Below are 168,888 nucleotides of genomic sequence, written 5' to 3' on the forward strand. Positions count from 1 at the left end.
GCTGTGGATCGTGGGACTGCCCGTCGACGGTGTGTGGTGCGGGCTGTTGCGGCGCCGGGCGCTGGTCCTGCCGCTGCTCGGGCGGCTCGCGGATCTCGACGCGCGCTGGTCGACGGCCCTGCTGAAGCCGTCTCCGAAGGCACTGCTCACCGAGCGCGTCGAGGAACTCGCCGAGACCCGGGCCGGAGTGATCGCCGCGCACGAGGCCGAACTTCGGCGTATCGAGCGGGACTTGCACGACGGGACGCAGGCCCGGCTGGTCGCGCTGTCGATGCGGATCGGACTGGCGAAGCGGGCCTACGACCGGGACGGCGGCGGTGATCCGGAGGCCGCCCGGCGGCTGCTCGCGCAGGCGCAGGATCAGGCGGAGGAGGCGCTGACGGAGTTGCGGCACGTGGTGCGCGGTATCCACCCGCCGATCCTCACCGACCGCGGGCTCGCCGGTGCCGTACAGGCGCTGGCCGCCGGCAGTGGGCTCCAAGTCGCCCTGGATGTTGAGGAGTTGGCGACCGGTCCGCGTGCTCCGGCGGCGGTCGAGGCCGCCGCGTACTTCCTGGTCGCCGAGGCGCTCACCAACGCGGTCAAGCACAGCGGCTCGAACCGTGCGGAGGTCCGGCTCGCCCGGGTGCCGCACGGGCTGACGGTGTGCGTGCGGGACGAGGGAAAGGGCGGTGCCGAGGAGGCGGACGGCACCGGACTGCTCGGCCTGCGCCGCCGTATCGCCGCCCTCGACGGGACCGCAAACGTGAGCAGCCCCGCCGGAGGACCCACGGTCGTCGCGGCGGAGCTGCCCTACACCTGGTGAACAGGCGTCAGAAAAAGGCTAGTTGGAGAAGTAGAGGTACTTCCAGCCGCTGTACGTCGTCGAGTTGACGTTGTCACCGGACGAACCGTTGATGTAGGCGGCCCGGATGCGGGCCTTGATGCCGGACTGGCCGGGTGCGCCGAGGTTCACCGCGACCTTGCCGTTCGTGGCGAGGCCGAAGTACTCGGAGTCGGAGTCGTACCAGTGGCCCTCGTAGTAGACCTGCAGGTCGAGCCGCTCCTGGCGGTTGGCGTAGTAGGTCATCGTCGTGGTGACGATCGGCGCCGTGTTCTTGTGGAACCAGTAGTACGACGTCGAGCCGATCTTCGCCGTCTTGTAGTGCTTGCTGATCGCGGTGGAGACCTTGACCTTGGCGTACGCCGTGACCTTCACCGTCTTGGCCGCGTAGCGCGCGTCACCGGCGAAGACCGCGGAGACGGCGGTGTCGCGGGTCATGTCCACGGTCACCGTGAGGTTGCCGCTGGAGTTGACCTTGCCGGTCTTGACCAGCTTCTTCGGCTTGTCGGCGCCGAAGGGGTCCGCGTAGATCGCGACCGTGCGGTTCTTGTAGGTCTTGCCGAGGTGCGCGGTGAACTTCACGTCGGCGCCGTACGAGTACAGCTTGCCGTTGTTGTTCAGGCTCAGGCTGGTGGCCGTGCGGGACACGGAGACCTTGTCGGAGGCGCTGACCGCCGCGTGCCCGGAGTCGCCGGCGTAGGACACCTTGTAGGTGACCGTGCCGCCGGCCGGCGGGGTGTCCGCGAAGGAGTACGTGCCGTTCGCCTGCACCGTGACGGCGGGCAGTGCCTTGCCCTTCGGGGACTCCAGGTCGGTGCGTGTGACCTGGAGCTTCACCCCGGCGGGCAGCGCGACCGTGGCCGAGATCTTCCCGGTGACGGTGAGCTTCTTGGCGCGGGTCGCGGAGGTCGGGGCGTTGACCGTGAGGGTCGGGACGTTCTTGTCCGGGTCGGTCAGCACCTTGAGGCTGTACTTGCCGGTGGACGTCCCGACCAGCGCGAAGATGCGGGAGGAGTCGGGCGCCCAGGTCAGGGCGGCCGTGCCGTAGGAACCGACGGTGTACGTACGGATCGGCTTCGTCGCGCTCGGCCGGTACGTCGTGATCTTGTTGCCGTCGACCTGGGCGACGAATCCGACCCGGGAGATGTCGGCCTGCTGGCCCGCAGGGAGGGTGCCGGACTGCGTGAACTTGCCGTCCGCGTAGGCGTCCAGGAGATTGCCGTTGACCAGCACCTGGCCGGCGCCCGCGACGAGGTCGATGTCGCCGATGCCGTTGTTCAGGGTGTAGTCGCCGTGGTGCCAGGCGGTGAGCGCGGGCGTGCCGCTCGACACGTCGAGCACGGCCATGGAGTCGGTGGAGAGGCCGGTCTCGCCGATGGCCAGGACCTCGGGCCGCAGCGGGTCGGTGTCCAGCAGGGCCTCGCCCCAGATGTCGACGGAGGTGCCCGAGTTCGGGAACTGCGCCATCGTCACCGGGTCGGTGCCGCTCGCCGGGTCCACCGTCGGGTCGACGGAGCCGAGGTCGCCGTCCCACTGGTCGCCGTAGGTGAACCACACCTTGCCGCCGGCGAACGCGATGTGGCGCGGGCCGGTGTCGGTCGGGATCGCGTAGCGGGTCTTGACGTCGAGGGTGGCCGCGTCGATCGCCACGATCTCGTGGGTGTTCTGCACCGCCGCGTACACGGTGGCGCCGTCGTCGGAGACGGTCAGGTCGGTGACCGAGCCGATGCCGCCCACCGAGGCGAGGACGGTGCCCGAGTAGTCGGTGGCCGCGACCGTGCCGGCCGAGGTGTCGCCGACGAAGACCCGCTTGAGGGCGTCGTCGGCGACGAGGCCGCCGGGCGAGGTGATGGTGGCGGTGGCCGCCGAGGCCGTACCCGTCGCTACGACGCTGAGCGCCGCCGAGCCGAAAAGAACCGCGAGCGCTGTCGCGGTGGAGATGCTGCGCATCCGCACGTGCTGTTCCCCCCACAAGGAAAACCGGTCTGGAGACCGGGAGTTGAGAGCGCCGCGCAACACCCGGACGTGACCGCGGACGATAGTCGCGGTGACGCGCGGGGCGCGGCTGCTATGCGCAGCGTATGGCATGCCTGTGACAGGTGGGAAAGGAGTTATGGGGTTGTCGTGTACGCGCGCTGTTTGGGAGGCTCGCGATCACCACGACGAGGGGGCGTTGATGAGTGAGGCTGCCGGGCGACGGCGGGTGCCGGTGTGGCTGGGGATCGGGGCGGTCGTGCTCGCGGCGGTGGGCGGCGGCGGGACCTGGCTGTTCCGGGACGAGCTGTTCCATCCGTTCGGGGACGCCCGGGCGTGTGCGGGGAGCGATCTGCGGCTGCCGCACACGATCGACGCCGGAGGCGCGACCCTTCCGGCCGACGCCTCCGACATCCACTATCTGACCCGCAACGGCAGTGTCGAGGTCACGTTCCTGAGCCGCGGGATACCGGACTATCTGCACCGCGCGGGCATCCTCCCGGAGGGGAAGGACCTGTTCGACCAGAAGTACGGGAACAAAGGAGAGACGGGGGAGCCGGAGGTCGCGCTGCCGGACGGCCTGTGCGGCACCTCCCTGCGGATCCCCGTCTGGGAGTACCACGTGACGGCCGCCAACGGCACCCGCGTCGACGTCACCGTCGAGCGGTCCACGCTGTTCCAGACCGCGCTCCGGTCACCGGCCCGCGCCGTGGTCACCTTCACGTCCTGAGACCGGCCCAAGTCGGCGCAGAAGTACGTCAGTTCTGGTGGACGGCGTTGTGGCCCGGCCCGCCCGACAAGACGTCCGTGCCGGTGCCGCCCCACAGCGTGTCGTTGCCGGAGTTGCCGTAGAGGGTGTCCGCGCCGGCGTTGCCGTGGAGAACGTCGTTGCCCGTGCCGCCGTAGAGGTGGTCGTTCCCGGCGCCGCCGCTGATCCTGTCGTTTCCGGCGCCGCCGGTCAGGCTCTGGCCGCCCGCGCCGCCGGTGATGACGTCGTTGCCCGTGCCGCCGTCGGCCGCGGCGCCCACGGTGGTGATCGTGTCGTTGCCGTTGCCGCCCTGGGCGATGGTTTCGACGCCGGCGTGGAGGGTGTCGTTGCCGTTCTCGCCCCAGCCCACCGAGTACTTGCCGAGGGTGAGGGTGTCGTTGCCGGTGCCGCCCGAGACGTAGTCGCCGTCGACACCGCCGTCCTCGGTGTACTTGTCGTTGCCCGCGCCCAGATCGGTCGCGGCGAAGTAGTACGTCTGGGCCGTCCTGTTGTGGTACGTGAGGGTGTCGTTGCCGTCGCCGAGCGTCAACTGCACGGTGGGGTAAGGGTCCTGGCTGTCCAGCATGGTGACCGTGCAGGAGACCTTGGTGTGGTCCGCGGCGGTGGGGTAGGCGCAGCCGGTGCCCGGCTTGATGGTGACGACGTCGTCGATGACGTAGGTGATCTTGTCGGTTCCGGTCGTGTGCGTCGCGGTGACGACCGCCTTGTTGGCCTGGCCGGCGGCGGCCGTGTACAGGACCTCGTTGCCGCCGTTGCCGAGCGCGGCGGTGGCCGGAGCGGTGGCGGCGCCGGCCGTCCCCGCGAGGAACAGCGGCGCGGCCAGACCGGCGCCGAGGGCCAGGGTGACGAGGCGACCGAGAGGACGAGAGGGCATCGCACAACCTCCGTGAAACGTATGGGGAGTTGGCGGATTCCGAGGAGTTCGGGTTCCGACATCGCGTACGACCCTCCCTTCCTGAGCCTGGTTGTGCGCCTTTTCGCACGGGAGTTGTCCCGGTGTGAAACGTCAGCCGTGATTCAGCGCGAATTCATGAAACCGTCCGCGGATCAATGACAACCATCGCTAGGAGGTACGGGCCGGTTCCGCCGTGTCACGGCGGAACGCCATGTTCTTGCCTTCTCCGGGCAGTGCGGCAGGTCGGAAGGTTGCCGGAGAATGCACAAGCGCTTGCCGTGCGGGCGGTGCCAGAGTGTCGGGTATGACCGGTGACCCTGACGTGGTGATCTGCCGTGTGCCCGCCGCTCGTGGCCTGTGGTCCGGGGTCGGACTCGGGACGGCGGGGGTCGTCGTGGCCGCGCTGGGCACGGTGTACGGGGGCCCGGACGTACTGTGGCTGACCGGCGGCGGGTCGCTCGTGTTCCTCGGTCTCGTGTCGCTGTACCTGGTCACCGCCCGGGTGAGCGCCGACGCGTACGGACTGCGGTCCCGGACGCTGCTGCGCAACTGGGGCGTGCCGTGGCACGAGGTCGCCGAGCTGCGGGTACGGCTGAGCCGCGGCAACAGCGCGTGGGGCGGCGGGCGGAGTCGTCGCGTCAGCGTGCTGCTGCGGGACGGGCACAGCGTCACGCTGCTCCTGCCGGCCGCCGGTGCCACTCAACTCGCGGAGTTCGACGCGCAGTTGGCCGAACTCCGTGCGCTGCACCAGCGCTACGGAGTCGATGTCCCGGAGTCGGTGACCGTCCCCGTCATCTCCGACCGCACCGCCGGGCGCGGCTGGGCGGGGGCGGCGGTCGTCTGGTGCGCGTTGCTGCTGGTGGGCGCGGGTGTGGCCGCTGCGTTCGTGTCGGACACCGCGGCCGACCAGCGGGCTTGGCGCGCGGCCGTCCCGTGCACCGCCGCGACCCCGGCCGCGGACCGCCGGGAGTGTCTGACCTACACCTCGGCCGTCATCGCGCGGACCGATCCCAACCGGCCCAGGAAGAGCAGTTGGCTGTACTTCGCCGACGACCGGCCGTTCGCGCGCCTTGAGGTCCCGGTCGAGGCCGCCGACGGTTTCCGCGCGGGTGACAAGGTCCAACTGACCTTCTGGCGCGGCGAGGTGAGGGTCGTCACCGGCTCGCGGTACGTCTGGCACCGGCACGTCCCGAACGCCGGCACCCTGGCCGCCATGTCGGCCCTCGCCGCCCTCGCCGCGGGCTACCCGGGCGCGCTGACCGTGCAGCGGGTGCGCGGGCGGCGGCTGCCCGACGACGAAGTCCTGCCCTCCGCCCTGCCGTTCGGGTTCGCCCTCGCCGGTACGGCCCTGTGGCTGGTGCCGCTGTGTTACCTGCACCCGACGACGCTGCTCGCCTCACCCATCACGATCGGCTGGCCGGCGGCGGGCACGCTCGGCTCGGCCGCGCTGCTGACCTGGGCCTGGCGCGAGACCCGGGTCCGCCCTGCCGATGAGGCCGAACGGGCCGTAGAACTCGGCGAGTTGGACGGGGAGGTGTTCGTGTCCGCACGCTTCCTCGAACACACCGACTACAACCCGCACGGCTTCGGCACGCATATCGCCCTCGGCGACGGGCCGCCCGCGGTGACCCCGGGGCCGGGCCGGTTCGCGGCCCGCCGGATCCCGGTGGAGCGGCTCACCGTCAGCGCCGTACGGCGGGTTCGTGGCGGCGACGGCGACACCGTCCCAGGCGACTGGCACATCGCCGAACTCGACGACGGGGGCCGCCCGGTGCGTCTCGCGGCGGCACCGGACGACCTGACCCGCGTCCTCCACGAGCTGATGGCGGTGCGGGAGGCGCGGTAGTCCGCCTCAGTCCTGCTTGGGGCCCGCCTGCTGGACCACCTCGAAGGTCCACAGCGTGGCGTCCGTCGCGGCCGGCTTCGGGCGCTCGGCCGGTGCGGAGCCCTCCTGGGGTGCGCCCCGGTGGGCGGACTGGCCCATGCCGGACATCCAGTTCTGGAAGTCCTCCTCGGCGCGCCAGCGGGTGTAGACGAGGTAGGTGTCGGTGCCCTCGACGGGCCGGAGCAGCTCGAACCACTCGAAGCCGTCCGAACCGTCCACCGTCCCGGCGCGGTTCGCGAACCGCTTCTCCAGCGTCTCGCGCTGCTCTTCGGGGACGGTGAGTACGTTGATCTTGACGATGCTCATGGGCCCATTGTCCCAGCGCCGTCACCCGACCCGGTGAACTGGCGTGTCCTCCGGGGCGGTTGTGTGCCGAACGGCGTCACCGGCCGTCCTCTTTCGGGTGATCCGTGGACGGCATAACGGGCGTAACGTTTCCTCACTTCGGCCGCTGAGCTGCGTTTTTGCTGGTGGGGAGGGCATTTTGGCTTGCGTGTTCGAGCCGTGTCACGTTCCCGGCCCGATCTTGATCCGATCTACAGTCGTGCTCGCTCGTCCAAGATCACTTACGAACGAGGCGTGTGTGACCCACCGACTGCCCAGCGCAGCCCCCCTCTTGACGCCGTCGCGGACGGCCGTGCTTGAGGGCATCGCCGGTTTCGTCCCCCCGGAGGCGGTGGCGAACGACGCTCTGCCCGCCGCGTGGGGTGTCGACGACGCCTGGGTGCGCAGACGCACCGGCATCGGCGAACGGCGGCGCGCGGCACCGGGAGTGACCACCGGCGACCTCGCGCTGGAGGCGGCCGGCCGGGCACTCTCGGCCGCCGACCGGTCGCCGGTGGATGGTGGTCGACCGCTGGTCGACGCCGTCATCGTCGCCACCTCCACCCCCGACCGGCCGATGCCCGCCATGGCACCCCGACTGGCCACCCGCCTCGGCCTCGGCGGAGTCGCCGCCTGGGACGTGTCCGCCGCGTGCAGCGGATTCGTCTACGGCCTCGCCGCCGCCGTCGGCGCCCTGACCTCGGGGTGTGCCGACCGGGTCCTGCTGGTCGCGGCCGAGGTGTACTCGACGCTCCTCGATCCGCTGGACCGCTCCGCCGGAATCCTGTTCGGTGACGGCGCCGGGGCGGCCGTACTGCGGCGCGGCGCATCGGACGAGCCGGGCGCGGTGCTGGCCCTCGACCTCGGCAGCGACGGCTCGGGCGAGGGCCTGATCCAGGTGCCGGGCGGTGGCGCGCTGGAACGCTCCCGCCCGGGTGAATTCGGCCCGGACGACCGCTACTTCCGCATGCGGGGACACGACGTGTTCCAGCATGCGGTGACCCGTATGACGCAGTCCGCCCACACCGTGCTCAAGCGCGCGGACTGGGCGGCCGAGGACATCGACCGGTTCTGCGCCCACCAGGCCAACGCCCGGATCCTGTCCGCCGTGGGCGCCCGCGTCCCCGTGTCCGACGACCGGCATGTCACCAACATCGCCCGGGTCGGCAACACCGGCGCCGCCTCGATTCCGCTGGCCCTCGCCGACGCCGCCGCTCGGGGTGAACTCCACGCCGGGCAACGGGTGTTGCTCACCGCCTTCGGCGCCGGGCTCACCTGGGGCTCGGCGGCCCTGGTCTGGCCGGAGCTGCCGGCCGTGCCCGGGATCGACGGTGCCGACCCGGCCGTGCCGATGCCGGCCGTCTGAGACCTCGCCCGTCCGCGGGCGGCCCCGCTGTCACCCGTCCGCCGGTGCTTGCTGTCCGCGTACCGCGAAACAGGTCAAGTGCCCCGATCGCGCCGCTCCGTTCACCCGTCGAAAGGAACGCCATGTCCCCCGTGCAGACCGCCGTGACCGCCGTACTCACCCAGAAGTTCGAGGTCAGCCCCGAGTACATCCGCCCGGACGCCACCCTGGAGAGCCTCGACCTCGACTCCCTCGCGCTGGCCGAACTCGCCCTGGCGCTCCAGGAGGCGCTGGGGGTCCCGGTCGCGGAGGAGGAGGCCGCCCGGCACAGCACCGTGGGTGAGCTGGTGGCCACGCTGAACGCCAAGCGGGCGTGATGAAAGCACCCTGCGCACCCGTCTCCGTCACCGGCCTGGGGCTCATCACCCCGGCCGGGGTCGGCCGCGCGGCGACCTGGGAGGGGGTCCTCAGCGGTCGTTCCACCGCCGCGACCGACCCCGAACTCAAGGGCTGCGCCGTCGACTTGTCCTGCCGTATCCCGCTCATGACCCCGGAACAGGCCCGGATCGGCGGCGGCAAGGCCTGGCGCATGGGCCGCTTCAGCCAGCTGGCCGTGCTCGCGGCGCGGGAGGCGGTCGCCGACGCCGGGCTCGACCCCGCCGGGTGGGACGGCGCCCGGGTCGCCGTGGTCATCGGCTCCGGTCTTGCCGGGGCCGCCCACCTGGAGGACCAGACCGTCCGCCACCACCAGGGCGGCCCGGAACTGGTGTCGCCCGCCCTCGTGCCCATGCTGATCTCCAACATGGCCGCCGGAGAGGTCCTGTTGGACCTCGGCGCCCACGGTCCCTCCCTCGCGACCGAGAGCGCCTGCGCCTCCGGAGCCAGTGCCCTGGCCACGGCCCGCGCGCTGCTGCTCGCCGGGCTGTGCGACATCGCGGTGGCGGGCGGCGCGGAGGCGGCCGTCACCCCGGTGATCACCTCCGGCTTCCAGCGGATGGGCGCGCTGTCGTCCCGTGTCGGTGAACCCGGCGCCGCCTCACGGCCGTTCGCGGCGGACCGGGACGGGTTCGTGATCGCCGAGGGGGCCGCCGTCCTCGTCCTGGAACGGGAGGCGGACGCCCGTGCCCGTGGACAGCGGCGCTACGCCCGGCTAGCCGGCGTCGGCCAGACCTCCGACGCGTTCCATCCGACCGCCCCCGCACCGGGGGGAGTTCACGCCGAGGCCGCGCTGCGGGCCGCGCTCGCGGAGGCGGGGATCGGTCCCGGAGACGTCGACCACGTCAACGCGCACGGCACCTCGACCCCGCTCAACGACCTGACCGAGGCCGAGTTGATCGAGCGGGTGCTGCCGCACCGGCCAAGTGTCACCGCCGCCAAGGGAGTTCTCGGGCACGGTCTCGGTGCGTCCGGCGCGGTCGAGGCCGCGCTCACCGCCCTCACCGTGCACCGCTCCACCGTCCCGCCGATCGCCAACCTCACCCCGGACAACCTCCCCTACGACCTGGACTGCGTGACCGGCCTCCCCCGCCGACAGCGCGTCCGGGCCGCCGTCAGCAACTCCTTCGGGTTCGGCGGGCACAACGTCGTGCTGCTTTTCACCGGCGAGCACTGAGGGCCGAGGGCCGGGGGCTGAGGACTGACGGACCTGACACAGGAAGGATCAATGACCGTTCACAGCACGATCGTTCACGCCACCGTCCACATCCCCGAGGGGCGGCAGAGCGTGGCCGCGGTGGAGGACCGCTTCCGGGCGGGCAGCCCCGCCGTGCCGCTGGCGCGCGGGGTGCTCCAGCGCATGTACGGGCTGGCCGAGCGCACCGTGGCCGACGACCTGGAGCAGCCCTCCGACCTCGCCGCGCACGCGGCCCGGCGCCTCTTCGACGACACCGGCACCGACCCGGCCGGCATCGACCTGCTCCTCTACGCCGGCATCCTCGCCGACATGGAGGAGCCTGCCACCGCCCATGTGGTCGCCGACAAACTCGGCCTGGGCTGCCCGGTGTTCGACCTGAAGAACGCCTGCAACGGAGTCCTCAACGCGCTGGAGGTGGCCGACGCGTTCATCCGGGGCGGCCGGTACCGCCGGGTGCTGGTGACCTCCGCCGAGGTCAGCACCCGGGAGAGCCGCTGGCAGGTGGACGACCCGGCCGACCTGCCGACCGCGCTGCCCAGCCTCAGCACCGGCGACATGGGCTCGGCGCTGCTGGTCGAGGCGGGCGAACGGCCCGGCATCCTCGGCTCCCGGTTCTTCGCCAACTCCTGGGGCTGGCGGGCGGCCACCCTGCCCAACCCGTACGCGCAGCACCGCAGGCTCGGCCATCTCCGCATCGACTCCGCCCAGTTGGTGGGCTCCTTCGATGGACTGCCGGGCAAAGTGCGGGGCGCGCTGGGGGAGTTGGGCCTCTCGGGCGACGACCTGGACCTCGTCTGTGTGCACCAGCCCTCGGTGCCGTTCACCAAGGTCGTCTGCGACTGGGTGGGCGTCGACCCGGGCCGCGTCCTGGCCACCTTTCCCACCCACGGCAACGTCGCGACCAACACCATCCCTCTCCAACTGGCCGCCGCCCTCGACGCCGGACGACTTCGACGCGGCGACCTGGTCGGCATGTTCGGCTTCGCGAGCGGGGCCAGCGCGGGAGTGGTCGTCGCCCGCTGGTGAACCACGCCGACTCCCCGGTCCACGGCATCGTACGAAGGTGAAAGCACCATGACCACGACTCGCACCCCCCGCATCCCTCCCCTCCCGCCCGCCGAATGGCCCCCGGTCCTGCGGTCGTTGCTCGCCGACTCCCACCGGGACGGCCCCGGCCGGGAGAACCTGTTCGGCACCCTCGCCCACCACCCCGTCCTGGCCCACGCCTGGCTCTCCCTCGCCCGCGTCCTCACCCACGAGGGCACCCTCGGCCACCGCCGACGCGAGCTGATCGTCCTGCGCGTCGCCCACCGGCTCGACGCGCCCTACGTCCACCGGCGGCACCGCACCCCGGCCGCGGACGCCGGGCTGACGGACACGGAGATCGACGCGACGGCGGCCGACCTGGACACCCGTGCCTGGGCGGGCGAGGATCGCGCCCTCCTGGAGGCGGCCGACCTGCTAGCCGTCAACTCACCTGTTCCTGACGGACTTTGGAGCCGCCTCGCCCGATTCCTCAGCCCCGGGCAACTCGTCGAGCTGCTGGTCCTGGCGGGCCAGACCGCCACCATGTGCGCCACGCTCAACACCCTCCGCACCCCCTCCGACCAGCAGCCCGCTCTCGTCGTGCTCCTGGACCGGGAACGCTGTTGCAGCGCGGGGCAGTGCGTCGGCGCGGCTCCCGAGGTGTTCGAGCAGGACGAGGAGGACGGCCGGGTCGCCCTGCTCGTCGCGGACCCGGACGGGCGGTACGCCGACGAGGTGCGGTTCGCCGCCGACCTGTGCCCCAGTGGCGCCATCACGCTGGTCGACGACGAGGAGCCGGCCCTCCCATGACGACCGTCACCGCCACCAACCTCCCCGCTCCCTACGGCAGTTGCCCCTTCTCCCCGCCGCCCGCCTACACCGCCGCCGCCCGCGAGGCCGCCGTCACCCGGGCCGTGCTGCCGGACGGCACCGCGTGCTGGCTGGTCACCGGCTACGACGAGGTCCGGGCCGTGCTGGCGGACGCCCGCTTCAGCGCCGACGCGCGCACACCGGGCTTCCCCTTCCTCTCCGCCGGGCAGCGTGAACTGGCCACCGCCAAGCCGAGTTTCATCCGCATGGACGACCCCGAGCACGCCCGGCTGCGCCGGATGGTCAGCAAGGACTTCCTGGTCAAGCGGATCGAGGAACTGCGCCCGGGCATCCAGGACATCGTCGACCGGGCCGTGGACCGCATGACCGAGGGCCGCACCTCGGCCGACCTGGTGGCGGACTTCGCGCTGCCGATCCCCTCGCTGGTCATCTGCCTGATGCTCGGGGTGCCGTACGAGGACCATGAGCTGTTCCAGTCGCTCAGCCGGACCCTGCTCGACAACCGCACCACCCGGCCGGAGGCGGAGCGGGCGCACGCCGAACTCATGGGCTATCTCGCGGAGTTGGCGGCCCGGAAGCGGAGTCGCCCCGCCGACGACATCCTCAGCCGGCTCGCCGCCCGCGAGGACCTGACCGACCAGGAGACGGCGTCACTCGGCTTCCTCCTGCTGGTCACCGGGCACGAGTCCACCGCGAACATGACGGCCGTCAGCGTGCTCGCGCTGCTCCGACGCCCGGACCAGCTGGGCCTGTTGCGCGCCGACCCGGGCCTGGTCCGAGGTGCCGTGGAGGAGCTGCTGCGCCACCTCACGATCATCCACCTGGGCCTGGGGCGGGCGGCGACGGAGACCGTGCGGGTGGGCGGGGTGACGATCCCGGCCGGGGACGGAGTGATCTGCATGCTCTCCACGGCCAACCGGGACCGCCAACTCTTCGGTGAGACCGATGACTTGGACCTCACCCGGGACGCGCGCCGCCATGTCGCCTTCGGCTACGGCATCCACCAGTGCCTGGGGCAGACCCTGGCCCGCGTGGAACTGCAGACCGTCCTCACGACCCTGTTCCGCCGCCTGCCGGGCCTGCGCCTCGCCGTCCCCGCCGACCAACTCACGTACAACCAGGACAACATCGTGTACGGGCTGCGCGCGCTCCCGGTGACCTGGGCCTGAGGTCAGAACACCCGGCCCAGGTCCTGCTGCACGATCGTCCGCATGCTGTGCTCGGCGAGCGCGGCGATCGTCATGGACGGGTTGCAGGCGCCGGTGGAGCCCGGGATGCGGGCGCCGTCCAGGACGTAGAGGCCCTTGTGTCCGAGGACGCGGCCGGCGAGGTCGACGGCGTCGCCCATCGGGACACCGCCCAACGAGTGCCAGGTGGACGGGGCTTGGGCATTGGTGTCGATCATGATGCCGCCGCCCGCCGTGGCGATGTCCTGCATCTTGGCCGCGATCAGTGCCTGGAGTTCGGCGTCGGCGTCGGCGGGCCAGGTGAGGTGGGCGTCGTCGGTGTCGGCGTCGTAGGCCCAGGTGCCCGCGCCGTCGACGATGCCGAAGCCGACGACGGTGAGGGCCGTGACGCCCGGCTGCTGGATGGGTGATCCGGCGTGGACGACGGTGAGCGGGATGCTGCTGTCGGGGTCGCGTCCGCCGACGCAGGCGGGGCCGCCCTGCTGGGTGCCCGCGTCGCCGGACGGGTTGATCCAGGCCCAGATCCGGTCGCCGTTGTTGCCCCACTTGGTGCCGATGGCGTCGGGCAGGTCCGGAACCAGGCCCTTGGCACGGGACTTGACCAGCAGGCGGGTGGTGCCGGGCGAGCCGGCGTTGAGGAACACGGCGTCCGCGGTGATCCGGATCTTCTCCTGGACCGCGCCGCCGGTGTCGATGCGGTCGACGGACAGCACCCACTTCTTGTTCGCGTCCATCGCGAGGTCGCGCACGACGTGCAGCGGCGCCACCTGCACCAGGCCGGTGGACTCCGCCTGGGCGAGATAGGTGACGTCGATGGAGTGCTTGCCGCCGTTGTCGACGCCGAACGCGATGTCGCTGGTGGTGTACGTCGGGTCGTACAGCCCCGCCAACTCGCCGCGGACGTAGGCCCAGTCGATGGGCAGCGGCACCTTGAACGGGGTCAGGCCCGCTCTCGGTGCGACGTCCTGGAAGAGGCGGGAGGACTTGTAGGGGTCGGAGGCGAGGACGTCGTAGGGGATGGTGGAGATGCCCAGCATCCGCGAAACCGTGGGGTAGGCCCAGAGGTTGAGGTCGTCGTAGAGGGCGGCGGCCTCGGGGATGGAGGTGGCGAAGTCCGCCTTCGTGGGCTGCAGGGTCATGCCGTGGTACATGATCGAGCCGCCGCCGACCGCCGCTCCGCACATCGCGGTCATGCCGTCTCCTACGACGGCTTCGAGCACGCCCGTGTACGGCGTCCAGGTCTTGTCGACGCCGCCGACGATGGCGTGGTCGGTGAGCCAGGCGGAGCGGTTGTCCATGTTCGCGAAGCGGCAGAACGTGGTCGAGTTGGGGCCGGTCCGCCAGCGCAGTCCGCGCTCCAGGACCAGGGTGGAGACCCCGGCCTGGGCCAGCCGTAACGCGGTGACGCCACCGCCGAAACCGGTGCCGACGACGACGGCCCGTTCGCGAAGTTCCGTGACAGCGGCGGGGGTTGAGGCCGCGGCGGCGCGGGTCTGGCCGGCGCCTGTCAGGGCGACCGCGCCGAGTGCGGTGGCGCCGAGCAGACCGCGGCGGCTGAGGGTGGGGGTGGGGCGGGGGGAGGTGTGCTCGGGCATGGGGGGACTCCGGCAAGCCGTAGGGGAGTGCGGGTCGCCGGGAGCCTAGCGTGAATGAGCATGACACTGTCAACAGACGGAAACGTAATTCTCGTATGGGGGAGTCGAGTTACCGGCGGGGGCCGTGCGTCGCGTCTGCCCGGACCCCGCCGGCGAGGACTCTGTGCCTCCGGTCTCAGAGCTGTACGGGCATGGTCCAGCAGTTGGAGGTGGCCGGCCGGCCGGCGAGGCGGTCGGTGAGCCAGGAGATGGCGTCGCCCTGGTCGGTGAGCAGGGGTGCGAAGTGGTTGACGAGCGCGCTGCCGACGCTGGGCAGGACGACGGCCTTGTACGTGACGTCGGCGCCCTTCGCGCACCAGTCGACGGCGAGTTGGCGGGCCTGGGCGTGCGGGACGAGGTTGTCGCTGACGCCGGTCGCGAGACGGACGGGCCCCGACGGTTTCAGCGTGCCGATGCGCTGTTCGTCGACGAAGGCCTGGAACGCGGGAGTTGCCGCGATGATGCTGCTGAGGGACTGGCCGTCCGTGGTCCAACTGGTGCTCTTCGTATAGGCGTAGCCCAGCAGCGCGTCGCCCACGCACATGGTCGACAGATCGGTGAGCGCGGCCTTCCCGGCGTCGTTGAGGTGTGCCTCGGCGAGGGGCTTCAGCTCCGGGTCGGACTGGAGGAACCCATTGAGCGACCAGCCCAGCGCACCGGCGAGTTCGCTGCCGTCGATGGCCTTGGTGACCGCGGTCAGGTCGGCGGGCGGGGCTCCCGCGTAGGTTCCGGAGAGGGTGACGTCGGGGGCGTAGGAGGACTGGAGTTCGGCGGCCGCCGCGGTCGCCCCGCCGCCCTGGCTGTAGCCGTAGAGCCCGACCGGTGAGGCGGCGGTGACCGAGGTTCCGGCGAGCGAACGGGCGGCGCGTACGGCGTCCAGCACCGCGTGCGCCTCGTCGATCCGGTTGACGTAGGTGTGCAGCCGGTCCGTGGCACCGAGGCCCACATAGTCGGTGACGACGACGGCGACGCCCTCGGCGAGCAGGCGGTAGATCGACAGATCCTCGTAACCGACCGAAACCGTCTGGCTGTTGAAGACGAGGGGATGCTCCAGGCCCATCGACGCGGAGCACTGGTCGCCCTGTCCCACGGTGCCGGGGGCGACCGCGACGAGGGGGCGCGGGCCGCTGCCGGACCAGTCGGCGGAGGGTTCGATGTAGGCGCCGGTGACGGCGACGGGCTGCCCGCCCGAGTCGGTGGACTTGTACATCAGCCGGGTCGCGGTGCCCGGGAGCGGGCCGTCGAGGCCGGGCAGGCTCAGGGCGAGGGGGAGGGGCTCGCTGCGGACGAGGGCGCCGTTCGCGGCGGGCAGGGTGGCGGGCGGGTTGTAGAACGCGGGGATCGTGACACCTCTGGACACGACCTCGTCCGAGGCGGTGGCGGCGGTGGCGGTGACCAGGGCCTGGGCCCCGAGACAGGCGACGACGGTGAACGCGGCGCCGAGCAGGCGCCGTTGGCGTGCGGGCATGGCGAACCTCCTGTGGAGCGGCCGTCAGGAAGCGGCGGCACGGTGGCGCACACACGCGTCCCACGTGTGTGCGCCGGCGCCGCCGGAAAGTGGTTCGCCTGGAACTTACCTGCGGGTAAGTTACTCGTGATACCTGTCGGTAGGTTACGTTTCGGTAATGTGACTGACCGTCAAGTCGCGGCGATCAGTTCGAGACGGTCGGCGACGGCTTGCGGTTCGCTGACCATCAGGTCGTGGCCGGTGTCGATGTCCCACAACCGCCCGGCCGCACGCGCCGGTTCGAGGTCCGCCGGATCGCGGAAGGGCAGGGTCGACGTACAGACGATCTGCGACTGCGGCAGCGCGCGCACCGCCGCCTCGTCCTTCAGCCGCAACGGCTGCTCGAAGCACTTCCACGGATGGGGCGTGATCTTCGGCGCCAGCCAGGCGATGTCGTCCGGATCGGTCAACCCGTAGTGGGGCATGGGCCCTTCACCCGGAAAGTTCACCAGCTCCACGCCGTCGACGACCCTCCCCATCGCCCGGGAGGCGGCCATCAACTCCGGTGCCACATCGGCGAGGGACTGCCCGTTCGCCGGCGTGGCCGCGTCCAGATAGACGAGATGACCGACACGGTCGAGGGCGCGGTCGGCGGCACCGGTGATCACCATCCCGCCATAGCTGTGCCCGACGAGAACGGCGTCGAACAACCCCTCGTAGCGCAGAAGTTGGGTGACGTCGGTGATGTGGGTGTCCAGATCGACACCGGGCCCGAGCAGATGCGCCCGCTCGCCGAGTCCGGTCAGTGTCGGGGCGTACACCTCATGACCGTCCGCGCGCAGGATCCGCGCGACGCGCTGATAACACCATCCACCGTGACTGCCGCCGTGCACGAGAACGTACGTAGCCATGCGGGGTCTCCTGTCTTATCCAACAACTGCCGGATAACCATCAGGTGTTGGAGAGAATACTGTTGCCGCATGCCAGCGCAACCCCCTGAACGCCACGGCCTCCCCGACCCCCGCGTCCGCCGCTCCCGCGCCGCCCTCGAAGTCGCCCTGCGCGAACTGGTCACCGAACGGGACCTGCGCCAGATATCCGTCGCCGACCTCACCAAGCGGGCCGGCGTCAACCGCTCGACGTTCTACGAGCACTACGCCGACGTCCACGACCTGGCGGTCGCCGCATGCACCGCGACGTACGACGAGTTGGTGGCCACGGAGCCCATCCCGCGCAGCCAACTCGCCCCGGACGGCAGCCCGTTGCCCAACCCTCTCCCCGCCCTCTTCACCCACGTCGCCGCCCACGCCCCCCTCTACCGCGCCCTCCTCTGCGACGAGGGCAGCGCCCGCATGATCAACCACCTCCTCCACCGCATCACCCTCGCGGCCCGCACCAGCCGGGGGCTGCCGGTGGAGACCGACACCACGGACCCGGTCTCCGCATTCCTGGCGGGCGCGATCCTGGGCACGGTCATGGACTGGCTGCGGCGGGACTGCGCGGGGTCGGCGGAAGAGGTCGGGGCGGCGGTCTGGCCTTGTGCGGTGGCTTGTGCGGAGGTGCTGTCGGGGGTGGACGGACGTGGGTGACCACCTCCATGCCCATACATCAATCTGGTACATGAACTACTCTCGGTACATATCCATGAAGCGCACCAACGTCTACGCCGATCCAGAGGACCTGGCGATCATCAAGGAGGCCGCCGCGCGGCGCGGGGTGAGCGAGGCGGAGATCATCCGCCAGGGGATCCATCTCGCGGCCATGGCGAACCGGGTCTGGGACGAGCCGTTGTTCTCGCGCACCTTCGAAGGGCCGGGCCGTACGCTGCCCAAGACGGAGGTCCGTGACACGGTCGCGGACGCGGTCCGCCGCGAGACGGACGCCGGAAACGCCGCGTGATCATCGTCGTCGCGGACACCTCCGGTCTGCTGGCGGCCCTCGACTCGACGCACCCGGAACACGGAACGGCCAACGAGGCCATCATGGCCGCGGGCCTGCTCGTCATGTCCCCGCTTCTGCTCGCGGAGTTCGACCATGTCGCCACGCGGGAACTCGGCCGCGAGGCGGCCCTCAGCGCGGTCGACCACATCCGCCGCTGGATGCGGCGCGGCCGGGTCGTCGTTCCGGAGATCACGGAGGACCACCTGGCCGCCGCGCGGTCGGTCCGTCTCCGCTACCGCGACTTGGACCTCGACCTCGCCGGCGCGGTGAACGTGGCACTGGCCGCCGACTACGACACCGACGCGATCCTCACCCTCGACCGCCGCGACTTCCGTGCGGTACGTCCGCTGGGCAGCCAGAAGGCGTTCCGCGTACTGCCGGACGACCTGCCGCTTTGACGTGAGGTTCCGCGGGTGAGGGGTCCCGTATCCTTCGGTGCTTGATCACCCGGGCGTCCGTCGCCCTACTCCGACAGCATCGGAACCCAGTGGTCCATCACCTCGCGCAGCCGCCGGCGGTGATCGGCGATCCAGTCGTCGGGCGGGACGATCGGGACCCGCACGGTGACCATGGAACCGGACTCGTCCTCCACGACCACCTCCGGGCAGTCGCGTTCGCCGGTGAGGTGGATCCGGATCGACGGCCCCCTGCTCATCTCCATCCACGCCACGTCCTCACCGGCGTCGAGCCGGTCCAGCGCGGCGGCCCAGGCCTCCAGCTTCGCCAGGTACAGCACCAGGTCGGTACGGCCGGACACGAAGGGTGTCCTGACGACGATCTCGGCGTCGAGCCCGGGCGCCCAACTGGAGTCGTGTCCCAGCACGTTGACCGCGACGCTGTTCCCCTCGTCGTCGGCGAGGGAGATGAGTTCCCTCGGCGGGCTGTCGCCCATGGTCGCCACGTCACGTCTCACGTCTCGGGAACCCATTCCACGGGTGGAGGCATGCGGCTGTAGTGGGGTCCCCTGATGCCGTACTGGGCGAGGTGCAGGATCTCGCCGCCGACCGCGAGTTCCGCAGGCGGCGGGTTGGGGACGCGGATCTGCGGGTGGCGCCGGCCGTCGATGACGATCCTCTCCCGGAGGTCGTTCCGGCCGTCCGCCCAGCTCTGGGCCCGCTCGCGAGTCCACGGGTCCTGGAGGGTCCGCGGGGCGGCCGGGTCGTGGCGGCGGCCGTTGAGGCTGCGGACGAGACCTTCGCTGTAGACACCCTTGACCCGGAAGTTCTCCAAGTCGTCAGCGTGCACGACCATGTTGACGTACCGGCGGCCGTTGCCCCGGTGCCGTCCGACCGCGCGCCAGCGGCCCGGGCCGGGGTCCCAGATCGTGGGCGGGATCCACAGCAGGGCGCCCACCGGGAAGTGTTTCGTGCCGTGCTGGATGTCGAGACCGTCCTCGCCGTGCGTGGTCTCCCGCGACACGTTGGCCACCAGGCACCAGCCCAGCAGCCCTTCGGGCGTCTCTTCGTCGGTGGCTTCCGTGTCTGTCACACCGAGAATTCTCAGGCACGGGACGGGACGTGAACCAGCTGTTTTCGGCTGAGCCGACCGGAGCACGCCGTCGCGCCGCTGCGCTCACACCACAAGCCCGCACACCACCGACCCCACCCTCACCACAACCCCCGTCTCCCCCAACGTCCCGTCCCCCGACACCCGCAACACCGCCACCGTTCCGCTGTGTTGATTCGCCACCAGCAGCTGCCCGGGCGCCGAAGTCAGCCCCCGGGGCCAACTCCCCCCGCTCGGGACCTCGCCGAGGGGTTCGAGGGCCGTGCCCGTGATGCGGAACGCCGCGACCGTGTCCGCGCCCCGGTTGGTGACCCAGGCGTAGCGGCCGCAGGCGGACGTGACGATGCCGCCGGGCTGGTTGGGGATGTCCGCCACGGCCGTCGCCGGCACCCGGGACAGTTCGTGCAGGGTGCCCGTCTCGGCGGCGTAGTGGTGACACGTCACCGTGGAGGAGAGTTCGTCGGCGCTGAGGACCAGGTCGCCGGCCGGGGTGAACGCGAGGTGGCGGGGGCCCGAGCCCGGGCGGAGTTGCGAGGCCGCCACGGGCTTCAACTTGCCGGTGACGACGTCGAGTTGGTACGTGAACACCGTGTCCGCGCCCAGGTCCGTCGCCAGGACGTAGCGGCCCGCCGGGTCGACGAGGACCTGGTGGGCGTGGGTGCCCTCCTGGCGGCCGGTCACCGGGCCCGAACCCTTGTGTTCGACCACGTCCGTGAGGTCCGAGAGCCGGCCGTTCGCGTCCAGGCGGTGGACGGCCACCGTGCCGGGCAGCGTGTCCGTGCCGTAGTTGGCGGTGAGGAGGAAGCCGCCGCTCGGGTGGACCGTCAGGTGGCACGGGTTCGCGCCTCCGCTGGTCACGGGTGCTCCCAGTGGAGTGGGCGCCGCGCCCTCCCGCAGGGCGAACGCGCTCACCGCACCCGGCGTCGACTCGTGCGTCGTGTAGACGACGGGGAGGGTCGGGTGCGCGGCCAGGAAGGAGGCGCCGCTCGCCGCCACCGCGTCCACCACGCTCAGACCACCGTCCTGAGGGGTGAGCCGCAGCGCGGTCAGGCCGACGCCCTCACCACCCGTGTCGGCTGTGTACGAACCCGTCAGGACGTCAACGTGCCCTGCGATACCGGTACTTGTACTTGCACTTGTACTTGTCATTGAGCGTTCAGTCCTCAGCGGAGTACGTCGTCGTGGTGGTCCAGCAGCGGGAGTTCGCCCCGGCGTGGCAGGCCCTCCCAGTCGCCCTCCGTGCCGACCGCGAACGCGCCGACCCGGGCGGCCGTGTCGAGCCGGACCGCTGCCGGTGCGCCGGCGAGCAGCTCGGCCAAGTAGCCCGCCACGAAGGCGTCACCGGCCCCCACCGAGTCGTACACCCGGGCGGGGAGGGCGAGTTGGCGGTGCGGGCGGCCGTCGAGGAGTGCGAAGGCTCCCTCCGCGCCCAGCTTGATCACGGCACCCGACGGGCCCAACTGGCAGATTCCCTTGGCCAGTTCCTCGGGTTCGTGGCGGTCCGGCACCGCGAGGCCCGCCTCGTGCGGGCCCGCGAACACCAGGTCGCTGTCGTGGAGGAGAGGCAGTACGGCCTGCCTCGCCTCGTCCTCGTTCCACAGCAGGGAACGGAAGTTGATGTCGAGGGACACCAACACCCCTGCCTCGCGGGCGATGTCGACCGCCCGGCGGACCGCTCGCGCCGGACCCTCCCCCAACGCCGGTGTGATGCCGGTGATGTGGAGGACCGCCGCCCCCGCCACGACGTCCTCCGGGATGTCCTCGGGGGCCAGGCGGACGCCCGCCGTCGCCGTCCGGTAGTAGCGCATCCGGTGGTGCGTGCTGGTGCGTCTCTCCTTGAGGAGAAGGGACGTCGGGGCCGCATCGCGTACGGCCACGGCAGTCACCCCTTCCGCCCGCAGCTCGCGCAGCACCAGCTCGCCCAGCTCGTCCTCGCTGACGCGGCCGATCCAAGTGGCCTTTCCGCCCAGGCGACTTACGCCGATCGCCACGTTGGACTCGGCGCCGGCGACGCCGAGGCGCAGGGTGGTGCCCAGGGTGAGCGGGCCGGGACCGGCGGCGGACAGGACGCCCAGGGTCTCGCCCACGGTGACGAGGTAGGGCTCGTCGTTCTCGACAACAGGCTTACGGGTGTTCACAGATGGTTCTTCTCCTCGGGCCCGGTGCCGGGCCTGACCGTCTCCAGCAGTGCGCGGGCCCGGGCCGTGAGGGCGTCCAGCGCCTCGGGGGTGGGGTCCCGGTCGGCGTCGCGCAGGAGCGGGGAGCCGACGCCGACGGCGAGTGCGCCCGCCGCCATGTACTGCCCGGCCGCTTCGAGGTCGACGCCGCCGACCGCCATGAGCGGTATGTGCGGGAGCGGGGCCCGGAGTTGGCGCAGATGGGTGGGGCCGCCGGTGCAGGCCGGGAAGAGTTTCACGGCCGCCGCGCCGGCCCGCCAGGCGGTGGTGACCTCGGTCGCCGTCCACGCTCCCGGGTAGAAGGGGACGTCCTGGTCGGCCGCGTCGTGGATGACGTCCGGCTCGACGTTCGGGGAGACCAGGAACTCGGCGCCCGCCGCCAGCGCGTCCCGGGTGTCGGCCGTGGTGAGGACCGTACCGGCGCCGACCGAGACCCCGGCGCCGAGTTCGTCCTTGATCCGGGCGATCGCGTCGAGCGCCCCGGCGGTGGTGAGGGTGACCTCCAGGCAGGTGACCCCGCCGGCCGCGAGGGCACGGGCCGCGGCCGGCAGCGCGGAGGCGTCGGCCGACCTGAGGATGGCCATCACCCGGGTACCGACCAACTGGGGTGTGAGCAGGGGCCGTAGAAACTGATGGTCCGTCATTTGACCGCTCCCGCCGACATTCCGGCGACCATCTGGCGCTGGAAGAAGATGAAGATGACCAGGAGGGGCAGCACACCCAGCAGCGCGGCCGGGAACAGGGTGGTCGGCTGGACGGTGTGCGGGTCGATGAAGGAGTACGCGTTCACCATGACGGTGCGCTTGCCCGGGTCCTGGAGGAATACGAGGGGGACCAGCAGGTCGTTCCAGATCTGGAGCGAGATGAAGGTCAACAGGGTGCTGGTGACCGGGCGGAGGAGAGGCAGGATGACGACGAAGAAGGTGCGCAGCGCGCCGCAGCCGTCGAGGGCCGCCGCCTCCTCCAGGTCGGCCGGGATCTGGCGGATGAAGCTGGTGTAGAAGAACACGGCGAGCGGCAGGTTGATCGCGGTGTAGATGAGGACGACGCCCGCGTAGGTGTCCAGCAGGTTCAGGTCGCGCATCAGCAGGTACAGCGGGGCGACCACGACGAACACGGGGATCGACGTGCCGAGGATGAAGAGGCGGTACACCGCCGTCGACCAGCCGGCCGTGATGCGGGCCAGCGGGTAGCCCGCGAGCGCGCCGAGCACGGTGATGAGGACGCACGAAAGCCCGGTGATCAGAAGGGTGTTGAGGGTGCTGGTGCCGTAGTGGATCTGGCTGAAGGCGTGCGTGAAGTTCTTCAGGGTGAAGGAGTGCGGGATGCCCAGCGGGGAGCGCGCCACGTCCGCCGCCGTGCGCAGCGAGGTGACGATCGTGAAGACGAACGGCAGGACGAAGAGGACCGTGCCGAGGGTGAGCGCGGTGGTGCCGAGGCCGGTGGCCAGTCTGCGCGGGGTCCATGGGGCGGCGGCGCGGGGCTGGGACGCGTCAGGCTTCCCGGCGGGGCGGCCGACTTCCGCCGCGGAGACCGCAGTTGAGGGGGGTGAGGTCATGGGGTGATCCGTCCGATTCCAACGATTGCGCACTTGAGGGCGTCCGTACGTCGTCACACGCGCCGTTCGCGCAGTCTGAGCAGGGAGTTGGTCGCGCTGGACAGGACGACCACGGTCACCAGGAGCAGTACGGCGATGGCGACGCCGTAGGCGAACTTCCCGCCGCCGAAGATGTTCCGGTACACGAGCAGGGTCAGGGTGTCGGTGGCGCCGGCCGGGCCGCCGTTGGTCAGGACGAGCGGGAACTCGAAGACCTTCAGCGAACCGATCAGGCTGAGCGTCACGTTGACGGTGAGCGCGGGCGCCAGCAGTGGCCACTCGATGCTGCGGAAGCGGCGCCAGCCGGACGCGCCGTCCAGGGCGGCGGCTTCGAGGAGTTCGGTCGGCATGCTCATATAGCTGGCGAGGAAGATCGCGCACGAGTAGCCGGTGAACATCCAGATGTTGACGGTCGCGACCGAGTACAGCGCGGTGGACGGGTCGCCGAGCCAGACGTGCTTGAGGCCGCCGAGACCGACCCCGTCGAGCAGGGCGTTGAGGCCGCCGTTCGGCGCGAAGAGGTACGACCAGATGAACGCGGCCATCAGCGGCGAGATCAGCGTTGGCGTCAACAGGACGACGTTCAGGGCCTTTCGGACCCTCGGGCGGCGGAACAGCATCGACGCGAAGAGCAGCCCGAGGCCGTTCTGCACGACGACGACCACCAGGGCGTAGAGGACCGTGTGCCACAGGGCCGCGGAGATCTGCGGGTCGTCCGCCATCGCCTTGTACTGGTCCGTGCCGACGAAGTGGGAGATCGGGCCGCCGACGCTGTCGGTCAGGCTCAAGTAGACGCCCTTGAACAGCGGATACAGGATGAAGAGCGCGTACACGGCGATCGCGGGGAGCAGGAAGGCGGCCATGGTGGCACGCCGTCGGTGGAACACGGGGGATCAACCTCCTTGGCCGTCAGGCCCCTTGGGGGGAGTGGGTGGGACGGGGTGGGTGACGGGGGTGGGTGGGCCGGCCGGTTCGATCAGCCGAGTGGTCTGGTCACCCGGCCGGTGTTCGGCTGACCGGACAGCCCAACTACCCCACCGATACGGCTACTTGGCCGACGCCGCCGTCTGGATGTCCTTCAGCGTCTTCGCCGCGTCGGACTGGCCCAGCAGGAACGACTGGATCTTGGAGCCGGTGTCGGTCTCCGCCTGGGTGCCGTACCAGGTGTTGGAGGGCAGCACCCGGTAACGGCCCTCGTTGAAGGCGGTGTTGAAGATGGTCGTCTCCGTCGAGTCGGGCGTGGTGCCACCGGTGAACGGGGACTCGGCGTGCTCGGCGTCCAGGTACTTCGCCAGGTTCGCGCTCTGCGACCAGAACTTGACGTACTCCTTCGCCGCGTCCGCGTGCTGCGACTGGGAGTTGACGCCCCAGGCCGTGCCGGAGAACAGCATCGCGTTCGGCTTGGTGCCGGCCGCGCCGCCCGGCCAGGGGGCGAACGACACCGGGAAACCGGCCTTCTTGATGTTGGAGACCTGCCAGGCGCCCTGGTACCAGAAGGCGCTCTTGCCCGCGCTGAAGTCCTGCGGACCCTGGGACCACTCGTCGACGCCCAGCTCGTTCTTCCAGTTCACGAAGCCCTTGTCACCCAGGGTCTTGAGCTGGTCGAGCGGCTCCTTCCAGTCCGAGCCGAACGACGCCTTGCCGGCCAGGAAGTCCGCGTCCCACTGCTTGTTCTTCTGGTAGACGGTCGTCGAGCCGCTCGCCTGGAAGATCGAGCTGCCGGTCCAACCCGCCTTGTCCGGCAGGGAGATGGGCGTGATCCCGGCCTTCTTGAGCTTGGCGAGGTCGGCGAGGAACGTCGGCCAGTCGGCGGGGACCTCGGTGATCCCGGCCTTCTTCAGCAGGTCCATGTTGGCGTACAGCCCGATGCCGATCAGCTCCATCGGCATGGCCAGCGTCTTGCCGCTGCTCTGCGTGAACGGCTTCGCGGCCGAGGATATGGAGCTGACCCACGACTCGTTCGAGAGGTCCGCGAGGTAGCCGGAGGCGCCCCACTTCTTCATCTTGTCGGCGTCGACCATGATGACGTCCCCGGCCTTGCCGCCCAGCAGCTCGGGCTGCAGCTTCTGCGTGTAGGTCGGGTCCGCGGTGGTGTACTTGAAGTCGATCTTGATCTTCGGATGCGCCGCCTCGAACGCCTTGTTGATCTCGGCGATGTTCGCCGGCTCCGCGCCGCCGCCCTTCCACGCCTCCACGTGGAGCGTGACCGTCCCGTCCGCCGAGGTCGAGTCGGAGCCGCCGCCACAGGCGGCGAGCGACGTCGCCAGGGCGGCGACCGTGGTGGCGACCGCGAGCAGTCTCCCGGAGCGCTTCATTGCACACCTCACCCATCATCGGCGCATGCCGATTTCGTCGTGCTTGCAGGGATTTACTACAGAGAGTCACGAATCCTCGACGGACGCCGAGTCCCATCGGCTGTGCGAGGACCGTCTGATATGCCGTTCCTGAATGGATATATCACTGAAATCCATCTAGGGAAACCGGTTGACCAACGACTTCGGCGAACGCTAGGTTGCGGCGCCAGAAGGTGTCAAGAGGTCAAACGCAACACCGCATGCCGAACGCCACACCCCAGGCGAATCCGGCAGTCAAGGATGATTCGGTCGGCGGTCAGGGAGGATTCGGGTGACTGAACAGCCCGTACGGGCAAGGCTGGTGGACGTCGCACGGGAGGCGGGAGTCTCCAAGGCGACGGTGTCCAAGGTGCTCAACGGACGGCAGGACCTGTCCGTCCGGCCCGAGACCCGACAGCGCATCCACGAGGTCGCCGCCGCCCTGGGCTACCGCCCGCACTCCGGGGCCCGCGCCCTCGCCGGGGCCAGCACCCACGCCCTGGCCCTGCTGGTGCCGGCCCTCAACAACCCGACATACGTGACGATTTCGCGCGGCGCCTACCAACGCGCCCGTGAACTGGGCTATCTCTCCCTGCTCGCCGAGGACTTCGACGGCCAGGAGGCCGACGACACCTTCAACGACCTGGTCAAGGAGGGCCGCGTGGACGGCCTCCTGATCGCCTCCGCCCGCCCCCACCACCCCCTACTGGAGACCCTGAGCCGCAACCCGGTTCCGCACGTCTTCCTCAACCGCGCCGTCAAGGGCTCGGGCCGCAACGTCACGATGGACGTGGCACGTTCGAGCGTCACCGCCCTGGACCACCTGCACGGACTCGGTCACCGGGTGATCGGCCACATCGCCGGCCCCTCGGGGATCACCCCCAGTGAGGACCGCAGGGACGCGTTCCTACGGCACTCCGCCGCACTGGGACTGCTCGCGGCACCGGTCGCCTCCGGCGACTTCACCGAGGAGGGCGGCGCGGCGGCCGCCGGCGAACTCCTCACCCCCGTCGAGGGCCGGCCCCAGGTCACCGCGCTGTACACCAGCTCGCTGGCCCAGGCGATCGGGGCGATGCGGGCCATCCACGAGCGTGGCCTGCGCATCCCCGAGGACATCTCCCTGGTCGGCAACGACGACCTTCCCGTCGCCGGTTACCTCACCCCGCCGCTCACCACGGTCGCGATGCCCCTGCACGAACTGGGGACGGCGGCGGTGGACGCGCTGGTCGCGGAGATCCGGGGGGAGTCGCCGGGGGATGTGGTGGTGCCGACCGAGCCGCGGTTGGTGTTGCGGGGGTCCACGGCGAGGCCGGGGGCCGGTGGGGTGGCGTGACCCGTAGGACCCGTAGGACCCGTACGACCTGGCTGCGCGAGCACGAGCCGACCCGTACGACCCGTAGTACCCGTACGACCCGCAGTACCAGTAGCACCCGTAGGACCTGTACGACCTGATCGCACGGGTCGGCCCGAGCCGTAGGCCGACCCGGAAGGGCACCCCCGTAGGACGGACGTAGGACGGATGACCGGACGGGCCGGTCACGCCGAGAGGAACACCATGAGCCGCACCACCCCCGAGAACCACCCCGACCGTCACGCCTCTCGTTTCACCGGCCGCACGGCCCTCCTCACCGCCGCCGCCTCCGGCATCGGCGCCGCCACCGCGCGCCGCCTCGCCGAGGAAGGCGCGTCCGTGCTGGTCACCGACGTGGACGCGGCCGGGGCCGAGAACGTGGCCGAAGAGGTCCGCGCCAAGGGCGGCCAGGCCCGTCACCTGGGGCTGGACGTCACGAACCCCGAGGCGTGGCCGGAGGCGATCCGGACCGCCCAGGAGTGGACCGGCCGTCTCGACCTGCTGCACCTCAACGCCGGCCGCAACCTCCCCGGTGCCGTCCACGAACTCGACGACGACTCCTGGCACGACCACCTCCGCCTCGCCCTCGACTCCGTCTTCTACGGCGTCCGGGCCGCCGTTCCGCTGCTCTCGGCGGCCGGTGGCGCGGTGGTCGTCACGGGCTCCGTGCACGCGGTGCTCGGCTTCAGCGGCTTCCCCGCGTACGCGGCCGCCAAGGGTGGAGTGAGCGCGCTGGTACGGCAGTTGGCGGTCGAGTACGCGGGCCGGATCAGGTTCAACGCGGTCGTGCCGGGTGCGGTGGACACCGGCCTGTGGACCGACGCGCCGGACGAGTACCGGGCCCAGACGGCCGCCCGCACTCCGGTGGGCCGGATCGGCGAACCCGAGGACATCGCCGCCGCCGTCGCCTTCCTCGGCTCCGACGACGCGTCGTTCATCACCGGCCAGAACCTGGTCGTGGACGGCGGGCGCAGCATCAGCTCGCAGGAGTAGGACCTCTCCGTCACCCGTGAACCCCCCTCCCCGTACCCGTACTACCCGTAGGACCCGGAGGTCCGCAGCATGAAAATCACCGGATACGAGCTGTTCCTCGTCGAACCGCGCTGGCTCTTTCTGCGCGTCGACACCGACGAGGGCATATCCGGCTGGGGCGAGCCCATCGTGGAGGGCAAGGCCCACACCACGGCCAAGGCGGTCGAGGAGATGTTCGACTACCTGACCGGCCAGGACCCCGCCCGTATCGAAGAGCACTGGCAGATGCTCGCCAAGGGCGGCTTCTACCGCGGCGGCCCGGTCCTCAGCAGCGCACTCGCCGGCATCGACCAGGCCCTGTGGGACATCGCGGGCAAGACCCACGGCGTCCCCGTGCACCAGCTCCTCGGCGGTCACGTCCGCGACCGCGTCCGCATCTACGGCTGGCTCTACGGCGAGAGCCCCGAGGAACTAGCCGAGTCGGCGGCGGGCCAGGTCGCCAAGGGCCTGACGGCCGTGAAGATGAACCCCTGCGCGCAGCTCGAACCGCTCGCGACCCCCGCGGCGATCGACGCGATCGTGGCCCGGGTGGCCGCCGTACGGGAGGCGATCGGCCCGGACCGTGACGTGGCGCTGGACTTCCACGGCCGCTTCAGCGGAGCGATGTCGCGGCGCGTACTGCCGTACCTGGAACCGCTGTTGCCGATGTTCGTCGAGGAACCGGTCCTCCCGGAGTTCACCCGCGACCTCGGCGACGTCGTCCGCGCCACCTCCATCCCGATCGCGACCGGTGAACGCCTCTTCTCCCGCTGGGACTTCAGGGAGGTCCTCGGCGCGGGCATCGCGGTGGCCCAGCCCGACATCAGCCACGCGGGCGGCATCTCGGAGACCCGCCGTATCGCCGCGATGGCCGAGGCCTACGACGTGCTCGTGGCCCCGCACTGCCCACTGGGCCCCATCGCGCTCGCCGCGAGCCTCCAACTCGACTTCGCCGTACCGAACTTCCTCATCCAGGAACAGTCCCTGGGCATCGGGTACGGCGACAGCAGCGGGCTGCTCGGATATCTGGCGGACGCGTCGCCGTTCGAGGTACAGGACGGCTACATCCACCGTCTGACGGCCCCCGGCCTCGGTATCACCGTCGACGAGGACAAGGTGCGTGCCGCCGCCGAACGGGGCCATCGGTGGCGCAACCCGGTGTGGCGGAATGCGGACGGTTCGCTGGCGTCCTGGTAGCGACGGCAGTGGATTGACCGCGGGCCGGTGGGGGCTGGTCGCGCAGTTCCCCGCGCCCCCAGGTAGGTAGGTCCACTGGTCCGGCCTGAAGGGGCGCGGGGCTGTATTCGACATGCGGCTACCGCCGCGTGGGCGCGACCAGCCACAACGCACCGGCACTCGCGAACGGTCCCGCACCCCTGTTTTTCTGCCCCCATAGACCCCGGACGGGCCCGCGGCAACGGACCCGCCCGGTTTTTCCGGAGGACACTCACTCTCACCAAGGAGCGTCGCAATGAAGCGTCGCAGATCAACCATGAGTACGGCCAGTCGAACAACCCGAGTACTGACCCTTCTGGCCACCCTGGCCGGCGCCCTGCTCGTCCCGGCCACCGCCGCGCACGCCGCCGGCACGGCCTACTACGTCGACTGCTCGGCATCCACCAACGGCACCGGCACCAGCGCCAGCCCCTGGAACTCGGTGACTTCCGTCAACGGCACGACATTTGCCGCGGGCGACAGCATTCTCTTCAAGGCCGGGACGACCTGCACCGGCCAGCTCACCCCCGGCGGTTCGGGCGCCTCCGGCAGCAACATCTCGATGGCGTCGTACGGTTCGGGCGCGAAGCCGATCATCGACGCGGCGGGCGCGACGGGCGCGGTCATCCACCTCCTCAACCAGCAGTACTGGGACATCGGCGGCCTGGAGCTGATCGACAACGCCTCGTCGCCCGCCTACCGTTCGGGCGTCCTGGCGGAGAACAGCTCCGGCGGCGTCCTGAACCACATCCGCGTGCACGACATGTACATCCACAACATCGCGGGCTACGGCGGCGGTTGGTACTCGACGAACGCGGGCGTCGGCGTCCAGACCGACCACACCACCCCCGTCTCCACGTGGAACGACGTGGTCGTGGAGAACAACACCTTCGACCACGTGGACCGCATAGCGGTGGCGGTGACGCCGGACGCGGACGGCCAGGGCACCGGCCTGACGACCGGCACGGTCATCCGCAACAACACGATGACGTACGACGGCGCGGACGACATCCTGGTCGTCAAGAACGACGGCGCCCTGATCGACGGCAACAAGGCGGGCTACGGCGGCGCGAAGTCGACCTGCCCGCCCTCCGGCCAGTACTGCAACGGCGCCTCGGCCGGCATCTGGATGTCCGGCAGCAGCAACACCGTCGTCCAGAACAACGAGGTCTACTGCGCCGTCAACGGCGCCGACGGCACCGGCTTCGACGTGGACTGGGGCAACCACAACACCACGTTCCAGTACAACTACAGCCACCAGAACCTCGGCGGCTTCCTCCTGGTGATGCCCCCGTTCACCATCGCCAACGAGCCCACGTCGACGGTCCCCAGCGACGGCACGGTGGTCCGCTACAACATCAGCGAGAACGACGGCAGCAACTCCGGCTGCCCGACGTCGGGCACCCAGACCCACGGCGGCGGAGTCCTGCACTTCGTGGGCGGAGTCCCGAACCAGAGCGGCAGTTCGTCAGCGATCCCGCTCTTCTACAACAACACGTTCTCGGTCAGGGACGGCCTGAGCACCCCGATCCTGTACTCCCGCGCGGGCACCTCGATCAGTGGCGCGCTGTCCTTCAAGAACAACGCGGTCTTCAACTACGGCTCCGGCAACTACTTCACCACCACCGGCACTTCGACCTACTCCAACAACCTCTTCTACGGCAACCACCCGTCCCGCGAGCCCGCGGACGCGGCCAAGGTGACGTCGGACCCGGAGTTCCGCAACGCGGGCAACACCAACACGTCCTCGTCGTACACGGGCAAGAACGCCTACCAGGTCCACCCGTCGTCCCCGGTGATCAGGGCGGGCGCGGTCATCGCGTCCAACGGCGGCTTCGACGCGTACGGCAACGCGGTGTCGGCCACGGCCGCCCCCAACATCGGCGCGTACAACGGCACCGGCGGCAACCTGCTGTCCAACGCGGGCTTCGAGACGGGCAGTCTGTCACCGTGGACGCAGGCGAGCGGCACGGCGTCCTCGGTGACGGCGGCCAACTCCCGTACGGGAGCTGACGCGTTGACGACGGCGGCGAGCGGCAGCGGCGCTAACCAGGCGCTGACGGGCCTGACGCCGTCGACGACGTACCTGCTGACGGGCTGGGGCAAGGTGGCCACGGCCGGCGAGACGCTGGCGATCGGCGTCAAGAACTTCGGCGGCACGGAGACCTACACGAACGTCGCGTCGACGACGTACTCACAGGCGGCGATCCTCTTCACCACGGGTGCGTCGACGACGACGGCCACGGTCTACTGCTGGAAGAACTCCGGTGGAACGGGGGCGGGTTACTGCGACGACCTGGCGGTCGAGCCCCTGTCCTCCTCCACCAACACGGTCACGAACCCGGGCTTCGAGACGGGCGCGCTGACCCCGTGGACCCAGAGCGCGGGCACGGCGTCGAGCGTGGTCGCGTCCAACGCCCGTACCGGCACGTACTCGCTCCAGACCGGGGTGAGCGCGAGCGGCGCGATCCAGACGGTCACCGGCCTTACCTCCGGCGGGAGTTACCTGCTGGCGGCATGGGCGAAGGTGGGCACGGCCGGCGAGGAGGTCGCGGTCGGCGTGAAGAGCTTCGGCGGCACGGAGACGTACCTGCGGGCGTCGACGACGACGTACACTCAGCAACCGATCTTCTTCACGACGGGCGTCTCCAACACGGCGGCGTCGGTGTACTGCTACAAGAACTCCGGTTCTGCGGCCGGGTATTGCGACGACTACACGGTGGTGAAGCTGCCGTAGGAGGCCTGAGCGACGCGCATCCCCCGGGTCACGGACCCGGGGGATGCGCGTTGTCGGACCCGTTGCCAGTGCCTGCGACCATGGTCGCCGCCCGCGGCCCCCTCGACATGCGGCCGAATGACGCCTTGCCCGGGCAGTCCGCGGCTGGCCATTGTCGGTGGCATGTCCACACGGTGACTACCTCGTCCGGAGACCGCTATGTTGCGGGTGCACTTCACTGCCGGGGACATCGCGCGGCTGCGTGTCGCGGCCACCCCCGACCCTCTGTGGGAGATCGCCAACAGCTTCCAGATCCTGATCGGCAGGGAGAGCCTGCTGGTGTTCGGCCAATGGCGCAGGCGGGTCGGGCCGCGACTGATCCGGGACGGCGCCGCGCTGCTCACCGCGCTTCTGCCGCCCCGCGGCTACACCCCCGACTTCCTCACCCCCGACCTGGGCGGCTACCCGGACCTGGAGAGCGCCGTCGACACCGTGCTCCGCACCCCGAAGCCCACCCTGCTGGGCGACTTGACCAGGCTCGTCGCCTCGCCCGTCAGACCGAGCCCGCCGCCGACGGCGACCGGTCTGCGGGCCCTGGCGGGCGGGGAGCCCGAGGCGCTGCACGACCTGGGCGCCGCCCTGCACGGCTACTACCGGCGGGCGCTCGACGAGTTCTGGCCGCACATCTGCGCACAGGTCGCCGCCGACGGCGCGCTGCGCGCCAGGGCGGTGCTCAAGGGGGGCGCCGAGGGACTGCTGGCGAGTTTCGAGCCGGTCATGCGATGGCGGCCGCCCGTGCTGGAGGTCGACTACCCGGTCGACCGCGAACTGCGGCTCGACGAACGGGGACTGCTGCTGCAGCCGTCGTTCTACTGCGTCCGAAGACCGGTCATGCTCGCCGCGCCCTCGCCCGGCCGGACGCCGGTCCTCGTCCACCCGATCCAGCACGTCCTCGGCTGGGCCCAGGGACCCGACGCCGCCTCCGCCGGTGCGAGCCTGGGCAATCTGATGGGCCGTACCCGCGCCGCCATCCTGGAGGACGTCGTGACCGGCCGCACCACCGGCGAACTCGCGGAACGGTTCGGCATCTCGGGTTCCGCCGTGAGCCAGCACACCGCCGTCCTGCGCCGGGTCGGACTGCTGCTGAGCATGCGCCGCGGCAAGTACATGCTGCACACGACCACCCCTGCGGGACTCGCTCTCCTGAACGGCGCGTTGCGCACACCGGCCCACAACCACTGGACGGATTCCGTTTAAGGCAGGGCTTCAACGTGTGGCGCCGGTGGTGTCGGCTGTCCCAACCTGGAGCGGCGAAGGGCTGGGAGGGTCGCGGGGGAGCCATCACCCGCCCCGCAGCCCTCAGACCCTGACCAGGTCCGTGACCAACGACCGCACATGAATCGGGGAAACACATGCTGATCCGCAAGATCACCGGCGCAGTCGCAGCCTGTACCGCCGTCGCCGCGCTCGCCCTGACCGGTGCCGGCTCCGCGTCCGCCGCGCCGGCCTCCGTGGCGGGCGGCCGGGCCGTCGCCCCCACCGGTACTCCGCCCACGACCAGTGGGCCCGCCTCCGGCTCCGCCTCCGCCGCCCTCGCGGCCGGCTGCTGGTACAGCGGCTCCCACTGGTGGTGCAACAACGTCTCCGGCGCCCCCGTCTACGCCAGCGGCACCGCGACCGTCGTCGGGTACATGTACTCCAACCCGTCCTGGTTCGTGTGCCGTTCGGACAACGGCGGCTACGTCGGCGGCCCGCACCCCTACCGGTGGGAGTGGACCCAGGCCGACAACGGTGCCTGGGGCTGGATGAAGGACACCGCCATCTACAGCGAGACGGACCCGCTGCCCGTCTGCTGACCGGGCACGACCGTCGGCGCACTGCCCAGCGAACGCCCCGCCCCGTGCGGGGCGTTCGTCCGCGTTCACCGGGCCGGCCGTCAGTCCGTCGAGCCCGGCTTCACCACCGTGTCCACGAAGTCGCCGATCGCGCCCAGGGTCGCGCCGAGTTGCTCGATCTGCGGGAAGTGGGCCGCGTCCGGGATCGGGGTGAACCGGGCGTTGGGGAAGGAGTCGGCGTAACCGCGGCCGTACTTGAGGGGGGCTATGCCGTCCTCCTCGCCCCAGACGACCAGGACCGGGACGGTCACCCGGTGCAGGCGGGCGCGGAGCTTCGGGTCGTAGGTGAAGTGTTCGCCGCCGTAGACGGCCAGGGTCTTCTGGTTGGCGGCGCCCGCCGCGAGCTGCTCGGTGGTGAAGGAGGCGAAGTCGGGGCGGAACTCCGGCTTGGCGAAGGAGAGTTGGCTGATGTCGGCCGGGTTCATGGCACGGGGGTCGACGACGCGGTTCTCGGCCATGTGGGCGTGGATGCCGACCGCGTTCAGCAGGGTCAGGGCGCCGATGCGGCCCTGGTTGTCGCGCAGCGCCATCTCCGCGGCGATCCAGCCGCCGACGGAGTTGCCGATCACCATGACGTCCTTGAGGTCCAGCGTGTCGAGCAGGTCCAGGTAGGCGATGGCCAGGTCGGCGACGGTGTCGAAGCGTTCCGGGCGGGGGGTGCCGTCGAAGCCGGGGTGGGTCGGGGCGACGACGTGGACGTGCTCGGAGAGGGCGGCGGAGATGCCGGCCACCGTGCGCGGGCCGGCGCCGCCGTGCAGTACCAGGACGCCGGTGCCCTCGGTGTTCTCGCCGAGCTCCTGGATCGTGACGGTGAGTCCGCCGGGGAGGGCGACGGTGCGGGTGGGGGCGGGGGAGGTGGCGGAGGTGGGCATGGTGAGTCCTTTTCGCTTGGCTCGCTCGGGCTTCGGCGCTTGCTGAGAGCTGGCTCTCATGAAGGTAGGGGGTGGACTCTCTTTATGCAAGTTCACTCTCATGATGAGAGTTGGGTGTGCCAGGTACCCGTGGTGCGGGGGCTGAAGAGGGCCGCGGCTACAGGGCGTTGAGCAGGTCGTCGAGGGGAGCCGGGGTGCGGTCGGGGGTGAGGGCCTCTACCAGGACCCGGCCGTAGTGGATCTTGCGGCCCGATGTCGTGCCGAAGAAGCGCCTCAACTGCTGCTGGACGGGGCGACCTTGCTGTGCGGGCTGGTTCAGGAAGGTGCGCAGCGGGCGCAAGTCGCCTTCCGCGTCGATGAGTTCGGTGACGCGGGTCGGGCCCAGCGCGCGGATCAGTTCGTCCTCCAGGTCCGCCGCGCAGACGAAGACGGCCTGTTGTGGCGCGCCCACGCTGTCGAAAGCCCGCGCGTAGTAGGGGTGTTCGCGTTCGTCGCACAGGCCGGTCAGGCGTAGGCCCGGGCCGGATGGTGACGGGCCCAGGAGGCGGGCGTAGCGTCCTACGTTCATCGCGCCGCCCATCGACAGGACGCAGACTCCCTCGGCGGGCAGGTCTCGGCCTCGGGCGGTCGCGAGTGCGTCCACGGCTGCGACGTCGCTGGGGCCTTCGAGCAGTACGGCGACCCGGACGCCGAGTTCCGCGGCCAGCTCGCGCGCCGGTTCACCGGGGTCACCGGCCGCCGACGCCCACTCCGCGACCGCCTCCCGGAACCGGTCCATTTCCCCCGTGCTCACCATGCCGACCATGGGACGAGTCTCCGTCCTGCACCGGCCGGTCCGGTAGGGATTTTTCGCCGGTCGGAGACGCGAGCGACCAGCCGCACAGGAGCCGGCGTCACGCGTCCGGCAGCGAGCGGACTGAGTGTCGGGGGTCGTTCAGTTCCTTGAAGTACCCGCTGACCTCACCGGAGTTGAGCCGTCCCTTGAACGCCTGCGTGCGGGCGCTGAGCGACAGCGGGTACGGGCCGGCGTAGGTGTCGTCGGCGTGGGCGACGGCCTCGATGGCGAGCGGGGTGCGGTGGGCGGCGGTGTCCACGGCGGTCCGTGCGGCTCGAAGCCCTGCTCGGGTGACGCCGAGGAACTCCACCGACAGGTCGACGCTCACGCCCACGCCGTCACGAGTAGACGCGGTAGAGGCTTACCCAACCTCTGCCGCAAGTGTGTGACCTGCGCCTATCTGCTCGCCGTGCAGGGCGAAGGCGCGCACGACACCGGCCGTCGCCGAGACGCGGGACGCCGAGCGGATGATCAGGTAGCCGACCATTCCGCCGAGGGTGTTGGCGATGAGGTCGTTGACGTCCACCGAGCGGGCGTCGTTGAACAGGACGTACATGAGGCACTGGGTGACCTCGATCGACGCGCTGGCCAGCGCCGTCCAGGCGGTGACCCGCCACAGCGAGGAGGCCTTCGCGGAGACGAGGGGGAGCAGCATCCCGAACGGAACCAGCATCAGCACGTTGGGTACGAAGCTGAAGTCGGCGGTGAGCAGCGGGATGAGCTGGAGCTGGTTCTCCCACGGCATCTCGTTCGCGTACTTGCCGTAGGTCACGGTGATCGGAAGGATCGTGAGGCCCAGCACGCCGGCGAGGTAGACCGCGCCGGCCAGACGGGTCACCGCCTGCCTGCCGCCCCACCCGGGTTTCCGCCGCACCGCGTTCACGGCCAGCAGCACGCAGAACGCCGCCAGCAACGGGCCCAGCACGGTCGCCGAACCGATCTCGAATTGGACATTGCCCATGGTGATGCTCCTAGCTGATGCGGACGGACGGCCACTGTCGCCCGGCGCACCCCGCGCGCGGATCTCCCGAAAGGCAGATCCTGGGCGGCTCGCTACGACTTTTGGCCGACCCCCCGGTTACGCTCGCCGCCATGAGGTTCCGGTGGCGGCTGCGGCCGCGCGTGGTGGTATGGCCCCTGGTGGCGGCGCTGCTGCTCACCCTGGGCCTGTTCGACCACCGCTGGGGCATGTTCGACGACACGACGATCGGCCTGCTGAAACTCGGGTCCGCCCTGCTGGCGGTCGCCGCCCTTCTCGCCTCGCCCCGGCTGGGACCCCGGGCGCTGCCGGTGTCCGCCGGCGTCGCGGCGGTGGCGTCACTGGGCACCACCCTCGCCCTCCACGTCGTCTCGGCGCGGCCCGTAGGGGAGAACGGGATCTATCCCACGGAGCCGTACGGGATCACCGAACCGGCAGCGCTGCTCGGGCTGTTGACGCTCGTCGTCTGGCGCGGGAGACCGGTGCCGGCGGCGGCGACAGCACTGGCACTGATCCCGGCGATCGTGCTGCGCCCGCTCGCGGAGGGAGTGAAGGAGACCACCGCCGTCATGGCGTTCTTCTTCACCCTGGCGGCGACGGCGGCGCTGGGCATCGGCCTGACGGTACGCCTGGTGACCGACGACAGACGGCGCCGGGAGGCCACCGTACGACTGGAACAGCGCGCCGAGTTCGCCAGGGACCTGCACGACTTCGTCGCCCACCACGTCACGGGCATCGTCGTCCAGGCGCAGGGGGCCCGTGCGATCGCGGTGAGACGACCCCAGCTCGTGCCGCCCGCGCTGGAGCGGATCGAACAGGCGGGTGTGGAGGCGCTGACGTCCATGCGGGCCATGGTCGGCATGCTGCGCGACGCGGACCGGCAGGGAGACCAGGGGGACATGGACGGTGCCGCGCTCGCGCCGCTGGCGGGGATCGGCGAAGTGCGGTCCCTCGTCGAGGAGTTCGCCCCGGTCGGCGGTGGCCGGGCGCTGTTGCGGATCGAGGGCGCGTTCGACGATCTGCCGGTGGAGGTGATCACCACCGTGCACCGGGTGGTGATGGAGGCGCTGACCAACGTACGCAAGCACTCCCGCGACTTCACCGAGGTGGAGGTGTGCCTGCTCCGGTCGGCGGGCCGGGTCCTCGTCAAGGTGACGGACGACGGCCGGCCGCGGCCCGCGCTGGGTCACGCCCTGGGCGGCGGGTTCGGACTGAAGGGGATGGCGGAACGGGTGGAGATGATCGGCGGCAGAGTCGAGGCGGGCCCCGGAACGGCCGGCGGCTGGAGCATCGAGGCGACCATGCCGGTGGGGAAGGCCGCATGACGATCCGCGTACTGATCGCCGACGACCAGGCCATGGTCCGCACCGGATTCTGGATGATCCTGGCGGCCGAGGACGACATCGAGGTCGTGGGGGAGGCGGCGGACGGCGTGGAGGCGGTGGAACTGGCCGAACGACTCCGGCCGGACGTGGTGCTGATGGACATCCGCATGCCCCGGCTCGACGGGCTTGAGGCACTGCGCCGGCTGACCCGCCCCGGCCTGGTCGACCCGCCCAAGGTCGTGGTGGTCACCACCTTCGACGACGACGAGTACGTCCACCGGGCCCTGCGCGACGGTGCCTGCGGCTTCCTCCTCAAGGACTCCGGACCCGCGCTCCTCGTCGAGGCGATCAGGGCGGCGGCCTCCGGAGACGCCCTGGTCAGCCCGTCCATCACGCTCCGCCTCCTGCGCGGCCTGTCCGGCGCCGCCTCACCCGGACCCCGAGAACCCCGGCCCACCGAACTGTCGGCACGCGAGACGGACGTCGTACGGCTCGTGGCCAAGGGCTCCACCAACGCGGAGATCGCCGCCCGGCTGTCCATCTCGGTGGGCACGGTGAAGACCCACCTCGGCAACGTGCAGACCAAGCTCGCCGCCCGAAACCGCGTCGAGATCGCCGCCTGGGCCTGGGAGAGCGGCCTCGTCGACCAGCGCTGAGGGGCGTTGTCCCGCTCCCCCCCCGGTACAGCAGCCGCCCTGGGACGCGGTCGGCTCGCGGGTGTCCACGCCGCAGCAGTTGTGGTCACGGGGCAGTCGTGATCGCCGCGAAGAAGCGTTCCAGGCGCGGTTCCCCGGAGTTGTCGAAGACGGTCTCGGGCGGGCCCTGGACGAGGACACGGCCCTGGTCCATGAAGACCACCCAGTCCGCGACCTCACGGGCGAAGCGCATCTCGTGGGTGACGACGACCATCGTCGTGCCGTCGGCGGCGAGTTCGGCCATCACCGACAGGACCTCGCCGACGAGTTCGGGGTCGAGGGCGGAGGTCGGTTCGTCGAAGAGCAGCACGCTGGGGTCCATCGCCAACGCGCGGGCGATGGCGACGCGTTGCTGCTGGCCGCCGGACAGCTGGTGCGGGTACTTGTGCGCGTGGGCGTCCATGCCCACCTTGCGCAGCAGCTCCCGCGCCCGGCCCTCGGCGGCCACCCGGCCCTCGTGGAGGCGCTGTTGGAGCGGGGCGAGGGTGATGTTCTGCAGGGCGGTCCGGTGCGGGAAGAGGTTGAACCGCTGGAAGACCATGCCCACGCGCCGCCGCTGGGCGGCGAGTTGACGGTCCCGGCCGCCCATCGGCAGCCCGTCGATCTCCACGCTGCCCGCGTCGGGCTGTTCGAGGTGGTTGAGGGTGCGGACCAGGGTGGTCTTGCCGGAGCCGGAGGGTCCGATGACGGCCACCACCTCACCGCGGTGCACATCGAGGTCCACCCCGTTCAGGACGGACACGGTGCCGAACGACTTCCGCAGGCCCCGGGCGCGTACGACCGCCTCGCCCGAGTGCGGGACACGGGGGCGGGTCCGCCGCGGCGCGGTCGGTGCTTCGGCCCTCGCGATGTCGTCAACTGCCGCTTTGGTACGGCGTTTTCGCACGTCCAGGCGGCGTTCGAGGAGGGCGCGGAGCCGGTCGAAGAGGGTGACGAGCAGGACGTAGTAGACCGCCACGGCGAGCAAGGTCTCCAGGACCAGGAAGTTCTGGGTGTAGAGGCGCTGGCCGACCAGCAGGAGTTCGGCCAGGGAGATCGAGCTGACCAGGGAGGTGAGTTTGAGGATGCTGATGAACTCGTTGCCGAGTGCGGGGAGGGCGACGCGGAAGGCCTGCGGCACCACCACATGGCGTTGGACTCCCGCGTAGGGGATGCCGAGCGCCTGTGCGGCCTCACCCTGCTCCTTGCCCACGGCGAGCAGGCCGCCGCGGTGGATCTCGGCGGTGTACGCGGTCTCGCTGAGCACGAGCGCGACCAGTCCCGCGGCGAAGGGGCTCGACAGGAAGGGCCTCAAGTCGGGGAAGAGCTGCGGGGAGTTGTAGACGAAGATCAGCAGGACCAGCAGCGGCAGACTGCGGAAGAACCAGACGTACGCGCCGGCCAGCAGCCGTAGCGGACGCAGCCGGGACTGCTGGGCGAGGGCGACGAGCAGGCCGAGCGCGGTGGCGATCACCCAGGCGGAGACGGCGAGTTCGACGACGAGCAGGGCCGCCCGCCACAGGTCGGCGTCGCCGAACAGACCGATCGTGTAGTGCCAGTCGAAGCTGCCCATCGTCGCTCAACTCCCCTCGGCCTGGCCGAGGTTGTACTTCTTCAGCAGCTCGGCGTAGGTGCCGTCCTTCTTGAGCTCGTCGAGTGCGGTGGTGAGGGTCTTCTTGAGGGTGGTGTCGCCGCGTTTGACCGCCAGCCCGGACTGGACCGGGTAGATCAGGGACTTGGAGGAGGTGGTGAGCCTGCCGTTCGTCTTGTCGGCCGCTGCCTTGGCGACGGCACCGTCGGTGACCTGGGCGTCGACCTGACCGGACAGCAGCGCCTGAGTGCCCTCCGGGTCGGTCGCGAACTCCCTTACGTCGACGGCCTTTTCACCCTTCGCCTTGCACTGGGTGCTCGCGTCGCCGCGCAGCTTCTCGACGATCTGCCCGCCCTTGATGACGGCGACGGACTTGCCGCACAGGTCGGTGACCACGGTCGGGCGGTAGCCGCCCGAGGACTGCACCACGATCGAGTTGCCGGTGGTGAAGTACGGGATGAAGTCGACCTGCTTCTTGCGTGCGTCGGTGATGTAGAGGTCGGACGCGATCACGTCGAAGTGGCCGGTGCCGAGCCCGGCGATGAGCTGCTCGAACCGGGTGTCGACGAACGTCGGCTTCAGCCCGGACGCCTTGGCCAGCGCCCGCGAGATGTCCGGGTCGAAGCCCGCCGGGGTCTTCCCGTCGAGATAGGCGTACGGCGGATACGTCAGGTCCGATCCCACGGTCAGGGTGCCGGCGGTCATCGTGCCCGAACCGTCGGTCGCGTCGCCCGAAGAGGAGTCGGCCGAACAGCCGGCCAGGGCGAGGAGCAGGCCGGCGGTGATGGAGCGGAGGAGGGTCACGCGCATGAGGGGGCCTCTCGACCGGGGGACGGGGGTGGATGGCAAACTGTTGAACAATCTGGCTGCTGATGATGGTGACGGGTTGGTGTTTCAGTCAAGTAAAAGGTCGAAATTTCCTGGATGTCACACATGAAGCACGCTTCTATTTTGTTCAACAGATAGTGCGCTAGGGTGAGGGCATGTCGACTCTGAACGGCGCGGCGACTGCCGCCGGACGGCCCGTCCTGGTGACCGACGTGCTGCGCGAACGCATCGTCGAGGGCGAACTGCCGCCCGGCACCCCGCTGCGCGACGTCGCGCTCTCCGCCGAACTCGGGGTCTCCCGCAACACCCTGCGGGAGGCCCTGCGCACCCTGCACGACGAGGGCCTGGTGGTGCAGCAACTGCACAAGGGCACCGCGGTGAAGACCCTGTCCGCCGAGGACGTGACGGACATCTACGTCGCCCGCCGCACCCTCGAACTCAGCGCGGTCGACGCGAGTCCGCTCGCCCCGGAACCCCTGCTCGACGCCATGGAGGCCAAGGTCGCCGCGGCCGAACTCGCCGTGGACGCCGAGGCGTGGGACAAGGTCGGCACCGCGTCCCTGCGCTTCCACCAGTCACTGGTGGCTCTCTTGGGCAGCGCCCGCCTCGACGGCTTCTTCCGGGTCACGATCGCCCAACTCCGCCTGGCCTTCGCCGTGATGGCGGACCAGGGCGCGTTCCAGGCACCGTGGGTCGCCCGTGACCGCGAGATCTGCGACCTGATCCGCGGCGGGCGGCGCAGCTCCGCGACGGCCGCGCTGCGGGTCTACCTCGACGACTCGGAGCGGACGGTGCTGGACGCCGTGCGCGCCAGTTCCCGTACGGCCAACTCCCGTACGAACAGTGCGACTTCGGCAGCGAAAGGCAAGCGATGACCTCCCGCACAGTGACCGGGGCGGGTGCGGCGCCCGCCGGGTCCAAGGCCGCAGCCGCCTACCAGGCGGGTGAGGGCGGCGCCCTCGACGTCGACCGCGCTTTCTACGACCGCTTCGCCGGAGTGTGCCACGAACTCGTGGACTCCTTCGAGATCCCGATCCGCTCCGGCCGCGCCTGGACCGTCCCGCAGGGACACCTGTGCCGGATCGTCACCGTCGAGGGCCCCCAGGTCGGCGACCTCAACGTGTGGAACCTGCACGACCCGCGCGAACGCATGTGGGCCGCCCGCACCCGCCAGCTGCAGCGCGCGCACATCTCCACCTACGACCGGATCTGGTCCACCCTGCCGTTCCTGCGCCCCCTGCTCACCGTCACGGCCGACACCCTCGCGGACTACGGGGTGGACGGCGACGGCGGACGCGTCCACGATCTGCTGGGCACCCGGTGCGACCCGTACGTCAACCGGATGCTCACCGGCGAGGACTTCGACTTCCACTGCCACTCGAACCTGGTCCGGGCCGTACTGCCGTACGGGCTCACCGAGTTCGACGTGCACGACGTGCTCAACGTGTTCCAGTGCACCGGCCTCAACGACGACGACCAGTACTTCATGAAGGACTGCCCGGCCCGCGTGGGCGACCACTTCGAGTTCTTCGCCGAGACCGACCTGCTGTGCGCGCTGTCGACCTGCCCCGGCGGCGATCTGTCCGTCCCCCTCTGGGGCCCGGACGCCCGCGACCCCCTGGACGTCTGCCGCCCGCTCGGCATCGAGGTGTACCGGCCCGACCCCGCGCTCCTGGCCGGCTGGGCCCCGCCGGCCAGGGCCGCGTACGGCAATCTGCACGGGATGCGGCGGCCCGAGTTCCGCGCGGGGGAATGATCCGGTCCAGCGGTGAAAGGATCCGGCCGGGACCGGACAGGACAGGTCGTGGAATCCATGACGGAACAGGAGACGCGCCGGATGGGGCGGGCGCGTTTCGAAGGGCTGGCCCAGGTGGTGGTGGAACCGCTGCACCGGTATCTGCTGCGGCGCACGAACACCGAGACGGCCGAGGACGTCCTGTCGGAGACGCTGCTGGTGCTGTGGCGCCGTATCGACGACGTCCCCGGCCTCGGCGACGATTCCGCGTCCCCGCCCGACCCCGACGACGTACTGCCCTGGTGCTACGGGGTGGCTCGGGGTTGCCTCGCGAACGCCCGCCGCGCCGACGGGCGCAGACTCCGTCTGATGGAGCGGCTGATCAGGACCCAGCAGCGGGCTCCGGAGGAAGCCGCCGAGCACAGTGAGCTGCATGCCGCGCTCGCTTCCCTCGGGGCGGCGGACCGCGAGGTGGTGCGGCTGTGGGCGTGGGAGGGGCTGGCGCCGCGGCAGATCGCGGAGGTGACCGGGTCCACTCCCAACGCGGTGAGCATCCGGCTCCATCGCGCGAAGGCGAGACTCGCCGACCGGCTGGGGCGAAAGAATGACGCACGGCCCGGACACAAGAGCGATGAAGGAAGGAGCGGTCAGTGAACGACGACGAGTTGCTGGCCCGGCTGAAGGCCGCGGACCCGGCACTGACCCGCGATGCTCCGCCGCCCGACATCGATCAGCTTGTGGAGGACACCTTGAACACCACCACGCCCGCGGACGCGCTCCGGCCCGCGAAGGCCGCCACGGTACGGCCCCGCCGTCACCTCCTCGGACTCGCGGCGGCCGTCGGCCTCCTCCTGCTCGGCGGCGGCATCGGGATCGGTGTCATGACGCACGGCGGCGGCGGTGGCACGGCGAACACGGGGGCCAACCAGGCGAAGCACAGCGGGAGTTCGGCCGCCGCCGGGGCCCTGAGACTCACCGCCGCGGGCGGCTCCGCCAAGTGCGTGGCGCCCACCCCCGACACCCTGCGCGGGTACCCGACGCTCTTCGTGGGAACGGTCACGTCCGTCGAGGGTTCCACGGTCGTCTTCCGTGTCGACCACTGGCTGAAGGGCGACGGCGGCGGCACGGTCGTCCTCGACAACGACACCAGCCGGCCGGAGGCGCTCACGTTCTCGGACGGCGACCGCTACATCGTGGCCGCCAAGGGCGGCGTGGTCCCGGTGTGCGGCGCGAACGGCGTCTCGGACGACGAGATCGCCAAGTTCCGCCAGGCGTACGGGAAATGACCCCCGGCCCCGGCCACCGCGGCGCGCTCGCGCTCCGGTGGCCGGGGTTGTCGGCGCCGTACTCCCTTTCCCGCGACACGGCGACCGCGGTGTGACGAACGTCCGTCCGATCGAGTGGACTCGCAGGGACGCGCAGCGCAGGAGGACCTTCCGCCGGACTCCGGATGGTGGCGTGGCCACCTCAACCCCCAACCGGAAGAAGCGCCCGGCATGCGACGTACTCCTTCCCGACGCCTGGTGGCAGCCGTGCTGCTGGCGGCGTCCGTACTGATCCCGACGGCAACCACCTCCGCCGTGGCCACGACGACCACCGCAACCGTCTCCTTCGCGGGCGGCGACCGGGACGACTGTCCGGCGGGCCCGGCGGGCGGGCTCGGTCGTACGACCACGGCCCGGCTGGACAAGGCCGTCGCCGACGTCCGCCGCCAGGCCGGCATCCCCGGTGTCGTCGTCGGGCTGTGGATGCCGGGCAAGGGCTGCTACGTCCGCGCGACCGGCGAAGCCGACACCGTCACCCACCGCCCGATGACCACCGGCCTGTACGCGCGCATCGGCAGCGAGACCAAGACCTTCACGGTCACCGCGCTGCTCAGGCTCGTCGACGAGGGGCGGGTCCGGCTGGACGACCCGATCGCGCGCTACGTCCGCGGGGTGCCCGACGGCCGGCACATCACGCTGCGCCACCTCGCCGAGATGCGCAGCGGACTGTTCCCGTACACCGCCGACCTCGGCTTCGTGCACGACCTGCTGAGTGACACCGGCCGCTCGTTCACCCCGCGCGAGGTGCTCGCGTACGGCTTCAAGCACGACAACACGTTCGCGCCGGGCACGCGGTTCGAGTACTCCAACACCAATCTGGTGCTGCTCGGCCTGGTGATCGAAAAGGTCACCGGGCTGCGCGCCGCCGACTTCATCGACCGGAACGTGCTGCGCCCGGCCCGCCTCGGCCACACGCTGTTCCCCGACGGCCCCGAGTTCCCCGACCCGCACGCGCGCGGCTACACCAATCAGACGCTGACCGGCGCGGTCGCCGACGCCACGGACTGGAACCCCAGCTGGGCCTGGACGGCCGGGGCGATGATCTCCGACCTGCACGACCTGCGCAGCTGGGCCAGGACCGTCGCCACCGGCACCCTCCTCAGCCCGGAGACCCAGCGGCAGCGGCTCAGGATGCTGCCGACCGGCTTCCCCGGCCTCAGCTACGGCCTGGGCATCTTCGAGAGCGGCGGCTGGATCGGCCACAACGGCTCCATCCCCGGCTACGAGACCGTGACCGTCTACCTCCCCTCGCAGAAGGCCACCCTGGTCGTCATCCTCAACACCGACATCACCTACGGCGGCCAGGAACCGTCCTCGCTCGTCGCCCGCGCGGTCACCGAGGTCGTCACCCCGGACCACGTCTACGACCGGCCGGTCCCGTCGGACCAGCAGCAGTCCCTCCGCTAGCGGTCCCCGCCCCGGACGGAGGCGGCACAGGGACGAGGAAGCCCCCTTTCCCGTCCCTGTGCCGCCTTCACCGCACCGGCCTATTCGGCCGGCCCGCCGAGGTCCGCTTCCTCGGGCAGGATCTCCAGGTCGATCTCCGGGCGGCCGAGCAGCGGGCCCAGCGCGAGACCGCGCTCCGGCGGCCAGAACTCGGGCTTCGCACCGGCCACGGGGTCGTCGCCACCCTCCAGCCACAGGCTCTCGCCCCCGCCGGGGGTGAAGAAGGACACCATGTGCGCCTGCTCGCCGGTGCGGTTGCGGAACCGGTGCCGGGTGCCCCTCGGCACGAAGACGAAGTCACCGGTGCCGGCGACGAAGGTCTGGTCGCCGTTCAGGAACTCCAGCGAACCCGAGACGACGTAGAAGGACTCGTCGGCGCTCTTGTGCACATGGGCTATCGGTCCGCCGCCCGGGGGCACCCAGCAGACCGTGAAACCGAGTGCGCCGCCGGTGGAGCCGGCCGGCGCCAGGGTCTCGTAGACGTCGCCCGACATCCACTTGACCACCCCCTTGTCGGCGGGGACGTGCAGGACGCGCGGACGGTAGTAGTCCGCCGTCTCCGCTCCGTCGTTCGGCAGTGCAGTTGTCATGTCGTGTCCTCGCAGGGCATGGATTGGCACGGGTCGGAAGATTCGGAACAACTGTGGTGCGTGATACGGGAGTTCAGTGGATGCCGAACTCCCGGGCCTGTCGGGTGGCGGCCCGGACGCCCTCGGTGAAGGGCTCGCCGTGGCCGGGCAGCACCAGGTCCGCCGTCAGGAGGTCCAGGCGGTCGAGGGCGGCGAGCGCGGCCCCGCTGTCGTGGGTGAAGCAGCGGCTCACCAGGGTGGGACCGGTGCGGTGGGTGAAACCGTCGACCGTGACCAGGGCGTCGCCGGTGAAGAGCAGCCCCCGGTCGGCGAAGAGGTACGCGGCGCTGCCGGGTGTGTGACCCGGCAGGACGACGGCCCGGGGTGCGCCCGGGACCTCTTTCATCACCCGGTCGGCGTCGAACTCCCGCGCACCGAGCACCGGGCGGGCGGTGAACGCCCCGGACCGGGCCAGCGAGAGGGGGAGCGCGAGCGCGCCGGGCCTGCGCAGCAGATACGGCAGCATCGACCGCTCCGGCTTGGCGTGCTTCATCGCGCTGCGCGGGCCGTCGCGCAGGATCGCGGCGTCCCCCTCATGGATCCAGAGGTCGGTGCCCGCCTCCTGGAGGGGGCGGGCGAGACCGGTGTGGTCCGGGTGGCCGTGAGTGAGGAGCACGGCGTGGATGTCGGCCTCGCTGCGGCCGAGGCCGGCCAGCAGGGTGCGCAGCTGCCCCAGGTGCGAGGGCAGTCCCGCGTCGACCAGGACCAGACCGTCGGGGTCCTCGATCAGGTAGAAGTTGACGCCGTGGTCGCCGAGGCGGTGGACACCGGCGGCGACCTGCGTGGGCGCGGGACGGGACATACGAGCCTCCGGCGACCGGACAGTATTCGATACAGTCGACTGTAACAGAATTGGATGGTGTGCCGATGGCAGACACGACGCCGCGTCGGTCCTACAACTCCGAGGGCCGCCGCGAGGCCGCGCGCCGCAACCGGGCCGCGGTGCTGACGGCCTGCCGCGAGCAGCTCTTCAGGGAGGGCTACCACGCCACGACCGTGCGGGCCGTGGCCGAGCGGGCGGGTGTCTCCCCCGAGACGGTGTACAAGTCGTTCGGCGGCAAGCCGGGCATGGTGAAGGCCCTGTGGGACATCACGCTCGCCGGGGACGACGAACCGGTGCCCATGGCGGACCGTCCCCAGGTCAAGGAGTTCCTGGCCGTACGGGAGCTGGACACCAAGCTCCGGCTCTACGCCGCGTACGTCCGCGGAATCCACGAACGGGTCGCCACCCTCTTCGCCCTGCTGACCCAGGCAGGACCGGACGTCGGCGAGGTCCTGGACACCGCCGAGCAGGAACGCCTCACCGGCGTCACCATGTTCGTCACCCACCTCGACCGGACCGGCGCGCTGGCCCCGGACGCGGATCCGGCCCACCTGGTGGACATCTTCTGGGCCCTGGCCGGTCCCCAACTGTTCACCCAACTCACAGCGGGCCGCGGCTGGTCCACCGCCACCTACGAGCAGTGGCTGACCGACACGCTCACCGCGACGCTCGCTCCCCGCCCATCGGGGAGGGGAGGATTCACCAGCTGATCCCGGCCGCCACCGGCAAGTGGTCGCTCCCGGTGGCCGGCAGCACCCACGACCGTGTCGGCCGTACGCCCCGCACCAGGATCTGGTCGATCCGGGCCACCGGGAACTTCGCCGGCCAGCTGAAGCCGAAGCCGTCCCCGGCCGCGTCCTGGGCCGAGCGCAGTCGTGAGGTCAGGCCGCTGAACGCGCGGTCGTCCGTGGTGCCGTTGAGGTCGCCGAGCAGCACCACCCGCTTGTCCGGCTCGGCGGCGACGGCCTTGGCGAGGGCCTTCGCGCCACGGTTCCGGTCGCCCGTGCTGAAGCCGCTGCCGGGCAGCACGCGTACGGATCCCAGATGGGCCACGTACACCGCCAGCGGCCCCCGGTCCGTGCTCACCGTGGTGCGCAGCGCCCGGTTCTCGGCCGCCCTGGCACCGGCCGGCAGGCGGTCCGCCAGCGGCCCGACGTCCATCGCGGTGTCGACCGCCCGGGTGTCCGACAGCGGCAGCCTGCTCCACACCCCGACCGTGCCCAGCACCGCGTGGTACGGGTACGCCGTCGCCAGCTCCTTCTCGTACGTGCCGCTCGCCCGCGCGGTCAGTTCCTCCAGGGCCAGTACGTCCGCGCCGGAGGCGGCCAGGTCACGGGCGGTGCCGGCCGGATCGGGGTTGTCGGCGCCCACGTTGTGGCTGACCACGGTGAGGTCGCCGGCCCCGCCCGACTTGTCGCCGAGCAGTCCGCCGAAGAGGTTCAGCCACACCGTCACCGGCAGCACCAGCGCGACCGTCGCGGCGGCGGAGCGGCGCCACAGCGCGCGGGCCAGCAGCACCGGCACGAACAGCCCGAACCACGGCAGGAAGGTCTCCACCAGGCTGCCGAGCCCCCCGACCCGGTCCGGGATCCACGAGTGCAGCAGCAGGAGCAGCCCGAGCGACAGCGCGAGCGCGGTCGACATCGGGGCACGCTTCCAGGGGCCCGGCCGGATGGTGGTACCGGTTTTACCTGCGCTCGCCTCTCGACCGAGGTCTCCCTCGACACGTACCTCTGCGCTCATACCGCCACTCAAGGCGACCCCGTGTTGCCGCCGCGTATGGACTTTTCGATACGTCACCGATACGCGCGGGCTCGTAGCCTCGACGGCATGCGTGTGCTGATTGTCGAGGACGAGCCCTACCTGGCCGAGGCCGTCCGCGACGGCCTGCGCCTGGAGGCGATCGCGGCCGACATCGCGGGCGACGGGAACACCGCCCTGGAACTGCTGGACATCAACGCCTACGACATCGCCGTCCTCGACCGTGACATCCCCGGCCCCTCCGGCGACGAGATCGCCCGCCGTATCGTCGCCTCCGGCAGCGGCGTCCCGATCCTCATGCTCACCGCCGCCGACCGCATCGACGACAAGGCGTCCGGCTTCGGACTCGGCGCCGACGACTACCTCACGAAACCCTTCGAACTCCGCGAACTCGTGCTCAGGCTCAGAGCCCTCGACCGCAGGCGCGGCCACAACAGGCCGCCCGTGCGGGAGATCGCGGGGCTGCGCCTGGACCCCTTCCGCCGGGAGGTGTTCCGCGAGGGACGCCATGTCGCGCTCACCCGCAAGCAGTTCGCCGTGCTGGAGGTCCTCGTCGCCGCCGAGGGCGGAGTCGTCAGCGCCGAGGACCTGCTGGAACGGGCCTGGGACGAGAACGCCAACCCCTTCACCAACGCCGTCCGCATCACCGTCTCGGCCCTGCGCAAACGGCTCGGCGAACCCTGGCTGATCGCCACGGTGCCGGGCGTCGGCTACCGCATCGACACCGCGACCGACGGAGGCCCCCATGGATAGGCCCCCCGGTCCGACGGACAGGCCCCCCGGTCTCAGCGTCCGCGTCAAACTCACCCTCAGCTACGCCGGCTTCCTCATGGTCGCCGGTGTGCTCCTGCTCTCCGCCGTGTGGGTGTTCCTCAGCCGGGTGCCGCACATCGGGCTGATCCTCATGCCCGGCTACCAGGGCGCCGTCGTACGTGCCTTCGCCCCGATCGCGGCCGTCTCGCTGGCGTGCCTGCTGGTGTTCGGGCTCGCCGGGGGCTGGTTCCTGGCCGGCCGGATGCTCGCCCCGCTGACCCGTATCACCGGCGCCACCCGGCTGGCCGCGACCGGATCGCTCTCGCACCGGATCCAACTGCCGGGCAGCAACGACGAGTTCCGCGAACTCGCCGACTCCTTCGACACGATGCTCGCGCGGCTCGAAGCGCATGTCGCCGGTCAGCGGAGGTTCGCGGCCAACGCCTCGCACGAGCTGCGCACCCCGCTGGCCGTCTCGAAGACGCTCCTCGACGTGGCCCGCACCGACCCGAACTGCGACACCGGTGAGGTCATCGACCGCCTCAGCACGGTCAACACCCGGGCGATCGACCTCATCGAGGCGCTGCTGCTGCTCAGCCGCGCCGACCAGCGGTCCTTCACCCCGGAACACGTCGACCTGTCCCTCCTGGCGGAGGAGGCCACCGAGACGCTGCTCCCGCTCGCGGAGAAGCACGGCGTCACCGTCGAGACCGGCGGCGACATCACCCTTACCACCGGATCGTCGGCGCTGCTCCTGCAACTGACCACGAACCTCGTGCACAACGCGATCGTCCACAACCTGCCCGCGGAGGGCACCGTGCGGGTGACCACCGAGGTCCGCCCGAGGACGGTGGCGCTCACCGTCGAGAACACCGGCGAGAGACTCACCCCGCAGCTGGTCCCGACCCTCACCGAACCGTTCCAGCGCGGCACCGAGCGCGTCCACACCGACCAGGCGGGCGTCGGCCTGGGCCTGGCCATCGTCAAGACCATCGCCGACGCACACGACGGCACCCTCACCCTCACGCCCCGTCCCACCGGCGGACTCCGGATCACCGTGGAACTCCCCGCGCCCTGGACGCCGTACTGACCACCCTCTGAGCCGCCCGCGCGGGGGCATGCTGGTGGTCCTGAACGCGCGGGACGGGAGGTGCCGGGATGCGGTGGTGGACCGGAGTCTGGACGGTCGCGGTGGCGGTCGTCCTGGCGGGATGTCACGCGTCGACGAGTAGCGGGCAGGTGGGAGGGGCGTCGGAGACCGGCACGGGTCCCACGGGGGGAAGCCCATCGGCGTCGGCGTCCGGAAGCTGTGCCGCCGGGCACGCGGAAGTCGTCGTAGGTCCCGGTGACGCGGTCGCACGGCGGCTCTGCGTGCGGCCCGGGACCGTCGTGTCGCTCGTGCTGAAGCCGCGCCTGGACGACAAGCGGTGGACGGCAGTGGGGAGTTCCGCGCCGGTGTTCGTCCTCGTGTCCGGCTGGCGGGTGGACGCGGACGGTACGGCCCGTGCCTCGCTGCGGTGCGCGGGGACCCGGGCCGGTGCGGCCGAGGTCACGGCGTCGGCGAAGGCGCCGGATGTGGCGGGCGCGGCACGGACCGTCTTCACGCTGCACGTGAGTGTGGTGCCGTACACGACGCAGGGGTGACCCCGGTGGTCCGGGGTCACCCCTGTCGGTCGTCTCCGGGTCAGCGGAGGTCGTGCGCGCCGATGGTGTAGATGCCTCGGCCGTGCGTGGCCGCGTACAGCGTCCGGCCGTCGGGGCTGAGCTTCAACTGGAGTACGGCGACGGCCGGGAGGTTCCCGACGCGCTGCCAGGTCGTACGGCCCGGCGCGCGGTAGACGACGCCGAGGTCGGTGGCGACGGCGAGGCCGCCGTTGGAGGTGACGACCGCGGAGTTCGTCGGCACGTCGGGGAGGTTCTTCGAGATGTCCTTCCAGGTCGTGCCGCCGTCGGTGGACTCGAAGACGTGGCCGACACCGGCGCCGGGGCCCTCGGTCCAGTGCCGGGAGAAGCCGTTGACGGCGAGGTAGACGTGGTCGGCGTTCTTCGGGTCGACGGCGAAGCCGCTGAGGTAGCGGTTGGGTACGGTCGCGTCCACCGGGAGGCTCACGTCGTGCCAGCCGGTGCCGTCCGCGTTGCCGACGGAGATGCCGCGCGCGAAGCCCTGGTTGTTGCAGGGCCCGCACCAGGCCGCGTACACCTTGCCGCCCGAGGCCGCGACGGCGGTCGCGGTGCGGCCGGCGCCGAGGTCGTAGACGCTCTTCCACTCCGAACCGCTGCGGATGGCGTAGCCGTTCGTCTGGACCCAGATGTGCCGGCCGCCCGCGATCCAGGTCGAGCTGTTCTTCATGTCGGCCGTGATCGGGGCGATGAAGCGGGCCTCACCGGTGGCGTTGTCGGCGGGGGCCACGTTGTACGACGTGATCTTGCTCGGGTCGGTGACCCAACTCCCGTCGTTCACCGCGCAGTTCTGGGTCACCTGGATCGCCAGGTAGACGTACTCCTCGGCCATGTTGCAGCCGTTGGCCGGGTCGGTGAGGGTGTCGCCGCCGTCACCGCCGAAGTTGGAGCCCATCACGGTGTCGTTGCCGCGCAGGATCGACTGGCCGTTGTCCTGGAGGCCGCCGGTGACGGAGACGCCGCCGTAGGTCAGGTCCTTGCCGACGCCCACCGAGTAGTACTGGAGGGTGTCGATGGTGCCGTCGTTGAGCGAGGTCCAGTCGGTGGCGTGACCGGAGGCGTCCTGGGAGCCGTTCAGCGGGCGCTTGTAGACACCGCCGTCGTTGCCGACGTAGACGAAGCTCTTGCCGTGGTAGCTGCCGATCGCGACGCCGTGCTGGTCGGAGTGGGTGGTCGGGTTGCAGTCGCCGGTCTGCTTGGTGGGGTCGATGCTCCAGCAGGGGAAGCCGAAGTTCCAATAGGGGCCGACCGTCGACCAGTTGGTGCCGCCGTCCTTCGTCTCGTAGACCTCCTCCAGGCCCGCGTAGACGTGCTCCGCGTTGGCCGGGTCGACGGTCAGGAACTGGTTGTACCAGGCCTGCACGCCCGGCATGTAGCCGCTGGAGGTGAGTGCCGAACCGTCGGCGGCCAGGCCCTTGTAGTCGGCGATCTTCGTCCAAGGGCCGGTCGGGGAGCCGGACTTGGAGACGTAGATGCCCTCAAGGCCGCTGTCCGGGTTGGTGTTCAGCTGCTCCGGGGACTGGTCGATGGCGTAGTAGCGCGAGCCGTCCGCGGAGCGGGCGAAGGTGACGTTGCCGACGTTGTCCGCGTCGGTCGGCAGGTCGCCGAAGCCGGTGCTGATCCGGGTCCAGGTGCCGCCGGCGTCCTTGGCGTAGAAGCCGTTGTAGTCGTCACCGCTGCGCCAGCCGACCGCGAGGACCACCTTGGCGGGGTTCTTCGGGTCGATCGCGATGTCGTTGGCGATGTTCTTGTACGCGGCCGAGGGGTCGCTCGCGAGTGAACCGCCGGGCAGATAGGCCGGGTTGGGCGCGAACTCCAGCTTCCAGGCGCCCTTCAGCGTCTTCGTGGAGTGGCTCCACACGCCCTCGCTGGTCGCGGCCCACACCTTGCCACCGCCGAAGCGCAGTTCGTGGATGGTGGTGGATTCCAGCTCGTCGCCGCCGACCCGGCTGCGCGTGGAGAACGTGCCGTGGCGGGGGTTCGACAGGACGTAGACACCGCTGCCGAGGTAGGCGTCCGCGTTGGTCGTCGCCTCGCCGGTGCCCAGCCACAGCCGCCCGGCGCCGTCCAGCGCGAGCGCGCCGGTGGACTGGGCCGGCAGCTTGTCGCTGATGGGCTGCCAGTGCCCGCCCCCGGACCGGGACCGCCACACTCCGCCGCCCGCGCTGCCCGCGTACACGTAGCCGTCGTCGTCGGCGGCCATCGCGGCCATCCGGCCGGTCACATTGCCCGAGCCGCCACTGGAGTTGGAGTCGTAGTCGCGGTAGCGCGAGTCGTCGGAGTTGTACGGCAAGTTTGTGATGTTGCGCCAACTGCCGCCTGTGCTGGGCAGGTTGGTCAGACTCGTCCAGGCGGCGCCGTACGCGCCCGGTGCGACGATGCCGGGCGAGGTGCGGGCCTCGGCGTACTGGTCGGCGCCCTCGGCTATCTCGTCGGCCTCGTTGCCGTCGTCACCGCCGTCGTCGTCGGCTTTCGCCTTCGGGCTGACGGTGTCCGTCGACTGCCCGCGTTCGGCGGCCAGTTGGGTCAGTGCGCGGACTCCGAAGGGGGTGCCGCCCGAGCCGGGCGCGGCGCCGGCGGGTATCGCCACGAGGGCGGCGGATGCGGTGATGGCGCAGATCGTGAACCAACGTCTCTTGCGGGTCGGTTGTGACATCAGGTCCTCCCGAGCGGGCGCGGATACAGCCGTCGGGGACGACCCGACCACCGGGGGGCGGAGGAGTCCGGCATTTGGGCCGCTCTTGACCAGAACCTGTCACTAGCGATGGCTGGAAGGCGACCTGTTCGTCACACCTTCACGCGGTCCGCGCGCGGGCCACGGACGGCAGCACACCCGCGAGGGCCAGCGCGACGGCCCCGGAGACCAGCAGCGGGAGTTGGCCGTCCGCGCCCCAGGCGAGCCCGGCCCACACGCCCGCGAGCAGCACGGCGGCGCCGGTCGCCCCCTGGTAGAGGCCCTGCGCGCTGCCCTGCTGGTGGTCGGGGACGAGCGTGGAGATCCAGGCCTTGCCGACGCCGTCGGTGCAGGCCGCGAAACCGCCGTAGAGCGGGAGGACGACGAACACGGCCCAGGGGCTGTGGATCAGGCCGAGGCCGAGATAGCCGACCGCGAAGAAGAACAGGCCGGCGGCGAAGACCCGCGGGCGGGGGAGCCGGTCGGACAGGGCTCCGGCGGGGTAGGAGAGGGCGGCGTAGACGAGGTTGTAGACCGCGTACGCGCCGACCACCCCGGCCGTCGACAGGCCCAGGTCGTGGGCGCGCAACAGCAGCAGCGCGTCGGGGAAGTTGACGAGGTTGAAGACGAGCAGCACGGCCAGGACCCGCCAGTACGGGCGCGGCAGGGACCGCCAGGGGGCACGGGCGGTGCGCGTACGGGAACCGCCCGCGTGTGCGGTGCGGGGGTCGCGGACGGCGGCGACCAGCGCGACCGAGGCGACCGCCGGGATCACGGCGATCCAGAACAGCGGGCGCAGCCGGTGGTCCAGCGCCTCGTACAGGACCAGCCCGACGAGCGGGCCGACCACCGCGCCCGCGGTGTCGGCGGCCCGGTGCAGTCCGAACACCCTGCCGCGCTGTCCGGCCGGGACACCCTCGACGAGTAGCGCGTCACGCGGCGCCCCGCGCATGCCCTTGCCGAGCCGGTCGGTGACCCTGGCGACGAGGACCAGCGGCCACGCGGTCGCCAGCGCGATGAGCAGCTTGCCGACCGCGGCCAGGCCGTACCCCGCGCCGATCAGCGGACGGCGCGCGAATCGGTCCGCCAGCCGTCCGGCGGCCACCTTGGTGAGCGAGGCGGCTCCCTCGGCCGCCCCTTCGATCGCCCCGACGACGGCGGGCGGGGCGCCCAGCACCACGGTCAGGAAGATCGGCAGGATCGGGTAGAGGAGTTCGCTGGCCGCGTCCTGGAGGAAGGACACCCCGCACAGCACCTTCACGTTGCGGGTCAGCCACGCGGGGTGCTTGGGGTTCGAGGGGGCCTCGGTGGCCGGGTCGGTCACCCGTGCAGTATCCACGTCCACGGTAAATGGTCGAGCGCCGCGGGTCTTGGGGCCCGGGGAGCGGACCGGTCGCCGGATAGGCTCGGGGCGTGGAGCTGCGGGCGTTGTGGTGGGGGTCGGCCGGGCTGGTGCTCGCCGTGCCCGGTACCTCGGTGCTGGTCGCGGGCGCCGGGGACGGCCCGCGCCTGGCCGTGGCCCTGGCCCTCGTTCTCGCGCAGGTCCTCGCCCTGAGGTGGCAGGTGCGCGCCCCCGTCGCCGTACTGGCCGTGAACGCGGCGGCCGGGCTCGCGGTGTGGGCGCTACTGCCCGAGGTGTCCCTGACGGGGGCGCTGTTCGCGGCGCAGGTAACGCTGTGCGTCCTGTCGGCCACCGCGCCGCGCCGGACCTCGCTGTGGGGGCTCGCCGCGATGTGCCTGCCGGCGCCGCTGGCCTTCGGGGCGGGCGGCGGCCCCACGGGAGTGACGCTCTATCTGCTGGCAGTGGTCCTCGCGTGGACCGCCGGGCAGTGGCGGCGGGCGCAGCGGGCCCGGACGGAGGCGGAGCTGCGCCGGGCCGTGGTCGAGGAACGGGCGCGGATCGCGCGCGAGGTGCACGACCTGGTCGCGCACACCTTGTCCGTGATGGTCGTTCAGGCGGGCGCCGCCGACGATGTGTTCGACCAGCGGCCCGACCAGGCCCGGCAGGCGCTGCGGGCCATCGAGACCGGCGCGCGCTCGGCGCTCGGTGAACTGCGGCTGCTGCTACGGGCGTTCGGGCCGGAGGAGGTGGGCGACGACGCGGCCGGTGAGCAGCGGAAGCCCGGGCCCACGCTCGCGCGGCTCGACGAACTCGCCGACACCGTGCGCGCGACCGGCATGACCGTGCGCGTGCACCGTGAGGGCGTCCTCGACGGTCTGCCGGCCACCGTGGACCTGGCGGCGTACCGGATCGTCCAGGAGGCCCTCACCAACACGCTGCGCCACGCGGTCGACGCCGACGAGGTGAGCGTGCGGGTGACGGGCGACGGCGAGTGCGTGGAGGTCACGGTGGTCGACAACGGCCGTACCGGACAGGGAAGCTCGGCCTCGGCGGGCGCGGGGCGCGGGCTCGTGGGGATGCGGGAGCGGGTACGGCTCGTGGGCGGCAGCCTGCGTGCCGGTCCGGGCGACGGAGGGTTCGAGGTGGCGGCGCGGCTGCCGGTGGAGGGCGGGTCATGACCCTGCGGGTGGTGGTGGCCGACGACCAGGCCCTGGTCCGCACCGGATTCCGGATGATCATCGACGCCCGGGACGACCTGGAGGTGGTCGGCGAGGCGTCCGACGGCCGGGAGGCGGTGCGGCTGACCCGGGAACTGGCGCCCGACGTGGTGCTGATGGACGTACGGATGCCCGTGCTGGACGGCATCGAGGCCACCCGGCGGATCGTCGCGGACGGCGGCCGCGCCCGGGTGCTGGTGCTGACCACCTGGGACGTGGACGCGCAGGTGGTCGCCGCGCTGCGGGCCGGGGCGAGCGGGTTCCTGCTGAAGGACATGCGCCCCGGCGAACTCGTCGAAGCGATCCGGGTCACCGCGCGCGGCGACGCGCTGCTCGCGCCGGCCGTGCTGGGCCGGGTCCTCGACCGGTTCCTGAGCACCGCCCCCGACCAGGCACCGCCACCCTCTCTGCGGGACCTCTCCGGCCGCGAGCGGGAGGTGCTCACCCTCATCGGGCAGGCCCTGTCGAACGCGGAGATCGCCGAGCGGCTGCGGCTGTCGGAGGCCACCGTCAAGAACCACGTCACCGCGGTCCTGCGCAAACTGGGCCTGCGCGACCGCGTCCACGCCGTCGTCGCCGCCTACGACCACGGCCTGGTCGAGCCCCGCCGCCCTTGACTGTCGGTCGGCTTCGGCCTGGCCTTGCGCGGGCCGCGCTGTCCTTGACCGTCGGTCGCCTTCGGCTTGGCCTCGTCCGGCCGCGTCGTCCCTGACCATCGTCGCCTCCTCCTCAGGGAGGACGCCGGGCCGCGCTCCTCCCGCGCTCCCAGTGCCGGTCCGTTCCCGTGGCCGATCCGGGGGCGGGGTGCGCGGCCCTAGCATCGAAGGGTGGACGACGACCTGCCCTGCCTCATGTATCTGCTCGCCTACGACGACTCGGCCGAGGGCCCCTACGACCGTGCCCGCACCCGGCTGCTGGTGCGGGCCGCCACTCTGGTCGACCTCGCGGCGCGCGGCCGGCCGGGGGAGGACGGTGGGCGCGACTGGAAGCGGCTCGTGCGCCGTCACCGTAGGCGCACTCTGACCGAGGTGGAGGACCGGCTCGTCGCGGCGGGCGTGCTCACCGTGCGGGCGCCCCGCACCCCGTTCGGCCGCAGGCGGGCGACCGTCACGGACCGCGCGACGCCGGCCGCGGTCCGCGTCCGGGTGTCCGAGGCGCTGCACGGGGACGTCCCGGTGACCGAGCTGCCCGTGGCCGACGCCGCGCTGCTCGCGCTCGCCGCCGCGGGCGGCATCCGCCCGGTCGTGTCACGCCGGGACCGGAAGACGTACCGGGCGCGGATCGACGCCTGCACGGACTCGCTCGCCGCCCTCGCGCCGGGCCTGGACAAAGCCGTACGCACGCTGCCGACGACCATGATCGCCGGGCAGGGCGGCATGGGCGGCGGCTGACAGCCGACAACCGACGAACGACCGACGGGGAGAAGACGACCATGCGCGCACACCGCGTCCTGACCGCCCTGGGCTGCGCCCTGACCGCCGTACTCGCGACGACCGCCTGGTCCGCGCCCCGGCCCGCCACCGAGGTACGCGTCCACGACGGCGTGGTGCGGGGCGCCGCCCAAGACGGCTACCGCACCTTCGAGGGCATCCCCTACGCGGCGCCCCCGGTCGGCCGCCTGCGCTGGGCGCCGCCCCGCCCGGCCGCCCCCTGGTCCGGAGTGCGCGACGCGACCCGGCCCGCGAGCGCCTGCCCGCAGCCGGCCGGTGAGGTGCCCGGGGGCAGTACGGACGAGGACTGTCTCCACCTGAACGTCACGACGCCGGACGGCGCTGGACCGGCCCGCCCTCGACCGGTGATCGTCTGGCTGCACGGCGGCGGCCTCACCACCGGAGCGGGCAGTTCCTACGACGCCCACCGCATGGCGACCCGGGGCGATGTCGTGGTCGTCACCGTCGACTACCGCCTCGGCGCCCTGGGTTTCCTCGCCCACGCGGGGCTGCCCGGCTCCGGCACCTTCGGACTGGCCGACCAGCAGGCCGCGTTGCGCTGGGTGCGCGCCGAGATCGGGGCGTTCGGCGGCGACGCGCGGAACGTGACCCTGGCCGGTGAGTCGGCGGGCGGCTACAGCGTCTGCGCCCAGCTCGCCTCACCCGCCGCCGCGGGCCTCTTCGACCGGGCGATCATCGAGAGCGGCCCGTGCGCGGGCAGCCCCGACCGCCCGTTCGCGCCGTCCTCCGTCCCCCTGTCCACGGCACGCGCCACGGGCGCGGACCTCGCGGCGAAGGTCGGCTGCGGCGACGCGCGCGATACGACGGCCTGTCTGCGGCGGGTGTCCGTCCCGCGCCTGCTCGCGGCCCAGGCCACCGATCAGCAGCCCGCCCACGACACCCCGTTGCTGCCCGCCGACCCCGGTGCGGCGATCGCGGCCGGCCGCTTCCACCACGTCCCCGTCCTCATCGGGAACAACCACGACGAGGGCAACGGCTGGGCCGCCGGCATCATCCAGGCCGGCAACCCCGTCACCCCCGCCACCTGGCCCGACGTCGTGTCCGCCTTCTTCCCCTCCCCGGGGCAGGCGAAGGCGATCGTCCACGAGTACCCGGTGCACCGCTCCGACGGCGGCCCGGTGTTCGGCGCCGTCATCGGCGACGCGAACTTCGCCTGCCCGACGGCACGCACCGACACGGCCCTGCGCACCGCCCAAGTACCCACCTGGCGCTACGAGTTCGCCGACGAGCACGCCCCGCCGCTCACCTCCGGCACCCCACCGTTCCCGCTCGGCGCACCGCACGCGAGCGAACTCCCCTACCTGTTCGACCTGGGAGGCCGCCCCCGCGCCCTCACCGCCGCACAACACCGGCTGGCCGACACCATGCTCGACTACTGGACGCACTTCGCCGCCACGGCCGACCCGAACGGCCCCGCGTCCCCCAACTGGCCCCGGAACACGGTGCTTTCCCTGGCACCGGATCGCATTGCTCCGACCCGTACCGCGGAACTCCGCCATCACTGCGCGTTCTGGGGCGCGCACGGGTGACTATCCCGTCCCCGTAGTGGCCAGCCGCCAGATCTGTGCCGTGGTCTGCTCCGCGGACTGGGTCGGCGGCGGGTCGTTCGGGAGTTGGGCCGGTGCGGTCGTGTTCTTCCTCTTGCCGGGGCGGTCGGCGAACAGGGCGGTGGTGAGGGCCAGTTGGGGGTCGAGGCGGGTGGACCACACGGTGCGGCGGGTGATGCCGCCGCCCGCACCGGCCGTGAAAGCGGTCTCCGGGGCGCGCTGGGCCGTGGGGACCGCGGGGAGCGCGCCGACGTACATCTTGGACATCATCGCGTTCACCATGTACGCGTCCTTCTCGTCCAGCGCGCGCCGGGTGTCGGGGTGCGCGGTGTACACCGGCCGGCCGTCCCGGGTGATCTTCGTGACCGTGTACGGGGCCGCGTACACCCCGTCGGCCGCCACGGTCGCGTAGGCCGAGGCGAGCTTGAGCGGGGTGGGTGCCGCGGTCTTCGGCAGCGCGGTCAGCGGGGCGCCGAGCGGGGCCTTGGCGAAGGGGTCCAGGGCCGTCCCGGCCTCCACCGCGCCGCCCACCGCGTCGTTGAACGGCTGCCGGGCGTAGTCCGAGCCGCCGTACAGCAGCCGCACCGCCCCGTCGCCGGGCACGATCGCCACGACGGCGGTGTGCAGCGTGATGCCCTTGCCGCTCTTGATGTCCTTGACCGCCTCGGTGGTGGCGTCCTGGAGCGCCAGGTCGAAGGTGGTGTGCACGGTGTAGCCGCCGCGTGCCAACTGGTCCTCGGTGATGCCCAGTTGATCGGCGGCCTCCTGCGCCGCCACGTCGATCATGTACTGCCGCTGCCCCTCGGTCGCCCCCGGCGGATAGAAACGGAACGCGGGGAACGCGGCCTCGGCGCGCTGCTTCGCCGTGATGCTCCCGCTCGCCGCCATCGCGTCGAGCACCCACTCCCAGCGGGCCCTGAGCGTCGCGGTCACCTTGGGATCGGAGCCCGCCTTCTCGTAGTACGAGGGGATGTTGACGATCCCCGCCAGCGCGGCGCCCTGGGAGACGGTCAGTTCGCGGGTGTCCACGCCGAAGTAGTTGCGCGCGGCGGCCTCGATACCGGCCGAACCCCGGCCGAAATACACGGTGTTGAGATAGCCCGCCAGGATCTCGTCCTTGGTGCGGGTGCGGTCGAGCTTGATCGCGATCAGTGCCTCGCGGGCCTTGCGGGACAGCGACTGCTCCGGGCTCAGCAGCGCGTTCTTGACGTACTGCTGGGTGATGGTGGAGCCGCCCTGCCGTTCGCCGCCGGTCAGCGAGGCCAGCACCGCGCGGGCGAGGGCGCGCGGCGACACCCCGTCGTCCGTGCGGAAGGTGCGGTTCTCGGCCGCGATCACGGCGTCCTGGACATACCTCGGGACCTGCGACAGCGGCACCTCCTGGCGGTCGACGGGACCGCGCCGGCCCAGATAGGAGCCCTTGTCGTCGACGAAGACCGTGCTCTGGGTGACGGTCTCGGGGTGCGGATCCGGGATCCCCGTCAGCCGGTACGCGACGACCGCGGCCGTGCACAGCGCCACGACCAGCAGGAGGAAGGCGATGACCAGCCGCCGCAGCAGGCGGCCCCGGTTGCGGCGCAGCCGCAGGCGGAGCGGGATGCGCGGCTTGGCGGACCTGGCGGTGCGGCTCACCAGTCGGCCCCGCCCCGCGCGACGACCTTGCCGGCCGCGTCGTACACCGTGACGGTCGGACCGCCGTCGCCGTAGCTCGACTTCAGCTCCGCCAGGGACAGCGACGCACGCGTGTACCAGACGCCCCAGCCCGGGCTGCCCGCCAGCGTGAGGACGGTGCCGGTCATCCTGTTCTCGTCGACGGTGACCTCGACGCGCGCCGGGTCGGCGGACAGGCCGCGGTACAGGCCGGACAGGAAGTACGAGCTGTTCAGCCGGTCGGGCTGCACGGAGGCGGCCGGCTTCTCGCTCGCGGTCCCCACTTTCGATGCGCTCGCGTAGCCGTCGTCGGCCAACCCGAGGAACTGGTTGGGCCGTTGCGGTGTCGACCAGTGCTTGCCGTCGCTCGTCAGCCACACCTGCACCCCCGGCACGGCGGCCACCCGCTCGCCGGGCGCGACGATCCGTATCGGGCTCCGCGCCACGTCGACCGCCCCGGCGGCCGACCCGCCCGCGCTGCCGCCGCCCACGATCCGCCCGGCGGCGAAGACACCCGCCGGGAGGAGCAGCAGCACGCAGACCACCGCGCCCACGGCCCTACGGCGACGCCGCAGCGCCCGGCCGCGCCGCTCGACGTCATCGAGCGCGACGCCGAACGGGGCGTCCCCGGCGCCGACTTGGGCCGCTCCGGAGGTCTCTGAGGCCTCGACGGCCTGGGCGGCCTCCGCGAACAGCCCCCGCAGCCGCCCCGCGTCACCCCCGCACACCGCCAGCCCCCGCCGCGCCCGGCTGCCCACCGCACCGGCCGACCAGCCGAGCAGCTGGGCGACCTCCGCCTCCCGCAGCCCCTCCCGGTGCAGCAGCACGAGCACCGCCCGCTGCCGCGCGGACGTGTCCTTCAACACACCGTCGGGCAGCGCCTGTTGGCGGCGCGCCTCGCGCAGGAACTCCTTCACCAGGGACCGCAGCACATAGAAGTCCACGTCGTCCCGGGGTATCCGGCGCCACCGCGCGCGCAGCCCCACCAGCGTTCTCCGCACCAGTTCAGCCGCCTCGCGGGGGTCTCCGGTCGCGCCCGAGAGCAGATGCGCGGTGGTGACCAGCCGGGGCAGCTGCGTGTGCGCGTACGCCGTGAAGTCGTCGTGGGGGTCGGGCACTTCGGTGGTCCTCCGATACGGCTGTCTCTGATACGACTGTGGGGGAAGTGGATCCTGGGACGCGTGTTCGTCGTCTTTCCTGTACGCACGGTGCGGCGGCCAGGTTGCACGGAATTCCAAGACGCCGGTGAGGTCATGACCGAGGACGAGTTCGACGCCTTCTACGCCGCCGCGTTCCCCCGTCTGACCGGCCAGCTCGCGGCGTTCACCGGGGATCGCGAGGAGGCGCAGGACGTGGTCCAGGAGGCGTTCGTACGGGCCTGGGACCGGCGCGGGGACTTCCTCGCGGACGAGGCGCCCGAGGCGTGGATACGCACCGTCGCCATGCGGCTGGCGGTCAGCCGCTGGCGCCGGGCCAGACGCTGGCTGGAGCTGGTGCGCCGCACCCCGCCGCCCGAGTCCACGCCCGGACCGGGCCCCGATCACACGGCACTTGTCGCCGCGCTGCGCCAACTGCCCACGGCGCAACGGATGGTGATCGTCCTGCACCATCTGTGTGACGTGAGCGTCGAGCAGATAGCCTCCGAGACGGGTGCGCCCGTGGGGACGGTGAAGGCCAGGCTGTACCGGGGAAGGGCGGCGCTGGCGAAGCAGCTCGGTCCGGACGAGGCGGACGTGCCGGTCCGGAATCGGAAGGAGAGCGGCCGTGTCGGATGAACTCTCCACCGGGCCAGGCGATGAACTCACCGTCGCACTGCGTGAGTTGGCCGCCGAACAGGAGGCGCGTCCGGTCCTCACCGGCGCCCAGGTCCGCGGCCGTGCGGTGCGCCGGGCGCGCCGTCGGACGGCCGGCCTGCTGGGCGCGGGTGCGGTGGCCGTCGCCCTGGTGGGAGGCGCGCTGACCCTGGACCTCACGGGGAAGGAGAACGGCCGCCGGCTCCCGGGCGCCGCCGCGCCCGCCGTCCCGTCGCAGGCGCGGTCACACTCGCCCGTGCCTTCACCTTCCGCCGCGATGTCGACCCCCGTCTCCGCGGTGCCCGCCGCCGGCACGCTGGAACTCACCAAGCGTGCCCTGGTCCTCGGGGGCCGGGTCATGCCGCTGACCTCGGACTCCTCCGACAGCCCCGCGTTCGTCGGTCCGTTGACCGTGTACGGGAAGCACGACACCAAGGTGGTGACCGTCACCGACTCCACCGACGGAGTGGGCCTGTACACGGAGGTCACGCTCGCGGTCGAACTGCGTGACGCCGACAACACGCCGGTCTACGTCGGCCTCACCCGCACCTACAAAGGGAAGAGCCTCGGCACACCAGGCGCCGACGGCACCGGCGGCTGGATCGGCCTGGACGGCACCGACGCCAAGTGGTTCTACCAGGACGTGAAGATCGGCACCGTCATCTCGGTCACCGGCGATTGAGCGCGAAGTCCCCGTCATAGCCCATGAATCGGGCCCGGATCCGCGGCGGGAAGACACTGCGGACAGCCGGAGCGCCCCGGTCCGTGGAGACGGACCGGGGCGCTCTTCATTCGTTCCGCGAGGGTCAGGCGACCGACTTGGCGGCGTCCTCGATGAGACCCGCGACGATCTTGGGGTGGCTGAGCATCACGACGTGCGAGGAGCCGGGCACTTCGACGACCTTGCGGGCGTTGGCGCGGCTGTACATCCAGCGTTCGCAGGCCGGCGGGATCGCCTTGTCCTGTCCGGCGACCAGGCCCCATACGGGGATGGTCTTCCAGGCGGCGGCCGTGGTGGGGAAGGTGAACGAGTCGGCGTCGAAGGGCCGTTGGGTGGCCTGGAGGACGTTGAAGTCGGCGGTGGGGATGTCGGCGGCGAAGGCGGCCTGGCCGTCCTTGCCGAGGTACAGGTCGATGCCGGTGGTGCCGTCGGCCTTGGTGTACGGCACCGGGACGCTGACCGGTTCGACCTCGCTGCCGGGGAACTTGGTGATCAGCTCGCCCTGCGTCTCGCCGACCTCGGGCACGAACGCGGCGACGTAGACGAGGGCCTTGACGTTGCTCCTGCCGGCGGCGGCGTTCGTGATGACCGTTCCGCCCATGGAGTGGGCGACCAGGACGACCGGTCCGCTGATGGAGTCCAGGAGGCCGGCGATGTAGGGGGCGTCGGTCGGGATGCCGCGCAGCGGGTTCGATCCGGAGATCGTGGTGTAGCCCTTGTGCTGCAGCTCCCTGATGGTGGCGTTCCAGCACGACGAGTCGGCGTAACCGCCGTGCACGAGGACGATCGTGGGCTTCACCTTGGACTTCTCCTTGCTCGTACCGGCCGGGGCACTCGCCGCGTCGGCCGTTCCCGCGCCACCGGCGACCAGCGCGGCCGCCCCGGCCGCCGCCGCTCCGGCGGCCAGCACCTGACGGCGGGAAACATCGGAACTCATGGGACTCCTCGGGCGGCTGGGTCGGTGTGGCATGTCTTGGACCCTAGGAGGAGGGGGTGCGCGGAGGCATCTGCACAATGACCTAGTTCCCGGGCCGGTGAATGTCCGGTCGACCGTCGCGGTGGGCGGTCGGGTGGCCGACCATGAGGTGTGCGATTCGATTCCGTTCCCATGCCGGCCACCGTCGGGGCCAGGCCTCGTGACAGCCGTGGCTATCCCGTGCCCGCCATCACTCCGTGGGAGGGCGACGAACCGCAGTTCGCGCTCACCGACTACGGGCGCAGCGCGGAGTGCGCGCGGCGGCGGCTGTGTTCCGTCTGCGACACCCTGATGCCCAAGGGGCCGGTGTGGCGGGTGGTCGGCGCCGCGGAGAGCGCGGCGATCCGCGCGGCGCTCGATGCCGGGCGGCCGTACCGCAACATGGCGGCGACGCTGGAGGCTCCGGGGCACCGCGCGTGCATGCTCTACGCCTCGATGGTCTGCCCGTACCTGGCCCGCCCCAACGCGCGGCGGGGGCTGAGTGCGGAGAGCCCGGACGACATGACCGCTCATGTCGTCCGGGGCGCCGTCCGTGGGGACATGGGTGCCGTGGTGGGGTTCGGCGACTACGAGTTCGCCGTCACCAGGACCCAGGTGCTGTTCCGTTTTCTCGATGTGGTCGAGTACCTGCCGCACGACACGGCCGACCAGCACCTGCCCGAGCTGCGGGCCGAACTCGCGCGCTCGGGCGGGCGGTTGGGCGGCGGTCAGCCGCGGTAGGCGGGCAGGCCGGTGTGCGTGGAGACCTTCACGGGCCTGCCGAAGCCGTGGGCGCCCTTGGTGACGGTGTACGTACCGGTCGGGGCGCGGAAGGCGATCGTCTTGCCGTTGGGGGACCAGGTGGGCTCGGTGTAGTCGGTGGTGGCGGTCGGGGTGACGTCCTTGACGGTGTTCGTGGAGCCGCCGAGGTCCTCGACGAAGAGGTGGTCGTGGCCGTGGACGGAACGGACGAAGACGACCTCCTCGTTGTCGGGGGAGAGCGCGGGCTCGGAACCCTTGGCCAGCGCGCCGCCCTGCTGCCGCAGGTAGTCGTCGCGGATGTAGACCTCGCCGGTACGGGTGTTCTCGTAGACGGCCGAGCCGTACTTGCCGCCGACGTTCGGCCAGGTGTTGTCGGTCTGCGGGACGGCGGCGTCTCCCGCGTAGCCGTTGAGGCTGATCCTGGCCGGCCTGCCGTGGTTGCTGGTCGCCTTGACGCCCTCAAGGACGGTGTGACCGTGGATCTTCGCCGAGAAGACGATGTTGTTCTTCGCGGGGATCTGGTTCGTCCGGTCGGCGGCGGCCACCTGCCAGGTGGGGTGGGACCAGGTCTGCCCGCCCGGGTTGGCGGCGACGGTGACACGGTGGGTGCCGTCGGGGTCGGAGACGACGAGGTTGCCGTGCCCGTCGACGAAGGCGGCCTTGCTGCCGTTCGGGTTCCAGGCCAGATCACGGACCGTGGTACCGAAGTCGATCGACCTGCCGTTGACGATCACGTGGCGCGTGCCGTTGCTGAGGGTCAGCCCCCTCGGCACGGTGAGCGTGTGGGTGGACGCGGCCGCGACGACCATCGCGGCGCTGCCCTTGGCTCCGCCGGAGGCCGGGGCGGCCGGCGCGGCGCAGGCCGTGCCGCACAGGGCGAGCAGGGCGGCGGCACCCGCGGTGACGACGGTGGCGCCGGTGCGCCGGCGGTGACGAGCGGACATCGTGGTTCCCCCCAGTGATGTGAGTGACGCTGCGGAGCATTCCCGCACTGGGTGACGGGGCTGTGCGTCTGCTGTCACAGGTGTGCAATAGCGCGGTGTGCGGAGAGCCCGAGTCGGTCCCTGCCGCTCGCCGTCAGCCCCCGTCCCCCACGTGCAGCACGATCTTGCCGCGCCGGTGTTCCTTGGCGCGACCGCGTCGAACACCACGTCCACATCGGTGACTTGGTCCTCGAAACGTTCGGCGCTGTAGTCGACGACCCGCTCCGCGCCGAGCCGGGTGACGAACTCGCGGTCCTGCGGCAGGGCGGTGGTGGTCACCCGGGCGCCCAGGGCCGCGGCGATCTGGACCGCGAAGGAACCGACGCCCCCGGCGCCGCCCTGGACCAGCACCCGCTGCCCGGACACCAGTGCAGCGTGCCCGACCGGCCTCCCCTGCCAGGCGGTGAGCACCGCGAGGGGTACGGCCGCCGCGCTGTCGTGGTCCGGCCGGGCGGGCTTGGCGGCGAGGACGTCCGCGGGGACGGTGACGTACTCGGCGGCGGCTCCGTCCCGGGTGAAGGGGATCAGGCCGTAGACCTCGTCACCGACGGCGAGGCCGGTGACGCCGGTGCCGATGCGGCCGCCACTCCGGAGACCTCGTGGGAGGGCCCCGCCCCGCTCGTGGGCCCGTACAGCACGCATGGTGGTCATGGTCCGGTCACTCGTCGGGTGGGGTCGGTGCGGGGGTGCTCACCAGGTGGGGATGAAGCCTCCGTCGACGGTGATGTCGGCGCCGGTGACGTTCGCCGTGCGGTCGGCGGCCAGCAGCAGGACCACGTCGGCGATCTCGGCGGGCCGGGAGAAACGGCCGGTCACCGTCGTCCGGGCGGCGTTGTCGATGACGTCCTGGGGTTTCAGGCCGGTCGCCTCGGAGACCGTCGCGGCGACCCCGCCCTCGCCCAGCCAGAGATCGGTCTCGACCGGACCGGGGCTGACGGTGTTGACCCGGATCCCCTTCGGGCCGACCTCCTTGGACAGGGCCTTGGAGAAGCCCGCGAGGGCCGCCTTCGAGGCGCTGTAGTCGATGACCGCCGGGTCGGGGAGCGCCGCGTTGACCGAGCAGATGCTCACGATCGAGCCCCGGCCCCGGGCGAGCATCACCGGCAGGGCGCTGCGGGTCGTACGGACGGCCGCCATCAGGTTGAGGTTCAGGGTGGTGAGCCACTCCTCGTCGGTGACCGAGAGGAATCCTCCGGTACGGGCCGGGGCCGTTCCCACGTTGTTGACGAGGATGTCGATCCGGTCGCCCGCGGCCTCGATGAGCCGTGCGGGTCCCGACGCCTCGCCCAGGTCGACCGGGACGATCCGCACGCTTCCCGTCGCGGCCAGTTCCTCAAGCCCGGCCGAGGAGTGCCGGGCCCCGGCATGGACCGTGACTCCCTCGGCGACCAGCGCCCGTACGACCGCCAGCCCGATCCCCCTGCTGGCACCGGTGACGACGGCCACCTGTCCGTTCAGTCCGAGATCCATCGTGAGTTCTCCCGTCCTTGCCTGCATTCCACACGCCGGTCGGCGAGGTCGCCCGCCGGCGTCGAGCACGGTCCCGACCTGAGCATGCGCCCACCGCGCCTGAACCGCTGGCCTGTCGGCGGAATGGCCGGGATCTCCGGCCTAGGCACTCGCCGTCGGGCCGCCGCCGTAGAACTGCGCGTACCAGCGGCGCAACGCCTTGATGCCCTGTTCGTGGGGGAGCAGGACCGGGTGCGGCCGGTGGATCTTGTGGTCCCAGATCCGGAGCTCCTCGCGCACCTCGCCCAGGGCCTGCGTCCGGAAGACGAGCTTGAGCACGGGCGTCAGGAACGGGAACCTGGCCGGTTTGCGGAGGTAGTACAGCATCCGCAGCTCGCTGGTGCGGTCGTCGACGGGAGTGGTGAGGGCGACGGCGGTCACCGACAGGGCGGGCCCCTGGGTGCGGACCACCATGACGCCCGGCCCGTACATGAACGCGTCGAAGGTGTTGTCGATGTCCCGGCCGAGGACGCGCCGCCGGATCCGGCCGCGGGCCTCCGCGAAGGGGCCGTCGGCCCGCCAGTCCTGGACGAGGGGTTCGCTCTGGCCGTGCAGGAAGTGGAAGTGGGACTCGTCGACGATGTTCTCGCGCATCTCCTGGATGTGAATGCGCGCGCGGCAGACGTCGTCGATCGGCCTGGCGAACCGCCCGGACGCGGCCTCCGGGATCTCCGGCACCTCCCACAAGGGTTCGCCCGGCCCGCGGTGGACCAGGACGAGCCCACTGTGCTCACGGACCGGAAAGCCGCCGAGGGCCACTTTCGGAGTCCGACGCGCGAACGGAGCTTCCACGCACCGCCCGTCCGGCCCGAACCGCCACCCGTGGAACGGACATTCCACCGCGCCGTCCACGACCTTGCCGCCCGCGCCGAGGTGCGCGCCGTAGTGCGGACAGTGCGCGTCCCGTACGGCGGCTCGACCGTCCGCGCCGCGGAAGGCGATGAGCGCCCGTCCGAAGTAGTGGAGGCTGACGACCTCGCCCGGACGCAGTTCGTCACTGCGGAGCACGGCGTACCAGCCGTACGGGACGGTCGGCATCGGATAGTCGTCGGCTCGTGGATCGCGGGGCAGGGCGGCGAGCTTGTCATGGCGCCGACGTAAAGGCATGGCCAGATGCTAGCGAGGGCCGGGCAGGCTGTCGGGCCGTCTCGACGCGTTGAACCAGGTATGCCAGGTATGACGGAGCATTCGAGGCAGAGGCAGAGGCAGAGGCAGGGACAGATGTCGATGACGTGGGACGAGGCGGGCCTTTCCGGTCTGCAGTCGCGGCTGGCACACCAACTGCTCGGCCGGGCAACGGCGTTCACGCTCGGACCGGAGGCCCGGCTCGTCCGCGGGGTGGTGACGCCCCCGGAACGGAGCGACGTCGGCCGCGTCGTGGTATGGGACGGCCGACGGCTCGACAGCTCGGTCGCCTTCGATCTGCCGCTCACCGACCGGTACGGCGGGAACATCCCGTCGGGGGACCTGGCGGCGGCCCTGCGCCGCGCACTCGCCGGCCTCACGGGCCCCGAGACCGAGCGGGCGCCGCGCGACGCCTTCGGGATTCCGGTGCACGACGCGTCCGCCACTGTCCACGCCTTCGTCGAGCGACCCCGCTTCCACCTGACGGACGCGCTGCACGCGGCCGCCAAGGCCTTCACCGTCCCACCGGAACCGGACGAGCCCGCGGAACTACGGCTGCGCGGCTTCCTCCTCCTCGACGAGGAGACGTGCCGCCTGTACCTCGACACCCCCGAGTCGGAGAGCGCGCCGCCCTTCGGCATCGACCTCCCGCTCCGCGACGAGGACGGCGCGGTCGTCACCGGCGTGACGGCGGTCCACGTGGCGCTGCCGGTCCTTCTGGCGGGGGAGTCGGACCGTCTGCGCAAGGACGTCCACGACCCCTACTGTCGTAGCGTCTACGACTTGACCGAGTGGGGTACGGGGCGCGGGGGCGGAAGCACATGACCAATCAGCCGGTGTTCGTCCTGGGCGAGGACCCGGCGAAGGACGACCTCTCCTTCGCCTTCGGCTCGATCACCTATCACCTCGGCCCCGGGCGGGCGGCGGCGTTCGCGGCCTCCCTGCCGGCCCTCCCCGGCCTGGCGGAGAAACTGGAGGCGCTGCCCGCGAAGGGCTACAACGGCTGGCCGTCCGTCGCACTGACCGCCCTCGCCGCGGAGCCCGCCGCCGTGGAGGGAATCCTCTCCGCGATCCAGCAGCTCGTCGATGACGGCAGTGGCGACGGCGGCGGTGGCGACGGCGGTCGGGGGGTCTCCGCCTGATCGCCGAGCACCGCGGGTCGTCACCTCGGGGTCGTAGGGTCGGAGGTATGACGACGCCTCTTGCCGGTAGTGCCTTCGACCTGCTCCGTCTCGACGCCGTGTCCGACCAGGACGCGCTGCGCCGGGTCTACGACCTCCCCGGCGAAGCCGCCGTGCGGAAGCAGATGACCGAACTCACCGAGCAGACAAGACAGTTGATCGGCTGCTCGTCGCTGGTCATGGTCGCCAGCGCGGACGCCGAGGGCAGGTGTGACGTCTCGCCGCGCGGCGGCCCCGCCGGGTTCGTCACCGTCCTGGACGCACGGACGGTGGCGATACCGGACGCGACCGGCAACAAGCGTCTGGACACCCTGCAGAACGTCATCGCCACCGGACGGGCCGGGCTGCTGTTCGTCATCCCCGGGCGCACCACCACACTGCGGGTGAACGGCCGGGCCTGCGTCTCCACCCACCCGGAGCTGCTGTCGCGGCTGACCGCCGTGGGCAAGCCGCCCGCCAGCGCGCTGGTGGTGGGCATCGAGGAGGTCTACCCGCACTGCCCCAAGTCCCTGCTGCGCAGCGGGGCCTGGAAGCCGGAGCAGTGGCTGTCGGCCGACGCCCAGCCGGCCTCGGCCGAGGTGACGCTCGCCCAACTGCGGATGCCGGAACTGACGATCGCCGACATCGAGCAGCGGGAGGCGGACGCGCTGAAGTACCGGTACGAGTGACGGGTCGGCCGGACGGGTCGGCCGACCCGTGATCACCGGACCACCGGACCACCGGACCACCGGGCTGCCGGACCACCGGACCACCGGGCTGCTGGGCTGCCGGGCTGCCGGGCCGTCGGTGACGACCTCGCCGGTGTACCGCGGTACCAGTGACCAGCGGTCATTGTGGCCTCCGGGTCCACGGGGCACGTCGTGGCCGCTCCTAGCCTCGGAAGCGGTGACCCGGCCGGACGCCGGGCCGGAGGCGAGCGGGGAGTGGCGCAGTGATCGAAGTTCGTGGACTGACCAAGCGGTACGGGGACCGGACGGCCGTGGACTGCCTGAGTTTCACCGCGCCACCGGGGCAGGTGACCGGGTTCCTCGGGCCGAACGGGGCGGGCAAGTCCACCACCATGCGGATGATCGTGGGCCTGGACGCGCCGACCAGCGGCACCGCCCTGGTCAACGGCAAGCCGTACGCCCAACACCGGGCGCCCTTGCAGGAGTTGGGGGTGCTGCTGGAGGCGAAGGCCGTGCATCCGGGGCGCTCCGCGTTCAACCACCTGATGGCGTTGGCGTACACCCACGGCGTGCCGCGTCGGCGGGTGGAGGAGGTCATCGACCTCGCCGGTCTGCACGCGGTGGCGCACCGGCGGGTCGGGGCGTTCTCGCTGGGGATGGGGCAGCGGCTCGGCATCGCCGCCGCGCTCCTCGGCGATCCGGCGGTCGTCATGCTCGACGAGCCGGTCAACGGGCTCGATCCCGAAGGCGTGCGCTGGGTACGGGAGTTGCTGCGCGGGCTGGCCGCCGAGGGCCGCACGGTGATGCTGTCCTCGCATCTGATGAGCGAGATGGCGCAGACCGCCGACCGGCTGGTGGTCGTGGGGCGGGGGCGGCTGCTGGCCGAGACGACCGTCGACGCGCTGGTGGAGCGGTCGGAGGACAAGGGCGTACGGGTGGCCACCGGCGAGCCCGCGCGGCTGCGCTCGCTGCTGGCAGGACCCGGTGTCACCGTCACCTCGACGGGCGCCGAGCGGCTGGTCGTCTCCGGCCTGGACACCCGGCGGATCGGGCAGGTCGCCGCCGAGCACCGGGTGCCGTTGTACGAACTGGCCGCCGAATCGGTGTCGTTGGAGGAGGCGTTCATGCAACTCACCCAGGACGCCGTGGAGTACCAGAGCATCGACGCCGGGAGGGCCGCCTGATGAGCGCGAGCACCGTCACCGACACCTCACTCGTGTACCGCGTGTCCGCCCGACGCGTGGTCCGCTCCGAGTGGTCCAAGTTCTGGTCGCTGCGCTCCAGTTGGATCACGCTGGGGGTCGCCGTGCTCTTCCTGGTCGCGATCGGGGCGATCGCCGCCGCCCTCTACAGTCCGGACGGTCCGCTGGGCGGCAAGGGCGCGGACTCCGGTGCGGCACTGACCCTGGCGCTGGCCGGTACCAACCTCGCGGCGCTGGCCGTCGGCGCGTTGGGGGTCCTGCTGTCGGCGGGTGAGTACAGCACGGGGATGGTCCGCTCGACGTTCGCCGCGGTGCCGGGCCGGCTGCCCGTGCTGTGGGCGAAGTGCGCGGTCTACAGCCCGATCGCCTTCGTCACGTCCACGCTCGGCGCCCTGGTCTCGTTCCTGCTCGGGAGCGCCGCCCTGCACGGCGAGAAGATCGCCCTGTCCGTCGGGGACGCCGGGGTCTTCCGGTGCCTGCTGGGCGCGGGCGTGTATCTGGGCCTGGTCGGTGTGTACGGCGTGACGGTCGGCCTGCTGGTGCGCAACACCGCCGGGGGCATCGCCATCCTGGCCGGCGCGGTCCTCGTCCTGCCCGGCCTGACCGGACTGCTGCCCAGCTCACTGGGCGACACCGTCAGCCGCTACCTGCCCAGCAACGCGGGCCAGTCGGCAATGACCCTGCACGCGTCCGGCGGCTCCCTGGTCAGCCCCGGCGCGGGGGTGACGGCGCTGCTGGTGTGGGCCGTACTGCTGCTGGCCGGCGCCGCCTGCCGACTGCGCCGCAGTGACGTCTGAGACCGCGTCCGCGAGGATGGACCCGATGGACGACGGAACGAGGGCGCGCACGGCCCGGGCGAGCTCGACCGCGCCCCCGCCCGGACCGGACGCCGTCTCCGTGCACCCCGTCCTGCGGACGCTGCTGCGGATTCTGAGTCGGCTGCGGGCGGTCGACCGGCGGTGGCCTTGGCTTTTCGACGCCGTTGTGGTGGTGCTGGTCGCCGCCGCCGCGCCGCCGGATCTGCTGGCGCACAGTCCGGGGCATCCGGTGTCGCGGCCGGTGGGTGCCGGTCTGCCGGTCGGTGTGGTGCTGGGCATCGCGGCCGTGCTGGTCGTGCCGTTGTGGTGGCGGCGTCGTCATCCCGCTGCCGTGTACGGCAGTTGCCTTCTCGTGTGTCCGGTCATGTGGTCGTTGGGGCTGGGGCCCGCGGCAGCCGCCGTGCTGCTGATCGCTCTGTTCGATCTCGCCCTGCACGCCTCGCCGCGAGCGGTCGGCTGGGCGCTGTCGGTGACCGTGGTGGGGTGGGTGCTGATCGTGGTGACCGTGATCCCGGCGGCCAGTCCCGTGGCCTTTCTGATCCTGTCGGTCGGTACCGGCATCGGGGCCGTAGCCCTGGGCCTGACCTTCCGTGTCAGCCGGTTGTACCTGTCCGCGCTGCGGGACCGGGCCGCGTGGCTGGAGGTCGAACGGGACCAGCGCGTCCGGCTGACCGCGGCGGCGGAGCGTTCGCGGATCGCCCGCGAGATGCACGACATCGTCGGCCACAACCTGTCGGTCATGGTCAACCTCGCCGACGGCGCCGCCGTGCTCACCACCCGTGACCCCGGCCGCACCGAGCAGGCGCTCCATCTCATCGGCGACACCGGCCGGCAGGCGATGGACGAACTCCGGCGCGTGCTGGGGGTGTTGCGCGAATCCCCGGAACCGTCCCCGGAACAATCCCCTGAGCAGTCCTCGGAACAGCAGGACGCCTCGCGGTCACCGCAGCCTGGGGTGCGGGATCTGGAGACCCTGCTCGACCGGGTGCGTGCCGCCGGGCTGCCGGTGGCCTACCGCACCGTCGGCCCGGTCGACGGGCTGGGCCGCGGTGTGCAGCTCACGGTGTTCCGGGTGGTGCAGGAGGCCCTGACCAACACCCTCAAACACGTCGGCCCCGGTGCCACGGCCGACGTCACGGTCGCGGTCGAGGGTGGGCGGCTCCGCGTCCGAGTCGCCGACACCGGTGCGTCGGCGCGGAGACCGGCCCCCCGCCGGGACGGCGGGCACGGCCTCGTCGGCATCCGCCAACGGGCCGCGCTCTACGACGGCACCGTGACCATCGGACCACGCGAGGACGGCCAGGGCTGGACCGTGGACGTCCTGCTGGATCCGTCCGCCCCGGCCACCTCCGGAGAACCCACGCCATGACCACCGTCCTGATCGCCGACGACCAGCCGCTGCCCCGCATGGGCTTCCGGATGCTGCTCGACGGCTCCCCCGGCGTGAGCGTCGTAGGCGAGGCCGACAACGGCGCGCAGGCCGTGCGCATGGCGGCCGAACTGAGCCCCGACGTGGTCCTGATGGACGTACGGATGCCCGGTCTCGACGGCATCGAGGCCACCCGCCGCATCGTGGCGGCGGGCGGCCGTACCCGCGTGCTGATCCTGACCACCTTCGACCTCGACGAGTACGCCTACGCCGGGCTGCGCGCCGGGGCCAGCGGCTTCCTGCTCAAGGACGTCCGGCCGGCGGAACTCCTCGCCGGGATCCAGGCGGTCGCGACCGGTGACGCCGTGGTCTCCCCCCGGCTCACCCGCCGCCTGCTCGACGCCCACGCGCACGACGTCCTCGCGCCGGACGCCGGACCTCGTACGGACCCGCGCCTGGCGACGCTCACCGAACGCGAGCACGAGGTGCTCGTCGCCATCGGCACGGGCTGGACGAACGCGGAGATCGCCGAACGCTTCGTGCTGACCGAGTCGACCGTGAAGAAGCACGTCGGCCGGGTGCTGGCCAAGGTCGGAGCCCGGGACCGGATCCAGGCGGTCATCCTCGCCTACGACGCGGGGCTGGTCGCTCCCCGGAAGTGAGCGCCGGGCTGTTTGTAGAGCTTCAGCGGTACGCGGCTGATGACCGAGTCGAGGGAGGAGTCGTTCCGGCCGTCGGCCCAGGTGACGTAGGCGTACTTGTCGGTGAGCGTGATGCCCGACCAGCGGTCGCCGGGAGGGCCCGTCTCACCGACCGGCTCCGTGACGTGGTTGACCTGCACCGGGGCGCTGAAGGAGCGTCCGTGGTCGAAGGAGACGGCCGAGAACGCGTCGCCCGTGGTGGTCCGCCACATGACCCCCAGGTCGCCGTTCGCGCCGAAGTCGATCGCCGGCCGTACGGCACCCGGGGTGGGGATCGTCGCCGGGCCGGTCCAGGTCTTGCCGGCGTCCGGGGTGACGTAGACGTCCAGGGTGTTCGAGTCCCGGGGGACCATGACGGCGAACCGGCCGCGGTGGGAGGGGTCGGCCGCCACCCACGGGACGGGGTCGGCCGCCGCGCCCAGGCCCGGGGTCGGCACCAGGGAACCGGTGCCCGCCGCGACCGGGGCTCCCTTGCCGTCCTTGAGGGTCGTGTTCGTCCACGTTCTGCCGTCGTCGCGGCTGACGTGGAAGTTGACCGGCTGCCCCGCCTCCTGGGAGGCCGACACGAGGATCCCGCCGTAGACGGCGATCTCGCGGCCCGGGTAGCCGCACACGAGGGGGATGCCCGGTGCCACCTCGATGCAGGGCATCGGGCCCGGGATCACCCGTGAGTCGCTGCTGAAGGTCCGGCCGCCGTCCGCGCTGACGGAGACCGCGCTCGGGTACTCCCAGGCCGCCCCGGCGACGGCGTAGACCTTGCCGGTCGCGGCGTCCACCCGCATCTTCGGGGCCCCGCCGAGGAGCAGCGGTGTGGACACCGGGTCGGTCCAACTCCGGCCGCCGTCCGTGGACTTGGCGACCTGGTTGTGGTTGACGAGGTTCGCGGCCAGGCCCGAGCTGACCTGGTTGTTGTCCACGTAGACGGTGCCCTTCGCGTCGAACTGCACGCTCGGCTCACCGCACTTGGGCGCCGCCGTGCCCAACGGCCATGGCACCCGGGTCCAGTTGTCGCCGCTGTCGTTCGAGTAGGCGAGGAAGCAGCCGCCGTCGACCGGCTCCAGGGCGGGCGACGGCGGGAAGATCGTCGAGACGAAGACGAGGTTCTTCGGGTTTCTCGGGTTGACGGCGACAGTGGGCTGGCCTTCCTTGGTGCCCGGCAGGTCGGTGACGTCGACTTCGTGGATGGCCGCGTCGCCCGCGCCGTTCGGCGAGGCGACCGCGGCGGGTGATCCGTACGTCAGGAACAGTGCGGCAAATGCCGCCGCGCTCAAGGCAGTTGAGGACTTTCTGATCAGCACCATGCGAGCAGGCTAGGAAGGCCGGCTGCCGGGTGCGTGGGACCACGGGAGACAGTTGGCCCGACGGACTGGTACCGCGGTACGCCCGGCCCGGAAGACCGCCCGGCTACGGCCGTTGGGCCGGTCGCGGCGCGGTCAGGTCACCCACGTCACCCATGCCACCCACGTCACCCATGCGCCCCATGTCGACCCTGTCGAGCAGCAGCATGGCGTCGTGGTCGGGGCTGCCGGGCTCGGCGGTGTAGACGCCGATGCGCTGGCCGGGGGTTCCCTCGATGTGCAGGGACTGGGAGACGAGGGTGAGCGTGCCGACCTGGGGGTGGTGGAAGGTCTTGTGGGCCGGTTTGCGGCCGGTGACCTCGTAGCGCTCCCAGAGTCCGGCGAAGTCGGGGCTCTTGAGGAGGAGTTCGCCGACGAGGTTGGTGAGGTCGGGTGCGTCGGGGGCGGTGCCGGCGATGGCGCGCAGACGGGCGACGCAGGTGGTGATCTGCCGTTCCCAGTCCTCGAAGAGGTCGCGGGCCGCGGGGTGCAGGAAGAAGTAGCGGGCCAGGTTGCGCTGCTTGACCGGCCAGTCCTCCAGGCCCGCGTAGAGGGCGAGGCCGCCGGGGTTCCAGGCCAGCAGGTCCAGGCTGCGGCTGATGACGTACGCCGGGTTCGGGCGGAGGGACTCCAGCAGCAGCTTGAGGTGGGGGCGGACCGTGCGGCTGGGCGCGGGCGGTGGTTCGGGGGCGTAGCGGGCGGCTCGGGCGGCGAGTTCGCGCAGGTGCTGGTGCTGCTGGTCGTCCATGTGCAGGGCGCGGGCGAGCGAGTCGAGGACGGCGGGGCTGGGGCGGGTCTCCTTGCCGCGCTCCAGACGCACGTAGTAGTCGATGCTGATGCCGGCGAGCGTGGCCAGTTCCTCACGGCGCAGCCCGGGGGTGCGGCGGATGCCCGCGCCGACGGTGAGGCCGACGTGGCCGGGGCTGGTCTGGGTGCGGCGGGCACGCAGGAAGCGGCCCAGCTCGGCGCCCTCGCTGTGCGCGCTCTCGGTTGCCATACGTCCAGTCTCGCCCCGCTCCCCACCCGAGGCGCAGGCGGGAGGGGGGCCCTGTCGTTACCCCTGAAGAGCCCGCCCTGCCACACCATGGCGATCCGGGCGAAGGTGAAGGGGAAACACGCCGCGACGGACCGGAGAGGGCGACATGCACTACATCAAACTGCGTGACCTGGAGGTTTCCCGGATCGGCCTCGGCGCGATGGGCATGTCCCACGGCTACACCGGCTCCGGCACCGACGACGCGGAGTCGATCAGGACCGTGCACCGGGCCCTGGAGCTGGGGGTCACCCTCATCGACACCGCCGAGATCTACGGCCCCTACACCAACGAGGAGCTGATCGGCCGGGCGCTGCGGGGCCGTAGGGACAAGGCGGTGCTGGCCACGAAGTTCGGTCTGGTCTCGCACGCCGGTGCGGGCGCCTGGAACCAGGACTCCAGCCCCGCCAACGTTCGTGCCGCCGTCGAGGGCTCCCTCAAGCGGCTGGGCACCGACCACATCGACCTGTACTACCAGCATCGCGTCGACCCGAACACACCGATCGAGGAGACCGCGGGCGCGGTGGGCGAGCTGATCGCCGAGGGCAAGGTGCGCGCGTTCGGCCTCTCGGAGGCGGGCCCGGACACGATCCGGCGCGCGCACGCCGTCCAGCCGGTCACGGCGGTGCAGTCGGAGTACTCCCTGTGGACCCGGGGGATCGAGGACCGCGTCCTGCCCGTCCTGCGGGAGCTGAACATCGGCCTGGTGCCGTTCTCCCCGCTGGGCCGCGGCTTCCTGACGGGCACCATCCGCTCCACCGACCAGTTCGACGACTCCGACTTCCGGCGCGACAACCCGCGCTTCAGCGGCGAGAACTTCGACCGCAACCTCGCCCTCGCCGACGAGGTGAAGGCCCTGGCCACCGAGGTCGGCGTCACCCCCGCGCAGATCGCGCTGGCCTGGCTGCTCGCCCAGGGCGACGACATCGCCCCGATCCCCGGCACCAAGCGGGTCGGCCGCGTCGAGGAGAACACCGCCGCCGACGCCGTCACGCTCACCGCCGAGCAGCTCGACAAGCTCGGCAGCCTGCCGCCCGCCGCGGGCGACACCCACACCGAGGCCCAGGCGCGGATGCTCGAACGCTGATCGTCCGCCCACCATCTGGAGTAACCCCTGTCATGCGTGCAGCAGTGATGTACGGAGCCGGCGACGTCCGCGTCGAGAACCGGCCCGACCCGAAGATCGTCCGGCCCGCCGACGCCGTGGTCCGCGTCGTCGCCGCCTGCGTGTGCGGCAGCGACCTGTGGCCGTACGGGGCGATGCCCGCCGTCGACACCGGCCGCCCGATGGGACACGAGTTCCTCGGGGTCGTGGAGGAGACCGGCGCGGACGTGACCGGCCTGCACGCCGGTGACCTGGTCGTCGCCCCGTTCACGTACAGCGACAACACCTGCGACTACTGCGCCAGGGGCCTGCAGATCTCCTGTCGCAACGGTGGTCGCTACGGCTTCGCGGGCGTCGACGGCGGACAGGGCGAGGCCGTCCGCGTCCCGTATGCGGACGGCACCCTGGTGAAGCTCCCGGTGGCCGCCGACTCGACCCTCCTCCCGTCCCTGCTGGCCCTGTCGGACGTGATGACCACCGGCCACCACGGCGCGGTCACCGCGGGCGTCGGCCGCGGCGACACGGTGCTCGTCGTCGGCGACGGCGCGGTCGGCCTGTGCGCGGTGATCGCCGCCCGGCGGCTGGGCGCCGAACGGATCGTGCTCGCGGGCCGCCACGAGGAACGCACCGGCCTGGGCCGCGAGTTCGGGGCCACCGACGTCGTCGCCGAACGCGGCGAGGAGGGCGTCGCCCGCGTCCGCGAACTGACCGGCGGCGGCGTGGACAAGGTGATCGAGGCGGTCGGCACCCGCCCGAGTCTGGACACCGCGCTCGGCGCGGTCCGGGACGGCGGCACCATCAGCCGGCTCGGCTTCCCGCAGTACGAGGAGGGCCCGATCGGCCCGGCCCCCTTCATGCGCAACATCACCCTGACCGGCGGCGCGAGTCCCGCCCGCGCCTACATCGAGGAACTGCTGCCCGAGGTCCTGGACGGCACGATCACCCCCGGCCGGGTCTTCGACCGCACCTTTCCCCTGGACCAGACCCCGGCCGCGTACCGGGCGATGGCCGACCGCGAGGTGCTCAAGGCCCTGATCACCCCGTGACCGCGCTCAGCCCTTCAGCAATGCCCTTCAGCAATAAGGACACCCCCCCATGCACCACGTGACCTTGAACAACGGCGTCGAGATGCCGCTCCTCGGCTTCGGCGTCTACCAGATCCCCGCCGAGGACACCGAACGCGCCGTCTCCGACGCCCTCGCCGCCGGCTACCGCCTCCTCGACACCGCAGCCGCCTACGGCAACGAAGAGGCCGTAGGCAGAGCGATCAAGTCCGCCGGCCTCCCGCGCGAGGAACTCTTCGTCACCACCAAACTGTGGATCCAGGACGCCCCCGCCGAGGACAACACCCGCCGCGCCTTCGGGACCTCGCTCGACAAGCTGGGCCTGGACCACCTCGACCTCTACCTGATGCACCAGCCCTTCGGCGACGTCTACGCCCAGTGGCGCGCCATGGAGACCCTCAACCAGGAGGGCCTGGCCAGGGCGATCGGCGTCGCCAACTTCTACCCCGACCGGCTGCTCGACCTGATCGCCAACAACGAGACCGTGCCCGCCGTCAACCAGATCGAGACCCACCCGTTCTTCCAACGCGCCGACTACCAGGCCCTGATGAGCGGACACGGCGTACGGATCCAGTCCTGGGGCGGCTTCGCCGAGGGCAGGAACGACCTGTTCACCAACCCGCTGCTGACCGAGATCGGCGAGGCACACGGCAAGTCGGTCGCCCAGGTCGTGCTGCGCTGGCTGACCCAGCGCGGAGTCATCACCATCCCCAAGTCCGTACGGCCCGAACGGATGGCGGAGAACATCGACGTCTACGACTTCGAGCTCACCGACGACCAGTTGGCGCGGATCGCGACCTTGGACACCGGCAGCTCCCTGTTCTTCGACCACCACGACCCGGAGATCGTCACCTGGCTCGCGGGGCGCCGCCTCGACGCGTGACCGCGGTGCCGATGGGCGTCGGTCAGGACGATCGCGGTGGCCTGGCGTCCCGGACGGCGCGGCGGGACGCACCAACCCGTCGTACGGGCACCTGGCTGATGGGCTGTCTCGGGTCGCCGCGTTCCAGACGGGTCCCCCAGGCGCGGACCTGCGCCCGGTCGGCGTGGACGGGGTTCCAGAGACGTACCGTGTCGGTGGCCGTGACCTCGTGCGTACGACCCCGGACGCCCCGCAGCAGCCACCGGCCGCCGGGGCCGCGCACGGGCCGCCCCGTGAAGGTGCCGTCGGTGGTGTCCGCCTCCCAGACCAGGGCCTGGGCGAGAGGCCTGGCGACATCGTGGTCGAGCCAGCGGGTGCCGAACTCCTCACCGGTCAACGCGCTGCCGGTGGCGAGGAGTTCGGCGAGGGCGCCCCGCTCGCGATCGGCCTGCGCGGCGAGACGCGGGAGCCGTAGCCGCAAAGCGGTCAGCTCCAGGACGTACATCCCGTTGAGGTGACGCATCCCGTACGACGTCACCGCCTGCCCCCGGTCGGTGCGGACCTCCATACCGACGGAGCCGTCCGGGTGCACGGCCAGGCGGGCCGTGTGGAAGTGGAGATACACCTCGCGGGCTCCTTCGGGCAGGAACTCGTCGGCGATCGAATCCAGGGCGGCGCGTGCCGCGGTGGCCGCCTCGGGCGGCAGTCCTGACAGTGCCCGGCGGTGCCGTCCCAGTCCCGGCATCCCGGCCGCGGCGCTCAGGGCGGTGACACCCGCCCGCACCGGGAGAACGTCCCGCTCATGAACGCCCGGAAGCCGCCGGTCGCGGCTGCGGCCCAGGACCTGCGCGGCCACCAGCCCGATGAGGGCCGGGTCCCCGGTGAGGCAGGCCGCCCAGGCGGCTCCGGCCAGGAGCTTCGCCTGGTCGAGGACGAACGCCTGCCTGCTGAGCTCCGATTCGGTCATACGGTCGTCGGGACGGCTCGTGTCCATGCGCAGCAGGGCGCCGACGACCTCGGGAGCGACCGTGAGCAGCTCCAGCCGCTCACGGACCTGCCCGAGCCAGGACTGGGTAGGGCGGTAACTGTCGAGGGTGAGCAGCACCGCGAGCAGGTCCAGCACACCGGGTTCGAAGACCAGCGTGCCCAGTTCGGTCAAGGCCCGGTTGCTGCCGTTGTCCCCGCCGGGGAGCACCTGCGGCAGGCGCTTGAGGACCTCGCGGTCGTACGGCAGGTCCAGCAGGTCGGCGGCCTCCTCGACGGAGAGATGCCAGCGGCACTGCTCGAAGCGGGCCGAGCCGTGGTCGTCGAGGGCGCCCAGCAGGACGGCCCGCAACCGAGGCCGGTAACGGGCCCGTTCGGACGGCTCCCGCTCCCGCACGGCGGCGAGCGGCAACCCCAGGCAACGGCACACCCGGTGGAACCCGTGGGGGATGCGGTCGGGGACGCGAGGGGAGTTCGGGTCGGGGTTGGGGTCGGGGTTGTGCTCGAACTCCGGCAGGGCGAGGTCGAGCAGTTGCTCGGCCTCCTCGGCGGACCAGCCGCAGGCGTGCCGCGTCAGCGCGGCCTCCAGGCAGATGTCGGCCCGGGTGTCGTGCGGGTCGCTCAGCAACGCCAGCCCCAGCCGTCGGCGGTCCCGGGGTTCGAGGGAGTCGACGAGACGGTGGCTGTGGCTCCACTGGGAGGGGGCGACCGGGGCCAGGACGATGCCGCGCCGGACCTCCTCGCCCACCCTCGGACGCTGCCCGAGGTCACGGAGTCGCGCCCGTGCCGCGGCCTTCCTCAACGCCGCGGGCAGCGGCGGCACCACGGCATCGTTCCGGACCCGATGGGGAAACGACCGGTCTCTCACCCACCACGGCCACATCGGCCCCACCTCCGTGGAGGTGCCCTTCCCCACCCGGTGCCGGAATATCCTCGCCGGCTGCTCGTCCCTGTGACCAACTGGCTTGGGTGGCAAGGTGGTTGGGGGCCGCGGTGGCCAGAGACGGACGGGCTCGACGTGCCGGCGATGTGGCGTTTGCTCATCCCGGAGTAAGGGTTCCGGACCACGGGTACAGGGCGTTGCATGGGGGAGTTTGCGTGGGGGCTGGAGTCCGCACGGGTCGCCGAAGTGCTGGTGGCACGGACGGACTCGCTGCCCGGACGGCGCGGCTCCGGTTACCGGGTGGCAGACGCGTATGTGCTGACCGCGGCCCATGTCATCGCAGACCCAGCCGCCTCTGTACGGGTGCGGTTCGGCGCCGACCAGCCGGGGGAGTGGAGTTCGCCGGCCCGCAGCGTGCTGCTCGCTGAGACCGCCGACGTGGCGCTTCTTGAGCTGACTGATGTCCCCGACGCCCATCGCCATGTTCGGCCGCCTCGCTATGCGGCCGTCCCCGACAGCCCCGTCACGCTCTCCTTCACGGCGGTCGGCTTCCCGCGCTTCAAGCTCCGCAGGGGTGCCTCGGCCGCTCCCGACGACGGCTCGCCGAGCCAGTACCGCGACACCTGCCATCTCTCGGGCACCATCTCCGTCCTCTCCAACCGCCGCGAGGGCACCCTCGAACTCGCCGTTCTCGCCCCGGCCGGCGCACCGGAACCGGGCCGTTCCCCTTGGGAGGGCATGTCGGGTGCCGCCGTGTGGTGCGACGGGGCGTTGACCGGGATGGTGAGCGCCCACCATCTGGCGGACGGACTGGGGAGGTTGGCGGCGGTGCGGGTGGAGCGGTGGTATGCGGCGTTGTCCACGGTCGAGTTGGCACTGTTGGCCCAGCACGCGGGCCTGCCGCCTCTTGACGAGCTGAGTCCGGCCGACGGTCCTGCCGGGCCCGTCCCGCTGCTGTCCCGCCTGCCTTCCGACGTACCGCTGCGCGACCTGGCGGAGCTGGTCGACGCGCTGACCGAACTCCCCACCCTGCGCAGCCCCGGAGGCATGGCTCTGGTCCTGGAGAGCATCAGCTCGCAGATAGCCGCGAACAGCCCCCGTGATCCCCGGCTGCGGATGGACATCTTCGGTATCGTCCGAACCTGTCTCCGCTATCCGGGCACCCTCGACCAACTGCTGGAGGCGGTGCGCCTGTTCGAGGGACCGTCGAGCACGCGGGAGAGCGTGGACCGCGCGGCGGAGAGACTGGCCAGAGGCCGCCACTGACCACCGGGCAGTGAGAGGCTGACTCGATCTCGTGTCACGGCCGACAGGCAGGGTTTCCCCCATTGGCCCGTTGAGTCATGATGGTTGAAGGACCGGGACCGCCGACTCATGCGCATGGGAGGGGACTTGGCAGCCGTGGAGGAAACGATGCCTGCCGTCGAGTCCGGTCTCGTCGATCTCTCGGGAGTCTCTTTTGAGGCGCTGCGCTCCATGGACGACATGGCCGTCATCGAGTCGCTGTGCGACCTGCTGCGGTACATCGACGGCCCGAAGGCCATCACGGTGTCGTACAACCCTCCCCGCTCCGACTGACTCGACCGAGGGGACCGGCAGGGTGCGGTGGAGGTCGCGTGGCCATTGACGCCACGACATCGAGGAGCCGTCTGCCCTTCCATCGGCTTTCGGCTGCCGGAGCCCTGGCACTCGCGCGGGGCGAGGGCGACGCCGCAGCGGTGGGCGAACTGCTCGGCGCGGAGCGCAGCCGCCGCCTCCTGTTGCTGCGTGCCCTGGACGACGGACTCGCCCACGACCTCCCGGACGAGGGCACGACCATGCCGTACGCCGAAGCGTGGGAGTTGCTGGAGCGCGTCCAGCGGCAGGCACCCGAGGTGTTCGAGAGCGTTCTGATGGCTCCGACCACCGGCATGTGGGTGTCCCTCACTCTGCGTCGGATCAGAGGCCGGTCATACGAGGACTCCCCGCTGTGGGTGGTCGCCGGATATCTGACCGCGCTCGCCGCCGCCGCCGGGATTCGGGCTGGCCTGGAATTCGAGATCACCGTTCCCGTACGGCGCGGCCTGGTGCAGTTGCCGACAATCGGTTGCGCCCTGCTTCCGACGTCGGAGACCTGGAGCACGGCACGGGTTGTGGCGGGCGCGGGCCGGGTACGCATCGCGGGCGCGGACGGCGAGGCCGAGGTCGATCCGGTACGGGACGGGCGCGGGCCGGCGTGGCTTCCGGTACGTCGGCTGAGGCTCGGCACCGGCGCGTCCGCGAAGGAACTCGTGCTGGACGAACTCGATCCCTACCGCACCTACCCTGGGCCGAGTGAACCCTGGCTGCTGTCCGCGGAGGAGGCGGCGGAGTGGGAATCGTTGCTCACCGAAGCCTGGAAGATGCTGCTGCGCGACGCACCGGTGAGCGCCGAGGCGATGCGGCTGGGGCTGACGTCGGTCGCGCCCACCTCGACCAGAGAAAGGTTTCGGCCGTATAGCGGGACGGCCGGCGACGCCTTCGGCGGAGTCACCGCGTCCCGTCCGCACGACCCCGCGCAGCTCGCCGCGACTCTGGTGCACGAGTTCCAGCACACGAAGCTGGGCGGGCTGATGCATTTGGGGGCACTGAGCGAACCTGCCACCGACGGTCGGCTGTTCTATGCCCCCTGGCGTGACGACCCCCGTCCGCTGAGTGGCCTGATGCAGGGCATCTATGCCTTCCACGGTGTGACCCGTTTCTGGCGTACTCACCGGTATGCCGTCGACGCCGTCCACGCGCCCATGGCCCACTTCGAGTTCGCGCTGTGGCGCACCCAGGTGTGGGACGCGCTGAGCCAGGTGCGTGACGGCGACGGCCTGACCCCTCTCGGTCGGCGTGTCCTGGAACAACTGGGGGAGTGTCTGGAGCGATGGCTGGAGGACGAGGTGCCGACGGCTGAGCTGAGGCTGGCCGAGGAGGCCGCCGCGGACCACCGTGCTCGCTGGCGCACCCACCATCTGCGGCCACCCGCCCGTGTGGTGGAGCAGGCCGCACAGGCCTGGCAACGTGGCGACAAGCGTCCCCCAGCCGCGCTTCAGGACGCGAAGCCCTTGGTCGTCCCGGACACCGAGGTGCGGCTCCTGGACGGCGCGGCAGTTCTGGCCAGACACGTCCTCACCGACCCCGACGGCCACTGGAGGCACTTCGCCGGCGCGGGCGGCGTGGAGGGCGCGGACGAGGCCGACGTCCTACTCGCCTGCGGTGACCGGGCCGCGGCCTTCGCCGCCTTCGCGGCCCGGCTGTCCGCCAAAGGTGCCCCGGTCGTCGCCTGGGTGGGTCTGGGCCGCTCCCTGCCGCCGGACCAGGCTCCCGCCGCCCGGCTCCTGCTCCGTTTTCCGGAACGGGCCCGCGCTGTCCAGGACGCCTTGGAAGTGATGACGGGCAGGGGAGCCGACCCGGTGCGGCTGGCGGCCTGGCTGGCGGACGGGGACAGGACACGGCGTAGCTCAGTGTGAGCGGCGGGATTCTTCGACCGGCGGGACAGCTCCGTGTATCGGCCCGAGCGCGAGCCGGTCGCGGAGCCCCCGTGTACGTCGCCTCCTCACAGCGGCAGCGGGTCGATGTCGCAGTTGGCCCGCTCACCTTCCCTGAACTGCACGGTGGCCGGGTGCGGAGTGCTCGATCCGCGCTGCAGACGGGGGTCGTCGAGGGCGCGTTCCATACGCTCCAGGGTGTCCTCGCGCAGCGCGCTGCCCTGCTCCTCGGCGCCGGTCGCGATGAGGTCGAGGGCCAGGTTCCCGGCGCAGGCCAGGGTGGTGGGGTGGTCCTCGCCGAAGGTGATCCGGCACAGTTCGAGCGTGGCCTCGCCGCTGCGCCGAGCGTCCTCGTGCCTGCCGAGCGCGGCCAGGTCGCTGGCGAGGTTGACGGCGCAGACCACGGCCAGCGGATGGCCCTCGCCGAGCCGGTCGGTGAGGGAGACCAACGCCGCTTCGTCCAGGCGGTGCGCCTCCTCGGCCATACCGAGCAGCCGCAGTGTGACGGCGAGGTCGACGTCCGCCGACAGGACGTGCGGGTGGCGCGGGTCGTAGACCTGCCGGTATCCCTCGCAGACCTTGACACCGCGGGTCCGGGCCGCCTCCAGGTCGCCGGTCTGGCGCAGTGCGACCGAGAGAGTCAGCGCGGCGGCCAGCGAGAGGGGATGTGCCTCGGGGTAGCGGCGCCCGAACTGGGCGTGTGCGTCGGTTGCCAGTTCGAGCGAGCGCGCATGGTCGCCCTCTTTGCGGCAGGACTCGCTCAGCTGGCGCACAGCCTCGATCGTGGAGGGGTTGTCGAGCCCGAACGCCTCCCGGTACGCGTCCTGGACGGACTCGTGCAGCTCGCGCGCGCCCACGTAGTCACCCGTCTCGCGCACATCGATCGCCAGGTTGTACTCGGTGATCAGGATCCGTCGGTCGTCCTCGCTGAACAGACGGCGTTTCAGGTCCAGTGTGCGGCGGTCGAGCTCCAGGGCCTCGCGGAACTCACCGGTCAGGCGCAGGCTCACCCCGACGTTGTGGGCGATGTTGAGCGTGGTCGGGTCGTCCTCGCCGAAGGCCCTGCGTGCCCGCTCGTAGGCGATCCGGTCCAGTTCGGCGCCGGAAGCGAATCTGCCCTCGGCGCGGCGTACGGCGGCTTCGAACTGAAGCGCGTCGAGCGCGTCCTCACGGTTGTCGTCACCGTCGGCGGGAGCGGTTCGCTCGTAGACCCGCTTGAGATGGGCCGCCAGTCGGGCCGCTTCGTCGAACTTGCCGACCGCCCAGGTCACGAAGCCCAGCCACTGCCCCATCAGGAGCGTCTGCTGGTCCTCCTCGCCGAAGATGTCGCGCCACACGTCCCAGGCCTGTTCGGAGAACTCCAGCGAGAGCTCGTGGTCGCCCCAGTAGTACAGGTACTTGGCGATGTTCCGCACCAGCTGGCGTACCCAGGGCTGGTCGGACTTGATGGCCTCGGAGGCGATGACATGGCTGTAGAGCTCCGCGTACCGGGACCAGCTCGTCGGGTCGGCGGGAGCCTTCGGGTCGGAGGCGGCCATCAGGGTATGGGCGCCTTGGCGCATACGGGAGCGCTCCTCTGAAGACATGCGGTTCTGCAGGACGAGTTGGACCAAGCGGTGCATCTCAAGGGAGTTCGTCCGGTGGTCTATGCGTGCGAGCGAGTAGCGGTTCACTTCCCTTATCGCGCGTGACAGCCTCATCGGGTCGTTCAGCGCCGCGTCGAGTGCCGGAGAGATGCGGCTGTTGCCCAGGCCGGAGAAGATCGACCGGGAAATGGGGTCCGGGGCGAAGTAGGAGCACATCTGGAGCAGTTGCAGCGCGGCCGGGCTGCCCGTCTCCAGGTGGTCCAGGGAGACGTTCCACGCGGCTGCGACGGGCAACTGGTAGTCCGGCGGCGGCGCGACTTCAAGCAGTTCCACACGCTTGCTCTCGAACAGGCGCAGGTACTCGGAGGCGGGCATACCGGTCTCCGCCCGCCACGCCGCGGCTTGTTCCAGGGCCAAGGGCAGGTCGCCCAGCGCCTCGGCAAGCGCGTCGGCCTCCACGTCCTCCAGCGGCGGACCGGAGCGGCGCAGGAGTTCCTTGCTCTCCTCACGCGAGAACACGTCCACTTCGAGCGAGCGGCCGACCTGGCCCCAGCGTCGGTTGCGGGAGGTGACGAGAATGGTGCCGTCGCCGCCCGGGGGAAAGTAGTGGCGGACCTGTTCCGGGCTGTCGGCGTTGTCGAAGATCAGCAGCCAGCGGTCGTACGGCCGTCCCTCGCGCAGCGCTTCCCGAACAGCGGGGATCGCGATGTTGGCCTCGGCCGAGGTGACCAGCCCGAGCCGCTGGGCCAGCTCCACCAGGGCCTGGGCGACCTGGCCGGGTCGCTCCGCGGGGATCCACCACACGACGTCGTACTCGCTCTGATGGCGGTACGCGTACTCGATGGCCAGCTGGGTCTTCCCGACGCCGCCCATACCGTGCAGTGCCTCGGGCAGCACCGCGGTCGTGCCCTCGCGCAGACGCTGGTCGAGCAGCTCCAACAGGTCTGCTCGGCCGGTGAAGTTGAAGTTGCGCGGCGGTAGATTCCCCCAGACGCGTGGCTGTGCAGTACGGTCCCCCTCCACGCGCTGGGTTGTTGTAGACATGCGGGACGCTCCTTCGGATGCGGTCGGGGGAGGGGACGCGGTATCACGACCGTTCCCGGCCGTGGGTGTGACGGATGGTGTGCTCGCGATCCGTTCTTGTGGGCTTTCGTCCAGGTTGGCGGCATGGCGTCGATCGTGCTTGCTCAGTGCCTCCTCAAGCAGTGCCGCGCGCTGTGCGTACCTGCCCGACAACGCGCGCAGAGCGGTCAGCTCCACGCGCAGGAAAGCGCCATTACGGTGGGTGACGCCGGGCATTGCCCCGCTGTCCAGCGGCGCCGCCGGGGACGGAAGAAGATCGCTGGTCGCCGGGTCCCCTGCAAACAACGCGCGAATCTCGCGCAGGATGCGGGCGGTGTCGCTGCGTCGGCCCAGTGCGAGCAACTCCGCGCGGATGCCCGAAGCGAAGCTGTAGATCAGATCCGCCGGGCCCTCGCCGTCCGTTCGGGTGAGCCGGACCAGGTCGCTCATCAGCAACTCGGAGACATGGACCGGACCCGTGTCCGGGGTGGTGGCGACGACCGCGCGGATGGCCGGCAGGCTCAAGGGAGCCGCGGCCAGCCGGGTCGCCAGCGCGAACGCGGTAGGGCTGGCGGCGGCGCGGAAGTCGGAGACGCGTGCCATGGCGGGCAGCGTGCCGCGTGCGTCGGGCGCGCTCTCGGCCCAGGGCAGCGCGCGTGCCGCGTCCGGCCGGCGCTTCCACTCCCGCGCCTGGATCGCGGACAGATCCAGCCACTCGGGTTGTGGTCCTGTAACCAGACGGAGCAGTGCCTTGGCCCAGCGATCGGTGAAGGCGAGCACTGGTACGAGCACCGGGGTGGCCTCGGACTCGGCGGGCTCCTCCGAAGCGACCCGGGTGTCCCGCTCCCGCCATGTCCAGTCGTTGTTCGGCGCCCATGCGTGGGGAGCGCGGATCTGGACACGGCAGACGTCGAGGCCAGTGCGATACCACAGATGCTGGGGGAGCAGGTGTACCAGGGCGACCGGGCATGAACGGCCCCAGTTGTGCAGCAGCGGTTCCAAGGTCCGTAGCCGCCAGCCGGCTGCCAGTCCGTCGGTAAGGACCAGTACCAGCCGACGTCCGTTCGAGGAACCGGTCCTGAGGGGATTCCTCTTGGTCACCCGCGCCGGGTCCGTCTCGTCGGATCCCCGCAGGGGCACCACACGCACCCGGACGAAATCCCCGGCCCGCCGTAACTCCTCCGCGAGGTCGTCGACGAGCTCGGTCCACACCCTCATGGACGGATATGTATCGACGACGAGGACCGCCTCGGCGGGCTCGGATCCGTCCGGTTGCCCCAGACGGCTCAGGACATGGGCCACCTCACGCCGAGCCCGGGCTGTCTGTGCCGGTCGTTGACCGTCGTCATCGTGCATGAGGGCTCTCAATCCGTCGGTGTGACGGCGTGAGGGGAGCGGAGTCGCGCAGACCCCGGGTATGCGTGACATCCACGAGTGAAGCCTTGCAGTCCATTTGGTTCCTGAACAAGCACGGCGAGTCCACGGACGGGTTCATGCAACGCGCGTGCAAGAGCACACTAATGGCGGGGGGATCCGGGTGGAACCGGTTCGGGGCGAGGGGCGCGCACTGGTTCATCTCCCCGGCGCGAAGGCGCCTCCCGGGGGCGCGTCGGCACTCTCCGGATGCATGAGAACTCATCTTTTGTCGCACCCCCTTTCGCCGGTGACCTGTACGAGCGCTGGGTTTACTGCTGCACCGAAGTGTGGTCGGGCCCCGGCGGCCCCGGTCTGCGCTCCGGGTCGTCGAACAGGATCGCCAGATGGCGTCCCACGTGGTTGTCCCATCCCTCCGGTCCCTTGGCCAGGGCCGCGCCGCGCCATCTTTCGAACCATTCCTCCAGGCTGCCCAGGGCCCGTTCCTGGAGGATCTCGGAGACAGCTTCCTTGAAGGCGGGGTCGGAACAGTCACCGCGGTGCCAGATCATCGCGGGTATACCGGCTCGTAAGCCGGCCATGAACTCCTGCCGACTGGTGGTGGAATCACCGCCCGGAGGTTCGCTGAGCACCAGACAGACCGTTCTTTTGTCCGCCTTCAGCAGCCGCTCCAGATGGAACTGCGAGTCACCCCGGCGGCTCTGGTGCACCCTGCTTTCCGCCGGCTTCTCGTTCAGCTGGTCCCACTTGTTGTGCCAGGGCCGGTGCCAGGCGGCTCTGCGCAGCCGCTCGAAGCTCCGCAAAACGATCTTGTAATCCATTGCCAGAGGCGTGGGGGAGTCCGAGCGGGACTCCTTCTGCCACCACTCGACCGGCTCGTCGAGCAGTTCCCACGGCAGGATGAACTCAAGGACGATCGGCTGGCGCAGATCCGACCAGCGTTCCTCGGTCTGCTCGATGAGGTTCTCGACTTCCGAGGGCAGTGCGTCGCGGCGCAGATGCAACGTCTCACCCGGGACGGGATGCCAGCCCTCTGTGTCCGACTGCCACCAGTGGGAGAGAAAGTACGCGCCGGGATCGACGCCGTCCGGCTCAAGTTGGATCATGAGATATGCGTCCGACACCACCGAGAGCGGCTCCCTGACATGCCACTCGGCCATCAGGTCTTCCGTCTTCGACATCCGGGCCAGCGTGCGGATCCAGCGGCGCACGTGCTCGGCGGCCTCAGGCTTGCCCTCGTCCATGAGCCTGCGTGCGGCCAGGGCGAGGAATGCCAGGCTCACCGGCGGCTCGTCGGTCGCCGAGTTGTTGCCCGCCAGGTGGAGGAACACCGCCCAGCCGGTGTCGCACCGTGGAGGCAGTTTCTGAATGCGTGAGCTGCTGGCCTGACGGGCGAGCCCCGTCATCTCGGACGGCGACCGCATCTCCTGCAGGATGGGCTGCAAGGGGTGCAGATCGGTCCATTCGAAGAAGTTGGCGGCTTCCCATTCGTCCACCAGGCGGCCCAGGGCGTTGACCGAGGTGGTCCTCTGTTCCAAGTACTGCAGACACCGCAGCAGGCAGGGCATTCCGTCCGGGAAGTCGGCGCAGAAGTTGACGAGTTGGAGCAGCCAAGGGCGCAGGACCTCGCCCCGCGTGAACTCCACCGGGGAACCGAGTTCCTGGCCGAGCATGGTCACGAGCAGGTTGATGCTGGTCGGATGCCGCACGGTGTCCGACTCCTGCAGCACGGTGACGACATCGGCCTTCAACTCGTTCATGACCCGCGCTGCGTTGCGCCGCCCCTCCACCCCCGTGACCTCCCGATCGCCGCCTGCTGTCATCGAGCTCGACCTGATGGTGCCGACCCAGGGTACGGCGCCGCGTACTGTCCGTCAGGATGTTGATGAGCCGCATACCGCACTATTGGTGCCTCGTCCTCAGCGCTCGCCCTCCTCTTCGTCTCCCACGATGTGCACACTCTGTTGACTGCCGTCCGGAGCGATCAGCTTGGGGTGCAGCGTGAGATGGACGCGATGGGTCTGCGAGGACTCCCGCTGTCCGTCGACCCCGGCTTCGACGACCCAGAACCGAACTTTCCCGCCCGCCCCGCCGCGGCGGCCGACGGCGACGGTCGCCTCTATCTCCACGGGACCGAGTTCGAACCGCACGGGCCCCGGTGCTCCGTCCGCCAGCGCGGCGTTGAGCTCCTGGCGCAACTCCCTTACCAATTCAGCAAGTTCAATCAAAAGGCCCTCCCGAAGGGGAAACTACCCGGCTTCGAGGGCGACCATCCGCGGCGGAATCTCGCCACAGGTCACCCGCCCCATGAAGACGATTCGAGACCACTCGGTGGCCGGGGCAGGTCGATCGGCGACGGACGCCTCGGCGCTACGCCTTTGACCGACTTTGTGCGATCTTCCGCCAGAGGTGGTCGCCGAAGCAGGAGAGGTCGCCAACTCCGGGCCTCGGCCCCCGTGTTCACCGTTCGACCGCCACAACGGTGACGTCCAATGCGCTCGAAAGCGCGCTGCGATGGTGAGTGCCGCCGCACGTGCTCCGCGAGCCCGGTTCGAGGAAACGTGCGAGGCCATCACGAGCCTGCTCGGGTTCGAAGAGCTCTGATGCAGGCTCTCGGGAGCGGCGCAGGCCAGGGACCACCCGGGACTGCTGCCAAGCGTGGTTGTCAGTGCCCGGCCCTAGTGTGCCCGCGTGACGACATTTCGATCCGGCTTCACGCTGTGGAAAATGGTCCGGACGGCACGGGAACTCACTGAGGATGCGCGCGTCCGGGAGCGCGTCGACGCGGTGCTGGACATCATGGGCGGCCTTGGCGGGACATACGGCAAGGGCAGACCCCTGGTGAACGCCTTGGAGGATGTGGCCCAAGAGCCCATCCTCCAGGGAGACTTCGCATTGGCCCAGCGTCTTCAACGCGTCGCGGCCTATGCCGGTGGTGAGCTGTTCCTCGACATCCTGGAGCACCACTACGACGACGAAGCTCGGCAGCGCGGCGAGGAGCACATGCGGAGGATGGCCGCCCTGGGGGCCGACAGGGCGGTCGCCGCTCTGGACGTCCTGTGCCGTGACAAGCCCGACGCAAGCGCCGCCGACGCCCGTGACCTGTTCCGCGGCATAGCCCAGTCCGTCGACTACCTGAGCCTCGGGGACGGGGAAGGAGGGATCCGGCTCTCCGCCAAGGAGGCGAGGCGACTCCAGGAATACGGCACATGGAAATGGTTCTCCGCAGCCTGCCTCGGCCCGCCTCCGCCGAGGCCGCACGGATGATGAGCGACATCCTGGCCGATGTCGATGCGGGCATGCTGGCCCAGTTGCTCGAACCGAGGGCCAGGCAGGTCGGCTTGGCTGCCCTGCGTGCCGCGGTGGAGGCACCGGACAGCTCCGAGAGCACCCTCCACGCCTGTCTGAAGAACCAGGAGTGGATCTTCGGCGGGGCTACGTGGCTGAGCTGGCACGCCGGCAGTACACCTCGGACACCATCCTCGACATCCCTCTCCTGCGCGGCGACGGCTCCCTCCACGTGGTGGAACTCAAGCGCGCCAACATCAAGGACCTGGTCATACGACGCTCCGGCCACCTCATGCTGGGCGCCCCGGCGCACCGAGCGGTCCCCCAGGCGCAGAACTACCTCCGGGCCATGGACGAGAACCGCCCGGGCATCCTGGCCGAACACGGAGTCGACATCCGCCGGGCGTCGGCGACGGTCGTGATCGGACACCCGCGGTACGTGACCGGAGGCGTCACGTCCCAGGAGATCGCGGAGACGCTGCGGACCTACAACACACACCAGTCGCGCATAGAAGTGATCACGTACGAGACCCTGCTGGATTCGGCCGCCCGCATGCTGGCCCTGTCATCGGCACGTCAGGACGCAGACCCCGACCCGGAAGAGGAGCCCGCCCCATGAATGACACACCACCCGCGATCGAACCGCTCCTGGCCCGCTTGTGCGGCGGCCAGATCACCGACAAGGACTACGTCGGATACTTCATGAACGACCAACGCCGGCTTCGACGACAGCCACCTCGCCCGGCTGACCCACATCGACCTCACCACCGTGGGACAGGAAGTCCCCCGCATCGCCCGCTCGGCGGTGGACCGGGCCGTCGCACGGCTGGAGGGCAAGGGGCTGGACGACACGGAGGTCGTCGTCACACCCCACCTCGTCACCCGCGGCACCACGGCTCCGCCTCGGGGATTCTGACCTGGCTGCCTTGTGGGAATCCCCCTGTGGGCATGGGCAGTTGCCCTGTCGGCGACAAGTGCGGGCGGTCCGGTGAGGGAGGGCGGCATCGGTGGCCGTGGCGGTGGCACCCAGGTAGTCGCACCGTGGTGCAGGCGTGCGCGGCGGTCGCCTCCGCGGCGACGAAGAGCATCGCGCCTGACAAGACATCCCCATGGCAGCCTGTGTGCACCCTTTATCCCCCTCAGCATTAGGCATGTGCACATGCTGGGGCTTCCTGTGCTCGGCCTATGTCACGCATGGTTGATCAAGCGACAGGGAACGGAGGTTTCATGAGTTGCGATTGACCACATCCGTCAGAAGTCCGCACAACGGGGAACTGCCGGTGATCCGGTGCACCGTCAACCGCATATTGCCCGCGGCCAGTGCATCGACCGAGCCGGGTGCGGCCCGGCCGAATTCCTGACGGATCTTCTGACGGGTCCGGTGCGGCCCGAATCGAATGACGTCAGTGGTCGCGGCTGCCATCACTGGAGCGTCGACACTGAAATAGCTCAGTGCCACTGATTGGCCGCACAGTTGGTGCATGAGCCGTGGGGCGTGAGCGATTTCGAATGAATCGCGGCACATTCCGGCGGGTGTGTCCCCATTGCCTCGATAGTCATTTCGATTCAAAACCGTCATGCCCCTGGTCGCTTGTGTTGCCCGTCTCGGCAAACTTGCACACTCTCCTGCGAACGGTGGGGCGCGCAGATTTACCGTGCAGAGGCAAGACATCACAGTTGCCCACTGCTGGGATTCCACTGCTGGGATTCCAAGGAAAGGATCTGAGTCAATGACTACTGCAACCCTCCCGGTCTTCGACACCGAACTCTCGGAGTTCGACCTGGACATCGCCATCATTCAGACCGGAACCGGGGACCGCCAGGACCCCGAGGGCGGCTTCACCAACGTGAACTGTACTCCCGCAGGGAACACCTCTGGGGGCTCCGCATTCACGCCTGACGAGGCCCAGCCGATCTGCTGCGCCTAGCAGGAATGTAGATCTACGACGGTTCGTCGTCCGGCATCCGGGCGACGAACCGTCCGTTCTTCCGGCGGCATGAGGTAAGGAGAAAACGTTGACGCAGGCTATGGACTTTCGAGGTTCAGAACCCATTCTCGTCAGGATGGCTGCACTGTCGAGAGGGCAGCTGGGCAACGAAAAACTTCCTTACTCCGCTGAAAACACCTCGTCCACAGACATCGTGAATTACATCAAGTCACTGGTACGGGACCCGGTCATCCGTGAGGCGGTCGCGGTGTCCAGCGCATCGCTGTCCCTGACTTTGAACAAGATCGACCGTGGGGAAGAAGTGAGCCCGCGACGGCTGATGAGCGCCGCCGTGTCGCTCACTAGGTACGTGCTGCGTATCACCGGCAGACCGACACCCTTCGGTTTGAACGCCGGCATCATGCGGGCTTCCATGGGCGACTCCGCAAGCGTGTTCTCCTTCGGATCGGACACGAAAACCGTACGCCCCGATGCCGGTTGGTATCGCGCTCTGCAGCAGGCTCTGCTTGCCGAGCGCGAGATACGTCGGCAGACCGACGTCGTCATGAACAACCTCTGCTTCGTGCGAGGCGGACGTCTGATCGTACCGTTCGTCGTCGGGAACACGGGGCACGAAGGAGCCGAGACCGGTCGGACAACCGGCAACGAACTGTCGATGCGCTACACGAAAGTAATCTCTGCGGTGGAGGAGAATGCCCGCCGCCCCATCGGATATGTAGCGCTTCTCCAGAAGCTTTCGGCAGAATTCACCGACGTCGATGAACTCACTATTGATTCCGCACTCAATGAATTGATCCGCAGTCAAGTTCTGCTCACCTCGTTCGATGCGCAGGACATTGATGAGGGTTCAGTCGGAGACGCAATGGAGATCCAAGAATCCGGATCCCCGATTGCTCACAGCTTGAGCCCTCTTCAAGATGCATTCGAAGCATATGAGAAGGAACCGGCCGGGCGCGGGCTTGACAAGTGGGAAGAATTGAAGACGCGGGCCGCTGCGGTCCCCGTTTCCCTTCCTCGCGAAGCGGCACAGGTCGACCTGCGGCTGAATGCAGAGATCACCCTGCCACGGACGGTGGTGAGTGAAGTCGAGTCGTACGCGGCCACGATGTGGAAAATATCTGTACCGCATGACTCGCCATCAGCCATGCGCGAATACCATGAGGCGTTTGTCGAGAAGTACGGCCTGGACTGTGCCGTTCCGCTCCCTCGGGTCGTGGACGCTCATGCCGGTCTCGGTTTTCCTCGTGGATATTTGAACCCGAGAGTAAGTCACAGCACTCGTATCCCCCAACAGAATCACGCCGGACGGAAAGTCACCGAAGAGGCACGGCTGGTCAAGATCGGTGAACTGGTGCACGGAGCACTCAGAGACCCGCGACGTGAGCTGGTGGTTGATGAGGACATCATCAATATGCTCGCGGACGACGACTCCGATTCCGTGCTCCCGCACTCGCTGGAACTCTGCTTCCAGCTCATGGCGAGCAGCGCGCACAGGCTCAGCTCCGGCGACTTTCACCTGGTGACTTCTCCCATGGTGGGAGCACCCAGTGCCGGCGCCACCATGGGACGCTTCGCACGCATGCTGGAGATCGAGGATGAGGTGACGTCCCTCGTCGACCGCAGTCACGACGGTGTCATCTCCGCGCAAGTCACCTTCCAGCCTCGTACGCCGCGCATGCAGAACGTCGCACAAGTTCCTCAACTCGTCCCGTACGAGATACCGATCGGTCGATTCCCAAGAGACACGCGCAACAGCATCGACTGGCGTGAACTCTTCCTGGTCGCGGATCGGCGGGGCCTTCGCCTGCTCTGGGAGAAAACCGGCCAGGAGGTGATTCCGGTGGTCCCTCACATGCTCAGGCTTGATACCGAGGCACCCAACCTGGCTCGTTTCCTGTCCGAACTCCGGTACGCGTCCGAGCGAAAGATATGGCAGCCGTGGAAGTGGGGTCAGTACAAATCGCACCCCGTCCTGCCCCGCGTGACGATCGGCAGGGTCGTTGCCTCGCTGCTCACCTGGCGTCCCAGCCAGAGGATGATCGCGTCCGCCTCGGATCCCGCGGCATGGGAAGCGGCTGTGGCCGAGTGGCGTCACGACTTGGAAGTGACCGAGCATGTGCGTGTATCCGTACGGGACCAGTCCTACGACCTCGACCTCGGCCAGAGATTCCACCGGGAAATACTGCGCCGGAATATGACCAAGAATAACCTGACGATCACCGAGGACCCGAGGAATATCGGGTCGTACGGATGGTCGGACGGTCGCAGCAACGAACTCATCTTTCCGCTGATCGTGAATAAGGATTCCCGCCGCGGCACTCTCGCGGAGCTGGCCGACATCGAACGATCGGAAGAACACACGCACCCGCTCGACAGTGAGTGGATTTTTTTGCAGATATCTGCCGTGCCGGAGGTGCACGATCGCATCCTCGCCGAGTTCGAGCAATTGCTCCAAAATATAGCCGAAAGTATCGACAACTGGTTCTTCATTCGATACTACGCGCCGGAACCGCATATACGCCTGCGCCTGCACGTTGCTTCACCGGAACTGCGGGACCGCGTATGGGAGCCACTCCTTGCGTGCATGCGTCGGCTCAGGGAAACGGGCCTGGCCCGAGGTTTTACTCATTGTGAATATGAACCGGAGACGGGACGCTACGGGGGAGCCGAGGCACTGCCCCTTGCCGAGCAGGTGTTCTGTATCGACAGTCGGATCGTGCTGGCCGAGCTGGCTCGTATGAATGCCGGACAGGTTACCGTGGACAGAAATATCCTTCTGGTCGCGAACCATGCTGCGCTCTTGGATTCCCTGGGCCCATGGAAATGGGCGGAGTGGGCCGGGGGATTCCTGCCGAGGGATACGAGCGGGTTGGTGACGAGGAATGAGATCGCGGACGCGGCAGCGATCTCCGTGCCCGGGCAGGCACCCCAGCTGCTCGAAAACGCCACAGGTATTGAAGGGATCCGGCAACTCTGGCAGGAGTCTTCGCATGCACGGGAGCTTGGATCGCTGCTTTGCCGGCAGCCGATGAGCGAGGTGGGAAGACGCCGCCGGGACGTTGCGCTCGGTGGTCTGCTGCATATGCAGCACAACCGGTTGATGGGTGCAGATGTCCAGAACGAAAAGAAGTGTCTGACTCTGCTCGGTCATGTGGCAAGACTTCATGGGAGTCGAGCCAAGTATGCAAACTGATTCCGCCACGGGAACCTTTCCTCAAGGAACCTCGCCGAGCCAGAGAGCCGCACTCGACGTGGCCGACCTGCTTGCCGACAGGCTGTCATCGCCCGATCAAGTGACCATGAACACCGGACTGGTCGGCGCTCCGAGTTCTGTACATTTGAATTGGTCTCCCGTGTCACTTGCCCGTGGATACCCTGGTATCGCACTCCTTTTTATCGGCCGTGCGCACAGGGACAGCGGCAGCATGGCGATAGCGCATCAGTACCTTCAGCGATCCGTCGACGCGCTCAGAGAAAAGCGAGCGGTCGACTTCGGACTGATGGGCGATCTCTGTGGCCTCGCATTCTCGCTGGAGATGGCACGTCGGCTCACCGGCGGGTACCAGAAGGCCTTGAAGACACTTGACCGTGAGATTTGCGCGCGAGCGACGGCCATGTGCGATTGGATCGCGGCGGAACCAAGTGGCGAGGTCTGGCGCTTCGACGTGATCAGCGGCCTCGCTGGAGTAGGCAGATACATGCTGCTCAGAGCGGATGAACTCGCGGAGGACCTGCATGGAATCCTGCGATGTCTGGTGCGCATGTCAGAAGATCTGAACTCGCATCGGCCCAGCTTCTGGTCCCCCTCTCCTCCTTCTTACTCCACGTCGGATCAGGATCTGTTGGCACGAGGGCATCTCAACCTCGGACTGGCACATGGCATTGCCGGCCCCCTGTCCTTGTTCGCGCTGGCGCGCGCGGCGGGACACGAGGTTCCGGGACAGCTCGATGCGGCCGAGCGGATTGTCTGTCTCTATTCGGAAATTACCCTGTGTGACGAGTTCGGATCCTTTTGGCCGCGGTACTTCTCCCGTGACCAGTGGGAGAGGAGAACTCCGGTGGCTGCTCGCACCCACGCTTCCTGGTGCTATGGCGTCCCGGGGACGGCCAGGGCTCTCCAGATCGCTGCCCAGAATTTCGCGAGGGACGATTGGCGCGACCTGGCACTGGACGCGACGACAGGGCTGATCGGATCGCCTGTCTCATCGTGGCACATCACCGACAACGGCCTCTGTCACGGCTGGGCCGGTGCGCTCCACCTCACGGGTCTTCTCATGCAGGACGGCTCGGTGTCGGGTGCCCGAAAGCTTCAGGAAACGATCGCGGAGATCCTTGTGGAAACCTTTGAGGAGCGGTTCCCCTTCGGGTTTCGTTCCCAGGTGGTCAATCATTCGGAAGGCGCCGATTACCCCGGGTTCCTGGAGGGATCTGCAGGAATCGCTATAGCTCTGGAGAGCTACGCCAACCCGGCAGAGGAAGCCATCCCCTGGGACGCGGCTCTGCTGGTTCGCTAGCCGATTTCCCTACCCCTGACCTAAGCGAATTCGAGACCGTTGAGGGAATGCGAAATGAAGCCGGTAACACTGAAGACCGAGAACCTGATACTGGGTCAGGTGCAACTGGCCGACCTGGATGCCATCGTGGCAGCCTGGGCGGATCCGGAGATCAGGCGCTGGACCACTGTTCCTGTGCCCGGAAATCTTGAGCAGGCGCGTAACTTCGTGCTGAACACGTGCGAGGGCGGCTGGAAAGCCGACCATCACTACGTCTTCGGAGTGCGCACCAAGAATTCCGGTGATCTGGTGGGCTGTTTCGGCATCTTCGGGGTCAGCACAGTCGGGCGAAGCGAGTCCATGGCCTATATCGGCTGCTGGACCGTAAAAGAACAGCGCGGCAAGGGCTACACGACTGAGGCCGTCCGTGAGGTGTGCAGATGGGCTTTCAGTGACCTGGGGCTGGTTCGCATCGAGGGCGTGGGAGAAGTCGGAAACGATGCTTCCATGGCAATGGTACTGAAGGCTGGATTTCAGCTTGAGGGCACTTTGCGTGGCCGCTTGACACAGGACGGGACTCAGCGCGATGCGTGGCTCGCCGCTCTTCTGCCGCACGATCTCGGACTGCTGTCAGTCATTCCCTACCTTTCCCCCGTGGACTGACCGGCTGCTCGATTCACGTCCTCTTCAAGGCCCCACTGTGGAACAACGTCAGCGGAGAGAGAACCCGTCGTGTCACATCCTCCTTCTCGAACCACACGCATTCTCATCTGGCATGAGCTGAGGTCCCACGCGTGGCAGTTCTCTCTGGGAATACTTCTGGCGCTGATCGCAGCTGCTGCCACGTTGTCAGTGCCTCTGTTCGTCCGGAACATCATCAATGGATTTGCCGACGGTCGTTCGGTCGTCATGCCCGTTGTGTCGATGTGCCTTCTGGTCGTCGCGGGATCCTGCGCTCAAGCGGTATCGGGCTACCTCGTCACGCGTTCCGGGGAACTAGTAGTACTCAAACTGCGCGGTCGGCTCGTCCAACACGCACTCCGTCTGCCTTTGTCGAACATCGCCACGGAGGGCACGGGAACTGTCTCTTCCCGTATTACCTTCGACGTGTCTCAGCTTCGCCATATCACCGACGTCATGGCTCAAATACCCGTGGCAGGTGCTGCCTTGCTCGGGTCCGTAGTGGTCATGGCATGGCTGGACTGGGTTCTCACGCTGGTCACCGCGACCTCCATGGCCGTTGCTCTCGGAGTCATCTTCACTGTGCTGCGCCGGGTGAAAGCGAACTTCTCCGGGCAGCAGGCAGCCGTAGGTAAACTAACTCACAAAATAACTGCCCACCTGGGTGCCCTCACGGCGATCAAGGCGTTCCGGGCGGAAGCGCTCATTTTCAATAAGATCAACGCGGATGCCGACGAACTCCGAGTCCTCGCCCTGAAGGGAAACCGGCTTGAAGCACTCATCCCCGCGTCGATAGCGCTCGGGAATCAGATCGCCATGGTCGCCGTCATCCTGGTGGGGGGATATCGCCTTGGGGATCACCAACTGACTGTCGCCTCCTTCGGCGCGTTCCTGATCTATGTTTTCCAAGCCTTCGGCCCTGCTACGACACTGGCCGGCTCACTCACCAGACTCCAGGCGGGTCGCGCCGCCAGGGAGCGGTGTGAACAATTGCTTGGCATGCCGGGAGAAGAAGATGTGGCTGTTCAGCGTCCCGCTCCCGGCCCGCTTGTGGATGCTCCTGCAGTGTCTTTCAATTCCGTCTTTCATTCCTACCCCGGAGCAAGCGATCAAGCCCTGCGAGATGTGACCTTCTCCATCCCCAGGATAGGACTCACGGCTGTCGTGGGCCCTTCGGGCGCAGGGAAAAGCACATTGCTCGCGCTTGTCGACCGTCTTTATCGGCCGGATGCAGGACGGATCGAAGTTCTGGGGCATGCCATCGAAGAATGGCCACTCAGTGCACTTCGAACCAACGTGGCCTATATCGACCAGGCATTCACGTTGCTGGAGGCCACCGTTCGAGAAAATGTCCTGTTGGGTGGTCCTCCCGACATGCCGGACGACGACATACTTGCCGCCCTTGACGCAGTCGGCCTGTCCAGCGTGATAAGAGCCCTTCCCTCCGGACTCGATACCGTCATCGGCCGGGAAGCAGACCTGTCCGGTGGGCAACGTCAACGATTGGCGCTGGCTCGTGCAATGGTCTCGGATGCGCAGATCGTGATGCTTGACGAGCCGACCAGTCAGCTGGACGGGATGAATGAGAAGCTCTTTCGCGCCATAGTTGACGACCTGTCGGTGAAGCGCACCGTAATTGTGGTCGCACACCGACTCTCGACTGTCCAGCATGCCCATCACGTTGTCGTGATGGGGAATGGGAGCGTAGTCGACACGGCAGATCATCCGACACTCATGGGCCGATGTTCTGCCTATAGAGAGTTGGTGGCCGGCCAGTCATCGGACGTCGACATCATGCGGGACCTAATCCACTGAAAACAAAGGGAGGAAGTGAATCCCGGAGGGTAGTGCAGAAAAGCCTCATCCCCCGCCTGAACAGTTATTCCATGGAAAGGTAAGACCGTGACTGTTGCAACTCTTTCGACCCTCGATGCCGATCTCTCGGAGTTTGACCTCGACATCGTCATCAGCCCCACCGGAACTCCGGGTGTCAAAGGCCCCCAGGGCGGTTTCACTGACGACTGCCCCGGTGGGCCCATCTGGCAGACCTCCTCCACGGGATTCACACCCGATGAGGCTGCCCCGGTCTGCTGTGCCTAGTACAAAGCAATAACTCCTGGACGGTTCGTCGTCCATCACTCGAAAGGTGATGGACGACGAACCGTGCTGTCCTCAGCCCACGGCGTACGCGTTGTACACCGTGGTCGTCGAACTGTCGCCGTGGGTGTCGGTGACGGTCGAGCGCAGGCCGACGCGGCCGGAGGCGGCCGGGTTGTGGACGGCGGTGGTCCACTTGGCGCCGGACAGCTTCGTGGTGACGGCGTGCCAGGTGGAGCCGTTGTCGGTGGTGTATCAGGCACGTACGGACTTCACGCTGTCCGAGAGTCGGCCTCTCGTGCTGTCGCCCGTGCCGTTGCGCTGCATGCCCGGGTCGACGGTCGTGGTCGACCCGGCGGCCGCCTGGTTCCTGGAGTTCAGTGCCTCGGGCGAGAACCGCGTGATGTAGGCACGGATCTGCTGGTTCTTGCCCGCGTCGGCGTAGAAGTGCAGGGAGAGGCTGGAGGAGGTCGACAGCGAGCCGGCCGGCAGATGGTCGCGGTGACCGGTTTCGGTGATCGTGTACCAGCCCGGCCCCGGGATCCGCGGCTGCGCGCCGATCTCCTGCGAGGGGCTGTACTTGTGCGAGTAGAGCGTCCTGCCCGCGTGCGTCAGCTTCACCGTGCCGGAGGCCAGGACCCCGCCCGCCGTGAGCGTGGGGTCGGCGAACGGGTGCCGCTCCCGAAGTACAGCTGGTGGTACCAGGTGTACGGCGCGCTGGAAGTCGAGGATGTCCATGGACGACGAGCAGTCGTATCCGCTGGCCGGCTCGCCGTTGAACGAGAACCGCGACTGTCCGCTGTCGGGACCGGAACGCGCGTACACCTTGAGGGTGGTCAGCCCCGACTTCCTGAGTGCCGCGGACACCCCGGCCGGGACGCTGCGGCTGTGCGTGGCGGAGGCCAGTCAGAAGTCGCCGCCGGTCGTCGACCGCGGTTCGTACGTGGTGCCGTAGGCCAGCTCGTACGCCTTGCTGCTGTTCGGGATGACGTACAGGTCGCCCGGTGCGGCCGACATGCTCATGGTCGCCGGGCTGTTGTCGGTGGTGCAGACGGCCGCGCTGCCGTGCGGTCGTATCCGCTGCCCGGGGCGGGACTGATCGAGACCTTGACCGGACGGCCCTTTCGGGCGTCGAACGTGGTCGTCGTGGCCCCGGAGACCTTCACGCTGCGGCCGCCGCCGACGCCGTCCTCGCCGTTGCCGCCGGTGAAGGAGGTGGCGAGTTCGTAACTGCCGTCGGGCAGCGATGTCTTCTTGTTGCCGTCGATGAAGCGGAAGTCGTTCGTCCTCGTGTTGTAGACCGCCACCTGGGCGTAGACCGGCTTGCCGCTCCGGTCCGAGGTCCTGACGGTGAGCGAGCCATTCGCCGCGGCCGACACCATGGAAGCGCCGGCCAGGAGAAGCGGCACGAGCATGGTGACGACACTCTCGACACTCGCGGCTGCCGTGGTTCGCCGCATCAACTCCCCCCCCCCATAGGTGCGCGGCATGAACACGACACCTTAGTGTGCGGGGTACAGACTTTTTGCCCGCCTCTGCGTTCCTGCTTGTGACCGCCATGGGGGTCGGACTCGCGGAGAAGTACGGCATCATCGGCGACGGCTGAACCCCGCGCTCCTGACGACATCGGCCCCGAAAACCGGAGACGCAACGACCGTGGCTCTCTCACGACACCGCACCATGGCGCGGCTGACGTTCACACTCCTCGCCACAGCGGCGGCCGCCGGCTGCCAGTCCGCACCAGTTGCAGCGGACAAGCCGCCGGCAACAGCCACAACTGGTGCAGCGTCCACGGGAAGTGAGAAGAGCTGCCCGACAACACACGCCTCCGGCCGGCGAGTCGGTCTCGCGACCCCGCCCGAGGGGGTCTCCTGGCAGATGTTCCGCACCGTCGCCGTACCTACGTCTCCCACCCTGGGGCCGAAGAGGACCGCCGGGGACATCGCGCGCTGCTACGCGCACAACTCCGCCGGTGCGCTTCTCGCCGCCTTCCAGATCGGCACCCGCTTTCCGCTGTCGCCGCAGTGGAAGGCTGTAGTGGCAGCGCAAACCTACGGCGAGGGCCGAGAGGGCTACGTGAGTGCGCGCACCAGGCGCGAAGCCGAGGCAGGCAAGCCCTCCTCGCCCGAACCCGGCACGATGCTGCAACCGGCCGGGTTTCGCTTCGACAGCTACTCCGATCAGCGTGCCGTCATCTCCGTCGCCTACCGGCAAGCCGGAGGTGCCCTTATTCAGGCCAATACCGCCACCGTGCAGTGGCAGGGCGGATCCGGCGGAGACTGGCGCTTTGAAATACCTCGGTCCCCCGGCCCCTTCCAGAAACTCGACAGCCTCAAGGGCTACATCGTGTGGGGAGCCTCGTGATGGGCCACGGGGGTGCCTCGAACGCTGCGGCCGACATGTGCGAGTTCCCCGACCTGCCTGGACGCGCGGCTTGTTCCGTCCGGGTCCGTCGTGCGAGCACCTGACCAGGCGGGGCACTGACTCCGGCAGCCTGTCAGCTGATCGCTGACGCTCGCGGCTTCAGTCTGTTGCCGTCGTTGCCGTCGTTGCCGTCAACTCACCGGCTCCTCACACCTCCTGGATCGGTACGCTTCCGTCCGGAGGCGGGAATGCTCAATGCGGTGACTCTCGGGGCCGGTGGTGCCATCTGCCTGGCTCTTGGCATGTGGTTCGTCTGGCGGCAACGCCGCAGGCACGCCGGCACCCTCGCGGGCTGGGGTGCACTGACCCTCGGAGTAGGGCAGTTGATAACGGTCCCTGACGGTCACGGCGGCCGGAAGCGCCGGAAGCTGCCTCCGATCCGCCCATGACGAGTCTCGTCTGAACGGTCGTGAACGGCGACAAATGAGACGGGAACCGAGACGGGAACCGAGACGGAGCGGGGCGACCCTCGCGCCCCGGTGGTGTCGGTCCCTCGTGCCGTCATCCTCGCGTGTTGGAGATCCCCTGGGACACGGCCACGGAGATCCATCGTGTGCTCTCCGCCGAGCAGGAATGACCGATGTTCAGCGTGCTACTCCGCTCCGGCCACACCATCCACTACGTCGTCTACCGCGACTTCGACGGAGACCGAGGGGAGCACGGGTTCGTACCGCTGTCGATGATCGGCGAACTTGTCGACTACGGAGCATCGGCGATCCCTGCCACCGCGACTCAGACACGGTACGCGCCCGCCGGTACGCCGTGGGCGACGCCGTACGGAGTCAGGGCGATGACGCCGGTGCCGCGTGACGGTGTGTCGGCGGTGAGGTCGAGAGGGCTTGGGGTGCCGAGGGAGCGGGCGATGTCCGGGGCGAGGTCGTGCGCGGTCCAGCGCCACTCGTTCTCGTCGTCCTCGCTCTCCTGCGCGGCGTCCCAGTCGGGGTGCAGACCCAGTTCCGTACGGCGTGTTCGTTCGTACGGCAGCGGCTCGCCGAGGGTCAGCAACTCGTCCTCCGCCTCGCCGGTTTCGGCGTAACGCCGGATCACCGTGCCGTGCTCGGCGACGAGCCAGGCGGAGCCGTCGCCCTGGCCGCCGTAGTAGTACGCCTGGGCCCGGCCGTAGCGGGCACTCAGCTCGGTGCACAGGCGCAGCACGTCCTCGCGGCGCTCCTGGCCGTGCGGGTCGCACCAGGCGCCGAGGACGAGGGTCCAGCCGGCGAGTTCGGGGGTGACGAAGACCCGCTCGTAGCCGGTGTGTTCGTCCGTGTCGCAGCCGTGGCCGTCGGCGTCGACGATGTCGTTGCCGAGCGCGAAGGTCACGGGTCGTGGGTCGGTCAGGCCGAGGGTGCGCATGATCCCGGCCTGGTCCCCGCCGGGGACGGCCATCCAGAAGTTCCAGCAGGCCCACAGCGGTTCGGGCCGGTCGTCCGGGAGCTTGATGCGGATGAGTCGCTCGATCGCGGCGGTGTCGGCGGGCGACAGAGCCGGTTCGCCACCGAGTTCGGCGAGTACGGTCAACGCCCGCGCCCGCTGCCGGCCCGGCCCCTGTTTCCGGACGCGCCGGAGCAGTGGAATCACGTGCTCGCCGGTGCGGATCAGGGTGTCCTGGGCCTGCCGGGCGACCTCCTGGTCCGGGTCGCCGAGCAGCGGCAGCAGGACGGCGGCGGACCGGCCGGCCTCGCCGCAGTGCTCGATCCCCCGGACGGCCAGTCGGCGCACGAGCGGCACGGGGTGGGCGAGGGCCGCGGTGTAACGGCCGAGAACGGCCACTCCGAGTTGGGAGAACGCGAAACCGACCCGCTTACGGGACTCATCGGTGGACGCGGAGACGAGCCCCCGGAGTAGACCGTCGAACCCCGCGTCCCCGATCCGCCCGAGTACGGAGGCGACCGGCAACCAGTCCACCGGGGACTCCGCGTCCATCACCTCCCGCACCAACTCCTCCACCCCGTCGGCGCCGAGGGTGACCAACGCGTCCGCTGCCGCCTCGTACCGGTCCGGCGTGCCGAGGTCCCGTATCAGGCCGGCGTTCACCACGTGCCCCTCCGACAGGGTCGACCGGACTTCCGGGCGTCATGATTCCGCAGGGGTCTGACATCGCCCCAGCGGCCTCGCTGTTCGCACGTCTTTCGGGCAAGCCGTTCGTAAAAAGAGCGGTCGGCCGTGCGGCCGGTGCCACTTGCCCGCTTCCGGGCCGTATGACAGCCGTATGACGACCGCCCGCCGGCAGCAGGTCTGTTTCGACCCGGCGCATCATCCGGTGGCGGTGGGCCCGGCTCAGCGGCTGGAAGGCGCGCCCTTCCCTTCCCGGGCGAGCATGCCGAGCAGGATGACGTCGAGGGCGCCGTCAAGGCGGTCGCGCAGGTCGAACGGAGCGGGCTCCGCCCGGATCCAGCGCAGGATCGTGGAGAAATAGCAGGCGGCCAGCATGGCGCCGATCTGTTCGGCGTCGACGCCTGTCCGGAGCTCGCCGCGCTGCCGCCCCTGCTCGACGATCTTCGCCAGTTCGATTTCGAGGGACGGGTCGTGCAGGAGGCTGCCGACCCGGGCCGCGGCGTCCATCAGGATGGTGGTCTCCGCCCGGGAGGCGATGTTGAGCTCGGCCATCTCCCGGAGGTAGCGGCGCAGCCGGTCGCCGACCGACAGGTCCTGCGCCGGGGACGAGCCGAGTATCTCCGCGACGCGCGCCCGGCGGCGGGCGCCCCACTCCTCCAGGAAGCCGACCTTCTGGGAGAAGTGGTTGAAGACCGTGGCCCGGGCGACGTCGGCGGTCTCCGCGATCTGCTCCATGGTCGTCGTCTCGTAGCCCTGGGAGACGAACAGGTCCAGCGCGGCGGCGTAGAGCTGGTCGCGCACCTGCCGGCGCTTGCGCTCGCGACGTCCGGCGGGCCGAGCGTCCGCCGCGGGTGTGGCTCCCGCCTCCGGGATCTTCATGGCGCTCAGTACAGCACAGGCGTGCAGGAGTCTTGACCGCCGGAGCCCTCGTATTTAGATTGCAGTCCATTGATGGACTCCAGTCCATTGATTTCCGGTCCATTGACGGACTCGAACTGGAGGCAACGTGGCTTCCCTGGTTTCCCCCGTGCGCCCGGTCGACCTGGGCCGTGGTTGTCATGCGTGGATCCCGAGCGCCGGCGGCTGGGGCATGAGCAACGCCGGGCTGGTCGCCGGCCGGGGCGAGTCCCTGCTCGTCGACACCCTCTTCGACCTGCGTCTGACCCGGGCCATGCTGGACGGACTGGCACCGCTGACCGGCACCGCGCCCATCTCGACCGTGGTCAACACCCACGGCAACGGCGACCACTGGTTCGGCAACCAGCTCGTGGCCGACGCCGAGATCATCGCGGCCCGCGGATCCCTTACCGACATGCGGCAGGCGGGCCCGGACGAGGTGCGGGCGCTGCTGGCCGAGGACAGCGACGCCGGACGGTACGCCCGCCGGATCTTCGCTCGCTTCGACCATCGCGACGTCCGACCCGTCCTCCCGAACCGGGTGTTCGACGGCGAGACGGTCCTGGACATCGGGGGGACGGAGGTCCGGCTGATCGACGCGGGCCCCGCGCACAGCGCCGGAGACACGATCGTCCACGTCCCGGGCGCCCGGACCGTCTACACCGGTGACATCGTCTTCGCCGGCTCCACCCCCCTCGTCTGGCACGGCCCGTTCGCGTGCGGCCTGGCCGCCTGCGACCTGCTGCTGAGCCTCGACGTGGACACCGTCGTGCCCGGACACGGCCCGGTCACCACCAAGAAGGCCGTCCGGGCCGTCCGCGACTACCTGTCGTACGTCCATGAAGAGGCCACCGCCCGGTTCACCGCCGGGATGCCGGCCGCGGACGCGGCCCGGGACATCCGCCTCGGTCCCTTCGCCGGCCTGGAGGAGAGCGAACGCCTCGCGGTCAACGTCTACACCGTCTACCGCCAACTCGACCCCGGCCTGCCCCCGCTCGACGGCCCCCAGCTCTTCGGCCGCATGGCCTGCCTCGCCTGCCCCTGAGCCGCGTCCACCGCGCCGGCCCCCACCGACTGACGGCCCCCACCGACTGACGGCCCCCCTCGACTGCCGGCTCCGTCGCCGCACCCCTCCCCGCCGGCCATGACCCGCACCCACGAAGGAGGAGACATGGTCTCCAGCCCCGCCTACGACCCACCCGCCGCACCCTCCGGCCCACCCGCCGACCCGTCCGGCACGCCGGCCGTCCCGCACCCGGGCACCATCGTCGCCGGATGCCTGGCGGTCTGCCTCGCCCAGATCGGCCTCGTCCTGCCCGCCGCGATCAACGGCGTCATCCAGCGCTCCCTGGGGACCTCCGGTGCGGAACTCACCTGGATCACCGACGCGTTCCTCGTCCCCGCCGCGGTCCTGGCGCTGACCTTCGGTGTCGTGGGCGACCTGTACGGCCGTAAGAAACTCCTGGTGGGCGGCGCCCTCCTGGCGGCGGTCGGCTATCTGGTCTCCGCCACTTCCGGCTCACCGGCGCAGCTGATCACCGGACAGGCGCTGTCCGGCATCGGCGCCGCGGCCCTCTTCCCCGCCTCCCTCGCCGTGATCACCGCCGGGACCCCGACACCGGCGGCCCGCGCCCGGGGACTCGCCTCCTGGACCACCGCGCTGTCCCTGGGCGCCCTCATCGCTCCGCTGCTCTCCGGCGCGGTCGTCGAACACGCCTCCTTCCACTGGGCGTTCGCGGCCGCAGGCGTCCTGGCGGTCGTCACCGCGGCCGTGGCCTGGCGGCTGGCCGCGGAATCGAGCGCACCCGAAGGCCGCTCACTGGACTGGCCGGGGCAGATCACCATCGCCCTCGCCCTGCTGGCCCTCCTCTACGGCATCATCCAGGGCCCCACCGACGGCTGGGGGTCGGTGACGGTCGCCGGCTCCTTCGTCGTCGCCGCGGTGATGCTGGGGGCGTTCATCGCGGCGGAGTCACGCGGCACGTCACCGATGCTGCGCCTGGAACTGTTCCGCAGTCCCGCGTTCTCGGCCTCGGCCGCCATGGCGGTGATCGGCATGTTCGGTTTCCTGGGCGGCGCGTACGACCTGAGCATCCGGCTCGGTGTCATCCAGCACCAGAGCCCGCTGCGGGTCGCGGTGTCGTTCCTGATCATCCAATCCGTCACCCCGCTCATCTGGCCACTGCTGGTCCGTCTGCTCCAGCGGGTGGGCCCGGGCCCGATGCTGGTCACCGGCTTCGTCTCACTGGCCGCGGCCCAACTGTGGCTGCGCGCGGTGCCGGTGCACGAGACCGGGATACCCGCCCTGCTGGGGCCGCTCGTGCTCAGCGGCGTCGGCTTCGGACTCGTCGTCGCCGCTGTCACCGCCGCCGCCGTCAACGCCGTACCACTCCACCTCACCGGCATGGCCGCCGCGACCACCAGCCTGGTCCGCGACCTCGGCCAGACCCTCGGTCCCGCGGTCGTCGGCGCCGTCGCCCTCGCCACGGCCACCCACCAACTGACCGACAGCCTCGGCGCGGCGGCACTCACCCCCGCCGAACACGGCACGGCCACGGCCGTACTCGACGCGGGCGGCCCGCTCGCGCTGCACACCGCCGACCTGGGTCCGCTCAGCGTCAAGATCGCCCCACTCACCGAACGGGCCCTGGCGGCCGGATACGGCGATGTCCTCCTGCTCACCGCCGGAGCCTGCGTGACCGCCGCCGTGATCGCCGCCGTGAGCCTGGGCGTCAGGCCGCGCGGCGCCGCCCCGGCCCGGCCGGAAGGGAGCCGGTCATGAGGTTCGCGACCTTCCTGCACGGCGGCCGACGGCAGTCGGGAGTCGTGGTGGACGACAAGGTCCACCCCTTCGAAGTCCCCGCGGAACTCCTGGAGTTCATCAAGGCGGGAGAGGACACCCTGCGCACGGCGGCGGAGGACGCCCTGGCCGGCACATCCCCCCTGCCCCTGGCGGACATACGACTGCTCCCTCCTCTCCAGCCGCCCACGGTGCGGGACTTCGTCACCTTCGAACGTCACGTGGAAGGCATGGCGCGCGGCCACGGCGACACCGTCCCCGAAGAGTGGTACGCGGCCCCCACGTTCTACTTCACCAACCCCTACGCGATGCTCGGCGCCCACGACGACGTACACGTCCCGCCCGGCTGCGAGCGCTTCGACTTCGAACTGGAAGTAGCCGCCGTCATCGGCAGGGCCGGCCGCGACCTCGGCCCGGACCAGGCCCGCGAGCACATCATCGGCTACACGATCCTCAACGACTGGTCCGCCCGCGACCTGCAGGGCCGCGAGATGAGAGTCGGCCTGGGCCCGGCCAAGGGCAAGGACTCCGCCACCACCCTCGGCCCCTGGCTGGTCACCGCGGACGAACTCGAACCCCACCGCACGGCCGACGGCTTCCTGGACCTCCACCTCACCGTCGCGGTCAACGGAGCGACGGTCGGTCATGACCGTCTCGCCAACATGTCCTGGACCTTCGAGGAGATGACGGCCTACGCCTCCCGCGGCACCTGGGTCCGCCCCGGCGACGTCCTGGGCTCCGGCACCTGCGGCAACGGCGGCTGCCTGGCCGAACTCTGGGGCCGCCACCGCATCCTGGAACCACCTCCGCTCACTCCCGGAGACACGGTCACCATGACCGTGCAGGGGATCGGAAGCATCAGCAACACCGTCGTAGAAGGCGTGCCGCCCATACCCGTGCCACGCGCACGTCAGGGACTCCGATCCGGGGAGACGGGGCCTGCCGCACGATCGTGATCAGTTCCGCGGCCAGGCCGGCTCAGGAGTTCTCGGGCCACCCTCGATTTCCGGTCCGCAGGCGCAGTTGGCGCACGAAATGCTCGGCCGCGCCACGGCGTCCGCCCTCGGACCGGAGGTCCGGCTCGTCCGCGGGGTGGTGACGTCCCCTCAACGAGGCTCAACGAGGCGATGTCGGCCGCGTCGTCGTACGGGACGGGCAGCGGCTGGACAGCTCGGTCGTCTTCGATCTGCCGCTCACGGACACGCACGGCGGGAGCATCGCCGCGGGGGACCTCGCGGTTGCCCTTCGCGGCGCACTGGCCGACTGCTCCGAACGCGAGGTCGAGCAGGCGCCGAGTGATGCCTTTGGGATCCCTGTGCTCGACGCGTTCGCCGCCGTCCACACCTTCATGGCGCAGCCACGCTTCCACCTGGCGGACGCGCTGCACGCCGCAGCCGCGGCCTTCGCCGTCCTCCCGGAACCGGACGAGCCCGCAGAACTACGGCTGCGGGGGTTCCTCCTTCTCGACGAGGCGACGTACCGTCCGTACCTGGACACGCCCGAGTCGGAGGACGCGCCGCCGTTCGGTGCCGACCTTCCTCTGCGAGACGAGGACGGTTCAGTCGTCGTCGGCGTGACGGCAGCGCACGCCGCGCTGCCGGTCCTTCTGCCGGGAGAGTTGGAACGCCTGGGGAAAGACGTCCACGACCCCTACTGCCGTGCCGTCCACGACTTGGTGGACTGGCTCACGGGCCGCTGACCGAACGGCTCCGAAGACCGGTCCGCACAGGTCGAGTTCTGCTCCGGCAGCCTTTCGGTTGCCGGAGCAGGGCTGTGCACGCGACACGTCTGTGGTCAGGACGTCAGCCGAGGGTTGGAGCTGTCCCGCAGGCATCGTGGCTCCGAAGCTCCCCCGGCCGGGCGGCCCCGCAGGTTCAACTGCAAGGACTCCCGTCCGACGCCGTTCTCCTGCCGATCATCCTGGTACGCCTCGCGATCGTGGACCGACGTTCGTCCCGTCCCGTCCCGGACCGCCGACATGCCGCCGAGCCGCTCCTGGACGGCTTTCGCCGCCTGGCCCTTCTGGTTGTCGGAATCCCTGACTGCCTCCACCTCGGTCATCACCGAGCGTCCAGGACGTCTTGCTTCGCGCAGGTGGCGGATGGCGGGCGGCAGTTTGCGTATGCGACTTGCTGTCCACAGGGGTGCCTGGCCCCGGCTTAGGGCACACGGAGGGCACGGAACCCTCGAATTGGACTAGACAACAAACAACCCCCAGGCCGCTGACCTGAGGGCAAATTCTGGAGCGGGTGACGAGAATCGAACTCGCACTCTCAGCTTGGGAAGCGACGGCGCTCGGGCCGGTACATGGCTTCTGAACTGCACAGATTCGTTCTGTCGCTGCAGGCGTGAGTGCTTGGTGGCACCGCTGCTGACCGTGATTGTCCGCTCTTACGGGCACGCTGTGGGCATGGGGGTGGACCAGTAGCCGGGCCGTGCAGCGCGCAACGCCTGCGCCGACCGAACCGCATCGTCTGTGGGTCTGATCTGGAGGGTCCGTCGCGACTGCATACACCGGAGCTGACAGGTGGACCCGCAAATGTTGGTGACGTATTCTTCTATGTACATCACCAACATTGTGTGGGAGGCGCGGTATGTCCGTGACCCAGATCGACATCGACGACGACGCCCTGGAGCGCGCCATGGCTCTGGCTCACGTCCGGACCAAGAAGGAGGCGGTCAATCTCGCTCTGAACTTCTACGCCGAGCAGCAGGAACGCGCGGCGCGCATCCGCCGTCACTTCGAGCGTGCGCGTGAGTGGGGTGCCGTCGAGGACGCCGAGCGTCTGCACAGGGCGGAGAAGCACAGCCGGTGATCTACTTGCTCGACACGTCCGGCCTGGTCCGGCTGCTCCGCGAGCCGAAACTGCAATCTGCCTGGTACGAAGCGATCGACGCCGGGGCCGTCGCGTCCTGCTTCGTGCAGCGCGCCGAGTTCCTGTACAGCGCCCGAGACCGTCGCGAGTACGACGAGATCGCGGAGATGTTCTCCGACCTCTATCCAGATGCGGCGGTACCGAAGCACGCCGGACGGTGGATCAGCGCGGTGCAACACCGCATGGCCCAGGCCGGGGAGCATCGCAGCGCCTCGGCGGTGGACCTCCTCATCGCCGCTACCGCCGCCCACCACGGCTTGGCCGTTCTCCACGACGACGCCGACTACCGCGCCATCGCCCGGCACGCGTCCGACCTCACCGAGCACAACATCCACGACGTCGTCTGACGTGCTTTTGCCGCCCGACGCCTTCCTGACCTTCCCCTCGTAGCGTAGAGACCCTGACTGCAGGGGAAGTTGAATCCGACCCGTCCCATGGACTGGGTCACGCCCAGGCGGCGGCAGGCCCGCCGAAAGCGCCGGGAGACGTACTCGCTGCCGCGGTCGCTATGAAAGATCACGCCTTTCACGTCGCCGCCGCGGGTGGCCGCGGCCATGTTCAGGGACGCGACGACGAGTTCGGCATCATGCCGTTCTCCCATCGCGTAGCCGAGCAGGCGGCGGGAGAACAGGTCGATGACGGTGGCGAGGTAGAGCTTGCCCTCGCCGGTGACGATCTCGGTCATGTCGCCGCACCACACCTGGTCCGGGGCGTCCGCGCTGAAGTCCCGGCACACGAAGTCCGGGGCGGCGGCCCGTCTACCGGGGCGGGTCAGCCCGCGCCGACGTCTCATCTTCCGTCCGGCCGGACCGAGTTCGGCCATGAGACGGGCGACGGTGTTCACCGAGACCCGCCAGCCGTCGCGGACCAGCAGGAGCCAGACCTTCGGCGAGCCGTAGGTGCCGCCCGAGTCCGCGAAGATTCCCTTGATGGCGTCGGCCAGCTTCCCGCGCCGGACCTCGCGGGCGGTGGTGGGCTTGTCGCGCCACTTGTAGAACCAGGACTCCGACACTCCCACAATCCGGCAGGCCAGGCGGTGCGGAACGTGGTGTTCGGTCCTCTGGTTACCGATGAACGCGGCCAGGGCGGCCGGGTCCGTCCCGGTCACTTCACCCAGAGGACCATGCATCGCTTGAGGACATCGCGCTCCATCTCCAGCTCCCGTATCCGGTTGTTCTTCTCGCTCATCTCCCGCCGCAGCCGCTCCAGTTCGCCTCGCTCGCTCTCCCGCATCCGCCCTCCCGCGACCTCCGGCGCCGGCCGGTCCGACGACGCCGTCCCGTTGCGGCGCCAGCGCGACACCCAGCTGTGCAGCGTGCCCGCGTTGATCCCGAGCTCCTCGGCGACCTCCGGAACCGGCTTCCCGGTCTCGATCACGATGCGTACAGCACCCTCACGGAACTCGGCGTCAAACGTCCGCTTCTCGGTTCCCATGAACCTCAACTTCTCCTGCAATCACAGACTCCACGCTACGAGGGGAGGGACAGGTCGATCATTGTGGACCATTGCCGCCGATCTACCGGCTCTGAGCCTCGGTTCTTCGGCTGCTGAGGTTCGGCACTGGTCGCTGCTGTTCGTGGTCGTTGGTGTCAGCCGCCGCAGGCGGTGTTGACAAAATGCCCCCGGCTGCTACTGGAGGCGGGAGAACTGATGAAACAACTGCCGGGAAGCACGGGAGCGCTGCGCGCGGGTCCGGGAACGGTGATCGAGGGGCGGGAACTCGATGGTTATGAGCTTTTCGGCGGCGAGGTCCTGCCCGTCGAGGACCCCGCCGAGCGGCCCGTCTTTCGCAACATCACCTTGCGCGGTTGTGCAGTGCGCGATTGCTTCTTCGAGGGGGCTCTCCTGGAGGACGTCCTCATCGACGGCCTGACCGCGCCCCAGACCCCCCATCAGCGGGTGCTGGCGTGCGCTTTCCACCGGGTCGCGCTCCGTGGGCGCATCAGCAATGTCACCCTCTTGCCGGACCTCGGCCTGTCGCATGCCGGGCTGCAGCCCCGGTATCGGCGAGCGAACGGAGAACACTGGGTCGAGCTCATCTCCGAGGGGGACTGGGCCCTCGACATCTCCGGGATCACCAGCGGCCTGGACTTCCGCAGTGCGGTACCGGCCCGTCTGGTGCGCCGAGATCCGGAGACACAGGTGGTGGTGACGGCAGAGCAGGCGGCCGACGCCGACTGGCGGAGCGTGCCGGGCCTGGAGAAGTCACTGCTGGGCGTGCACATCAGGCTCCTCCAGATTTCGGACCACCGCGACACCATCCTCATTGCCGACAAGTCCGCCCCCGACCGCGCACGCCAGGTCGGGATGCTGCGCGAGCTCCAGCGAATCGGCGCCGCGCAGCCCGACTAGGGCTCTCTTCCCGACTGCCTCCACCACCATCCTCCCCAGCTCCCATCCCGTCCGCCGTCGACCCACACACTGTGGAGCGGGCGTGGTTCATGGCGTCCAGGTGGAGCGCGCCACTGTACGAACGACCTGGACGCCATGGGCCGCGTCTGCTCGGCTCTGCCTGGGTCGACGGTGGACGGGATGGGAGCACCCCGCGCACGCCCCTACGGACCCGCAGCCGCGTACGGCGCCCCCTCCATCCCGGTGCCGGCTGATCCCCCGCCGGAGGCATGTTCTGGCCGTGGCTACTGCATGTCCAGGTCTCTACTCGGGGCCGTAGCTTGCTGCGGCCCCAGGGCTTGGCCCCGGCGCCGAAGGCGCAGAGGGGCCGGAGCCCAGGGGCCAGCCCGCGCTTGCGCGGGCACTTGAACCAGTAGAGAAAGTTGTAACTCAGTAGGTCGTATGGGGCTGTTGTGGTCGCCTGGAGTTGGCGCTGATATGGATCACTCACGGCGTCCGGTACGAAAGCACTGGGGCACTCCCGTCTGCAGAGGCGGCGAGAGAGTCCGAAACGAGTAGGCAGTCGCCGGTGCCCTTTGAAGTGGTCAGCGGCGCCTGGTCACACTCGTTGTACGTATGCGGCTCGCCACTCAGGTGACGGGTCCGATCCCAGCTCTGTCCAGTACTCCCGGCCATCAACGATCGTCCCGCCCCGGACCGTCCAGAACGACACCACGCGGTGGACCCCCATCGCGTCGTGAGGGACTTCCACCTCGGAGACCACCACCTCGCCGTCCGCCACGATCCGCAGGACCTTGATCGCCCACCCTTCTGGATACTCCGACGCCGGTGTCCGGGCTGTCGTACTCCCGGCCTTCCTCCACAAGGACGTGAAGCAACACCTTGCGTGGTTCGCCGAGAAGGAACCGGACGGGTTGCTCTTCGTCGGCGAGAAAGGGGCCCCCTTCCGCCGCACCTCCTTCGGCCGAAAGTGGCGTCGGGCTCGCACGGTCGTCGGCCTCCCGGACGGCTTCCGTTTCTACGACCTCCGCCATACCGGACACACACTCGCGACCCGCTCGGGCGCCACCCTCAAGGACACGATGGTGCGCGCCGGCCAGTCCTCCGAAAAGGCCGCGCTGATCTATCAGCACTCCGACGAGGAGCGGCAGCGCGACCTGGCCGCCGGACTCGACGACATGGTCCGCGCCGAACGTGCGAAGAACCACAACGACAACAGCGCACACCACAAGGAGGAGCCCACCGGCAGCTAGCAGCGCCCCTACGGCGCGGTTGTGGTGCGCACCCCGCCCACTGGTCCAGACAACAAAGAACCCCCGGGTCATCGACCTGGGGGTTTCGCATGGAGCGGGTGACGAGAATCGAACTCGCACTCTCAGCTTGGGAAGCTGATGTTCTACCACTAAACTACACCCGCGAAAGACGCCGGTTGAGCCGGTGTCGAATGCCTGGTCACTCTACCTCATGCCCGGCCGGCGGCGCTGAAGCCGTGGGGTGACGGTCGTGTTTCGGAGGGTGGACGCGGCTGCGGGGGGCCGGAGTTGGGGCGTACGGTGGAGGCGTGGAAGAGGGTCCGGGTGGGACGGAGTGCCGCCTGGAGAGTCGTTCCTTTCATCCCGTAATGTGGCATTTGGCGTCCGGCGAGCAGCAGCCGGACGCGGCTCTTGGGGAAGGGACTCATGGACTTGATGGAGCGCACCGTCGTCCGTTGTGCCGATGGGCACGTGTTCAGCACCGCTTCGTTCCCGATGCAGCAGGCCGAGCGGCTCGGCCCCGGACGGCTCGTCCGGTGTCCACGGTGTGCCCGGCTCCGCAGCGCGGTGCCGGTGACCTTGGAGAAGCAATAGCGGTGACACGGTAGGCAGTCGCTGGCGCGCGGGTCCGTCCGATTGTGGTCGGTCCGCGCGTCTTGCGTATCCTCGGGGCGTGCTTCTCTCAGACAAGGACATCCGGGCCGAGATCGACGCCGGGCGGGTCCGGATCGATCCCTACGACGAATCCATGGTGCAGCCGTCGAGTGTCGACGTGCGCCTCGACCGCTACTTCCGGGTGTTCGAGAACCACCGCTACCCCCACATCGACCCCTCCATCGAGCAGGCGGACCTGACGCGGCTGGTGGAGCCGGAGGGCGACGAGCCGTTCATCCTCCACCCTGGCGAGTTCGTGCTCGCCTCGACCTACGAGGTCGTCTCCCTGCCCGACGACCTCGCCTCGCGACTGGAGGGCAAGTCCTCCCTCGGCCGGCTCGGGCTCGTCACGCACTCCACCGCCGGCTTCATCGACCCCGGCTTCTCCGGGCACGTGACACTGGAGCTGTCGAACCTCGCGACACTCCCCATCAAGCTCTGGCCCGGCATGAAGATCGGCCAGCTGTGCCTGTTCCGGCTCACCTCGCCCGCCGAGTTCCCCTACGGCAGCGAGCGCTACGGCTCCCGTTACCAGGGCCAGCGCGGCCCCACCGCCTCCCGCTCCTTCCTCAACTTCCACCGGACGCAGGTGTGAGCATGGGAGACACGGACATGGACATGGACATGGACGTACGGGAGAACCTGACCTACGAACGCTTCGGCGTCGCCGTCCGCGAACTCGCGCAGACCATCGCCGACGACGGCTACGAGCCCGACATCATCCTCAGCATCGCCCGCGGCGGGGTATTCGTCGCGGGTGGACTGGCCTACGCCCTCGACTGCAAGAACATCCACCTGATCAACGTCGAGTTCTACACCGGCGTCGGCACCACCCTCGACATGCCCGTGATGCTCGCGCCCGTCCCCAACGCGATCGACTTCTCCTCCAAGAAGGTCCTGATCACCGACGACGTCGCCGACACCGGCAAGACCCTCAAACTGGTCCGCGACTTCTGCATCGACACCGTCGCCGAGGTACGCAGCGCGGTCGTCTACGAGAAGTCGCAGTCACTGGTGAAGTGCGAGTACGTATGGAAGCGCACCGACGACTGGATCAACTTCCCGTGGTCGGTCGAACCGCCGGCAGTCCGGCGCGCGGGCCAGGTTCTCGGCGCCTGAGAGTGGTAGTCGTTCCTTCGGCCCTACGACGACGGTGGGCTCCCGGTACGCACCGGGAGCCCACCGTCGTCGTAACCGAAGAACCGCTAGAACGTGCCCAGTTTCACGATCGACAGCAGGGCGATCAGCTGGATCGCGGAGGCGCCGAGGGCCTTGGGCCAGGGGAGGTCGTGGGAGCGGCTGACCATCATGGTGAGGAGGGCGCCGGCCGCTACCCAGGTGGCCCAGCCGAGGGCCTGGACGAAGGTCGCGTCGCCGCCGAAGAACATGGCGAAGACCAGGCGGGGGGCGTCCGTGAGCGACATGATCAGCATGGAGAGGCCGACCGTGGGCTGCCAGGCTCCGTCGCCGCCCAGTTGGCGGGCCAGGGTGTGGGTGACCACGCCCAGGACGAAGGACGACAGCACCAGTGCCACGGCCGTGATCAGGACGATCGGGACCGCGTTCGCGAGCGTGGCGTTTATGGCGTCCTTGCGGGCGCCGTCGAAGCCGAAGACCGCGAGCAGGCCGTAGAGGAACGTCACGATCAGGGCGGGGGCCCACATCGTGTAGTCCCGCATCTGGAGGAACGTCTGCTGGGGTGCGAGGACGATGCCTCGCAGCAGGTCCTTCCAGTGCAGGCGGGGGCCCACCGGGCCCGCGGGGGCCTGTGCCGAGCCCGCGCGGTACGTACCGCCCTGGGTGTACGGGTCCTCACCTACGGAGAACGCCTGGGTGTTGCCCGGGTTGTTCGCCGCGTACGGGTCCGGGGTGGTCGGCGGGTGACCGCCGTGGCCGTATCCGCCGCCGTCGCCGAAGTACTCCGGCTCGTCGCCGTAGCCGCCGTTGCCGGCGTTCCCCTGGGACCACTGCCGGCCGCCGCCACCCGCGGGGCTTCCGTACTGCGGTTGCTGCTGCGGGTACGGCTGCGGCGCCGCGGGGTAGCCGTACGGCTGTCTCTGCGGCGCTCCCTGCGGTGCCGGGGGAGCCTGCTGCCCGTACGGAGGTTGTTGAGGGCGCGCTTGCGGGGCCCGGCCGTCCCGGCCGCCGCGTCCGATCCTGAATCCAGCCACGTCATCGAACGTACCTGGTTCCGCAGAGTCACGGGCCGGGCCGGGGGTTTCGGGTGGGGCTTTGCTGCCGAGCTGTGACATCCCCTAAGGGACGTAGGGGGAGGGCGCGGATCTCCGCCGGGCCCGTGGCGTACGGCCGCAGGACCGGCGGAGAAGAGGAGCTGGGGTCTAGTCGGCGAACAGTGCGCCGAACTGCGGTGTGCCCGCCGTCGAGACGCCCGCCGCGCCCGCGGAGATGGCGCGGGAGCCGGTCGTCACGATCTTCGTGCCGTTGGAGGGCAGGTAGGTCACCGCGCCGTCGGCGCTGTTCTCGTACGAGCCCACGATCAGGTCCGCCTTGCCGTCGCCGTTGACGTCGTCGAGCTTGACGTCGGCGCCGAAGAGGTCGTTCTTCTCGTCGGCGCCGGGCACGCCGGCCGTGCTCTGGGCGAAGGACTGGACGCCCGTCGTGGTGTTGACGCCGCTCGCCGAGCCGTAGATGACCGTGACCATGCCGGCGTTGGTGGCGGCGCCGAGGTCCTCGTTCGGGGCGGAGGCCACGACGTCCTGGTAGCCGTCGCCGTTGACGTCGCCCAGGTCCAGGTCCCAGCCGAAGGCGTCGCCCTTCTCCGAACTGCCGGGTATGTTCCCGGAGTTCTGGGTGATGCCCGTGGTGGCGGCGGGGCCGGACGCGGAACCGTAGGTGATGTTCACCTTGCCGCCGGTCGCCGAGTCCGGGACGGTCGTACCGTCGCTGGTCGTGGCGTCCCAGCCGGCGCCGCTGACGATGTCGCCGTAACCGTCGCCGTTGATGTCACCGATGCCGGTGACGACGCCGGGCTTCAGGGTCCGTACGCCCGCGATGCTCAGGCCGCTCGCAGCGCCCGGCACGTAGTAGTTGGTGTTCCAGCCGTTGGACGTCTGCGTCTCGAAGCCGTCGACCACCAGGTCGGTGCGGCCGTCGCCGTTGACGTCACCGGCCGTGAGGTGCTTCGGACCGTACGGGAAACCGGTCGTGCCGGCGTGGATCGGGGGCTTGATCGTGTAACGGCCGCCGGGCTTGCCGGTGGAGCTGCTGAAGCCGCCCTTGTAGACATAGACGGTGGCGGCCGAACTGCCCACCGCCAGGTCTGCCTTGCCGTCGCCGTCGAAGTCGCCGGCGGCCAGGGTCTGGCCCCAGTTGTCGTGCCCGGACACGGCCGGGTCCGGTACGTCGCTGCTCTTGCCGGTGAGGCCGCTCTTCGACCCCCACAGGATCGCGAGGGCGCCGCCGTCGGTGTCGGTGCCGACCTTCTCGTACGGCGAGCCCACGGCGAGGTCGTCGTAGCCGTCGCCGTTGAAGTCGGCGTATGCCGTCGAATAGCCGAAGTAGTCGCCCTTCTCGGCGGTGCCGGGTACGTTGCCGGAGTTCTGGCTCAGCGTCGAACGCTTTGTGGACGACACTCCGGTGGCCGTTCCGTACAGGGCTACGACCTGGCCGGCGTCGGCCTTTCCGGACACGTAGGCGCCGGGCGCGGAGGCGACGATGTCACCGATTCCGTCGCCGTTGAAGTCGGCCTTCGCGATTTTGAAGGAGTCGGCGGCGGTTGCTGTCGTCACCGAGAGGGTGAGCAGACCGCCCGTCAGCGTGGCCGCGGCGGCCGTGGCGAGGGCGAGTCGCAGGTACTGCTGCATGCGGGGTCTCCTGGCATGCGGGGGATGCGTGGCGGGCATCCGCGTCGATGGGGTGCGTACCACCTGTGTTTGCTGGGAATTGCCCTTGGCTTCATGGGTGGTTGGCGATCAGGAGACCCTTGGTGGGGCGTAAGGGTTGTGCGTGATCTCGGTACATCTCCGATGTTGGTGTGGGGGGAGGGGGAGGGGGGTGGGGTGGTGCTTGCGGGTGTTGTGAAGTGGCCCAACGGTGACTTGTAGAGCCACATCCGCTGTCGCGTCATGACGTACAGACGTTCTTGAGCTCGTCCGCTGCCGCGTCGATCTTGCTGGAATCCGGGGTCGTATCGCCGTTCAGGATCGCCTTGTTGTAGTCGGAGATCGCCTTGTCCAGATCGGCGACCGCCTTGTCGACCTTGCTGTCGTCCGAGTCCGTGTTGATCTTTTCGAGGTTCTTGTCGATCGTCGTGATGGATTCGTCGGTGCGGGTCGGATCCTTCGCCGCGTCGACGCCCGCGTCGTGGATCGCCTTGAGGCTGTCGGAGATGGTGTTCCAGTTCTTCAGACAGTTCAGGGAGTCGGAGGCGTCGGAGGTGTCGGTCGGGTCGCAGGCCGTCAGGAGTCCGGCCGTCAGGGCCATGGCTGCGGCTGTCGTGGCCATGATGGCCGTACGGCGGACGCGCGGGCGATGCGTGGTCAGGCGATGCGTGGTCATGGGAAGCCTTTCGGGTCGGAGCGGGTTCGGTGGGTGACCGCGGTTGTGGATCGGACCGTCAGGCCCAGGGCTCGTCCGTCGAGGTGCGGGGCGACGCGTTGGCCGGTCCCTTGCGGAGGTTGGAGATCAGGCCGCCCGCCGCGCCCAGGGAGACCAGGCCCATTCCGGCCGCCGTCGCGATGCCCTTGGCGCCGTCCATGGCGAAGTAACTGACCACGGCCACACCGCCGTTGAACAGGAACAGGAACCACAGGGTCGAGGTCTTCGACAGAAACGCCTTGATCTTCGGCTTCTTCGCGATACGCGAGCCCGTCAGTATCGAGACGGCGATACCGGCGAAGGTGGCCGCGGTCTTCGCCGTACCGTCGAGCACGGTGCCGGAGGCCGTGCTCGCGGCGAGGCCGCCGACGAAGAACGACCACAGCAGCAGGTTGGCGATGAACGACTTCACGGTGGCGAGCAGCGATTTCACGGGATTTCCTTCGGGGATCGGTGAGGAGGAGGCGAGGATCGGAGGGGCTTGATCTCTGACCTCTACGATTCCGTCGCGCGCTCGCCGTCACGAGGGACCGTTCTCCCGGATGCATGGTGTAGCGCGCTACACCATGGGGTTGGTGGTGGGGGCAGGGGGCGCAGAGGGCGCGTTTCCCTCAACAAGTCACATGGCGGCGGGAGTTGGGCGGCGTACGAGTGACTCGTCGGCTGGGTCCTCTGGGCTCGGACCGGCCGCACCGGCCTGACCGTGGCGTGTTCCCGGGTCGGCGCCCGTTGCTCCGAGGGGGACGACAACGCCCCGCACCCTCCAGTGAGGGTGCGGGGCGTTGTCGTAGCGGACCGGCTTGTTACTTGACCGGCTCGGGCTCCGGGGCGTTCTCCGGTTCCGCGGTGCCCGCCGGGGGCTCGTCGTCGGCCGGCTTCTTGACCGAGTCCAGGAGGAGCTGGGCCACGTCGACGACCTGGATGGACTCCTTGGCCTTGCCGTCGTTCTTCTTGCCGTTGACCGAGTCCGTGAGCATGACCAGGCAGAAGGGGCAGGCCGTGGACACGATGTCCGGGTTCAGGGAGAGGGCTTCGTCCACGCGCTCGTTGTTGATGCGCTTGCCGATGCGCTCTTCCATCCACATGCGGGCGCCGCCCGCGCCGCAGCAGAAGCCGCGTTCCTTGTGGCGGTGCATCTCCTCGTTGCGGAGGCCGGGGACGCTGGCGATGATCTCGCGCGGGGGCGTGTAGATCTTGTTGTGGCGGCCCAGGTAGCACGGGTCGTGGTAGGTGATCAGACCTTCCACCGGCGTCACCGGGATCAACTTGCCCTCGTCGATCAGGTGTTGGAGCAGCTGGGTGTGGTGGATGACCTCGTAGTCGCCGCCGAGCTGCGGGTACTCGTTGCCGATGGTGTTGAGGCAGTGCGGGCAGGTCGCGACGATCTTCTTCGCGGCGCGAGGCTTCGCCGACTCCGGCACCACCTTGCCGTCGTCGTCCAGTTCCTCGCCGAACGCCATGTTCAGTGCCATGACGTTCTCCATGCCGAGCTCCTGGAACAGAGGCTCGTTGCCGAGCCTCCGCGCCGAGTCGCCGGTGCACTTCTCGTCGCCGCCCATGATGGCGAACTTGACGCCCGCGATGTGGAGGAGTTCCGCGAAGGCCTTCGTCGTCTTCTTGGCGCGGTCCTCCAGGGCGCCGGCGCAGCCGACCCAGTACAGGTACTCGACCTCGGTGAGGTCCTCGATGTCCTGGCCGACGACCGGGACCTCGAACTCGACCTCCTTGAGCCACTCCAGGCGCTGCTTCTTGGCGAGCCCCCAGGGGTTGCCCTTCTTCTCCAGGTTCTTGAGCATCGTGCCCGCCTCGGACGGGAACGCGGACTCGATCATCACCTGGTAGCGGCGCATGTCGACGATGTGGTCGACGTGCTCGATGTCGACCGGGCACTGCTCGACGCAGGCGCCGCAGGTGGTGCAGGACCACAGGACGTCCGGGTCGATGACGCCGTTGTCTTCGAGCGTGCCGATGAGAGGGCGTTCGGCTTCCGCCAGAGCCGCGGCCGGTACGCCGGCCAGCTGCTCCTCCGTCGCCTTCTCCTCGCCCTCCATGGACTTGCCGCCGCCCGCGAGCAGGTAGGGCGCCTTGGCGTGGGCGTGGTCCCGGAGGGACATGATCAGGAGCTTGGGGGAGAGCGGCTTGCCGGTGTTCCACGCGGGGCACTGCGACTGGCAGCGGCCGCACTCGGTGCAGGTGGAGAAGTCCAGCAGGCCCTTCCAGGAGAACTGCTCGACCTGGGACACGCCGAAGACGTCGTCGTCGCCCGGGTCGGTGAAGTCGATCGGCTTGCCGCCCGACGTCATGGGCAGCAGCGCGCCCAGCGAGGTGCCACCGTCGGCGTTCCGCTTGAACCAGATGTTCGGGAAGGCCAGGAAGCGGTGCCAGGCGACGCCCATGTCGGTCTTCAGGGCGACCGTGATCATCCAGATGAAGGAGGTCGCGATCTTCACGCCGGCGAAGAGGTACGTGAGGTTCTGGAGGGTGGAGACGTCCAGGTGCCGAAGGGCCGACACCACGGGGTACGAGATGAAGAAGGACGCCTCGTAGGCGTCGACGTGGTGCTGGGCGCCTTCGAGCGCGTGCAGCATGAAGATGCAGACGCCGACGATGAGGATGACGGCCTCGACGAAGTACGCCTGGCCGAAGTTGGAGCCGGCGAAGCGGGACTTGCGGCCCGGTTTGTTCGGCTTGCTGAGCTGGCGGATGACGATCAGGGCGAGGATGCCGACGACGGTCATGGTGCCGATGAACTCGACGAAGACGTTGTACGGCGCCCATTCGCCGATGACCGGCAGCAGCCAGTCGGCCTGGAAGAGCTGGCCGATGGCGTTGACGATCGTCAGCAGCAGCGAGAAGAAGCCCACCGCCACGAACCAGTGCGCGACCCCGACGACGCCCCAGCGGTTCATCCGGGTGTGCCCGAGGAACTCCTTGGCCACGGTGACGGTGCGCCGGCCGGGTTCGTCGGTGCGGGTGCCCGCGGGCACGTTCTGGCCGAGTCGCATGAAGGTGTAGATCTGCAGGACGGCACGGGCGAACAGCGCCACACCGACCACGATCAGAACCAGCGACACGATGATCGCGGCGAGTTGCATTTCAGGGCTCCTCGGGCCTGCGAGGGGTCATTACCAAACCAAGAACATTACTAAGCGGTAACTTAATCGGTCCGACCGAGATTACCCCCATTCTCTGTCGCACTGTAGCCAGCGGTGCGGTGATCTATGTCGCTGAGGGTCGCCTTAAAAACCTGTGACGGTCCGATCGTGTTATTCGTACTGAATTGGTACATTTGCGTCTAATTTGGAACCGTGCTCTACGGGATTCTCGCCGCCACGACCGCCCTGCTCCTCTCCGCCCTCCTCGCCGCGCTGCTCCGGGTGCCCGCCCTGCGCGCCCGGATCCTCGACCGGCGGCGGCGCACGCGCCCGGTACCGCTGCTCGGGGGACTGGCCGTCGTGATCGCCGTCGCGGCGGTGACCTGGGGGTGCGACTGGACCGGCGTCGCACCGCTGGGCGACGACGTCGCCGGCCTGCTGACCGCCGGGTCCGCCGTGGCCGCGCTCGGACTGGTCGCCGACGTGTGGCGGCTCAAGACGCGGTTCCTGGTGCTCGGTACGGCGGTGGCGGCGGCCTGTGTCGTGCCGTACGGGGAACTCGGGGTGGTCGGCGGGCTGCTGGCGGCGGCCTGGATCGTGTTCGTCGCCGCCGCCTTCAAGGGGCTCGACCACGCCGACGGGCTCGCGGGGACCGTGGGGGTGGTCACCGCCTTCGGGGTGGGGGCCTGTGCCGCGATGGAAGTCATGGACGGGTTCGCGGTGTTGTTGAGTGTGCTGGCCGCCGCGCTCACCGGGTTCCTGATGCACAACTGGCATCCCGCGCGGATCGCGCTCGGTGCCTGCGGGTCGCTGTTCACGGGCTTCGTGCTCGCCTCGGCGGCCGTGGTCACCCGTGCCGGGCACGACCTCGCGTCCAGTGCGGGCGTGCTGTTCGCGCTCACCGCCGTCGCGAGCGCCGACGCCGTCCTGGTGCTGCTGTCGCGGCGGCTGGCCGGGCGGGCGCTGCTGCGGGGCGGCCCGGACCATCTCGCCCACCGGTTGCGGCGGTTGGGGCTCACTCCGCAGGGGGCGGTGGTGCTGCTCGGGATCGGGGCGTTCTCCGGGGTGCTCGTCGGGGTGCTCGTGCACAACGGGTGGGCGGGTGAATCCGCCGTGATGTGGGTGGCGGGCGGGGCCCTGGTCGTCGTAGGAGGGCTGCTGAAAGTCTCTGTCTACGGGGTGCGGCGGGCCGGGTCGTCGCAGGTCGGGGCGCGGTTGCGTGTAAGGAACGGATAAGAGTTGAGCCTACTCGACTCAGCTCTGTTGACCCAGCGGTGAGTGTCGTGCACACTTGAGTCCGTTCCACTCAAGTCATTGCTGGAGGAATCAACCATGGCACGTGCGGTCGGCATCGACCTGGGCACGACTAACTCCGTCGTCAGCGTTCTTGAAGGCGGCGAGCCCACCGTCATCACCAACGCAGAGGGCGCCAGGACCACGCCGTCCGTCGTCGCCTTCGCCAAGAACGGCGAGGTGCTCGTCGGAGAGGTGGCCAAGCGCCAGGCGGTCACGAACGTTGACCGGACCATCCGTTCCGTGAAGCGCCACATGGGCACGGACTGGAAGATCGAGCTGGACGGCAAGAGCTTCAACCCGCAGCAGATGAGCGCCTTCATCCTGCAGAAGCTGAAGCGCGACGCCGAGGCGTACCTGGGCGAGAAGGTGGCCGACGCGGTCATCACCGTCCCGGCGTACTTCAACGACTCGGAGCGTCAGGCGACGAAGGAGGCCGGCGAGATCGCGGGCCTGAACGTCCTGCGCATCGTGAACGAGCCGACCGCCGCCGCGCTGGCGTACGGCCTCGACAAGGACGACCAGACGATCCTCGTCTTCGACCTCGGTGGCGGCACCTTCGACGTGTCCCTCCTGGAGATCGGTGACGGCGTCGTCGAGGTGAAGGCCACCAACGGCGACAACCACCTCGGTGGTGACGACTGGGACCAGCGGGTCGTCGACTACCTGGTGAAGCAGTTCGCCGCCGGTCACGGCGTGGACCTGGGCAAGGACAAGATGGCCCTGCAGCGTCTGCGCGAGGCCGCCGAGAAGGCCAAGATCGAGCTGTCCAGCTCCACCGAGACCTCGATCAACCTGCCCTACATCACGGCCTCCGCCGAGGGCCCGCTGCACCTGGACGAGAAGCTCACCCGCGCCCAGTTCCAGCAGCTGACGGCCGACCTGCTGGAGCGCTGCAAGACGCCGTTCCACAACGTCATCAAGGACGCCGGCATCTCCATCAACGAGATCGACCACGTCGTCCTCGTCGGTGGCTCCACCCGGATGCCCGCCGTCGCGGAGATCGTGCGCGAGCTGACCGGCGGCAAGGACGCCAACAAGGGCGTCAACCCGGACGAGGTCGTCGCCATCGGCGCGTCCCTCCAGGCCGGTGTCCTCAAGGGCGAGGTCAAGGACGTCCTGCTCCTCGACGTCACCCCGCTGTCCCTCGGTATCGAGACCAAGGGCGGCATCATGACCAAGCTGATCGAGCGGAACACGACGATCCCGACCAAGCGGTCCGAGATCTTCACCACCGCCGAGGACAACCAGCCCTCCGTGCAGATCCAGGTCTACCAGGGCGAGCGCGAGATCGCGGCGTACAACAAGAAGCTCGGGATGTTCGAGCTGACCGGTCTGCCGCCGGCCCCGCGCGGTGTCCCGCAGATCGAGGTCTCCTTCGACATCGACGCCAACGGCATCATGCACGTGACCGCGAAGGACCTCGGCACCGGCAAGGAGCAGAAGATGACCGTCACCGGCGGCTCCTCGCTGCCGAAGGACGAGGTCGACCGCATGCGCCAGGAGGCCGAGCAGTACGCGGACGAGGACCACCGTCGCCGCGAGGCCGCCGAGTCCCGCAACCAGGGCGAGCAGCTCGTCTACCAGACGGAGAAGTTCCTCAAGGACAACGAGGACAAGGTTCCCGCCGACGTCAAGACCGAGGTCGAGGCCGCCGTCGAGGAGCTGAAGGCCACGCTGAAGGGCGAGGACACCGCCGAGATCCGCACCGCCACCGAGAAGGTCGCCGCGGTCTCGCAGAAGGTCGGCCAGGCCATGTACGCCGACGCCCAGGCCGCGCAGGCCGCCGGCGGCGACGCCCCGGGTGCCGAGGCGCCCAAGGCGGACGACGACGTGGTGGACGCCGAGATCGTGGACGACGAGCGCAAGGACGGTGCCGCGTGACGGAGGAGACCCCGGGCTTCGACGAGAAGCCCGACGTCCCCTCCGGCGCCACCCCCGACGACGCCGAGCCGCAGGCCGCCTCCCCCTCCAGCAGTGGGGAGGGGGCGGCCCCGGCAGGGGACGCAAGTGCTCAGATCGCCGGTCTGACGGCCCAGCTGGACCAGGTGCGCAAGGCGCTCGACGAGCGCACCGCGGACCTCCAGCGGCTCCAGGCCGAGTTCCAGAACTACCGCCGCCGCGTCGAGCGCGACCGGATCGCGGTCAAGGAGATCGCCGTGGCGAACCTCCTGACCGAGCTGATGCCCACGCTCGACAACATCAACCGCGCGCGGGAACACGGTGAACTCGTCGGCGGTTTCAAGTCGGTGGCGGAATCGCTGGAGACCGCCGCGGCGAAGATGGGACTGCAGCAGTTCGGCAAGGAGGGCGAGCCCTTCGACCCGACGATCCACGAGGCGCTCATGCACTCGTACGCGCCGGACGTCACCGAGACGACCTGCGTGGCGATCCTGCAGCCCGGGTATCGCATCGGCGAGCGCACCATCCGCCCCGCGCGGGTGGCCGTCGCCGAGCCGCAGCCCGGCGCGCAGGCGGTCAAGGACGAGTCCGAGGCCGCCGACGAGAAGGACAACGGCCCTGAGGAGGGCTGACGCACACACCGGGCGGGCAGACACCGGGCGGAAGGAGGGACGTCGAGGATGAGCACCAAGGACTTCATCGAGAAGGACTACTACAAGGTCCTCGGCGTCCCCAAGGACGCCACCGAGGCCGAGATCAAGAAGGCGTACCGGAAGCTCGCCCGCGAGTTCCACCCGGACGCCAACAAGGGCAACGCCAAGGCCGAGGAGCGCTTCAAGGAGATCTCCGAGGCCCACGACATCCTCGGTGACCCCAAGAAGCGCAAGGAGTACGACGACGCCCGCTCGCTCTTCGGCAACGGCGGCTACCGCCCGGGGCCGGGCGGCGCGGGCGGCGGCAACTTCAACTTCGACCTGGGCGACCTCTTCGGAGGCGGCGCCCAGGGCGGTGGCACCGGTGCCCCCGGCGGCTTCGGCGGCGGCATCGGCGACGTCTTCGGCGGCCTGTTCAACCGGGGCGGCGCGGGGACGACCCGTACCCAGCCCAGGCGCGGCCAGGACATCGAGTCCGAGGTCACGCTCAGCTTCACGGAGGCCATCGAAGGGGCCACGGTCCCGCTGCGGATGTCCTCGCAGCAGCCCTGCAAGGCCTGTTCGGGCACCGGCGACAAGAACGGCACACCGCGCGTGTGCCCGACCTGCGTCGGCACCGGCCAGGTGGCGCGCGGCTCCGGCGGCGGCTTCTCGCTGACGGACCCGTGCCCGGACTGCAAGGGCCGGGGCCTGATCGCCGAGCACCCGTGCGCCGAGTGCAAGGGCAGCGGGCGCGCCAAGTCGTCGCGGACCATGCAGGTCCGGATCCCCGCGGGGGTCACGGACGGCCAGCGCATCCGGCTGCGCGGCAAGGGCGCACCGGGTGAACGGGGCGGTCCCGCGGGCGACTTGTACGTCATGGTGCACGTCGACACGCACCCCGTGTTCGGCCGCAAGGACGACAACCTCACGGTGACGGTCCCGGTGACGTTCGCCGAGGCGGCGCTGGGCGGCGAGGTCAGGGTGCCCACCCTGGGCGGGCCCCCGGTGACGCTGAAGCTGCCGCCGGGCACCCCCAACGGCCGCACCATGCGGGCCCGCGGCAAGGGCGCCTTCCGCAAGGACGGCACCCGGGGAGACCTTCTCGTGACCGTCGAGGTGAGTGTCCCGAAGGACGTCACGGGGAATGCTCGTGACGCACTTGAGGCGTACAGAGAGGCCACTGCGGGTGAGGACCCGCGGGCGGAGCTGTTCCAGGCCGCGAAGGGAGCATGAGAGAGATGGACGGCCGTCGACGCAACCCGTACGAGCTGACCGAGGAGACCCCGGTCTACGTCATCTCGGTGGCGGCCCAGCTCTCCGGCCTGCACCCGCAGACGCTGCGCCAGTACGACCGCCTCGGCCTGGTCTCCCCGGACCGCACGGCCGGGCGCGGCCGGCGCTACTCGGCCCGTGACATCGAACTGCTGCGCACCGTCCAGCAGTTGTCGCAGACCGAGGGCATCAACCTGGCCGGCATCAAGCGCATCATCGAGCTGGAGAACCAGGTCGTGGCGCTCCAGCAGCGCGTCGCCGAACTCCAGGCGGCGGTCGACGGAGCGGCGGCGGCGATCCAGCAGCGGGAGGCGGCGGTGCACGCTTCGTACCGGCGCGACCTGGTCCCGTACCAGGAGGTCCAGCAGACCAGCGCGCTGGTGGTGTGGCGGCCGAAGCGGCAGTCCTCGGACTGACGCGCCGACAAACTGTGAAGGAGCCCGGAGGCTCACCCGCCTCCGGGCCCCGTCCCGGTTGTGCGATCTTTGCCCACTCATGAACTCCCGTTGAGTGGAGGGTCGGTAAAGAGCGTTTGGATGGGGTTCCGCAACGTCTCCACATACCAAACGGAACGTGGCGTTGCCATCTCGTTAAGTAGTTCCGCTTGACGCCGATGGCCGCAGCCGCGTTGGCTTTTCAGTCACCTGGGTTGCAATGCTGCGCCCACGTCCGGACGGCACCAGAAGTGAGCTCACCAATGCGTCGTATCGCCATATCCGTGGCCGCGTCCTCGCTGGCCCTGCCCCTGGCCGCCTGTGGCGTGCTCAACTCGTCGGGGAGCAGCTCGGACGCCACCCCGGCCAAGGGCAACGACATCACGGTGGGCGTCCTCATGCCGGAGAAGACGAACACGCGGTACGCGGAGTTCGACTTCCCGATCATCAAGTCGACGGTCAGCGAACTGACCGACAAGAAGGGCAAGGCCGAGTACGAGAACGCGGGCGGTGTCGCGAGCGTCCAGGACACGCAGATGCAGAAGATGATCGACCAGAAGGTCGACATCATCATCCTCGACTCCGTCGACTCGCACCTCATCCTGCCCATGGTGAAGAAGGCCAAGGCCGCCGGCATCCCCGTCATCGCCTACGACCGCCTGGCCGAGGGACCGATCGACGCGTACGTCTCCTTCGACGGCGAACTCGTCGGCGAGGTGCAGGGCCGCTCCCTGGTCGAGGCGCTCGGCAGCGACGTGGACACCTCCGACAAGGTCGTCATGATCAACGGCTCGCCGACCGACCCCAACGCCGGGGTGTTCAAGGCGGGGGCGCTGTCCGAGCTGCAGGGCAAGGTGACGGTCGCCGCGAGCTACAACACCAAGGCCTGGGACCCGGTCATCGCCCAGAAGGAGATGACCGAGGCGATCGACAAGCTCGGCAAGGACAACATCGCCGCGGTGTACTCCGCCAACGACGCCATGGCCGGCGGCATCGTCAAGGCCCTGCAGAACGCGGGCGTGACGAAGATGCCGCCCATCACCGGCCAGGACGCCGAACTCACCGCGGTGCAGCGGATCGTGACCGGCGAGCAGTACATGAGCGTCTACAAGCCCTACCCCGACCTCGCCGAGGCCGCCGCGAAGATCGCGGTCGCCAGGGTCCAGGGCAAGGACATCGAGTTCGACGCCCTCACCCGTGACTCGGTGGACAGCCCCACCAACAAGAAGATCCCGGCGCAGCTGGTGTCCGTGGTCGCGCTGACGAAGGACAACATCAAGACGACGGTGGTCGCGGACGGGATCTACAAGATCTCCGACATCTGCACCAGCAAGTACAAGACGGCTTGCGACGCGGCCGGGTTGAAGTAGCGGGGGTTCGGTCGGCGGCGCCGACGGCGCGGACCCGCCCGTCGTCGCTGCCCACGTACGCGACCCCGCCGGCCACGGCGGGCGAGGGGCGTACGGCCCCGCCGAACGCGCTGAGCACCGGCACCACGGCTCCGGCGGTCACCCGGTCGACGCCTTTGGCTCCCGGGGCGGCGGCGCCCCTTAGGGCGGCGTACGCAAGCGCGGCGCGTCGAGGCCGAGTTCGTGTGTTTCGGCCCGAAGTCGGGTCTCAGCCCTGGGACTTGACGTGCCGCAGGAGGGCGGCGAGTTGCTCCGGCGCGGCGGCCAGGATGACGTCCGGGGTGTCGCTCTCGCGGAGGCGGATCGTTTTGTCGGGGGCGGTGGCGAGGTAGAGGCAGTTCTGGTCGGGGGCTCCGCTGAACGAGGACTTCTGCCAGTGCGGTTCGGACATGCGGGCCTCCTAGAGCGTGTAGAGCAGGTGCTGGATGAGGGAAAGGGAGTCCTTCACCGAGTGTGCTTCGGGGGCCAACGATACGTCGACGGGATCAAGGGCGTTGTCGGCGAGCCGGGCGAACAGCGAGCTGTACTGCTCCAGTTGGGTCGGCTCGCGCAGGTAGTCGGTGCCCGTCGCGCGGTCCAGGACCACGGTGCCGAGCCGCGACGCGCGGGGGACGGCATGGACGAAGTTCCCGCTGAGTGCTGCGTACGCCTGCGCGCTGAACGGATAGACCTGGATGGTCACGTGGGGGAAGCGGGCCAACTCGATGAGCCGCACCAGCTGTTCGCGTACGACCTGGGCGCTGCCGAACCTCATGTGCAGCGCCGCCTCGTGGATCACGGCATGGACGGAGGGCGGGTTCCTGTCGGTCAGGATGCTCTGCCGTTCCAGGCGGAACCTCACGGCTTCGTCGATGTTCCCGAAGCCCAGCTCGGGGCTGTTGAAGATGGCCCGCGCGTAGTCCGCGGTCTGGAAGATCCCGGGGATGAACAGGGACTCGTGCACCCGTAGGGCCACAGCCTGGGCTTCCAGTTCGGCGAGGTTGAGGCCGCCGGAGCCCAGGTGCTTCTTGTATGCGCTCCACCATCCCTTGCCGGTCGCCTCGGACATGGACACCAGTGCGTCAATATAGGGCTTGTCTGTGCAACCGTATGTCTGGCACAGCTCCAGGAGTCGCTCGGTCAGGATCGATGTACGGCCCAGCTCGATGTGGCTGAGCTGGGCGCGGCTCATGCCGATCCGCTGGCCTGCTTCAGCTGCGTTCAACCCCGCTTGTTCGCGCAGTTGTTTGAGCTCGAAGCCCAGGCGGTGCTGACGTTCGCTGATGGTGGTGCGTAGTCCCACTGTTACTCCTTGGCGGCTTCGTCGAAGTCTGCACTGCGCGGAGTGGTTGGTCCATCGACTTCTGCGAACAGGTTGAGATGTATAACCCTTTGCCTCTACGGTGAGTGCGGAGTCGGTTACACACCGAGTCCGCTCAACTCCCCCTGCCCATAAGCCGACAGAGCACCCGCACGCCGGGCGTCGCCATCGCCGGGCACGGACCCCTCGTACACCGGAGGCCAAACCCATGGACCCAGCCCGCCGCGCACCCCACCGCCCCGCCCAACTCACCCACGACTACAGCCTCTTCGCCCCCGCCGACGCCACCGCACCCCGCGTCTGCCGGGACTTCGTACGCGCCGTCCTCTTCACCCACGACCGCGAACCCCTCGTCATGCCCGCCGCCCTGTGCACCTCGGAACTCGTCACCAACGTCCACCTGCACACGAAGGGTTCCGCGATGATCCGCCTCCGGCTCGGCCCGGCCTGCCTCCGGGTCAGCGTCTTCGACGAGAGTCCGGACCCGCCCGTGGTCGCGCAGTCCACCGCCGGGGCGATCACCTGCTGGGGGAGGGGGCTCGCCCTCGTCGAGGAGATGGCGGACACGTGGGGAGTCGCGGGCGAGAGGGCGGGGCGGTTCGCGAAGGGGGTGTGGTTCGAGCTGGGTGGGTTCACGGGCGCGCCACCTGTCCGCATGACAGATCTTTCGGCGGACCTTGCTTGGCCGTACGCTGGAGACAGAAGCTGATTCCTGCGAGTTTTCCGCACAGAATGTGTTCTGACCTCAGAAGGGAGGTGATGGGCTGTGCTCCTGAGTTTCCGGATGGCGAACCATCGATCCCTCAGGGAAGAGCAGCAACTGTTGCTCGCGCCGGTGTATGACGCCGACCGGCCGGAAGGTACGGAGCGGCCGGCGGTCCCGGTGGTGGCGGTCTTCGGGGCGAACGCCGCAGGCAAGTCGAACGTGGTGGACGCGTTGCGCTACATGGCCCGCATGGTGCGCTCGTCACATCGTGAGGCGGAGCCGGGCGAGAAGATCGAGCGGTTCCCGTTCGTCCTGGACGAGGAAGCTGTGCATGAGCCGTCGTGGTACGTCGTGGACCTGCTGCTGGGCGGCACCCGGTACGCCTACGGCTTCAGTGTCGAGGACGAGCGCGTGCTCGACGAGTGGCTCTACAGCTACCCGCACGGACGCAAAAGGGTCGTCTTCCAGCGCAACGACCAGGATTTCACCTTCGGCGACACCTCACCGCGCAAGGAGCTCGACCTCGTCCGCAAGATCACCGCGCCGAACGTGCTCTTTCTGACCATCGCCGCCCGCTCCCAGCAGGAGGCGGTGCTGCCGGTCTACGAATGGTTCTTGCGGGCGCTTGCCTTCGAGTCGGGAGACTTTCGGACCAGGCGGCTGATTCTGCGGCGCATCGGCCGAATGCTTGAACACTCCGAACAGGTGCCGGCGATCGTCGGTCTTCTTCGCGCGGCGGACCTGGGCATCGTGGGGGTCGGAGCAGAGTGGGAGGAGGGCACGGGGGAGTCCCCCCGCCAGCGGGATTTCGCGATCCCCCGAGTCTGGGTGGAACAACAGGCCCGCCGAGGCACGGTCCGTCTCTCCTACGACGACCAGTCGGCGGGCACGAAGGCCCTGCTCGCGTACTCGGGCCCCGTGCTGAACGCACTGCGGGACGGAGGCCTCCTGGTCGTCGACGAGATCGACTCCAGCCTCCACCCACGGCTCACCGCTCACCTCATCCGGCTCTTCCAGCATCCGGCGACCAATCCGCGCGGGGCGCAGCTCCTGCTGACCACCCACGATGTCAGTCTTCTCGGCCGCAGCGGGGGCGAGGACATCCTCAAGCGGGACCAGGTGTGGTTCGTGGAGAAGGACGAGTACGGCGAGACGGCCCTTTTCCCGCTCTCCGACTTCAAGCCACGCCTGGAGGAGAGCCGGGAGCGCCGTTATCTCGGCGGTAGTTACGGTGCCGTACCGGTGCTCAGCGAAGAACTGTTCGCGGCAGCGGTCGCTCTGCGGGAGGGTACGGGTGGCGAGGACCCCGAAGAGTAGCGGGCGCCGTCGCCCGGCCTTTGAATCGGACCTGCGGCGGGTGGCGGGGAAGCGGGAGGCCAGACTGAGGCTGCTGGTCGTGTGCGGTGCCCAGGTGACCGAGCGGGACTACTTACGTGGACTGGTCGCCCACGTGGCCAATCCGGCCGTCACCGTCAGGATCACCACGAAGTCGTGCTCTCCCTCCCAGCTCGTCAAGTACGCGGAGGTACAACGGGACTTGTCCCCCGCCGACTTCGACGAGGTGTGGTGTGTCTTCGATGTGGACGAGTTCCTGGATGTACCGCGTGCGATCGCGATGGCCAGGGAGGCGGGCGTCGAAGTCGCGGTCTCCAACCCCTGCTTCGAGCTCTGGCTCATCCTGCACTTCGCGGTGCACACCGGGTACGCCGGGACATACCGCGAGTTGCTTCCTCACCTGACCCGGCACCTGTCCCGGTACGACAAGTCCCGGCTCGACTTCCGCCACTTCGCGGAAGGCTGGCGTGACGCGCTGACAAGGGCGAAGCCGCTCGCTCCGCAAGGCAAGGAATACGAGGTCAATCCGGCGACTGGGATGTGGTCACTGGTGGAGAGGATCGCCGGTCAGCGGTGAGGAGTTCATGTGCCGGCGAAGGGGAGCACTCGTGATCGAGACCGATGCCGAAACCGACCCGGACCAGTCCGACCTGGACGCGATCCTCTGGCGGGCGTGGAAGAATCTGGAGCCGCCAGACGGCTGTCGCGCCGAGATCATCGAGGGCGCCCTTGAGATCCAGCGCATCGGCCGCGTACGCCACGGTCTGATCGTCAACCGGCTGCGTGATGCGTTGCCCACGAGCGGGTCCGGGGACGGGTTCGGCGCCTATCAGGGACTGGCCGTTGTCCACGAGCGCAGTGTGTGGATCCCGGATCTCGTGATCGCACCACTGGAACTCCAACCGTGCGCGGATCCCGAGGACTTCGGGGTCGCCGCCTCCGCCGTGTGCCTCGTTGCCGAGGTTGTCTCGCGCGGCAGGCGCCACCAGGAACGTGACCGCGTCCGCAAACGCCGCGCTTACGCCCGCGCCGGCATCCCCGTCTACGTCATCATCGACGACTACGACGGCCACGGCACCGTTACCGTCGTGAACCACCCCCAGCCCGAAAAGGCCGACTGGAACGGAGTGCACAGCGTCCCCTACGGCACCGAAGTCACGATCCCCGAAGGCCCCGCCAAGGGATTCGTGATCGGCGAGGCGATCACCGGCCCGAAGCGGGGCTGAGACAGGACGCGACCCGGGGGCTACGCCACCCGCGTGAACTCCACCGTCACCTCCGGCGGCCCGCCCGCCACCCCCCGGTAGATCCCCTTGTGCGGAGTCACGTCGTCATAATCGCGCCCCCGCCCCACCACCACATGGGACTCGTCGGGCCGGGTCCGGTTCGTCGGGTCGTAGCCGCACCAGTCGCCCGCCCAGTACTCGATCCACGCGTGGCTCTGGCCGGCCACCGGGCGGTGCAGCTCCGCCTCGCGTTCGGGGTGGAGATAGCCGGAGACATAGCGCGTGGGCAGGCCCAGGCCGCGCAGCAGGGCGATGGTGACGTGGGCGATGTCCTGGCAGACGCCCGCGCCCTGTTCCCAGGCCTCGGTGGCGGACGTGTTCACGCCGGTGACTCCAGGGAGGTACGACACCCGGTCGGCGACCAGCGCCGAGACCGCCACCGCCGTCTCGTGGGGGTCGAGGCCCACGGCCGCCTTCCTCGCCTTCTTCAGCAGCTTCGGCGGGACCGTCGTACGCACTGTGGGGCCGATGAACTCCAACAGGCGGGAGTTCGTGGTGCGTTCGGTCACCTCCTGCCAGGTCGGGGCGGGGGCGAGCGCGTCCGCGGGGGAGGTCTCGACCAGGCTCGACGCCGTGATCGTGAGGTCCGCGTGCGGGTCCATCAGGTCGAAGCCGGTGACCTGGGTGCCCCAGTAGTCCCAGTACGACCAGGTGGGGGTCGTGGGGTTCACCGTGACGCGCGCGTCCAGTGTCGTCTGGCCGGGGAGGGTCAGGGGGGTCATCCGTACCTCGTTGTGGGAGGACACGGCCGCCTGGGCGTACGACACGCGGGTGGTGTGGCGGATACGAAGCCTACGGGTCATCTCAGGCTCCTTCCTGGGCCCACTCGACGGGCCCCTGGTACGGGAAGAACAACTCCGCGACCGCCTCCGCCGAGGCCATGCAGGCGTGCTGCAAGTCCTTGAGGAGTGCGGGGAGTTGTTCCTCCAAGGCGGGTGAGTCCAGGTATTCGAGGCGGGTGCGGAGCCGGCCGATGGGGCGGCGCGCGGGGTCCTGGCGCGGGCGGCCGAGCGCGGCGAGGCACTCCTCGGCCGTCGTCAGCGCGTGCAGCGCGGAGCGGGGGAAGTCCCGGTCCAGGAGCAGGAATTCGGCCACGCGCGGGGTGTCGCCGAAGCCGCCGTAGACCCGCGCGTACGCCTCGTCGGCGCCCGAGGCGCTCAGCAGCGTCGGCCAGTCGGGGGCGTGGGCCGCGTCCAACACCCGTACGGACAGCAGTCGTACGGTCATGTCCACCCGTTCAAGACTCCGGCCCAGGACGACGAAGCGCCAGCTGTCGTCGCGGCTCATCGTGGAGTCGGCGAGGCCGAAGAACAACGCGGCGCGTCTGCGCACGAGTTCGAGATAGGCGTAGGGGCCGGTACGGCGGGCCGCGAGGCGTTGGTCGGCCAGCGCGTGCCAGGTGGAGTTGAGGCACTCCCACATCTCCGAGGAGACGGCCTCGCGGGCGCTGCGGGCGTTCAACCGGGCCGCGCCCAGGGCGCCTTCGATGGAGCACGTCGAACGGGCGTCGAAGGCGAGCTGGTCCAACACCTGCTGCATGTCGACGCGTTGGCCGCCCGCGTCGACCCCGAGGATCGCGTACAGCGACCGGCAGGCCACGTCCTCGTCGCGCCAGGGGTCCTCCAGCAGGCGGTGCAGATAGGCGTCGAGGATGCGCCCGGTGGCGTCCGCGCGCTCGACGTAACGGCCCGTCCACGTCAGGGCCTCGGCTATCCGGGAGAGGATCACGTCGTTCACTGCTGCTGCGCCCCTTCCTGTACGACCGTGGGGTTGCCGTCGGGGCCGAGCTGGCGGGGTGCCACCTCGGGGGGTGTGCCGTCCGCGGTGAGCGGCTCGGGCTGTTCGGTGGGGCCCTCGGCGAGCACCCAGGTGTCCTTGGAGCCGCCGCCCTGGCTGGAGTTGACGATCAGGTTGCCCTCCTGGAGGGCGACCCGGGTGAGGCCGCCGGGGAGGACCCAGACGTCGGTGCCGTCGTTGACGGCGAACGGGCGGAGGTCGATGTGGCGGGGTGCCATGCGTTCACCCGCGAGGGTGGGGGAGGTGGACAGGGCGACGGGGCGCTGGGCGATCCAGCCGCGCGGGTCGGCGGCGACGGCTTTGCGAGTGCGTTCGAGGGTCTTCGCGTCGGCCTTGGGTCCGATGACGATGCCCTGGCCGCCCGCGCCGTCCACGGGCTTGACGACCAGTTGGTCGATCTGGTCGAGGACCGCCTCCAACTGGCCGGGCTCGTCGGGGCGGTAGGACTCGACGTTGGGGAGAATCGGTTCCTCGGAGAGGTAGTAGCGGATGAGGTCGGGGACGTAGGTGTAGAGGAGCTTGTCGTCCGCGATGCCGTTGCCCACGGCGTTCGCGAGTGTGACGTTCCCGGCCTGGGCGGCGTTCATGATGCCCGGGCAGCCGATCACCGAGTCGGGGCGGAAGTGCAGCGGGTCGAGGAAGTCGTCGTCGAGGCGCCGGTATACGACATGGACGGGCACCTCGCCGCGGGTGGTGCGCATCCACACCCGGTTGTTGCGGCACGTCAGGTCGTGCCCCACCACCAGCTGCACGCCCATCAGCCGGGCGAGCAGGGCGTGTTCGAAGTAGGCGGCGTTCCCCGGCCCCGGGGTGAGGACCACGACCCGGGGGTCCTGGGTCCCGGCGGGCGCGGCGGCGCGCAGGGCGGCCAGCAGCCGTCCCGCGTACCCGTCCACGGGGACCACGTGCTGCTCGGCGAAGAGGGACGGGAAGATCCGCGTCATGGCTCTGCGGTTCTCGATGACGTACGACACCCCGCTGGGGACCCGCACGTTGTCCTCCAGCACCCGCAGGTCCCCGGCCTCGTCCCGGACCAGGTCGATGCCGGCGACATGGATGCGGACCCCGCCCGGTGGTTCGACGCCCTGCGCGGCCCGGTGGAAATGGGCCGAGTTGAGGAGCAGCCGCCAGGGCACGACCCCGTCCTCGAAGGCGCGGCAGTGGGAGTACGCGTCGGAGAGGTAGGCCTCAAGCGCGCGTACGCGTTGCGCCACGCCCCGCTGGATCAGATCCCACTCCAGCGCGTCGATGATCCTCGGCACCAGGTCCAGTGGCCAGGGCCGTTCCTCGCCCGCGAAGGCGTAGGTCACACCGCGGTCGGTGAAGGCGCGGGCCATCTGGTCCGCGCGGAAGCGCAGTTCACTCGGCTCGATCGGTTGGAGTGCCGCCAGTACCGGCTCGTAGGCGGTTCTGACCTCACCCGGCCGCACAAACATCTCGTCCCACGCATCGGCCAATGCGTATGCGTCAAATATGTCCGCCATGAGGGGACGTTAGAGGCGGTACGTAACACGACGATCTCTGAGTGATTTCCGGCAGCTCACGCGGAAAGTGATACGGCGAAGCGGCCGGCGGCCGAGGCCGGGTACCCCCCAGCTTGTTGCAAGGTGGCACGCGGAGGTGGGGAGATAGTGAGCGATATCGGTGGTTTTCGGGGCTCGTTCGAGCGGGAGCCGTGTTGCGGAGCAGGTCCGGTCCGCGCATAGTTGCGCTGCAAAGAGCCGGGAACCGGGGGTGGGATGGGCAATGACCGGGCACGGGACGGACGCGCATCCACACGGTGCTGACCGACTCTGCGACGCCGGGGACCTCGTGTACTCCCGGGCCGTACGGCGGGGCCGGGTGCCGCGCACGGACGCCGAACCGGTGCCGTGTCTGCTGGAGCTGGCCCTCCTCCACCCCGACCCCGACGACATGGACTGGCTGGTGCCGACCTCCCCGCAGGAGGTCATGACCCGGCTGCTGCGCGGGGTCTACGACGAGGTCAGCGAGAGCCACCGGCGGGTGGGTTCGGCGGTCGACGCCTTCGAGCGGTACGCCGGTCTGGGCCGCCGTATCGAGGCGTCCGCGCTGGCGTCCGGGGCGCTGGAGGGCGCCGCGATCCGCGTCCTGGACGGTCTCGCCCGCATCCAGGCGGCGATGGACGCCGCGACCGAGGCCTGCACCGGCGAGGTCCTCACCGTCCAGCCCGGCGGCATCCGTCGCGAACCGGAACTCACCGAGGGCCTGCACCGTGCCCTGGCCCTGCGCTCGCGCGGGGTGCGGATGCGCGACCTGTACACCCATGTCGCCCGGCACGGCCAAGGCCTGCTGAACTACCTGGAGCTGATGGGCGACGCGGTCGAGGCACGGACGCTCGACGAGGTCGTGGACCGGCTGATCCTGTTCGACCGGACGGTCGCCTTCATCCCCGCCAACGCCGACCACACCATGGCGCTGGAACTGCGCCACCCGGCGCTGATCGACTACTTCGTCACGGTCTTCGACCGGCTGTGGCGCCTCGCCATTCCCGTCGCGGCCCCCCTCCCCGACACCGGCATCGAGGGCATCTCCCACCGCGAACAGTCCATCGCGGCCCTGCTCGCGGAGGGCCACCAGGACGCGGTGATCGCGGAACGGCTCGGCATAAGCGTCCGCACCTGCCGTGCCCACATCGCCCGGCTGTCGGAGACCCTCGGCGCGGCCAGCCGTACCCAGCTCGGCGTCCGTATCGCCCAGGTGGGCCTGGACGGCGCCGCGGCACGGATGCCGGACCTGCCCGCCCAGCTCACTCCGGCGGATCAAGAATCCCCGACTGCCCGATGAGGTAGCCGAGTTGGGCGCGGCTCTCGCTGCCGAGGGTGGCGGCGAGTTTGGCGATGTGGACGCGGGCGGTGCGGATGTTCATGCCGAGGCGGTCGGCGATGACCGCGTCGGTGTGGCCCTCCACGAGGAGTCCGGCGATGGCGCGCTGGCGGGTCGTGATGCCGTTGAACGAGGGCTGCCGGACCGCTTCGGCCTCGGGGTACAAGGGCGTGGCGAGGTGCCAGAGGCGGTCGAAGACCGTGACGCAGAAGGCGACCAGGGAGGGATGGCGGACTTCCAGGGCCATCGTGCGGCCCGTGTTGGCGGGGAGGAAGGCGACCGTCCGGTCGATGACGATGAGGCGGTCCGGGACCTCGTCCAGGGTGCGCGCCTCGACGTTGCCGCGGATCCGTTCGTAGCGCGCGAGCACGGACGGTGCGTGGCGCAGGGTGTGCTGGTAGAGCGTGCGGATGCGGCCGCCGCGGTCGAGCATGGCCTGGTCGCGTGCCAGCGCCTCGACATGGGCCTCCGGGGCCGTATGGCTGCTGTGGGAGACGTGCGGCTGGATGGCGAGGAGCTCGCCCGAACTCGCGGCCAGCGCCTGGGCGATGGCGGAGCCGATCCGGTCCACGCCGCTCAACACACTGAGCGTGGGGACCTGCTCCGGGCCCGCGCGGCGGCCGTCGATCCGCAACAGAGGCTCGAAGGTCTCCGCGAGCCGCTGTTCGCGCCGGCGCTCCTCGGCGACGCGCTCCTCCATGGCGCTCAGCATCCGGTGGAAGGCGACCTCGGGGGTGACCGGTTCCAGGCGCCGTGGATCCGTGACGGAGTGGGTCAGCAGCCCGAAGTCGAGGAGACAGGGCGCCCGTTCGGCCTCGGAGCCGCTCACCTGCCCTTCGCGCAGGGCCTGTTCGTACACCTCGATGCCCGCCGCGCACAGGTCTTCCACGCCGTGCTCGGGGTGCGGCAGTGTGTTCACTCCGCCGCTCCTTCCTGCTTGAGGATTCCGGATTCCGCGATGAGGTAGCCGAGTTGGGCGCGGCTCTCGCTGTCGAGGGTGGCGGCGAGTTTGGCGATGTGGACGCGGGCGGTGCGTATGTTCATGCCGAGGCGGTCGGCGATGACGGCGTCGGTGTGGCCCTCCACGAGAAGGCCGGCGATGGCGCGCTGGCGGACCGTGATGCCGTTGAGGGAGGGCTGCCGGACCGCTTCGGGGTACATGGGGGTGGCGAGGTGCCAGAGGCGGTCGAAGACCGTGACGAAGTGGGTGAGCAGTGCCGGGTGGCGGACTTCGAGGGCCTTCGTGCGGTCCGCGTTCGCGGGAATGAAGGCGACCGTGCGGTCGATGACGATGAGGCGGTCGGTGACCTCGTCGAGGGTGCGGGCCTCGGCGTCTCCGCTCAACTGCTCGTAGCGGGCGAGGACGGCGGGCAGATGGCGCAGCGCGTGCGGGTACAGGGTGCGGATGCGCCCGCCGCGGTCGAGGAGGGCCTGATCCTGTTTCAGGGCGTCGAGGCTGAGTTCGAGGGACTCGGGGTTCCGTCTGCGCGGCTGGATCGCCAGCACCTCCCGGGACGCTTCGGCCATGACGGCGGCGATGGTCCCCTCGATCTGGTCGAAGGTGCTCAGGACGTTGATCGTCTCGGTACCGGCGGTTGCCGGCCGGTGGCCGTCGATGAGCATGAGCGGTTCGAAGGCCTCGGCCAGTCGCTCCTCGCGGCGCCGTTCGTCCGCGATGCGCGCCCCCGAGGTGCGCAGCAGCCGGTGGAGCGCCACGGCGGGGGCGACCGGCTCCAGCCGGTCCGGGTCCTCGACGGCCGGTTGGAGCAGGCCGTGGTCGAGCAGGCACGGCGCGGTGTCGGCGTCCGGGCGGTTCACCCACCCTTCGCGCAGGGCGCGTTCGTACAGCTGCGTTCCGGCGGGGCACAGGACTTCCACACCGTGCTCCGCGTGGGGCAGGGATGTCACTCCGCCGTTCCCTCCTGTCTGAGAATCCCCGACTGCCCGATGAGGTAGCCGAGTTGGGCGCGGCTCTCGCTGCCGAGGGTGGCGGCGAGTTTGGCGATGTGGACGCGGGCGGTGCGGATGTTCATGCCGAGGCGGTGGGCGATGACCGCGTCGGTGTGGCCCTCGATGAGCAGACTGGCGATGGCGTGCTGGCGTGGGGTGATGCCGTTGAGGGAGGGCTGTTGGACCGCTTCGGGGTACATGGGGGTGGCGAGGTGCCAGAGGCGGTCGAAGACCGTGACGAAATGGGTGAGCAGCGCCGGGTGGCGGACTTCGAGGGCCGTCGTGCGGTCCGCGTTCGCCGGGATGAACGCCACCTGCCGGTCGATGACGATGAGGCGGTCGGTGACCTCGTCGAGGGTCCGGGCCTCCGCGTCGCCGTTCAACTGCTCGTAGCGGGACGTGGCGTACGGGTTGTAGCGATGGGTGTGCTGGTAGAGGGCGCGGATACGGCCGCCGCGGTCCAGCAGGGCCTGGTCGCGGGCGACGGCGATGGCCTCGGCTTCGTCGGTCAGCCGTCTGTCACGGTTGCTGCTGGGCTGGATGGTGAGCAGTTCGTCCGTGGCGTCCGCCAGGGCCTCGGTGATCGCCGTGTTGATGCGGTCCTTGTCGTCGAGGACCGTGAGGGCCGGGGCGTCCGTGGTCGCCGTACCGGAGCCGTCGAGCCGCATCAGCGGGCCGAGGACGGTCTCCAGGCGCTCTTCCCTGCGCCGTTCGTCCGCGATGCGCTCCGCGGACATCCGCAGCAGCCGGTGGAGCGCCACGGCGGGGGCGACCGGCTCCAGCCGGTCCGGGTCCTCGACGGCCGGTTGGAGCAGGCCGTGGTCGAGCAGGCACGGCGCGGTGTCGGCGTCCGGGCGGTTCACCTGCCCTTGGCGCAGGGCGCGTTCGTACAGCTGCGTTCCGGCGGGACAGAGGTTTTCCACACCGTGTTCCGGATGGCGCGCGGATGTCACTCTGCCGCCCCCTCCTGCCTGAGGATTCCGGATTCCGCGATGAGGTAGCCGAGTTGGGCGCGGCTCTCGCTGCCGAGGGTGGCGGCGAGCTTGGCGATGTGGACGCGGGCGGTGCGGATGTTCATGCCGAGGCGGTGGGCGATGACCGCGTCGGTGTGGCCCTCGATGAGCAGTCCTGCGATGGCGTGCTGGCGTGGGGTGATGCCGTTCAGGGAGGGCTGTTGGACCGCCTCGGGGTACATGGGGGTGGCGAGGTGCCAGAGGCGGTCGAAGGTGTTCACGAAGTAGTTGATCAGCGTGGGGTGACGGACTTCGAGGGCGAGGGTGAGGTCCGTGTTGGCGGGGATGAACGCGACCTGCCGGTCGACGACCAGGAGGCGGTCGGTGACCTCGTCCAGGGTGCGGGCCTCCGCGTCGCCGCGCAGGTGCTCGTAGCGGGACAGGGCGACGGGGCTGTAGCGCTGGGTGTGCTGGTAGAGGGTGCGGATGCGGCCGCCGCGGTCCAGCAGGGCCTGGTCGCGGACGAGGGCGAGGGCCCGGGCCTCGGGAGTCGGCCGGGTGTCACGGTTGGTGCTGGGCTGGATGGCGAGCAGTTCGTCCGTGGCGTCCGCCATGGCCTCGCTGATCGCCGTGTTGATGCGGTCCCTGCCGCGGAGGACCGTGAGGGTCGGCGCGTCCGTGGTCGCCGTACCGGAGCCGTCGAGCCGCACCAGCGGGCCGAAGACGGTCTCCAGGCGCTCCTCGCGGCGCCGCTCGTCCGCGATGCGCTCCGCGGACATCCGATGCAGCCGGTGGAGTACGAAGCCGGGAGCGACGGGCCGTAGCCAGCCCAGGTCCTCGATCTCGGGTTGCAGCAGCCCGAGACCGACCAGACACGGCGCCTCGTCGGTGTCGTCGACCCGCACCCGCCCGGCCTGCAGGGCGCGGACGTACAGGCTCAGACCTGCCGCGCACAGGTCGTCCGCTCCGTGCGTGTGCGCATCGGTCACAGTGGGCCGTCTCCTCCCGGCGTGGGGTGGTCCTGGTTCAGGATCCCCGACTGTGCTATCAGGAAGCCGAGCTGCGCGCGGCTGCCGCTGCCCAGGGCCGTGGCGAGCTTGGCGATGTGGGCCCGGCAGGTCCGCACGTTCATGCCGAGGCGGCGCGCGATGGCCTCGTCGACGTGGCCCTCGATGAGGAGCTTGGCGATGGAGTGCTGGATGTCCGTGATGCCGTCGGGGGCGGTTTCGTACGGGGTTCCGGCCTGGAGGGGGACCGCGCGGACCCACATGAACTCGAAGACCTTGATCAGATAGCGGACCAGGCCGGGGTGGCGCAGTTCGAGAGCGACCTGGCGATCCTCGCGTATGGGGATGAAGGCGACGGTCTCGTCGCAGATGATGAGCCGCTCGACGAGTTCGTCGATGGTACGGACCTCGACCTTGCCGCTGGAGATCTGGTCCACGTAGGCGAGGGTCTCCGGGCTGTGCCTGGCGGTGTGCTGGTAGAGCGTCCGCAGCCGGACCCCGCGTTCGAGCAGCGGCCTGTCTCGTTCCAGTCCCTTCAGGAGGTTGCTCTCCAGGCGCCGGCCCCCGGGTTGCACGCTGAGCACCTCGGTCTGGCTCTCGGATGTCGCGATGTTGAGTGCGGCGTTGATCCGGTCCCGGCCCTCCAGCACCGTGATGGCGTGGGTGGACGTGGGGCTCTGGGCGGTGGCGGCCATGAAGGGTTCGAAGGCGTCGGCGAGCTGGATGGAGAACCGCCTGCGTTCCGTGATCTCCCGTTCCACGGGATGCAGCCGCTGTGCCAGGGCGACCGACGGTGCCACGGGGCACAGCCAATTGGGGTCGTCGGGGTCCGGGTACAGCAGGGCGAACTCCATCAGGCAGGGAGCGGCCTCCACGTCCGCTCTCGCGATGCGACCAGCGCGAAGTGCGTTGGCGTAGAGCCGACTACCGTCGTCGCAAAGGTCTGTTACAGCATGGGGATGCCCCGATTGCGTCCCTTTTGTCACGAATTCTCCACCCCCCAGGGTCCTGAACATGCAGGAACATGATGCATCGATTGTGTGGCCATGACGTGCCTGAATGAGCCATCGTCTTATCCGACGGGGGTATAGAGGGGACCATCAAGTGAGGACGAAGCCGACTATGCGTAAGAGAATCCTTCGTTCGGTGCTTGCCGCTGCTCTGTCCGCCGTCGTCGTTCTTGGGGTCGCGAGCGGCCTGGCAGGCAAGTCGAGTCACGTTCAAGCGGACAGTACTTCGAGCTCGGTGTCTGTCGGCCTGGATCACACCGATGACACTTCCTGGAATTGATCCCGATGTCGACTCCTCCGGACGACCGCAGCTTCCGCCGGGAAATGGCCACGGCCTACCGCTCCGGCTGGCACTTCATCGACCTGGCCACCGCCATCCCCCACAGCGGTGACTCGCTCATGGTGACCGTGTTCGGCGAGCCGGTCGTGGTGACGCGGGACGAGGACGAGGATGTCCGGGCGTACCGATGTCTGCGACGGCCCCGGGGGGCGCCGCAGCCGGTGCGATGTGCCATCCGGTACGGAATGATCTTTGTGAATCTTGACCAGAGAGACCATCGGCTGGTGGAAACGGATGCCCCCGACGTCCGGACCATCTCAGCCACCCCCCGCAGTGCCTGACGCGATTCCCCCGTCGTAACAGATCGCTCAGGTGCTTCCCCCCGCAGCGGCGTCACCGTGACCTGAACACGGTGACGCCGCTGCAGTTTGGGCGAAATGTCAGAGTATGGGCCCAGTCGCAGTGGCCTGAAGTGATCGCTTCAGCCTCGCCCCAGCGCCCGCGTCAACTCGATCTCGATCACCACCCGTGACGGGTTCGGCGACGGCGTCCGCCCGTAGCGCCCGGCGTACCGGCGCTCCGCCTCCGCGACCCGCTCGGGCTCCGCGCGGACGAAGGCCCGGCCCTCCAGCGTCGCCCAGCGCCGCCCGTCCACCTGGCACACGGCGACCCGCGCCCCGGGCGGTCCGGCGGCCAGCACGTTCGCCACCTTCCTGCTCGACTTGTCCGCGATCACCCGAGCCAGCCGCGCCCGCGGGTCGTATGTCACTCCGACAGGGACGACATGCGGGCTGCCGTCGGGGCGCGGGGTCGTGAGGGTGCACAGATGCCGTTCCTGCCAGAAGGTGAGGTATGACGGGTCGGGATCGCCCGGGTCGACCGGATGTGAGGCCATGGTTCCGGAACTTAGTCCCCCGATCCGCCCCGTCACTGCCTTGAGTGGAATAGACTCAACTTTGTGCACGTTGACCGAGTCAGTCCGTGCACGAAGGCCGTAGGAGGAGGAGTACCGGAACGTGGACGCCGAGCTGACCAACAGGAGCCGGGAAGCGATCAACGCGGCCAGCAGCCGCGCCGTCACCGCGGGGCACGCCGATCTGACCCCGGCGCACCTGCTTCTCTCGCTGCTCGCGGGGGAGGACAACGAGAACATCACCGACCTGCTGGCCGCCGTCGACGCCGACCAGGCCGCCGTACGGTCCGGGGCCGAGCGCGTGCTCGCCTCGCTGCCCAGCGTGACCGGGTCGACCGTCGCACCCCCGCAGCCCAGCCGCGAACTGCTCGCGGTGCTCGCGGACGCCGACGAGCGCGCGAAGGAACTCGGCGACGAGTACCTCTCGACCGAGCACCTGCTGATCGGCATCGCCGCGAAGGGCGGCGCCGCCGGGGACGTACTCTCCCAGCAGGGGGCCAGTGCGAAGAAGCTGCTGGACGCGTTCCAGAAGAGCAGGGGAGGGCGCCGGGTGACCACACCCGACCCCGAGGGGCAGTACAAGGCGCTGGAGAAGTTCGGCACGGACTTCACGGCCGCCGCGCGCGAGGGCAAGCTCGACCCCGTCATCGGGCGGGACCAGGAGATCCGGCGGGTCGTCCAGGTGCTGTCCCGCCGCACCAAGAACAACCCCGTCCTCATCGGCGAGCCCGGCGTCGGCAAGACCGCCGTCGTCGAGGGGCTGGCCCAGCGGATCGTCAAGGGGGACGTGCCGGAGTCGCTGAAGAACAAGCGGCTGGTCTCCCTGGACCTCGGTGCGATGGTCGCGGGCGCGAAGTACCGCGGCGAGTTCGAGGAGCGGCTCAAGACCGTCCTGGCCGAGATCAAGGACTCCGACGGCCAGATCATCACCTTCATCGACGAACTGCACACCGTCGTGGGCGCGGGCGCCGGCGGAGACTCCGCCATGGACGCCGGCAACATGCTGAAGCCGATGCTCGCCCGCGGCGAACTCCGCATGGTCGGCGCGACCACCCTCGACGAGTACCGCGAGCGCATCGAGAAGGACCCGGCGCTGGAGCGCCGCTTCCAGCAGGTGCTGGTCGCCGAGCCGTCCGTCGAGGACACCATCGCGATCCTGCGCGGTCTGAAGGGCCGCTACGAGGCCCACCACAAGGTCGTCATCGCGGACAGCGCGCTGGTCGCCGCCGCGACCCTCTCCGACCGCTACATCACCTCCCGCTTCCTCCCCGACAAGGCGATCGACCTCGTCGACGAGGCGGCGTCCAGACTGCGGATGGAAATTGATTCCTCCCCGGTCGAGATCGACGAACTCCAGCGCTCCGTCGACCGGTTGAAGATGGAGGAGCTGGCACTCGACAAGGAGACGGACGCCGCCTCCATCGAACGCCTGGAGAAGCTGCGCCGCGACCTCGCCGACCGCGAGGAGGAACTCCGCGGCCTCAACGCCCGCTGGGAGAAGGAGAAGCAGTCCCTCAACCGGGTCGGCGAGCTGAAGGAGAAGCTCGACGAACTCCGCGGCCAGGCCGAACGCGCCCAGCGCGACGGCGACTTCGACACCGCCTCCAAACTGCTCTACGGCGAGATCCCCACCCTGGAGCGGGACTTGGAGGAGGCCTCGCAGGCGGAGGAGGAAGCCTCCAAGGACACCATGGTCAAGGAGGAGGTCGGCCCCGACGACATCGCGGACGTGGTGGGTTCCTGGACCGGCATCCCCGCAGGCCGTCTCCTGGAGGGCGAGACGCAGAAACTCCTGCGCATGGAGGAGGAGTTGGGCCGCCGGCTCATCGGCCAGCAGGAGGCCGTACAGGCGGTCTCCGACGCCGTACGACGCACCCGCGCGGGTATCGCGGACCCCGACCGCCCGACCGGCTCGTTCCTCTTCCTCGGCCCGACGGGCGTAGGCAAGACGGAGCTGGCGAAGGCGTTGGCGGACTTCCTCTTCGACGACGAACGCGCCATGGTCCGCATCGACATGTCGGAGTACGGCGAGAAGCACAGCGTGGCCCGGCTGGTCGGCGCGCCTCCCGGCTACGTCGGCTACGAGGAGGGCGGCCAGCTCACGGAGGCGGTGCGCAGGCGCCCGTACTCGGTGATCCTGCTGGACGAGGTCGAGAAGGCGCACCCGGAGGTCTTCGACGTCCTGCTCCAGGTGCTGGACGACGGCCGGTTGACGGACGGTCAGGGCCGTACGGTCGACTTCCGCAACACGATCCTGATCCTCACCTCGAACCTGGGCAGCAACTTCCTGATCGACCCGCTCACGGGCGAGGACGAGAAGAAGGCACAGGTCCTCCAGGTGGTCCGGGCCTCCTTCAAGCCGGAGTTCCTCAACCGCCTGGACGACCTGGTGGTCTTCTCCGCCCTCGACCGGGAGGAGCTGGGCCGGATCGCCGCGCTCCAGATCGGCCGCCTGGCCAAGCGCCTCGCGGAACGCCGCCTCACCCTGGAGATCACCGACGAGGCCCTGACCTGGCTCGCGGACAACGGCAACGACCCGGCCTACGGCGCCCGACCGCTGCGGCGGCTGGTGCAGACCGCGATCGGCGACCGCCTCGCCAAGGAGATCCTGGCGGGCGAGATCAAGGACGGCGACACGGTCCGGGTGGACGCGTTCGGCGACGGGCTGATCGTGGGGCCGGCGACCGGGAAGACGCTGTGACGTCCGGCGCTCAGTAGGAACTCGCGTCGAAGGTGACGAGGGCGGTGTCCCCAGCGGACCCGCCCTCGTAGTGCACGCTCACCGTCACGGCGTAGGCGCCGGGCGTGTGCGCGTGCGTTTCGCGGAGGGCGTGGACGCACTTGTCGTCGTCCCCGTCGCAGGGGAAGTCCGTGGCGTCCGGGAACGACGCCGTCAGCCAGCCGCGCACCGCCGTGCGAGGCATGCGGAAACTGCCGTCGTACGCCTGGCCTCCCCAGGTGTACGAGGTGCAGTCCTCGTCCCGGGTGCCCTCCGGCAGCGCGGCGCCGGAGAAGTCCATGGCCTCGGCGCAGCCGGCGCTGGTGACGGTGCCGGGAGGGTCGTCACTGGAGGCGGCGTAGAACATCGTGCGTCCGAACCACCAGGCCGCCCCCACGACGAAAACCAGGCACGCCCACCACATTCCCCGGAGCAGCCACCGCGTCGTAGTCCGCATGTGCATGACCGTATCCGGTCAGCCCGTGGCGGACAGACCCGGCAGGGGTTGCCACGCCCCTCCCCGGATGGGGGAGGATGGCGGAATCCGTACGAAGGGAAATACACGGTGAGCATCGACCCGTCCTCGATTCCGAACTTCGGGGGCCAGCCCGAGCCGCAGCAAGGACCGGCGGGCCCCGTCGTCCCGGATCAGGACCTCGTGAAGCAGCTCCTCGAACAGATGGAGCTGAAGTATGTCGTCGACGACGAAGGTGACCTCGCGGCGCCGTGGGAGCAGTTCCGTACGTACTTCATGTTCCGCGGTGAGGACGACCAGCTCGTCTTCTCGGTCCGGACGTTCTACGACCGTCCCCACGAGATCGACTCCAAGCCGCAGCTGCTGGAGTCCATCGACGACTGGAACCGCCGCACCCTGTGGCCCAAGGTCTACAGCCACACGCACGACGACGGCACCGTCCGTCTGATCGGCGAGGCGCAGATGCTGATCGGCACCGGCGTCGACCTGAACCACTTCGTCTCCTCGACGGTCAGCTGGGTGCGCGCCGCCATCGAGTTCGACCGCTGGCTCGTCGAGCAGCTCGGTCTGACCGAGGAGGTCGACGAGGCGGTCGAGAAGCCTGAGGACGAGGGCGACGAGGAGTAACCCTCGGTCCCGTAGCACCCGTAGCACCCGTAGTACTTCTGTGAACGAGAGCCCGGCCCGGTACGCGACCACCACCGTCGTGTGCGGGGACCGGGCTCTCGTCGTTTCCGGAGTTGACGTCCAGGAGGTGTTCGGGTTCGCTGCCCGGATGCCTGGCCTTCGCATTCAACAGCCGGACGACGACGCCACGTTGAAAGACTGGCAGCACGTCCACAAGGTGATCATCCCTACCCGCACCCTCTCCTTGGACGACGTGCGGGAACGCGCCCGGCGCCACCACTTGGAGATCGCCTATCGCGACGACTGCGGTTCGCACTACGGCACGGCTTCGTCGAGACCGAGCGGTATCCACTGCCCGGGGAGACCATCCCCTGGATAGACCTCCGGCTCTCCTGAGAGGCTGCCGGAGGCGAACGCGAGGATGTCGCGGACCGCCGCGCGCAGGCTGCCGTAGTGGCGGTGCACGCCGTCCACCGCCACGGGGGCGTTCACACCCCACACCGTCATCCCGGCGTCCAGCCCGGCCCGCACCCCGGACGGCGCGTCCTCGATGACGAGACAGTCCTCCGGCGCGGCGCCGAGTCGTGCCGCGGCCCGCAGATACGGCACCGGTGACGGCTTGCCCTCCTCGACGGCGGCGGCGTCCACCAGTACCTCCGGCACCGGCAGCCCGGTCCGTGCGAAGCGCCCGCGCACCCGGTGCTCGTAGTTGGAGGTCACCAGGGCCCAGGCCCCGGGGCGCAGGGCGCTCAGCAGTTCCGAAGCGCCGTCGTAGGCCGAATAGACGCCGGAGCGGACGTCGTCGTCCTCCAGTTCGTGCAGAGCGGCCAGGCACTCCTGGGGATCCCGGTCCGGGGCGACCCGGGCGAAGGTCTCCATCGGCCTTGTCCGCAAGGCCACTTGGTGGACCTCGTCGGGATCCAGACCGTACCGCTGTGCCCAAGTCCGCCACACCAGGCGCTGGTTGGCCACGGCGTCGATCAACGTGCCGTCGACGTCGAACAGGACGTACTTCACCGTACCGGTCCCCTCCACTGCTCAGCCCGCCGGCGACTTCAGCCGCCCCACGGCCTCCTCCAGCACGGCCGTCTGCTTGCAGAACGCGAACCGCACGAACGGTGCCCCCGCTTCCCGGTGGTCGTAGAAGACCGCGTTCGGGATGGCGACGACCCCGGCGCGCTCGGGCAGCGCGCGGCAGAAGGCGAAGCCGTCGGTCTCGCCGAGGGGGCGGATGTCGGTGGTGATGAAGTACGTGCCGGCCGGGCGGAAGACCTCGAAGCCGGCCTCCGTCAGGCCCGTCGCCAGGACGTCCCGCTTGGCGAGCATGTCCGCGCGGAAGGCGTCGAAGTATGTGTCGGGGAGGGACAGGGCTTCCGCGACCGCGTACTGGAAGGGGCCCGACGCCACGTAGGTGAGGAACTGCTTCGCCGAGCGTACGGCCGTGACCAGGTCCGGGGTTCCCGTCACCCAGCCCACCTTCCAGCCGGTGAAGGAGAAGGTCTTGCCGGCCGAGCCGATCGACACCGTGCGCCCCCGCATCCCGGGGAACGTCGCGAGCGGAATGTGCTCGGCCGCGTCGAACACCAGGTGCTCGTAGACCTCGTCCGTGATCACCAACAGGTCGCGTTCCACGGCGAGTTCGGCGATGGCGGTGAGTTCCTCGCGGGTGAGGACGGTGCCGGTGGGGTTGTGCGGGGTGTTGATCAGGAGGAGGCGGGTGCGGTCGGTGACGGCGGCGCGCAGTTCGTCGAGGTCGAGGCGGAACGAACCTTCGTGCGGGCGGAGCGTGACCGGTACGCGCGTGCCGCCCGCCATCGCGATGCAGGCGGCGTAGGAGTCGTAGTACGGCTCGAAGGCGATGACCTCGTCGCCCGGTTCCACCAGGGCCAGCAGCGCCGCGGCGATCGCCTCCGTCGCGCCCGCCGTGACCAGGACCTCGGCGTCGGGGTCGTAGGAGAGGCCGTAGCGGCGTTCCTGGTGGGCGGTGATCGCGGTGCGCAGTTCGGGGACGCCGGGGCCCGGCGGGTACTGGTTGCCGCGTCCGTCGCGCAGCGCGCGGACCGCCGCCTCGCGGATCTCCTCGGGGCCGTCCGTGTCGGGGAAACCCTGGCCGAGGTTGATCGACCCGGTCTTCAGGGCGAGGGCGGACATCTCGGCGAAGATCGTCGTTCCGAACTCGGCGAGCCGGCGGTTGAGGAGGGGGCGTGCGCTGGAGGTCATGCCCGTCATCCTGCGCCCAAGCTCTGGACTTCCTCAACTCTGCTTTGGCTGGTGAGACCGCCGGGCATCCCTGCTTCACGCACCACACGAGGCGCCCACGGGGGGCCGCTTCGGGGGAATCGGAAGGAGGGTGACGCCATGTTCTTCTTCGTCATCCTGGCGGTGATCGCGGTCGTCTTCGTAGCGGCGGTCGTGCGCGCGGGCCGCAGGAGCAGGATCGGCAAGGGGTCGGGTCGCCGGGCCGGGGTCCGCGGCGGGGGAACCGCGGCCGGTACGAGCAGCTGGTGGGCCGGGGACAGCGGTTCGTCCTCCGGGGGGCACCACGGTGGCGGCCACCACTCCTGCGGTGGCGGGCACTCCTCCTGCGGAGGCGGCTCGTCGTGCGGCGGAGGGTCGTCCTGCGGGGGCGGAGGCGGCTGCGGAGGGGGCAGCTGACCAGTACGACGGGGGGTGGAGCGCCCGCCGGGAGACCGCTCCCGGCGGGCGCTCCGGCGCGCGCCCGACACGCCTGGGCGTACGCCTTGGTTGAACAGTTGAGCTGTGGAGCCCCCTGAGGGATGGAAACCCCACGAAGTTGGGTAAAAAGACTGTGGCGGCGCCACCGTTCATGATTCCCTCTACCTCACCGACGCAGCCCCTCGGGCGCTTGCAGACACCTTCTCCTGACTGGGCCGACCGGGCCGATGTCCCGGTGTCGGCCGGGGTGTGCCAGACCCCCACACCTCCCTCCTGCCTTTTCTTTGCGTGCTAGCGGAGCCGATCCATGCTCACGACCCTTCAGACCTCCTACACCGACACGCGCGCGGCCGACCTCGCCTGGACCCTGGGGCGTGAGCCGCTTCCCGCGCTGGCCACACTCGACCTGGAACTCGCCGGTGCGCGGCTCCAGTTGAGACTGCTCGGCGCGTCCCACCAGGTACTCCTGGACGAGGAGCGGGGCAGCTGTTCGGAGACGGTCGCGTGCATCCCGGGTTCCAGCACACCGCTGCCGCTCGGGGTCGCCAAGCGGGTCGGCGACTGGGAGTACGAGTTCGCGGCCCGGGTCGAGGTGCTGTCCCCGGGGCAGTTCGCGGGCCGCGCCCAGGAACTGCTGGCCCTGGTCGCCGACCATCCCAACGGTCTGGCGGGCGTCTTCCCCGGCAGCCCGCACGCCTTCACCGCGCTGCTCGCGCAGCGCTACGAGGGCCAGGTGCACTGGCGCACCTGGCACGCCTATCCGCAGGACGGCCAGCTGGTCGCGACGCGGACGAGGGTGGGCGTGCGGGTGCCGGTGGCCCATCCGGTGCCGTCTCCTGTCTGAGGATCCGGTGCCGTCTCCTGTCTGAGGATCCGGGGCCGCGGGGATACGACACCGGTCCCGGCCGTCGTAAACACATTCCACACGTGTGGGTGACGAAGCGTGCCCGTCCCGTGACGTAACGTCGCAGCGTGATCGAACCGCACGCGCCGGCCCGGCCGGGTACCCAGCCGCCGTGGGCAGGCCCCGCGCGGCTGCCCGTACGGCCGGGCACGGGCCGGTTCCTGGTGCTCGCGGGGGTCTTCGTCTGCGCGGCCTGCGGACTCGTGTACGAACTCGAACTCGTCGCCCTCGCCTCGTACTTGATCGGCGACTCGGTCACCCAGGCGTCCGTCGTCCTCTCCGTGATGGTCTTCGCGATGGGCATCGGCTCGCTCGCCGCGAAACGCCTGCGCTGGCACGCGGCGGCCGGTTTCGGCGCGGTCGAGGCGGCCCTCGCGCTGATCGGCGGCTGCAGTGCGATGGCGTTGTACGCGGTCTTCGCCTGGACCGGGAACTGGGGCGGCCCCTGGGCACAGGGTCCGCGCTGTCTCCTGGTCGCCTTCTCCCTCGCGATCGGCCTGCTGATCGGCGCCGAGGTGCCGTTGCTGATGGAGCTGATCCAGCGCATCCGCCGCCAGGACGCGGGCGGCGCGGTGGCCGACCTCTTCGCGGCGGACTACGTGGGCGCACTGGTCGGCGGCCTGGCGTTCCCCTTCCTGCTCCTCCCGTTCCTGGGCCAGTTGACCGGCACCCTGCTCACCGGCACGGTCAACGTGGTCGCCGGCGGCTGTCTCGTCCTCGGCCTGTTCCGCCGCGACCTCACCCGCCGGGGCCGCTGGCTCCTGGTGATCGCCAATCTCACGGTCCTCGGCCTGCTCGCCTCCGCCGCCGTACTCGTCGACGACTTCGAACGGGCCGCACGGCACGCCGTCTACGGCAAGGACGTCCGCGTCGCCCTCCAGACCGACGTCCAGGAGGTCGTCCTCACCGGCGGCGACCACGGCCGCCCCCTCGACCTCTTCCTCGACGGCCGCCTCAGGGTCAGTGGCCGCGACGAGCACCGCTACCACCAGGCCCTCGTGGCTCCCGCGATGAACGGCCCCCACGCACGGGTCCTCATCCTCGGCGGCGGCGACGGCCTCGCGGCTCGCGACGTCCTCCGCCACCGGGGCGTGCTCCGCGTCGACATCGTCGAACTCGACGCGGCGGTCGTCCAGTTGGCCCGCCACGACGCCGCCCTGGCCGCGCTCAACGACCACGTCTACGGCGACCGCCGCGTCCACGTCACCACCGGCGACGCCTTCGACCTGCTGCGCCGGGTCCACCCCGGGACGTACGACGTGGTCATCGCCGACCTCCCCGACCCCGGCATCACCGCCAGCACCAAGCTCTACTCCCAGGAGTTCTACGGCCTCGCCCGCCGCGCCCTCACCGAGCGGGGCCGCCTGGTCGTGCACGCGGGACCGGTCTCCTCCCGGCGCCGCGTCTTCTGGACGGTGGTCTCCACCGTCCGCGCGGCCGGTCTCCACCCCGTCCCGTACCGCGTCGGCGGCCGGGTCTCCGGCTTCGCGGCGGGCCCCGACCGCACGGCCGGAACGTCCCGCTCCCCACGCGACTGGGGGTTCGTGCTGGCGGCGCGGGGGGTGGTGCCGGCGGAGCCGGGGTTGAGGAGCGACGTACGGGCGGCGGAGCGGACCCGGGTGCCGGGCCTGCCGGCATCGACGCTGGTGCATCCGCGGTACTGATCCGACGCCGGTGATTTTTCAGCCGGTCCGGCGTTTGAGGACGAGGCCGTCCAGGCCGAAGCGGGGGTGTGGGGGCGGCAGCCCCCGCGACGCCCGCACCAACACACCACCACTTCCGACCAACGGCACGTGCACCCCCGGTCAACCTGGGTAGGCTCCGCAAGCATGGAGCATGAGGTGCACGTTCCGGTTCCCCCCGAGCGGCTGCGATCCGCGCTCGCCGACCCCGCCCGGGTCGCCCGCGCCGTCCCCGGCCTCCAGCAGGACGCCGGCACCGAACCCGTCGCGGGCCGCCTGAAGGTGCGCGTCGGCGGCCACTCCATCACCTACCGCGGTTCCCTCCGCGTCACCGCCCGGGACGACGGTACGTACGCCGTCGAGGGCGACGCGACCGAGGCCCGCGGCACCGGCTCCGTCAAACTCGCCCTCACCCTGCGCGTCCGCGCGTCCGACGGCGGCTCGACGATCACCTTCGACGGTACGGCGACCGTGGACGGCCGGGTCACCGAACTGGCCCCGGACGCGGTGAGCGCGGCGACGACCAGGCTGCTGGAGCGGTTCGCGGCGAACCTGGGCGAGGAGCCGGAGCGGGCCGACGACACCGACGCCGTGGACGACGTAGGCGCAGACGTAGACGTAGACGACGTAGAAGTTGACGACGCGGACGACGTGGCGGCGGACGACGTGGATCTCGACGCCCCGGAGACGGACATGGCGGGCGCCATCGAGGAACTCCACGTCACCGAGACCTTCGCCGAGACCCCTCAGCCGCCCGCCGAGGCCGCGCACGCGCGCCGCACGATGATCGGCCGCAGCGCGGAGGAGGTCGACCACGCGCCGCCGCGCGGGCGTTACGCGCCCGTCCCCGCGCCGCAGACCGTCTCGGCGAACGCCACGCTCCGCTGGGCGGCCCCCGCCGCCGCGCTGGTCCTGGCCTCGGCGATCGTGGTGAACAGGGTGCTGCGCAAACGCCGTTGAGCGGCCCAGTAGGGTCGTGCCGTGAGTAACGAAGAGATCACGCTGACCGCGGGCGACGCGGAAGTGACGGTGCAGCCTGGCAACGGCGGCCGTATCGGAGGACTTCGCGTCGGCGGCACCGAACTGCTGCGCCAGGGCGAGCGGTTCGGGTGCTTCCCGATGGTCCCCTGGTGCGGGCGGATCCGCGACGGCCGCTTCGTGGACGGCGGGACCGTCCACCAGATGCCCCTCAACTCCCCGCCGCACGCCATCCACGGCACCGTCCGCGACGGCGCCTGGCGCACCGCCCGCCGGACGGCCGACGAGACGGTCATCACGTACGACCTGGTCGAGCCGTGGCCCTTCCCGGGCCGCGTCACCCAGGCCGTCGCGCTGACCGCGGACACCCTGACGCTCACCATGGCGATCGAGGCGCACGGCGACTCGTTCCCGGCGCAGATCGGCTGGCACCCGTGGTTCAACCGCAGCCTCGGCGGCGAGGACGTGCTCGTCGACTTCAGCCCCGCCTGGCAGGAGGAGCGCGGCGACGACCACCTCCCCACCGGCAACCGCATCGACGTGAAGCCCAGCCCCTGGGACGACTGCTTCGGCATGCCGGACGGCGTCGACGTCACGCTCACCTGGCCGGGACAGCTGGCGCTGAAGGTGACGAGCCCCGAGCAGTGGGTCGTCGTCTACGACGAGCAGGAGGCCGCCGTCTGCGTGGAACCGCAGACCGGACCGCCCAACGGCCTCAACACCCTGCCCCGCCTGGTCACCCTGATCGAGCCGCTGGAAGCCACGATGACCTGGGCCTGGACGCGCTTCTAGGCCGGTGGACATCGCCTCTAAGCTGGGCGGCATGACGGACGTACGCGGCGCGCTGCTGCAGCAGATCAAGGACAAGGCCGTGGTGCACGGCAAGGTGACCCTGTCGTCGGGACTGGAGGCCGACTACTACGTCGACCTCCGGCGCGTCACCCTCGACGGGGAGGCCGCCCCGCTCGTCGGTCAGGTGCTGCTGGACCTGACCGCCGACCTCGACTTCGACGCGGTCGGCGGCCTGACCATGGGCGCCGACCCGGTCGCCACCTCGATGCTGCACGCCGCCGCCGCGCGCGGACAGAGGCTGGACGCCTTCGTCGTGCGCAAGGCCGCGAAGGCGCACGGCATGCAGCGCCAGGTGGAGGGCCCGGAGATCGCGGGCCGCCGGGTCCTGGTCGTCGAGGACACCTCCACCACCGGCGGTTCCCCGCTCACCGCCGTCGAGGCCGTGCGCGCGGCCGGTGCCGAGGTCGTCGGCGTCGCCACCATCGTGGACCGGGCGACCGGCGCCGCCGAGAAGATCGAGGCGGGCGCGGGAGTGCCGTACCTCTTCGCCTTTTCCAAGGACGAGCTGGGCCTGGACTGACCGGACGCTCCTAGCATCCGGCCACGTCTGGAAAGATGGGCACGACGACGACGTCGAACCCCAAGGTCTAGGTCAGGGCCGTAGTACGCAGATCGCGAAGATCGCCAACCCGCAGATACCAAGGAGCGGACCATGCCCATCGCAACCCCCGAGGTCTACAACGAGATGCTCGACCGGGCGAAGGCAGGCAAGTTCGCCTACCCGGCCATCAACGTGACCTCGACCCAGACCCTGCACGCTGCGCTGCGCGGCTTCGCGGAGGCCGAGAGCGACGGCATCGTCCAGATCTCCACGGGTGGCGCCGAGTTCCTGGGCGGCCAGTACGCCAAGGAGATGGTCACGGGTTCCGTGGCGCTCGCCGAGTTCGCGCACATCGTCGCCCAGAAGTACCCGGTCACGGTCGCGCTGCACACCGACCACTGCCCCAAGGACAAGCTCGACGGCTACGTCCGTCCGCTGCTCGCGGTCTCCGAGGAGCGCGTGAAGGCCGGCGGCAACCCGCTGTTCCAGTCCCACATGTGGGACGGTTCGGCGGAGACCCTCGCCGACAACCTCGCCATCGCGCAGGAGCTGCTGGCCCGCGCCGCCGCCGCGAAGATCATCCTTGAGGTGGAGATCACCCCGACCGGCGGCGAGGAGGACGGCGTCTCGCACGAGATCAACGACTCCCTCTACACCACCGTCGACGACGCGATCCGTACGGTCGAGGCGCTCGGCCTCGGCGAGAAGGGCCGCTACCTGCTGGCCGCGTCCTTCGGCAACGTGCACGGCGTGTACAAGCCGGGCAATGTCGTCCTGCGCCCCGAGCTGCTCAAGGAGCTGAGCGACGGCGTGGCCGCGAAGTACGGCAAGGCGTCCCCGTTCGACTTCGTCTTCCACGGCGGCTCCGGCTCCACCGAGCAGGAGATCGCCACCGCGCTGGAGAACGGCGTGGTGAAGATGAACCTCGACACCGACACCCAGTACGCGTTCACGCGCCCGGTCGCGGACCACATGTTCCGCAACTACGACGGCGTCCTGAAGGTCGACGGCGAGGTCGGCTCCAAGAAGACCTACGACCCGCGCACCTGGGGCAAGCTGGCCGAGGCGTCGATGGCCGCGCGCGTCACCGAGGCCTGCGCGAACCTGCGCTCGACGGGCACGAAGATCAAGTAACCGGTACGGTCTGCCGCGACCCCGGTGCTACGGCACCGGGGTCGCTGTATACCTGGGGGCATGTCCTCCGATGTGCGCATCGCCTCGCCCCAGGGCAAGTGGATCCTGCTGACCACCGTCCTCGGCTCCAGCATGGCCATGGTGGACTCCACCGTCGTCAACGTCGCCCTGCCCCGCATCGGCCGCGACCTGAACGCCGACCTGGCCGCCCTCCAGTGGACGGTCAACGCGTACATGCTCACGCTGGCCGGTCTGATCCTCCTCGGCGGCTCGCTCGGCGACCGCTACGGCCGCCGCAAGATCTTCGTCCTCGGCGTGGTCTGGTTCGCGGCGGCCTCCCTGCTCTGCGGCCTGGCCCCCAACGCCGGGGTCCTGATCGCCGCCCGCGCGCTCCAGGGCATCGGCGGCGCGCTCCTCACCCCCGGCTCCCTCGCCCTCATCCAGGCCTCCTTCCACCCCGACGACCGGGCCAGGGCGGTCGGCCTGTGGTCCGGCTTCGGCGGTATCGGCGCGGCGATCGGCCCGTTCCTGGGCGGCTGGCTGGTGGACGGCCCCGGCTGGCGCTGGGTGTTCCTGATCAACGTCCCGATGGCGCTGGTCTGTGCCCCCATCGCCGTACGCCATGTCCCCGAGTCGGCGGACGGCCGCGCGCACGGCCGCTTCGACGTACTGGGCGCGGCACTCGGCGCGATCGCGCTGGCGTTGGTGACGTACGCGCTGATCGAGGCGGGCGACGGCTCACTGCCGGTCGTGATCGTCACGGCCGTCGCGGGCGTGGCCGCCGGGGTCGCCTTCGTCCACGTCGAGAAACGCAGCCCCGATCCGATGATGCCGCCGGGCATCTTCGCGTCCCGCCAGTTCACGGCGGTCAACCTGGTCACGCTCTGCGTGTACGCGGCCTTCAGCGGCTTCTTCTTCCTGACGGCGCTCCAACTCCAGGTGGTGGCAGGCTATTCGGCGCTGGAGGCCGGCACGGCCCTGCTCCCCACCACCGCCCTGATGCTCCTCTTCTCGGCCCGCTCCGGCGAACTGGCCCAGCGCATCGGCCCCCGCATCCCGCTCACCGTCGGGCCGTTGCTGTGCGCGGCGGCGATGCTGCTGATGATGCGGGTCGGCCCCGACGCCTCCTACCTCACCGACGTCGTACCCGCCCTCCTGGTGATGGGCAGCGGCATGGTCATCCTGGTCGCTCCGCTGACGGCCACGGTCCTCGCCTCCGTCGACACCGCCCGCGCCGGCCTGGCCAGCGGCATCAACAACGCGGCGGCCCGCGCGGCCGGCCTCATCGCGATCGCCGCGCTGCCGCTGCTCGCCGGGATGGGCTCGGAGGCGTACCGCTCGGCGACCGCCTTCGACCACGCCTTCGACCGGGCGATGTGGTGGTGTGCCGGTGCGCTGGTGGCGGGTTCGATCCTGGCCTACGCGACGGTACGGCGCCCACCCCCGGACTGCCGCCACCCCGAGTGCCTCACCCACGGCTCGATCACGGCCCCGCCGCTGGAGCCACGGGTGGGGAAGGGGCGGCTCGACGCGGGGTAGCGGGGGGATGCCAGGCAATCCCCGCCCCTGGGGGAGACTGGAACCCATGACGATTCACGAGAACCTCCTCGGGGGACCGCCCCCGACCCACCTCCCCGAAGACCCCGGGCCGCGCGACCTTCTCGCGAGCGGGGCGACGCCCGCCGATGTCGCCGCGAAGTATCCGACCTCCTCGCTCGCCTGGGCCCTGCTGGCCGACGACGCGTTCGAGCGGGGCAGCGTCGTGGAGTCGTACGCCTATGCCCGTACGGGCTACCACCGCGGGCTCGACTCGCTGCGGCGCAACGGCTGGAAGGGGCACGGTCCGGTGCCCTGGGAGCACGAGCCGAACCGTGGCTTCCTGCGCGCCCTGCACGCCCTCGCGCGGGCCGCGCAGGCGATCGGGGAGCAGGAGGAGTACGCGCGGTGCAGCCAGTTCCTGAAGGATTCCTCGCCGACGGCGGCCCAGACGCTGGGCTAGTGCCGTAGTCCGGGTGCGGTGATGCGGGTCCGCCTGGTGTGACCAGGCGGACCTTGCGGTCTTGCGGGACGATTGTGCAGGATGCCCGGTGGGGACCGGGGCCCCCGTGTCGGAATTCGGCAGGGGCGGACCGCTACCCGGAGTACGCATCAGGAGACAGCGATGTCCCAGCAGGCTCAGGAAACGCAGGAGCCCGAGGCCCCGCATCTCGACTTCCAGGGAACGACCCCCTACGAGGACTACGTCCAGGCGGACGTCCTCACCCACCTCCAGCACACCCGCTCCGACGACCCCGGAGAGATGGTCTTCCTGGTCACCACCCAGGTGATGGAGCTGTGGTTCACCGTCATCGTGCACGAGTGGGAGACCGCCGCGCGGGCCCTGCGCGAGGACCAAGTGCCGGTCGCGATCGACGCGCTGAAGCGTTCCGTACGGGAGCTGGAGGCGCTCAACGCCTCCTGGCGGCCCCTCGGACAACTCACGCCGGCGCAGTTCAACTCGTACCGCGCCGCCCTCGGCGAGGGCAGCGGCTTCCAGTCGGCGATGTACCGCCGGATGGAGTTCCTGCTCGGCGAGAAGTCCGCGTCCATGCTCGTCCCGCACCGAGGCGCACCGCGCGTGCACGCCGAGTTGGAGAAGGCGCTGCACGAACCGAGCCTCTACGACGAGGTGTTGAGGCTCCTCGACCGGCGCGGCCACACGGTCCCCGGGGCCGTGCTCGCGCGTGACGTGTCGCTGCGCTACGAGCCGTCGGCGGAGGTGGAGGAGGTGTGGACCGCCCTCTACTCCGGTGACCCCGGCGACGAACTCGCCCGGCTCGGCGAGGCGTTGACCGATGTCGCCGAGCTGGTGTGGCGATGGCGGAACGATCATCTCGTCGCCACCCGGCGTGCCATGGGCGCGAAGACCGGGACCGGTGGCTCCGCGGGCGTCGCCTGGCTGGAGAAGCGCGCGCAGAAGAACGTGTTCCCCGAGCTGTGGACGGCGCGCTCCCATGTCTGAACTCGCGCTGAAGGCAGAGAAGTTGGACGCCGCCGATGAACTCGCGGGCGTGCGTGCGCAGTTCGTCCTCGGCGACGATGTGGTCTACCTGGACGGGAACTCGCTCGGCGCACTGCCGGTGGGGGTCCCGGGCCGGGTCGAGGACGTCGTACGGCGGCAGTGGGGCGAGCTGCGGATCCGGTCCTGGGACGAGAGCGGCTGGTGGACCGCGCCCGAGCGGATCGGCGACCGGATCGCCTCGCTGGTCGGGGCCGCGGCCGGGCAGATCGTCGTCGGCGACTCCACAAGTGTCAATGTGTTCAAGGCGGTTGTGGCGGCCGTGCGGATGACGGGCGGCTCGGGGCGGGACGAGATCGTCGTCGACGCGACGACTTTCCCCACGGACGGGTACATCGCCGAGTCGGCGGCCCGGATGACCGGCTGTACGGTGCGGCCGGTGGCCCCGGCCGAGGTGCCGGACGTGCTCGGCGACCGTACGGCGGCGGTGCTCCTCAACCACGTCGACTACCGCACCGGCCGGCTGCACGACCTGCCCGCGCTCACCGCCGCCGTACACGCGGCGGGCGCCGTGGCCGTCTGGGACCTGTGCCACAGCGCGGGCGCCCTGCCGGTCGGACTCGACGAGCACGGCGTGGACCTCGCGGTCGGCTGCACCTACAAGTACCTGAACGGCGGCCCGGGTTCACCGGCGTACCTGTATGTGCGGTCCGATCTCCAGAGCCGCTTCGACTCCCCGCTCCCGGGCTGGAACTCGCACGCCGAACCCTTCGGCATGCGGCCCGCCTACGAACCGGCGCCGGGCGCGCTGCGCGGCCGGGTCGGCACCCCGGACATCCTGTCCATGCTCGCCCTGGAGGCGGCCCTCGACGTGTGGGACGCCGACGGCGTCTCGGTCGGGGCGGTACGGGCCAAGTCCCTTGCCCTGACGGACTTCTTCCTGGAGTGCGTGGCGTCGTACGTGCCGTCCGGGCGGGTGGAGTCGGTGACTCCGGTCGCCCATGCGGAGCGGGGGAGCCAGGTCGCGCTGCGCTGCGCGGACGCCGGTGACGTGATGCGGCGGCTGATCGAGCGGGGTGTGGTCGGCGACTTCCGGCACCCGGACGTGCTGCGCTTCGGATTCACGCCGCTGTACGTCGGGTTCGGGGACGTGGAGCGGGCGGCGCGGGTGCTGGGGGAGCTGGTCCGGTAGGACCTCTGGGAACTGTGTACCTCGATCTAACCGTCGTAGATCACTGGAGCGGTTAGAAGTCGACGAAGTGCCAGTGACGTGCCGGTGACGTGCACCGCAGAACCGTTTACGCCTCACCGAGCGTGACAACCGCGGTCTCCGTGCACGTCACTGGCCTGGTAGCGTCCCGGCCGACGGCCGAATTTCTCCGTGTGTTTCTCTCCTGGTCGCCATATCCCGTCACATCCTGATCCGTCCAAGTCCTCCCCCAGTGCCGAAAGCCTGGGAGGTGCCCCCATCGTCGCTGAGAGGTTGGAGCATGCCGGACGACGCCGCTGCCGCACGTGCCGCCGCAGCCGCCGTGGAAGAGGAGTCGGCCTTCTCGCACCCCGCCGTGGAACCCGACGGCACCGCCGCGTACGGCGACCACCCCGACCAGGTGATCGACTTCTACGCCCCGCACGGCGAGCGGGTGCCGGGCGAACCGGCGCCGCTGGTCGTCGTCCTGCACGGGGGTGCGTGGCGGGCGCCGTACGACCGTCGGCACATCACCCCGTTCGCGGACTTCCTGGCCCGCCGGGGGTTCGCGGTGGCCAATGTCGAGTACCGGCGGGGGTCGGCGCTGCCCGCGCAGGGCGGTACGGGCCCGGTCGCGGGCCGCTGGCCGGAGACCTTCGACGACGTCGCGGCCGCGCTCGACGCACTGCCCGCCCTCGTCCGGGAGGCGCTTCCGCAGGCCGATCCGCGCCGCACGGTGCTCACCGGCCACTCGGCGGGCGGCCATCTCGCGCTGTGGGCGGCGGCCCGGCACGTCCTCCCCAAGGACGCCCCCTGGCGCACCGACGCCCCCGCCGCGCTGCGCGGTGTGGTCGCCCTCGCCCCGATCGCGGACTTCACGGTCGCCGAGAAGCTCGCGGTGTGCGGGGGAGCGGCGGGTCAACTCCTGGGTGGAGAGGCCAAGTTCGCGGAGCGCCTGCCGTACGCCGATCCGACGCTCCTGCTGCCCACCGGCATCGCGACCGCGCTGGTCCAGGGCCGCGCCGACCTCGTGGTCCCGCAGGCGGTCGCCGAGTCGTACGCGGACGCGGCGGCGAAGTCCGGCGAGGTCGTGGGCCTCACGCTCCTTGAGGACGTCGGCCATTTCCCCCTGATCGACCCGGCGGCGGACGCGTGCGCGGTGGTGGCGGAGGAGATCGCACAACTGGCGTGGTGAGCCGCCGACTTCGGCCGACGTCAGTCGGGTTTCCTCCACCCCGGTCATACCCGTAGTACCTGAGAGCTACGGCGCAGGTGAGTTCCCTGGCGGGACGCGGACGACGACCGCGGATCCGTAATTTCCCTTCCAGATCGGCCCGACGGCGGCCGGTGCGGGAGGGGAGACGGACATGGGGGTCGTTGATGCCTGGGCGGAGACCGGTACGGCGGTAGCCGACCCGGCGAAGAGGGGTCCGGCCGGGGAGGCCGAGGCGCCACGCGTCGACCACAACAAGCCGCGCCGTACGGGCAGTTGGCGCCGCGCGCTCCTCGCCGCGCTCGTCATAGGCGCCGTCGTGATCCCCCTGTCGGCCGCGGCCCGGCCCGAGATCCCCGGCCCCGCTCCGGCCGCGCTCGCCCCGCTCACCGCGGCCACGTTGGCCGAGACGTACGCGGCGAACGGCGCCAACGCCGCCGAGGCGTCCCGCATGGCCGCCGCCGACGGCGACGAGCACCGCGCCGCGACGGACCGTGCCATGGCCGACCCGGCCCGGCACCTCCTCGCCTACGACGGCCGCGGCCCCGGCCTGGCGACGGAGGTCCTCGGCGACCTGGCCCACGCCGACCGCATAGCCGTCCTGGTCCCGGGCTCGGACACCTCGCTCGACACCTACGACCGCTTCCGCGCCACCGCGCTGAACCTGCGCCGCCAACTCACCCACGACGCCCCGAACTCCCGTACGGCGGTGGTGTCCTGGCTCGGCTACGCCACCCCGCGCACGGTGAGCGCCACGGTGCTGACCGCAAGCAGAGCGGACCAAGCGGCCCCGCACCTAAGGGAGTTCATACGGCAGCTGCACGCCGTCACCGGCCGCACGGCGCGGATCGCGCTGCTGTGCCACTCGTACGGCACGGTCGTGTGCGGCCGGGCCGCCGCCGGCCTGGACGTGTCCGACCTCGTCCTCGTCGGCAGCGCCGGCACGGGCGCCGACTCCGTTGCGGGACTGCGTACTTCGGCCCGCGTCTGGGCGGCGCGCGGCACCGACGACTGGGTGGGGGACGTCCCGCACGTCAGCGCCGACCTGTTCGGCACGACCGTCGGCTTCGGTACGGATCCGGTGTCCCCGGAGTTCGGCGCCCGCGTCTTCGCGGCTGGGGACGGCGGCCACAGCGACTACTTCTCACCGGGCTCGGCCTCCCTGGCCAACCTCGCCCGGATCGTCCTCGGCGAGACCAAGGAGGTGACTCCCCATGCGTGAACGACTCCGCCGGGCCGCCGTCCGCCTCGACGCCGCGACCCCGCCCGACCGGGACCGTGCCGTGGACGCCCTGCGCGCCTTCGCGATCCTCGGTGTCGTCCTGGGCCACTGGCTGGTGACGGCCCTGGTCGCGGACGGCGGCACCCTGCACACGACGAGCCCGCTGCGGGACATGCCGTGGCTCGCGCCCATCTCCTGGATCTTCCAGACGCTGGCGGTGTTCTTCCTGGTCGGCGGCCATGTGGCGACCCGGGGCTACGCCTCCGCACGCGCTCGCGGCACGACGTACGGTCAGTGGCTAGCCGCCCGGCTGTCGCGGCTGTTCACCCCGGTCGCCGCGGTCCTCGTCGTGTGGACGGTGACGGCACTCGCGCTGCTCCTGTCCGGCACGGACTTCGACACGGTCCGCGCCTTGGTCAAACTGGCGTTGTCCCCGATGTGGTTCCTGGTCGTGTTCGCGGGCCTGACGGCGGCCACCCCGCTGCTGACCCGGCTCAACCCGCTGTGGCCGCTGGCCGTCGTACTGCACGTGGACCTGATCCGTTTCGGGCTCGGCGGCCCCTCCTGGCTCGGCTGGGTCAACGTCGCGGCGGGCTGGCTCGTGCCCTACACCCTCGGCGCGGCCTGGACCCGCGGCGAGCTGGACCGGGCCCGGGCGGGCTGGGTCCTGCTGGCCGGCGGTACGGCGGCGACGGCTGCTCTCGTCCTGTGGGCGGGCTACCCGGCGTCGATGGTCGGCGTCCCCGGCACCACGATCTCCAACCTGGACCCGCCGACCCTGGCCGCCGTCACCTTCGGCCTGGCCCAGTGCGGCCTGGCCCTGCTGCTCCGGGACCGGTTGCGCCGCGCGCTGCGCCGCCCGCTCGCCTGGTCGGCCGTGGCCCTGGTCAACCTCTCGGCGATGACGGTCTTCCTCTGGCACCAGACGGCCCTCATGGCCACCACGGCCGCGACCCTGCCCGCCGGTCCTCTGCCCGGCCTGCACACCCGCCCCGACGACCTGACCTGGGTGGCGGCCCGACTGGCCTGGCTCCCGGTGTTCGCGCTCGCGCTGACGGTCTGCTGGGCGGCGTTCCGGGTCTACGAACAGGGACCGGGACACCGCCCGTCCCGCCGCCCGTCCCGTCTCCCGTCACGCCGCTCACGGGTCGCCCGCGCCCACACCCACCCGCCCCACCCGGCAGCGAAGAGCCCTCGCCGTGCCTAGGGTTGACCGGGTGAACGCAGTTGCCGACGGTGCCGGACCCCCGCACACCGCACCCGTCCTGTTCCCCGGACACCGCTGGCTGCGGTACATCACGTACGCCCTCGTCTCCCTCGCCGCTCTCGGCCTCTCCCTGGTGGGAATGGACGAGATGATGAGCGAGAACCAACTGGGCGTTTTCCAGGGCTTGTTGTCCGGTTTCGCGCAGGGCGTCGCCCTGGTCCTCGCCCTGCGCCGGCCCGTCCCCGCCTGGGCCCTGTCCCTCACCGCCACGGCCTTCACCGCGCTGACCGTGCGTGCCGCCATGGATCCCCTCCCCACCATGGACCCCCTCCCGGGCACGACCCCCGGCCCCGACTGGCCCTGGAGCGCCACCGAAGTCGTCGTCCAGGCCGCCGTCCTGCTGCTCGTGGCCCTGCGCGTGCCCACCCGCAAGGCTCTCGCGGCGCTGGCCGCGACCGCCCTGACGACGTTCGTCATCCAGGGTCTGGTCGGCGCCCGGCACTACTCCTCGACGGGCATGGTCGCGGTGGCCGTCTGCGCGGTGGCCGTCCTCATCGGCACCGCCCTGCGTGGTCGCGCCGAGGCCCGTACCAAGCTCGTGGAGCAGGTCACGATCACGGCGGAGGAGCGCAACCGGCGCACACTCCTGGAGGAGCGCAGCCGTATCGCCCGCGAGCTGCACGACGTGGTCGCCCACCACATGTCGGTGATCTCCATCCAGGCCCAAGTGGCGCCCCTCCTGGTCGAGAACCCGCCGGAGGAACTCAAGGAGAATCTCGCCGGCATCAGACAGAACGCCCTCGAAGCCCTCGCCGAACTGCGCCGGGTCCTCGGCGTGCTCCGCTCGGAGAACCCGGAGTATCCCGACGACCCCTACGCCCTGACCGCCCCCGGCACGGGTGCCGCCCCCGACGCCCCGCAGCCCACCCTCGACCGCCTGGACGCCCTGATAGAGAACACCAGGGCCGCCGGTCTCGACGTACGCGGCGACGTGAGAGGCGAGGTGCGCCCGCTGGCACCCGGCGTGGAGCTGTCGGCGTACCGGATCGTCCAGGAGGCCCTGAGCAACGCGCTGCGGCACGCCCCCGGCTCCACCGTCGCCGTCGAGGTCGCCCACGACCCCGACGGACTACGGCTGATCATCACCAACTCCCGCCCGCAGCAGGCCGCCCCGCCCTCCCCGGGCGCCGGGCACGGCCTGCTCGGCATGCGGGAGCGCGCGGCCATGCTCGGCGGCCACCTGACCGCGGCGAGAACGTTCCAGGGCGGCTTCGCGGTCGTCGCGTTCCTGCCGAGGGACGGCGTCGCACTCCCCGACGAACCCGAGGGCCCCCATGGCCTCCACGGCCCTGACGGCCTCCACGGCCCTGACGGCCTCCACGGCCCTGACGGCCTCCACGGCCCTGACGGCCTCCACGGCCCTGACGGCCTCCACGGCCCTGACGGCCTCC

The 168,888-nt window shown here is 70.1% G+C and carries 159 protein-coding genes, 1 tRNA gene and 4 pseudogenes (1 of these 164 cut by a window edge); 98 read left to right on the plus strand and 66 right to left on the minus strand.

What is annotated here, in order from left to right:
- Window positions 1-805, plus strand: partial view of a histidine kinase gene (locus tag ACIBJH_RS21115; protein ID WP_399118358.1) — the 3' portion only. Its footprint begins 362 nt before the window's first position; 805 of the gene's 1,167 nt are visible here — the last part of the coding sequence; its start codon lies off the left edge, out of view; its stop codon occupies window positions 803-805.
- A gap of 18 nt (window positions 806-823) precedes the next feature.
- Here the strand turns inward: ACIBJH_RS21115 and ACIBJH_RS21120 are convergent, their stop codons facing one another.
- Entirely contained in the window at window positions 824-2,773 is a 1,950-nt protein-coding gene (locus ACIBJH_RS21120) for a YncE family protein (protein WP_399118359.1), read from the minus strand.
- Window positions 2,774-2,999: 226 nt separating this feature from the next.
- Here ACIBJH_RS21120 and ACIBJH_RS21125 point away from each other — a divergent pair, with 226 nt between their 5' ends.
- Window positions 3,000-3,527, plus strand: coding sequence for a hypothetical protein (locus tag ACIBJH_RS21125; protein ID WP_399118360.1), 528 nt, complete (start codon window positions 3,000-3,002; stop codon window positions 3,525-3,527).
- Between the two features lie 28 nt (window positions 3,528-3,555).
- On the opposite strand, the gene ACIBJH_RS21130 is transcribed toward ACIBJH_RS21125, so the two are convergent.
- Window positions 3,556-4,440, minus strand: coding sequence for a calcium-binding protein (locus tag ACIBJH_RS21130; RefSeq protein WP_399118361.1), 885 nt, complete (start codon window positions 4,438-4,440; stop codon window positions 3,556-3,558).
- Window positions 4,441-4,765: 325 nt separating this feature from the next.
- On the opposite strand from ACIBJH_RS21130, the gene ACIBJH_RS21135 reads away from it, so the two are divergent.
- Window positions 4,766-6,307, plus strand: a complete 1,542-nt coding sequence (locus ACIBJH_RS21135; RefSeq protein ID WP_399118362.1) for a PH domain-containing protein — start codon at window positions 4,766-4,768, stop codon at window positions 6,305-6,307.
- Window positions 6,308-6,313: 6 nt separating this feature from the next.
- Here ACIBJH_RS21135 and ACIBJH_RS21140 read toward each other — a convergent pair whose 3' ends face one another.
- Window positions 6,314-6,652 (minus strand): antibiotic biosynthesis monooxygenase family protein, encoded by a 339-nt coding sequence (locus tag ACIBJH_RS21140; RefSeq protein WP_399118363.1) that lies wholly within the window; start codon window positions 6,650-6,652, stop codon window positions 6,314-6,316.
- Window positions 6,653-6,929: 277 nt separating this feature from the next.
- On the opposite strand from ACIBJH_RS21140, the gene ACIBJH_RS21145 reads away from it, so the two are divergent.
- The 6 genes from ACIBJH_RS21145 (at window position 6,930) to ACIBJH_RS21170 (ending at window position 12,674) form a co-directional block, all read left to right on the plus strand.
- A complete protein-coding gene (locus ACIBJH_RS21145) occupies window positions 6,930-8,036 on the plus strand; it encodes a beta-ketoacyl-ACP synthase III (protein ID WP_399118364.1) in 1,107 nt (368 codons plus the stop codon).
- Between the two features lie 122 nt (window positions 8,037-8,158).
- Window positions 8,159-8,392 carry an acyl carrier protein gene (locus ACIBJH_RS21150; RefSeq protein WP_399118365.1) on the plus strand — a complete coding sequence of 78 codons (234 nt, stop codon included), beginning with the start codon at window positions 8,159-8,161 and terminating at the stop codon, window positions 8,390-8,392.
- Window positions 8,392-9,627 carry a beta-ketoacyl-[acyl-carrier-protein] synthase family protein gene (locus ACIBJH_RS21155; protein WP_399118614.1) on the plus strand — a complete coding sequence of 412 codons (1,236 nt, stop codon included), beginning with the start codon at window positions 8,392-8,394 and terminating at the stop codon, window positions 9,625-9,627. The genes ACIBJH_RS21150 and ACIBJH_RS21155 overlap by 1 nt, the downstream gene beginning before the upstream one ends.
- 51 nt (window positions 9,628-9,678) lie before the next feature.
- Window positions 9,679-10,674 (plus strand): 3-oxoacyl-ACP synthase III family protein, encoded by a 996-nt coding sequence (locus tag ACIBJH_RS21160; RefSeq protein ID WP_399118366.1) that lies wholly within the window; start codon window positions 9,679-9,681, stop codon window positions 10,672-10,674.
- 48 nt (window positions 10,675-10,722) lie between these two features.
- Window positions 10,723-11,484, plus strand: a complete 762-nt coding sequence (locus tag ACIBJH_RS21165) for a ferredoxin (RefSeq protein WP_399118367.1) — start codon at window positions 10,723-10,725, stop codon at window positions 11,482-11,484.
- Complete coding sequence (locus tag ACIBJH_RS21170; protein ID WP_399118368.1) at window positions 11,481-12,674, plus strand: cytochrome P450; 1,194 nt, start codon at window positions 11,481-11,483, stop codon at window positions 12,672-12,674. Before ACIBJH_RS21165 ends, ACIBJH_RS21170 begins: the two co-directional genes overlap by 4 nt.
- Before the next feature lie 2 nt (window positions 12,675-12,676).
- Here the strand turns inward: ACIBJH_RS21170 and ACIBJH_RS21175 are convergent, their stop codons facing one another.
- The 3 genes from ACIBJH_RS21175 to ACIBJH_RS21185 all read right to left on the minus strand — a co-directional run bounded on the left by ACIBJH_RS21175 (window position 12,677) and on the right by ACIBJH_RS21185 (window position 16,684).
- Window positions 12,677-14,287, minus strand: coding sequence for a GMC oxidoreductase (locus ACIBJH_RS21175; protein WP_399118369.1), 1,611 nt, complete (start codon window positions 14,285-14,287; stop codon window positions 12,677-12,679).
- Window positions 14,288-14,462: 175 nt separating this feature from the next.
- Window positions 14,463-15,794, minus strand: coding sequence for a lipase family protein (locus ACIBJH_RS21180; RefSeq protein ID WP_399118370.1), 1,332 nt, complete (start codon window positions 15,792-15,794; stop codon window positions 14,463-14,465).
- 170 nt (window positions 15,795-15,964) lie between these two features.
- On the minus strand, window positions 15,965-16,684 hold the full coding sequence (locus ACIBJH_RS21185; protein WP_399118371.1) for an alpha/beta fold hydrolase: 720 nt from the start codon (window positions 16,682-16,684) through the stop codon (window positions 15,965-15,967).
- A gap of 69 nt (window positions 16,685-16,753) precedes the next feature.
- Here ACIBJH_RS21185 and ACIBJH_RS21190 point away from each other — a divergent pair, with 69 nt between their 5' ends.
- From ACIBJH_RS21190 to ACIBJH_RS21200, 3 genes are read left to right on the plus strand one after another with little or no spacing between them, the layout of a single operon-like run.
- Window positions 16,754-17,362 carry a TetR/AcrR family transcriptional regulator gene (locus ACIBJH_RS21190; RefSeq protein ID WP_399118372.1) on the plus strand — a complete coding sequence of 203 codons (609 nt, stop codon included), beginning with the start codon at window positions 16,754-16,756 and terminating at the stop codon, window positions 17,360-17,362.
- A 49-nt stretch (window positions 17,363-17,411) separates the two neighbouring features.
- Window positions 17,412-17,672, plus strand: a complete 261-nt coding sequence (locus tag ACIBJH_RS21195; protein ID WP_399118615.1) for a CopG family transcriptional regulator — start codon at window positions 17,412-17,414, stop codon at window positions 17,670-17,672.
- Window positions 17,669-18,112 carry a type II toxin-antitoxin system VapC family toxin gene (locus tag ACIBJH_RS21200; protein ID WP_399118374.1) on the plus strand — a complete coding sequence of 148 codons (444 nt, stop codon included), beginning with the start codon at window positions 17,669-17,671 and terminating at the stop codon, window positions 18,110-18,112. The genes ACIBJH_RS21195 and ACIBJH_RS21200 overlap by 4 nt, the downstream gene beginning before the upstream one ends.
- A gap of 65 nt (window positions 18,113-18,177) precedes the next feature.
- On the opposite strand, the gene ACIBJH_RS21205 is transcribed toward ACIBJH_RS21200, so the two are convergent.
- From ACIBJH_RS21205 to ACIBJH_RS21240, 8 genes are all read right to left on the minus strand, one after another.
- On the minus strand, window positions 18,178-18,627 hold the full coding sequence (locus ACIBJH_RS21205; protein ID WP_399118376.1) for a DUF5959 family protein: 450 nt from the start codon (window positions 18,625-18,627) through the stop codon (window positions 18,178-18,180).
- Window positions 18,624-19,202 (minus strand): hypothetical protein, encoded by a 579-nt coding sequence (locus ACIBJH_RS21210; RefSeq protein ID WP_399118377.1) that lies wholly within the window; start codon window positions 19,200-19,202, stop codon window positions 18,624-18,626. The genes ACIBJH_RS21205 and ACIBJH_RS21210 overlap by 4 nt, the downstream gene beginning before the upstream one ends.
- 84 nt (window positions 19,203-19,286) lie before the next feature.
- Entirely contained in the window at window positions 19,287-20,369 is a 1,083-nt protein-coding gene (locus ACIBJH_RS21215) for a lactonase family protein (protein WP_399118378.1), read from the minus strand.
- A 14-nt stretch (window positions 20,370-20,383) separates the two neighbouring features.
- Window positions 20,384-21,358: a sugar kinase gene (locus tag ACIBJH_RS21220; RefSeq protein ID WP_399118380.1), complete on the minus strand. Its 975-nt coding sequence runs from the start codon at window positions 21,356-21,358 to the stop codon at window positions 20,384-20,386.
- Window positions 21,355-22,041, minus strand: a complete 687-nt coding sequence (locus ACIBJH_RS21225; protein ID WP_399118381.1) for a bifunctional 4-hydroxy-2-oxoglutarate aldolase/2-dehydro-3-deoxy-phosphogluconate aldolase — start codon at window positions 22,039-22,041, stop codon at window positions 21,355-21,357. Before ACIBJH_RS21225 ends, ACIBJH_RS21220 begins: the two co-directional genes overlap by 4 nt.
- On the minus strand, window positions 22,038-22,955 hold the full coding sequence (locus ACIBJH_RS21230) for a carbohydrate ABC transporter permease (RefSeq protein WP_399118382.1): 918 nt from the start codon (window positions 22,953-22,955) through the stop codon (window positions 22,038-22,040). Before ACIBJH_RS21230 ends, ACIBJH_RS21225 begins: the two co-directional genes overlap by 4 nt.
- 53 nt (window positions 22,956-23,008) lie before the next feature.
- Window positions 23,009-23,881: a carbohydrate ABC transporter permease gene (locus tag ACIBJH_RS21235; protein WP_399118383.1), complete on the minus strand. Its 873-nt coding sequence runs from the start codon at window positions 23,879-23,881 to the stop codon at window positions 23,009-23,011.
- Between the two features lie 159 nt (window positions 23,882-24,040).
- On the minus strand, window positions 24,041-25,309 hold the full coding sequence (locus tag ACIBJH_RS21240) for an ABC transporter substrate-binding protein (protein ID WP_399118384.1): 1,269 nt from the start codon (window positions 25,307-25,309) through the stop codon (window positions 24,041-24,043).
- Window positions 25,310-25,619: 310 nt separating this feature from the next.
- Here ACIBJH_RS21240 and ACIBJH_RS21245 point away from each other — a divergent pair, with 310 nt between their 5' ends.
- The 6 genes from ACIBJH_RS21245 (at window position 25,620) to ACIBJH_RS21270 (ending at window position 33,476) form a co-directional block, all read left to right on the plus strand.
- Complete coding sequence (locus ACIBJH_RS21245) at window positions 25,620-26,660, plus strand: LacI family DNA-binding transcriptional regulator (RefSeq protein ID WP_399118385.1); 1,041 nt, start codon at window positions 25,620-25,622, stop codon at window positions 26,658-26,660.
- Between the two features lie 222 nt (window positions 26,661-26,882).
- Window positions 26,883-27,671 carry an SDR family NAD(P)-dependent oxidoreductase gene (locus ACIBJH_RS21250; protein WP_399118386.1) on the plus strand — a complete coding sequence of 263 codons (789 nt, stop codon included), beginning with the start codon at window positions 26,883-26,885 and terminating at the stop codon, window positions 27,669-27,671.
- A 69-nt stretch (window positions 27,672-27,740) separates the two neighbouring features.
- Window positions 27,741-28,886, plus strand: a complete 1,146-nt coding sequence (gene dgoD / locus ACIBJH_RS21255; RefSeq protein ID WP_399118387.1) for a galactonate dehydratase — start codon at window positions 27,741-27,743, stop codon at window positions 28,884-28,886.
- A gap of 295 nt (window positions 28,887-29,181) precedes the next feature.
- Complete coding sequence (locus ACIBJH_RS21260; protein WP_399118388.1) at window positions 29,182-31,641, plus strand: carbohydrate-binding protein; 2,460 nt, start codon at window positions 29,182-29,184, stop codon at window positions 31,639-31,641.
- A 198-nt stretch (window positions 31,642-31,839) separates the two neighbouring features.
- Window positions 31,840-32,877, plus strand: coding sequence for an ArsR/SmtB family transcription factor (locus ACIBJH_RS21265; protein WP_399118389.1), 1,038 nt, complete (start codon window positions 31,840-31,842; stop codon window positions 32,875-32,877).
- A gap of 155 nt (window positions 32,878-33,032) precedes the next feature.
- Window positions 33,033-33,476 carry a hypothetical protein gene (locus tag ACIBJH_RS21270; protein WP_399118390.1) on the plus strand — a complete coding sequence of 148 codons (444 nt, stop codon included), beginning with the start codon at window positions 33,033-33,035 and terminating at the stop codon, window positions 33,474-33,476.
- An 80-nt stretch (window positions 33,477-33,556) separates the two neighbouring features.
- Here ACIBJH_RS21270 and ACIBJH_RS21275 read toward each other — a convergent pair whose 3' ends face one another.
- The 4 genes from ACIBJH_RS21275 to ACIBJH_RS21290 form a co-directional block, all read right to left on the minus strand.
- On the minus strand, window positions 33,557-34,387 hold the full coding sequence (locus ACIBJH_RS21275) for an alpha/beta fold hydrolase (protein ID WP_399118391.1): 831 nt from the start codon (window positions 34,385-34,387) through the stop codon (window positions 33,557-33,559).
- Window positions 34,388-34,544: 157 nt separating this feature from the next.
- Complete coding sequence (locus ACIBJH_RS21280; protein ID WP_399118392.1) at window positions 34,545-35,192, minus strand: TOPRIM nucleotidyl transferase/hydrolase domain-containing protein; 648 nt, start codon at window positions 35,190-35,192, stop codon at window positions 34,545-34,547.
- Between the two features lie 88 nt (window positions 35,193-35,280).
- Window positions 35,281-35,550, minus strand: a complete 270-nt coding sequence (locus ACIBJH_RS21285; protein WP_399118394.1) for a hypothetical protein — start codon at window positions 35,548-35,550, stop codon at window positions 35,281-35,283.
- A gap of 33 nt (window positions 35,551-35,583) precedes the next feature.
- A complete protein-coding gene (locus ACIBJH_RS21290; protein WP_399118395.1) occupies window positions 35,584-36,183 on the minus strand; it encodes a VanZ family protein in 600 nt (199 codons plus the stop codon).
- Between the two features lie 131 nt (window positions 36,184-36,314).
- Here ACIBJH_RS21290 and ACIBJH_RS21295 point away from each other — a divergent pair, with 131 nt between their 5' ends.
- Together ACIBJH_RS21295 and ACIBJH_RS21300 are read left to right on the plus strand one after the other, a co-directional pair.
- A complete protein-coding gene (locus tag ACIBJH_RS21295; protein ID WP_399118396.1) occupies window positions 36,315-37,526 on the plus strand; it encodes a sensor histidine kinase in 1,212 nt (403 codons plus the stop codon).
- Window positions 37,523-38,182, plus strand: a complete 660-nt coding sequence (locus tag ACIBJH_RS21300) for a response regulator (RefSeq protein ID WP_399118397.1) — start codon at window positions 37,523-37,525, stop codon at window positions 38,180-38,182. The genes ACIBJH_RS21295 and ACIBJH_RS21300 overlap by 4 nt, the downstream gene beginning before the upstream one ends.
- A gap of 85 nt (window positions 38,183-38,267) precedes the next feature.
- On the opposite strand, the gene ACIBJH_RS21305 is transcribed toward ACIBJH_RS21300, so the two are convergent.
- The 3 genes and pseudogenes from ACIBJH_RS21305 to ACIBJH_RS21315 all read right to left on the minus strand — a co-directional run bounded on the left by ACIBJH_RS21305 (window position 38,268) and on the right by ACIBJH_RS21315 (window position 40,601).
- On the minus strand, window positions 38,268-38,984 hold the full coding sequence (locus tag ACIBJH_RS21305; RefSeq protein WP_399118616.1) for an amino acid ABC transporter ATP-binding protein: 717 nt from the start codon (window positions 38,982-38,984) through the stop codon (window positions 38,268-38,270).
- Between the two features lie 135 nt (window positions 38,985-39,119).
- A pseudogene (locus tag ACIBJH_RS21310) lies at window positions 39,120-39,773 on the minus strand (amino acid ABC transporter permease); the annotation flags it as partial.
- Between the two features lie 6 nt (window positions 39,774-39,779).
- Window positions 39,780-40,601 carry an ABC transporter substrate-binding protein gene (locus tag ACIBJH_RS21315; RefSeq protein WP_399118398.1) on the minus strand — a complete coding sequence of 274 codons (822 nt, stop codon included), beginning with the start codon at window positions 40,599-40,601 and terminating at the stop codon, window positions 39,780-39,782.
- Between the two features lie 173 nt (window positions 40,602-40,774).
- Here ACIBJH_RS21315 and ACIBJH_RS21320 point away from each other — a divergent pair, with 173 nt between their 5' ends.
- From ACIBJH_RS21320 to ACIBJH_RS21340, 5 genes are all read left to right on the plus strand, one after another.
- On the plus strand, window positions 40,775-41,494 hold the full coding sequence (locus ACIBJH_RS21320; protein ID WP_399118399.1) for a GntR family transcriptional regulator: 720 nt from the start codon (window positions 40,775-40,777) through the stop codon (window positions 41,492-41,494).
- A complete protein-coding gene (locus ACIBJH_RS21325; protein WP_399118400.1) occupies window positions 41,491-42,375 on the plus strand; it encodes an urea carboxylase-associated family protein in 885 nt (294 codons plus the stop codon). The genes ACIBJH_RS21320 and ACIBJH_RS21325 overlap by 4 nt, the downstream gene beginning before the upstream one ends.
- Before the next feature lie 57 nt (window positions 42,376-42,432).
- A complete protein-coding gene (locus ACIBJH_RS21330) occupies window positions 42,433-43,008 on the plus strand; it encodes an RNA polymerase sigma factor (RefSeq protein WP_399118617.1) in 576 nt (191 codons plus the stop codon).
- A complete protein-coding gene (locus tag ACIBJH_RS21335) occupies window positions 43,005-43,640 on the plus strand; it encodes a hypothetical protein (protein WP_399118401.1) in 636 nt (211 codons plus the stop codon). The genes ACIBJH_RS21330 and ACIBJH_RS21335 overlap by 4 nt, the downstream gene beginning before the upstream one ends.
- 210 nt (window positions 43,641-43,850) lie before the next feature.
- Window positions 43,851-45,086: a serine hydrolase domain-containing protein gene (locus tag ACIBJH_RS21340; RefSeq protein WP_399118402.1), complete on the plus strand. Its 1,236-nt coding sequence runs from the start codon at window positions 43,851-43,853 to the stop codon at window positions 45,084-45,086.
- Between the two features lie 80 nt (window positions 45,087-45,166).
- Here ACIBJH_RS21340 and ACIBJH_RS21345 read toward each other — a convergent pair whose 3' ends face one another.
- Both ACIBJH_RS21345 and ACIBJH_RS21350 read right to left on the minus strand, forming a co-directional pair.
- Window positions 45,167-45,715, minus strand: coding sequence for a cupin domain-containing protein (locus ACIBJH_RS21345; RefSeq protein ID WP_399118403.1), 549 nt, complete (start codon window positions 45,713-45,715; stop codon window positions 45,167-45,169).
- Between the two features lie 73 nt (window positions 45,716-45,788).
- On the minus strand, window positions 45,789-46,556 hold the full coding sequence (locus ACIBJH_RS21350; protein ID WP_399118404.1) for an MBL fold metallo-hydrolase: 768 nt from the start codon (window positions 46,554-46,556) through the stop codon (window positions 45,789-45,791).
- 65 nt (window positions 46,557-46,621) lie between these two features.
- On the opposite strand from ACIBJH_RS21350, the gene ACIBJH_RS21355 reads away from it, so the two are divergent.
- Window positions 46,622-47,287, plus strand: a complete 666-nt coding sequence (locus ACIBJH_RS21355; RefSeq protein WP_399118405.1) for a TetR/AcrR family transcriptional regulator — start codon at window positions 46,622-46,624, stop codon at window positions 47,285-47,287.
- Here ACIBJH_RS21355 and ACIBJH_RS21360 read toward each other — a convergent pair.
- Complete coding sequence (locus tag ACIBJH_RS21360) at window positions 47,277-48,221, minus strand: endonuclease/exonuclease/phosphatase family protein (protein WP_399118406.1); 945 nt, start codon at window positions 48,219-48,221, stop codon at window positions 47,277-47,279. The two genes, ACIBJH_RS21355 and ACIBJH_RS21360, sit on opposite strands and share 11 nt — an antisense overlap.
- Before the next feature lie 186 nt (window positions 48,222-48,407).
- Here ACIBJH_RS21360 and ACIBJH_RS21365 point away from each other — a divergent pair, with 186 nt between their 5' ends.
- The 3 genes from ACIBJH_RS21365 to ACIBJH_RS21375 all read left to right on the plus strand — a co-directional run bounded on the left by ACIBJH_RS21365 (window position 48,408) and on the right by ACIBJH_RS21375 (window position 50,735).
- On the plus strand, window positions 48,408-49,091 hold the full coding sequence (locus ACIBJH_RS21365; RefSeq protein WP_399118407.1) for a response regulator transcription factor: 684 nt from the start codon (window positions 48,408-48,410) through the stop codon (window positions 49,089-49,091).
- On the plus strand, window positions 49,084-50,181 hold the full coding sequence (locus ACIBJH_RS21370) for a sensor histidine kinase (protein ID WP_399118408.1): 1,098 nt from the start codon (window positions 49,084-49,086) through the stop codon (window positions 50,179-50,181). The genes ACIBJH_RS21365 and ACIBJH_RS21370 overlap by 8 nt, the downstream gene beginning before the upstream one ends.
- Window positions 50,182-50,480: 299 nt before the next feature.
- A complete protein-coding gene (locus ACIBJH_RS21375; RefSeq protein ID WP_399118409.1) occupies window positions 50,481-50,735 on the plus strand; it encodes an acetyl-CoA synthetase in 255 nt (84 codons plus the stop codon).
- Window positions 50,736-50,775: 40 nt separating this feature from the next.
- On the opposite strand, the gene ACIBJH_RS21380 is transcribed toward ACIBJH_RS21375, so the two are convergent.
- A complete protein-coding gene (locus tag ACIBJH_RS21380) occupies window positions 50,776-53,427 on the minus strand; it encodes a glycosyl hydrolase (protein WP_399118410.1) in 2,652 nt (883 codons plus the stop codon).
- Between the two features lie 139 nt (window positions 53,428-53,566).
- Complete coding sequence (locus tag ACIBJH_RS21385; protein ID WP_399118411.1) at window positions 53,567-54,769, minus strand: MFS transporter; 1,203 nt, start codon at window positions 54,767-54,769, stop codon at window positions 53,567-53,569.
- Window positions 54,770-54,858: 89 nt separating this feature from the next.
- Here ACIBJH_RS21385 and ACIBJH_RS21390 point away from each other — a divergent pair, with 89 nt between their 5' ends.
- The 4 genes from ACIBJH_RS21390 to ACIBJH_RS21405 all read left to right on the plus strand — a co-directional run bounded on the left by ACIBJH_RS21390 (window position 54,859) and on the right by ACIBJH_RS21405 (window position 58,984).
- Window positions 54,859-55,965, plus strand: coding sequence for a sensor histidine kinase (locus ACIBJH_RS21390; RefSeq protein ID WP_399118412.1), 1,107 nt, complete (start codon window positions 54,859-54,861; stop codon window positions 55,963-55,965).
- Complete coding sequence (locus ACIBJH_RS21395) at window positions 55,962-56,621, plus strand: response regulator (RefSeq protein ID WP_399118413.1); 660 nt, start codon at window positions 55,962-55,964, stop codon at window positions 56,619-56,621. Before ACIBJH_RS21390 ends, ACIBJH_RS21395 begins: the two co-directional genes overlap by 4 nt.
- A 210-nt stretch (window positions 56,622-56,831) precedes the next feature.
- A complete protein-coding gene (locus tag ACIBJH_RS21400) occupies window positions 56,832-57,395 on the plus strand; it encodes a GPP34 family phosphoprotein (RefSeq protein WP_399118414.1) in 564 nt (187 codons plus the stop codon).
- A gap of 41 nt (window positions 57,396-57,436) precedes the next feature.
- A complete protein-coding gene (locus ACIBJH_RS21405; RefSeq protein ID WP_399118415.1) occupies window positions 57,437-58,984 on the plus strand; it encodes a carboxylesterase/lipase family protein in 1,548 nt (515 codons plus the stop codon).
- On the opposite strand, the gene ACIBJH_RS21410 is transcribed toward ACIBJH_RS21405, so the two are convergent.
- Window positions 58,985-60,634 carry a transglycosylase domain-containing protein gene (locus ACIBJH_RS21410; RefSeq protein ID WP_399118417.1) on the minus strand — a complete coding sequence of 550 codons (1,650 nt, stop codon included), beginning with the start codon at window positions 60,632-60,634 and terminating at the stop codon, window positions 58,985-58,987.
- On the minus strand, window positions 60,631-61,770 hold the full coding sequence (locus ACIBJH_RS21415; RefSeq protein ID WP_399118418.1) for a sigma factor-like helix-turn-helix DNA-binding protein: 1,140 nt from the start codon (window positions 61,768-61,770) through the stop codon (window positions 60,631-60,633). Before ACIBJH_RS21415 ends, ACIBJH_RS21410 begins: the two co-directional genes overlap by 4 nt.
- A gap of 135 nt (window positions 61,771-61,905) precedes the next feature.
- Here ACIBJH_RS21415 and ACIBJH_RS21420 point away from each other — a divergent pair, with 135 nt between their 5' ends.
- Together ACIBJH_RS21420 and ACIBJH_RS21425 are read left to right on the plus strand one after the other, a co-directional pair.
- A complete protein-coding gene (locus ACIBJH_RS21420; RefSeq protein ID WP_200709746.1) occupies window positions 61,906-62,427 on the plus strand; it encodes a SigE family RNA polymerase sigma factor in 522 nt (173 codons plus the stop codon).
- On the plus strand, window positions 62,417-63,127 hold the full coding sequence (locus tag ACIBJH_RS21425; RefSeq protein ID WP_399118419.1) for a hypothetical protein: 711 nt from the start codon (window positions 62,417-62,419) through the stop codon (window positions 63,125-63,127). Before ACIBJH_RS21420 ends, ACIBJH_RS21425 begins: the two co-directional genes overlap by 11 nt.
- 124 nt (window positions 63,128-63,251) lie before the next feature.
- On the opposite strand, the gene ACIBJH_RS21430 is transcribed toward ACIBJH_RS21425, so the two are convergent.
- Window positions 63,252-64,103: an alpha/beta fold hydrolase gene (locus ACIBJH_RS21430; RefSeq protein WP_399118420.1), complete on the minus strand. Its 852-nt coding sequence runs from the start codon at window positions 64,101-64,103 to the stop codon at window positions 63,252-63,254.
- Between the two features lie 219 nt (window positions 64,104-64,322).
- On the opposite strand from ACIBJH_RS21430, the gene ACIBJH_RS21435 reads away from it, so the two are divergent.
- The gene (locus ACIBJH_RS21435) at window positions 64,323-64,862 is read left to right on the plus strand and encodes a hypothetical protein (protein ID WP_399118421.1); all 540 of its coding nucleotides are present in this window, start codon (window positions 64,323-64,325) and stop codon (window positions 64,860-64,862) included.
- Here the strand turns inward: ACIBJH_RS21435 and ACIBJH_RS21440 are convergent.
- The 3 genes from ACIBJH_RS21440 to ACIBJH_RS21450 all read right to left on the minus strand — a co-directional run bounded on the left by ACIBJH_RS21440 (window position 64,850) and on the right by ACIBJH_RS21450 (window position 68,482).
- Window positions 64,850-66,508, minus strand: coding sequence for a zinc-binding dehydrogenase (locus ACIBJH_RS21440; protein ID WP_399118422.1), 1,659 nt, complete (start codon window positions 66,506-66,508; stop codon window positions 64,850-64,852). The two genes, ACIBJH_RS21435 and ACIBJH_RS21440, sit on opposite strands and share 13 nt — an antisense overlap.
- Before the next feature lie 48 nt (window positions 66,509-66,556).
- Window positions 66,557-67,336 carry an SDR family NAD(P)-dependent oxidoreductase gene (locus ACIBJH_RS21445; RefSeq protein ID WP_399118423.1) on the minus strand — a complete coding sequence of 260 codons (780 nt, stop codon included), beginning with the start codon at window positions 67,334-67,336 and terminating at the stop codon, window positions 66,557-66,559.
- 141 nt (window positions 67,337-67,477) lie between these two features.
- On the minus strand, window positions 67,478-68,482 hold the full coding sequence (locus ACIBJH_RS21450) for a Rieske 2Fe-2S domain-containing protein (RefSeq protein ID WP_399118424.1): 1,005 nt from the start codon (window positions 68,480-68,482) through the stop codon (window positions 67,478-67,480).
- Window positions 68,483-68,602: 120 nt separating this feature from the next.
- On the opposite strand from ACIBJH_RS21450, the gene ACIBJH_RS21455 reads away from it, so the two are divergent.
- From ACIBJH_RS21455 to ACIBJH_RS21485, 7 genes are all read left to right on the plus strand, one after another.
- Window positions 68,603-69,325: a hypothetical protein gene (locus ACIBJH_RS21455; protein ID WP_399118425.1), complete on the plus strand. Its 723-nt coding sequence runs from the start codon at window positions 68,603-68,605 to the stop codon at window positions 69,323-69,325.
- Window positions 69,322-69,642: a hypothetical protein gene (locus ACIBJH_RS21460; protein WP_399118426.1), complete on the plus strand. Its 321-nt coding sequence runs from the start codon at window positions 69,322-69,324 to the stop codon at window positions 69,640-69,642. Before ACIBJH_RS21455 ends, ACIBJH_RS21460 begins: the two co-directional genes overlap by 4 nt.
- 47 nt (window positions 69,643-69,689) lie before the next feature.
- Window positions 69,690-70,349, plus strand: a complete 660-nt coding sequence (locus ACIBJH_RS21465; RefSeq protein WP_399118427.1) for an MSMEG_1061 family FMN-dependent PPOX-type flavoprotein — start codon at window positions 69,690-69,692, stop codon at window positions 70,347-70,349.
- Between the two features lie 263 nt (window positions 70,350-70,612).
- The gene (locus tag ACIBJH_RS21470; RefSeq protein ID WP_399118428.1) at window positions 70,613-71,533 is read left to right on the plus strand and encodes an ABC transporter ATP-binding protein; all 921 of its coding nucleotides are present in this window, start codon (window positions 70,613-70,615) and stop codon (window positions 71,531-71,533) included.
- Window positions 71,533-72,348 carry an ABC transporter permease gene (locus tag ACIBJH_RS21475; RefSeq protein ID WP_399118430.1) on the plus strand — a complete coding sequence of 272 codons (816 nt, stop codon included), beginning with the start codon at window positions 71,533-71,535 and terminating at the stop codon, window positions 72,346-72,348. Before ACIBJH_RS21470 ends, ACIBJH_RS21475 begins: the two co-directional genes overlap by 1 nt.
- A 25-nt stretch (window positions 72,349-72,373) precedes the next feature.
- A complete protein-coding gene (locus ACIBJH_RS21480) occupies window positions 72,374-73,738 on the plus strand; it encodes a sensor histidine kinase (protein ID WP_399118431.1) in 1,365 nt (454 codons plus the stop codon).
- Complete coding sequence (locus ACIBJH_RS21485) at window positions 73,735-74,400, plus strand: response regulator (RefSeq protein ID WP_399118432.1); 666 nt, start codon at window positions 73,735-73,737, stop codon at window positions 74,398-74,400. The genes ACIBJH_RS21480 and ACIBJH_RS21485 overlap by 4 nt, the downstream gene beginning before the upstream one ends.
- On the opposite strand, the gene ACIBJH_RS21490 is transcribed toward ACIBJH_RS21485, so the two are convergent.
- Both ACIBJH_RS21490 and ACIBJH_RS21495 read right to left on the minus strand, forming a co-directional pair.
- Window positions 74,367-75,740, minus strand: coding sequence for a sialidase family protein (locus ACIBJH_RS21490; protein ID WP_399118433.1), 1,374 nt, complete (start codon window positions 75,738-75,740; stop codon window positions 74,367-74,369). The genes ACIBJH_RS21485 and ACIBJH_RS21490 overlap by 34 nt on opposite strands.
- A 103-nt stretch (window positions 75,741-75,843) precedes the next feature.
- Entirely contained in the window at window positions 75,844-76,773 is a 930-nt protein-coding gene (locus tag ACIBJH_RS21495; protein ID WP_399118434.1) for a helix-turn-helix transcriptional regulator, read from the minus strand.
- A 145-nt stretch (window positions 76,774-76,918) separates the two neighbouring features.
- Between ACIBJH_RS21495 and ACIBJH_RS21500 the strand changes: the two genes are divergently transcribed.
- From ACIBJH_RS21500 to ACIBJH_RS21510, 3 genes are read left to right on the plus strand one after another with little or no spacing between them, the layout of a single operon-like run.
- The gene (locus tag ACIBJH_RS21500; protein ID WP_399118435.1) at window positions 76,919-77,896 is read left to right on the plus strand and encodes an aldo/keto reductase; all 978 of its coding nucleotides are present in this window, start codon (window positions 76,919-76,921) and stop codon (window positions 77,894-77,896) included.
- 32 nt (window positions 77,897-77,928) lie between these two features.
- Window positions 77,929-78,960 carry a zinc-binding dehydrogenase gene (locus ACIBJH_RS21505; RefSeq protein ID WP_399118436.1) on the plus strand — a complete coding sequence of 344 codons (1,032 nt, stop codon included), beginning with the start codon at window positions 77,929-77,931 and terminating at the stop codon, window positions 78,958-78,960.
- 49 nt (window positions 78,961-79,009) lie between these two features.
- Window positions 79,010-79,861: an aldo/keto reductase gene (locus ACIBJH_RS21510; RefSeq protein ID WP_399118437.1), complete on the plus strand. Its 852-nt coding sequence runs from the start codon at window positions 79,010-79,012 to the stop codon at window positions 79,859-79,861.
- Between the two features lie 22 nt (window positions 79,862-79,883).
- Here ACIBJH_RS21510 and ACIBJH_RS21515 read toward each other — a convergent pair whose 3' ends face one another.
- Window positions 79,884-81,572, minus strand: coding sequence for a DUF4132 domain-containing protein (locus ACIBJH_RS21515; protein ID WP_399118438.1), 1,689 nt, complete (start codon window positions 81,570-81,572; stop codon window positions 79,884-79,886).
- A gap of 336 nt (window positions 81,573-81,908) precedes the next feature.
- Between ACIBJH_RS21515 and ACIBJH_RS21520 the strand changes: the two genes are divergently transcribed.
- The 3 genes from ACIBJH_RS21520 to ACIBJH_RS21530 all read left to right on the plus strand — a co-directional run bounded on the left by ACIBJH_RS21520 (window position 81,909) and on the right by ACIBJH_RS21530 (window position 85,183).
- Window positions 81,909-82,973, plus strand: coding sequence for a trypsin-like peptidase domain-containing protein (locus ACIBJH_RS21520; RefSeq protein WP_399118439.1), 1,065 nt, complete (start codon window positions 81,909-81,911; stop codon window positions 82,971-82,973).
- A 147-nt stretch (window positions 82,974-83,120) separates the two neighbouring features.
- A complete protein-coding gene (locus ACIBJH_RS21525) occupies window positions 83,121-83,285 on the plus strand; it encodes a hypothetical protein (protein ID WP_399118441.1) in 165 nt (54 codons plus the stop codon).
- Window positions 83,286-83,323: 38 nt separating this feature from the next.
- Window positions 83,324-85,183, plus strand: coding sequence for an aKG-HExxH-type peptide beta-hydroxylase (locus ACIBJH_RS21530; RefSeq protein WP_399118442.1), 1,860 nt, complete (start codon window positions 83,324-83,326; stop codon window positions 85,181-85,183).
- Between the two features lie 86 nt (window positions 85,184-85,269).
- Here the strand turns inward: ACIBJH_RS21530 and fxsT are convergent, their stop codons facing one another.
- The 3 genes from fxsT to ACIBJH_RS21545 all read right to left on the minus strand — a co-directional run bounded on the left by fxsT (window position 85,270) and on the right by ACIBJH_RS21545 (window position 91,451).
- Entirely contained in the window at window positions 85,270-89,277 is a 4,008-nt protein-coding gene (fxsT, locus tag ACIBJH_RS21535) for an FxSxx-COOH system tetratricopeptide repeat protein (protein WP_399118443.1), read from the minus strand.
- A 257-nt stretch (window positions 89,278-89,534) separates the two neighbouring features.
- Window positions 89,535-90,983, minus strand: coding sequence for a hypothetical protein (locus ACIBJH_RS21540; RefSeq protein WP_399118444.1), 1,449 nt, complete (start codon window positions 90,981-90,983; stop codon window positions 89,535-89,537).
- Between the two features lie 159 nt (window positions 90,984-91,142).
- Entirely contained in the window at window positions 91,143-91,451 is a 309-nt protein-coding gene (locus ACIBJH_RS21545; RefSeq protein WP_399118445.1) for a trypco2 family protein, read from the minus strand.
- Between the two features lie 463 nt (window positions 91,452-91,914).
- Here ACIBJH_RS21545 and ACIBJH_RS21550 point away from each other — a divergent pair, with 463 nt between their 5' ends.
- From ACIBJH_RS21550 to ACIBJH_RS21560, 3 genes and pseudogenes are all read left to right on the plus strand, one after another.
- Window positions 91,915-92,490 (plus strand): hypothetical protein, encoded by a 576-nt coding sequence (locus ACIBJH_RS21550; RefSeq protein WP_399118446.1) that lies wholly within the window; start codon window positions 91,915-91,917, stop codon window positions 92,488-92,490.
- 172 nt (window positions 92,491-92,662) lie between these two features.
- Complete coding sequence (locus ACIBJH_RS21555; protein ID WP_399118447.1) at window positions 92,663-93,130, plus strand: Shedu anti-phage system protein SduA domain-containing protein; 468 nt, start codon at window positions 92,663-92,665, stop codon at window positions 93,128-93,130.
- A gap of 111 nt (window positions 93,131-93,241) precedes the next feature.
- Window positions 93,242-93,427: pseudogene (locus ACIBJH_RS21560) on the plus strand (substrate-binding domain-containing protein); the annotation flags it as partial.
- 309 nt (window positions 93,428-93,736) lie between these two features.
- On the opposite strand, the gene ACIBJH_RS21565 reads toward ACIBJH_RS21560, so the two are convergent.
- Window positions 93,737-93,934 (minus strand): hypothetical protein, encoded by a 198-nt coding sequence (locus ACIBJH_RS21565; RefSeq protein WP_399118449.1) that lies wholly within the window; start codon window positions 93,932-93,934, stop codon window positions 93,737-93,739.
- Between the two features lie 307 nt (window positions 93,935-94,241).
- Between ACIBJH_RS21565 and ACIBJH_RS21570 the strand changes: the two genes are divergently transcribed.
- The 5 genes from ACIBJH_RS21570 to ACIBJH_RS21590 all read left to right on the plus strand — a co-directional run bounded on the left by ACIBJH_RS21570 (window position 94,242) and on the right by ACIBJH_RS21590 (window position 101,449).
- Window positions 94,242-94,439, plus strand: a complete 198-nt coding sequence (locus tag ACIBJH_RS21570; RefSeq protein ID WP_399118450.1) for a hypothetical protein — start codon at window positions 94,242-94,244, stop codon at window positions 94,437-94,439.
- 136 nt (window positions 94,440-94,575) lie between these two features.
- Window positions 94,576-97,653, plus strand: coding sequence for a lantibiotic dehydratase (locus ACIBJH_RS21575; protein ID WP_399118451.1), 3,078 nt, complete (start codon window positions 94,576-94,578; stop codon window positions 97,651-97,653).
- 58 nt (window positions 97,654-97,711) lie between these two features.
- The gene (locus tag ACIBJH_RS21580) at window positions 97,712-98,974 is read left to right on the plus strand and encodes a lanthionine synthetase C family protein (RefSeq protein WP_399118452.1); all 1,263 of its coding nucleotides are present in this window, start codon (window positions 97,712-97,714) and stop codon (window positions 98,972-98,974) included.
- A gap of 54 nt (window positions 98,975-99,028) precedes the next feature.
- A complete protein-coding gene (locus ACIBJH_RS21585) occupies window positions 99,029-99,616 on the plus strand; it encodes a GNAT family N-acetyltransferase (protein ID WP_399118453.1) in 588 nt (195 codons plus the stop codon).
- Window positions 99,617-99,685: 69 nt separating this feature from the next.
- Entirely contained in the window at window positions 99,686-101,449 is a 1,764-nt protein-coding gene (locus ACIBJH_RS21590; protein WP_399118454.1) for an ABC transporter ATP-binding protein, read from the plus strand.
- 537 nt (window positions 101,450-101,986) lie between these two features.
- Here the strand turns inward: ACIBJH_RS21590 and ACIBJH_RS21595 are convergent.
- Window positions 101,987-102,598, minus strand: a complete 612-nt coding sequence (locus ACIBJH_RS21595; protein WP_399118455.1) for a hypothetical protein — start codon at window positions 102,596-102,598, stop codon at window positions 101,987-101,989.
- 152 nt (window positions 102,599-102,750) lie between these two features.
- Entirely contained in the window at window positions 102,751-103,191 is a 441-nt protein-coding gene (locus ACIBJH_RS21600) for a hypothetical protein (protein WP_399118456.1), read from the minus strand.
- Between the two features lie 418 nt (window positions 103,192-103,609).
- On the opposite strand from ACIBJH_RS21600, the gene ACIBJH_RS21605 reads away from it, so the two are divergent.
- The gene (locus ACIBJH_RS21605) at window positions 103,610-104,095 is read left to right on the plus strand and encodes a hypothetical protein (RefSeq protein WP_399118457.1); all 486 of its coding nucleotides are present in this window, start codon (window positions 103,610-103,612) and stop codon (window positions 104,093-104,095) included.
- 792 nt (window positions 104,096-104,887) lie between these two features.
- Here ACIBJH_RS21605 and ACIBJH_RS21610 read toward each other — a convergent pair.
- Together ACIBJH_RS21610 and ACIBJH_RS21615 are read right to left on the minus strand one after the other, a co-directional pair.
- Window positions 104,888-106,189 carry a HEAT repeat domain-containing protein gene (locus ACIBJH_RS21610; RefSeq protein ID WP_399118458.1) on the minus strand — a complete coding sequence of 434 codons (1,302 nt, stop codon included), beginning with the start codon at window positions 106,187-106,189 and terminating at the stop codon, window positions 104,888-104,890.
- A 243-nt stretch (window positions 106,190-106,432) separates the two neighbouring features.
- Window positions 106,433-107,089, minus strand: a complete 657-nt coding sequence (locus tag ACIBJH_RS21615; protein ID WP_399118459.1) for a TetR/AcrR family transcriptional regulator — start codon at window positions 107,087-107,089, stop codon at window positions 106,433-106,435.
- A gap of 127 nt (window positions 107,090-107,216) precedes the next feature.
- On the opposite strand from ACIBJH_RS21615, the gene ACIBJH_RS21620 reads away from it, so the two are divergent.
- The 6 genes from ACIBJH_RS21620 to ACIBJH_RS21645 all read left to right on the plus strand — a co-directional run bounded on the left by ACIBJH_RS21620 (window position 107,217) and on the right by ACIBJH_RS21645 (window position 113,130).
- Window positions 107,217-108,152: an MBL fold metallo-hydrolase gene (locus tag ACIBJH_RS21620; RefSeq protein ID WP_399118460.1), complete on the plus strand. Its 936-nt coding sequence runs from the start codon at window positions 107,217-107,219 to the stop codon at window positions 108,150-108,152.
- A 126-nt stretch (window positions 108,153-108,278) separates the two neighbouring features.
- Window positions 108,279-109,889 (plus strand): MFS transporter, encoded by a 1,611-nt coding sequence (locus ACIBJH_RS21625; RefSeq protein WP_399118461.1) that lies wholly within the window; start codon window positions 108,279-108,281, stop codon window positions 109,887-109,889.
- A complete protein-coding gene (locus tag ACIBJH_RS21630; RefSeq protein WP_399118462.1) occupies window positions 109,886-110,863 on the plus strand; it encodes a fumarylacetoacetate hydrolase family protein in 978 nt (325 codons plus the stop codon). Before ACIBJH_RS21625 ends, ACIBJH_RS21630 begins: the two co-directional genes overlap by 4 nt.
- Before the next feature lie 359 nt (window positions 110,864-111,222).
- A complete protein-coding gene (locus ACIBJH_RS21635) occupies window positions 111,223-111,606 on the plus strand; it encodes a hypothetical protein (protein WP_399118463.1) in 384 nt (127 codons plus the stop codon).
- A gap of 895 nt (window positions 111,607-112,501) precedes the next feature.
- Window positions 112,502-112,723: a type II toxin-antitoxin system VapB family antitoxin gene (locus ACIBJH_RS21640; protein WP_399118464.1), complete on the plus strand. Its 222-nt coding sequence runs from the start codon at window positions 112,502-112,504 to the stop codon at window positions 112,721-112,723.
- Window positions 112,720-113,130, plus strand: a complete 411-nt coding sequence (locus ACIBJH_RS21645) for a PIN domain-containing protein (protein WP_399118465.1) — start codon at window positions 112,720-112,722, stop codon at window positions 113,128-113,130. The genes ACIBJH_RS21640 and ACIBJH_RS21645 overlap by 4 nt, the downstream gene beginning before the upstream one ends.
- Here ACIBJH_RS21645 and ACIBJH_RS21650 read toward each other — a convergent pair.
- Entirely contained in the window at window positions 113,067-113,912 is an 846-nt protein-coding gene (locus tag ACIBJH_RS21650) for an IS3 family transposase (protein WP_399118466.1), read from the minus strand. The genes ACIBJH_RS21645 and ACIBJH_RS21650 overlap by 64 nt on opposite strands.
- Window positions 113,888-114,217 (minus strand): transposase, encoded by a 330-nt coding sequence (locus tag ACIBJH_RS21655; protein ID WP_399118467.1) that lies wholly within the window; start codon window positions 114,215-114,217, stop codon window positions 113,888-113,890. Before ACIBJH_RS21655 ends, ACIBJH_RS21650 begins: the two co-directional genes overlap by 25 nt.
- 216 nt (window positions 114,218-114,433) lie before the next feature.
- On the opposite strand from ACIBJH_RS21655, the gene ACIBJH_RS21660 reads away from it, so the two are divergent.
- Together ACIBJH_RS21660 and ACIBJH_RS21665 are read left to right on the plus strand one after the other, a co-directional pair.
- Window positions 114,434-115,135, plus strand: coding sequence for a hypothetical protein (locus ACIBJH_RS21660; protein ID WP_399118468.1), 702 nt, complete (start codon window positions 114,434-114,436; stop codon window positions 115,133-115,135).
- Between the two features lie 818 nt (window positions 115,136-115,953).
- Window positions 115,954-116,388: pseudogene (locus ACIBJH_RS21665) on the plus strand (site-specific integrase); the annotation flags it as partial.
- Between the two features lie 90 nt (window positions 116,389-116,478).
- On the opposite strand, the gene ACIBJH_RS21670 reads toward ACIBJH_RS21665, so the two are convergent.
- Window positions 116,479-116,552: transfer RNA gene (locus ACIBJH_RS21670), tRNA-Gly, on the minus strand.
- Window positions 116,553-117,061: 509 nt separating this feature from the next.
- Here ACIBJH_RS21670 and dcd point away from each other — a divergent pair.
- Together dcd and ACIBJH_RS21680 are read left to right on the plus strand one after the other, a co-directional pair.
- Window positions 117,062-117,637 (plus strand): dCTP deaminase, encoded by a 576-nt coding sequence (dcd, locus tag ACIBJH_RS21675; RefSeq protein WP_019055444.1) that lies wholly within the window; start codon window positions 117,062-117,064, stop codon window positions 117,635-117,637.
- 29 nt (window positions 117,638-117,666) lie between these two features.
- Complete coding sequence (locus ACIBJH_RS21680) at window positions 117,667-118,161, plus strand: phosphoribosyltransferase (protein ID WP_399118618.1); 495 nt, start codon at window positions 117,667-117,669, stop codon at window positions 118,159-118,161.
- Window positions 118,162-118,247: 86 nt separating this feature from the next.
- Here the strand turns inward: ACIBJH_RS21680 and ACIBJH_RS21685 are convergent, their stop codons facing one another.
- The 5 genes from ACIBJH_RS21685 to ACIBJH_RS21705 form a co-directional block, all read right to left on the minus strand.
- Entirely contained in the window at window positions 118,248-119,294 is a 1,047-nt protein-coding gene (locus ACIBJH_RS21685; protein ID WP_399118469.1) for a YIP1 family protein, read from the minus strand.
- A gap of 87 nt (window positions 119,295-119,381) precedes the next feature.
- A complete protein-coding gene (locus ACIBJH_RS21690) occupies window positions 119,382-120,866 on the minus strand; it encodes an FG-GAP and VCBS repeat-containing protein (protein ID WP_399118470.1) in 1,485 nt (494 codons plus the stop codon).
- A gap of 259 nt (window positions 120,867-121,125) precedes the next feature.
- Window positions 121,126-121,560, minus strand: coding sequence for a hypothetical protein (locus tag ACIBJH_RS21695; protein ID WP_399118472.1), 435 nt, complete (start codon window positions 121,558-121,560; stop codon window positions 121,126-121,128).
- Window positions 121,561-121,618: 58 nt separating this feature from the next.
- Window positions 121,619-122,032 (minus strand): hypothetical protein, encoded by a 414-nt coding sequence (locus ACIBJH_RS21700; RefSeq protein WP_399118473.1) that lies wholly within the window; start codon window positions 122,030-122,032, stop codon window positions 121,619-121,621.
- A 370-nt stretch (window positions 122,033-122,402) separates the two neighbouring features.
- Window positions 122,403-124,694 carry a (Fe-S)-binding protein gene (locus ACIBJH_RS21705; RefSeq protein WP_399118474.1) on the minus strand — a complete coding sequence of 764 codons (2,292 nt, stop codon included), beginning with the start codon at window positions 124,692-124,694 and terminating at the stop codon, window positions 122,403-122,405.
- A 213-nt stretch (window positions 124,695-124,907) separates the two neighbouring features.
- On the opposite strand from ACIBJH_RS21705, the gene ACIBJH_RS21710 reads away from it, so the two are divergent.
- The 6 genes from ACIBJH_RS21710 to ACIBJH_RS21735 all read left to right on the plus strand — a co-directional run bounded on the left by ACIBJH_RS21710 (window position 124,908) and on the right by ACIBJH_RS21735 (window position 131,600).
- The gene (locus ACIBJH_RS21710) at window positions 124,908-125,930 is read left to right on the plus strand and encodes an MraY family glycosyltransferase (protein ID WP_399118475.1); all 1,023 of its coding nucleotides are present in this window, start codon (window positions 124,908-124,910) and stop codon (window positions 125,928-125,930) included.
- A 96-nt stretch (window positions 125,931-126,026) separates the two neighbouring features.
- Window positions 126,027-127,871 (plus strand): molecular chaperone DnaK, encoded by a 1,845-nt coding sequence (gene dnaK, locus ACIBJH_RS21715; RefSeq protein ID WP_399118476.1) that lies wholly within the window; start codon window positions 126,027-126,029, stop codon window positions 127,869-127,871.
- The gene (grpE, locus tag ACIBJH_RS21720) at window positions 127,868-128,521 is read left to right on the plus strand and encodes a nucleotide exchange factor GrpE (RefSeq protein ID WP_200711411.1); all 654 of its coding nucleotides are present in this window, start codon (window positions 127,868-127,870) and stop codon (window positions 128,519-128,521) included. The genes dnaK and grpE overlap by 4 nt, the downstream gene beginning before the upstream one ends.
- A gap of 48 nt (window positions 128,522-128,569) precedes the next feature.
- Window positions 128,570-129,757, plus strand: a complete 1,188-nt coding sequence (gene dnaJ, locus ACIBJH_RS21725; RefSeq protein ID WP_200711410.1) for a molecular chaperone DnaJ — start codon at window positions 128,570-128,572, stop codon at window positions 129,755-129,757.
- Between the two features lie 5 nt (window positions 129,758-129,762).
- Window positions 129,763-130,212 carry a heat shock protein transcriptional repressor HspR gene (locus tag ACIBJH_RS21730; RefSeq protein ID WP_019070405.1) on the plus strand — a complete coding sequence of 150 codons (450 nt, stop codon included), beginning with the start codon at window positions 129,763-129,765 and terminating at the stop codon, window positions 130,210-130,212.
- 281 nt (window positions 130,213-130,493) lie between these two features.
- Window positions 130,494-131,600 (plus strand): sugar ABC transporter substrate-binding protein, encoded by a 1,107-nt coding sequence (locus tag ACIBJH_RS21735; RefSeq protein WP_399118477.1) that lies wholly within the window; start codon window positions 130,494-130,496, stop codon window positions 131,598-131,600.
- On the opposite strand, the gene ACIBJH_RS21740 is transcribed toward ACIBJH_RS21735, so the two are convergent.
- From ACIBJH_RS21740 to ACIBJH_RS21750, 3 genes are all read right to left on the minus strand, one after another.
- Window positions 131,506-131,742, minus strand: a complete 237-nt coding sequence (locus ACIBJH_RS21740) for a PQQ-binding-like beta-propeller repeat protein (protein WP_399118478.1) — start codon at window positions 131,740-131,742, stop codon at window positions 131,506-131,508. The two genes, ACIBJH_RS21735 and ACIBJH_RS21740, sit on opposite strands and share 95 nt — an antisense overlap.
- Window positions 131,743-131,847: 105 nt before the next feature.
- Complete coding sequence (locus ACIBJH_RS21745) at window positions 131,848-132,030, minus strand: DUF397 domain-containing protein (protein ID WP_399118479.1); 183 nt, start codon at window positions 132,028-132,030, stop codon at window positions 131,848-131,850.
- Window positions 132,031-132,039: 9 nt separating this feature from the next.
- The gene (locus ACIBJH_RS21750) at window positions 132,040-132,921 is read right to left on the minus strand and encodes a helix-turn-helix domain-containing protein (protein WP_399118480.1); all 882 of its coding nucleotides are present in this window, start codon (window positions 132,919-132,921) and stop codon (window positions 132,040-132,042) included.
- Window positions 132,922-133,147: 226 nt separating this feature from the next.
- On the opposite strand from ACIBJH_RS21750, the gene ACIBJH_RS21755 reads away from it, so the two are divergent.
- The 4 genes from ACIBJH_RS21755 (at window position 133,148) to ACIBJH_RS21770 (ending at window position 136,206) form a co-directional block, all read left to right on the plus strand.
- Window positions 133,148-133,648 carry an ATP-binding protein gene (locus ACIBJH_RS21755; protein ID WP_399118481.1) on the plus strand — a complete coding sequence of 167 codons (501 nt, stop codon included), beginning with the start codon at window positions 133,148-133,150 and terminating at the stop codon, window positions 133,646-133,648.
- A gap of 75 nt (window positions 133,649-133,723) precedes the next feature.
- Window positions 133,724-134,962: an ATP/GTP-binding protein gene (locus ACIBJH_RS21760; protein WP_399118482.1), complete on the plus strand. Its 1,239-nt coding sequence runs from the start codon at window positions 133,724-133,726 to the stop codon at window positions 134,960-134,962.
- 79 nt (window positions 134,963-135,041) lie between these two features.
- A complete protein-coding gene (locus tag ACIBJH_RS21765; protein ID WP_399118619.1) occupies window positions 135,042-135,557 on the plus strand; it encodes an RloB family protein in 516 nt (171 codons plus the stop codon).
- A gap of 31 nt (window positions 135,558-135,588) precedes the next feature.
- Complete coding sequence (locus ACIBJH_RS21770; protein WP_399118483.1) at window positions 135,589-136,206, plus strand: Uma2 family endonuclease; 618 nt, start codon at window positions 135,589-135,591, stop codon at window positions 136,204-136,206.
- Between the two features lie 20 nt (window positions 136,207-136,226).
- Here ACIBJH_RS21770 and ACIBJH_RS21775 read toward each other — a convergent pair whose 3' ends face one another.
- From ACIBJH_RS21775 to ACIBJH_RS21785, 3 genes are read right to left on the minus strand one after another with little or no spacing between them, the layout of a single operon-like run.
- Complete coding sequence (locus tag ACIBJH_RS21775; protein WP_399118484.1) at window positions 136,227-137,069, minus strand: transglutaminase domain-containing protein; 843 nt, start codon at window positions 137,067-137,069, stop codon at window positions 136,227-136,229.
- A gap of 1 nt (window position 137,070) precedes the next feature.
- A complete protein-coding gene (locus ACIBJH_RS21780) occupies window positions 137,071-138,003 on the minus strand; it encodes an alpha-E domain-containing protein (RefSeq protein ID WP_399118485.1) in 933 nt (310 codons plus the stop codon).
- On the minus strand, window positions 138,000-139,547 hold the full coding sequence (locus tag ACIBJH_RS21785) for a circularly permuted type 2 ATP-grasp protein (protein WP_399118486.1): 1,548 nt from the start codon (window positions 139,545-139,547) through the stop codon (window positions 138,000-138,002). Before ACIBJH_RS21785 ends, ACIBJH_RS21780 begins: the two co-directional genes overlap by 4 nt.
- Before the next feature lie 262 nt (window positions 139,548-139,809).
- Between ACIBJH_RS21785 and ACIBJH_RS21790 the strand changes: the two genes are divergently transcribed.
- A complete protein-coding gene (locus ACIBJH_RS21790; RefSeq protein ID WP_399118488.1) occupies window positions 139,810-140,868 on the plus strand; it encodes a LuxR C-terminal-related transcriptional regulator in 1,059 nt (352 codons plus the stop codon).
- Here the strand turns inward: ACIBJH_RS21790 and ACIBJH_RS21795 are convergent.
- Genes ACIBJH_RS21795 through ACIBJH_RS21815 form a run of 5 tightly spaced genes read right to left on the minus strand, consistent with a single transcriptional unit; the run spans window position 140,831 to window position 145,833 of the window.
- Window positions 140,831-141,826, minus strand: coding sequence for a helix-turn-helix transcriptional regulator (locus ACIBJH_RS21795; protein WP_399118489.1), 996 nt, complete (start codon window positions 141,824-141,826; stop codon window positions 140,831-140,833). The two genes, ACIBJH_RS21790 and ACIBJH_RS21795, sit on opposite strands and share 38 nt — an antisense overlap.
- The gene (locus ACIBJH_RS21800; RefSeq protein WP_399118490.1) at window positions 141,823-142,815 is read right to left on the minus strand and encodes a helix-turn-helix transcriptional regulator; all 993 of its coding nucleotides are present in this window, start codon (window positions 142,813-142,815) and stop codon (window positions 141,823-141,825) included. The genes ACIBJH_RS21795 and ACIBJH_RS21800 overlap by 4 nt, the downstream gene beginning before the upstream one ends.
- Window positions 142,812-143,810, minus strand: coding sequence for a helix-turn-helix transcriptional regulator (locus tag ACIBJH_RS21805; RefSeq protein WP_399118491.1), 999 nt, complete (start codon window positions 143,808-143,810; stop codon window positions 142,812-142,814). The genes ACIBJH_RS21800 and ACIBJH_RS21805 overlap by 4 nt, the downstream gene beginning before the upstream one ends.
- Window positions 143,807-144,799: a helix-turn-helix transcriptional regulator gene (locus ACIBJH_RS21810; protein WP_399118492.1), complete on the minus strand. Its 993-nt coding sequence runs from the start codon at window positions 144,797-144,799 to the stop codon at window positions 143,807-143,809. The genes ACIBJH_RS21805 and ACIBJH_RS21810 overlap by 4 nt, the downstream gene beginning before the upstream one ends.
- The gene (locus tag ACIBJH_RS21815) at window positions 144,796-145,833 is read right to left on the minus strand and encodes a helix-turn-helix transcriptional regulator (protein ID WP_399118493.1); all 1,038 of its coding nucleotides are present in this window, start codon (window positions 145,831-145,833) and stop codon (window positions 144,796-144,798) included. Before ACIBJH_RS21815 ends, ACIBJH_RS21810 begins: the two co-directional genes overlap by 4 nt.
- A gap of 279 nt (window positions 145,834-146,112) precedes the next feature.
- On the opposite strand from ACIBJH_RS21815, the gene ACIBJH_RS21820 reads away from it, so the two are divergent.
- The gene (locus ACIBJH_RS21820; protein ID WP_399118494.1) at window positions 146,113-146,448 is read left to right on the plus strand and encodes a hypothetical protein; all 336 of its coding nucleotides are present in this window, start codon (window positions 146,113-146,115) and stop codon (window positions 146,446-146,448) included.
- 140 nt (window positions 146,449-146,588) lie between these two features.
- Here ACIBJH_RS21820 and ACIBJH_RS21825 read toward each other — a convergent pair whose 3' ends face one another.
- A complete protein-coding gene (locus ACIBJH_RS21825; protein ID WP_399118495.1) occupies window positions 146,589-147,002 on the minus strand; it encodes a pyridoxamine 5'-phosphate oxidase family protein in 414 nt (137 codons plus the stop codon).
- A gap of 121 nt (window positions 147,003-147,123) precedes the next feature.
- Here ACIBJH_RS21825 and clpB point away from each other — a divergent pair, with 121 nt between their 5' ends.
- On the plus strand, window positions 147,124-149,721 hold the full coding sequence (gene clpB, locus ACIBJH_RS21830) for an ATP-dependent chaperone ClpB (protein WP_399118496.1): 2,598 nt from the start codon (window positions 147,124-147,126) through the stop codon (window positions 149,719-149,721).
- A 10-nt stretch (window positions 149,722-149,731) separates the two neighbouring features.
- On the opposite strand, the gene ACIBJH_RS21835 is transcribed toward clpB, so the two are convergent.
- Window positions 149,732-150,196 (minus strand): hypothetical protein, encoded by a 465-nt coding sequence (locus tag ACIBJH_RS21835; RefSeq protein WP_399118497.1) that lies wholly within the window; start codon window positions 150,194-150,196, stop codon window positions 149,732-149,734.
- A gap of 108 nt (window positions 150,197-150,304) precedes the next feature.
- Between ACIBJH_RS21835 and ACIBJH_RS21840 the strand changes: the two genes are divergently transcribed.
- Entirely contained in the window at window positions 150,305-150,841 is a 537-nt protein-coding gene (locus ACIBJH_RS21840; RefSeq protein ID WP_200711395.1) for a YbjN domain-containing protein, read from the plus strand.
- A gap of 148 nt (window positions 150,842-150,989) precedes the next feature.
- Window positions 150,990-151,237 (plus strand): annotated as a pseudogene (locus ACIBJH_RS21845) (hypothetical protein).
- On the opposite strand, the gene ACIBJH_RS21850 reads toward ACIBJH_RS21845, so the two are convergent.
- Window positions 151,157-151,858, minus strand: a complete 702-nt coding sequence (locus ACIBJH_RS21850) for an HAD-IA family hydrolase (protein ID WP_399118498.1) — start codon at window positions 151,856-151,858, stop codon at window positions 151,157-151,159. The pseudogene ACIBJH_RS21845 and the gene ACIBJH_RS21850 sit on opposite strands and share 81 nt — an antisense overlap.
- Window positions 151,859-151,879: 21 nt before the next feature.
- Window positions 151,880-153,070: a pyridoxal phosphate-dependent aminotransferase gene (locus ACIBJH_RS21855; RefSeq protein WP_399118499.1), complete on the minus strand. Its 1,191-nt coding sequence runs from the start codon at window positions 153,068-153,070 to the stop codon at window positions 151,880-151,882.
- Between the two features lie 129 nt (window positions 153,071-153,199).
- Here ACIBJH_RS21855 and ACIBJH_RS21860 point away from each other — a divergent pair, with 129 nt between their 5' ends.
- The 15 genes from ACIBJH_RS21860 to ACIBJH_RS21930 form a co-directional block, all read left to right on the plus strand.
- Entirely contained in the window at window positions 153,200-153,496 is a 297-nt protein-coding gene (locus ACIBJH_RS21860; protein ID WP_399118500.1) for a hypothetical protein, read from the plus strand.
- 328 nt (window positions 153,497-153,824) lie between these two features.
- Window positions 153,825-154,361, plus strand: a complete 537-nt coding sequence (locus tag ACIBJH_RS21865; RefSeq protein WP_399118501.1) for a DUF2617 family protein — start codon at window positions 153,825-153,827, stop codon at window positions 154,359-154,361.
- 128 nt (window positions 154,362-154,489) lie between these two features.
- Window positions 154,490-156,085, plus strand: coding sequence for a polyamine aminopropyltransferase (locus ACIBJH_RS21870; RefSeq protein WP_399118502.1), 1,596 nt, complete (start codon window positions 154,490-154,492; stop codon window positions 156,083-156,085).
- A 165-nt stretch (window positions 156,086-156,250) separates the two neighbouring features.
- A complete protein-coding gene (locus ACIBJH_RS21875) occupies window positions 156,251-157,063 on the plus strand; it encodes an SRPBCC family protein (RefSeq protein ID WP_399118503.1) in 813 nt (270 codons plus the stop codon).
- A 21-nt stretch (window positions 157,064-157,084) separates the two neighbouring features.
- On the plus strand, window positions 157,085-157,873 hold the full coding sequence (locus tag ACIBJH_RS21880) for an aldose 1-epimerase (RefSeq protein WP_399118505.1): 789 nt from the start codon (window positions 157,085-157,087) through the stop codon (window positions 157,871-157,873).
- A gap of 31 nt (window positions 157,874-157,904) precedes the next feature.
- Window positions 157,905-158,453: an orotate phosphoribosyltransferase gene (pyrE, locus tag ACIBJH_RS21885; RefSeq protein WP_399118506.1), complete on the plus strand. Its 549-nt coding sequence runs from the start codon at window positions 157,905-157,907 to the stop codon at window positions 158,451-158,453.
- Window positions 158,454-158,585: 132 nt separating this feature from the next.
- Window positions 158,586-159,608 (plus strand): class II fructose-bisphosphate aldolase, encoded by a 1,023-nt coding sequence (gene fbaA, locus ACIBJH_RS21890; RefSeq protein ID WP_399118507.1) that lies wholly within the window; start codon window positions 158,586-158,588, stop codon window positions 159,606-159,608.
- Between the two features lie 60 nt (window positions 159,609-159,668).
- Window positions 159,669-161,147 carry an MFS transporter gene (locus ACIBJH_RS21895; RefSeq protein WP_399118508.1) on the plus strand — a complete coding sequence of 493 codons (1,479 nt, stop codon included), beginning with the start codon at window positions 159,669-159,671 and terminating at the stop codon, window positions 161,145-161,147.
- A 46-nt stretch (window positions 161,148-161,193) separates the two neighbouring features.
- Window positions 161,194-161,607 (plus strand): DUF3151 domain-containing protein, encoded by a 414-nt coding sequence (locus ACIBJH_RS21900; protein WP_033284811.1) that lies wholly within the window; start codon window positions 161,194-161,196, stop codon window positions 161,605-161,607.
- Window positions 161,608-161,769: 162 nt separating this feature from the next.
- Window positions 161,770-162,609 carry a tryptophan 2,3-dioxygenase family protein gene (locus tag ACIBJH_RS21905; RefSeq protein WP_399118509.1) on the plus strand — a complete coding sequence of 280 codons (840 nt, stop codon included), beginning with the start codon at window positions 161,770-161,772 and terminating at the stop codon, window positions 162,607-162,609.
- The gene (gene kynU, locus ACIBJH_RS21910; protein WP_399118510.1) at window positions 162,602-163,798 is read left to right on the plus strand and encodes a kynureninase; all 1,197 of its coding nucleotides are present in this window, start codon (window positions 162,602-162,604) and stop codon (window positions 163,796-163,798) included. Before ACIBJH_RS21905 ends, kynU begins: the two co-directional genes overlap by 8 nt.
- A gap of 298 nt (window positions 163,799-164,096) precedes the next feature.
- Entirely contained in the window at window positions 164,097-164,990 is an 894-nt protein-coding gene (locus tag ACIBJH_RS21915; protein WP_399118511.1) for an alpha/beta hydrolase family protein, read from the plus strand.
- A 172-nt stretch (window positions 164,991-165,162) separates the two neighbouring features.
- Window positions 165,163-166,230, plus strand: coding sequence for an alpha/beta hydrolase (locus ACIBJH_RS21920; protein ID WP_399118512.1), 1,068 nt, complete (start codon window positions 165,163-165,165; stop codon window positions 166,228-166,230).
- Complete coding sequence (locus ACIBJH_RS21925; RefSeq protein WP_399118513.1) at window positions 166,223-167,437, plus strand: acyltransferase; 1,215 nt, start codon at window positions 166,223-166,225, stop codon at window positions 167,435-167,437. Before ACIBJH_RS21920 ends, ACIBJH_RS21925 begins: the two co-directional genes overlap by 8 nt.
- 10 nt (window positions 167,438-167,447) lie before the next feature.
- The coding region (locus ACIBJH_RS21930) for a histidine kinase (protein WP_399118514.1) at window positions 167,448-168,888 on the plus strand (1,441 nt) is incomplete at its 3' end.

Source organism: Streptomyces sp. NPDC050548, from assembly GCF_044457385.1.
Lineage (GTDB): Bacteria > Actinomycetota > Actinomycetes > Streptomycetales > Streptomycetaceae > Streptomyces.

Coding starts and splice junctions, on each gene's coding strand:
- ACIBJH_RS21120 (WP_399118359.1), bottom strand. CDS start 2,773: ATGCGCAGCATCTCCACCGCGACAGCGCTCGCGGTTCTTTTCGGCTCG.
- ACIBJH_RS21125 (WP_399118360.1), top strand. CDS start 3,000: ATGAGTGAGGCTGCCGGGCGACGGCGGGTGCCGGTGTGGCTGGGGATC.
- ACIBJH_RS21130 (WP_399118361.1), bottom strand. CDS start 4,440: ATGCCCTCTCGTCCTCTCGGTCGCCTCGTCACCCTGGCCCTCGGCGCC.
- ACIBJH_RS21135 (WP_399118362.1), top strand. CDS start 4,766: ATGACCGGTGACCCTGACGTGGTGATCTGCCGTGTGCCCGCCGCTCGT.
- ACIBJH_RS21140 (WP_399118363.1), bottom strand. CDS start 6,652: ATGAGCATCGTCAAGATCAACGTACTCACCGTCCCCGAAGAGCAGCGC.
- ACIBJH_RS21150 (WP_399118365.1), top strand. CDS start 8,159: ATGTCCCCCGTGCAGACCGCCGTGACCGCCGTACTCACCCAGAAGTTC.
- ACIBJH_RS21155 (WP_399118614.1), top strand. CDS start 8,392: ATGAAAGCACCCTGCGCACCCGTCTCCGTCACCGGCCTGGGGCTCATC.
- ACIBJH_RS21160 (WP_399118366.1), top strand. CDS start 9,679: ATGACCGTTCACAGCACGATCGTTCACGCCACCGTCCACATCCCCGAG.
- ACIBJH_RS21165 (WP_399118367.1), top strand. CDS start 10,723: ATGACCACGACTCGCACCCCCCGCATCCCTCCCCTCCCGCCCGCCGAA.
- ACIBJH_RS21170 (WP_399118368.1), top strand. CDS start 11,481: ATGACGACCGTCACCGCCACCAACCTCCCCGCTCCCTACGGCAGTTGC.
- ACIBJH_RS21175 (WP_399118369.1), bottom strand. CDS start 14,287: ATGCCCGAGCACACCTCCCCCCGCCCCACCCCCACCCTCAGCCGCCGC.
- ACIBJH_RS21180 (WP_399118370.1), bottom strand. CDS start 15,794: ATGCCCGCACGCCAACGGCGCCTGCTCGGCGCCGCGTTCACCGTCGTC.
- ACIBJH_RS21185 (WP_399118371.1), bottom strand. CDS start 16,684: ATGGCTACGTACGTTCTCGTGCACGGCGGCAGTCACGGTGGATGGTGT.
- ACIBJH_RS21190 (WP_399118372.1), top strand. CDS start 16,754: ATGCCAGCGCAACCCCCTGAACGCCACGGCCTCCCCGACCCCCGCGTC.
- ACIBJH_RS21215 (WP_399118378.1), bottom strand. CDS start 20,369: ATGACAAGTACAAGTGCAAGTACAAGTACCGGTATCGCAGGGCACGTT.
- ACIBJH_RS21225 (WP_399118381.1), bottom strand. CDS start 22,041: ATGACGGACCATCAGTTTCTACGGCCCCTGCTCACACCCCAGTTGGTC.
- ACIBJH_RS21230 (WP_399118382.1), bottom strand. CDS start 22,955: ATGACCTCACCCCCCTCAACTGCGGTCTCCGCGGCGGAAGTCGGCCGC.
- ACIBJH_RS21240 (WP_399118384.1), bottom strand. CDS start 25,309: ATGAAGCGCTCCGGGAGACTGCTCGCGGTCGCCACCACGGTCGCCGCC.
- ACIBJH_RS21250 (WP_399118386.1), top strand. CDS start 26,883: ATGAGCCGCACCACCCCCGAGAACCACCCCGACCGTCACGCCTCTCGT.
- dgoD (WP_399118387.1), top strand. CDS start 27,741: ATGAAAATCACCGGATACGAGCTGTTCCTCGTCGAACCGCGCTGGCTC.
- ACIBJH_RS21260 (WP_399118388.1), top strand. CDS start 29,182: ATGAGTACGGCCAGTCGAACAACCCGAGTACTGACCCTTCTGGCCACC.
- ACIBJH_RS21265 (WP_399118389.1), top strand. CDS start 31,840: ATGTTGCGGGTGCACTTCACTGCCGGGGACATCGCGCGGCTGCGTGTC.
- ACIBJH_RS21270 (WP_399118390.1), top strand. CDS start 33,033: ATGCTGATCCGCAAGATCACCGGCGCAGTCGCAGCCTGTACCGCCGTC.
- ACIBJH_RS21275 (WP_399118391.1), bottom strand. CDS start 34,387: ATGCCCACCTCCGCCACCTCCCCCGCCCCCACCCGCACCGTCGCCCTC.
- ACIBJH_RS21280 (WP_399118392.1), bottom strand. CDS start 35,192: ATGGTCGGCATGGTGAGCACGGGGGAAATGGACCGGTTCCGGGAGGCG.
- ACIBJH_RS21290 (WP_399118395.1), bottom strand. CDS start 36,183: ATGGGCAATGTCCAATTCGAGATCGGTTCGGCGACCGTGCTGGGCCCG.
- ACIBJH_RS21295 (WP_399118396.1), top strand. CDS start 36,315: ATGAGGTTCCGGTGGCGGCTGCGGCCGCGCGTGGTGGTATGGCCCCTG.
- ACIBJH_RS21300 (WP_399118397.1), top strand. CDS start 37,523: ATGACGATCCGCGTACTGATCGCCGACGACCAGGCCATGGTCCGCACC.
- ACIBJH_RS21315 (WP_399118398.1), bottom strand. CDS start 40,601: ATGCGCGTGACCCTCCTCCGCTCCATCACCGCCGGCCTGCTCCTCGCC.
- ACIBJH_RS21320 (WP_399118399.1), top strand. CDS start 40,775: ATGTCGACTCTGAACGGCGCGGCGACTGCCGCCGGACGGCCCGTCCTG.
- ACIBJH_RS21325 (WP_399118400.1), top strand. CDS start 41,491: ATGACCTCCCGCACAGTGACCGGGGCGGGTGCGGCGCCCGCCGGGTCC.
- ACIBJH_RS21330 (WP_399118617.1), top strand. CDS start 42,433: ATGACGGAACAGGAGACGCGCCGGATGGGGCGGGCGCGTTTCGAAGGG.
- ACIBJH_RS21340 (WP_399118402.1), top strand. CDS start 43,851: ATGCGACGTACTCCTTCCCGACGCCTGGTGGCAGCCGTGCTGCTGGCG.
- ACIBJH_RS21345 (WP_399118403.1), bottom strand. CDS start 45,715: ATGACAACTGCACTGCCGAACGACGGAGCGGAGACGGCGGACTACTAC.
- ACIBJH_RS21350 (WP_399118404.1), bottom strand. CDS start 46,556: ATGTCCCGTCCCGCGCCCACGCAGGTCGCCGCCGGTGTCCACCGCCTC.
- ACIBJH_RS21355 (WP_399118405.1), top strand. CDS start 46,622: ATGGCAGACACGACGCCGCGTCGGTCCTACAACTCCGAGGGCCGCCGC.
- ACIBJH_RS21360 (WP_399118406.1), bottom strand. CDS start 48,221: ATGTCGACCGCGCTCGCGCTGTCGCTCGGGCTGCTCCTGCTGCTGCAC.
- ACIBJH_RS21365 (WP_399118407.1), top strand. CDS start 48,408: ATGCGTGTGCTGATTGTCGAGGACGAGCCCTACCTGGCCGAGGCCGTC.
- ACIBJH_RS21370 (WP_399118408.1), top strand. CDS start 49,084: ATGGATAGGCCCCCCGGTCCGACGGACAGGCCCCCCGGTCTCAGCGTC.
- ACIBJH_RS21380 (WP_399118410.1), bottom strand. CDS start 53,427: ATGTCACAACCGACCCGCAAGAGACGTTGGTTCACGATCTGCGCCATC.
- ACIBJH_RS21395 (WP_399118413.1), top strand. CDS start 55,962: ATGACCCTGCGGGTGGTGGTGGCCGACGACCAGGCCCTGGTCCGCACC.
- ACIBJH_RS21405 (WP_399118415.1), top strand. CDS start 57,437: ATGCGCGCACACCGCGTCCTGACCGCCCTGGGCTGCGCCCTGACCGCC.
- ACIBJH_RS21420 (WP_200709746.1), top strand. CDS start 61,906: ATGACCGAGGACGAGTTCGACGCCTTCTACGCCGCCGCGTTCCCCCGT.
- ACIBJH_RS21430 (WP_399118420.1), bottom strand. CDS start 64,103: ATGAGTTCCGATGTTTCCCGCCGTCAGGTGCTGGCCGCCGGAGCGGCG.
- ACIBJH_RS21440 (WP_399118422.1), bottom strand. CDS start 66,508: ATGCGTGCTGTACGGGCCCACGAGCGGGGCGGGGCCCTCCCACGAGGT.
- ACIBJH_RS21445 (WP_399118423.1), bottom strand. CDS start 67,336: ATGGATCTCGGACTGAACGGACAGGTGGCCGTCGTCACCGGTGCCAGC.
- ACIBJH_RS21450 (WP_399118424.1), bottom strand. CDS start 68,482: ATGCCTTTACGTCGGCGCCATGACAAGCTCGCCGCCCTGCCCCGCGAT.
- ACIBJH_RS21455 (WP_399118425.1), top strand. CDS start 68,603: ATGACGTGGGACGAGGCGGGCCTTTCCGGTCTGCAGTCGCGGCTGGCA.
- ACIBJH_RS21460 (WP_399118426.1), top strand. CDS start 69,322: ATGACCAATCAGCCGGTGTTCGTCCTGGGCGAGGACCCGGCGAAGGAC.
- ACIBJH_RS21465 (WP_399118427.1), top strand. CDS start 69,690: ATGACGACGCCTCTTGCCGGTAGTGCCTTCGACCTGCTCCGTCTCGAC.
- ACIBJH_RS21475 (WP_399118430.1), top strand. CDS start 71,533: ATGAGCGCGAGCACCGTCACCGACACCTCACTCGTGTACCGCGTGTCC.
- ACIBJH_RS21480 (WP_399118431.1), top strand. CDS start 72,374: ATGGACGACGGAACGAGGGCGCGCACGGCCCGGGCGAGCTCGACCGCG.
- ACIBJH_RS21485 (WP_399118432.1), top strand. CDS start 73,735: ATGACCACCGTCCTGATCGCCGACGACCAGCCGCTGCCCCGCATGGGC.
- ACIBJH_RS21490 (WP_399118433.1), bottom strand. CDS start 75,740: ATGGTGCTGATCAGAAAGTCCTCAACTGCCTTGAGCGCGGCGGCATTT.
- ACIBJH_RS21495 (WP_399118434.1), bottom strand. CDS start 76,773: ATGGCAACCGAGAGCGCGCACAGCGAGGGCGCCGAGCTGGGCCGCTTC.
- ACIBJH_RS21500 (WP_399118435.1), top strand. CDS start 76,919: ATGCACTACATCAAACTGCGTGACCTGGAGGTTTCCCGGATCGGCCTC.
- ACIBJH_RS21505 (WP_399118436.1), top strand. CDS start 77,929: ATGCGTGCAGCAGTGATGTACGGAGCCGGCGACGTCCGCGTCGAGAAC.
- ACIBJH_RS21510 (WP_399118437.1), top strand. CDS start 79,010: ATGCACCACGTGACCTTGAACAACGGCGTCGAGATGCCGCTCCTCGGC.
- ACIBJH_RS21520 (WP_399118439.1), top strand. CDS start 81,909: ATGGGGGAGTTTGCGTGGGGGCTGGAGTCCGCACGGGTCGCCGAAGTG.
- ACIBJH_RS21525 (WP_399118441.1), top strand. CDS start 83,121: ATGCCTGCCGTCGAGTCCGGTCTCGTCGATCTCTCGGGAGTCTCTTTT.
- fxsT (WP_399118443.1), bottom strand. CDS start 89,277: ATGTCACGCATACCCGGGGTCTGCGCGACTCCGCTCCCCTCACGCCGT.
- ACIBJH_RS21540 (WP_399118444.1), bottom strand. CDS start 90,983: ATGAACGAGTTGAAGGCCGATGTCGTCACCGTGCTGCAGGAGTCGGAC.
- ACIBJH_RS21565 (WP_399118449.1), bottom strand. CDS start 93,934: ATGGCAGCCGCGACCACTGACGTCATTCGATTCGGGCCGCACCGGACC.
- ACIBJH_RS21570 (WP_399118450.1), top strand. CDS start 94,242: ATGACTACTGCAACCCTCCCGGTCTTCGACACCGAACTCTCGGAGTTC.
- ACIBJH_RS21575 (WP_399118451.1), top strand. CDS start 94,576: ATGGCTGCACTGTCGAGAGGGCAGCTGGGCAACGAAAAACTTCCTTAC.
- ACIBJH_RS21585 (WP_399118453.1), top strand. CDS start 99,029: ATGAAGCCGGTAACACTGAAGACCGAGAACCTGATACTGGGTCAGGTG.
- ACIBJH_RS21600 (WP_399118456.1), bottom strand. CDS start 103,191: ATGCGGCGAACCACGGCAGCCGCGAGTGTCGAGAGTGTCGTCACCATG.
- ACIBJH_RS21605 (WP_399118457.1), top strand. CDS start 103,610: ATGTTCCGCACCGTCGCCGTACCTACGTCTCCCACCCTGGGGCCGAAG.
- ACIBJH_RS21615 (WP_399118459.1), bottom strand. CDS start 107,089: ATGAAGATCCCGGAGGCGGGAGCCACACCCGCGGCGGACGCTCGGCCC.
- ACIBJH_RS21625 (WP_399118461.1), top strand. CDS start 108,279: ATGGTCTCCAGCCCCGCCTACGACCCACCCGCCGCACCCTCCGGCCCA.
- ACIBJH_RS21630 (WP_399118462.1), top strand. CDS start 109,886: ATGAGGTTCGCGACCTTCCTGCACGGCGGCCGACGGCAGTCGGGAGTC.
- ACIBJH_RS21640 (WP_399118464.1), top strand. CDS start 112,502: ATGTCCGTGACCCAGATCGACATCGACGACGACGCCCTGGAGCGCGCC.
- ACIBJH_RS21650 (WP_399118466.1), bottom strand. CDS start 113,912: ATGCATGGTCCTCTGGGTGAAGTGACCGGGACGGACCCGGCCGCCCTG.
- ACIBJH_RS21655 (WP_399118467.1), bottom strand. CDS start 114,217: ATGGGAACCGAGAAGCGGACGTTTGACGCCGAGTTCCGTGAGGGTGCT.
- ACIBJH_RS21660 (WP_399118468.1), top strand. CDS start 114,434: ATGAAACAACTGCCGGGAAGCACGGGAGCGCTGCGCGCGGGTCCGGGA.
- ACIBJH_RS21680 (WP_399118618.1), top strand. CDS start 117,667: ATGGACGTACGGGAGAACCTGACCTACGAACGCTTCGGCGTCGCCGTC.
- ACIBJH_RS21685 (WP_399118469.1), bottom strand. CDS start 119,294: ATGTCACAGCTCGGCAGCAAAGCCCCACCCGAAACCCCCGGCCCGGCC.
- ACIBJH_RS21690 (WP_399118470.1), bottom strand. CDS start 120,866: ATGCAGCAGTACCTGCGACTCGCCCTCGCCACGGCCGCCGCGGCCACG.
- ACIBJH_RS21695 (WP_399118472.1), bottom strand. CDS start 121,560: ATGACCACGCATCGCCTGACCACGCATCGCCCGCGCGTCCGCCGTACG.
- ACIBJH_RS21705 (WP_399118474.1), bottom strand. CDS start 124,694: ATGCAACTCGCCGCGATCATCGTGTCGCTGGTTCTGATCGTGGTCGGT.
- dnaK (WP_399118476.1), top strand. CDS start 126,027: ATGGCACGTGCGGTCGGCATCGACCTGGGCACGACTAACTCCGTCGTC.
- dnaJ (WP_200711410.1), top strand. CDS start 128,570: ATGAGCACCAAGGACTTCATCGAGAAGGACTACTACAAGGTCCTCGGC.
- ACIBJH_RS21730 (WP_019070405.1), top strand. CDS start 129,763: ATGGACGGCCGTCGACGCAACCCGTACGAGCTGACCGAGGAGACCCCG.
- ACIBJH_RS21735 (WP_399118477.1), top strand. CDS start 130,494: ATGCGTCGTATCGCCATATCCGTGGCCGCGTCCTCGCTGGCCCTGCCC.
- ACIBJH_RS21745 (WP_399118479.1), bottom strand. CDS start 132,030: ATGTCCGAACCGCACTGGCAGAAGTCCTCGTTCAGCGGAGCCCCCGAC.
- ACIBJH_RS21755 (WP_399118481.1), top strand. CDS start 133,148: ATGGACCCAGCCCGCCGCGCACCCCACCGCCCCGCCCAACTCACCCAC.
- ACIBJH_RS21760 (WP_399118482.1), top strand. CDS start 133,724: ATGGCGAACCATCGATCCCTCAGGGAAGAGCAGCAACTGTTGCTCGCG.
- ACIBJH_RS21775 (WP_399118484.1), bottom strand. CDS start 137,069: ATGACCCGTAGGCTTCGTATCCGCCACACCACCCGCGTGTCGTACGCC.
- ACIBJH_RS21785 (WP_399118486.1), bottom strand. CDS start 139,547: ATGGCGGACATATTTGACGCATACGCATTGGCCGATGCGTGGGACGAG.
- ACIBJH_RS21790 (WP_399118488.1), top strand. CDS start 139,810: ATGACCGGGCACGGGACGGACGCGCATCCACACGGTGCTGACCGACTC.
- ACIBJH_RS21815 (WP_399118493.1), bottom strand. CDS start 145,833: ATGTTCAGGACCCTGGGGGGTGGAGAATTCGTGACAAAAGGGACGCAA.
- ACIBJH_RS21820 (WP_399118494.1), top strand. CDS start 146,113: ATGTCGACTCCTCCGGACGACCGCAGCTTCCGCCGGGAAATGGCCACG.
- ACIBJH_RS21825 (WP_399118495.1), bottom strand. CDS start 147,002: ATGGCCTCACATCCGGTCGACCCGGGCGATCCCGACCCGTCATACCTC.
- ACIBJH_RS21835 (WP_399118497.1), bottom strand. CDS start 150,196: ATGCGGACTACGACGCGGTGGCTGCTCCGGGGAATGTGGTGGGCGTGC.
- ACIBJH_RS21855 (WP_399118499.1), bottom strand. CDS start 153,070: ATGACGGGCATGACCTCCAGCGCACGCCCCCTCCTCAACCGCCGGCTC.
- ACIBJH_RS21860 (WP_399118500.1), top strand. CDS start 153,200: ATGTTCTTCTTCGTCATCCTGGCGGTGATCGCGGTCGTCTTCGTAGCG.
- ACIBJH_RS21865 (WP_399118501.1), top strand. CDS start 153,825: ATGCTCACGACCCTTCAGACCTCCTACACCGACACGCGCGCGGCCGAC.
- ACIBJH_RS21875 (WP_399118503.1), top strand. CDS start 156,251: ATGGAGCATGAGGTGCACGTTCCGGTTCCCCCCGAGCGGCTGCGATCC.
- pyrE (WP_399118506.1), top strand. CDS start 157,905: ATGACGGACGTACGCGGCGCGCTGCTGCAGCAGATCAAGGACAAGGCC.
- fbaA (WP_399118507.1), top strand. CDS start 158,586: ATGCCCATCGCAACCCCCGAGGTCTACAACGAGATGCTCGACCGGGCG.
- ACIBJH_RS21895 (WP_399118508.1), top strand. CDS start 159,669: ATGTCCTCCGATGTGCGCATCGCCTCGCCCCAGGGCAAGTGGATCCTG.
- ACIBJH_RS21900 (WP_033284811.1), top strand. CDS start 161,194: ATGACGATTCACGAGAACCTCCTCGGGGGACCGCCCCCGACCCACCTC.
- ACIBJH_RS21905 (WP_399118509.1), top strand. CDS start 161,770: ATGTCCCAGCAGGCTCAGGAAACGCAGGAGCCCGAGGCCCCGCATCTC.
- kynU (WP_399118510.1), top strand. CDS start 162,602: ATGTCTGAACTCGCGCTGAAGGCAGAGAAGTTGGACGCCGCCGATGAA.
- ACIBJH_RS21915 (WP_399118511.1), top strand. CDS start 164,097: ATGCCGGACGACGCCGCTGCCGCACGTGCCGCCGCAGCCGCCGTGGAA.
- ACIBJH_RS21920 (WP_399118512.1), top strand. CDS start 165,163: ATGGGGGTCGTTGATGCCTGGGCGGAGACCGGTACGGCGGTAGCCGAC.
- ACIBJH_RS21925 (WP_399118513.1), top strand. CDS start 166,223: ATGCGTGAACGACTCCGCCGGGCCGCCGTCCGCCTCGACGCCGCGACC.